We start from the raw sequence: 227,631 nt of genomic DNA, 5'->3' as shown, positions 1-227,631 counted from the left end.
CGCCAGCGCCCGCCGGAGTCGCCTCGATGACCCCGCGACGACCGCCGCGGCAACCGTCGCGATGACCCCGCGACGGCCCCGGGGTGACCGTCGCGACGACCTCGGGGTGACCCGTCGCGATCTGCCGGGGTGACCGTCGTGATCTGCCGGGGTCGTCGTGGCGAACCCGGCGGATCCCGACGGATCCCGATCTCCTAGGCGGATCCCGATCTCCTTGGCGGATCCCGGCGGATCATGATCTCCCTGGTGGATCACGGCGGATCACCGTCGGCCAGGACAAGAACCGGGACCGGGGCGCCGGACCGGAGCCGCGCCGCCCCCGGGCCTCAGCTGAAGATGATCATTGAGCCCTGGGCGAGGCTGCGGGTGGCCGCCGCGTGCAGGCCCAGCCAGACGTGCCGCTCGCGGGCGAACGGGCCCTGGTCGTACGTGATCGGCGCCGCCGGTTCCTCCAGGGAGGTCGGTGCGGCGGGCGGCAGCGGTGCGGGCGGCGGGTTCGCCGGGTCGATGCCGATGGACGGGGCGACGTACTCCAGCTCCCGCAGCAGCCCGTGCGAGGAGCCGAGCGGGCCGCCGCCCGCCAGCAGGTCGTCGTTGGAGAGCGGGGCGGCGAAGTCCAGCGGGACGTACGCCCCGGCGTGGTCGTAGTGCCAGACCAGGTGGGACTGCTGGGCCGTCGCCTCGAACATCTCCAGCAACTGCTCGTAGTCCCCGCCCAGTTCCCCGACCGGTGTGACGGCCAGTCCGCTGAGCTGGAGCAGGAAGGCGCGGCGCAGGAAGTGCAGGGCGTCGTAGTCGAAGCCCGCGATCGGGGCGACGTCGCCCGTCAGGCCCGGCATGTAGGCGTACACGGGCACGGGCGGCAGTCCGGCCTCGCCCAACGCCTTGTCGTAGACGGCTATTTCTTCGGCGAACGGATTGTCGGGGCTGTGGCACAGCACATCGACGAGGGGGACCAGCCACAGGTCACAGGCCACGAAGTCTCGCTCTCCCCTGGGTGCGCATGGAACGTGTGGAACGTTCGGGATGGTCGGGACAGCGTAATGCGGTGGTCGCGTTGCGCACAGTGGCCGGTACCGAAGAGGGGCGGGGCGGGCTACGCCCCCGGCGCCCCGGGCTCCGGTTCCTGTCCGCCGCGCCCCGGATGTTCGATCTCACCGGCCGCGAGCCGGTCCGCCCAGTTCAGCGCGTGGGAGCTGTAGTCGTCCAGCACCGCGCGCACCGCGTCGTGGTCGCCGAGGGTGACCGCCGCGACCAGATCCGGATGGCCGTGCCAGAGCCAGTCCCGGGCCCGCACGTCGTGGCGCAGGTACGGCACCGCGAACACCCATGCCTGGACGCGCAGTCGGTGCAGGAAGTCGTTGATGTAGGCGTTGCCCACCAGGATGCCCAGCTCGCGCCAGAACCGCAGGTCGTAGCCGATGAGGATGTCGAGGTCGCCGCCGAGCGCCGCGCGTGCGGCCTCCTGGGCCCGGCGGCGCACGGGGACCAGACAGTCGCGGTACCCCGTCAGCTGCGCGGTCGAGAGCGCGGGGCCGAAGAAGATGCCGCGGACTACTCCGTCGATGACCAGGCTGCGGGCCTCGACCAGCGACCGGTAGTCGGCGACGGTGAATTCCCGTACCCGGAAGCCCCGGTGCTGGTCGGATTCGAGCAGTCCCTGCGCGGACAGGTCGAAGAGCGCCTCGCGCACCGGGGTCGCCGACACGCCGTACTGCTCGGCGATCTGCTTGACCGTGAATTCCCTGCCCGGTTGCAGACGCCCGGCAAGCACTTCGTCACGCAGCGCGTCCGCGATCTGCTGCCGCAGCGTACTGCGGGTCACAGCTCCGCTCGCGCCCATGGCGCCCCTCCCCGTTCTTCGCTTCCGGTCACCTTAAGCCAGGGCCGCTGTGCCCGGTTCCGGGCAGGGGGAGGGGCGTCGTACCGCGGGTGTCTGTCAGGCGGCCCGCGGTACGGCCGCGGGTGCCTGTCGGGCGGCCCGCGGCATCCGGGTCACGCTGTGTGCTCGTCCGCGACCGAGAGGGCCGCGTCGAGGGCCGCGAGGCCCTCCTTGGCCTCTGCCTCGGTGATGTTGCAGGCGGGGACGGCGTGCGTGCGGTTCATGTTGATGAAGGGCCACAGGCCGTTCTTCTTGGCCGCGGCGCCGAAGGCCGCCATCGGCGCGTTGGCCTCGCCCGTCGCGTTGTACGGGACCAGCGGCTCGCGGGTCTCCTTGTTGCGGACCAGGTCCAGCGCCCAGAACGCGCCGAGGCCGCGGACCTCGCCGACCGACGGGTGGCGCTCGGCGAGCTCGCGCAGGCCGGGGCCGAGGACCGTCTCACCGATGTGCGCGGCGTTCTCGATGACCTTCTCGTCCTCCATCACATGGATGGTGGCGACGGCGGCGGCACAGGCCAGCGGGTGACCGGAGTACGTGAGTCCGCCCGGGTAGGCGCGGGTCTCGAAGGTCGCGGCGATCTCGGCACAGATCGCGACACCGCCGAGCGGCACGTAACCGGAGTTGACGCCCTTGGCGAAGGTCATCAGGTCCGGCACCACGTCGAAGTGGTCGGCGGCGAACCACTTGCCGGTGCGGCCGAAGCCGGCCATGACCTCGTCGAGGACGAAGACGATGCCGTACCTGTCGCAGATCTCGCGGACGCCCGCGAGGTAGCCGGGCGGCGGCGTCATGATGCCCGCGGTGCCGGGGATGGTCTCCAGGATGATCGCGGCGATCGTGCCGGGGCCCTCGAAGGCGAGGGTGTCCTCCAGGTGCTGGAGTGCGCGGGCGCACTCCTCGGCCTCGGTCTCCGCGTGGAACGGCGAGCGGTAGAGGAACGGCGCCCAGAAGCGGACGACGCCCGCCGAGCCGTTGTCGGACGGCCAGCGGCGCGGGTCACCGGTCAGGTTGATCGCGGTGGAGGTGGCGCCGTGGTACGAGCGGTAGGCGGAGAGCACCTTCGTACGGCCGGTGTGCAGCCGGGCCATCCGGACGGCGTTCTCGACGGCCTCGGCCCCGCCGTTGGTGAAGAAGATCTTGTCCAGGTCGCCGGGGGTGCGCTCGGCGATGAGGCGTGCGGCCTCGGAGCGCGCCTCGATCGCGAACGCGGGGGCGAAGGTGGCGAGTTTGCCGGCCTGCTCCTGGATCGCGGCGACGACGGTGGGGTGCTGGTAGCCGATGTTGGTGTAGACGAGGCCGCTGGTGAAGTCCAGGTAGCGGTTGCCGTCGTAGTCCCAGAAGTACGCCCCCTCGGCGCCGGCGACGGCGAGCGGGTCGATCAGGCCCTGGGCGGACCAGGAGTGGAACACGTGCGCGCGGTCGGCGGCCTTCACGGCCGCGCCGGCAGCGGGGTCGACATGCGGGGCATGCGGGGCATGAGGGGTCATGCGGCGAGCGTAGGGCGTGCCGGGAGCCGCCCGACATGGCCACCTTGTATGGCATGGGGCGCTCCGCTGGGCAGGGTGTCGGGTTGTCGCGGACGGCGCCGAATCACGGACCGGCGCGGATCGGCGCATGGCCCGGCCTGCCGGAATCAGTTGGTAACATGTTGCCATCTTGACAGCATGTTGGCATGCTCTCGGTGGTCACTCGTGACCGTCGCCGAGGAGCGGGGCCGACGGCACAGTTCCACCGAGGAGGCGCCATGACCGACACCCGCGGGACCATTCACCTGGCCGTGTACGACACCCTCGCCGACTGGGAGACGGGGCACACCACCGCCCATCTCGCGCAGGCCGGCTTCACCGTGCGGACGGTCGGCCCCACCACCGGCCCCGTCACCACCATGGGCGGGCTGCGCGTCCTGCCCGACCTCCCGCTCGCGGACCTGCGCCCCGAGGACAGCGCGCTCCTGGTGCTCCCCGGCGCCGGGCTCTGGGACGCCGGTGACACACTCGCCCCCTTCGCCCGTGCGGCGCGCGGCTTCCTGGACGCCGGGGTGCCGGTCGCCGCGATCTGCGGTGCGACGGCGGGCCTGGCCCGCGAGGGCCTGCTCGACGACCGCGCCCACACGAGCGCGGTCTCCTTCTACCTCGCGGCCACGGGGTACGGGGGCGGCGACCGCTACATCGACGCGGACGCGGTGACGGACGGCGACCTCATCACGGCCGGGCCGACCGAACCGGTCGCGTTCGCCCGCGAGGTCTTCGCACGGCTCGGGGTGTACGAGGGCGAGAGGCTCGACGCCTGGTACCGGCTGTTCCACGACTCGGACCTGGCCGCCTACGAGATCCTGAACGCCGGCTCATGAGCCGGGAACCCACGAGCCGGCACCCCGCCGCCCAGGACCCCGCGAACCGGGCCCCCGCCGCCCAGGACCCCGCGAGCCGATCCCCCGCCGGTCCGGAGCCCGCGAGCGACAAGGAGCTGCTGAGCCGTACCGCGCTCGGCGTCTTCCGGCTCAGCGGCCAATTCCTCTCCGTCTCGGAGCGATTGGCCAGGCCCGCCGGGCTCACCGCCTCCTGGTGGCAGGTCCTCGGGGCCGTGCTCCGCGAGGACCTGCCCGTCTCCGGGATCGCCCGCGTCATGGGCATGACCCGGCAGGGCGTGCAGCGCGTCGCCGACCTGCTGGTCGGCAAGGGCCTCGCCGAGTACGTGCCCAACCCCGCCCACCGCCGCGCCAAACTGCTGCGCCCCACCGACGAGGGACGCGCCGCGGTCCGGCGCATCGATCCCGGCCACGCCGCGCTCGCCGCCCGGCTCGCCGCCGAGCTGGGCGAGGAGCAATTCGCCGAGACCGTAAGGGTGCTGGATCAGCTGGCCGCCGCCATGGACGCTGTCGCCGAGGAGTAGACGCACCCCCGCCCGGCCTCCGCCGCCCCGGCGGATCTGCCCTCCCGGGACAGGTCCGCCGCGCGTTCCCGGCCGAAGCCCGCAACCGGCCCGGCCACATGCCGCGTGGGTCCTTATGATCGAGCGAGCCACGCCAGGCATCGCTCAGTTCGAACCCCGGGGAAGGACGTTCAGCGCCATGCAGAGCCTGACGCCACAGGATCCGCGTGCCATCGGCGCGTACCGGCTGCTGGGCCGTGTCGGCACCGGCGGCATGGGCCAGGTCTATCTGGCCCGGTCCGACCGCGGCCGCACCGTAGCGATCAAGCTGGTACGGGGCGAACTCGCCGAGCAGCAGGAGTTCCGCGACCGCTTCCGCCACGAGGTACGGGCCGCCCGCCAGGTCGGATCCGCCTGGACCGCCCCCGTGCTGGACGCCGACACCGAGGCCGCCGTGCCCTGGGTCGCCACCGGTTACGTCGCCGGGCCCTCCCTCCAGGCCACCGTCACCGGCCCGCGCACCCCCGTGGGGGTGGCGTCCGGGGCGTACGGTCCCCTCCCCGAGCGTTCGGTCCACATCCTGGGCTCCGGTCTCACCCATGCCCTCCAGGCGATCCACGCCGCCGGGCTCGTCCACCGCGACCTCAAACCCTCCAACATCCTGCTGACGATCGACGGGCCGCGCGTCATCGACTTCGGCATCGCACGGGCGCTGCACACGGTCTCCGACGGCGGCGTCACCCGCACCGGGGCCCTGGTCGGTTCGCCCGGCTTCATGTCGCCCGAGCAGGTGCGGGGCGAGCGGGTGACCCCGGCGTGCGACGTGTTCTGTCTCGGCTCGGTACTGGCGTACGCCTCGACCGGCCGGCTTCCGTTCGGGACGTCCGACAGCGGTGCGCACGCGCAGATGTTCCGGATCGCGCAGGAGGACCCGGACCTGACCGGTGTCCCGGTGGGCCTCGTCGAGTTGATCAGCGACTGCCTGCGGAAGGACCCGGCCGCCCGCCCGACGACGGACGAGCTCCTGGAGCGCCTGGCCGACGGCGACACGGCGGAACCCTGGCTCCCCGGCGCCCTCATAGCCCAGCTCGGCCGCCACGCGGTCGAGTTGCTGGACTCGGAGGATCCGGAGGACCCGGAGGACTACCCGATCGCCCCGGCGCAGGCGGCGCCCGTACCGGACCCGACTCCCCCGGCGCCCACGACGGCCGCCACGGCCGCCACGACCGCCACGCCCCCGACGGCCGCACACGTGCCCGCACCGGCACCCGGCTACGGCTACCCGTCGCACGCCGGCCAGCCCTTCGGCGCCCAGCAGCCTCCCGCACCCGCCGCCTACGGCTACCCGCAGCAGCCGTACCCGCCGCAGCAACACCAGCACCAGCAGCCCGGATTCGGCCCCACGCCCCCGTACGGCCCCGCCTATCCCACCGCCCCCCAGCAGCCCGGCCCCGAACCGGCCCGGCGCCGACGGGGCTCGACCATCGCGCTCGTCGTCGTCGCCGTGCTCGTGGCCATAGGCGCGGGCGGATCCGTCTACGCCCTCATGAACGGCAAGCCGCCGGGCCCCACCCCTGGCCCCACCGGCTCCCCGTCCACCGAGGACACCTCGACGGACTCCCCCAAGACCGACGACCCGTCCTCGCCGGACCCCTCCGCCACCGAGGACAAACAGAACGGCGACGGCGCCGTCCCGTCCGGCTACCTCGGCACCTGGTCGGGTTCCATCGAGAACGCGTCCGGCCGCTCCACCCGGAAACTCGTCATCCAGCAGGGCACGGTCGGTCAGAGCGTCCTCACCCTCACCGCCGACGGCCCGCTCGACACCGGTGGCTCGTACCACTGCGTCTTCCAGGCCGATCTGACCGCGGAGCCGTCCTCGGGCGGCCCCATGAAGATCGGTCCCTCCACGGTCACGGTCGGCGAGCCCATGACGTCCTGCACCGCGGGCGGGGCCACCACGCTGACGCTGCTCCCGGACGGTTCGCTGCGCCGCACGAACAACGACAGCGGCGATCAGCTGACGTACACGAAGGACGGCTGATCAGGCCAGGCTGCGCACCGTGAGGCCGATCCCCACCGCGAGGACGGCCAGCGCGGTCAGGACGCTCACGTACGGGGTGCAGCGCCGCAGGGCGGGCAGCCGCCGCTCGCCCAGGGCGGCCAGCCGGTTGCTGCCGCCGGCCAGCAGCAGACCGGCGGAGGACGCGGACGGCCGGGGCTTCTCCATGCCGATCGGTTCGACGGCGGGTGACGGTCTCGACTCCCGGGGCCGCATCTTCTACCCCGGCGGCCTCAACTTCCGCCACGCCGCCTCGAACAAGACCATCACGCTGAAGCCGACGTACATCCGTGTCATGCCGACCCCGGGCTACTCCGCCGGAGTCGCGGTGAACGGTGTGCCGCTCGCCGACGAGGTGATGGTCGCGGACACGACTCCCGCCGAGGCCCTGCTCGGCGCCCGCCCCAGCCCCACGGGTTTCCGGCTGGAGAAGGTGCCGTTCCGCATCACCGCCGAGGCGTCGAAGCTGTTCGCCGAGGTGACCGGTCGTCCGGGTCCGCGCGTCGGCAGCCTGCTCGGCACGCTCACCCCGAACTTCGACTACATCCCGGGCCAGCGCCCGTCGCCCATCGGTTTCCCGAGCTTCTAGCCCTCCCCGGTTCGGCCGGCGTCCGGCCGGTCCCGTTCGCGGGCCGGTCCGGGTGTCGGCCGTTTCGTGCTGCCCAGCAACGCGAACGCCGCGTTGAGCAGCAGCAGCGTATGGACGAACCTGCCCGGCACGGTGGGCGGGTAGTGCCACGTCAGCGGCCACGTCCGGCCGCTCAGCGCCGGGATCGGTACGTAACTGACCCGGCCCGCCGTGGCGTTCAGCTCGGTGACCCCGGCCGGCCACGTCCTGCGGGCCGTGGTCCCCGCCGGGACGAGGAAGTACACCGCCCGCCGCCCGTTCGACTCGGCGACGACGGGGCCGGGCTCGCCTCCCGTGATCGCCTCCATCAGCAGGGCCAGCCGACGCCCTTCTTCTCCGTCCACGCGTACGGCGTCGAATTGCACGCCCGCTTTGCGCAGTTGAAATCCGGAGTACGGAATCCACTCAAGGTTCAGTTCACTTTTCGGCGCATTCACAGGACCAGTCTCGCCCTTGTTGGTTACCGTTTTACGTGACTGACGAGGGGCGTCGCACACCCGTTGACCTGCGCGAACTCCCCTGAAGCTCAGTCGAGTTCGGCGGGGCTGGGTAGTGACCGGTTGAGACCGGTCGAGTCGAAAAGGGATCGCAATGGCGCGAGCTGAGAACAAGGAAATGGCGAGTCCGACGGCCAAGTTGGTTGCCGATGTGGCCAAAAAGGCCCGCGTCCGCAGGAAGCTGACCCAGGAACAGCTTGGCAAGGAGATCGGCTTCTCGGCGGCGGCGATCAGCGCGATGGAGACCTGCGCACAGCCCGCGAGCGACGACATGCTGGTGGGACTGGAGCGGGTGCTCGGGGACGGCATGGGCGTGTTCGAGCAGGCGCGGGTGTACATGCGGATGGAGGCGTATCCGCCGCAGTTCAAGCCGCACGCACCGCTTGAGCAGGCGACGCTGAGCCTTCGCGTGTACTCGATGCAGGTTGTGTACGGCCTGTTCCAGACAGAGGACTACGCGCGCACTGATCGGCGGTGGGTACCCTCCGCTGCCGGAACAACGGGTGGAACAGCTGGTGGAAGCTCGAATGGTGCGCAAGATGCTCTTCGACCGCGATCCCCTGCCCATGATCGAGATGGTCATCGAAGAATCCGCACTCACCAGGGTCATCGGCAATGCTTCCATCATGAGAGCGCAGATGCAGTACCTCGCAGAGTGCGCTCTTCGTCGCAACGTCACGATCAACGTACTGGCACTGGACAGTGGGAAGTTCGGTGAGTACGCCGGGGCTCGTGGTGAACTCACTCTGATGGAGACCCCGCAGCACGAGCACCTCGTGTACCTGGAGCCCCAGGACGAGAGCCTGCTGATCAGCGACCCTGGGAAGGTGAGCACGTACGCCCAGCGCTATGCGAAGATCCGGTCACAGGCCATGGGTCCTCGTGAATCGCTGGACCTCATCAAGCGGTTGGCAGGAGTAAAGGAATGACCAGCACCCTGCGGTGGTTCAAGTCCAGCTACAGCAGCGACAGCGGCGGCCAGTGCATCGAAGTCGCCTTCGACTGGCACAAGTCCTCGTACAGCAGCTCCAGCGGCGACGAGTGCATCGAAGTGGCGACCTGCCCCCACTCCGTTCACATCCGGGACTCCAAGGTGCCCGAAGGCCCCACCTTCGCGGTCGCCCCCGATGCCTGGACCACGTTCCTCACCTGGGCGGACTGACGTTTCGCCGGGCCGGGGAGGCGTTCCGCCCCGGCCCCACATATGTGTAGGACTTGTGGACGCCATGGCATACCCTGCGTTCGTGGGCCGCACCCCTCTCATCTCGGGTGCCACGGCCCTCTCTTACCGTGGGGGTAAATCATTTTGCGTACGCGCAGAATCTCGGCCGCGACCTCGCTCGCGGTCCTCTTCAGCTCAGTGGTTCTGGTCGGCGGGGCGGCGAATCCGGCCGCCGCCGACTCCAGCAAGGTTCTTCCCGTCGCGTCGGTCGGCGACATCGTCGCGGACGGTGTGCACAGGCGGGTCTTCATCAGTGACCCGACCGGCGGCAAGGTGCTCGTCACCGACTACAACGGCGCGGTCATCGGCACCATCGCGTCCCTGCCGGGTGTGACCGGCCTCGAACTCTCCGCCGACTCCGGCACGCTGTACGCCGCCGTGCCGGGCGCCGACGCGATCGTCACCATCGACACGGCCGGGCTCAAGGAGTCCGCCCGGTACGCGACCGGCGAGGGCACCGACCCGAAGCACCCGGCGCTGGCGGGCGGCAAGCTCTGGTTCGGGTACGGGGCGGCGGGCGAGGGCAACATCGGATCGCTCGACCTGTCCGGCGCCGAACCGGTCGTCACCCTGGACCAGGACCAGGACCGCACCTGGTTCTCCGCCCCGACCCTGGCGTCCACACCCGGCGCACCGGGCACGCTGGCCGCCGGCATCGAGACGCAGAGCCCCGCGGAGCTCGCGGTGTACGACGTCGCCTCGGGGACGGCCACGCGGACCGCGCACGCCTCCGTCGACGGCGGCAACATGCGCGACCTGGCACTGAGCCCGGACGGCAAGCAGATCGTGGTGGCCAGTGCGGCCCCGTACCTGCACCAGGCGTACAACACGGCGGACCTCACGCGGGGGGCCGCGTACCCGTCCACCTCGTACCCCAACGCGATCGACATCGCCCCGAACGGCACGGTCGCCGCGGGATCGTCCGCCTGGTACGCCCCGGACGTCTACGTCTACAAGCCCGGCAGCACCACCAAGCCCGTCCGGACGTACGAGTTCCCCAACACCGGGAACAGCAGTGGCGCGGACACCCTGCTGGACGCGGGGCTGGCCTGGGCGCCGGACACCAGCAGGCTGTTCGCGGTCACCGCGAACAGCCTGGGCGTCCGTTCGCTGCGGGTGCTCACCGACGCCGTGAAGTCCGCGAGCACCGTCACGGTCAACGCCCCGGCGAAGTCCGCGCTGAACAAGAAGCTCACCGTCACCGGCCGGGTGAAGTCCGACGGCGCGTTCCCGGCGGGCTCCAGGGCCACGGTCACGCGCACCGACATCGAGTCGCCCAAGGGCAAGACGCTGCCCGCGGTGACGCTGAAGTCCGACGGCAGCTTCTCCTTCGCCGACACCCCGACCGCCGGTGGCCAGGTCACGTACAAGGTGTCGTACGCGGGCGACGCGACCCACTCCGCGGCCTCCGGCTCCGACAAGGTCGCCGTGCCCCGCACGGTCACCTCGCTGACCGTGAACCACAACAAGGCGCTGTACTCGTACGGCACCGACGTGACGTTCACCGCCCACCTCGGCAAGACGTACAAGAACCGCACCGTCGAGCTGTGGGTGGACCCGTTCGGCCCGGACAAGCCGAACAAGCTGGTGAAGACCGGCAAGGTCGACTCCAAGGGCAACCTGTCGACCAAGGTCGACATGAGCCGGGACACCACCGTCACCGCGGTCTTCAAGGGCGACGGCCGGTACACCTCGAAGAAGGTCACGTCGACCGCGTACGCCAGGGTGAAGGTCTCGACCTCCATCTCGAAGCAGTACAGGACGGCGAAGATCGGCAAGACGTCGTACCGGTACTTCCACAAGAAGACCAACCCGGTCTTCACGACGACGATGACGTACTACAAGAACCGCTCGCACAAGCTGTCCCTGGAGCTGTACTACCAGGGCAAGTGGTACGACGCGGGCTCGCAGTACTTCAAGCTCGGCACTGCCGGGAAGTCCATCGTGACGCTCCAGGGCGCCCACGACACGGGCTACCGGATGCGCGTCCGTGCCTCGTACGTCAACGGCACCTCCGGCGACACGGTGAACTCGACCACGCACGGCGCCTGGCAGTACTTCATCTTCACGAAGTAACCGCCCGGCGCCCCTGCCCCGCCCCGCGCTACACCAGTGGCCTCGCCGACATCAGAAGGTGCTGGTGAGCGGGGCGACCGCCGTCCGGCTGCGCGTCCCCGGCAGCCGGACGGCCGGTCACCATCGCCCGCTGCCCCGGTCCCATCAGCTCGAAGCGGATCACGGGGGCGTCGAACGAGCCCAGCGCGTCCATCAGATACGCGGGGTTGAAGGCGACCGCGATGTCCTCGGCGCCCTCCAGCACGGCGGGCAGGCGCTGCGAGGCGACGTCGTCCTCGTAACCCGCCTGGAGCAGCACCGAGCCCTCGGAGAAGGCGAGCTGGAGCGGACTGCCGCCCTCCGCGACGACGGCGACCCGCTTGACGGCCTCGACCAGGGGCGCCCGGTCCGTCTCGGCGGTGACCGCGCCGGTCATCGCGAACAGCTTGTCGTGGCGCGGCAGCCGGCCGTCGAGCAGCCGCACCGTGGTACGCGTCCCGGCCTGCTCGAAACCGGCCGAACCGCCGTCCAGGGCCAGGCTGACCATGCCTCCCCGGCCGAAGGAGCGGGCGATCTCGGTGAGCCTGCGGGCGGAGACCACGACATCGGCCGAGACACCGTCCCGGCCGGGCTTCCAGGAGAGCGTGCGCACCGCGAAGCGGTAGCGGTCCGTGGCGGCGAGCGTCATCCGGTCCCCGTCCAGCGCCAGCCGGATGCCGGTCAGCGTCGGCAGCGTGTCGTCCCGGCCCGCCGCCACCGTCACATGCGCGACGGCCGCCGCGAACTCCTCCGCGTCCACCGCGCCGAGCACCTCCGGCAGCGACGGCAGGGACGGGTAGTCGTCGAACGGCAGCACCGAGAGGCCGAACCGGGCGCCGTCGCTCGCCAGCGAGAACCGTGAGCCCTCGACGGCACACTCCACCACCTTCTCGGGCAGCACCTTGCAGACGTCGAGCAGCCGGCGGCCCATGACCAGCACCTTCCCGGCCCGTACGGTCTCCGCCGCCACCTCGATACGGGCGGACGCCTCGTAGTCCAGCCCCGAGATGCTCAGCCGGCCGTCGGCCGCCTCCAGCAGCAGCCCGCCCAGCACGGGGACGGGCGAACGCGTGGGCAGCACCCGGGCGGCCCAGGCCACGGCATCGGTCAGTGCGCTGCGCTCAATGCGGAATTCCATGGCGGCGGCCTCTCCCGGTCGGCTCCGATCGCGGAAGCGATCGCGGGCCGACACTAGGGGCCGCCACTGACAACGGAAGAAGTTGAACGGTTGCGGCCGACGCGACAGCGGCCACCCCCGTGAGCCGCTGCTGTCGCCCCCGTACCCCTCCCCCAAGGGGTGCCGCAACCGTGTTCGGACTCTAGGTCTTCGGGTACGTACCCGAAAGCTTCAATTCGCACTGTGTGGGCCGTCGTGGGTATCAGTCCGCACAATCAAACCGGTAGCCTTGATTCCGGTTTTTGGCAGGAGTGGAGGACTTGTGCGCGCGCGGGAACGGGCCGATGACGTACTGCGGATGTACCGGCTGGCCCGGTCCGGCGGATCCCAGGAGCTGCTGCGCTGGGTGTCCGGCCGGGCCGCGGGCTGGGCCGGGCTGCTCGACGGGGACGGCACCGTACTGCACGGTGTGACCCGGAGCCAGGACGGTACGGGCGTGGAGGCGGCCGCGCTGGCGCGCGAGTACGCGAAGAAGCTGCCGGGGCTCGACGCCCGCTCCTTCTCCTTCGACCGGGGCACCCACACCGCGCTGCTCTTCCCGCTGGACGGAGCGCCGGACGCCGCCGCCCCGATCCTGGCCGTGGTCGCGCCCCATCCGCTGCCGGACGGACTCGCCATCCTGCTCGCCGACGTGGCGATGCCGCTCGCCATGTGCTGGGCGGCGGAGGCCGTGGAGCGCAGGCGGCGGCGCGTGGACCTCGCGGAGTCCCGCAGCCGGGAAGCGGTGCTGCATCTGCTCATGACGGGGCAGCTGTCCATCGCGCACCAGGTGGCGGGCGCGCTGAAGCCCCACCTGCCCGACCCCGTCCGGGTGTACGTCGTGGAGTGTCCGGCCGGCCGCCGGGACGAGGTGGCGCGGATCTGCGCGGAGCTGTCCGGCGGCCGGTCCTGGATCGTCCGCTGCCCGGTGTACGCCCGCCATCTGATCCTCGTCGTGCCGGCCGACGCGGGTGTCGCCGAACAGCGGCTCGGCATCCGGGTCGCCGAGGCGGTCACCGAGTGCGTCGCGGGGGTGAGCGAGGACGTCCCGCTGGCCGACACCGCGACCGGCTACCGCCAGGCGTTCCACGCGCTGGCCGTGGCCCGTGGGCTGCCCGCCCGGCACGCCCGCTTCGGCTCGGCTCCGGACCCGGCCGTGGCCGCCGGGGCGGCCGGGGCGCGGTGGGCGGACGAGCTGCTGCACCCGCTGCTCACCCATCTCCCGCGCCGCAGCCAGGACCCGGGAAGTCAGGAGCTCGCGGCGACGCTCGCCTCCTGGCTGGCCTTCTCCTCGCACGCGACGCAGCATCTGAAGATCCACCGCAACACCCTGGCCGCCCGGCTCCGGCTGATCGGCGAACTGCTCGGCCTGGACCTGAACCGGGTCGGCGACCAGGCCGCCCTCGACCTGGCCCTGCGGATCCGTGCCACCCCCACCGCGCCCGGCAGGACCGGCCGGGACCAGCGGGCTGCCCGGCCGCCGCTCGGCCTGGACGACATCCTGGGCGTGCCGGCCGTACGGCAATGGGCGGACCGGCAACTGCGCCCGCTCACCGGCCCCGGAACGGCGAAGAGCTCCGCCGACCCGCGGGAGACCCTCCGCGTCTGGCTGGCGTGCGAGGCCCAGCTCGCCCCGGCGGCGGAGTCGTTGGGGATCTCGGTGCCGGGTGTCCGCAAGCGCCTGACCCGGCTCGAATCGGTCCTGGGCCGTTCACTGCTCCAGACGCCGAGCGCCCGTTACGACCTGTGGCTCGCGTTCCGGGCCCTGGACCTCGCGGAGCCCGGCGTCGCCCGCTGAACCCGAGAGGTCCCGCCGAAGCCGGAAGGCCGGCTGAACCCGGAAGGGGGCGCTGAACCCGGAAGGGGGCGTGTCCGGCCGGAGCCGGGCACGCCCCCGCCGGGTGGGGGACAGCGGGAGCCGCGGGTCAGCAGCTCAGGTTGGAACCGGGGGTGGTGCCGAGGATCTGCACGAACGCCTGGTAGCGGTCGATGCGGCTCTGGACCTGGGAGGGGTTGCCTCCGTTGCACTCCAGGGTGCCGTTGATGGAGCGGATGGTCTCGCCGAACCCGGCGCCGTTCACCATGGCGTTGTGGGCGGTCATCGTGCCGGGGCCGTTCTGGGTGTTCCAGTACCAGAGGCCGGTCTTCCAGGCGACCGAGGCGTTCTGCTCGACCAGGTACGGGTTGTTCAGCAGATCGATGCCGAGCGCGTCACCGGCGGCCTTGTAGTTGAAGTTCCAGCTGAGCTGGATCGGGCCGCGCCCGTAGTACGCGGCCTGGCCGGCCGGGCAGCCGTAGGGCTGGCTGCTGTCGCAGTAGTGCGGGTAGTTGGACGTGTTCTGCTCGACCACGTACACCAGACCGCCTGTCTCGTGGCTGACGTTGGCGAGGAACGCCGCCGCCTCCTGGCGCTTGACGGTGTCGCTGCCGGTGTTCGCGAAGCCCGGGTACGCGCTCAGGGCCGCGGTCAGCCCCTCGTACGTGTAGAACGAATTCCGGTTCGGGAACATCTGGTTGAACTGCGCCTCGCTGACGACGAAGCCGGACGGGGTGCCCGGGTCCGTGCCGCCGCCGCCACAACTGCCCTGGTCCGCCCAGACGTCGGAGCTGCCGGGGGTCTCGTTCTGGGTCCACCACTTGGCGGTCCAGTTGTGTCCGTTGTAGGAGGCGGACCCGCCTCCGGTGTAGACGGACGAGGAGCTCCAGGGGGTCGCGCAGGCGGCCGCCGCGGCGGCGTTGGCCGCGGTGACCGCGGGGAGGAAGACGATCGTTGCGGCGACCGCGGCCAACGCGGTCAGCAGGCCCATGACGCGCCTGATCATGCGATCACTCCTTCGGTGCGGCGCACCGGTCCGAGCGGTGCGCCGCCATGGGGGGTTGCCCGTCACTCAAGCGGCACTGGTCTGAACCTGTCAAGGTCTAGACCAAGAGAGGTGTCCGTGCAGGGAAGCATCCGGGGGCGCACGGGCGGCGCATCACGCGCATCGCGTGGCGACGTACGGCGACGTACGGCGGCACGCGGCGGCACCCGGCGGCACCCGGCGGCACCCGGCGGCACTCAAAAGCATGTGGCGGTGCGTCAGCAGGTCAGTCCGGAGCCCGGTGCCGTCCCGAGTACGGACGTGATCCGCTCGTACTTGGCGACCCGGGCCGCGACCGAGGCGGGGTTGCCGCCGTCGCACTCCAGGGCACCGTTGAGCGAGCGGATGGTCTCACCGAAGCCGGCACCGCCGACCATCGCCTCGTGCGAGGTCATCGTGCCGGGGCCGTTCTGGGTGTTCCAGTACCAGAGCGCGGTCTGCCAGGCGACGGACGGATCCCGCTCGACGAGCCAGGGGTCGTCGAGCAGATCGAGGCCGAGCGCGTCGCCCGCGGCCTTGTAGTTGAAGTTCCAGCTGAACATGATCGGGCCCCGGCCGTAGTACGCCTTCTGCCCGGCCGGACAGCCGTACGGTTGGCTGTAGTCGCACTTGCGCCAGTAGTTGTCCTCGTTGATCTCCTTCACGTACTGGAGCCCGACCGACTCGAAGTCCGCGTGGGTCAGGAACGCCGCCGCCTCCCGGGCGCGGGTGGCCGGTGTGCCGGTGTTCGCGAAGCGCGGGTAGGCGTGCAGGGCGTCGATCAGGCCCTGGTACGTGTAGAAGGGGTTGCGGTCCGGGAAGATCTCGTCGAACTGCGCCTCGCTGACGGCGAAGTCCGAGACCCCGCCCGTACAGGCCCCCCGGTCGTCCCAGACGCCGGTGGCGCCCGGATTCTCGTTCTGGGTCCACCACTTGGCCGTCCAGTTGCGGCCGTGGTGCGAGACCGTGCCGCCGGCCGTGTAGGCGGTCGACGCACTCCACAGGGGCGCGCACGGTGCGGCCGGCCGGTCGGTGGTTGCGGCGGCGGTGGTTGCGGCGGCGGTGGCGGCGGTCGTGGCGGTGGCGGCCGGGGTGAAGGCGGCCGTCGCGAGGACGGAACCCAGCACGACCAGAAGGCTCTTGATCCTTGTCGTCTTCAGTGTCGTCTTCAGCGCTGCTCACTCCTTCGACAGGGCACGCCGAACCCCTCGGCGGGCCGTCCGGATGTCCCGCCACTCAAGCCCCACTGGTCTGGACCTGTCAAGGTCTGGACCAGTCGGCGAACAACGGGCGAACACCACTCGACAGGACCCTCCCGGCACCCCCAACTCCCTTGCCCCGTACGTACGGTGGCCAAAGGTTTCTCTAGGGGGTGCGAGGACCGTGGAGTGGCTCAGCGCCGAGAACATCGTGGCCGTGGCGACCGCCGTGCTGGGCGTCCTGGCCTCCATCGGGGTGCTCTGGTACGAGCGCCGGGTGCCCCGCCGCAAGCGGATCGGCTACCGCGTCCAGATGGACACCCCGATCGGCAGCGAGGCGGGTCTGGGGCGGGCCAATGTGCGGCTCGGCCTCTTCGGCGAGACGCCGGACATGGACGACGCCACGCTCGTCCTGCTCAGGATCGAGAACGACGGCTCGCAGTCCATCGCCGACAACGACTACACCGGACGCGGACTCCACGGGCTGACCGCGGAGTTCACCGGCCGCACGGTGCACGGCGTCGCGGTCACGCACGCGCCCGGCGCCGACCATCTGATGGAGCACTTCACCCCGGACGGCGGGCTGCACCGGAGCGGCTCACGGATCCGGCTGCCGCGCGTACCGCTCAACCGGGGTGAGCACTTCAAGCTGCTGGTGCTGCTCACCGGGGCGGCCGTGGACAGCCCCATCCGCATCATCGGCGGCATCCAGGACGGCGAGGTCGGCCCCAACCGGGCGGTCCGCCCCGACGACAAGCCCCCGCTGTTCGGCCCGGCCGCCCGGCTGATCACCGTCGCGCTGACCGTCTGCGTCGTCACGCTGGCCTCGATCATCCTGGTGCGCGACGACACCCCGCCCCCGATGGGATGCCGGCGCGGCACGCTGGTCGTGACCGGCTCCACCGCCTTCGGGCCGGCCCTGCTGGACACGGCGAAGAAGTACGAGCAGGAGTGCGAGGGCTCCGACATCCGCGTGCAGGTGCACGGCAGCAACGCCGGGATACGGGACCTCGCGGACCGGGGCGCCGAGGCCGGGAAGTCCGGCTCACCCGCCGTGATCGCCTTCTCCGACGGCCCCAGGCCGGACGGCTTCCCGCAACTGGGCGAGAGCCGGGTCGCCGTCTCGCTCTTCCGCCTCGTCGTCAACGACCGGGTGGGGCTGAAGAACCTGAGCCTCACCGACGTCCGGCGGATCTACCGCGGCGAGATCCGCAACTGGAAGGCCCTCGGTGGCCCCGACCTGCCCGTGCTCCTGGTCAGCCGGGACGCCAACTCCGGCACCCGCGAGGTCTTCCAGCGCCGCGTGCTCGGCCACAACGAACCGGCCCAGTCGTCCCGCGACTGCACCACCAAGGACGACGTACGGGCCCGGGTGGTGCGCTGCGAGCTCGACTCCACCGAACAGGTCCTGGCCATGGTCGGCCGGCGGGACGGCGCGATCGGCTACAGCGAACTGCGCCAGGGCACGCCGCTGCGCGGAGCCCACCCGCTCGCCATCGACGCGGCCACCCCGTCCGCCGACACGATCGGCGCCGGCAGCTACCCGTACCGCGAGATCGAGTACGCCTACACCTACGGCCGCCCGCCCACCGGCTCACTGACCGCCGGCTTCCTGGGCTACCTCACCCGGGGCGACGGCCAGGACGTGATCCGCGCCCGCGGCCACCTGCCGTGCGCGACGCCGGAGGCGCTGCGGATCTGCGGCGACGGGTGAACGCGCGAACACGAAGGGGCCGGGGCGGCTCTCGCGGGCCGCCCCGGCCCCTTCGTTCCGTCCCGCCTACAGGAAGGAGTTGATCTCGATGGTCTCGGTGCGGCCGGGGCCGACACCGATCGCGGAGATCGGCGCGCCGGACATCTCCTCCAGCGCCTTCACGTACGCCTGCGCGTTCTTCGGCAGGTCACCGAAGGTCTTGGCCTTCGTGATGTCCTGCGACCAGCCCGGCAGCATCTCGTAGATCGGCTTCGCGTGGTGGAAGTCGGTCTGGCTGTACGGGAGCTCCTCGACGCGCTTGCCGTCGATCTCGTACGCCACGCACACCGGGATCTGCTCCCAGCCGGTCAGCACGTCCAGCTTGGTGAGGAAGAAGTCGGTGAGACCGTTGACCCGGGTCGCGTACCGCGCGATGACCGCGTCGAACCAGCCGCAGCGACGGTCGCGGCCGGTGGTGACACCGCGCTCGCCACCGATCCGGCGCAGCGCCTCGCCGTCCTCGTCGAGCAGCTCCGTCGGGAACGGACCGGCGCCGACGCGGGTGGTGTACGCCTTGAGGATGCCGATGACCCGGCTGATCTTCGTCGGGCCCACGCCGGCGCCGGTGCAGGCGCCGCCCGCGGTCGGGTTCGACGAGGTGACGAAGGGGTACGTGCCGTGGTCGACGTCGAGCAGCGTGCCCTGACCGCCCTCGAAGAGGACGACCTTGCCCGCGTCGATGGCGTCGTTCAGGATCAGCGTCGTGTCGGCGACGTAGGGCTTGATCTGCTCCGCGTACTGGAGCATCTCCTCGACGATCTTGCCGGACTCGATGGCGCGGCGGTTGAAGACCTTGGCGAGGAGCTGGTTCTTCTGCTCCAGGGCCGCGTCGACCTTCTGCTCCAGGATCGACTCGTCGTAGAGGTCCTGGACTCGGATGCCCACGCGGTTGATCTTGTCGGCGTACGTCGGGCCGATGCCACGGCCGGTCGTGCCGATCTTGCGCTTCCCGAGGAACCGTTCCGTCACCTTGTCGATCGTGACGTTGTACGGGGTGATCAAATGGGCATTACCGCTGATCAGCAGCTTGGACGTGTCCACGCCGCGGTCGTTCAGCCCACTCAGCTCGGAGAGCAGGACGGCCGGGTCGACGACGACACCGTTTCCGATGACCGGGGTACACCCCGGCGAAAGGATTCCGGAGGGGAGGAGATGCAGTGCGTACTTCTGGTCACCGACGACCACCGTATGGCCGGCGTTGTTGCCGCCTTGGTAGCGCACCACATAGTCCACGGATCCACCGAGGAGGTCGGTGGCCTTTCCCTTGCCCTCGTCACCCCACTGAGCACCGAGCAGCACAAGTGCGGGCACAGGCGTACACCCCTTCCGGGCGGGGCATGTCCAAGGTCAGGGGGCGTACGTAAACGTCGTACATGCCGTACGACGATGTACGACAAGGCCTGAACCGTCGAACCGGGTGCCCCGGAATAGACGAAGCCCCTGGCGCAATAGCGCAAGGGGCTCTTGCACCAAGATGCTACCCGAGGAAGGACCGAGGTGTCGGCTGCCCAGCCCCCCGGCGACGGTGCGCACCAGCTGCTGGTGGTCATCGACCCGGTCGCCCGCCGGACCGACGGCGAGTCCGTGCGTATCGCGAAGGACGTGCTGAGCGCCGGTTCGCACGCCAAGATCTGCCTGCCCGACGGGCCCGAGGAGTTCGCCAGGGCCCTGTCCCGCCGGGGCGGCCGGCGGCCGGTGGTGGTCGGCGACGACCGTGCGCTGCGGCGGGCGGTGGCCCAGCTGCACCGGGAGCGGGAGCCGGACGGGGGCGTGCTCTCGCTGATTCCGGTGGGCACCGCGGCCGCGCTGGAACTGGCGCATTCGCTCGGCGTGCCCATGGGTGCGGTGGCGGCGGCGCGCACCGCGCTGGACGGTGCCGTGCACAGGCTCGACCTGCTGGTCGACGACAGCGACGGCGTGGTCCTGGGCGCGCTGCACATCCCGGCGATGAGCACGCTGCCGGGCGCGGCGGCCGCGCACACGGGGGTCACGGCGGTCTGGGACACCTGCCGCAATCTGGTCCGCACCCTCGTCCGCCCCGTCCCGTCGGCACCCGCCGCCCCGCCGCCCACGCACCGGCTGCGGGTCGAGGCCGACGGCGTGCTGCTGAACGATCTGGACCACCCGGTCGAATCGGTGACGGTGACCTCGCGATGCGGTGACGGAGGTCTCGCGGAAGTGGTCATCCGCCCGCCTTCGGCCGATCCGGTGACGACGGAGGCGAAGGCCGTCACGGTCTCGGGCGCGGACTTCCGCTACCGGGCGGACATACAGGTCGGCGGGCCGGTCCGGACGAGGACGTGGACGGTGCGGGCGGGGGCCTGGGGACTGATGCTGCCGGTGGCGCAGGGATGAGGGGTGACGGGGTGACGGGGTGACGGATGTTTCGGCCTCTCGCGCCCGGTCGGTCACCTACGCCGCACTGGCCGCCGTGGCGGAGTCCCGGGCCGGGCGGCGGGGACCGGCCACGGCGAAGCCGCGGCCGGTGGGCGATGTGCGGGCGGGGCGGGCGGTGACCTGGTGGCGAGTGCCCATGCTCCGGCGGATCAGCGGGATCGGGCGCACCTCGGGGTTGCTCGGGTACACCGTTGTCGTGGCCGTTGTGTGCGCGGCCATGGGGGCCGACTCGGTCCCGGGCGCGCCGAGGGCCCTCGCGGTCCTGACCGGGATCGTGGGCGCCTACCGGGCCTGGCGGACGTTCACGTCGGGCATCCCGTCGGCGCGCCGGACGGCCCGTGCCGCCACTGCTCCGGGGCCCCGGACGCGGCGGTACGCGCTGCTGCTCGACGCGGACGATGCGGCCGAGGGGGTCCTGCTGGTGGTCTTCCCGGCCGAAGGGGCGGATGCGCTGCCGGAGGGGCTGGCGCGGATCGTGCCGCCGGGGCCGGACAAGTGCCCCTGGGTGGGGCTGCCCGCGCCGACCGGGACTGTCGAGCTGCGCGGGTGGCTGGACGCGGAGCGGGTGGTCGTCGCCTGGATCGAAGGGCGGCCGTACTGGCCGCAGGACGTGTACCAGGACATCGACCCGTCCGACCCCGAGGCCCTCGAAGCCGTGGCGGAGCTGCTCCCCGGCCCGATGTGACGGTCACCGGTCCCGTGTGATGTTCACCGGCCCGGTGGTCGCCGGCCTCGTGTGGCGTTCACCAGCCTCGTGTGGCGTTCACCAGCCGCATGTGACGGGCGCCCGCCCCACGTGACTGTCGCCCGCCCCATGTGACTGGCACCGGCCCCATGTGATGGTCGCCGACCCATGCGACGGTCACCGGCCCGACGCGGGGGTCACACGGGGCGGTTCGGGAGGTCGAGCGTCTTGCGGTGCTCGTGCCAGCGGCCCATCATCCCGACCAGCTCCGCCTGCAGGAACTCGAAGAACGCCACCGTCTCGGCGATCCGGGCACCCGCCGGGGTGTCCTCGCCCAGGATGCGGACGCCCTCCTTGAGGGTGTTCTCCCAACGGGTCAGCACCCGGTCCCGGCTGGCGAAGGTCGAGAACCAGACCTCGTCGATCAGGCGGTAGCGGTCGCGGCGCGAGCCCGGGTCTCGTTCGCGGCCGACCATGCTGACCTGCGTGAGGTAGCTGACCGCGCCGGACACGGCCGCCGGGCTGATCTGGAGCGCCACGGCAAGCTCGGCGGAGGTCATGGACCCGTCGTCGTCCGCGAGGAGCGCGGCGAAGACACGGGACGCCATCCGCTGCATCCCCGCCTCGGTCATCTCGGACGCGAACCGCTCCACGAACCGTGCCACGGCCTCCGCGTCCCGCCCTGAGCGCGTGTTCTCTCCGGTCTCGCTGGTCATCGCCCGATCGTCTCCCCTGATTTCCGGCCCCCGGTCCTTCGGCCCTGCCGTGACATCAACTTTATACGCTTCCTTAACTTCACAAATTTGTGAAAGTAGCGTAGCTTCAAAACATGACGAAGGCGATCACGGTGGCCGGACTGCACAAATCGTTCGGTCGGACACACGCGCTGGACGGCCTCGACCTCACCGTCGAGACCGGTGAGGTCCACGGCTTCCTCGGACCCAACGGATCCGGGAAGTCCACCACCATCCGGGTGCTGCTGGGGCTGCTGCGGGCCGACTCCGGCGCCGCCCAGCTGCTCGGCCGCGACCCGTGGCACGACGCCGTGGAGCTCCACCGGAAGGTGGCGTACGTCCCGGGTGACGTCACGCTGTGGCGGAACCTCTCCGGCGGCGAGGTGATCGACCTGTACGGGAGCCTGCGCGGCGGCCTCGACCGGACCCGGCGCGCCGACCTCGTCGACCGGTTCGAGCTCGACCCCACCAAGAAGGGGCGTACGTACTCCAAGGGCAACCGCCAGAAGGTCGCCCTGGTCGCCGCCTTCGCCTCCGATGTGGATCTGCTGATCCTCGACGAACCCACCAGCGGACTCGACCCGCTGATGGAGGAGGTCTTCCAGGACTGCGTGGCCGAGGAGCGTGCGCGCGGGCGGACGATCCTGCTCTCCAGCCACATCCTCAGCGAGGTCGAGACGCTCTGCGACCGGGTCAGCATCATCCGCCAGGGCCGCACGGTCGAGACGGGCTCGCTCGCGGACATGCGCCACCTGACGCGTACGAACATCAGCGCCGAGCTGGCCACCGCGCCCGACGGGCTCGCCCGGCTGCCCGGCGTCCACGACCTCGATGTGCAGGGACTGCGGGTCACGCTCCAGGTCGACACGGACAAGCTGGACGCCGTCCTCAAGTCGCTCACCGCCGCCGGCGTCCGGACGCTGACCAGCACTCCGCCCACCCTGGAGGAGCTGTTCCTGCGCCACTACGCGGCGGACGCCACGGACACCGCCGGAAGCACCGAAAGCGACGAGGGCGCGGGGGTGGTGGCGCGATGACCACCGTGACCATGACCACCCCGGCCGGTGCCCGGCCCCGGACCGGGGCCACCGCCGGGCAGCTCGCCGGGACGTGGCGGCTGCTGCGGCTGGCGCTGCGGCGCGACCGGATCATGATGCCGGTCTGGGTGCTCGTGCTCGGCGGCTCCTTCGCCTCCGTCGCCGGCTCCCTCTCCTCGATCTACGGCACCCCCGGACAGCGCGCCGAGCTGGCCGCGTCGATGAACGGCAACAGCTCGCTCCGCGCCATGTACGGACCGGTCTTCGGCGACTCGGTCGGCGGGCTCGTGAGCTGGCGGATGGCCGCCTTCGGAGCGGTGCTGGCGGCCGTGATGAGCCTGATCGTCGTCGTCCGGCACACCCGGGAGGAAGAGGAGACCGGCCGTCAGGAGATGCTCTCCTCCGCGATGGTGGGGCGCCGCGCCCCGCTGACCGCCGCCCTGCTCGCCGCCGTGATCGCCAATGCGGCACTGGCCCTGGTCGTCGCGGCGGGCCTGGCGGGATCGGGCGCGGGCGGTGCCGGGGCGGTGGCGCTCGCCCTGGCGGTCGCCGGGACGGGGGTGCTGTTCGCCTGCACGGCGGCGATCGCCGCGCAGTTCACCGAGAGCGCCCGGCTCGCCAAGGGGCTCACGGCGGCGGTGATCGGTGCCGCGTTCGTCCTGAAGGCGGCGGGCGATTCGGCGTCGGACGACGGCTCGTCCGTGCTGACCTGGCTCTCCCCCATCGGCTGGGCGGAGAACGTCCGGGCGTACGCGGACGAGCGCTGGTGGGTGCTGCTCGCCTTCGCGGCGGCCGTCGCGGTGCAGGCCGCCCTGGCGTACGGGCTGGCCGGGCGGCGCGACGTCGGAATGAGCTTCCTGGCGACGAGACCTGGGCCCGCGCGGGGGCGGATCTCCACGGCGTCCGGGCTCGCGCTGCGGCTCCAGCGCGGTGCGCTGACCGGGTGGACGCTCTCCTTCGCGGTGGTCGGTGTCGCCTTCGGCGGGCTGACCGGCGGGGCAGCCGATCTCGTCGGCGACAACGCGAAGACCCGGGAGATCTTCGAGCGGATGGGCGGACAGGCCGGGCTGACCGACGCGTTCCTCGCCGCGATGGTCTCCGTGCTCGGGATGGTCGCGGCGCTGTACATCGTCGCGTCGGTGCTGCGGCTGCACGGTGAGGAGACCGCCGGGCGCGCCGAGCCGGTGCTGGCGGGCGCGGTGGGCCGGATCGGCTGGGCGGCCGGTCATCTGGTCATCGCGTTCGGCGGTGCGGCCCTGCTCATGGCGGTCGGCGGCCTCGGCCTGGCCGTGGGCTACGGCCACGAGCTGCCGGCCGTGCTGGGTGCGTCGCTGGTGCAGCTGCCGGCGATCTGGCTGCTGGGCGGGGTGACGGTCCTGCTGTACGGGGCGTTCCCGAAGGCGGCGGTGGCGTCCTGGGGCGTCGCCGGGATCTGCCTGGCGCTGGGATGGCTCGGGCCCGCAGTGAACATGCCGCAGGCCGTGATGGACATATCGCCGTTCACGCACCTGCCGAAGCTGCCCGGCGGCACGGGAATGGAATGGGGCCCGGTGCTCGCGCTCACCGCCGTCGCGGTGGTGCTGGTCGGGGCCGGGGTGGGGGCATTGCGCAGGCGCGACGTCCTGACGTGACGGTGACGCGGGGGGGGCGGGAGTCCCGCGGAAGTACCGGTTCCGGTGCCGGCACCCGGGGTGCAACCCCGCCGTGGCCTCCCCGCGTCCCTCCCTTCATGGAGAACCGAAGCGGAACCGTCCGTGAAGCCGTCCGTGGGATCGCCGGATGCCTGGTCGTCGCCGGGGGCGCGGCCGCCGGGATGCTTGTCTGGGCGCCGTACGGCAGGCGCGGGATCTTCGGCGGCTTCGAGGGTGCGACGGAGTGGAACGTGCTCTGGCTCGGGCTGCCGGTCATGACGCTCGGCGGCATCACGGCCGGGCTCACCCTCGTCGCCCTCGCGGGGCGGAAGTGGCGGCGGGCGCTCGGGGCGGCGGCGGCCCTCGCCGCCCTCACCGGCTTCGGGGTGGCCTTCGACGTACTGGAGGGCCCGCCCCCGGTCTGCGACCCGGTGTGCTGAGCGGGAGCGGAGGCGAACCGGGACACGGGCCGGAGGCGAACCGGGGCCGGGCCGGGGGCGGCCGGGGACGGACCGAGGCCTGACCAGAGGCAAACCGGAGGCGGACCGGGGCTAAGTGCCTGGGGGCCGCCTCCCGGCCCGTGTCCCGTTCGGCCTCCCGGCCCGTGTCCCGTTCGGTCTCCGGCCCGTATCCCGCTCAGCACACCGGCCCGTATTCCGCTCAACCCAGGGCCCGTATCCCGTTCCACCTCCCGACCCGTATCCCGCTCGGTCTCCGGCCCGTATCCCGCTCAGCGCACCGGCCGTGTCCCGCTCAGCCCCCGGGCCGCTCCCCGGTCCCGCTCACAGCTCCACGCGGAGTTCCTTCAGGCCCCTGATCACATAGCCCGGGTTCCACTCCGGCTCGGCCGCCAGCCTCATCCCGGGGGCGCGGCGCAGCAGTTCGCCGAAGGACGCGGCCAGCTCGACCCGGGCCAGCGGGGCGCCCAGGCAGAAGTGGATGCCCGCGCCGAAGGTGATGTGCGGGTTGTCCTGCCGGGACAGGTCCAGGGTGTCCGGGGCTTCGAAGCGGGCCGGGTCACGGTTGGCGGAGCCGAAGAGCAGCGCCACCTCCGAGCCGCGCGGGACGACCGTGCCGTCGATCTCGATGTCGTCGAGGACCCAGCGCTCGAACATCTGCAACGGGGTGTCGTACCGCATCAGCTCCTCGACCGCCGTCGGCAGCAGCCCGTGATCGGCCCGCAGGGCCGCCAGCTGTTCGGGGTGGCGCAGCAGCGTCCACCAGCCGTTCACGGTGGTGTTGACGGTCGCCTCGTGGCCCGCGTTCAGCAGCAGCACACAGGTGGAGATCATCTCCTGCTCGCTCAGCCGCTCCCCCTCGTCGTGGGCGGCGATGAGCGCGGAGATCAGATCCGTACCGGGGTTCTTGCGCCGCTCCTCGATCAGCTCGCGCAGATACCCGGAGAAGTCGAGCGAGGCGCGGACCGCGGCCCGGGCGGTCTCCTCGGACGGGTTCAGCTCGAACATCCCGCAGATCGCCGCCGACCAGGGCCGCAGCGGGCCCCGGTCGGACTCCGGGATGCCGAGCATCTCGGCGATGACGGCCACCGGCAGCGGCTCCGCGACCGCCGTGAGCAGATCGCCGCCGCCCGCCTCGACGAAGGAGTCGACCAGCTCGGCGGCCAGCCGCCGCACGGTCGGGACGAGCCGCTCGACCGTACGCGGGGTGAACGCCTTGGAGACCAGACGCCGGATCCGGGTGTGGTCGGGGGCCTCCAGATCGAGGAGCCCCTGCCCGTTGAGCGTGTGGAAGGGCTCGTGCTCGGCGGGCGGCGGGGTGCGGCCGAACTCCTCGTGGGTGAAGCGGTGCAGATACGTGCGGCCGAGGCGGCGGTCGCGCAGCAGCGCGGACACATCCGCGTGGTGCGGGACGAGCCACTGGTCGGTCGGCTCGAAGCGGTGCACCCGGCCGGTGGCGCGCAGTGCGGTGTAGGCGGGGTACGGGTCGGCGACGAAGGCCGGTGACCAGGGGTCGAAGGGGGCATCGGCCGCGGAACGGGGAGACGGGTGCATAGCCGGACGCTAACCGCACCCCGCACCCACCGGCCACCCCTCACAACGGCCTGAGCAGGCGCGACCGCTCAGAGCAGCGGGCCAGGACACGACGCTCAGGACAGCGTCCCCAGGCGCCACCGCCCCCAGAACGGCCTGAGCAGACACGCCCCCCTCGGCACGCCCTCCCCGCCCCCTCCCCGCCCCCTCCGCGCCCCTCGTAGCCCCCTCAGCGGCCCCTCAGCGGCCCCTCAGCGGCCTCTCAGGACGGCGTGACCAGCCGGGCCTCGTACGCGAAGACGGCCGCCTGGGTGCGGTCGCGCAGCCCCAGCTTCACCAGGATCCGGCTCACATGCGTCTTGATGGTGGACTCGGCGACCACCAGGTGCGAGGCGATCTCGGCATTGGACCGGCCCTGCGCGATGAGGACGAGCACCTCCGTCTCGCGCTCGGTGAGATCGCCGACCCGGGCCAGCGCGGTCGAGCGCGGGGCCTCCGCGAGCTTCGAGAACTCGTTGATCAGCCGCTTGGTCACGGTCGGCGCGAGCAGCGCCTCGCCCGCGGCCACCACCCGTACCCCGTCCGCGAGCTGGCGCGCGGAGGCGTCCTTGAGGAGGAAGCCGGACGCCCCGGCGCGCAACGCCTGGTACACGTACTCGTCGAGGTCGAAGGTGGTCAGCACCAGGACCTTGGCGTCCGCGTCGGCGGCGACGATCTCGCGGGTGGCCTCGATGCCGTTGAGTTCCGGCATCCGGATGTCCATCAGGACCACATCGGGGCGCAGCGCCGCGACCTGCGCGATGGCCTGCCGGCCGTCGACGGCCTCGCCGACGACCTCGATCCCCGGCATGGCGTTGAGCAGTACCGAGAAGCCCTCACGGACCATCATCTGGTCGTCCACGATCAGCACCCGGATGGACGGGGCGGTGTGAGTGCTCATGCCACGTCCGCCTGTTCCCGGGGCTCGGCATCGGCCTGTACGGGGATGAACACCGTGATCTCGTACCCGCCCTCGGCGGTCGTGTCGGCGGTCATGTTCCCGTCCAGCATCGCGACCCGCTCCCGCATCCCGGTGATCCCGTGACCGGCCCCCGGCGAGGGCTTCACCGGTCCGGTGGGCGGCCCGTTGACGACGCGCAGGCCGAGCCCGCCCAGCACATAGCCGATCTCCACCTTGGCGGTGGCACCCGGTGCGTGCCGCAGCGTGTTGCTGAGGGCCTCCTGAATGATCCGGTACGCCGACAGTTCGACCCCCTGCGGCAGTTCGCGCACCGCACCGGTGATGGCCTTCTCCGTCGTCAGTCCCGCCTCGCCGACATTGGCGAGGAGCCCGTCGAGCTGGGCGAGCGTCGGCTGCGGGGCGTCCGGCGCCTGATAGTCCTCGGCCCGTACGACACCGAGGACCCGGCGCAGCTCGGTCAGGGCGGCGACGGCGTTCTCCCGGATCGTGACGAAGGCCTGCTCCAGCTCGGGCGGCGGATTCTCCACCCGGTACGGGGCGGCCTCGGCCTGGATCGCTACGACCGACATGTGGTGCGCGACCACGTCGTGCAGCTCCCGGGCGATGGTGGTGCGCTCCTCCAGCAGCGTGCGCCGGTCGCGCTCGACGGCGGTCACGGTGCGCTGCACCGTCACCTCGCGCTCCGCGTCGCGGCGGATCTGCACCATGGAGACCACCAGCAGGGCGAACGCCGAGGTCAGGGCCATCCCGAAGGTGGTGGTCCCGGGCCGCCAGACCAGGTTCTCCATGAGCACGCCGAGCAGTACGGTCAGGCTCCACATCCAGGCGGCGGTGCGCCGGTCGGTCCTGGCCGCGACGACGATCAGCACGACCAGATGCGCGAAGAACGTGACCGGCCCCCACGGCCACCCGCCCTCGCCGAACACCGCGGTCACCGGGGTCAGCATCAGCGAGATCCAGAACGCGCCGACCGGCCTGACCAGCGTCATCAGCACGCTGACGGCCGGGAACAGCGCGACCAGCTGGGTGAGCGGATGGTGCGTCGAGGAGATCCCCAGCAGGAAGGTGATCAGCGCGACCACCGCCACGAACGCGTGCACCGCCCAGGTGGCGCGCTCCCGTGCCCCCTGCGGCAGCAGACGGACCACCGGCGCGTCGGTCCGCAGCCGGGGCAGCGGACGGTAGGCGAACGCATCGTGGAAGAGGGCCTGCCGGAGGCCGCCTATCGCCCCCGCCGCCAGCTGGATCTCCGGGCTTCTGCTCTTGGTCTCGGTCACGCTTCCACGTTAGGCGGCGCGCCGGGCCCGGTCGTCAGCAGTGATACGGATTCCGGGCCGTCCGTCGCAAGTACTACGGACTCCACCGAGCGGCCGGACCCCCGCTCACCAGGCGAGCTGTGCGAGCTCCTCCGCCACCACCGCGCAGGCGTCCGCCGCCGGGTCGATCAGCGGGTAGTGGCCGACATCCGGCAGCAGGGTCAGCCCCACCGTCTCGCCCGCCTTCGCCGCCGCGTCGACGAACGCCTCCGAGACCGCCTGCGGCACATCGACGTCGGTGGTGCCCTGCACCACGGTGGTGGCGATGCCGGTGGGCAGCAGCGCGGCCGGGTCGGCGTACGGGGAGCGTTCGGCGAAGTCGTCCTCGCCGCCCAGGAGTTGGCCGACCGCGCCGGAACACACGTCCAGCCCGGCGGCGGTGGCGAAGTCCGCGATCGGCGCGAGGGCGACGACGCCCCGCAGCCGCGGCGGCGCGGGCAGCCGCCACGGCGACCCCTCGGGCAGTACGTGCCGGGCGGCGGCCCACAGCGCCAGCTGCCCGCCCGCCGAGTGCCCGGTCACCACGATCCGCCGGGCATCGGCCGCCGGGAGTTCCCGGGCCAGCAGCGCCGGCAGCGCGTCCATCGCCGCCGCGACATCGTCGAAGGTCTCCGGCCAGCGGCCCGCCACCGGGTCGGCACCCCGCTGCTGCGGGATCCCGCTGCCGCGCCGGTACTCGACACTGGCGACGGCGAACCCGCGCCGGGCCAGGAAGTCCGCGAACGGCGACACATGCTGCCGGTCGTACGGCGCCCGCCAGGCCCCGCCGTGCAGGACGACCACGACCGGCGCCCCGGTCCGCCCGTCGCGCGGGGCGTAGAAGTCGATCAGCTGGTCGGGGTGGCTGCCGTAGGCGGCGGATGCGTCGGGGGCGACCGGTGGATGCGAGAGGGCCGACTCGGTCTCGGCGGCGTCCCGATCACGCGCGGCAGAATCCGACATGCTGCTCCAACCGTCCTGTAGCTGAGCCCAACTGGCCTGACCTGCGGGGACGGTACCAGTACGGAAGGTTCCCGTCCCCGCCCAGGATCAGGGCGCTACCGCCGGGCGGTCACCCCGCCCAGGATCAGGGCGCTACCGCCGGGCGGTCACCTCGCCCAGCACCCGCGCCGCCCGCTCCACGTCCGCGAAACCGACGTACAGCGGGGTGAACCCGAACCGGAGCACGTCCGGCCGGCGCAGGTCCCCGACGACGCCCCGGGCGATGAGCTCGCTCATCACCGGCTCCGCGTCCTCGCAGCGCAGCGCGACCTGGCTGCCGCGCTCGCCGTGCGCCACCGGGGTCACCGGGACGACCCGGCCCTCGGGCAGATACCGCGCGACGCACTCCAGGAAGAAGTCCGTCAACGCCAGGGACTTGGCCCGTACCGCCTCGACCGACACCCCGTCCCACACGTCGAGGGACGCTTCGAGCGCCAGCATCGAGAGGATGTCGGGAGTGCCGACCCGGCCTCGTACCGCGCCCTCGGCCGGGGCGTATCCGGGGGTCATGCCGAACGGGTCGGCGTGCGACGTCCACCCCGGCAGGGGCGAGTCGAAGGCCGCCTGGTGGCGTTCGGCGACGTAGATGTAGGCGGGCGAACCGGGGCCGCCGTTCAGGTACTTGTACGTGCAGCCGACCGCCAGGTCCACGCCGTACTCGTCGAGGCCGACGGGCAGGGCGCCCGCGCTGTGGCACAGGTCCCAGATCGCGATGCCGCCCGCCGCGTGCACGGCGGCGGTGAGTCCGGGCAGGTCGTGGAGCCTGCCGGTGCGGTAGTCGACGTGGTTGAGCAGCACGGCCGCGGTACGGGGGCCCAGCGCGCCGGGCACCTCGGCCGGGGTGACCGGGACCAGCCGGTGGCCGGTCATCCGGGCCGCGGACTCGGTGATGTACCCGTCCGTGGGGAAGGTCGTCGCGTCGACGAGGATCTCGTCACGCTCCCGGGACGCCAGCCGGCTCGCGGCGACGACCGCCTTGAAGACGTTCACGCTGGTGGAGTCGCCCACCACGATCTGGCCGGCGGCCGCCCCGACGAGCGGGGCGATCCGGTCGCCGATCCGCTCCGGCGCGGTCCACCAGCCGCTCTCGTCCCAGGACCGGATGCGCAGCTCGCCCCACTCGCGGGTGAGGACCTCCTGCACCCGGGCGGGCACGTGCGCGGGCAGCGCGCCGAGCGAGTTGCCGTCGAGATAGACGGTGTCGTCGAGGGTGAACAGCTTCCGCCGGTCCGCGAGCGGGTCGGCGGCGTCCAGCGCCGCGGCCCGCGCGGCGAGGCTCTCGGACATGGCCGCGGAGTTCCCGGACATGGCCGTGGAGTTCTCAGACATGGCTTCGCGCCGTCCACAGTTCGGGGAAGACGTTCTTCGTGGCCCGCTTCTCCAGCCAGGCGACCCCGGCGGAGCCACCGGTGCCGGTCTTCGAACCCATCGCGCGCCGGGTGGCGACCAGATGGTCGTTGCGCCAGCGCCACACCAGCTCACCGACATCGGTGAGCGCCTCGCCGAGCCGGACCAGCTCGTCGTGGTGCTCGGGGTCGGCGTAGATCTCCGCCCAGACCGCCTCGACCTCGGGGGACGGCTCGTACTTCCGCGTCAGGTCCCGGCCGAGCACGGCCTGCGGTATGCCGAAACCGCGCCGGGCGAGCAGCGCCAGCGTCTCGTCGTACAGACCCGGCTCGGCGAGCGCCTTCTCCAGCTCGGCGTGGACACGGGGCGCGCCCCGGTGCGGCACCAGCATGGACGCGGACTTGTCGCCGAGCAGGAACTCCATCCGCCGGTACATCGCCGACTGGAAACCGGAACCCTCGCCGAGCGCGGAGCGGTAGGAGTTGAACTGGGCGGGGGTGAGCTGGGCGAGCGGGGTCCAGGAGGCGTTGAGCGCCTCCAGCTCCCGCACCGATCGCTTGAGCGCGTCGCGCGCGACGTTCAGCCGGTCCTCGCGCAGGGCGTGCGCGGCGGTCTCCCACTCATGGACGATGACGGTGAACCACAGTTCCATGACCTGGGTGGTGACCAGGAAGACCATCTCGCCCGGATCGTCGGAGCGAGGGTGCTGGAGATGGGTCAGGACATCCGCCTGGACATAGTCCTCGTACGGAGTCGTTCCCGCGAAGTCGAGGTGCGGGGTCTGCGCACCGGTGGCTTCGGGGTCGGGGTGGATCGTCGACATTGCTGTCTCCTCGACACGAGCTTCCGGGTAGCGGTCCGCCCCTTCCATGAGGTGATGGAGCTCCGGTCCCCTGTCGGCATCCTAAACGGACGCCCCACAGGCGCGCAGACCCCGCGGACGCACCACCACCGTCCGCGGGGTCCGGCCGATCCGGGCCCGGCCGGTCCGGACCCGGCTGCTAGCCGAGCGTCTCGGCCGCGGTGGGCGAGGAATCACGCAGGAACGTCGCGCAGCGCTCGTACTCCTCCTGCTCGCCGATCGCCCGCGCGGCCCGCGCCAGGGCGTGCAGGGCGCGCAGGAAGCCGCGGTTCGGCTCGTGCTCGAACGGCACCGGGCCGTGGCCCTTCCAGCCGGCCCGGCGCAGCGCGTCGAGGCCGCGGTGGTAGCCGGTGCGGGCGTAGGCGTACGACTCGACGACGCGGCCACCGTCGTACGCCTCGTCGGCGAGCTGCGCCCAGGCGAGGGAGGAGGTCGGGTACTTCGCGGCGACATCGGCGGGGGCCGTGCCGTTCGCCAGCAGCTCGCGCGGCTCCGGGTCGTCGGGCAGATGGGTCGGGGGAGGTCCCCCGAGCAGGTTCTCGTGGATCGACATGGGTTCAAGTGTGCCTGGCGCGCACCCGCCGGGGGTACCCGGGCACCGGCGTGCGCGGTCAGCTCGCGCCCGGTTCCCGCTCCTCCTCGTGCGCCGGTTCCAGGGGCGGCGCGACGATCCCGCAGTGCACCGTGCACTCGGGCCGCGCCTGCTCCTCCTCGCCCACCGCGACCAGGGGCTTCCGTACGGTCGCCCAGGCGATCCCGGCCCCCAGCACCAGCAGCCCGGCACACATCGGCATGGCCCGGCGGAAGGTCGCGGCGAACTCGCCGGCGTTCCGGTAGGCCTCCGGGCCCATTCCGGCGAGCAGCGGCAGCGCGGCCACCGCGATCAGCCCCGCGGCGCGGGCGGCCGCGTTGTTGATCCCGCTGGCGAGACCGGCCCGGGCGGTGTCCACGGAGGCCAGGACGGTCGCGGTGAGCGGTGCGACCAGGGTGACCAGCCCGACGCCGAGCACGGCGACCGCGGGCAGCACATCGGTGAGGTAGCCGGAGACGGTGTTCGACCCGGGCCCGACGCGCAGCATCAGCAGCATTCCGGCGGCGGCGATCAGCGGCCCGGCGGTGAGCGGGATGCGGGGCCCGATGCGCTGGCCCAGTTCGCCCGAGGCGGCCGAGAAGAGCAGCATCAGGACCGTCGACGGCAGCAGCGCCGTACCCGCGCCGAGCGCCGAGTAACCGGCCACCACCTGGAGCTGGATCGCCGAGAGGAAGAAGTAGCCGCCGAGCGCCGCGTACACGCACAGGGTGATCACATTGACGGCGGTGAACTGCCGGGACGCGAAGACCGAGGGCGGCAGCATCGGTTCCGCCCGGGTCCGCTCCACCTGTACGAAAGCCGCCCCGAGCAGCACCCCCGCGACGGCCGCCCCGATCACCGCCCCGGACGCCCCCTGCCCCGGCGCCTCGATCAGCGCGTAGGTCACCAGGGCGAGGGCGAGCGCCGCGAGCACGGCGCCCAGCACGTCGAAGCGCCCGTGCGCGTGCGGGTCGCGCGATTCCGGTACGTGGCGCAGCGCCACCGGCACGCAGACCGCGGCGAGCGGCACATTGAGCAGGAACACCCACCGCCAGCCCGGTCCGTCGACCAGATATCCGCCGACGAACGGCCCGACGGCGGCCCCGACCCCGCCCAGCCCCGACCACAGCCCGACCGCGCGGGCCCGGTCGTCGGGGTGGAAGCTCGCCTGGATCAGGGCCAGCGAGCCGGGCGTCAGGAGCGCCCCGCCGATGCCCTGGAGGGCGCGGGCGGCGATCAGGACGACGGCGTTCGGCGCCAGTCCGCACAGCACCGACGCGGCGGCGAACCAGACGACCCCGACGACGAAGACCCGCCGCCGCCCGTACCGGTCGCCCAGGGCCCCGCCGAGGAGGATCAGCCCGGCGAGGGTCAGCATGTAGGCGTTGACGGTCCACTGGAGTGCGGCCAGATCGGTGCCGAGGTCCTTGCCGATGCGGGGCAGCGCGACGTTGATGACGGTGGAGTCCAGCATGGCCATGCTGGAGCCGAGAACGGTGGTCAGGACGACCCAGCGCCCGGCGGCGGAGGCGACACGGATGGCTCCCGGGTCCGCCGCACCGGCTGCGTCGGCTGCGTCGGCTGCATCGGCTGCATCAGGCATACGAGCAGCATCCCCGCTCCGCACCGGGAGGGCCATCGGGCAACGGCCCCTACCGCGCCGGGTCAGCCGGCCAGGTCGATGGACGGGCGGCTGTCACCCGCTCCGTTCCAGTCCACCCGGAAGCCGGCTTCGCGGAACGCCGCCACGACGAGTTCACCGGCCTGCTCCGTCTTCCGGGCGGAGCCGTCCGGTGCGCCCCAGAACGCCAGGAAGAGGCGCCCCGTCGCACGGGCGCGCTCGGCGTCCTGGCCCGTGTAGTAGCAGAAGCCCACCAGGCCGTCCGGACCGGAGTCCCGCCCCTCGGCGGCCTCGGAGCAGTCGTCGAAGCCGTCGGACTGGGTGGTGCCCGCGTCGGCGAGCGCGACGAACCCGGCCGCGTCCAGCCCGTCCAGCACCTTCCCGACCCGCTTCCTCGCCTCGCGCCACTGCGCCCGCGACAGCCTCCGCTCCGGCGCGGGAGCCTCCTCGTCGGGTGCCGGCGGCTCGATCCCGGCGGCGGCCGCCAGCAGCGCGGCGACCTCCGGAACCCAGGCGTTGACGGTGATGTGGTTGCCGTGGCCGTCGGTGACGTCGGGATCCGCCCCACGGGCGATCAGCAACTCGACCGCCTCGGGCGACTGCGAGAACTCGGCGGCGAGATAGAGGGCGGTACGCCCGTCGCCGCCCGGATGCCCGACGGGCGCACCGGCGTCCAGCAGCGCGCCGAGCACGGCGGCCGCACGGACCGGGTCCGCCTCCGCACCCATCGCGGCCCGGTGCAGCGGACTCCACCCCCGCTCGTCGACCGCAGCGACGTCGGATCCGGCGTCCAGCGCGGCCCGTACGGCCGCGAGATCACCGTTGTGCGCGGCCTCGAACACATCCACCGGCGGCATGCCTACGACGCCCGTGCCGTCACCGCCCGCACACCCCGGATCAGCGCCTCCACCCCGGCCTCCGCCTTGGCCCTCGGGCACCCCACGTTCAGCCGGACGAAGCCCTCCGCGCCGTACACCCCGCCCGGCATCACCGCGACCTTCTCCCGCTCGATCAGCACCCGCTGCAACTCCGCGTCGCCCTCGATCCCGGCGGGCCGCAGATCGATCCAGGCCAGATAGCCGGCCTGCGGCGGCCGCCATCCCAGTTCCGGGAGGGCCTCGTCCAGCCTGCGTGCGACCAGCGCCAGATTCCCGGCCACGTACTCCCGCAGCGCGTCCAGCCACGCCGCCGACTCCCGGTACGCGGCGATGTGCGCGGTCAGCGACAGCACCGCCGGGGAGGCGAGCCCCTCGGCCGTCTCCATCCGGCGCAGGAACTCCGTCCGGTCGGCCGGATCGCCGATCAGCCCGTACGAACCACTCAGCGCCGGGAAGTTGAACGCCTTGGACGCGGAGGTGATCAGCGCCCAGCGACCGCCGCCCGCGACCCGGGTCCACGGCACATGCGTCTGCCCCTCGTGCACGAAGTCCGCGTGTATCTCGTCGCTGATCACCGCGACCCCGTACCGCGCGGCGAGCGACGCCGTCTCGTCCAGCTCGGCCGCCGTCCACACCCGGCCGGTCGGATTGTGCGGGGAGCACAGCACCAGGACCTTGCTGTCGGGGCGGGCCAGCTCGCGTTCCAGCGCGGCCCGGTCCCCCACCGGCACGCCGCGCAGCTCGCGCCCGAGCCCGGTGATCGCCTTGCGGAAACCGTCGTACGTGGGGGTGTGGACGACCACGCCCTCGCCCGGCGACGTCCACATCTGCAACAGCTGGGAGAGCTGGCTGAGCACGGAGGGCGCGTAGACCAGCTGCCCGGTGTCCACGTCCGTGCCGTACCGGGTCGAGTACCAGTGGGCTATCGCCGAACGGAAGTCGTCCTGCCGCCAGTCGGTGTAGCCGAACACCCCGTGGTCGAGCCGGGAGCGCAGCGCGCCCAGTACCTCCGGGGCGGTCTCGAAGTCCATGTCGGAGATGGTGAACGGCAGCAGCCCGTCCACCCCGAACCGGTCCGCCACCCCGTCCCACTGGACGCACCAGGTGCCCCGGCGGTCGACGACGGTGTCGAAGTCATAGCGCGCGCTGGAACTCACAGCGACCCCTTCATATGCGTCTGTCGGACATGCCGTGGGCCCGGCACCCCACGGGGTACCGGGCCCACGGCCACACACTTCGTACCGGCTGCTACTTCAGCTTGGTGCCGGTGGAGCGCAGGTTGGCGCAGGCCTCCGTGACGCGCTTGGCCATGCCCGCCTCGGCGGACTTACCCCAGCTGCGGGGGTCGTAGACCTTCTTGTTGCCGACCTCGCCGTCGACCTTCAGCACACCGTCGTAGTTGCGGAACATGTGGTCCACGATCGGGCGGGTGAAGGCGTACTGGGTGTCGGTGTCGAGGTTCATCTTCACGACGCCGTTCTCCAGCGCGGTGGCGATCTCCTGCTCGGTGGAGCCGGAACCGCCGTGGAAGACGAAGTCGAACGGGGACGTCGAACCGTACTTGGCGCCGACGCCCTCCTGGAGGTCCTTCAGCAGCTCGGGACGGAGCACGACGTTGCCCGGCTTGTAGACGCCGTGGACGTTGCCGAAGGAGGCGGCCAGCAGGTAGCGGCCCTTCTCGCCCAGGCCGAGCGCCTCGGCGGTGCGCAGCGCGTCGTCGACGGTGGTGTACAGCTCGTCGTTGATCTCGTGCGTGACACCGTCCTCCTCGCCGCCGGTCGGGGTGATCTCGACCTCAAGAATGATCTTGGCGGCGGCGGCCTTGGCCAGCAGCTCCTGGCCGATGGCCAGGTTGTCGGCGAGGGTCTCGGCCGAACCGTCCCACATGTGGCTCTGGAACAGCGGGTTCTCGCCCCGGGCGACGCGCTCGGCGGAGATGTCGAGCAGCGGACGCACGTAGCCGTCCAGCTTGTCCTTGGGGCAGTGGTCGGTGTGCAGCGCGACCGTGACGTCGTACTTGGCGGCGACGATGTGCGCGAACTCGGCCAGGGCGACGGCGCCGGTGACCATGTCCTTGTTGTACTGGCCGCCCAGGAACTCCGCCCCACCGGTGGAGATCTGGACGATGCCGTCGCTCTCCGCCTCCGCGAAGCCGCGCAGTGCAGCGTGCAGGGTCTGGGTCGACGTCACATTGATGGCCGGGTAGGCGAACTTGCCTGCCTTCGCCCGGTCGAGCATCTCGGCGTAGACCTCGGGGGTTGCGATGGGCATCTGACCGCTCCTTGGGATATGCGGGTGTGCGTGCTGGTTCCCTGACCTGGGGGCGACGTCATCGTCGCCCCCATCTTCCCAGACTCTCGCTCCGGCTCCACCCGGCCCATCGCCCTGGCGTTCGGGCGCACCGGACGCAGGCATGCGGAGGGGGTGGGCGGTTTCACGTGAAACCGCCCACCCCCGGAAGAAACCGCAGGTCAAAAGCCAGACATCGGCTCAGGCCAGGTCGAGATCGGCCACCGAGTAGACGTGGACGTACGGCAGCCCCGCCTCGGCGACGGCCCCAGCCGCGCCCCGCTCCACGATCACGGCCACGGCCACGACCTCGCCACCGGCCTCGCGCACCGCCTCGACGGCCGTCAGCGGCGAACCACCGGTGGTCGAGGTGTCCTCCACCACCAGGCAGCGGCGGCCCTTCACGTCCGTGCCCTCGATGCGGCGCTGCATCCCGTGCGCCTTCTGCGCCTTGCGGACGACGAACGCGTCCAGCTCCTGCCCCCGCGCGGCGGAGGCGTGCAGCATCGAGGTGGCGACCGGGTCGGCGCCCAGCGTCAGCCCGCCCACGCAGTCGTAGTCCAGCTCGGCGGTGGCGTCGAGCATGACCTGACCGACCATCGGAGCGGCCTTGCCGTCCAGCGTGATGCGGCGCAGGTCGATGTACCAGTCGGCCTCAAGACCCGAGGAGAGGGTCACCTTGCCGTGTACCACGGCCTTGTCCTTGATCTGCTGGAGCAGGTCAGCACGTACGTCAGTCATGGCTATGAGCTTAAGGCCGCGCGTCTCACATCAACTTTCCCCGACTCCGATGCCGGGCCGGAGCCGGCGCCAGCTCCACGTCGTCGCGATCTCCAGCGGATCGATCGGGGTGACGTAGCGGGGTGCGGTGTTCAGTCCGTTCGGCGGGCCGGACTGCGGCTCCACGCAGACCGCCTCGTCCTGCTCGTCGTAGATCACGACCCACTCGGTCCTGCTCTTCACGGTCAGTTCCAGCTGCTCCGGCCAGGTGAGTGTCACCTCGACACCGTCCGGCATCCCGAAGCAGTCGTCCCAGGGGCCGCTCAGGGGCGGGATGCGGCGGCCGGTCGGCAGATGGTTCTCGCCCCGCTCCTCCTGCCAGGCCGCGTCGAAGGCCAGCTCCACGTCCTTGCCTCCGCCGCCGAGGTTGCGCAGGAACCAGGGGTGCCAGCCGGCCTGCGCCGGGAACGAGTCCCCGTAGGTCTCGATGCCGAAGGCGAGGGTGAGTGAATCCTCGGCCAGCTCGAAGGTCTGGGTGACCCGGCCCGGATACGGCCAGGGGTCGGCGAGGTCGTAGTAGAACGACGCCTCCCGCTCGCCCAGCCGGGCGGTGCGCCAGGCGCTGTCCCGGCCGGTGCCGTGGATGGCGTGCGGCGGGGAGTTCAGCGGCAACCGGTGCGGGACGTCGCCGTTGTGGAACAGCCCGTTCTCGGTGCGACCGCACCACGGCACCATCGGGAAGCAGCCGTACCGCTCCCCCTGCCGCAGCAGTTCGGTGCCATCGATCCGCAGGCTGTCGATGCGACAGCCGTTGGCGGGACTCACGGTCAACTCTGTGTCGCCGACGGACAGCCGGACGTCCTTCTCGCTGCTACTCACCGGACCGACACTACTGGCGCGAGGGCTACCGTCGCCGCCTCAGCGCCCGGGTCACCACCACGGCGGACGCCAGCGCGAGCGCGGCGGCCGGGGCGACCCAGCGGAGCGTGGCGCCCGCAGTGGTCGAATCGGGTGACGGGACGGGGGCGTACCGGCCGCGCGGCGGCGCGTGGTCGACCTCCTCGGCGCTGCGGCCGATCATCGTCCGCCTGGCGTGCGCGGCCTCCGCCGGAAGGTCTTCGGGGGTGGTGAACCCCGCCTCGGACACCGGGTCGAGCGACGGCGGAGGCACCGGCGCGTCGAAGACGGATCCGGTGCCCGGAGGGTTCCCCGGGGCCTCGGACTCGCCCGCCGCGGGGGCCTCGTCGGCCGTGGCGTCATGGGTGGGCGGCACATCGTCGGTACCACCGGCCTCCGGGACGGCGTCGTGGGCGGTGGCCGCGCCGGTCGTGTCGGCCTCCTCGGCCGCCTCCTCGATGGCCTGCTCCACGGCCTCGCCGAGCGGCCCGTCCGGTTCACCGCCGGTCGCCAGCGTCTCCGTCACCAGCTGCTGGGCAAAGCGGTCCAGCAGCCGGTGGGCCGCCGCGAGCGCCGCCGCCGCGTCCAGCTCCAGGATCCGGCCGTCGCCGCTCGCCGTACCCGTGAAGGCGATCACCGTGCCGCCGTCGCGCTCGGTCAGCCCGATCGTCAGGCTCAGCTTCACCGAGCCGCTGCCCCGGGCCTCGGCACCCTCGCCCGTCACCAGGACCCCGGCCCCGGGCGCGCCCTCCGGGCCGTCCTGCGGCGCATCGGTGAGCCGCAGCGCGCCGCGGTAAGTGATCGTGTGGCCATCGACCCGGATCCTGAGCCGGCCGGACAGCGGGCCCGCGGACGCGTCGGCGTCCTGCTGCAGACCCGGCACACAGCGCGCGACGCGGGCGGGGTCACCCAGCGTCCGCCTCAGGGACGGGACCGGAACCGGAACGAACACCTCATGCTCCATGGAAACCGAGCCTACTCAGCCCCGGCCGTCACGTCAGCGGTTCCGCCCCCCGAGACCCCACCACCCCGGATGGCCACCACCCGCCCACCGCTCCCCCGGGGCCCCGCCGCCCCACACCACCACCCGCTCACCGCTCCCCCCAGTACCGCGGATGCACCAGCGTCGACGGCTCCAGCCCCGGCAGCCGGTCGTGCTCCGTGCGCCGCCCCGCGTCCGCCAGCTCCGGCTCCGTCATCGACCGCAGCTCCGGCGCGCTCCGGGCGAGGCCGAGCTTCGGCGCCTTTCCCGGGCCGGCCAGCACGAAGCCCCAGCCGTGCGTGCGCTGGGCCCGGTGCGTGGCCCGGTCGGGTCCGGCCGCGGAATCGGCCAGCCGGCCGTCGATCCGGTACGGGCGGGTACGCAGGCCCGCCGCCCGCATCGACGCCTCGACCGTCCAGAAGGTGCGCGGCCGGGACACCGAGGGGCCTCCGTGCACCACCACCCGGCCGCCGGGCGCGAGCGCCTCGGCGACCAGGCCGTAGAACTCCGCCGAGTAGAGCTTCGTGCTGGTGGAGATCCCGGGGTCGGGCAGATCGGAGATCACCACGTCGTAGCCGCCGTGCGCCGCCCGCAGCCAGTTGAAGGCGTCGGCGGTGACGGCGGTGAGCCGGGGGTCGCGGAACGCGTGGCCGTTCAGCTCCGAGAGCGCCGGGTCGGTACGGGCCAGCCGGGTGACGCCCCGGTCCAGCTCGACCACGGTGACATCGCGTACGTCCGGGTAGCGCAGCACCTCCCGGGCGGCGAGGCCGTCACCGCCGCCCAGGATCAGCACACGGGCGTGCGGCCCGTTCATCGCCGGGTGCACCAGCGCCTCGTGGTAGCGGTACTCGTCGCGCGCGCTGACCCGCAGCCGGCCGTCCAGATACAGGTCCAGGGAGCTGCGGCCCGATCCGGTCAGCACCACCTCCTGGACCTCGGTCTGCACCGCGACCCGCACCGCGCCCCCGTACACCGCGCGCCGCGCCGCCCGCTCGAAGTCGTCGACCAGCGCGGTGGCGACCGCCAGCACCGCGATCACCGCCACGTTGAACACGATCAGCAGCCACCGCGAGCGCGGGCCGAGGTCCCGCCGGAACACCCACAGCACCAGCGCCCCGCCCGCCGCCGCGTTGACCGCGCCGGTGAACAGCGCCCCGGTGAGCTGCCCGAGCATCGGGAGCAGCAGGAACGGGAAGGCGAGCCCGCCGACCAGCGCGCCCACGTAGTCGGCGGCGAAGAGATCCGCGACGGCGCCGCCCGCGTCCTGCCGGTCGACGCGCTGGATCAACGTCATCAGCAGCGGGATCTCCGCACCGATCAGGATCCCGATCATGAGCGAGAACCCGACCAGGGCGTACCGCGACTCCCCGATCCAGGCGAACGACGCGTACAGCACCAGCGCCGAGGAGCCGCCGACGAGCGCGAGCGCCGCCTCGATCAGCCCGAAGCCCACTGCGGCACGGCTGCGTAAACGTTTCGCGAGAAGCGAGCCGACGCCCATCGCGAAGACCATCACGGACAGCACGACCGAGGCCTGGGTGACCGAATCACCGATCAGGTACGAGGCGAGCGCCACCAGTTCGAGCTCGTACACCAGGCCGCAGGCGGCACAGACGAAGACAGCGGCGAGCACGAGGTACCGACCGGTCCTCGGCCGTACGGGAAGGCATGCCGCGCCCCCTCGCAGCGACACCTGCTGGTCGATCATGATGCGAACGCTACGTCACGATTACGTGGCAGCCTGTCACCCACAAGGGTGTAAGTGGCGTGCTCACAACGAAGTTGGGGCCACTCAGAACGCAGCCGCCGGCATCCGCACTCCCACTCGGGTGCGCGTCACCACCAACTGCCCCTCCTGCGGGTACGCGTGCCAGGTGCGCCACCGCACCTGGCCCTCGGTCCGCTGGGCGAGCATGGCGGTGAAGGCGTGCGGGCTGCCGGGGAACGTCCCGGCGAGACCCTGCGGGTGGTCGGCCACCAGCGCGAGCAGCTCCTGCGCGCGCCCCGCGAACGAGCCCTCCGAGAGCGTCTCGACGCGCGCCGCGAATTCGTACTCCCATTCCCCGAGGCGCTTGGAGACACCGAGCGGGAGCGGGGTGCTGCTCCCGGGGATACAGGCGACGGTTTCGGAACAGGTGCCGCGGTCCTCTTCGAGAAGCACCTGGTGGGAGGCGCCGAGCAGGCGCAGCTGAAGCCTGGCACCCGCGAGATCGAGATCGAGCACGGCGAGGGCGGGGAGCGGTTCGCGCCCCAGCGCCCAGGCCAGATCGGCAGCACGGGTATCGGAATAAGCCGTCTGGAGGGTCGTGAGCATGGGTCGGCTCCGCAAGCATGCATGGACGCATGGACAGGGGACGCTCCCGGCGCGATGCGCGTGGGAGGTGGGTAGCGCCCGATCAGGTCCAACTGGGGTCCGAGGGCTGAATGTTCTCTCAACCGAGGGAACCACGAATAAGTCACATCCACAGCGTTTTTACCCAACTTGCCGTGGTTTCCATCCCCTCGGGGGCCTCCCGGTTCATCTGTTCACCGGCAACTCACGGAATGCCCAACAAAAAGGTGTCCGGCGGGAGTTCACCCGCCGGACACCTTCAAAACCAGCCGTCCGGATCAGCTTCCTCCGCCGCATCCGCCCCCGCCGCCGCACGAGGAACCGCCACCGCACGAGGAGTGTCCGCCACCGCACGAATGACCACCGGAGTGCCCCGAGTGCCCGGAGTGCCCGCTTCCGCAGGACGAACCACCGCCCCCGTCGCTCCCGGCCCACCAGCCGCCCCCCGCGCTGCCGCTCGCGGCCCCCCGCCGCACACCGCGCCTGCCCGCCTTCGACCGGTTCCCGGCGCGAACCAGGACCGAGACGAACAACACGATCAGAACGACCGCGACCACCACACCGAAGAGAACACCCACCGACCCCACGCCCTTCCGTCCCCCGAAGCGAGGTCCCCCGCTTCCCTGCGCCTTCTGCGTGTGTGGGGGATGCCCCCGTCCCCGAACGGCCAAAGCAGACTTGAGCAACTCCAGAGCTTTTGAGCAGGATGACAGCCATGACACAGGGACGACCGCTGCTCAACCGCCGCCTCGCCGAGTTCGGAACCACGATCTTCGCGGAGATGTCGGCGCTTGCCGTACGGACCGGCTCCATCAACCTCGGCCAGGGCTTCCCCGACACCGACGGCCCCGAAGAGATCCGCGAGGCCGCGGTCCGGGCGCTGCGCGACGGGCACGGCAACCAGTACCCACCGGGTCCCGGCATCCCCGAACTGCGCACCGCGATCGCCGACCACCAGCAACGGCGCTACGGCCTCGCCCACGACCCCGACACCGAGGTCCTGGTCACCGCCGGGGCCACCGAGGCCATCGCCGCGTCCATGCTGGCGCTGCTGGAGCCCGGCGACGAGGTCATCGCCTTCGAGCCCTTCTACGACTCCTACGCCGCCTGCATCGCCATGGCGGGCGGCCGTCGCGTACCGCTGACCCTCCGCGCCCCGGACTTCCGCCCCGATCTCGACGCCCTCCGGGACGCGATCACCCCCCGCACCCGGCTGCTGCTGCTGAACAGCCCGCACAACCCGACGGGCATGGTCCTCACCCGCGAGGAACTCACCACGATCGCCGGACTGGCGGTGGAGCACGACCTCATCGTGGTCACCGACGAGGTCTACGAACACCTGGTCTTCGAGGGCGAACACATCCCGCTGATCTCACTGCCCGGCATGCGCGAGCGCACGGTCGCCATCTCGTCCGCCGGCAAGACCTTCTCGTACACCGGCTGGAAGGTCGGCTGGGTCACCGCGAGCGCCCCGCTGGTCGCCGCGGTCCGGACCGCCAAGCAGTATCTGACCTATGTGAGCGCGGGTCCGTTCCAGTACGCCGTCGCCGAGGCGCTGCGCCTGCCGGACTCCTATTTCGAGGGATTCCGCGCCGACCTCCGCCGCAAGCGCGACCTGCTCGGCGACGGCCTGCGCGCGGCCGGGTTCGACGTCCACCGGCCCCAGGGCACGTACTTCATCACCACCGACATCACGCCCTTCGGCGAGAAGGACGCCTACGCCTTCTGCCGCGCGCTGCCCGAACGCTGCGGCGTCGTCGCCGTCCCCAACTCCGTCTTCTACGACGACCCGGACGCCGGCCGCAGCCAGGTGCGCTTCACCTTCTGCAAGAAGGAGGACGTCCTGCGCGAGGCGGCCGGCCGGCTGCGGCGCCTGGCGCCCTGAAACCGGCCCACCCCGGGGCGGCGGTCGCGCGGACCGCTGCCCCGGGGTGGGGTGTCACTGCCGTACGGGGGCTCAGGCGCCCGGGGCGTCGTCGCCGTCCTCCGACGCCTTCTCCTCGGCCGGGGCCAGGCCCAGGCGCTCCTGCAGCCACTTGTCGAACTCGATCGAGGCGCGCACCCAGCTGACCGTCGACGAGACGAAGTGCTCCAGGCTGACGCCCGTACCGATGAGCATCTGCGCCTCACCGATCAGACGGACCGAGACCTCGGTCTCCTCGGAGCCCTCCTCTGGCTCGTGGGTGTGCGTGTAGACCTTGGGCCACAGGGTGCGGCGGTTCCAGTCGTCGATCGCGTCGAGCAGGACCGGACGCTGGTCCGCGGCGTGCGGGCGGTCGTAGAACGTACGGACCGAGAAGACCTGCTGCTCGTCCTCGCCCCGGAACATGAAGTACGTCCGGAAGTCCTCCCACGGCGCCGCGAGGTCACCCTCGTCGTCGACGACGTACTTCAGCTCCATCTGCTCAAGAAGCTGCTTGACGAGGTCCTGGTCAGGGACAACGGGGCCCTCGGGTCCTGCCGCCTGCGGTTCGGGCTGGCCCCCGAAATTCGGAATCGAGGACGGATCGATAGACATCGCTGGGTACTCCTGTGGATCGCACGTGGTTTCCTGCCGACGACCCTAGCCGCGTTTCGCGGCCAGGGGGTCTTCCAGGGCCTGTCGGCCACGATCGGCCGGACATGCCCTAAGCACTACGGGGAGTCGTCTGCTCGTCCGACACCCGTGCCCGCGCCCAGGCGGAGGCGGCGAGAATCGCGCACAGCACCCCGAGGAGTCCGGACGCGCCGATGGTGTTCGCCGACGAGCCGGTCAGCTCCGTCGCCACACCCCCCGCGGCGACACCGATCCCCTGCATGGCGGTCACCCCCGACCTGGCGAGTCCCAGTGCCTGGCCACGCCGGTCGACCGGGGTCAGGAGCACGAAGGTGGCGCCGGCGGTGATCTGGTAGGCGGAGCACACCCCGGCCACCAGCAGCAGGAACATGGCCACGGCCACACTGGGGTCGAGCCAGTAGACCAGGAGCGGCAGATTCGCGCCGATCGCCAACGGACCGAGCAGACGGCGCCGCGACTCGTCACCGACCTTGGCCCGGCCCAGCAGCGCCGCGCCCAGCACCATTCCCGCCGGATGCGAGGCGAGCAGCAGTCCCACCGAGTAGGCGCCGCCGCCGGCCTCGTCCGCGAACGGGGCCGCCAGCCCCTCCGGCAGGACGATGAAGCCCGCGAGCCACCCCAGCGCCAGCAGCGACCGGAGCCTGCGGTCCGACCAGATCAGCGCCGCCGCACCCCCGACCTGCGCACCGAGCCGCGTCTTGCGGGCGTCGGCACTCGCCGAGGGGCGGGCCTTCACACCGGTCCTGATCAGGGTCGCCGAAAGGAGGAAGGTCGCCGCGTTCACGCCCAGGGAGAGGTTGCTGCCCAGCCACGCGGCCAGCAGACCGCCGCCGGCGAAGCCGACCAGCTGTCCGACCTGATGGGTGATCTGCATGACCCGCTGGCCGCGTTCGTACCTCTGCGTGCCGAGCACGGTGGGCAGCAGCGCGCCCTGGGCGGCGCCGAAGGGCGCCTCGGCCAGCTGCGCCAGCACCAGCAGCCCGGCCAGCAGCGGCAGGGGCATCCCGGGCAGCGCCATCAGCCCGACCAGCACCATCCGCACCAGGTCGCAGCTGATCATGACCGTACGCCGGGGGAACCGGTCCGCCAGGCCGGACAGGAGCACCCCGGACAGCAGCGCCGGCAAGGTGGTCAGCGCATACGTCGCCGCGGTCCACCCCGGCGAGTCGGTGCGTTCGAACACGAGCAACGACAGGGCCACGCGTGCCAGTTGGTCACCCAGGATCGACTGGGCGTAAGCAGCCCAGAGGGTACGGAATTCGCCAAGGTGAAAGAGATTGTCAGATCTGGGCTTTTTGAGCCCCGGATTTATCTCATCGCCCATCCGCTCGTTCATGCGGGCACGCTACAGACTGTCCAATTCGGGCCCCAATCCTGCTCGCGGGCGGGCCGTGAAGGACGCTCCGGGGTGTCCTGATTATTCGCACACCACCGGGCGCGCACTGTCCTCGTCCGAGCGGAACTCCCTTGTCAAGGGCGGGTGATGCGGCCCGGACGGAGCCGGTCGAGGGGCTGCCGCCGCCCAGTACGAGAACAGGCGTTTGGCGCAATATCGATGTTGAACAATGGATCACCAATGACGGCGATGATTCCCACCATCCCGTTCCAGGCGGAATCACCGCTTTCTCGCGGAATCACCGCGATGTCTCCCCTCCCGCACGGCGGCGCCGACGACAGGGCCCCGGCCGGGGACACCTGGGTCCTCCGGCCGGGGCCCGGCACCGATCGGGCCGGATGCCCGCTACGCGGCGCCGCCCGGAGCCGCCGCACCGGCGCCCGCGGTCACGGGGCCGACCAGCAGGTCGTCGCCGACCCGGTCCACCCGGACGGTGTCCCCGTCCTTCACCTCGCCGGACAGGATCTCCTTCGCCAGCCGGTCGCCGATCGCCGTCTGGATGAGGCGGCGCAGCGGCCGCGCCCCGTACGCCGGGTCGTTGCCCTCCTCGGCCAGCCAGGCCAGGGCGGCCGGGGTGACGTCGAGCGTGAGCTGCCGGTCGGCCAGCCGCTTGGCGAGCCGGTCGATCTGGAGCTTCGCGATGTGCGCGAGCTCGTCACCGGACAGGGCGGAGAAGACCACCAGGTCGTCGAGCCGGTTGAGGAACTCCGGCTTGAACGAGGCCCGTACGATTTCCAGGACCCGCTCCTTCTTCTCCTCGGGCTTGGTCAGGGGATCGACCAGGAACTGGCTGCCGAGGTTGGAGGTCAGGATCAGGATGGTGTTGCGGAAGTCCACCGTCCGGCCCTGCCCGTCGGTGAGCCGGCCGTCGTCCAGGACCTGGAGCAGGATGTCGAAGACCTCGGGGTGGGCCTTCTCGACCTCGTCCAGCAGCACGACGCTGTACGGGCGGCGGCGGACCGCCTCGGTGAGCTGGCCGCCCTCCTCGTAGCCGACGTATCCGGGCGGGGCGCCGACGAGCCGCGCCACGCTGTGCTTCTCGCCGTACTCGCTCATGTCGATGCGGACCATGGCCCGCTCGTCGTCGAAGAGGAAGTCGGCGAGCGCCTTGGCGAGCTCCGTCTTGCCGACACCGGTCGGGCCGAGGAAGAGAAACGAGCCGGTGGGCCGGTCGGGGTCGGCGATTCCGGCGCGGGTGCGGCGTACCGCGTCCGACACCGCCCGCACGGCCTCGCTCTGCCCGATCAGGCGCTTGCCGAGCTCGTCCTCCATGCGCAGCAGCTTCTGCGTCTCGCCCTCCAGCAGACGCCCGGCCGGGATGCCGGTCCAGGAGCCGACGACGTCGGCGATGTCGTCCGGGCCGACCTCCTCCTTGACCATCGTGTCCTTCGCGGCCTCCTGCTCGGCCTCGCTCGCCTCCGCCAGCTCCCGCTCCAGGCCCGGGATCTCCCCGTACAGCAGCTTGGAGGCGGTGTCGAAGTCGCCGTCGCGCTGGGCGCGTTCGGCCTGGCCGTGCAGCTCGTCGAGGCGCTCCTTCAGCTCACCGACGCGGTTGAGGCCCTGCTTCTCCTTCTCCCAGCGGGCGTTGAGGCCGCGCAGCTCCTCCTCCTTGTCGGCGAGGTCGCGGCGGAGCTTCTCCAGGCGCTGCCGGGAGCCGGGGTCGGTCTCGTTCTTGAGGGCCAGCTCCTCCATGTGGAGGCGGTCGACGGCACGCTGGAGCTCGTCGATCTCGACCGGCGAGGAGTCGATCTCCATGCGCAGCCGGGACGCCGCCTCGTCGACCAGGTCGATCGCCTTGTCGGGGAGGAAGCGGGAGGTGATGTAGCGGTCGGAGAGGGTCGCGGCGGCCACCAGCGACGAGTCCGCGATGGAGACCTTGTGGTGGGCCTCGTAGCGGCCCTTGAGCCCGCGCAGGATCGCGATGGTGTCCTCGACGCTCGGCTCGGCCACCAGCACCTGCTGGAAGCGGCGCTCCAGGGCGGGGTCCTTCTCGATCCGCTCGCGGTACTCGTCGAGCGTCGTCGCGCCGACCATGCGGAGCTCGCCGCGGGCCAGCATCGGCTTGAGCATGTTGCCGGCGTCCATGGCGGAGTCGCCGCCGGCGCCCGCGCCCACGACGGTGTGCAGCTCGTCGATGAAGGTGATGATCTGCCCGTCGCTCTCCTTGATCTCGGAGAGGACGGTCTTCAGCCGCTCCTCGAACTCGCCGCGGTACTTGGCGCCCGCGACCATCGCGCCGAGGTCGAGCGAGACGAGCCGCTTGTTCTTCAGGGACTCGGGGACGTCGCCCTTGACGATGCGCTGGGCGAGGCCCTCGACGACGGCCGTCTTGCCGACGCCGGGCTCACCGATGAGCACGGGGTTGTTCTTGGTGCGGCGGGAGAGCACCTGGACGACCCGGCGGATCTCCTGGTCACGGCCGATGACCGGGTCGAGCTTGCCCTCGCGTGCGGCGGCGGTGAAGTCCGTGCCGAACTTCTCCAGCGCCTTGTACTGGCCCTCCGGGTCGGGTGTGGTCACCCGGCGCCCTCCCCTGCTCTTCTCGAATGCGTCCAGCAGCCTCTTCGCACTGGCCCCCTGCCCACCGAGGATCTCACCGGCGCGGCCGCCCTCGGCCGCGATGCCGATCAGCAGGTGCTCGGTGGAGATGTAGTCGTCGCCGAGCTCCTTCGCGCGCTGCGCGGCGTCGGCGATGACGGCGAGCAGCTCGCGGTTGGGCTGCGGCGGGGCGACGGTGGACCCGGTGACGCTGGGCTGGGCGCCCAGCAGCCGCTCGGTCTCGGTGCGTACGGCGATCTGGTCGGCCTCGACGGCGGCGAGCAGATCGGTGACGTTCTCGTTGTCCTCGCCCGCGAGGAGGGCGAGCAACAGATGCCCGGGGGTCAGATCGGGGTGCCCGTCCTTCACGGCCCTGCTGGTGGCCGCGTTGATGGCGTCCCGGCTCTTGTTGGTCAGCTCGGCGTCCACGTGCGCTTTCTCCTCCTTCTTGCGGTGACTGCCCTCTCGACAACACTGACTAGGTCGACGTGCGTAAAGTTGAGTCTACCCCACTCAAGCCAAAATTGAGTCCACTCCGCTCAACTTGCGGCCGGGAGTCGTCCCGGGTCCGGTTCCACCGATTCCGGTGCTTCGAGTGAACCGGCCGCCCCGGCCCTCCGCCACCGCAGCGGGGGCGGCGGACCGGGCCCCCGCCCGCGCTGCCTACGCTGTCCACATGGCAGTCGACGTGACGAATCCCGGCCCCGAGTACCTCGCCTTCTGGCGCGCGCGGCATGTGTGCACCCTGACCACGCCCCGCCCGGACGGCACGCCGCACGTGGTGCCGGTGGGCGTGACGTACGACCCCGAGACGAGGCTGGCGCGGGTCATCACCGGAAAGAACACCAGGAAGGCCGCCAACGTGCTGGCCGCGGGCCCGGACGGGGCACGGGTCGCGGTCTGCCAGATCGACGGGCGCCGCTGGGCGACGCTGGAGGGGCGCGCGACGGTGCGCACGGAGCCGGAGGCGGTGGCCGACGCGGTACGCCGCTACGCGGAGCGCTACGAGCGCACGCCGGCGCCCAACCCGGACCGGATCGTCATCGAGATCGCCGTCGACCGGGCGCTCGGCAGGGCCTGAGCACGGCTTCGGACCGTACCCGGCCGGGAAAAGCACAACGGCGCCATCGTGTTCAGGTCACGATGGCGCCGTTGTGTGGGGGAGTGACTGAGCGACATGTAACGACGGGGGATCGCTCAGGCACTGCGGGGGGTGGCGGAAATAGTCTCTGGCTCGAACAGCTGGTGGTCACGCCGGTCGAGGTTGACGAAAATCATGTCGTACCGGATCGCACAGCGAACGGGCTGCGGGGCTCCACGCGGCTTGCGGAGGCATCGGTAGGCACGTACTTCGTCGTCTTCTTCACGTGCGACAACGATGGGGTCGCCGAACAGAGTGACCATCAACGAGTCGCCACAGTGGGGGATGGCGGTGACGAGATCGATGAAATGCCAGCCTGATCGGTAGGCCGTGGCCATCTCGCGCCGGAAGGTCCGGTCGTCCGGCGGGATGGTCATGCGCCCGGCTGGACCGTGGCGGAGCCGATACGGGCGGGCGAGACCCAGCCGATGTCGGACGACTCGGCGGGGGCGACCCAACCGATGTCGGACGACTTGGCAGGCGCGACCCAGCCGATGTCGGACGACTTGGCAGGTGCGACCGGCCACCCGATGTCACCGTCGGCCGCGGCCTGGACGACCCAGCCGATGTCGGACGACTTGCCGGGGGCGACCGGCCACCCGATGTCACCGTCGGCTCCGGCCCGGACAGTCCACCCGATGTCGCCACCGGCAACACTGTCCTCGCTCCAGCCAATGTCGCTGCCGCCCAGCAGCCCGATGCCCAGGGCCGCGACGAACGAGACGGCAAGCGCCGAGCGATGCATTCGCTTATACATAGTCGGCTTCGTCCTCACTTGTGGATTCTTCTCCCCCGCACCTAAGACGATGTCTCACCTGGGCACGCGAGCACCACTGAGTAGATGCATCATGTTCCTGCATGTTCAGGAACCTGGGGGGTGACGATATGACCACAAGCAACACAAAGCCGACACATTCTCATGGGATCACCGAACTGTGCGACGCGGGGGCACGCCTTTACGCCAGCGCTTTGCGGTTGGGACGCATTGCCCGCGCCGAAGTGGAACCGGCGCCCTGCCTGATGGAGTTCGCGCTGCTGCATCCCGATCCGGACGACCCGGACTGGCTCCGGCCTGTTCCGCCGACCACCGCGCTCGCGCAGCATCTGCATCCCATCGAGCGGGAGATCCTGGAGCGGCGCCGGCACTCGGTCGAACTGACGGAGTCGTTCGAGCCATTCATGGACATCAGCACTCTGGGGCCGCCCAGCACCCACGCCATCACCGTGCTGGAGGGCGAGAACCGGATCAACGCGGCCCTCGATCTCGCCACCGCGGAGTGCCGCGCCGAAGTGCTCACCGTCCAGCCCGGCGGCGGCCGGGCCGAGCATCGTTTCAGCAAGTCGCTGCAACGCGGCCTGTCCGTGGTCCACCGCGGCGTCAGCATGCGCACCCTCTACCAGCACACCGCGCGCCACAGCCCCAGCACGCTCGCGTACGCGGAACGCATGACCGACGACAACGTGGAGATACGCACGCTCGAAGAGCTGATCGGCCGCCTGATCGTGTTCGACCGGACCGTCGCCTTCATCCCGGCCAGCGACGACGACCAGGTGGCCCTGGAGCTCCGCCATCCCGGGCTCGTGCAGTACCTGGTCAACGTGTTCGAGCAGTTCTGGACGAGGGCTGCTCCGCTGCGGGAGGAAGTCAAGTACGAACCGACCTCCCTGGGCATCAGCGGGGTTCAGCGCTCCATCGCCCAGCTCCTCGTGGAGGGCCACGTGGACGACTCGATCGCCCGCAGACTCGGCATGAACGTCCGTACCTGCCGCGCCCACGTCGCCAAGCTCGCCGCCGCACTCGGCAGCAGCAGCCGGGCCCAGCTCGGCTACCTGATAGCGCGGTCGGGAATCCTGGAGGAGGAGCAGAGCTGACCGGGCCCCGCACAGCACACGCACCACACACGGCACACACGACGCACGGCACTCGCACCACACACGGCGCGCACGACGCACGGCACGGCCGTACACCGCACCACACCCACGCACCGCAACCGCGCACCACACCGCGCAGCGCAGCACGGCACCGCACACACCTGCGTACGGCAAAGGGCCGGGGAACCGACCCGTAAGTCGGCACCCCGGCCCTTCACCGTCAGCTCGGCCAGTCAGCCCTTCACCGTCAGCCCGGTCCGTCAGCCCGGTCCGTCAGCCCGGCCCGGCAGCCCGGTCCGTCGACTCGCCACCCGGCTCAGTCCTTCGGCCGCTTCGGCCGCCAGACCACCAACGCGCTGGTCTGCTGGACGTCCTGATACGGCACCAGATCGCGCCGGTAGGAGGCGTGCACCTGGGCCTCCCGCTGCTGCATGGCCTGGGCCGCGCCGTCCACCGCCGCCGACAGCTCGGCGACGCGCTGCTGGAGCGCGGCGACCTGGTTCTCCAGCTCGATGATGCGCTTGATGCCGGCGAGGTTGATGCCCTCGTCCTGCGACAGCTGCTGCACGGTGCGCAGCAGCTCGATGTCGCGGGCCGAGTAGCGCCTGCCGCGCCCGGCCGTGCGGTCGGGCGAGACGAGGCCGAGACGGTCGTACTGGCGCAGTGTCTGCGGGTGCAGGCCCGAGAGCTGGGCCGCGATCGAGATCACGTACACCGGGGATTCGTCGGTCAGTTCGTACGGATTGCGTCGTCGGCCGTCCACCTCAAGCTCCCTTCGCTGCCTGGAACAGCTCCGCCCGCGGGTCCTGGCCCGCGGTCGCCTTCCGGTAGGCCTCCAGGGCGTCCCTGGCCTCGTTGCTGAGGTCGCCCGGCACCTTCACCTCGACGGTGACCAGCAGGTCGCCCCGGGTGCCGTCCTTGCGTACGGCGCCCTTGCCGCGGGCGCGCATCGTACGCCCGTTGGGAGTGCCGGCGGGCAGCTTCAGCGTGACCGGCGGGCCGCCGAGCGTGGGCACCTTCACCTCGCCGCCGAGCGCCGCCTCCGTGAAGTCGACGGGCACGGTGACCGTGAGGTTGTCGCCCTTGCGGCCGAAGACCGGGTGGGCGTCGACGTGGACCACGACGTACAGATCGCCGGCCGGTCCACCGCGTTCGCCCGGGCCGCCCTTGCCGCGCAGCCTGATCCGCTGGTTGTCCGAGACGCCCGCCGGAATCCTGACCTGCATGGTCTTGGAGGACTTCGCCCGCCCGCTGCCCTTGCAGACGTCGCACGGGTCCTGGGCGATGAGGCCCCGGCCCTTGCAGTCCACGCAGGGGTCGGTGAGCGAGAAGCCGCCGCCGGTGCCGCGCGACACCTGGCCGGTGCCGAGACAGGTCGGGCAGACCCTGGGGGTGCCGTTCTTGTCGCCGGTGCCGGAACAGGCCTTGCAGGGCGCCTGGCTGGACATCCGCAGCGGGACCGTGGCCCCCTCGACCGCCTCGGTGAAGCTGAGCGTCACCTCGGACTCGATGTCCTGGCCGCGCCGCGGCTGCACCCGCGTCCCCGTGCCGCCCCGGTTGAACAGGCCTCCGAAGACATCGCCCAGACCGCCGCCACCGCCGAACCCGCCGGCCGCGCCGCCCTGGCCCCCGCCCTGGGTGCCTCCGAAGAGGTCGCCCAGGTCGAAGTTGAAGTTGCCTCCGGCGCCGCCGGGTCCGGCCCGGAAGCCGCCGTTGCCGAAGAGTGCGCGCGCCTCGTCGTACTCCTTGCGCTTCTTGCTGTCACCGAGGACGTCGTTCGCCTCGGAGATCTCCTTGAAGCGCTCCTCGGCCTTGTCGTCGCCCTTGTTGGCGTCCGGGTGGAACTCGCGGGCGAGCTTCCGGTACGCCTTCTTGATCTCGGCGTCGGTGGCGTCCTTGGGGACGCCGAGGACCTTGTAGTAGTCCTTCTCGACGAAGTCCTTCGTGCTCATCGACGTCCCTCCTTCCGGACGATCGGCCATGCGACCGGCCCGTGGGCCGGTCGCATGGCCGGGCGGTGGGCCACGAGGTGGTCGGACGGAATGTCAGACCTCCTCGGTGCCACCGCTCTCCTCGTCGGTTGCCTTCTCTTCCTTCGCTGCGGCCGGCGTCGCGCCCGGCTGGGGCTCGGCCACCGCCACCCGCGCGGGGCGGATGGTGCGCTCGCCGATCCGATACCCCGGCTGCAGGATCGCCACGCAGGTCGTCTCGGTGACGTCCGGCGCGTACGAGTGCATCAGGGCTTCGTGGATCGTCGGGTCGAAGGGCTCGCCCTCCTTGCCGAACTGCTGCAGGCCCAGCTTGGCGACGACCGTCTCCAGAGACTCGGCCACCGACTTGAACCCGCCCACGAGCTCGCCGTGATCGCGGGCCCGGCCGACGTCGTCGAGCACGGGCAGGAGCTCGGACAGGAGACCCGCGACTGCGATCTCCTTGACCGTGGCCCGGTCCCGCTCGACGCGGCGGCGATAGTTCTGGTACTCGGCCTGGAGCCGCTGGAGGTCGCCCGTGCGCTCGTTGAGCGCGGTGCGGACCTGGTCCAGCTGGGCCGTCAGGCCGACTGTCTGTACTCCGTCCCCGGCCGGGGACGCCCCCTCCTCCGAAGAGGAGGCGGCGTCCTTCGGCTCAGCTCCGTCAGGGGTGGCGCCGGAGGGGACGTCGGGCTTCTCCTCGAAACCCGGAGTCTCCTCGGTCACACCGCACCGCCCTTGGCGTCCTTCTCGTCGTCCACGATCTCGGCGTCGACGACATCGTCATCGGCCTTGGCCTGCTGGGCACCCGGCTGCGGGTCGCCCTGCGGAGCGCCGTCGGTCTGGGCGTTGGCGTACATCGCCTGGCCGAGCTTCTGCGAGACGGCCGCGACCTTCTCGGTGGCGGTACGGATCTCGGCGGTGTCCTCGCCCTTGAGCTTCTCCTTCAGCTCGGTGAGCGCGGTCTCCACCTCCGTCTTCACGTCGCCGGGGACCTTGTCCTCGTTGTCCTTGAGGAACTTCTCCGTCTGGTAGACGAGCTGCTCGCCCTGGTTGCGCGACTCGGCGGCCTCGCGGCGGCGGTGGTCCTCCTCCGCGTACTGCTCGGCCTCCTCACGCATCCGGTTGACCTCGTCCTTCGGCAGCGAGGAGCCGCCGGTGACGGTCATCTTCTGCTCCTTGCCGGTGCCGAGGTCCTTGGCGGCGACGTGCATGATGCCGTTCGCGTCGATGTCGAACGCGACCTCGATCTGCGGGACGCCACGCGGGGCCGGCGGCAGGCCGGTCAGCTCGAACATCCCGAGCTTCTTGTTGTACGCCGCGATCTCGCGCTCGCCCTGGTAGACCTGGATCTGCACGGACGGCTGGTTGTCCTCGGCCGTCGTGAAGATCTCGGACCGCTTGGTCGGGATCGTGGTGTTGCGCTCGATGAGCTTGGTCATGATGCCGCCCTTGGTCTCGATACCGAGGGACAGCGGGGTGACGTCGAGGAGCAGGACGTCCTTGACCTCACCCTTGAGGACACCGGCCTGGAGCGAGGCGCCGATGGCGACGACCTCGTCCGGGTTCACGCCCTTGTTGGCCTCCTGGCCACCGGTCAGCTCCTTGACGAGCTCGGCGACGGCCGGCATACGGGTGGAGCCACCGACGAGAACGACGTGGTCGATCTCGGAGAGCTGGATGCCCGCGTCCTTGATGACGTTGTGGAACGGGCTCTTGCAGCGGTCCAGGAGGTCGGCCGTGAGCTGCTGGAACTGCGAGCGCGTGAGCTTCTCGTCCAGGTGCAGCGGGCCCTCGGCGGACGCCGTGATGTACGGCAGGTTGATCGAGGTCTCCGTCGAGGACGACAGCTCGATCTTCGCCTTCTCCGCGGCCTCGCGCAGACGCTGGAGAGCCATCTTGTCCTTGGACAGGTCCACGCCGTGCCCGTTGGCGAACTGCTTCACCAGGTAGTCGACGACGCGCTGGTCCCAGTCGTCACCACCGAGGTGGTTGTCACCGTTGGTGGCCTTCACCTCGACGACGCCGTCACCGATCTCCAGGAGCGACACGTCGAAGGTGCCGCCACCGAGGTCGAAGACGAGGATCGTCTGGTCGTCCTTGTCGAGGCCGTACGCCAGCGCGGCGGCGGTCGGCTCGTTGACGATGCGCAGGACGTTCAGGCCCGCGATCTCGCCGGCCTCCTTGGTCGCCTGACGCTCGGAGTCGTTGAAGTACGCGGGGACGGTGATGACCGCGTCGGTCACCTTCTCGCCCAGGTACGACTCGGCGTCGCGCTTCAGCTTCTGCAGGATGAAGGCGCTCATCTGCTGCGGGTTGAAGCTCTTGCCGTCCAGGTCGATCTTCCAGTCAGTGCCCATGTGGCGCTTGACGGAGCGGATGGTCCTGTCGACGTTGGTCACTGCCTGGCGCTTGGCGACCTCGCCGACCAGCACCTCGCCGTTCTTCGCGAAGGCGACGACGGACGGCGTGGTCCTGGCGCCCTCTGCGTTGGTGATGACGGTGGGCTCGCCGCCTTCGAGAACGCTGACGACGGAGTTAGTCGTGCCCAGGTCGATGCCGACCGCACGTGCCATTTCAATTCCTCCAGCTTGACTACTTGAGTGGATCTGACTCAAGGATGCACGACCCCCGCCTCACTGTCAACAGACCTGAGTCGAGGCGACTCAACTATCGTGCAGAGGCTCCGCGCGCGCCGCCATTTCCCGGGGTTGCGGCCCGATCGCGCACGACACCCCCGCCCCCGGGCGATGCAGCCCTTCCCCATCATCGCCCCGTGGGATCGTTCTGTCACAAAATGCCGCGAGCCACGCAAAACCGGCACTCGGTCCGCCGCGAACCCAGGCAGGTGCGAACGATGCAGACACAGAGACAGAGGAGAGACGCGAGGCGGTACGGGCCGCCACCGAGCCGGAGCGCGAGGCGGTACGGGCCGCCACCGGCCCTGTCGGCGGTACGCGCACGAGTACGGCGGTGGGAGCCCCCGCCGGCCAAGCGCGTACTGGACCTGACCCTCGGCTCGGCCCTCCTGACCCTGGCCTCCCCGCTGCTCGCCGCGGGCGCCGTCGCCCTCGCGGCGCGGCGACCCCCGGGCGGCGTACTGACCCGCTCCCCGCGGGTCGGCCTGGACGGCCACGTCTTCGTACTGCGCTCACTGCGCACCCGGCGACTACGGCTGGACCTGCTCTCCCGGCTGCCGCACGTCGTCCGGGGGGACCTCTCCCTGGTCGGCCCGGAACCCCTGGCGCCGGACGACCCGCGGGCCGGCACCGACCCCGCCGGAGCCCCCGCCTCCCCGGGCGCGAGACACTGGCGGCAGGAACTGAAACCGGGCCTCACCGGCCTGGCGCAGATCCGCTCCCGCTCCGGGATGCCGTGGGACGAGCCCGCCCTGCTGGACCAGCACTACGCCGAGCACCACGGGGTACGGGTGGACCTGGCCATCCTGGCGAGCGCCGTACACGCTCCGCTGCGCGAGGCGGCCCGAGGGCTCGCCCTGCGCGGCAAGGCACGCCTGAGCGACACAGATCACCGCCTCTCCGGCTACAGCACGGCGGAAGAAGTGGGTAGTGTCGGCACAGACTGATTAAGTTACTGCTTAGTAATCACTGATAATCGCCAGTACCCGTCTCATCGACGCTGGATCCGACCCTCCCCACCCTCGCAGGCCCGAGGAGCCCTCAAATGCAACTCGCCGCGATCATCGTGTCGCTGGTTCTGATCGTGGTCGGCGTGGCCCTGTTCGTCCGCGCCCTCCTGCAGATCTACAACTTCATGCGGCTCGGCCAGAACGTGCCAGCGGGCACCCGCACGGACGAACCCGCACAGCGCACCGTCACCGTGGCCAGGGAATTCCTCGGTCACACCCGGATGAACCGCTGGGGCATCATCGGTGTCGCGCACTGGTTCGTGGCGGTGGGCTTCTTCTCCCTGCTCCTGACGATCGTCAACGCCGTCGGCCAGCTCTTCAAGGCCGACTGGATCCTGCCGGTCATCGGCGACTGGGCGCCGTACAACGTCTTCGTCGAGTTCATCGGCACGATGACCGTGCTCGGCATCCTGACCCTGATCGTGATCCGCCAGCTGGCCCATCCGCGCAAGCCGGGCCGCAAGTCCCGATTCGCCGGGTCCAACTTCGGCCAGGCGTACTTCGTCGAGGCCGTCATCCTCATCGTCGGCGTCTGCATCTTCATGCTGCACGCCCTCGAAGGCGCCCAGCACCACGTCGCCGGCTACGAGTCCTCCTTCTTCATCTCGTACCCGGTCGTCAGCTGGCTGGAGGGCATGGACGTCTCCACCCTCCAGAACCTCACCTACTTCTTCGCCGGCCTGAAGATCGCGACCTCCTTCATCTGGATGATCACGGTCGCGCTGAAGCAGGACATGGGTGTCGCCTGGCACCGCTTCCTGGCCTTCCCGAACATCTGGTTCAAGCGCAACGCCAAGGGCGAGACCTCGCTCGGCGAGCTGCTGCCGATGACCTCCGGCGGCAAGGAGATCGACTTCGAGGACCCGGGCGAGGACGACGTCTACGGCGTCTCGCAGATCGAGCACTTCTCCTGGAAGGGCCTGCTCGACTTCTCCACCTGCACCGAGTGCGGCCGCTGCCAGTCGCAGTGCCCCGCCTGGAACACCGGCAAGCCGCTCTCCCCCAAGCTCCTGATCATGTCCCTGCGCGACCACGCGCACGCCAAGGCCCCGTACCTGCTGGCCGGCGGCGGCAAGGACATGGAGGGCAACGAGAAGGCGACCGAGGAGCAGCTGAAGGACGTCCCGGCCGCCGCTCTCGCCGAGGCCGAGCGCCCGCTGATCGGCACGGCCGAGGAGAACGGCGTCATCGACCCGGACGTGCTGTGGTCCTGCACCACCTGCGGTGCGTGCGTGGAGCAGTGCCCGGTCGACATCGAGCACATCGACCACATCGTCGACATGCGCCGCTACCAGGTGATGATCGAGTCCGCGTTCCCGTCCGAGGCGGGCACGATGCTCAAGAACCTGGAGAAGAAGGGCAACCCCTGGGGCCTGGCGAAGAAGCAGCGCGTCGAGTGGACCAAGGAGGTCGACTTCGAGGTCCCGATCGTCGGCAAGGACGTCGAGGACCTCACGGAGATCGACTACCTGTACTGGGTCGGCTGCGCGGGAGCTCTCGAAGACCGCGCCAAGAAGACGACGAAGGCCTTCGCGGAGCTGCTCCACATCGCGGGCGTCAAGTTCGCGATCATGGGCGGCGACGAGAAGTGCACCGGTGACTCGGCCCGCCGCCTCGGCAACGAGCCGCTGTTCCAGCAGCTCGGCCAGGAGAACGTCGCGATGCTGAACATGGCGTTCGGCGAGGATGACGAGGACGAGGCGACCAGGAAGCCGAAGTCGTCGAAGAAGATCGTCGCGACCTGTCCGCACTGCTTCAACACCATCGCCAACGAGTACCCGCAGCTCGGCGGCGAGTACGAGGTCATCCACCACACCCAGCTGCTCCAGCACCTCATCGACGAGGGCAAGCTGATCCCGGTGACCCCGGTCGAGGGCCTGATCACGTACCACGACCCCTGCTACCTGGGCCGTCACAACAAGATCTACACCCCGCCGCGCGAGATCATCGCGAAGGTCCCGGGCCTCCGCAACGAGGAGATGCACCGTCACAAGGAGCGCGGCTTCTGCTGCGGGGCCGGCGGTGCCCGGATGTGGATGGAGGAGCGGATCGGCAAGCGCATCAACAACGAGCGCGTCGACGAGGCCCTCTCCCTCAACCCCGACATCGTCTCCACCGCCTGCCCGTTCTGCCTGGTCATGCTGACCGACTCGGTCAACGGCAAGAAGAACGAGGGCAAGGCGAAGGAGTCGATCCAGGTGGTCGACGTCTCGCAGCTGCTGCTGGACTCCGTGAAGACCCCGGCCGACCCGGCCGGGGAGGCGGAGTCTGCGGACGCGCCGGAGCCCGAGCCGGTGAAGTGACCCGGTAGACCGCACGACGGAAGCGGCCGGACCTGCCCAGGGGCGGGACCGGCCGCTTCCGCTTTCCATCCGCGACTCCCCCGACGCCCTGGGGAGTTCCCCCCGGGGTTCCCCTAGGGGATGTCACAGCTCGGCGGCAATGGCGGGCAGGTTCCCCAGGCCCCCTGACCGCACCGGCCCGGACCAGGTACGTTCGATGACGTGGCTGGATTCAGGATCGGACGCGGCCGGGACAACCGCACCCCGCAGCAAGCGCAACAGCAACCGCGGCAGCAGCCGTACGGCACACAGGAACCACCGCCGTACGGTCAACAGCCCTGGCCGCCGGCAGGAGGCAACACAGCCCCGCCCCCGTACAACAACGGAGGCAACGGCGGCCACGGCAACGGCGGCTACAACGGCGGCGGCCAGGGCGGCGGCTACAACGGCGGCCACGGCAACGGCGGCTACAACGGCGGCGGCCAGGGCGGCGGCTACAACGGCGGTCACGGCAACGGCGGCTACAACGGCGGCGGTCACGGCGGTGGCTACAACGGCGGCCAGGGCGGCGGCCACGGCGAACCGGAGTACTTCGGTGACCCGTACCAGCAGCCTCAGCATCCCCACCAGCCCCAGAACCCCCACGGTTCCCCGCAGCACGGCGACCCGTACGCCAACGCCCCCGGCCACACCCAGGCATTCAGCATCGGCGAGGACCCGTACGGCCCCGGCGACACCTACCGCGCCGGCCAGGCCCCCGCCCAGCCCTCGGGCCCCCGGCTGCCGTGGAAGCAGCTGCTCAGCGGCATCGTGCTCCGCCCGGGACCGACGTTCTGGCAGATGCGCGACTACCCCGTCTGGGGTCCGGCGCTCATCGTCACGTTCCTGTACGGCCTGCTCGCGCTCTTCGGCTTCGACCAGGCCCGGGACGACGCGATCCACGCGACGATCTCCACGGCGGTGCCCTACGTCGTCATCACGGGCCTCGGCTTCGTCATCGGCGGCCTGGTTCTCGGCGCGGTCACGCACACGCTCGCCCGCCAGCTGGGCGGCGACGGCGCGTGGCAGCCGACGGTGGGCCTGTCCATGCTGATCATGTCGATCACGGACGCGCCCCGCCTGATCTTCGCGGTCTTCCTCGGCGGCGAGAACTCCCTGGTCCAGATCCTCGGCTGGATCACCTGGCTGGCCTCGGCCGCGCTGTTCACCTCGATGGTGAGCAAATCGCACGACCTGCCCTGGCCGAAGGCACTGGGCGCGTCCGCGATCCAGCTGATCGCCCTGCTGTCGATCATCAAGCTGGGCACCATCTGACGCCCGCCCGCGCACACCCCGAAACCCCCGGCGCCTCCCGTGCGCCGGGGGTTTCGGAGTTCCCGGGCGAATAATTTCGAAATGCATGGGCGCGTGATGTCGAGAACCCGTGGCGTGCTCCGTCCCCGTGGTGAGCGCGACCACAATGGTCCGCACCAACACCGAGGAGACCACGATGGCCAAGTACCTGCTTCTCAAGCACTACCGCGGCGCTCCGAGCGCGGTGAACGATGTCCCCATGGACCGGTGGACGCCGGAGGAGATCTCCGCGCACATGCAGTACATGAACGACTTCGCGGCCCGGCTGGAGAAGACCGGCGAGTTCGTCGACGCCCAGGCGCTCGCCCCCGAGGGGACCTTCGTCCAGTACGACGGCGAGGGCCGCCCGCCGGTCACCGACGGCCCGTTCGCCGAGACCAAGGACCTCATCGCCGGCTGGATGGTGATCGACGTCGACAGTTACGAGCGCGCCGTCGAGCTGGCCGGGGAGCTGTCGGCGGCCCCCGGGGCGGGCGGGAAGCCGATCCACGAGTGGCTGGAGCTGCGCCCGTTCCTGACCGCGATGCCCACCATCACCGAGTGACCTCCCCGATGAACGAGGCCCTTCTCAGAAGCCTCACACCGGGCGTGCTCGGGATCCTCGTCCGCCGCGGAGCCGACTTCGCGGCGGCCGAGGACGCCGTGCAGGACGCGCTGGTCGAGGCGGTCCGCGTCTGGCCGGCCGACCCCCCGCGCGACCCGAAGGGCTGGCTGATCACGGCGGCCTGGCGCAAGTTCCTCGACGCGAGCCGGGCGGAGACCGCCCGCCGCCGGCGCGAGGACCTCGTCGACGAGGAACCGGCGCCCGGCCCCGCGCCCTCGGCGGACGACACGCTCCGGCTCTACTTCCTGTGCGCCCACCCGTCGCTGACCCCGTCGTCCGCCGTCGCGCTCACCCTGCGCGCCGTCGGCGGCCTCACCACGCGCCAGATCGCCCGGGCCTACCTGGTGCCCGAAGCGACCATGGCGCAGCGCATCAGCCGGGCCAAGCGCACCGTCTCGGGCGTGCGGTTCGACCGGCCCGGCGATGTCGCCACCGTGCTGCGCGTCCTCTACCTGGTCTTCAACGAGGGCTACTCCGGCGACGTGGACCTCGCCGCCGAGGCGATCCGGCTCACGCGGCAGCTCGCGGCCGCGATCGACCACCCCGAGGTGTCGGGGCTGCTCGCCCTCATGCTGCTCCACCACGCCCGGCGCGCCGGGCGGACCGCACCGGACGGCAGCCTGGTCCCGCTCGCCGAGCAGGACCGCACCCGGTGGGACACCGGGGCGATCGCCGAGGGCGTCGAAATCCTCCAGGCGGCCCTCGCCCGCGACCGGCTGGGCGAGTTCCAGGCCCAGGCCGCCGTCGCGGCCCTGCACGCCGACGCGCCCACCGCCGAGGAGACCGACTGGGTGCAGATCGTCGAGTGGTACGACGAGCTCGCCCGCCTGACCGACAACCCGGTCGTCCGCCTCAACCGCGCGGTGGCCATCGGCGAGGCCGACGGACCACGCGCCGGGTTGGCAGCACTCGCGACGCTGGACGACTCGCTGCCCCGCCACACCGCGGCGGCGGCCTACCTCCACGAACGGGCCGGCGACCTGACGACAGCGGCACGCCTCTACGCGGAGGCGGCCGAAAAGGCGCCCAACCACCCCGAACGCGACCACCTCACCCGCCAGGCAGCCCGCCTCAACACCCAGAAACGCCACTGACGGTCCCGCATCCGGGCCTGCCCCGTCCGGGGCTCAGGCGTCGAGAACCTGCCCGCTGCGCCGTACGACGGGCTTGTCCACACTCCACGGGAAGTTGATCCAGCGGTCGGTCTTCTTCCACACGTATTCGCACTTCACCAGCGAATGCGACTTCTCGTAGATGACCGCGCTGCGGACCTCGGCGACATGATCGATACAGAAATCACGCACCAGCTTCAGCGTCTTCCCGGTATCGGCGACATCGTCGGCGATCAGGACCTTCTTGTCCGAGAAGTCGATGGCATTCGGAACGGGCGCCAGCATCACCGGCATTTCCAGGGTGGTGCCCACCCCGGTGTAGAACTCCACGTTCACCAGGTGAATGTTCTTGCAGTCCAGCGCGTAGGCCAGCCCGCCGGCGACGAATACCCCGCCCCGCGCGATGCTGAGCACCACATCGGGCTCGAACCCGTCGTCCGCCACGGTCTGCGCCAGCTCACGCACGGCGCGGCCGAACCCCTCGTAAGTGAGGTTCTCCCGCACATCGTCCACGTTCGTTCCGCCGCTCATGGTCATCCCGTCGTCACACCTGGGTCCGGTGGAAGTTCATGAAGGAACGCGACGCGGTCGGCCCGCGCTGGCCCTGGTACCGCGACCCGTACCGCTCGGAGCCGTACGGGAACTCCGAGGGCGAGCTCAGCCGGAACATGCACAGCTGCCCGATCTTCATGCCCGGCCACAGCTTTATCGGCAGCGTCGCCAGATTCGACAGCTCCAGCGTCACGTGCCCGGAGAAACCGGGGTCGATGAACCCGGCGGTCGAATGCGTGACGAGCCCGAGCCGCCCCAGCGAACTCTTGCCCTCCAGCCGCGACGCGAGATCGTCGGGCAACGAAATGACTTCGTACGTCGAAGCGAGCACGAACTCACCGGGGTGCAGGATGAACGCCTCGTCGCCGTCCGGCTCGACCATGCGAGTCAGATCGGCCTGCTCGACGGCCGGATCAATATGCGGATAGCGGTGGTTCTCGAACACCCGGAAGTAGCGGTCGAGCCGCACATCGATGCTCGAGGGCTGCACCATCGACGCGTCGAACGGATCAATGCGCACACGTCCGGCGTCGATCTCGGCCCGGATGTCCTTATCTGAGAGAAGCACGCCCCGAGGATACGCAGAACGCGCGGGCCCACCCCAATCCGGGACCACCCCGCGCGCCTGCCACCGCCTCTGCCGCCGCTACCGCCGCTCGGACACCACGGGCACGGCATGCCGCAACCGCGCACAACGCGGACAGCGAATAAGCCGCCCGGGACCGATCCGCCCGGACCCGAGCTGCTGCATCGGGAACGAAGCGGTAGCGAAAACGTGCCCTTCGGCACAGCGGACGACGGTGCGCTCCATGGAGTCCATCAAGTCCCTTCCCCAACAAGCCTTGGACGAGAAAGCCACATTAGGGGATGAACGGGACGTCACTCCAGGCGGCACTCCGACCCCCACGCTACGCCCCCAACTCCCGCCCACGGCACACCCATCCACTCTCCCCCACAACGAAAAGGCCCCACGGCTCAAACGCCGGGGACCTGGCATGGGGTACAGTATGGGACGGTAGACGCCGCTCAGCGGCACACCTCGCGGGTGTAGTTTAATGGTAGAACATGAGCTTCCCAAGCTCAGAGCGCGAGTTCGATTCTCGTCACCCGCTCCATGATGAAGGCCCTGGTCAGAGACCAGGGCCTTGTTTGTTGTCTGAGACCTGCTCCATGCGTCGCGTGCCATATCCGTGCCAGATGCCCAGTGGTCCGCCGCTGTGCGCCCAGCCCGTACGAGCTGGTCGACGATCCGTGTCCGAGTACTGATCGGCAGTGTGGCGCTGGACCGGGCAGAGAGGGTCTGGCCTGTGAGCCGCGGGACTCCCTCCTCCGCCACGAACAGCAGCCCGTCAGGCTCTTCCTCCGCGAACCGGTCGAGGAGCCGCGCCGAGCTCCCTGCGGAGGATGGCCGGAAAGTGGATCGCGAGGACATCCATTGTCGACTTGGTGTCGCCCTCGCCACCAGCCCCGGAGCAGCCTTGGCGAACCGTCCGGCGAGCGGGGCGTGAGCTCCGAACTCCGGCGCAAGGCCATCTGCCCTTCGGAGCGCATCGGCCCGCAGGCGCGGAAGCAGCCAATCAGCCGCCGCCGGCCCAAGGCCTTGTCAAGCTGGCGGAACAGGACCTGCCCAAGTGCATGGGCCGGCTCCCGCCGAGGTCAGCGGCCATATCGCCCCTGCCGAGCGCGGCTGCTCATCTGTCTGGCCGAGCCGAACTTTGCCGCAACTGCATTGCGGTGGCTGATTCCATAATGAATACCACTGCTACGGTAAAAGGTATGTGGACGTTCCTCTATCCACTTTGCAAGTGGTAATGCGCTATTGATGGACATGACACACCGGTGCAAGCCGTGGTGATCGGACGGCGGGCCCTGGGAAGCGACGGTGTCCAGCTCGTGAAGTGCGGTGTGATCAAGCGGTGTTGACCGGACCGATGACTGACACGAGATAGCGACCGAGACCTGCCTGATCATCGCGCGCTCGACGTTGGGGTACAACGACGGCACGGCGCACCAGGCGCCGGTCAGGGCCACGGCCGCCGTCGAGGCAATCGGCGGACGCCGGGGCACTGGGCGGACGCCGGGGCACTGGAAAGAGACGATTACGGAGCGGGGGGACCGTGTCCAAGTGGGACATCAAGCCGGATGGCGTTCGTGGAGTCCTGAGCAGGACAGCCGAGGTCGGCGGCGAGTTCGAGGAAGAGTTCACGTCGTACGGCGAGGGCTTGCTGGGCGCCGCGACGTGTGCGGGGACGATGGTTCTGGGCGGGACCGAAATTCCCAGAGGGGGCGCGTTCGGCCCCGTGGCTCAGGCGTTGCAAGAGTTCCAGGAGCATACGAACGGCGAATTGAAATTTCTTGCTGTTCGGACGGGGAAATCCATCACCGGGGCGCGCCTGGCCACTGAGGAGTACATCAAGGGCGATCTGGAGATGGCAAGGAACAAGCAGGAGGAGTACTCCAAGGCTCCGACCCCGGAAGAATTGAAGGGTCTCAAGAAATGATTGACCTGGAGAAGATACCGACCTTCACGGGCGATCTGGATGCCTTGGAGACGCAGGCGACTTCACTGAAGTCGACTGCCTCCAGCATTCGCGGTACGGGCAAGGACACTCACAACGCTTTCCAAGCATTGGACGCGGTCTATGACGCCCCCGAGCAGGAGGAGTTGCTCAATTCGACCGTCCCGGTGCGGGACAAGGCGGATGAGTTCGCGAAAAAGCTGGAGTCTGTCAGTGGTGCGTTGACCGAGTTCGCGTCGACCGCCCGTCCGCTGGTGAACAAGATGAAGCATCTCCGCGAGGATGCGGAGAAATTCGTCGCGGAGAACAAGGAAGACGACGACTGGCAGAAGGACCAGGACAAGATCGACGAGAACGCGCGTCTTGTCCGTGAGGTCGGCACGACATGGGTGGCGTTCCAGGGCGTTGAGCGTGATGCGGCCAACAAGATCACTTCATTGGTGGGCGGTACGCGCTTCGTTGTTGATGACGGCTCACACAAGGCCGGCATGTACGGCTTCAAGGAAAGCGACGTCAAGGACGCCAAGGAAACACCTTGGGGGACGGCCGACGAGCGTGAGTACACGGGCCTACGGGCTGCATGGGAGTGGACGAAGGGTCATGTCGGCGGTGGGCTGAAGGGGTTCTTCGTCGACGGTGTCTGGGGCACGATCAAGGGCCTGGGCAGCATGGTCAACGTGTTCGACTGGGACAATTTCAAGAACACCTGGTCGGGCATCGGTAGCGTCTTCGGCGGGATCAGCGCCTACCTCATCACGCCCTACGACTGGGCGATGGACAAGATGTTCGGCCCGGTCGACCACAGCGACCGTGAACAGCAAAAGGCAGCTCTGCGTAACTTCGGTAAGTCGCTGGTCGCTTGGGACGAGTGGGACAAGGATCCTTCACGGGCGTTCGGGGCGGTGCTCTTCAACGGTGCGACGCTCGGTTCAGGCTCGTTACTCAAGCTCGGCAAGGCCGGAAAGCTGGGTGTGGGCGCGGAGGCTGTGACCGCGCTGGGCAAGGCCGGCGCGCTCGTCGACCCGATGAGTTACCTCGGCAAGGCGGCGGGTGTCACCAAGCTGAAGGTCGGCGACTTCATGGAGGGCCTGAAGGCCAGCCAGGCAGGCATCGACGACATGGCTCGCAGCGCGCCCACCGGGACTCCGCCTCACGCAGGCGGAGTGGACGCGCCCCCCGGCCATGAGTACGTCGACCACACGGGCAAGAAGCGCATCATCGGCGATGATGCGTACATCAGGGACGAGCACGGCAACGTCGTTCCTGATACTCAACCCGTCCGGGAGCCACACAAGGACAACCTGCCCAACACGCACGAGACCACCCCCGTCAAGGAGAAGGTGCTTGAGGGCGCGGGCGGGCCCAGCCATGCGGAGAACTCGGCGGGCCACCCGACCGGCTCGGCGCACCCTGGAGACGGGGCACACCCGACGGGTGACAGTGGCACGCACCACACACCGTCCACGGGCGGCCACGCCGCGGACTACCCGACGACCGGTGACGGCTCGGGCAGTGGCGTGGGTTCGCGCGCGCCTTCCGGCGGCGGTGGCCATGGCGAAGCCCCGGGTACGGGCACGCGCGGCCACTCGGAAAGCACTCATGGCGGCGACGGAGCCCACAGCGGCGACGCAGGTGGCGGCCCTGCGTCCGGCTCTGCCGATCATGGATCCGGTGACGGTGCCGATGGCCAGGTGGAGAAGCACACGCCTGGCACGGAGACGCAGGAGCACGGGGGAACAGGAACATCGGATGCTTCGGGTGAGACAGGCACGACGCCCGGCGATCGTGCGAACGAGCCGATTCCGGAGCTGACGGCGGAGCAAAAGGCAGCGCACTGGGGCCATCTAGAAGACGTGGAGAAGCGGGCTCCAGAAGAATTCGACCATCTGAAGCACGACCCGGATCACAAGAATCAGATCGATGAAAAATCGATGGATGAGGCCCGGGTCGGCCTCGACCTTCGGGAGAGCGGACGTCTCCCGAAGGACATCCGCCGACCGGAAGCCGATATGGGCGAGTTCTATTCCGAAACCACCGGCGAGTATTATGACATCAAGGGCGTCCACTCCGACTATCCTCCCTTCAATAATGTGCGCGACAAGTCCCAGCCGTTCAAGGGTGCGTACGACCCGGCCCATAATGAGGCATGGGTCAACAAACAACTGGTGAAGCAGATCGAAAAGCGCGGACGTATAGTAATTATTGACATCCGGAATGCAAATCAAGCGGCAATCGACAGCGTCAGGGCAACTGTTGAAAGCCGCGGTTGGGGAGATCGTGTCATCTGGTATCCGTAAGAACTGGAAGCCGAACGTGCTCCCCACTGATCCGGACGCCACACGGCAACTGCAGGAATGGCTAGCCTCGAGTGAGTACAACCTCAACGGGATGGGCCGTGACTTCCGGGGCGCCGACCTCTCGGGCGGAGACTTCTCGAATGCATGGTTCACCGACGCAATCCTGGTAGGCGTACGACTTGCCAGCACGTCCTTCTATCGGGCCGACCTTCAGTCGGCCGATCTGACCGGAGCGGATCTGACCGGAGCTGATCTCGTCAGGGCGAACCTGGACGAGGCGGTGCTCCGATCAGCGCGGCTCGACGGAACGGACTTGGTCCGGGCTTCGCTGTGCGATGTCGACGCGTCGGGAGCGAGCTTCCGCAGAGCACGGTTCCTCGGTGCTTCGCTGATCGACACCGACATGAGGGGAGCAGACCTGACCGATGCTGTCCTTGACGAGAACTTCTTCGAGATCAAAGTCGACGACACTACAGTGGTGCGTGGCCTGACGGGTACCGTTTTCGGGCCGATCACTGTCTTCAGCGGCGAATCATCCCAAGAGCTGGCCGGCGCAGAACTCGAGGCATGGATCGGTGCACGAGGCGGACAAGTACGAGTGATTCCTCCGCGTCGCCCATCACAATAGGGCCTGGCGGCCTATTAGCCGGAATCCACGAATTCTGCAGCAGGTGACTGGTTTTCGCTGATCTGCCGATTCCTCTGGTTTCGAAGTCGAGCGGCTCTTCAGGCGGCTCGTCGGCGACGAACGCAGAGGATCCAGTAGCCGTCCCATGCACTGCCATCGTGAATTGTGCGACACAGATTTCGGCGGTCAGCCGACGGACGACATCGACGACGTGATCCACGACGCGCTCGAACGTCCCTGCTGCACCGGCCCTGTGCCCCTGACCTCGTTGCCTTGATGAACGGCCCCGGTGCGCCCGAGATCGGGCGGTTGTCGGCTTGCCTGGTGCTGACGGCCTGGGACCAGGCAGTGGGATACGGAACGGTGATCCGTGCTGCCGCGGAAGGCGGCAGCAAGACGACAGCCGACCACGCATGATCGGAGAATACTTCGCATGACCAAGGACGTGATCGCGCTCACCGAGCGTGTACCGGACGCGCTGAGCGTGCTGGCGGGCCTGCTCGCGGGCGGCCCGGACCTGCGGGTCGAGGCTGCCGGCGAGGGTGCCGTGGTCCAGCTGTGTGATGCCGAGGGTCGTCCACTCGTCTCGATCGAGGTGCCGCTGCTGCTCCAGGTGCGAGGGGAGGCGGCCCGGTTGCTGGGGCCCGGTGCCGAGGTGCCCGGCGACGGCCCGGCGTGGTGGGTCGAGGCCCGCGCAGCCGCGGGGGTTCCCCAGGCCGAACAGCTCGCGGGTGCCTTCGCAGCACGGCTGACCATGCTTCTGGGCGGCAGAATTTGGCCGCCGGATGCCCCCGGCACCGTCGGTGCAGCCAGCCCGGTCGATGTCTCCGGTATCACCGCCGTACCGGCCCCCGCCGCTGCCCAGCCGGCCGTCGACATGCTCACCGGCAAGGCCGCCATCGTCCTTCAGGACCGGCCGGTCGTCCCCATGACGAGCTGGCTCTCCGAGGCACTGCGGGCCACCGTGGACAGCGACCGGTCCCTTCAGATCGTCACCCCGCCGCACTGCCGTCTCTCCCTGCCCACCCGCATGCTGCTGCAGTCCACATCCTCGCGCTGGGTGGTCCAGGACGAACGGTGCGGCTACTACGACGGGCTGACCGGCGCGGTACTGCGCTGGCAGAACGACACCTTCTCCCCGGATAGGGACGAGAACGGTGAGACCCCGGTGGCGGACGCCTTCGCAGAGGTTCGGCCCAGCGGCGAGTGTCAGCTCATCCTTTCCTTCCGCACCCTGCACCCTCCCAGAGCGGACCTCGTTCTCGGCGGCGCGCTGGAAGCCGCCTGGCAGGCGATCACCGGCGCTCCCCCGGCCGGCTGGGGAACATCGGAACCTGCCGGTCTGACCTGGTCGAGGCGTCAGCTGACCGAGCTGGCGTACGAGCGTGCCCCGCAGCCCACCTGGACGGTGGTCGTCGGCGCCCCGGACCGTCCCGCCCTCGCCACTCTGCGCGTGATCCGCACACCGGAAGGCGTCGAGGAGGACATCACCCTCACAGTGGGCTACGGGAACGATGAGAAGCCGCCCCTGGAAGCACTGCCGGAACTGGCCGACGACCTGGTGACCCGGCACGGACTGAAGACCATGCTGTGCCAACTCCGCGCGGCACGCCAAGACCTGAGCGCCCCACCCCACTTCGAACACCCACCACTGCCCTACGCCTTCGCACTGGGCCCCACGGAGGTCCGGGAGGCAGGGCACGACACCGCGAGCAGAACACCACTCAAGGAACACCCGGTGCGACTGGGGCCGAACGCCCGACCCGGCTTCTACTACCCACTCGGCGACGGAGAGACCGCCGAGAGCTGGCACGCGCTTGAACAGCTGATGCGCCATTTGCGAGGTGCACCGCCCGCCTGAGCAGTCACGCCCGTACAACTGGCAACTGGGCATCCCGCCCCACCACACCCCACCGGGCAAGCTGGCTTCCTTCCCGGGGGCCTTCGCCGACGCCGCACAGTAGGCCGTGCCACAACGTGCCAGAAGGGGCGGTGAACAGCGGTCACCAAAGGACAGCCGACGCTTATCAGGACAGGTCCGCCGACACTCGTTCCCGCAGATCAGACACCGTGAGCAAGGCGCGGTACCAGGTGATTCCCAAGCTCAGAGCGCGAGTTCGATTCTCGTCACCCGCTCCATAATGAGGGCCCTGGTTGAAGACCAGGGCCTTGTTTATTGTCTAGACCCCTTTGGCGCGTGCCATTCACGTGCCGTGACTGCCTTGGTCTCGCCTCAACCTCAAACCTCCTGACAGGCAGTCGCGCACTCCGGCAGTCCGTTTCGCTTGTCGGGTCGGTCATGGGTAGGCCGATGGCTCGGCTGCCGCGTCGGTGTGCGCCGGGTTCCACGGATCCGGTGCTCATGTCGCCGGTGCGCTCGCGACCACTGACCACGCCCCGGGACAGGCCCACCAACGTCCATCTGGGCCTACCCTGGCACGCGGCGACCACCGGCGGGTGCTGAGATTCCTGGGAGGAAACGGCTGACCCAGGGGCGCTCACCGCAAGCCCGGCCGACGCCGGGGCGGCGAAATGCTTGGCGTGCGGGGCCGACGGAACCGGGTAACGTCTTTGTCGTGTTCTTCCAGACATCGATTTACGAGTGAGAGCGTGATGGGCCCCTGCTGACGTCCCTCGACGTCGCCGCGCCCGTCCCCCACCGATGAATCCGTTAGATCACTTCACATCATTCCGGGAGAACCCATGACCGTGAGCAAGAACATCAACAACCCCGTGGGCATGGGCGGCGGCCAGCGCAAGCGGCTGTCCCGCGCCGAACGGCAGAACAATGGTCCGCACCGCAACCTCGACCGCAAGGGTGCCGCTGACCGGAAGGCGGAGCTGGTGCGCAAGATGCGTGAGAAGGCAGGCACGGCCGAGAGCGCCGGGCAGACGAGCGACGACACCGCACAGAGCTGACGCGCCGCCGCCGCAGGGCGGCGGCACCGCACGGGGCAGGGCCCGGGACCGCGACGTATGGTCCGGGCCCTGCTGCCGTTGCTGGGGCTCTGCGTCCGTACCGGGCGAGGCCGGTCCCGCTGTCGGCGTCCGTGCCGGACCGGATGGCCGACCCACGTGCCGAGTGGCGCGCCATGCTCTCGCGGGCGCTGTTCATCCCGACGCGGGCATCGTGCTGACGTAGGCGTCAATCAGCCCGGCCGCCTGACCGAAATCCATACGGAAGAACTCACGGTCCTTCCTGAGTCGGTACTCCGCGAGCAGCGCGTGCACCTCGCTTTCAACGTGACGGGCATGCGGGACCATCCAGGCTCCGCGCGCCCCGTACGGAATGGGAACGCCCGTCGAGGAGTTGATCTCTCGCGCACGTGTCGCGACGTCTCTGTCCGTGTATCCCACCTTGAGGATGCCAGGCATCTCACGGGTTGAAAGTACATAAATGAAGCCGTGTCCAGGCCTACGCAGAGGCGTTCCATCGATGTACCGCTGAAGGGTGTCGACCAGCCCCTGACTGCCTAGAGAGCTGATCAGTCTCGATGTCGTGATGGTTTCACAGTCCTGTATCGCCCGACGCAGCGCAAGAAGGTCACCAGAGACTGTTCTTGCTGCTCGGTGGGCCGGAAAGCCAAGTTGGCTCCATACCGTGAACCAGTCCCACTGGTCCTTCTTGTAGGTACGGGTGAACAGCCCCTTGATCACAGACAGGTCGTCCAACCGTCCGAGAGCCGCTGTTCGCCCCTTCGTCAGGGTCGCCAGTGTGGTGTGGGCTGCCCTGACGCGTTCGGTCTGGACAGGCGGCTTGATCGGCGCCATGCCGAAGCCCCACTTCTGCTCGACCCTGGGCCGCCCCGTTACCTCTGCACTCATCCGCTGATCTTACGAAATGTACGTTCCGTTGACGGCAGAGCCCTGGCCCAGCCTCTGGCCAGCGTCCGGCATCGCACTGCCGAGTCGTCTGGTGCAACAGAGTCGGCGGCTAACTGATCATTTCGGAATGAGGTTCGGATTCGCCGCAAGCAGACAATGCTGCAGATGAGTTGGAGCATCCGGGGTGAAGGCCGGCTCGTATCCTGCAACGGGTCCGGTCACTTGAACTGGTGGAGCCAGACGAAGGTGCGCTCGACGACCCACCTGTCTTGCCCAGGCCGGATCCTTGGGTGGCGCCCCTGCGGGCAATGCTCGGCGTGACGCCGTGAGCGCGGAGCAGGCGTCGATACTTGTCGTAGGCGCAGTACTTGTCGTAGGCGCAGTCGGTGAACAGACACCGCCATGCTCACGCTGTTGCAGCACGCCGGACACCGACTGGCGCGTGCGGTCGGTGGCCGACCACGGTTCTGGGTCCTGGGCGGCAGCTCGGGCACATCGCCCCGGATTTGTTCGAGACCGCCACCCGCATCCGCGCCTCGTACTACCTGGTGACCGCGCTGCCGGCTGCCCACGGACGCGCCGTCCCGGGATGGAGCAGCACTTCAGGATCTACGAGGTGTCCGGTGACCGATACACCGTGGATGACCGCGGTTACAGCGTCGTGGCCGGGAGCACCCGTCCGGAATTCGTATCGGTGAGGCTGCCTTTTCGCTCACGCGGCGTGACCGTCGCCGCGATCCTGCGGGGTGTTGTCGCAAACCGCTCTGTTGGAGGCGCCTCAAGAAGGCCCGACCGTAATCGCGTTACGAGCCTTTGGACACAAGGTGACTTGGCAGGCCACCCCGCTCAACGAAGCTTCCTCCTTCCACGCCACGGACCGCTCACCTGCGGAGGAATCTCGGTCCCAGGCTTTGTCCGGCGAACACCTCACGCACTGTCAGGCGAACCTCTACCGTGAAATGGTTCGCTGCTCCACAGCCCACGACGCAAAAGGCGGAGAGGGCAGTCCCGCGCCGCCCCGGCCCCAGTGCCACAGCGGCGGGTTCGGCAAGTTCGGGAAGGAATACGAGGCCAACATGCTCAGCCTCTACGCAGATCAGTTTACCTATGCAAGTTGGGCAACCAAAGGAATTGACTTTTTCCAACACCTTCCGAAGGCGCTCACTGGTGTGATACTTATTCTCTTTTTGCATGGCGCCATCGTCATAGCCATCATCCTCTTGTCATTAGCGTTCAGGCGCCTGCTGGGTAGACGCCTGAACGGATGGATAAGGCAGATATTCGAGCCGACAAGCAGCCACCAGCAAGAACGGGCGGCAGAATTCGCGGAACTGTATATACAGAACGCCGTGACACACATGGAATCCGCAGCTTCCAGCATTTCCAGCGATGAACGAAGCCGCCTGGTCAGGGACATCAAGACCTGGCACGCCAATTCCCACTTGTGGACCGCGCGACAGGCGACCGTACTTGCCCTTACTGTGTGGCTTCTGGTGAATATCGAACCAATCGGGAATACTCTGTCTCTCTGGTTTGGCGGAAAATGCGAGAAATCGATGAGGCTCGGCACCAGAAATGATGCTCAGGGTTGCAATCTCGGATGGACGGACTCGCTCGGTAAGCTGTGGGACCCGAAGGTGAATTTCGTCCGTGAGAGGTGGGGCGACGTGAAAACGGCAGTGCAGCATCCGCTGGAACACCCCGCGCACACCGCTACCACAGCTGCAGCAGCGCTTCTCTTGGTGGTCGTCATCATGATGGCATATCCGTTGACATTCGATATCTGGTACAGCTTGCACCGACGACTGAGCCGCGCTCTTCCGGGGGCGGGCGGGTCGCCAGCCCCCGCCAGACCCGGTCTGGCCAGTGAAGTGAATCGCTGTTGGCCGACAGTCAGGCTCCTGAATATCTGCAAGGAGGTAGGTCGCGCACATAATCAGCTGGAAACCGATGGAGAAGCATCGCTGGTCAGTCTGAAACGTGCGGAAAGTGCTGTCTATTCCGCCTGGCGAAGTCGGCACCGAAGAAGGGCGTTCACTCGTAGCCAAGAATTTTCCGAGCATGCCGAGCTGGTGGTCGGAGCACTCCGCGCTGCAGAAATCCGACAGGAGCGCGAATCCGACACCAAGAAAGTTCTCGAAGACACGCATGCCATGCTGCTGAAAATTAGCACTCGGTACACGGCGGGCCTCACTTTGGCGCTGCTCGATGCCGAAGACCTCGAAGGCGTCGAGCCTGCGGTGCGCCGGAAATGGGTCAAGGCGGCGTTCGCAGTAATCATCATGGGTGGCCTCGCCGCAGGTGCCACGGCAATGGGCGCGCCGGACGAGGTGTGGACTCCACTTGTCACGGCAGTCCCCGTGTTGGCCTGGGGTATCGCGTACATGCGCCCGGCACGCATTGCCGAAACGCTCGCGCTGTGGAACGGCGGCGGCCGGCACCGCGCGGAGTAGCCGCGTCCTCAGTCACGGCAGCTGTCCGGTTCATGCAGAACGAGATTCTGCGCATCCTGGCCGCGGCACCTCGTGCCACAACGTGCCGGCAGAGACGGGGAACAGCAGTCACCGGCAGGCACGGGAAGACGACGAGAGTCTCGCCGACAGCGTCGGTTTCCGCAGAACAGAGACTCTTTGAAGGCCCGAGCCCTGGGTGATTCCCAAGCCCGGAGCGCGAGTTCGATCCTCGTCACCCGCTCCTTGAAAAAGCCCCAGGCCAACGGCCGGGGACTTCTTTGTTGCCCAGGCCACGCTGAGCCGGCCTGGGCAGGTGCCAGGGTGTGGGGCTTGCTGCGCGTCCAGAACAGAGGCCGGTGCTCCGCCTGGTCCTGAAGCGGACGCCTACCGGCCTCGGAGGCCGCGGGCGAGGTTCTGCTGCCCAGTGCTCGGCCCCCGACACCAAAACGGTGCCGCGCCGGCAACGCATGGGCACGCCATCGGGGCCAAACCCGGCTTGCGGCTCATTCCTCGTCGATCGCGCAGGCGAGGTAGAGGTCGACCCGGTCGCGGGCGGTGGAGAGGTCGCGGTCGGTCAGCTGCTGGATGCGGCCGATGCGGTAGTGGAGGGTGCTGACGTGGATGTGGAGGGCGGTGGCGGTGGTGCGCCAGGCGCCGTTGTGTTCCAGGAAGACGGTCAGGGTGTGGACCATGTCGGCGCCGTGCTCGGCGTCGTACTCCTGGAGGGGGCCGAGGAGGCGCCGCCGGTAGGAGGCGCGGATGTCGGCGGGGACGCCGGCGAGGAGCAGCAGGTGCGAGTCGAGCGCGCGGGCGGTGACCAGGGCCAGGCGGGCGGGGCGGAGGGCGGCGAGGCGGGCGGCGTGGCGGGACTCCTCCAGGGCGCGGGCGAGTCCGGTGGCGTCGGTGGCGGGGGCGCCGAGGCCGAAGGCGATGCGGCCGCCCTCGGCGGCCGGTTCGAAGCGGGCGAGACGTTCTTCCAGGAGGTCGGCGAGGGACGTGTCGTCGAGGGCGGGGCCGGGCGAGATCAGGAGGGTCAGGCCGTGTTCGCCGCCGGCGACGACGGTGCGGGTGTCCGGGCTCTCGTCGAGGACGCTCTCGGCGAGGTCGGCGGCCAGGTCCCAGGGCCGCAGCGCGCCCCGGGTGAGGGCGGTCAGGACCAGTAGGGGGACGGTCGGGTCGAGTCCCGCGGTCCGAAGCCGGGTCGCGAGCGCGGCGGGCGGTGCCGCCTGCTCGATCAGCTCGACCAGGTCGGCGTGGAAGCGCTGTTCCGTGCGGCGGCGTTCGTCGCGGCGGGCTCCGCCCAGGGCGAGGAGTTCCGCCGTCTGCTCGGCGGCCTCCGGGTCGGACGGTTCCCCGCGTACGACGAGCAGGCCGCCGCCCGCGCTGCGCCGGCCTATGGGCAGGACCCGGTAGCCGTCGATGGTCGCCGGAAGCCGTTCGGCCCGCTGGACGGTGGCGGCGAGCCGGGCGCGGGCGGAGCCGGGGAGGGGCTCGGCGGGGCCCGCGAGGAGGCGGCCCGCCGAGGACAGGGCCCAGCAGTCGGTGCGGAGTTCGGCGGCCAGCATGGCGACGAGGCCGCCGAGGTCCGCGCCCTCGACGAGGGCGCCGACGAGACGCCGGTGGCGGCCGAGGACGTCGGCGAGTTCGAGGCCGCGTTCGCGGTTGATGCGCTCGATGACGGTGCGGGAGAGCGCGCCGTAGGAGATCTCGGGTGGGGCGGCCAGGACGGGGATGCCACGCCTTGCGCACGCCTCGACGAGGGCCGGGGGCACCTCGCCGAGCAGGATGTCGCCGGCCACCAGCGCGGCCGCGCCGCCGTCGGCGAGGGACGCGGCGAAGGTCTCGCAGTCCGCGGGGGTCCGGTACCAGCCCTCGCTGGTCAGGACGAGCTCGCCGCCGGTCAGGAACGTCGCCGGTTCCAGCAGGTCCGTCGCGTAGACCCAGCGCAGCTCCCCTGCGAGGTCGCCGTCCGGGGTCAGGAGCCTGAGCCCCAGCTCCGGCATGCCCAACAGATCCCGTACCTGCATCCGACCTCCTCCACTCTCCGACGATCGTACGAAGACCAGTGCCGTTTCGGCCATGACTTAGCTCTCTGCGAGGGTGTCTGGCCGCTGTCCAGGGGGTGTGTACTGCCGTTGCTGCAGCACTCCGGCATCCCTGACTTCCTACGAATCATGGAAGGGGGCACGACATGACTCGACAAGGTCCACTCGCACAGCGGCTCTCCGCCGCTGTGCGCTCCGCCACCGCGGTGGAGACCTCGGGCATCGAACCGATACCCGCAAACGACCGCGAAGGCGGACCGGGTTCGTCGTTCACGCTCTGGTTCAGCTCCAACGTCCAGTTCTCCAGCCTCACCAGCGGCATGCTCGCCACCGCCGCCTTCGGTCTGGGCTGGGCGCAGGCATTGCTGGCGATCGTGTGCGGCAGCGCCGTGGGTGCGGCGGCCATCGGCATCACCTCCACGTTCGGCCCGCCCAAGGGCGTCGGTCTGCTCGTGCAGACCCGGTTGCCCCTCGGTCGGCGCGGCGCCGCGATCCCCGCCGTGCTGGTGTTCTTCAAGGCGTGCGCGTGGTTCGCGGTCAACTCGATCCTCGGGGCCTTCGCCGTCCAGACCCTGATCGGCACGGGGTTCGGCCCGGCCTTCGCGATCGTCACGGTCGCCCAGGTCGCCATCGCGCTCGTCGGCTACGGCTTCATCCACCTGGTGCAGAAGGCGATGGCCCTCGTCCTGCCCCTGCTCTTCATCGGCGTCTCCCTCTACGGGTACACGGAGAGCGACCTCGGCTCCGGCTTCGACGCCGCCAAGGCCGGCCCGCTCGGGTTCGTCGGGGCGTTCGCCCTGGTGGTGGCGATCCAGGCGGCGCGGGCGCTGAGCTTCTCCTCGTACGCCGCCGACTACACCCGCTACATGCCCGTCGACACCCCGCCCCGCAAGCTCTTCCTGTACGCCTTCACCGGCACCTGGCTCGGCTCGGTGTGGATCGCGAGCCTGGGCGCCGCCATCGGCACGATCGCCTTCATCGGCACCCCCACCGACCTCGTCGGCCAGGTCCTGCCCGGCGCGCTCGCCACCGTCACCATGCTCGCCCTGGGCGTCTCGACCATCACCTCCAGCTGCCTGGACTGCTACTCCGGCGCGCTGGCCTGGCTCATCGCCGGCGTGAGGATGGCGCGCTGGCAGGCGGTCCTCGTGGTCGGCGGACTCGGCAGCGCCGTCGGCTGGTTCGCCGGCCAGGGCGACTACTGGAAGTCGTTCGAGAACTTCCTCATCATCCTCGGCAACTGGATCGCCCCCTGGCTCGCCGTGATGCTCGTCCAGCGCTTCCTCGTCCCCTCCCACGACGAGGACGCGCCCCGCAACTTCGGACCCGGATTCGCCTCCTGGCTTCTCGGACTGCTCGCCGCGGTCCCCTTCATGAGCCAGCCCGGCGTCTTCGTCGGCCCGATCGCCGAGAGCCACCCCGCGCTCGGCGCCTGCGCCGCGGCCGTCGCCTTCCTTACGGCCGGGCTCATCCACTGCGCGCTCACCCGGAACAGCCGGACCCGAGCCGCCACTCCCACCGACGACACACCCAAGGAGATCCACGCATGACCGCCGTCCCCACCATGACGACCGCGACCGACACCGACCTCGCCCGTCTCCGCGCCTCCGTGGAGGTCGCCCGGCGTTCGCGTGCCGCGGGCAACCACCCCTTCGGCGCCGTCCTCACCGGCCCCGACGGCGAGATCCTGCTGGAGGCCGAGAACACGGTCACGACGGAGCGCAACGCCACCGGTCACGCCGAGACGAACCTCGTCCGCCTCTCCACGGAGAAGTACGACGCCGACTTCCTGCGCACCTGCACCCTCTACACCAGCACCGAGCCGTGCGCGATGTGCTCCGGCGCCATCTACTGGGGCAACATCGGCCGCGTCGTCTACGCCCTCGGCGAGGACGAACTCCTCGCCATGACCGGCGCCAACGAGGAGAACCCCACCATGGCGCTCCCCTGCCGCGAGGTCTTCAAGGCCGGCCAGCGCGACCTCCCCGTCGTCGGCCCGATCGACCTCCCCGAGGCCCGCGAAATCCACACCGGCTTCTGGAACTGACCCGGCGGAAGCCCCACCAAGCTCCCTCCCGAGGGCTGTCAGGGACCCTCGGGAGGGCTCGCACTCCGGGCGAACCCGCTCGCCCCCGTGCCACAACGTGCCGGCAGAGGTGGTCAACAGCGGTCAGCAAGGGAGCGGACGAGGCAGCCGGGTCAAGGCGAGATGGAACCATCCATGCAGGTCAGAGACCACGCGCGGGCTCAAGTGCCGGGTGATTCCCAAGCTCGGAGCGCGAGTTCGATTCTCTCGTCACCCACTCTTCCGCGAGCCCCCAGAGCCATCGGCCTTGGGGCTCGTCGTTGTCTCGACTCTCAGCGCCTTGCACCACCTGGCCCCGGCTCGCGCCCACTCGCGGGCCGCTCGTACCATCCGGTCCAGTCCGCCCGCCACCTCCCTCTGCCGGTCGTGGTCGAAGTGCTGATGGATCCGGGCCGCCTTGCCCGTCGGCACACACCATCGTGTCCTTGAGTGTGGCGCCCGAACGGGTCGAGAGGGTTTGGCCGGGGTGCCGGAGGTCGTAGAAACGGAAGTTCTCCGGCAGGCCGAGCGTGGTCCGCACCTTGCGCACCTTCGCCCGAAGGCGGGCCGTCGGAACGGATTGCCACTCTCCCCGACGAACAGCGGGCCGTCCGGCCACTTCTCGACGTACTGGCTCATGTGCCACTGCAGGTCCTCCGCGGGAACTCCGGCAGCACGGCCACGCGCCTACCGGACTCCGGTCTCATCGCCCTCCTGCCCGTGGCCGGCTCCGTCCGTGCGTCGGCTGCGACTGCCGGCAAGGAGCCCGATCAGCGAGTGGTCGACAAGGCTCGGGAAGGGGGCCGCCACGGCACCCGGCGGACATCAGTCTTCGTCGCCCTCGTCCACCACACCGGTTTCGGGATATCCGTCTTCAGTGACGACCGCCTTGCCAGTGGCCGTCTCGATCGCCTCGACCAGGGCCTGCTGCCGGGCTTCGAAGAAGCCCGCAAAGTCATCCTTGGCGAGCAGCGCGGGGTCGACCAGATGGGTACGAATGTGGTTGGCCACTGTGTCCGCGTCCACCTCGGCGTTCTTCGCGAGCCTGGGGAGATAGGCAGAGGGCGCTGTCCCGCCGATGATGCGGTTGGTGCGTCCGGTCAGCGGGGTCTTGTTGACGATTGAGTTGTAAGTGCCCCGGGCGATGTTTTCCCGCTCGCACCACGCCTGCGGGAAGATGTGGTGGATGTCCACGGCTTCCGCGAAGTACTCGGTGTTCTCGGTCTTCTCACCAGTCCGCCAGTCGACGGCGCCTTCCTTCATCAGAAGTGCGTAGATCCCCTTGTAGGCGGCACTGTTGCGGGTGCGCAATGTCAGCAGGCGGCTCTCACTGAACCGGGCGTCGCGGATGGTGCGAGGTTCGGCCCCGGTGCCGCGCACCCAGCCCACGGTTTCGGGGAGGTCGTGGCTGAACCTGGTCTCCGTCGAGCCGCCGTACAGCTCGCCGAACACACCGCACCAGTACCAACGGGCCAGCTTCTGCTGCGCTCCGGCCGGTTCGGCCTGTGCGCCGAGCGTGCTGAGGATCGCGGCGAGAGGGATCAGCTGGGTGCCGTAGGGGAGGAACCTGGTGTCGAAGAGGTACTGCTGGCGGAGGAACTTGGCGGCGTCCTTGAAGCCCTGGACGACCAGTGGTGCGTAGCGGCGGTACTCGTCCAGACCCAGTTCCAGCATTTCCTTGCGCTTGCAGCCGATTCGCGGCAGACGCTCTTCGTCAATCCCGACGGTAGCGGCATCGGCGCGCCGGGCAGCCGTTGCCATCAGGGTGACGGCCTGCAGGAAGTCGGTGTTGGCGACCTCTTTGAGTACGCGGTACTCCGGCGCCTTCCACGCGGCCCGGACCACATTGTTCCAGTGGTCGCGCAGGTCGAACTCTTCGGCGGCATATGTGGCGGTGAGCAACTCGAAGACTGTGAGGGTGACGCCGCCGGTGTTGACCTTTTCGAAGACCTGGCAGACAGCCTGCCTCTCGGTCTGCTTCCCTAGTTCGATCACCGGCACCTGGTAGAGCTCGAAGGGGCGGACGAATGTCTCCTCGAAGTCTCGCCACCACTTGCGGCCGTCCTGCCCCTGATCCTTCCAGTAGTCCTCGTAACCGTAGCTCCAATCGCGGTTGGAAAAGAGCTGGGAGAGTGGGAAGAGGCGGGCCGCGTATTCCTTCTCCGGGGTCGAGTAGTCCTCGATGAGATCGCCACGGAAGCTGCGGACCACCCGGTCCGCCGGCAGAAGGCGGATGGCCTCTTCACGGTCCGCCTGAGGGTCGAGAGCCTTGACCATGTCGACGTAGAACCAGCCGGTGATCCGCTGCTTACGCTGGTTCTGTGTCTCGACCGGCTTGCCGAGCATGAGCGACTGGAAGAGCGAGGTCATCCGCTGCTGGCCGTCGAGAATCAGGGTGTCCGGTTCGGTGCCCTCGGGCGGGGCGGCGCCCTCGACCGGGCGACACTTGAAACGGACGTCACCACCGGTCTGCAGCAACATGAGGGTGCCGACCGGGTATCCACGAGAGATCGAGGCGAGCAGGCCGATGATGTTGTGGTCCGGCCACACCCAGCCGCGCTGGAACTCCGGTAGCTGCGCTTCGCCCTCGGCCACCCTCCGCAGCAGTTTGACCAGCTGAATCTTGTCGATCCCGAATGCTTGCTCAGTCACGACCCGCCCCCTCCTCGACACTGAACGCTGCCGAGAGGTTACCGGCGGTCGAGTGAGCACGAGGTCGGTGCTGAAATTCAAGCCGTCAGAGGGTGGCGTCTGCCCCCTGGCCAAGGGCCGTCGCGCCGCGTCTGCTCGGGATCGGTACACCTTTCTCCCCTGCCCCAGGCGGCCGGAGTTTCTCCCTGCCCCAGGTGGCCGGAGTCGTGACTTCGGGGTAGCTACCAAGGCCTTTTCGCCTACCCATCAGGAAACCGGCGCTTGCCCCCCGCGAACAGCCGGAGCACCGCACAGCGACACCCCCGCATGTCCTCAACGACCCGCATCACCGTCACGCTCCCCAGCGATCAGGTGGCGGAGTTCCGCCAGCTCGCGGACAACGTCTCCAGCTATGTGGCGGAAGCCGTGGCCCGCCAGATCCGGCATCAGCTTCTGGGCGACGACATTCGCCGGCACGAAGAAGAGCATGGAGCGACTTCAGCGACGAGGAGCGCGCCCGAGGCCCGCGCGAAGATCTCAGAGGGTGTCCTGCGAGCTGTCTGGGGGCTTCCCGTCGCCCCGGCCCGCAGGCACGGGTTCAGATGGGCTGAGACGTCGCAGCAGGCCGGCCCCTTGCTTTCGAAAAACGCTGCGCTTGAGGTCAATGAATACCTGTGCCGGCGACCTCAGAATTTAACGGTCCTCACCGGGAGAGTTTTTGCCGCGGCACGCACTGGAAAATATTTGACGCACGCAGGCCCCCATGGCGTGCTACTGTCGGAATCGGTTGCAGTTTTGGTACCCAAAAAAACTTCAAGCGCCTCCCGTCGGCCCATGCCGCAGGGAAGCGCTTTGTATTTCCGGTCATTTTCCGGGCGGGCATCATCGCGGCGACACGGTTTCCGTACAGTACGGACTCCGGTGTACTGCCCAAAGGAGATATGACATGGCTACTGGCACCGTGAAGTGGTTCAACGCGGAAAAGGGTTTCGGCTTCATCGAGCAGGACGGTGGCGGCGCCGACGTGTTCGCCCACTTCTCGAACATCGCCGCCCAGGGCTTCCGCGAACTGCAGGAAGGCCAGAAGGTCAGCTTCGACATCGCGCAGGGCCAGAAGGGTCCGACGGCCGAGAACATCGTTTCCGCCTGACGCCGGCGCGCATTTGGTAGCTGGGGCCCGCATCCCTTGGGGTGCGGGCCCCAGCTGCACGTATTTCTGCAGCGGTTCGCCTGCGGGAAATGTATTGAGGCACGCAGGCACCTCGGAGCCTCGCCCGGCGTTGCGTCCGGCGTTGCGTCCGGCGTTGCGCCGGATTCTTTTTCGCACGCCATTTATTAGTTTGCGCACGTCGAGACGGATTTCCCGTGGGCCACGTTCGCATTTCATTCGGTCCGTGCCTGTGATTCCTCGCGCTGCACTTACGCTGCGGAATTCCTTGATACGCGCCGTATCGAGGAAGGTTCTGTATGAACCCCACACGCACGAACAGCCGTTCCTCCCGGGCCCGCCGTAATGGCGGCCACGGGTACGACTCACCTGCTGGTTCGATGCGGGGCAGTCGCTCCGGTTCGTCCGCCCCGAGCCGTTCGGCAGGTCCGAGCCGTTCGGGTGGCAGGCGGCCTGCCGCGATGCAGGGGGAGTTCGCCCTGCCCGAGACGATCACTCCGGCGCTGCCCGCAGTCGACGTGTTCAGCGATCTCGACATGCCGAGGAGTCTGCTGACCGCGCTCACCGCACAGGGCGTCAGCATGCCGTTCCCGATCCAGGGTGCGACGCTGCCGAACTCTCTGGCGGGCCGTGACGTCCTGGGCCGCGGCCGGACCGGCTCCGGCAAGACTCTCGCCTTCGGCCTGGCCCTGCTGGCCCGTACCGCCGGGCAACGCGCCGAGCCCCGTCAGCCGCTGGCCCTGGTCCTGGTTCCCACCCGGGAACTCGCTCAGCAGGTCACCGATGCCCTCACCCCTTACGCCCGAGCCGTGAAGCTGCGCCTGGCCACCGTCGTCGGCGGCATGCCGATCGGCCGTCAGGCGAATGCCCTGCGGGGCGGCACCGAAGTCGTCGTCGCCACCCCCGGGCGCCTCAAGGACCTCATCGACCGCGGCGACTGCCGGCTGAACCAGGTCGCCATCACCGTCCTGGACGAGGCCGACCAGATGGCCGACATGGGCTTCATGCCCCAGGTCACCGCGCTCCTGGACCAGGTCCGCCCCGAGGGCCAGCGCATGCTGTTCTCCGCGACCCTGGACCGTAACGTCGATCTCCTGGTCCGTCGCTACCTCACCGACCCCGTCGTCCACTCCGTGGACCCCTCCCAGGGTGCGGTCACCACGATGGAACATCATGTCCTGCACGTACACGCTGCCGACAAGCACCGGCTGACGACGGAGATCGCGGCGCGCGACGGCCGGGTGATCATGTTCCTGGACACCAAGCACGCCGTGGACCGCCTCACCCAGGACCTCCTCGCCAGCGGTGTCCGGGCCGCCGCTCTGCACGGCGGTAAGTCGCAGCCGCAGCGCACCCGCACCCTCGCCCGGTTCAAGGCGGGCCACGTCACCGTCCTGGTCGCGACGAACGTCGCGGCGCGCGGCATTCACGTCGACCACCTCGACCTCGTAGTGAACGTGGACCCGCCGACCGACCACAAGGACTACCTCCACCGCGGCGGCCGTACCGCGCGGGCCGGCGAGTCCGGCAAGGTCGTCACCCTGGTCACCAACAACCAGCGCCGTGACATGACGCGCCTCATGGCGGCCGCCGGCATCGTGCCGCAGGCCACCCAGGTCCGCTCCGGCGAGGAAGCGCTCCGCCGGATCACCGGCGCCCGGACCCCCTCCGGCATCCCCGTGACGATCACCGAGCCGGCACCCGAGCGGCGCAAGCGCGGCACGGGCTCCCGCGGTCGACGCGGCCCCGCCGCGGCTGCCCGGCGCGTGAGCGGGCGGCAGTCCGCCTTCGACGCGGCGGCCTGAGCACCGCGTGATCCAGAAACTGACCCATCTCCGCAGGAGGCACATGGTGACCCCGGTCCAGGCACAGCCCCACTCGGCGAACGTCGGCCCCGCGCCCCGGGCGGCGCTCGACGCCATGAACACCGCCGGGCCACAGGTCTGCGACGACATGACCGTCGAGGTCGCCCTTTCCGTCATGGCCAGTGCCAGGACCGGACACCTGCGGGTCTGCGACAACGACGGCCTGTGCACCGGACTGGTCACCCGGGCCCGGCTCACCACCGTCCGCGACGGCCCCGCCTACACGGACCGGCTGCGGCTGCGCGACGTCCTCGGCGACCGCGGGCCGCACACCCCGCCCGCCACCATGACGGCCGAGTACGCCACGCACCACCGCAGGCCCGCTGCCCCGTCCGCCGTGGACGAGCAGGACAGCGCGTCGGGCGCCCTCGCCCCGGCCCCCTGAACCGTCTCACCACGACCGTCTCACCACGGCGGAACAATCTCCTTTCCCTCTCTGTGATCCCTGTGAGGCATCGTGCGCTGTGTTATCGCCCGCTTCCCGTTCGAACTCACCAGGAACGGCGTCCTGGACTCCATGAAGGGCATCAAGCCCGAGGAGGTCGTCGGCGAGTCCGTGACCATCGGCCGGCGCGCCTACCCTGCCAAGCAGGTCGGCGAGGTCATCACCCGCCAGGACCGCCGCGACTTCAGCGCCGGCGAAGTCCTCCGGGCCATGACCAGGCTCGGCTTCACCTGCAGCAGCCTCCCCCGGGCCGCCGCCCCCACCCGCGCCCTCAGCCCGCTCCAGCACGCCTCCGAGATGCTCGGCGTCCCGATGGGCCGTCTGACTGCCTGACCGTTCGGCTGGGGGAGCGCGAGCCGACAACCGAACAGCCAGGAGGGCCCGACCGGCACATGCCGGTCGGGCCCTCCCGTTTGCCTGCGGGTTTGTCCGCGCGGCGCGACGTCAGTGATCGGAGTAGCTGAAGTCGCCCATGGTCCAGGCGCTGACATCCGCGATCGAGACGCGGTACATCCCACCCGTCTCCGGGATCCCCACCGTGCCCTGAAGGATCCGCGCCATATGGAAGTGCAGATACGCGGGCGGCCCCTCCCCCTGCGTCGTAGCGGTGAACATGGCGGAGAACTCGCCCAGCCGGGACGAGTCCGTCAGGACCTCCGACACCCGTTGCCTCCACACGGCTTCGGGCGCCAGCCGGCCGGTGATGACAGCACCACCGGTGACCACGGTCAGGGACATCTGATTGCTGTGCCCGGACTCCACAAGCGTGGCGACGTCTACGAGCAGCTCGTCAGGCTTCGACATGGGAGCCGATCCTATTCACGAGTCGTCCCGTCCCCCCGACCGGTCGTTGTGCCGATCTTGCTGCCGGGCAAGTCGGACAGTCGCTGTCGTCCCCTCAGGGACCAGGCGGATGACCGCGGTCGCTCCGGCGAGCCGGTTGACCACGGGTCGGCCGGAGCCTCCGGCAAGGTCAATTACCTCCCCACCAGACACGCGAAAATCTCTGTTGGCCGGAGTAGACATTGAGTGGTGGCGTGACTATGGTTTCTCTCGTACCCCAGAGAGACAGTAGGGCCTGGCAGAGACGGACTGCCGGCAGTGCATGTAGTCGCAGGACGGTACGGCGGTGGAGTTTCGAAGCCTGGGTTGTTGCAGGACGGCGACGGGACTGACGGCCGGACCGGGTGGCCCGCAGTGAGGGGCCGCCGAAGCGGGACCGCTGTCATGGAAGTTGCGGTACCCGTGAGTGCAGTTCGCAGTACCCAGCAGTGAAGTGACCGAGCGGTACCTCGGTGAAGGCGTCGGCTGCGGACGCGCGCACCGGGAAGTTCGGCAGTGGGGTTCCAAGCCGGAGCAGACGCAGGAAGGGCAACGGGGCCGGCTGCCGGAGAGCGGCGCTGTCGCAGGCCGCTGAGCAGTACGCAGTACCAGCAGTACGCAGTGCCCCATGGTGGGCAGTTGATCGCCGAGGGAAGAACGGAGGAGCCCGCGCCATCAGGATCGCCCGGGCCGGAGCATTGAGCCCGGGTACCGCAGGACATCGATAGTGAGGTGGTCTCCGGTCAAGCAACCGCGATCCCCGCACTCCCGACAGCAGCCAGGTCGGGTCTGCGGACACAGAATGCCGGTGCGGTATCAAGGCCGGCAGGTGGTGTAGTAGTTCCTTCGGGGCCCTGGTGCCGTACGGCACCAGGGCCCCTCCATGCGTTCCACAAGAGAGGTGCAAGTGACAGCAGACGACTCGTACGGCCGACTTGACGACGACGACTACCCCGCCTACACGATGGGCCGGGCCGCCGAGATGCTCGGCACCACCCAGGGTTTCCTCCGCGCCATCGGCGAAGCCCGCCTGATCACTCCCCTGCGCTCGGAGGGTGGCCACCGCCGCTACTCCCGCTACCAACTGCGCATCGCCGCCCGCGCCCGCGAACTGGTCGACCAGGGCACGTCCATCGAGGCCGCCTGCCGCATCGTCGTCCTGGAAGACCAGCTGGAAGAGGCGCAGCGCATCAACGCCGAGTACCGTCGCGCCGCCGAATCGGCAGAGCCGCCGACCGAGAGCTGAGGCGGTGCGCGCCCGCCGGAAACCAGGGCGACCGGCGGGCACCGCGCACAGATGCAGGCGATTCCTCTGGTGACGGAGTGTGCGGGCGTGTACCGTCCCGGTGAGTTGTCGTGGTTCGGAAGTTCCCTCTGCCCACTCCTTCGGTGTGGGCGTTCTGCTGTGCTGTGCCGCAGGAACCAGGGCGATCACCTCCGCCTTCCGCATGCAGCGGAAGGCGTTAATCGACTGGAAGGCATGAGACATGGCTAAGGGAACCGTGAAGTGGTTCAACGCGGAGAAGGGCTTCGGCTTCATCGCTCAGGACGGTGGCGGCCCGGACGTCTTCGCCCACTACTCGGCGATCAACTCCTCGGGCTTCCGTGAGCTCCAGGAGGGTCAGGTCGTGACGTTCGACGTCACGCAGGGCCAGAAGGGCCCCCAGGCGGAGAACATCAACCCGGCCTGACCCTTCCCGCTGCACCGGCGGAACCGGGATCCCCCGGGTCCGGCCGCACGAGCGTGAGCGAGCCCCGGACCGAGTCGGTCCGGGGCTCGCTCACGCTCATGCGGGGTTTGGACGTATGCGCGGGCGCCGGCCGGGCGACGACGGCCGACACCGGGTGACGACGGCCGACATCGGCCGACGACGGGTGACGACGGGTGACGACGGGTTTGGCGTGCGGGGGCGACGGAACCGGGTAACGTCTTTGTCATGTTCTTCCAGACACCGATTTACGAGTGAGAGCGTGACGGGCCCCTGCTGACGTCCCCGATGTCGCCGCGCCCGTCCCCCACCGATGAATCCGTAGATCACCTCACTTCATTCCGGGAGAACTCATGACCGTGAGCAAGAACATCAACAACCCCGTGGGCATGGGCGGCGGCCAGCGCAAGCGGCTGTCCCGCGCCGAACGGCAGAACAATGGTCCGCACCGCAATCTCGACCGCAAGGGTGCCGCTGACCGGAAGGCCGAGCTGGTGCGCAAGATGCGTGAGAAGGCAGGAGCAGGGCAGGCGGGCGACGACACCGCGCAGAGCTGACGCACCGCCGCCGCAGGGTCGCGGCACCGCATTGGACAGGGTCCGGACCGCGACGCGCGGTCCGGGCCCTGTTGCCGTACCGGGCGCGGCCGGTCCCGCTCAGCTCCCGGCCGGTCCCGCTCAGCTCCCGGCCGGCCACTCGGGGTGCCGCTGAGGAAGTGGCCGGCGTGATCCCTGCCCGTGATCACGCCACCGCACAGGCGGGCCGGCAGCTGTTCGATCGCACGGCGCCCGTCTTCAGTCGTACCGTGGGCTCTTTGGAACGCCGACGTCCGGAAGGCGGAACGGTCACGGCGGGAACAGCCGGTCCAGTCGGCACCGTTGGATCAGCCGAGGGACCGGCACCGTTCGGGCGGGGAGCAGGGAGACCACGAGGTCGTCCGCCCAGCCCGGGCCCGGGCCCCGGTATCGCGGTGTGTTCGCCGCGTATTCGGATCAGGACGTAGCTCTGCAGGAGGACTGTTCTTCATGACTGACCGACCCTTGACGCTCATGGCAGTGCACGCCCACCCCGACGACGAGGCCACCAGTACCGGAGGGGTCCTCGCGCGGTACGCGGCGGAGGGCATCCGGACGGTTCTCGTGACGTGTACCGACGGCGGCTGCGGTGACGGACCCGGGGGTGTCAAGCCGGGCGAACCCGGCCACGATCCGGCGGCCGTCGCCAGGATGCGCCGTCAAGAACTCGTTGCGAGCTGCGACGTCCTGAAGATCAGTGATCTGGAGACGCTGGACTACGCCGACTCCGGGATGGTGGGCTGGCCCAGCAACGACGCCCCCGGATCCTTCTGGCAGACCCCCGTGGAGGAAGGCGCCGGCCGGCTGGCGGAACTCATGCGGCGCTACCGGCCCGATGTGGTCGTCACCTACGACGAGAACGGCTTCTACGGCCACCCCGACCACATTCAGGCCCACCGCATCACGATGGCCGCGCTGGAAATGACCGCCCTGACACCGAAGGTGTACTGGACGACAATGCCCCGCTCGATGATGCAGCGGTTCGCCGAGACCATGCTGGAGTTCCGGGAGGGCATGCCGGAGCCGGATCCTGCCGAGACCGCCGCGATAGCCGAGATCGGCCTCCCCGACGACGAGATCACCACGTGGGTGGACACCACCGCATTCAGCGGCCAGAAGTTCGATGCGCTGGCCGCGCACGCCAGCCAGGGCGAGAACATCTTCTTCCTCAAGATGGGCAAGGAGAGGTTCGGCAAGTTGATGGGCGTGGAGACTTTCGTACGTGTCAAGGACGCCACCGGAGCGGCCGTGCCGGAGAACGATCTCTTCGCCGGACTGCGCTGATCCGCCCAGGACTCATCACCGCGCGGCCGTGCCCCAACGTGCCCGTGGCCTCGGTGGACAGCGGTCGCCAGGGGCTTCGCCGCAGCCTTGAGAGGACGGCCGCAAACGGCGATCACTCCGGTTCGGAGGTCATCGTCCGGCCGAAGCCCGGGGTAATTCCCGCGCCCGGGTCGGGAAGGCGGCGTTCGCCGGTTTCTTCCCTACCGCCGCATGGCAGGTTTTGCCGTGCGGCGGTTGGGCGTCCGCGCGGAACACCGCACCCGAGGGCCTGTGGCATTGATCACAGCGAAAGTGTGGGCGGCGAACACAACTGCACCCTTTCGTCTTTTCTGTCGGTCGCGCTGTTGTGGTATGAGCCGGAACAGGTGAAGAACTCGTGGTGGTGGACGGTTGGTCCGGCCATACGATCCCCTCAAGTCGCATCTGCGTGCCCCCTCCCGCAGCGACCCCTTCTTCTTTTTCGGACACCGAAGGGCCCTTGTGAAGATTCGCCCGGTACTTGCCACAGCTGTTGCCGCCGCAGTGACCATGCCTGCTCTCCTGCTGTCGGTCACCCCCGCGTTCGCCGACGACAAGCCGGCAGCACAGACGCAGGACAAGTCGCACGACAAGACTCAGGACAAGCCGTCCATCGCGGAGTTGGAGAAGGCCGCCGCGGCCGCGAAGGTGGTGTACGACGACGCCGTAGAGGCCGAGAGTGCCGCCAAGGCGGCGCTGGAAGCCATCCTGTCCGACACTCATCCTCTGGCCGTGGCCGCGAAGGCCGCGCAGACCGCGGCGGCGGAGGCCGCTGCCGCGAAGGTGACCGCCGACCAGGCGGTCACTGACGCCCAGGCCGCGGTCGACGCACTGCCGGAGACGGCCACCGAGGAGGAGAAGGCCGCCGCCGCGACCAAGCTCACCGAGGCGAAGGCCGACGCCGAGACCGCCAAGGAGGCCAAGGACGCCGCCGATGCCGCGGCCGTGGAGGCCTTGGACGCGCGGGACGACGAGCAGGTCGCCGCGTTCCGGAAGCTGGGCCAGGCGCAGAAGGCCACCAAGGAGGCCCTCGCCGACAAGACCGCCGCCGACGAGGCGCTGGCCAAGGCGAAGGAGGAGGCGGAGGAGGGCGGCGAGGACGGTGAGGACTGTGTCCCCGAGGCCAGGCTCACCACGGTCGTCACGGGTCTGCCGTCCACCGTCGTCGCCGGTACGAAGGTCGACTTCAACCTTCGGGTGACCAACGGCACCGAGAAGACGATGGACGAGGTGCTTCCGTTCGCCTACGTCCACGCGACCGACCGGAGCGGGCTCAAGAGCACCGACGACCTGGTGCATCTGCAGTGGTCCTCCGCCTCGTCCTCGAAGTGGAAGACCGTCGACAACAAGCACTACATGGACGCCATCAGCCCGCTGAAGGCCGGTGCCCACGCCGACATCAAGATGCGCCTCAAGGTCGACGCATCGGCCCCCGCGGGCAACGGCATCACCTTCGTCGCCGGTGACTACTTCAACGACAACGGCACCTGCGGCGGGAACCCGGACCTCAAGGGCTACGAGTTCCTGATCGCCGCCGCGGGCAGCAAGCCCGGCAAGGTCGACGACGCCAAGCCCGGCACCACCAAGCCGAACACCTCGGACGTCAAGGCGCAGAGCAGCGCGTCCCGTCCGGTGAGCGGCAGCCTCGCCGCCACGGGCTCGTCCTCCGCGTTGCCGCAGCTTGCCCTCGCGAGCGGCGCGGCCGTGGCGATCGGCGGCGGCGCGGTGTTCCTCGTACGCCGTCGCAGGGCCGGCTCCCACGCCTGACGCACGGGGTGCGGTGCCGACCGGACGCCGCATGGGATGCGGTGCCGACCGGACGCCGCACGGGGTGGGGTGCCCGGTCGGCGCCCCGCCCCCGCGCCGCGTCCGGCGGCGACTCCCGTCTCCCGTCTCCCGTCTCCCGTCTCCCGTCTCCCGTCTCCCGTCTCCCGTCTCCCGTCTCCCGTTACATGAGAACGCGCCCGTTCACGGTTCGGCGCGATCGGCCCGCCCGGCCTCGTTGTCGCTGTCGGAGGTGTGAACATGCCCGAGCACTCAAGCGAAGTGCCGACCGCGCTCTATCCGGAGTCGGCGGTGCCGGGCGGCCTGGCAGAAGCGCTGGCTCGCGAGGCGGTCCGGCGTGGGCACTGTGCCGAACCGCTGGGTCCCGTCGACGGGTACGGGCCCGCGGTCGCCGCGCGCTGTGCACGTGGCGAGGCGCAGTTCACCGTGTACGCGACCAACACGGACGAACGCGAGTTCCGCATCGAGATCTCCACGGACTCCGGATGGCCCTGGGGCGCCTTCGGCAGTACCGATGACCTCGCGGTGGTCGGCGCCGTCCTGCACGCCTGGCGCGAGGGCGCGTCGCTCGGCCGACTGCGGCGCGAGTGGACGTTGCTGGCGGCGACCCCGCTGGAAGCGGCACCGCCGGGGAGGGTGGTCTCGACCGCATGGCGGCTGACCCTGGAACGCTCGCCGGTGATCAGGCTGGGCGACGCCGAGCTGGCCGAGGCCCTGTACGCGCAGCCGGCCCTGCGGGTGTTCTTCCCGTTCCCGTCGCACGGGGAATTCAGCCTCCTCAGCAGTACGGCTGATCCCTTCTACGAAGAGGTTCCACGTGCGGTGCCGAGCGGAGACGGGCTGTGGAACGTGGTTCTCCTCCGCTCGCTGTGGTCGCCGCACATTCCGTCGCGTGTGCTCGGATCCCGCCTCGGCGCCCACGAGGCCGCTGCGCTGATAGCCGCGAACATTCCTGCGGGCAGTGGCCCGGCCGTCGAAGGCGGCTGGCCGCAACAGCCGTCGGCAAGACCTCGGTGATCGGCGTCGTCGGCGGCCGACGCCCCTGCGTTCCTCGGTCGAGGTGGGTGGCCGAGCGGGTCCGTACGGTCAGGTCTGTCCGTTCCGGCCCGCCCTCTCGCCCGGGCATTGAACTGAAGGCGTCCCGCACTCCCGCACCTCTGTGGCCTTTCCCGTCAACCACGTTCGAGGCCCGGTACGGCGTGAGGCCCTGCGCTGTCACGGGGCGGTCCGGTGGGCGCGGCGGGCGCCGGCGACGACCAGGGCTCCGGCCAGGAGCACGACGAGGGCCGCGGCGCGCAGCGCGGTGTCGGCGCCGCGGATGAACGCTTCGGTGATGGCGGTGTGGTCGGCCGGGGACAGTGTGAGTGCCTCCTGCACCGTACGCGGGAGCGGCGTGTGCCGGCCCAGGTCGGCAGGCAGGTGGTGGGTGAACCCGGCTGTGAGGATGGTGCCGACCACAGCCACCCCGAGCGCGCTGCCCAGTTCGCGGGTCGCGGACTGCAGGCCTCCGGCGATGCCCGCCCGCTCCACGGGCAGGGCCGAAGCGATCTGAGCGGTCAGACAGGGCGCGGCCAGCATGATGCCGAGCCCGATGACGAACAGACCGGCCGCGTATACGGGGTAGGCCATGGTCGAGGCGTACGAGAGGCCGAGCAGGCCGGCGCCGGTGAGCGCGAAGGCCGCGGAGAGTGTGGCGGGGATGCCGATGCCGCGGATGAGCCCGGGAACGTAGCGGGTGCCCACCAGGAGCGGGACGGTCAGCGGGATGACCCCGAGCCCTGCTTCCAGGACGGAGAAACCACGCCCGTATTGCAGGAGTGAGGCGTTGACGTAGAAGAGTCCGAAGCTTCCGAAGAACGTGATGGTCATGCCGAGACCGGCGCTGCTGAGCACCGCGCTGCGGAACAGCCTCGGGTCGAGCATGGGATGGGGGACGCGCAGCTCGACACGTACCCAACACAGGCTCAGCAGAAGGCTGCAGGCGAAGGCGCCGAGCACGACCGTGCTGCCCCAGCCCTGTTCGGGCCCTTCGATGATTCCGATCAGCAGTGCCACGAAGGCCGCGACGAACAACAGTGTGCCGGGCAGGTCGAGGGTGCGGTCGAGCCGGGCACTGCGCGGAGCGGACCGTGCCACCCACACCGAGCAGCATGCCGCGATGAGGGCGACCGCCGCGAACAGCGCGCGCCAGGAGCCCGCGCCGAGCACGGCGCCGCCTCCGACGTTGCCGACGACGCCGCCGATGCCGGTGGCCGCCGCCCAGACGGCCAGTGCGTGCGAGCGCCGCCCGGGAGCAGTGGCGTGCAGCAGGATGCCGACGCAGTTGGGCAGGACGCACGCGGCGCCCAGGCCCGTGATGGCGCGCCCGATCAGCATGATCGCCACGTTCGGGGCGATGGCCGACACGACGGCGCCGAACGCGAATATGCCGAGCCCCGCCATGAGGACGCCCTTGCGGCCGAGCTTGTCGCCGACCGCGCCGGCGGGGATGACCAGGCAGGCGAAGATCACGACGTAGGCGTCGACGATCCACAGCAGGTTCGACGAGGTCGGTCGCAGTGAGCTCGCGGCCAGTTGGGGCACCGCCAGGTTGATCGACGCGACGAAGCCGACGACCAGGGCGGTGCACACACTCACGCAGGCGAGCACGGAGCCGGACCGCTGCACCGGGCGCGGGGCGCCCTCGGGTATGGGAGCCATCGCTCTCGATTCCTTCTGGGGGTCGAAGTACACGGAGCACGGCCGGACACCGTCCGACGGACCCTCCCGGAACCGGGTGGGGAAAGGCCGGACACCCACTTACGAGTCACCGTGCACCGTAAAGGTAGCACATACGAGACACAGTGCCTCGTATAGAGTGGCGGCATGGTGGATGGAAGTGGCCGCGGACGGCCCCGCAGCGAAAGCGCACGCTCCGCCGTGCTGCACGCCGTCGACGACCTCCTGGTGGAGGTCGGGTACGCGGCCCTGACCATGAAGGGCATCGCCGAGCGGGCGGGCGTGGGCCGTCAGACCGTGTACCGCTGGTGGTCGAACAAGGCGGAAGTCCTCTATGAGGCCAGCGCCCTCGACGCCCGGCACGAACTGTCCGTGTCCATCGGTGACGACCCCCGCGAGGACCTCAAGGCGTATCTCGACGCCCTCGTCACCTTCTTGTCGCGCTCCCACGCGGGCGCGGCCTACCGTGCCCTCATGGGGGAGGCGCAGCACGACGCGGACGTCGCCGCGCTGCTCACCTCCCGCGACATCCTCGGGGAGAGCGCCGCGGAGGTCGTGGAGGCGGCGCGGAGGTCGAGCGGCACCGGTCTCTCGCTCGAACAGGCGACCGCGCTCCTGATCGGCCCGCCCTTCTTCCACATCCTGTCCGGGCGCGGTGCGGACGGCATCGACACCGAACAGCTCGCCGAGCAGTTCATGCGCACCCTGAACCATCCGGGAGCATGAGGCGCCCCAGCGCCCGGCACACGACGCGTGCCCCGCACTCCTCGCCCGCCCGGCACACCCCGTACTCCCCGTACTCCCCGCACTCCTGACCCGCCCGGCGCTCCTGGCCTGCCCGGCACACCCCCGGCCCTCCCGGTGCACCCGCCACTCCCGTCACTCCCGGAGCAGAGGGGGCCGGTGCCGTGACATGAAGAAGCCCCGGGCCAGTGGCCCGGGGCTTCTTCGCCGCCCGGAACTCTGCGGTCAGCCGCGACCGCCCGGACGCCGTCGCCGCGGGCCACGACGCCCGCCCACGCACAACGCCCGGCCGGGAAGCCGACGCGGCTTCCCGGCTGCCGTCAGGTCAGATCGTCGGCGTGTCGTCGACGATCTCCTTGTGCGGCTCGACGATGAACTTCCAGCCCTCGCTGGGCTCCAGGAACCGCACTCGGGTCGGGTAGATGTCCAGTGCACGGCGGTCGCGGTTCTGGCTGTTCGCGTTCTTCCGCGCCCGGGCCGGCTCCTCGTACAGGTCGACCTTGACGTCCGGTACCTCGACGACTTCCTCGCTCCAGCGCTGCACGACTCCCGCACCGAACGCGTCCCGCGCGGCGGAGTAGAGCGACTCCAGGGACTCCATGTTCCCGCTGGGCACGAAGAGGGCGAGGTTCAGGAGGACGCCGGCGCTCCGGAGGACCTCGATCTCCTCCCCCGCCTTGTCGGCGACCCAGATCCCGCTCTCTTCGGAATTGTCCGGGAGAACGTGAACCTCCTCACCGAAAACCGTCCTCGCAGCGAAGGATCCCCCCTCGAAATTCTTGCCCGGCTCCGTGAGGAAAGCCGGGGCGTAGCAGTCGAGAGGAAGGTCGCCCGTCCCTGCCGAGACGAAGATGGCGTCCTGGGGTCCCAAGCCTGAAATCTCTTCGGCCGTAAGACGTCGAGCCGTAACCTTCTCGGTATTCACGCCATTCCCCTTTTAATCGCGGCGTCCTGTGAATTCATTAAGACTCTACCACGAAAATGATCAACCACTTCCCATTGCGCAGACCTTCGCATCAACGGTGCAACCGGCCGACCCTGTGGGAAATTCCCTACGGACGTGCGGCGATCAACTCCCTTGCATCGGCAAGGAATCGCGGCATCGATGGAGAAATGCGACGACCCCTGGGAGGCGTCACCCCATTTCTTGACCGCTTTCAGTAAAGGCATCCCGACCGCCGAGGTTCAGCCGGTCGAGTTTCCGACGCGAGCGCCGCGCGGGACGGGGACGAAACGAGCAGGCCGCACAGCCGGGGTGCTTTTTTGACGCGCATTCGGGATGCGCTTCCGAGGCACACATCCGCAGGGCGTATTCAAGGTTTCCTGTGTTCACGCAACGATAAAACCCGGGCCGCACACATGGAGTGACAACACGTGTCGGAGCCGGGTTCGGGCGGGCTTTCCGATTTCGGCGACACATCAGCACCCGCGAATCTCCTCACACCGTGCCGTGCGCCAGGTCTCGCCCGCAGCCGTGACCCCCCGCCCACCGGTGAGGGATCGGCGGACCCTTTCATGGTACCGCCGTACCAACATCATGGTACGGTCGTATTACGAAGAATGGATCTGCCAGGAGGTGCCACCGTGCCCGACAACCCGACCCGTGCACGCCGCGACGTCGGCCGCTACGTCAACGACACCTTGCGCGACCGGTACTTCGCCGCCTGCGACGCGCTCTACGCGATGGGCGCGCCCGCCCGCTCCGAGACGGACGTGGAGACGAGCTTCGGCACCACGCACGTGTACCGGTACGGCCCCACCGACCCGGCCGCCGAGTCCCGCACTCCGGTGGTCCTGATCCACGGCGCGGGCTACTGCTCGGCGATGTGGTACCCCAACACCCCCGCGCTCAGCGCCGAACGGCCCGTCTACGCGCTCGACACCCCCGGCGACGCCGGGCGCAGCGTCCACCGCGAGCCCATGTGGCAGCCCGAGCGCGCCGCGCAGTGGATGGACGAGGCCCTCGACGCGCTCGGCCTCGACCGGGTCCACCTCGTCGGCTCGTCCTACGGCGGCTGGCTGGTGCTCAACCAGGCGCACCGACGGCCCGGGCGGCTCGCCTCCGTCACCGCCCTCGACCCGGGCGGCCTGGAGAAGGTGGGCCTGCGCTTCTTCGCCTGGATCTTCGTGAGCCTCTTCGCCAGCTTCGCTCCCAAAGCGCTGCGTCCGCGCCTCGCATCCTGGCTGGAGCAACCGGTCCTCGCCGTTCCCGAGTTGCGGAAGTGGGTCCGGACAGGTGCCCGGGCCTTTCGGATTCGCCGTCCCGCGCCTCTGCCGCTGGCCGAGGACGCGCTGCGCTCCATCCGCACCCCGCTCTACCTCATCATGGGCAGGCACAGCCTCCTGGTGCACCCGCAGCGGCAGTTGGAGCGGGTGCCGCGCCTGATCCCCGGCGCCCGCGCCGAGATCATCGCCGCCACCGGCCACGGGCCGCAGATCGACCACCCCGACATCGTCAACGCCCGGATGCTGGGCTTCATGAAGGACGTCGACTCTGCCGAGCCGGCCACCGTCGACGACGCGGTCGACGCGTAGAGCCTGCGGCCGGAATCACCGGCGCCGGGGCGACGGCTGTGAACCACGGGCCCCGAAGGGCCCCACCCGCGTCAGCCGCCCGTCCCGGCATCGATGGAGGACAGGCCGGCGCGGGCCGCGGTCATGAAGGCGGTCTTGTGCTCCTCCAGGTGCTCGTTGACCTCGGTGTCGCCGATCTCGCGCCATACCGCCTGGTTGAGCGCGCGAGCATACGCGTGGACGGCGGAGTGCAGGGCCGGATCGCAGAGCAGCACGAGGTGTCGTTCGGCGACCCAGAGCGTGGTCATGGTGTTGCCGGCGGATTCACTCCAGCCGTCGTCTTCGTCGCCCCATGGATCAGGGCGTCTGTAGGCCGCTCGTTCGGCCTCCTGGGCGCATGCGATGAACTCCTTGATCGCTTGCAGCTGTTCGGCCCGGCGCGCCTCGCCGGTAGCCGCCCTCAGCCGCCGTTCCTCGACCCGCTCCGCGGAACGCTGGGTGACGCGCTGGGACAGGGCCGTCAGCCCGCCACCGAGCGCGACACCCGTGAGCGAAAGAACCGAACTCCACACGTCCAAGGCCACTCTGTCCCCCTGAGACAACTCCTTGCGCGGGCTGCTTTCCCGAGCTCGGAACGCCGGTTCGCCACTAGAATCCACGCGTGCCCGAGGAACCGTCCCCCGAGACAGTACGCCGCGCGGTCACTCGTGGCCGTGGAGCCGGATTCGAGGTGCCCGAGGGCGAGGCGTCCGCCACCGCGGAAAGGCTCAACCGGCAGCTCGCCGGGCAGAACATCCGGGTGTTCGTCTCCGGACCCACGACCTGCACGGCGCTGCGACTGGTCGATGCGCACGAGGCCCGACGCACCCGGCCCGAGCTGGAAACCCTCGTCGCCGACTTCCGCGGCCTGGCACAGACCCTCACCCGGAGTTCCGAGCTGGGCACGCTCGACGAGAACGTCTGGTGGGCTGCTCCGCACGGCGAGCACTGCCGCTTCGAGAACCTCGGGACCGGCGTGATCGTGGAGGCCCACACCCAGGCCCCCGACACGGTCGACCCGTACTTCCTCCTGCGCTTCGCCGAGACCACGGGACGCTATCCCGCCGTCCTCGACGCCTGCGTCCACGGCTTCCACGACATGAGCCGCCTGCTGGAGATGGCGGGCGTCCTATGAATGAACGCGGTGCGGTTCGGTGACGGGCGGTTCCGCCGGTGCTGCTGATCCGTTGCCGTGGCGGGGCTTCTACCGTACGGGCAGGCCGAAGGAGTAGCCCTGCTGCCTCAGCCAGGGAAGGATCTCGCGCAGAGCGGCCAGGGTCTGGGAGCGGTCTCCGCCCGCGTCGTGGAAGAGGACGGTCGGGCCGTCGGAGATCTCGCGCTTGACGGTGGCGACCATGACGTCCGCGCCGGGGCGCTCGAAGTCCTTGGTGTCGACGTTCCAGCCCAGCGGCCGCATCCCCCGGGACGCGGCGAGGTGCCGGCTGTACGGGGTGAAGGCGCCGCCCGGGGCCCGGTAGTACTGCGGGCGGACGCCGCCGGAGGCCTTGGTGATCATGCGTTCGGCGTCCAGGATCTGCTGGGACTGGTAGGCCTCGGACTTCTTGTCCATGGAGGTGTCGTGCGAGACCGTGTGGTTGCACAGCCGGTGCCCGCCCGCCACGACCGCCTTGACCAGGTCCGGGTACGCCTGGGCCTGCGTGCCCACCATGCAGAACGTGGCCTTTACGCCGTTGTCCTTCAGCAGTTGCAGTACCTGGGGCGTCCAGGTCGGGTCCGGTCCGTCGTCGATGGTGATGTTGACGCCCCGGGGGCCGCGGTCCGAGGCGTGGGCGATCTCCTCCGCCACCTTGGACACGTTCTGGTCCTGGTGCCGGGCGTCCGGCGTCGAGACAGATGCTTCCGGCTGCCGCCCTCCGGCGGTGTCGGCCTGCGCGGTCCAGACCGAGGTGGCCGCGGCCATCGCCGTCACACCGAGCGCCGCCGCGAGAAGCCGGCTGTGCCATCCCCGTCCCCTGTGCTTCGCCATGTCCGCCCGCCCCTTTGTCGTCTCCGCCGTTGCCCTGCGCCCATCTAGACATACGAACGGCCCGGTGGGATGCCTCGGTTACCGTTCGCGGACAAATCTGCAGGGGGCCGGCGACAAACGCAGGAGTTCCGCGACAGGTTCTGCCCGGTCGGTACGGCCATGGCCGACCGAGCAGAGCCATCCGCCCGTCCCCCGTCCGTCCGCCCGCCTGGACGTCCGTTCGTGCTGACGGCGCCGCCCCCGCCCGGACCGCCGTCGGGGGCGGGCCGGTTCAGACCGCCTCGGGTTGTGCTTCCGGCTGCCGCGCCGATGAAGTGGCCGGCTCCCATCGGGAGGTGGTCCGCACATAGCCGTAGATCACCGAGGCCATCGCCAGTACGAGCAGTGGTCCGGCCACCCACGGGAGCCTGGCCATCTCCAACGGCAGGTAGCGGTAGGACAACAGGAGCGCCGCGAAGACGGCTGTGCCGTAGGCGACCAGCCGGAGCCCCGATCGGTCCCAGCCGCGGTCGAACGAGCGCAGGGCCGCCTCGATCGTGAGGGTGAACACCACGCCGGCGATGAGATCCGCGCCGTAGTGATAGCCGAATCCCAGCGTTGCGGTGAGTGTGGCGATCAGCCAGAACGTGCCCGCGTACCGCAGGAACCGCGGGCCCCTGCGGGAATGGATGAAGATCGCGGTGGCCCATGCCGTGTGCAGGCTGGGCATGCAGTTCCGCGGGGTGATCCCGTCGAACGGCATGGAGTGCGGCGCCTCGACCGGCGCCGGCGTCACCGGCCACAGGTCGCCCAGCGACCACGGCGCGCTGGACGACGTGTCCGACCACCACAGGCTGACGGACGCCCAGTGCTCGGTGCCGGTGCCATAGGCGTAGAGCGGCCCGACCACCGGGAAGATCATGTAGATGGCCGGCCCGAGGAGGCCGATCACCAGGAAGGTGCGCACCAGGTGGTGGACCGGGAAGCGGCGTTCGACGGCCACATTGCGCAGTTGGTACAGGGCGACGAGGACCGCGGCCACCGCGAGCTGGCCGTAGACGATGTCGAGGAAGTTGAAGCCGATCGGGCCGGTGGCCGTGACGAGCCGGCCCACCAGCCACGACGGGTTGCCCAGCGCGTGATCGGCGACCGCCACGTACTGGTCGAGCACCATCGGGCGGGACTTGGAGGTGATGAGCAGCCAGGTGTCACCGGTCTTGCGGCCCGCCACCAGCAGCAGGCCGAGCCCGACGCCCTTCAGTAGCAGGGCGCGTTCCGGGCCGGTGCGGCGGGTGACGGCGATGACCGCGACGCCCAGGATCACCCACAGCGCGCCGTTGCCGAAGGGATGCCCCTCGGTCACCTCGATGCCGGCCGCCCACCGGACCACCAGGAAGACGACGTCGATACCGATCGCGGCGGCAACCGCGATGAACCGCTGCCGCCAGGTGAGCACCAGCATCATCAGCGCCATGCCGGAGTACAGCAGGAAGCCCGACTTGGGGGCGACCACCACCTCTTTCGCCTGGCTGACCATCGGCCCCGGCAGGCCGTAGTGGTGCGCGGCGATCTCCAGCGCGACGAGGAAGCCGAGGGTCACGACACCCGCCAGGGCCCAGAGCCTCGCCCGTGGCCGGCGCCACAAGGGGAGCGGGGGTCCGGAATCCATTCGCGAAAGGTCCTGCGATATTCGATTTCTCAATTTTCGGCCGATTTTCTAGATTTTGGTCAGATGTAAAGGCGGGTTCCGCTCGCCACCTTCCGATCGGACCGCTTTCTCCCTCACGAAGAACAGTCCGCCCGACAAGGGAAGACGAAAAGATTACAGTCCGGGTTCAGCCGCGTTCCCGGCCGCCCATTCACCTGCCATTGGGCGACCGCCGGCCGGCCGCCGACGGCCGGAGTCACCCGGTGACGGTGAAGGCGGCCGGAGTCACTCGGTGACGGTGAACGGGGTGTCGGCGCGCTTGTCGCTGTCCAGCCCTCTGACCTCGACCGACTTCTGCTGGTCGTCCGCATAGGTCGCGGGGACCTTGATCTCCGCGACGAAACCTCCGTCGGACGAGGCCGTGACGTCCCGGAGGTCCCAATCCGCGCTGTAGCTGCCGTGGAAGGTGATGCGTACGCGCTCGCCCGACGCGAAGCCCGAGCCGGTGAGGGTGACCACCGAGCCGACGGCCCCGCTGTCCGGGTTCGCCTCGATCCGGGGATTCGCCGACACCTCGGGGGCCGGGTCCTGGGCGGGGAGGGACTGGACCGGCTGCGCGGCGGGCGGGGACCCGGGCCTGGACGGGGACGGCGCGGTGGCGGACGGCCGGGTGGAGGCGGCCGGTCCCGGCTGTGCCGCGGGCTTGCCGTTGTCACCCACGGCCACGGCGGTGATGACGGCTGCCACGATGGTGGCCGCCGCGGTGACCAACGCCCCGATCACCGCACCCTTGTTCATCCCGCCGCTCGGGGCGGGGGACGGCGGGCCCGGCGGAATCGTGGGGGCGGGCGGGGGCGTCGGGAGCGTCGGCCCCGGCGGCGTCGCGGGGCCGGGCGGAGTCGCGGGGCCGGGCGGGGGTGGCATCGAGGGACGGGGCGCGTGGGCCTGGGGCGGGGGAACAGCGCCGGGCAAGGGGCCCGCACCGCCGGGTTCGGACACCGTGCAACCTCCAGAGGCAGTGGCCTGATCAAGAATGACCAGACTATCGGAGGTGACTATTCGTCATTTGCCTTTTGTTCGGCGCTTCTTGTCAATTACCGATCGCGACAGTTTTCGGTGGGGCGGCTTCTTCCAGCCGCTTCCGCTCCGGCTCAGGGCGTTTCCCGTCCGGCCGGGGCTGGGGTCGCGCAGAGTGGTCCGTATGACGACACCCGCAGAGCTGCTCCGCTCCTTCGCCCGCACCCGCGCATCGCTCGACGGCGAGGAGGTCACGTACTGGTGGTCCGGGGACGTGTATTCCTGGGCGCCCGACGAGCCCTACCAGCGCGTCTTCGGCTTCGAAGGGCTCAACGTCGCCCGCCTGGTCCAGGACGCGGAAGACGGGCCCGACGCCTACCGGTTGCTCACCCGCGAGGCCGCCTTCTACCTGGACCCGGCCACCCGCGAGATCCTGGAGACCTGGCAGGACCTGCCGGTGGTGCATGTCTGGAACGACCCGGCGAACCAGAAGTGGCGCCCCTTCCCGATCCCGACGACCGAGCTCGGCGGACAGCTCTGCTTCAGCCTGGAGATCCCGCTCGCCTACCCCTCGCCGCTGCCGGTGGCGCAGTACCCGGTCCACTCGGCGGGTGACACGTACAAGGCCCTGGAGCTCTTCCAGTTCTTCGCCGACCGGGTCGACCTGGCCGGTCCGGCCCCCAGTGTCCCGGCGACCATGTCGTGGTCCCGGATGTCGCCGTGGCTCCCGTGGATGGCCCGCGGGCAGCGGCCCGGCGGCCTCACCTTCCACTGCCGGGGCCGCAAGCTCGGCTCGTACGCCGAGGTCCCCGAGCGGACCCGCGCCTACATCGCCGGCCGCCACCCGGAGTTCGCCCGGGCCCCGGAGAAGTGGAGCGAGCCGAACGAGACCAGCTGGACGTACTTCCGCAAGCTCAATCCGCCGGAGTAGGGGGCGGCGCCGCAGTCGACGCCGGTGGCGGTAGCGGCGACGGCGGCGGTGGCCGCGGCGACGTTCACGGCGTTCATGAAGCCCGGCGTCCGGGCGTCGGCCGGCTCCGGGCAGTCGGCCCCCGAGATAATACGGCGGTACCATGAAGGCGTCCGGTCAGGCGAGCAGGCGAGCAGCCGAGCAGCCGGACGGTGCGGGCACGACCGACGGGTGGAGACACGAGAGCATGCCGAAGCGCGTGGACCACGAGGAACGCCGGGGGCAGATCGCCGAGGCGCTCGTCCGGGTCGCCGGGCGGCGCGGGCTGCACGCGGTCGGCATGCGGGACGTGGCGGCCGAGGCCGGCGTATCGCTGCGGCTCGTGCAGTACTACTTCGGGACCAAGGAGAAACTGCTGCTCTACGGGCTCCGCCACCTGACCGACCGGTTCACCGCACGCGTGGGCGACCGGCTGCGGGCCACCGGCGAGAACCCGGGGCCGCGCGCGACCGCCGAGGCACTGCTCCTGACCTCCCTCCCGACCGACGAGGAGAGCCGGACCTTTCACCTCCTCTACAGCTCGTACGCGATCCTCTCCGTGACCGACGAGGTGTTGGCGGCACAGCCGTTCGTCGACAGCCCGGACGCCGCGGAGGACGCCCTGGCCGGACTGTTGCGACAGGCACAGGAGGACGGTCTCGCCGATCCCGGCGTGGACGCGCGCACCGAGGCCATCAGCCTGCTCGCCATGGCGGCCGGCATGGGCACCAGCGTTCTGGTGGGTCAGCGGCCGGCCGAATCGGCCGCTGAGGTGCTGCGCCACCATCTGGACCGCATCTTCACCCCGCCCAGGGCCTAACCCGCCCACCCGCACCCGCCTGCCGGCACCCGCCCACCGACACCCGCCTGCCGGGCGGTCCGGCGGGCTGTTCACACTGGTGGGGTCGCAGTGGCGTACGAGTGGACCGGGGGGAACGGGTGGACCTGGGAGAACGGGTGGAGGACTGGGCGCGGCGGCACCGCGGGTTGTTGTGGGGGGTGATCTGCACGCTGGCCGTGCTGGTCGCCGTCGGGGCCTCGGTCCGGGCGCCGCTCAAGGACTGGTGGCTGGCGCGTGAGGCGTGCGGCGGCAAGCTGCCGGGCGGTGACCTGAAGGCCGTGCGGCCGGACACCCGGCTCGGGAAGCAGGAGGAGTCCTTCGACGAGGAACTCGGCGAGTACCACTGCGTACTGACGACCGATCTGGACAAGGTCGTGGTCGCCGTGGACACCTATCCGGACGGGCCCGACCGGAACGACGAGTTGTCGCTCATCGGCAGCGCCCGGCCGCCGTACGCCGTGCTGCCCGGTGGGCTGCCCGGCTTCGAGACCGACAACAGCGTCGTCTACCTGATGCCCGAGTGCCCGCGCGGCGGCAAGGGGTCCGCCGCGGAACACCGCAGGCTGCTGGTGGGTACCTGGGCCTTCTTCGCCGAGAGCCGCGAGGAGAAGGCGGCCATGCTGCGGCTCGCGGTGCGGATGACGAACGAGGTGACCGGGAAGCTCGGTTGCGGGGGCGCGCCGCTGCCCGCGCCCGAGGACGGGGCGGTGCCGGACACGGGTGCGTACGTGCCCCGCGCGGAGGCGAAGGGCACCGCCTGCGGCGCTCTGGCCACCACCCGCGTACCGGCGGAGGGGCGCGACGGGCGGGTGCGCGTCGCCGTCGCGGACGGCGGGGTCGTCGGACGGTGCACCCTGTACGCACCGCAGGAGGGCGGCGGCACGCGGCCGGGCGAACCGCTGGTGGAACTCACCAGTTGGCTCGGGGACTGGGGTTCCGACCTGCGCGTAGTGGGCTCGGTGCGGGGCGAGGGCGCCTTCCGGGAGCCCTCGTCGACCCATTCCCGGGCGTGGGCCGTCGCCGAATGCGACGGCGAGAACGTCGGCTTCGGCGCGCAGTGGGGGGAGGACTACTCCTACCGGAAGGCGGACGGGCAGTCCGGCCCTCCCACGGCGAAGCAGCGCGGCGAGCGGAGCGCGCTGTTGCGCGAGTACGTGGCCGCGTTCGCGAAGGACCAGGTGCGGCGCGGAAAGTGCACGGGGCTGCGGCTGCCGGCGTCTCCGTGACCCCTTCCGGGCGTCCGGTCCCGTCGTGCGCACCCGGCCGGGGTGATGCGGCCGTCCTCCGGCCCGCATGTGAACATTCGGCGCCAAGAGTGCAACTGGCGTGTCGGTCTTGACATTTGCCGGCCTGACCGATGTTAAGATCATCTTACTTCCAGTGGGCTGATGGCGTATGGGGGCATTCCGGGAGGAATGGACTCCTCGGCCCCACATTCGGAGGGGCCTTCCCTGGGGTGGCGCAAGCCCGTGGCTCGACCGGCCCGGCAACTGCGGCACATGAGGGAGCGTCAAGCCGCATCCATAGCCATGGCACTTGAAGTGAGTCTCATGACATTTGCACAGGGCCCTCTTCTGTGGGCACTGGTTGTCGTCGCGCTGATCGCCGTAGGTGCCGTTCTGCGGGCTCGAAAGACCAATATCGGGCTCCGCAGACAGAACGCCGAACTACACCAGCAACGCGACATGTTGCAACGCCAGCGTGACGAACTCCATGTCGCTCACACCGGTCTGACGCATCAGCACTCCGCCGAGCTGGCCGAGGTCCGCAGGGACGCCGAGGAGGAGACCAAGGCGGTCCTCAAGGCCGCCGTGCGTACCCTCCAGGGGCTCGCGGACGAGCAGCAGGTCGTCATCGAGAACGCCCAGAAGAAGTACGGCGACGACCCCGGCATGCTCGCCGACCTGATGGCCATCGACCACGCCAACAGCCAGTTCGGCCGCCGGGCGCAGGGCATCGCGGTGCTGTGCGGCGGCTGGCTCGGGCGCCGGGAGACCGTCGCCTCCGTCTTCGACGTGGCCCGCAGCGCCCAGGGGCGCATCCGGCAGTTCGACCGGGTGCGGGTCAACGGGCAGGTGAACTTCTCGGTCGTCAGCAAGGCAGTGGAGCCCGTCGCGGTCGTCCTGGCCGAGCTGCTGGCCAACGCCACCAACTACTCCGCCCCCGGTGCCCCGGTCGAGATCAACATCCAGGCCGTGCCGACGGGCGTCTGCCTCATCGTCGACGACGCCGGTCTCGGCATGGGCCAGGAGGAGAAGGACCGCGCGGCGGCCCTCCTCGCGCCGCAGGCCGCGATCAGCGTCTCCAGTCTGGGTATCCCCCCGCAGTTCGGTTTCGCGGTCTCCGGCGTGCTGGCCGCCCGCTACGGGTTCAAGGTCTCGGTGGACTCCGTATCCCCCTATGGAGGCGTACGCGCGGTGGTTCTCCTGCCCGACGAGCTGCTCACCGCCGACGTGCCCTCGCCGCCCCCGGTCGCCGCCGGCCACTACGACGCGGAAGTGGCGGCGCTCCCCCGGCGCCAGGCACCCGCGCCGTCCCCGACCCCGCTGTTCCCCCCGGTCGGACAGCCGGCCGTCGCTCCGCAGCCCACCGGGCCCACCGCCACCACCGCCGGTGGCCTGCCCAAGCGTCGTCGCAAGAGCCCGGTGTCTGTGGTGCCGTCGGCCGAGCCCGCGCCGGTGCGCAGCAACGAGGAGACCGCTTCGCGTCTGGGCGCGTTCCAGCGCGGAACGCGGTACGGGCGTGACATGACGACGACGGAAGGACCCGAGTTCCAGTGAACCCCGACCTGTCCTGGGTACTCAACGATGTGCTTCAGGTACCCGGCGCACGGCACGCGATCCTCGTCTCCGCCGACGGTCTGCTGCTGGCCAGCTCCAGTCAGATCGGCCGGGACGACGCGGAGACCGTGGCGGCCGCGATGAGTTCCATGCAGTCGCTGAGCCGGGCCGTCGCGCCCTTCATCGGTGCCCAGGCCCCGGGCCGCTGGCGTCAGACGCTGCTGGAGTACGACCACGGCTGGATCTTCCTGATCGCGGCGGGCACCGGCGCCTACCTGGCGGCGGCCGCCGCGGCCGATGTGGACATGGAGGCCATGTCCTTCCGCATGCAGCAGCAGGTCGCCGCGCTGGGGAAGGCGATGACCACACCTCCCCGCCAGGACGCGGGAATCGACGTATGACGGCGCCGGGCGAGGAGCAGGCGGTCAGCAGCGGGTTCGTCCGGTCCTACGTCATCACCGGCGGGCGCGGCCTGCCGGATGCGGAGGACCTCTCCCTCGTCACCCTGGTCACCATCGCGCCCGACCGGCAGCCGCCGCCGAGCCCGAGCCCGGAGGTCCGGGCCATCTGGGAGCTGTGTTCCGGCGGCTATCTGTCGGTGGCCGAGGTGGCCGGCCATCTCGGCCAGCCGGTCGGGGTGGCCCGGCTGCTGCTGAACGACTTAGCGGAACAAGGTCATCTGATGCGCCGCAAGGCGCCACCGGCGGCTCAGCTCGTTGACAGGAAGATCCTCGAAGAGGTGTTGCATGGACTCCACGTCCGGTTCGGCTGACAGCATCTATGTCCCGGACGCGGTGCGGCGCGCGGCGAAGATCCTCGTCGTCGGGCACTTCGCCGTGGGCAAGACGACGCTGATCGGCACCCTCTCCGAGATCACCCCGCTGCGCACCGAGGAGCGGATGACGCAGGCCGGCGCGCACATCGACGACCTGCGGGGCGCGCCCGACAAGGTGACCACGACGGTCGCGCTGGACTTCGGCCGTCTGACGCTCAGCGACGAACTGGTGCTGTACCTGTTCGGTACGCCCGGCCAGCAGCGCTTCGTCGAGCTGTGGGAGGACATGGCGCGCGGTTCGCTCGGCGCGCTGCTCCTGGTCGACCCGGCCCGTCTCGCCGACACCTTCCCGGTGATCGACCTGGTCGAGACGTACGGGCTGGAGTACGCGGTCGCGGTCAACAGCTTCGATCCGTACTCCCGGCATGCCGAGGAGGAGTTGCGCGAGGCGCTCGACCTGCTGCCGGACACCCCTGTCGTGTACTGCGACGCCCGGGACGAGAAGTCGTCCGCGCAGGCCCTGATCACCCTGGTCCAGCACCTTCTGGCACACGTGGCCTGAGAGCCGGCACACGCGGCCTGAGAAGCTGCCACCCGACTGCCGTACTCCGTCCGCCGTCCGGGCCCTCAGGGTCCGCGATCACATCGAGGAATCACACATGGACTCGTCACCGGGATCCACCCCGTACAGCGCCCCCACCGGGTGTCCGATGCGCGGTGAGCGGCAGACGTCGCTCTACGGGCCTGAGTTCGCGTCCGATCCGCAGCGCGTGTACGACGAATTCCGGGCGCACGGACTCGCCGCCCCGATCGAGCTGGCCCCCGGTGTGGAGGCCACCCTGATCGTGCAGCACGAGGCCGCGCTCCGGGTGCTGCAGAATCCGTCCTTCTTCGCCCGGGACGCGAGGCGCTGGGGCGCGCTGCGGGAGGGCCGGGTGCCGCTGGACAGCCCGGTGCTGCCGATGATGGCGTACCGGCCCAACTGCCTGTTCACGGACGGCACCGAGCATCTGCGGCTGCGCAAGGCGGTCACCGAGAGCCTCGGCCGGCTCAACACCACCCGGCTCAGCCGGGACGTGGAGCGGATCGCCGACTACCTCATCGACCAGTTCATCGAGCGCGGCAGCGCGGACCTGCTCGGCGACTACGCCAAGCTGCTGCCGCTGCTGCTGTTCAACCAGCTCTTCGGCTGCCCCGGAGACATCGGCGACCGGCTGACCCGCAGCATGTCCGCGATCTTCGACGGCGAGGACGTGCTCCGGGCCAACGCCGAGCTGACCGAGTGCCTGATGGAGCTCGTCGCGCTCAAGCGGCGGCAGCCCGGCGAGGACATCACCTCCTGGCTCATCCAGCACCCGGCGGGCCTGCGGGACGAGGAGCTCAAGGACCAGCTCGTCATGCTGATGGGTGCGGGCGTCGAGCCGGAGCGCAACCTGATCGCCAACGCGCTGCTCCTCATGCTGTCCAGCGACACCGGGGTCGCGCAGCGGCGGGGCACCGGGATGCTGGTCGAGGACGCCCTCGACGACGTGCTGTGGAACAACCCGCCGATAGCCAACTACGCGACGCACTACCCGGTCCAGGACATCGACCTGGGCGGGGTGACGCTGAAGGCGGACACCCCGGTACTGATCAGTTTCGCCGCCGCGAACAGCGACCCCGCGCTCACCGACGCCCGCCAGACCCTGAGCAAGGGCGCCCATCTCGCCTGGGGCGCGGGCCCGCACGTCTGCCCGGCGAAGTCTCCCGCGCAGCTGATCGCCCTCACCGCGATCGAGAAGATCCTCAACACCGTGCCCGACCTCACCCTCGCGGTGCACCCCTCCACGGTCGAATGGCGGCCGGGCCCCTTCCACCGGGCCCTGGTGTCGCTGCCCGTCCTCTTCAGCGCCGCCCCGGCACGCCGTACCTCGGCACCGCCGGCGGCGCAGTCGGCCGCACCCTCCCGGAACACCGCCCCGGACCAGATGCCCGCCGCGCACCACGACCACGCCGAGCCGCAGAAGAAGACCAAGGGCTGGTGGAGTTCCTTCCTGGACGTGTTCCGGGTGTGACGCACCCGGACGGGGTCGGGGTGTGACGCACCCGGACGGGTTCGGGGTGTGACGCACGGTCGTGATCACCACGCAACGCACCAGACGTGATCATGATGTGACGCACCGGACATGATCATGGTGGGCCGGGCGACTTGTACGCATATCCCGGCCCATCACCCACGTAACTGGAGTGACGCAGGAGGAAGTTGAGACCTGAGGGGCGACTGACAAGGGGCTGGATCAGGGTTTCTCTGTGATACGGGCAACAAAGATCCACGCTTGGGCGGCATATGCGGAGGGGTAGGTTCTGCCGGTAACCATGAGCCCAGGTCAAGGAACTCTGCGTGAGCGCTATATGTGGCACAGACAGGCCCCCCGTAGACCGCCGTGCCCTCATCTCTCTCCTGAGACGTCTCAAATCGCCCGAAGGGCAGGCTGATCCCTACCCTTTGCTGGCCGATCTGAGAGACATGGGCGATGTCGTACGCGCTCCCTGGGACGCGTACTTCGTCACGGGTTACGACACGTGCAGTGAGGTGCTGCGCGGGCGCAACTGGCTGGCGCCCGACTTCGCCTGGCAGGAACGCCAGGCGGACACCGAGCGCTGGGAAGCCGTCGCCACGCAGGAAATGACCAAGACCCTCTCCCGGCTCAACGCCCCCGAGCACACCTGCCAGCGCCGCAGCCTCGGCAACCTCTTCGACCGGTCGACCATCGCGCGGCTGACCCCGCAGGTCGAGGAGCACGTCACCCGGCTCCTCGACGAGCTGGCCGACAAGATGCGCTGGGGGGAGGCCGACTTCGTCAGCACGGTCAGCGAGCAGCTCCCGATCAGCACCATCGGCTCCTGGCTGGGGATTCCGCCCGGGGACCACGCGCACATCCTGGAGATCACCCACAACCAGGTGCACGCCCAGGAGCTGCTGCCCACCAAGAGCCAGCTCGCCGTCTCCGCCGAGGCGACCGAGCAGCTGCGGAGCTACTTCACCGAGCTGGTGAAACAGCGCCGGGCCGGCCCCGGCAACGACGTGCTGACCGGCTGGATCCACACCTGGGACGCGCGGGAACCCGACCGGGACACGGCGGACGAGATCCTCTACCGGCTCACCATGTTCGTCACCATCGCCTCGCTGGAGACCACCGCCACCCTGCTGTCGGCCATGGTGGACCTGCTCCTGAAGGAGCCCGGCCGGTGGGACTGGCTCCGGGAGAACCCCGGGTACATCGACGCCGCTGTCGACGAGGTCCTGCGGTACGACCCGCCGATCCACATCAATACCCGGATCGCGGCCGACGACACCGTGCTGGCGGGCGTTCCGATCGCCAAGGACAGCATGGTCCACGTCATGTACGGCGCCGCCAACCACGACCCCCGGCGCAACGCCGACCCGGACACCTTCGACGTCGGGCGCGGCGGAACGCACCTGACCTTCGGTGGCGGCGTGCACTACTGCCTCGGCGCGGCCCTCGCCCGCCTGGAGGCGCGCACCCTCCTGACACAGCTGCTGAAACGCTTCCCCACCCTGCGCGCCGTCACTCCGGCCGGTTACGCGTCCCGGCTGGTCTTCCGGCGGATCACCTCGCTGGGTGTGACGGCATGAAGCTCTCGCTCCCGCAGTACCTGACCCCGTTCCGGCGGCCGAGCACGCTGCGCGCCGAGCGCGAGGGCGCCGTCCTCCGCGTGGAGCTGGACACCCCCGCCACCGGCAACACGGTCACCGAGGCGATGCTGGACGACCTGCTGGCGGTCCTGGCGGTGCCGGACCCCGATGTCCGGGTGCTGGTGCTCAGCGGGGCCGGCGACGACTTCTGCCTGGGCGGCGACCGCAACGAGTTCGCCGACTGGCTCGACGACGACCCCACCGGGCGCGGCATCCGGATCGCCGGCGACAAGGCCCGCCGGGTCTGCGAGGCGATCTCCACCAACCCGGCCGTCACCATCGCCCGGATCCAGGGCAAGGCCATCGGCGCGGGCCTCGCGCTGGCCCTCGCCTGCGATCTGCGCGTGGGCACCGACACCGCCTCGTTCCGGCTGCCGGAACTGGCGCTCGGTCTCCCCACCGCCTGGGGCGGCGTACTGCCCCGGCTCATCCATGAGGTCGGCGCCGCCCGCGCCCGCGAACTCATCCTCACCGGACGCGCCTTCGACTCCATCGAGGCGCTTGAGCTGTCGGTCCTGCAACGCGTCGTGCCCGAGGTCGAACTCGACTCGGCGGTCACCGCGTGGACCAAGCCGATCGTGCGCCGCCCCGAGGCCGCCCTGCGCGTCACCAAGGCGCTCCTCAACTCCTACGCGGCCCCGACCCGGCTGGCCGACCCGTCCGTACTGGACGCGGAACTCATGGCGACCGTCGCGGCGGCCACCCGGCGGCGGTAGGGATCGGATCACCGGACAGGAGCATTCCCGCGCCCCGGCCGCGGGAGTGCTCACACTGCGTGCTGCGGCTCAGCAGAGCACGGTGACGCCGGTGACGCGGTTGCCGGAATCCAGTCCGCGGTTGGACCAGGACTGCACCCGGTCCGAGGACCGGTCCGCGTAGTGGACGTCGAAGGGATTGCCGTGGGCGTAGCCGTAGTCGTAGAAGTCGTTGATCGTGTGGTACCCGCACCCGTCGAAGTTCCAGATCTTTCCGCCCGGGCCCGAGCGTCCGTCCGAGAGCTTGATGCACGCCCGTCCGGAATCACATGAGTTGGACCAGTACCCCCCACCGGCGGCGGCCGGGCTTCCCGCGAGTATCACCGTGGCCCCCACGGCGGTGGCCAGGGTCGTGGCCCAGGCGGCGAATCGGCTGATCGGACGCATCTCGGATCCCCCTTCTCGAAGTGGCGGTCTTGTCAGGACGGCAGTCGGGCCCGGGTCAGCAGAGCACGTCGACACTGGTGACGCGGTTGTTGGGGTCCAGCGGGCGGTTGGTCCCGAACTCGACGCGGTCCCACCTTCGGTCCGCGTAGTGGACGTCGAAGGCCCAGCCATGGGCGTAGCCGCGGTCGTAGTAGTCGCTGATGCCGTGGACGCCGCAGCCGATCATGTTCCAGTACGGCCCGCCCGGGCCCTGGCGTCCACCCGAAAGCCTGATGCACGCGTTCGGGGAATCGCACGAGATCGACCAGTACCCTCCGCCGGCGGCGGCGGCCGGGCTTCCCGCGATCACCACCGTGGCTCCCACGGCGGTGGCCAGGGTCGTGGCCCAGGCGGTGAATCGGCTGATCGGTCGCATGTCGGATCCCCCTTCTCTCCGAGGCCGGGTGTCTCCGCCTCGGTCCCGTAGAGGCCCACCAGGTACGGACACGCCTCTCTGTGCGAGCAGGCGCACGGCATCGCGTGCAACGCAGGAGCCGTCCCCCCGTGGCGCCTGCCCGCATGCCCGACTCTGCCGGGCGGCGCGAGGGGATCACATGGGGAGTTCTGCGTATTGACAGGCGGCCCCGGTCAGGCCTGGGGCCTCTCGTCCGGATCGGGCCGGGGCCTCGCGTCCGGATCAGGCCGGGCCCGCGTGCCCCGGTGCCGCGCCTGGCCGCGTCGTCGCCGGTGCGGCGGCGAGTGCGGCGACGCGTTCGCGCCAGGGGATGTGTTCGGGGACCGCTTCGGAGCGGGCGGCGGCCAGGCGGCAGGCGGGGCATTCGGATTCGCCGAGCAGGGGGCGGAACACGTGCGGGTCGCCAGGGCCCTGGCATTCGACGGGTTCGGGAAGGGGCGGGCGTTCCGGGGGCTGATACCGGACCGGGGGTTCGGGGAGCTTCTGGATCAGCCGGTAGCGCAGGAACCCGACGGCCGATCGGACGCCTTCCTGCGGGCGTTCGGCGAGCAGGGCGTGGCGGAGGTCGGATTCGCTCAGGCCGCGTTCGAGCCACTTGACGGCCTCCACGGCGAGGACACGGGCCTCGCGCAGGCCCAGATGCAGTTCACGGCGGGTGTGGCGCAGGGAGAGCAGGACCCGTTCCGCCCGCGCCAGTTGGGCGGGGTCCGCTGCCGCCGTGGCCTGCGGGGCCGGTTCGGGCAGGTGAGCTTTCGCGGGCTCAGGTTCGGGGGGTGGGTGGGGAGTTGTCTTATCACTGTGGTCTTCTACCGGTTCATAACCACCGGCCGTCCGGGGGGCCGGTGCGCCGACCGTCGGAAAGTGCGTACTCGGCGGCGGGGTTACGGGCAGGTCGACCGACCGGACCGGAGGCTGGGTCACGGGAAGGTCGGCCGGCTGCTGGACCAGGAACCGAGTTGCAGGCAGGTCAACCGGTCCGACCGAAGGCTGGGTCACGGGCACGTCGACGGGCTGCTGGACCGGGAGCCGGTCTACAGGCAGGTCGACCGGCCGGACCGAAGACTGAGTCACAGACAGGTCGACCGGCCGGACCGAAGGCTGAGTCACAGGCAGGTCAATCGGCTGCTGGGCCAGAAGCCGAGTTTCAGGCAGGTCAACCGGTGTGCCCGGAGCCTGAGTTGCGGGCAGGTCGGCGGGCAGGACCTGGGACTGAGCCATCCGTAAGTGCCGGGCCTGCTCACTCGTCAGGGGGGCGTTCGCGACGAGTTGCTCGGTCTGCCAGCGGCCTCCCTCGCCCTGGCTCCGCCACTCGTGCAGGTAGCCGTGCTCGACCAGCTGCTTCTTCGCCTTCTGGTACATACGGCCCTTGATGCGCACTTCGCGGGCGATTTCGCCCAACGGCTTGTGGATGGCATCGTCCGGGAGTCCCTGGACGTAGAGGACCAGGAGCTTCGCGTCACTGCCCAGACGCGGATGGCGGACGACATCGTTCGATGCCTTCGTATAGCGCACGGACGGCGCGATAACATGACGCAGCATTTCCGGTGGCCTCGCAGCTCCACTGGTGGTGTAGGCCCTCGGATTGGTGTTGTCGCACCGCCGAGGGCCGCCCTATGCACACGAAGGCACACAGAGCGTGATGGTGTGGTCACCGTAGCGCACGTTCTCCATCTCCCGCCACGTGGACGGAACTTCACGCGATCGCGCCATCACCCTCGTCTCCGGCGGGGTCCGCCCCGTACGATTGAAACGTATCAATCACCGATCCCGGCGTGAGGCGTCCATGCGAGCACACGAGTACGACATCGTTGTCATAGGCGGCGGGCCCTCGGGGGTCCCGGCGGCCGTGCAGGCCGCCCGGCTCGGCGCGCGCACGCTGCTGGTGGAGAAGAACGCCGGGCTGGGCGGCACGACCACCAGCGCCAACGTCGCGTTCCCGGGGCTCTTCCACGCCTGGGGCGAGCAGGTCATCGCCGGGATCGGCTGGGAACTGGTGTGCCGGGCAGTCGAGTTGGGCGGCGACGAACTCCCGGACTTCCGCCACGACGACCGTCCGCACTGGCAGCGGCAGGTGCGGGTGAACGCACCGCTGTACGGGGCGCTGCTCCTGGAGGAGGTCGACCGCAGCGGCATCGATCTGCTGCTGCACACCATGCCCGCGTCGGCGCACTGGACCGGTGATCTGTGGGAGCTCCGGCTCTGCGGCAAGGACGGGCTCGAAACGGTCACCGCCCGGCGGCTCGTCGACTGCACCGGTGACGCGGACGTGATCGGCCTCGCCGGGCTGGAGCGCCGCCGCAACCCGGCCCGTCAGCCCGGCACCATCGACATCCGGCTGTCCGGCTACGACGTCGACGCCCTCGACCACGAAGAACTCGACCGCAGGCACACCCTGGCGGTCGAATCGGGGGAGCTGCTCGCCTCGGACCTCGGCTCCAGGGGCCGCCCGCTGCTGCCGTTCCTGGCGAAGCGCGGCGAGAACGCGATCCACCTCGTCGGGATCGAGGGCGCGACCAGCCGGGGCCGTACCGCCGGCGAACTCGCGGGCGGGGCGGCCGTCCTGCGCATCTACCGCTTCCTGCGCACCCTGCCGGGTCTTGAGGACCTCCGGCTCGACTTCCGCGCCTCGGAGGTCGGGGTCCGCGAGAGCGTGACGATCGCGGCCCGCACGACCGTGACCGGCCAGGACTACCTGGCCGGGCGGGTCTGGGCCGACTCGGTGTGCCACAGCTTCTACCCGATCGACATCCACCGCCCGGACGGCAACGGGATCGACAAGACCCATCTGCGCCACGGGGTGGTCCCCACCGTGCCCCGCGACGCGATGGTCCCGGCCGGCAACCCGTACGCCGTCGTCGCCGGGCGCTGCGTCGGCTCCGACCAGGCGGCGAACTCCGCGCTGCGGGTGCAGGCCACGGCCATGGCGACGGGGCAGGCGGCCGGTGCGCTCGCGGCGATGGCCGCGGACCGGAAGACGGACATCACCGGCGTACCGATGACCGATCTGCACCGGGTGCTCGTACGCTCCGGAGCGATCGTGCCGGCACTGCCCGCCGGGGCCCGGGTCTGATCCGGGACGCCGCTCGCCGAGGATGGCCCCGGGGACGCGGCACCCACCCCGAGGATGGTCCGACACGCCTGCGAGGTCCCGCCCAGGGGGCAGGGCGGACCGGTCGCGTACTGCATCGACAGTACGCAGGACTCCATGCAGCCGCACGACGACGATGACGTGCGCTCTCACGAAGGATCGAGGTATCCCTTCGAGAGACTGGAGCGCTTTCTCGTGGCTACTTTCCTTTACCGGCTGGGCCGCTTCTCCTTCCGGAGACGCCGGCTCGTCGCCCTGCTCTGGGTGGTGGTACTCGCCGCCTGCGCGTTCGCCGCGGCCAAGGCGCCGGCCGCCCCCGAGGACGGGTTCTCCATGCCCGGGACGGAGTCGCAGAAGGCGTTCGACCTGCTGGACCAGCGCTTCCCCGGCAGCAGCTCCAACAGCGCCGACGCCCGCATCGTCTTCGTCGCGCCGAAGGGCCAGAAGGTCACGGCGAGTGCGAACAAGGCGGCCATCGAGAAGATCGTCGCGGATGTCGCGGGCGGCGACCAGGTCAAGGGCGCGCTCGATCCGTTCAAGATGGCCGGGGCGGTGAGCAAGGACGGCAGGACCGCGTACTCCACCGTCTCGTACGACGTACAGAGCATCGATCTCACCGACGCCACCACGAAGGCGCTGAAGGACACCGCGAAGGCCGGGCGGGAAGCCGGGCTGACCGTGGAGCTCGGCGGTTCGGCCCTGATACCCGAGGGTGAACTCGGCGGCACCACCGAACTCGTCGGCGTCGCCGCCGCCGCGGTCGTCCTGCTCATCACCTTCGGGTCGCTCGCCGCGGCGGGCCTCCCGCTGCTCACCGCGATCGTCGGCATCGGCGTGGGCGTGGCCTCGATCGTCGCCATCGGGATGTCCACGACGACCACCACGCTCGCCCTGATGCTGGGGCTCGCGGTCGGCATCGACTACGCCCTGTTCATCGTCTCGCGCTACCGGACCGAACGCACGGAGGGCCACGACGCCGAGGAGGCCGTGGCACGGGCCGTGGGAACGGCGGGCTCCGCGGTCGTCTTCGCGGGCCTCACCGTGGTCATCGCCCTGGCGGGCCTGGCCGTGGTCGGCATCCCCGTCCTGACCAAGATGGGCCTCGCCGCGGCGAGCACCGTAGTGGTCGCCGTCCTGGTCGCCATGACGCTGCTGCCCGCGCTGCTCGGCTTCTTCCAGAAGGCCGTTCTGCCGCGCACCGCACGCAGGCCCCGGGGCGGGCAGCGGGCCAAGGCCGCCCGGCCCAACCTGGGCACCCGCTGGGCGGGCTTCGTGATCCGCCGGCCGCTCGCGGTCCTGGTGTTCTCCGTCCTCGGCCTCGGACTGATCTCCGTACCGGCGCTCGATCTCCAGCTCGGCATGCCGGGCGACGAGTCGAAGTCCACCTCGACCACCCAGCGCCGCGCCTACGACGCCCTGGCCGACGGCTTCGGTCCCGGCTTCAACGGCCCGCTGACCGTCGTCGTCGACGCCAAGGGCTCGGACGACCCGAAGGCCGCCGCGGCACGGGCCGCGAAGCAGCTCACGGCCACCGAGGGCATCGTCGCCACGACGCCCCCCGGCTTCAACGAGGCCGGTGACACCGCGGTGCTCACCGCCGTACCCTCCACCGGGCCGAGCTCCGAGGACACCACGGACCTCGTCCACACCATCCGCGACGAGGCCCGCGGCCTGAAGTCCGACACCGGTGCGACGATGCTCGTCACCGGCGCGACCGCGGTGAACATCGACGTGTCGCAGAAGGTCAACGACGCGCTGGTGCCCTACCTCGCGCTCGTCGTCGGCCTGGCCTTCCTGCTCCTGATGGTGGTCTTCCGCTCACTGCTGGTCCCGCTCAAGGCGGCGCTCGGCTTCCTGCTGTCGGTGGCGGCGGCCTTCGGCACGATCGTCGCGGTCTTCCAGTGGGGCTGGCTCGCCGACGCCCTCGGCGTCGAGCAGACCGGCCCGGTGATGAGCATGATGCCGATCTTCCTGATCGGTGTGGTCTTCGGCCTGGCCATGGACTACGAGGTCTTCCTCGTGACCCGGATGCGGGAGGCGTACGTCCACGGGGAACGGCCCGGCGAGGCGATCGTCACCGGGTTCCGGCACAGTGCGCGGGTCGTCGGCGCCGCGGCCGTCATCATGATCGCGGTGTTCTCCGGGTTCATCGGGATGAACGAGTCGATGATCAAGATGATGGGCGTCGGCCTCGCCGCGGCGGTCTTCTTCGACGCCTTCGTCGTCCGGATGACGGTCGTCCCGGCGGTGCTCGCCCTCCTGGGCCACCGGGCGTGGTGGCTGCCCAAGTGGCTGGCGAAGGTCGTGCCGCAGGTGGACGTGGAGGGCGAGAAGCTGAACAGCGGCGGGCCGTCGGCCCCCGCGCCGGCGGCGGAATCCGCCCCCGATCCCGTACGCGTGTGAGTCGCGGTGGCGTGACATGAAGCGGCCGCGGGCCCGTCCGTCGTACGTGTGACGGGCGGGCCGGCGGCCGCAGGCGCGGGCGGGCCGGCGGACGGGTCGGGGACCATGGATGGCGGAAGAGGAAGAGAGACTGCGTGTTCAGAGACTGGTGGCAGTGGGCCCGGCGCCACCCCCGGGCCGTGGATGTGGCGATCGCCGTGGTGCTGTGGCTCTTCGCGGTCTTCGCCAGCACCCTGACCGACGCCCGGATCGTCCGCGCCCCGACGCTCGCCTTCTCCCTGGCCGCCGTCGTGCCCTCCGTCGTCCTGCTGCTGGGACAGCGCAGATTCCCGCGCACGGTGGTGGCGGTGACGACGGTGTGCGGTGGCCTCCTGGCCCTCATGGGCACCCATATCGGGTTCGACCCCAGCCCCAGCGTCGCCGGCACCGCCCTGGTCGCCCTCTACCTCCTGGCCCTGCGGACCGACCTCCGCACGACCATCGTGTACTCGGTCGGGGCAGCCGTCACCCTCATGGTCATGTCCATCTTCCTGGGCAACGGCGCGCCGCTGCGGCCTGATCAGATCGGCACCCTCTCGTGCGCCCTGCTGGCGGGCGCCATCGGTGAGTCGGTACGCAACCGGCGGGGCCACCTCGCCGCCGTGGAGGCACGGGCCGAACTGGCGGAACGGACCCGCGAGGAGGAGGCGCGCCGCCGGGTGAGCGAGGAACGGACCCGGATCGCCCGTGAGCTCCACGACATCGTCGCGCACCACATCGCCCTCGCCCACGCCCAGGCGGCCACCGCCGCCTACCTGCTGCGCAGCCGGCCCGAGCAGGCGCAGGACATGATGGACCAGCTCGCCGGAACCACCTCTTCCGCACTGCGCGAACTCAAGGCGACGGTGGGGCTGCTGCGCCGCGAGGGAGACCCGGAGACACCTCTGGAACCCTCCCCCGGGCTGGATCAGCTCCCGGAGCTGATCGCCTCGTTCGAGCAGACCGGCCTCGTCGTCTCGGTGTCGGTGGAGGGTGAGCGGCGGGCGCTGTCCTCGGGCACGGACCTGACCGCGTACCGGATCGTGCAGGAGGCGCTGACCAACGTCACCAAGCACGCGGGCTCCGCGACGGCGTCGGTCCGGCTCCGCTACACGCGCCGGGTGCTCTCCCTCACCATCATCGACGACGGACACGGACCGCGGACGACGGGCGAGCCGGGCTACGGCCTCATCGGCATGCGGGAGCGGGCCCTGTCCTCGGGCGGCTGGCTGGCCGCCGGGCACCGGGCGAACGGCGGTTTCGAAGTGACCACGGAGCTTCCCCTGGAGACGGCGGAACCCGACACCCACCAGGACGACGAGGAGAGGACGGCACGGTGACCATCCGGGTTCTGCTGGCCGATGACCAGGCGCTGCTGGCCGGGACCTTCCGGCTGCTGATCGAGTCGAACGACGACATGGAGGTGGTCGGTGTCGCGGCGGACGGCCGGGAGGCGGTGGACAAGGCCCGCGCCACCGCCCCGGACGTGGTCGTGATGGACATCCGCATGCCGGGCATGGACGGTCTTGCCGCCACCGAGGAGATCTGCCGCGACGAGGCGCTGCGGCAGACCCGCATCCTCATCCTCACCACGTTCGAGATCGACGAGTACGTGGCCGGCGCGCTGCGCGCGGGCGCCAGCGGCTTCCTCGGCAAGGACGTGGGCCCGGAGGAGCTGCTGGACGCGATCCGGACGGTGGCCTCGGGCGACACGCTCCTGTCCCCGACCGCTACCCGGGCCCTCATCACCCGCTACCTGGCCCGCCCGGAGGGCGGTGTCGCCGCGCCGGAGTCCCTGGACGTGCTGACCGCCCGCGAGCGCGAGGTCATGGCCCAGGCCGCCGAGGGCCTGTCGAACGACGAGATCGCCGCCCGGATGCACGTCAGCCCGTTGACCGTGCGCACCCACGTGGGCCGCGCGATGACGAAGCTGGGTGCCCGGCACCGGGCCCAGCTGGTCGCCATGGCCTACCAGTCGGGCCTGGTGCGGGTGGACCCGCCGCAGGGCCGGGGCACGACGGCCGGGTAAGGGCTGTCCCGCCAGGAATTGCGGGACAGCCCTTGGGCCCCGGAGCCACGGATTCCCGGCGCGCGGGAAGGCGGTGGGCTGGCTAGCGTGAAAAGCCGGACCACCACCCCCACCGAACGCGAAGGAGTCAGGGTCATGGCTGTACAACCGGAGGGCACACCGTGCTGGGCCGACGCGATGTTCGCCGACCTGGAGGGCGCGAAGAGCTTCTACGGTGAGGTGCTGGGCTGGACGTTCGGAGAGTCCTCGTCCGAGTTCGGCAACTACACGCAGGCGTACGCCGACGGCAAGGCGGTCGCCGCGGTGGTGCCCCCGATGCCCGGCCAGGAGGGCCGGTCGGCCTGGTGCCTGTACCTGGCCTCACCGGACGCCGAGGCCACGGCGGCGAAGATCCGCGACAACGGCGGCGAGACCCTGATGGACCCCATGCGGGTCGGTGACTTCGGCACGATGCTGCTGGCCCGCGACCCCGGCGGCGTCGTATTCGGCGTGTGGCAGGCCGGCACCCACGAGGGCTTCGAGGCGCAGGCGGTGCCCGGCGCGTTCTGCTGGGCCGAGGTCTTCACCCGGGAGCCCGAGAAGTCCGACGCCTTCTTCCCCGCGGTCTTCCCGTACTCGATGGTGAAGATGGCGGACGAGCACGTCGACTTCCGGATGTACAACCTCGGCGACAAGACCGTCATGGGGCGGATGAAGATGGGCGACGAGTTCCCGCCCGAGGTTCCGCCGTACCTGAACGTGTACTTCACCGTCGCGGACTGCGACGCGGCGGTGGCGAAGGCCACCGAGCGCGGCGGCGTCCTGCGGTTCGGCCCGATGACCATGCCGTTCGGCCGGTTCGCCGCGCTGACCGACCCACAGGGCGCGGCTTTCTCCGTCATCGACGTCCACACGACCGAGGGCGAGGTGCCCAAGACGTCGCCGGTGTCCTGAGCGCAGCCGCCGAACGGCGCCGCCGGGGCTCCCGCCCGAGTTGCGGGGCCGCCGCACATGGGGTTGTTTCGAAGTAGGGAAGCCGGTGGGGCGCGTACGCATGCGGCCCCACTCCCTGGTTGGGGGTGAACCACCGTGCTGTTCGCCGACCGCGAGGACGCGGGCCAGCAGCTGGCCGAGGCACTCCACCATCTGGAGCGGGAGAACCCCGTCGTCCTGGGACTGCCCCGGGGCGGGGTTCCGGTGGCCTTCCAGGTGGCGCAGACGCTCGGTGCCGAACTCGATGTGATCGTCGTCCGCAAGCTCGGCGTGCCGCACCACGAGGAGGTGGCGTTCGGCGCCATCGGCGAGGGCGGGGTGCGGGTCCTCAACGACGACGTCGTCTCCCGGCTGCGGGCCGGCAAACAGGATCTCGCGGCGGTCGAACGGGTCGAGGAGGCGGAGCTCGGGCGGCGGGCGCAGGTGTACCGGGCCGGGCGGGCGCGGATACCGCTCGACGGCCGGACGGTGATCGTCGTGGACGACGGCATCGCGACCGGCGCCACGGCCGAGGCGGCCTGCCTGGTGGTACGGGCACAGCGGCCGGCTCGGGTGGTGGCGGCCGTGCCGGTGGCGCCGCCGGACGCCGTCGTGCGGCTGCGCCGGAGCGTGGACGAGGTGGTGTGCCTGTCGGTGCCGCGCCTGTTCTACGCGGTCGGCGAGTGGTACCGGGACTTCACGCAGACCTCCGACGAGGAGGTCGTCACCCTGCTGGCGGAGGCCAGGAACAGCGGACATGTGACACCGGGCTGCGACTGAGCGGGACGCCTGCTCAGCCGCAGCGTGCGGCGCCGTCGCGGTCTCAGCCGCAGCCGCGCCGCACGGCGATCAGCCCGCGCAGTACGTGTCCTGCTCCGGTCGCGCCCCGGTGTTCAGGAACGTCGTGACCGCCCGGTCGCCGCAGGCGTTCCCGTTGCCCAGGTACATGCCGTGCCCACCGTGGTCGACGGCGACCATACGGGCCCGGTCCCCGAAGGCCGCCCGCATCTTCAGCGCGCCGGAGTACGGCGTCGCCGGGTCGCGCAGGCCCTGGACCATCAGAACGTTGGACGGTCCCGCGTCCGTGATCCTGGTCGGCTGCTCCGCCGGGGCGTCCTTCCAGAAGGCGCACGGGGTGACGTTCACCGAGATCCCGGCGGTCAGCGGGTGCTTCGCGCGGTCGACGGCGACGGCGCGCCGGTACGAGGGGACGGTGCCCTTCCAGCGCACGTCGTTGCAGACCACGGCCATCGAGACCGCCGCGTCCGCTTCCGGCAGCGGCCCGGCCAGTGCGGCAGGCAGCACGGGCTTCACCGAGGTGCTCCGGGCCGCCTGGACGAGCCCCGCGAACCCGGCGAAGGCACCGTCGTCGTACAGGCCCATCTGGAGCGCCTGGCGCAGCCGGTTGCCGGTCAGCGGGACGCCCGCCGTGGTGGACTCCCTCGGCTCCCGGTCCAGCCGCGCCGCCAGCTCCAGCACCAGCGGCCGCACGTCCTCGGCCCGCTCCGCGAGCCGCAGCCCCGCTGCCTCCCTGGCCGGGTCGGAGGCCCACCGCGCGAAGTCGGGGAACCGGTCCTCCGCGCCCACCGCCATGTTCGCCATCCAGCCCTGCGCGACCCGCGACGGGTCGGGGTCGCCGCTGCTGTCCAGCACCCAACGGTCCGTGTGCTGCGGGTACTTCTGCGCATACACGGCGCCGACGTAGGTACCGTACGAGATCCCCCAAGCCGACAGTTTCTCTTCCCCGAGCGCCTGCCGGAAGCGGTCGATGTCCCGCACCTCGTTGGCCGTGGTGAGGCTCCGCAGCACCGCGCCGCCGTTGCGCCCGCAGGCCTCGGCGATGCGCCGGGAGCGCGACACGTTCTCGGCGATCGAACCGTCGGCGGCGGGCCAGGACCGCATGTTCACCAGCTCCCGGTCCTCCGGGTCGAGCCCGCAGCCCGCCTTCGCGCTGCCGCCGACCCCGCGCGGGTCGAGGCTCACGATGTCGTACCGCCCCTCCGTCTCCTGCCGCAGCCGCTCCCCCTTCTCCTTCACCCGCTGCACCCCGGAAGTACCCGGACCGCCGGCGATCACCACCAGCGTCCCGCGCCGCGCGGCGGGCCGGTCGCTGCGGACCCGGGTCACCGCGAGCGAGAGCTGCGGACCGCCCGGATCCCGGTAGTCCACCGGTACGGGCAGCTCGGCGCACTCCTGCCCGACGGGCCCGCCGGCCGTGGCGCAGGGCCGCCAGTCGAGGGCGGGTACGGGGTTGGCCGACGCGACGGCCTGCGGGGTCGTGGCCCCGGTGAGAACGGTGGCGACGGTGGTGACGGACAGGGCGACGAACGCGGCGGTTTTTCCGTAAGTCCTCATGCCACAAGGCTGGTTGAGCGTGCGCCATCAACCCATCCGGGAGGCATGACGGAACACGGTGGGGTTAGCCCCCGGCGAACACTCCGGCCTTCACGCCCTCGACGAAGGAGGCGAACGAGGCGGCGGAGGCGGTCAGCACCGGGCCGCCGGGGTTCTTGGAGTCACGGACGGGGACGACGCCGCGCGGGGCGACGAGGTTCGCGGCGACCTCGATGCACTGGCCGCCGTTGTCGCTGTACGAAGACTTGAACCAGCGGGGAGAATCGGTCGTGATCGTCACGGGGTGCCCTTCCTTATCTCTGAGACAACACTTCAGCCTGAGCCCGAAGTTGATGGCCGTCAACGGGGCCATGCGACGCCGACAGCGAGAGGCCCCACCATGCGGTGCACGGTGGGGCGATCGCGGATCGCATGCGGTGAACCTGGCGGTCAGACGGCGCCGAACTCTCCGGCCTTGACGCCCGCCACGAAGGAGGCGAACGAGGCGGCGGGAACGGTCAGTACCGGGCCGCCGGGGTTCTTGGAGTCACGGACGGGGACGATGCCGTGCGGGGCGACGAGGTTCGCGGCGACCTCGATGCACTGGCCGCCGTTGTTGCTGTACGAAGACTTGAACCAGCGGGGGGATTCAGTCGTGGTCGTCACAGGATGCCCTTTCGTACCTCTTTGATCATGGCCACCGATGCCGCCTGGGACAGCGCTTCGGCCTGTAGTTGATGGTAGGCCGTCAGCAGGGGAAGCACGGAGGTCGTATCGCGCTCCAGATGCCCTCGCATCTGGGACTCCGCGTACGCGACCACGGACAGGTCGGAAAGCGTCAGCAGGGTCAGCGGAAGGTCGAACGGGCGACGCTCCCCCATGTCGTACGGGGCGATCTGAAGCACTGTGTTCGGCATTTCGGCGAACTCCAGCAGCCGGTCGAGCTGGGCGGTCATGACCTCGTCCCCGCCGACCCGCCTGCGGATGCAACTCTCGTCCATCACCACCAGTATCGAGGGCGGACGGGGACGCACCAGCGCAGCTTGGCGCTCCGCCAAGAACGAGATCCGCTCGGCTGCTTGCTCCGGGCCGATCGTTCCTCGCCGCAAGGCACTGTCCGCCAGCACCCGCGCGTACGCCGGCGTCTGCAACAGCCCGTGGATGATGCCGCTCTCGTACAGCCGGAGCTCCACCGCACGGCCCTCGTGGCCCACGTACTGCGGAAAGCCCTCCAGCAGCGAACCATGCCGGATCTCGCGGTACTGGCGTTCGAACGTGTCAGCTGTTTCTCCCGTGCCGAAAATCTGATCCGCGCTGCGCGAGAACCGAAGAGTCGGCATCTTGCGACCAGTTTCGACGGCGGAGACATGCGTGCCGGAGTATCCCAGCCGCTCGGCTAACTCCTCCTGCTTCCACCCGCGCTCCTCCCGCAGTCTGCGGACGCGAGCGCCGAAGGCGGCCTCCGGGCTGCTCTCGGGGTCCAACTCCTTGCGGTTCAACGGCTGTCACCTGAATCTTCGCTCGTACCCAACAAGTTGAAGCACTCCGAACTGTAGGCCAATCTGAGCTCGCTTAGTAGTGGAATGACTACGGAGAGGAGTGACCTGTGTCCGCAGAGACCGGTACCCCGGCCGGGCAGGAGCCCTGTCACGGGTGTCAGGAACTCCGCCTGGCCGAAGCTCTCGCCAACGATCAGCACGACTACAGCGGGGCGACGGACTGCCGGGTACTGCTCCGGCGCCACCGGAACACGGCGGACTGCTCGGAGCGGGGGCCGGCATGAGGGACCAAGCGCCCGAGCCCACGCCGAAGTTGCCCGAGTTCAACCCGTCGCGCTGGCCACCCTGCGAGTGTGCGCGGTGCCGTTCCGGCGGGGCCGACGGAGCTGCGGAATCCGCGCTGATACGGCGGCTCCGGGCCAGGGTCGCCGAGGAGAACGGGCTGCGCAGCTCGCTCCGGCGGACGCGGTGAGGATCTCGGCCGCCGCTCTCGTCACACTTCCGCTCCGCCGTCCGTCAGTGCAGTGAGGGCGCGGCGAGAACGGGGCCGCGACCGTGACGGACACCGAAGGAGAGACATCATGCAGGCAGCACGTATTCAGAACCCGGCCGACCTCCTGCCCGAGGCACTGCCTCCCATTTTCGGCCTGATCAAGGCCATCAACACAGGCGGACTGCCGGAGATCACACTCGAACTGGTCGGTCTGCGGGTGAGCCAGATCAACGGCTGCACCTTCTGTGTCGACGGGCACGTACGCAACGCGCGGAAGGCCGGGGAGAGCGACGAGCGGCTCTTCGCGGTGTCGGCCTGGCACGACGCGCCGTACTTCACCGACGCCGAGCGGGCCGCGCTGGCGCTGGCGGAGCACTCGACCCGGCTCAGCGACCGCTACGACCCGGTTCCGGACGCCGTCTGGGACGAGGCCGCCCGCCACTTCGACGAGAAGCAGCTCTCCGCCCTGGTCCTCTCGATCGGTCTGACGAACCTGTTCAACCGCGTCAACGTCACCACCAAGCAGCCCCCGGGCAAGACCTGGTAGACCCCGCGCCGGTCACACCCCCGGGCGATAGCCTGGGGGTGCGGCAGGCAGGAGAAAAGCGCTCATGGGAAGCCCGAACCCCCAAGGTTCCGTCGTCGCGGTGGTCGCGCTCGGCGGCGCGATCGGAGCCACCGCCCGCTACGGGGCCGCGCTGCTCTGGCCCACCGCCCCGGGCGGCTTCCCGTGGACGACGCTGGTCGTGAACGCCGTCGGGTGTGCGGTGATCGGCGTGTTCATGGTGGTGATCAGCGAGGCGTGGACGGCACACCGGCTGGTGCGGCCGTTCTTCGGTACGGGGGTGCTCGGCGGCTTCACCACGTTCTCGACGTACGCGGTGGACATCCAGCGCCTGCTCGACGGCGGCCGTGCCCGCGCCGGGCTGGCGTACCTGGGACTGACGCTGCTCGCGGCTCTCGCGGCGGTGTGGAGTGCGGTGTGGGCGACCCGCCGCGTGCTGGCCTGGAGGCAGTCATGACGACGCCGGGGACGGAACGGGGCCTGCGGCTGACGGTTCTCGTCGGCGAGTCCGACGGCTGGCACCACCGGCCGGTCTTCACGGAGATCGTGCACCGGGCACATCTGGCCGGACTGTCCGGTGCCAGTGTGTTCCGGGGCATCGAGGGCTTCGGCACCTCGTCGATGATCCACACCCAGCGGCTGCTCTCGCTGAGCGAGGACCTTCCGGTGGCGGTCGTGATCGTGGACACCGAGGAGCGGATCCGGGCGTTCCTGCCGCTGATCGGGGAACTGGTCACGGACGGCGGGGTGGCCTTCCTGGACGAGTGCGAGATCGTGCGCTTCGGCGACGAACGGGAGCGGGGCCGGTGAACTGGCTGCTGGTGATCGTCGGCGCGGCGGTCGGGGCGCCGCTGCGCTATCTGACCGACCGGGCGGTGCAGTCCCGCCACGACAGCGTCTTCCCGTGGGGGACCTTCACGGTCAATGTGTCGGGTTCGCTGGTCCTGGGCCTGCTGACCGGCGCGGTGGCGGCCGGCGCCGCCTCCTCCCACCTCCAGCTGCTGATCGGCACGGGGCTGTGCGGGGCGCTCACCACGTACTCGACGTTCAGCTACGAGACGCTTCGGCTGGCCGAGGACGGCGCGAAGTCCTACGCGGTGGCCAATGTCGTGGGGAGCGTGGCGGCAGGGCTGGTCGCGGCGTTCGCCGGGGTCGCGCTCGCACGGGCGCTGTGGGCCTGAGAGCCGGTAGACCGCGGCGAGAGGTGAGAGGCGAGAGCGGTCGGCGTCCCCTGCCACCGCAATGCGAGGCGGTGGCAGGGGAACGCCGTTGGGGAGGGGCCGTCACCGAGCGCCGGGCGATTCAACCCGTTCCGCGCCGACAGCGGCCCGTCAAACGCCGACGCTAGGCAACCGCCGACGCCCCGCGCCGGACACCACGCCGGTGCCGTCGCACGGCGCCACTCCAACAGCAGGCACCCGCGCCGGGCCGCCGGCCCCGGTGCCGCCACCCCCACCGGCGGCCTTGATCCACCGGCGCCCACGGTGATTCGCTGCGTGAACCGCACGATCCACGAGCGAAACGAGGGGTTCTCCAGTGCCGTCGGACAGCAGCATCACTCCGTCACCGTCACCGTCACCGTCACCGTCGCCGTCGCCGCGCCCCGTCACCGTCGTCACCGGTGGCAGCCGGGGAATCGGCGCCGCGACCTGTATCCGTCTGGCGGCGGACGGGCACGACCTCGCCCTGGGCTTCGTGAGCAACGCCGAGGCCGCCGAACGTACGGCCGCGGCGGTACGGGCCGCCGGGGCGCGCTGCGTCACGGTGCGGGCGGACACCGCCGACGAGGCCGATGTGGAGCGGCTCTTCGACACCGCGGCCGAGCAGCTGGGCCCGGTGACCGGGCTGGTCAACAACGCGGGCGTGACCGGCCCGCTCGGGCGGCTCGCCGACACCTCCGCCGAGACGCTGCGCCGCGTCGTGGACGTGAACCTCCTCGGCTACCTGCTCTGCTGCCGCCGGGCCGCGAAGGACATGGCGGCCGGCGGGGGCGGCGCGATCGTCAATCTGTCCTCGGTCGCAGCGACCCTGGGCAGCCCCGGGGACTTCGTCCACTACGCCGCCACGAAGGCGGCGACCGACGCGCTGACCGTCGGGCTCTCCAAGGAGCTGGGGCCCGACGGCATCCGGGTCAACGCGGTCGCGCCCGGCATGGTCGACACCGACATGCACGCCACTGCGGGCGACCCCGGCCGCGCGGAGGCGGCCGTCCCCGGGATCCCGCTCGGCCGGGTCGGAACCGCCCCGGAGATCGCGGCGGCCATCGCCTGGCTGCTGTCGGGCGAGGCGTCCTACGTGACCGGAACGGTCCTGCGGGTCTCGGGCGGCCGGTAACGGAGCGCGGCGGGACCGGCAGCGGGCTCCGTGGGGCCAGGGGCCCGCTTCTCCGTGCCCCGCCCGTACTCCCCGGCACCGCCCGTCCCGCGCGCCCGGCACCGTGCGAATTCATGGAGCCTTCGCCCAGGTGTGGCCCTTACGGACCGGTTCCTCCCCCACCCCGCGGCTAGCTTGCAGACGATCACCCCAACGTTCGTCCCTACGCTCGTCCCCCGCGGAGACACCCATGTGCAGCCCCCTCCACCAGCCCGACGGACCACTTCTGCCCGGCGCGAGCCGTCGTACGTTCCTGCGGGCGACCGCGCTCACCGGCGCCGCCACCGCGGCCACCGGACTCGCGTCCGCGACGCCCGCCGCGGCCCTCGCCCAGCAGAACACCGGTGCCGTCGCGGCCGGTTGGCGACCCGATCCCGAGAACCCCCGGTTCACGCTCGTCGTCATGCCGGACACCCAGTACCTCTTCGACGGGGCGAGCATCCACAAGGCGCCGGTCGAGGCGTCGTTGCGTTACGTGCTCGACCACGGGCGCGACGAGAACATCGTCTTCCTGTCCCATCTGGGCGACCTCACCGAGAGTGGCCAGGCAGGCGAATTCGCGGCGATCGGCGAGGCGTTCGAGCTGCTCGACCGGCGGCGGGTCGGCTACAGCGTCGTCGCGGGCAACCACGACATCAAGTCCTCCACCGACGACCAGCGCGGCCGCACCCCGTACCTGGACACCTTCGGTCCGAAGCGCATGCGGCGCCTGCCGACGTTCGGCGGGGCGACCCCGGACGGCTACAACACGTACCACCTGTTCCGCGCCGCCGGGCGCGAGTGGCTGGTGCTGGCGCTCGACTGGCGGCCGTCGGCGGCCGGGCTCGCCTGGGCGAAGGACGTCATCGCCCGGCACCCCCGGACACCCGTCATCCTCACCACGCACGAGCTGGTGTACGCGAACGCGGACGGCGACGAGGCCGAACTCTCCGACCACGGACAGCACCTGTGGGACGAGCTGATCACCGGGAACGACCAGATCTTCCTCACCCTCAACGGCCACTACTGGCCCGCCGGGCGCACCACCCGCAAGAACACCGCGGGCAACGACGTCCATCTGCACATCACCAACTACCAGAACCGCTACTACGGCGGCAGCGCCATGATCCGTCTCTACCGCTTCGACCTGGCCAGGAACACCATCGACGTGGAGACGATCTCCCCGTGGGTCCTCGGCCGCGCGGGCGAGCGGCTCAACGACCTGGAGCGCGGCGAGATCGAACTGACCGGTCCGCAGGACTGCTTCGCCGTCCCCATCGACTTCGAGAAGCGCTTCGCGGGCTTCGCGCCCGTACCCGTACGGGGCCCCCGCCCGGCGAAGCAGCTGCTGATACCGGGCACCGTCGCCTACTGGCGCTTCGACTCCCCCGCGCACCCGGACGGTTCCGCCGCCGAAGCCGGCCTGCGCGTCCCCGACCTGTCCGGGCACCGCAACGACCTGGTGCGCGAGTCCGTTCCCGGCAGTGCGCCCGACGCGCTGCGCTGGTCCGCCTCCCACCACCCCGACCAGCCCGGCCACGGCAGCCTCTACTTCGACGGCTCGAAGCCGCCGCTGCGCGGCGCGTATCTGCGTACCGAGAACAACGCACCGCTCAACACCAAGACGTTCAGGTCCGGTTACACCATCGAGGCCTTCCTCCGCCTCCCCGCCGACTGGGACGCCGGACGCAACGCCTGGGGCGCCGTACTCGGCCGCCGCGGCACCCTCGGGGCGGCCGGCAAGACCTCCGGCGACCCGGAGGAGCCCGTCGCCACGCTCTCCGTGTCGGACGGCCCCGGGCTCCAGTGGGCGGCGGCGCCCCTGAACCAGCCGGGGGGAGTCACCAACTGGAGCCACGAACTGCCGCGTGAACGGTGGTGGCACGTCGCGGTCGTCAACGACGGCAAGCACACCACGATGTACATCGACGGCTGCGTGGTCGCCCGCAACCCCGCCACCCGCACCACCGGTCTCGCCACCGTGGGCCTGCCCTGGCTGCTCGGAGCCTACGAGTACGGAGGCAGGCTCGACCAGCTGATGCACGGCTGGCTCGGCGACATCCGGATCGTCGAACGCGCCCTGCGGGTGAAGGACTTCATGATCGCCTGAGACCCGCCGTGACCCAGGGATCACGGCGCCCGGGCGACGGCCGGTCCGGGGACCGCGGCTTCCCCGGAGGGCGGGCGCGGCCCCCCGGGGTCACCCCGCCCGGTTGGTGCGGCGCTGCTTCGCGGCGGCGCGCGCCGCCGCGTCGGGCAGGTCGGAGCGGCGTGCCGAGCGGCCCGCCTTCGTGGGGGCGGTGCCCCGGCCCCGGAAGGGCACGCTGCGGGGGCGCTCCGTCGTCGGCGCGCTGCCTTCGACGGGCACGCCGGAGGGCTTCCGCGCGCCGGTGATCCGGCTCAGTTCTGCCTCACCGGAGCGGACCTGGGCGATCTTCGGGGTGATCCCGGCGTCGGCCATCAGCCGGGTCATCTCCCGGCGCTGCCCCGGCAGCACCAGGGTGACGACACTGCCGGACTCACCGGCGCGGGCGGTGCGGCCGCCCCGGTGCAGATAGTCCTTGTGGTCGCTCGGCGGATCGACGTTGACGACCAGGTCCAGGTTGTCGATGTGGATGCCGCGCGCCGCGACGTTCGTCGCGACCAGCACCGTGACCTGGCCGTTCTTGAACCGGTCCAGGGTGCGGGTGCGCTGCGGCTGGGACTTGCCACCGTGCAGCGCGGCGGCCCGCACCCCGCTGCCGAGCAGGTGGCCGGTGAGCTTGTCCACGGCGTGCTTGGTGTCCAGGAACATGAGCACCCGGCCCTCGCGGGCCGCGATCTCGGTCGTGGTGGCGTACTTGTCCGCGCCCTGCACGTAGAGCACGTGGTGCTCCATCGTGGTCACCGCGCCGGCCGCCGGGTCGACCGAGTGGACCACCGGGTCGTGCAGGTAGTTGCGCACCAGCAGGTCGACGTTGCGGTCCAGGGTCGCCGAGAACAGCATCCGCTGGCCCTGCGGCAGCACCTGGTCGAGCAGCTCGGTGACCTGCGGCATGAACCCCATGTCGCACATCTGGTCGGCCTCGTCGAGAACGGTGACGGAGACCCGGTCCAGCCGGCAGTCGCGGCGCTCGACGAGGTCCCCCAGCCGGCCCGGCGTGGCGACGACGACCTCGGCGCCGGAGCGCAGCGCGGAGGACTGCCGGCCGATCGACATGCCGCCGACGACGGTGGCCATCCGCAGCCGGAGCGCGCGGGCGTACGGGGCGAGCGCGTCGGTGACCTGCTGGGCCAGTTCCCGGGTGGGGACCAGGACCAGGGCCAGCGGGCGGCGGGCGTCGGCCCGGTTGCCCGCGATCCGGGCCAGCAGGGCCAGGCCGAAGGCGAGGGTCTTGCCGGATCCGGTCCGGCCGCGCCCCAGCACGTCGCGCCCCGCGAGGGAGTTCGGCAGGGTGGCCGCCTGGATCGGGAACGGCGTGGTGACACCCTCGGCGGTGAGTGCCGAGAGCAGCGGCTCGGGCAGGTCCAGTTCCGCGAAGGCGGAAATGGCGGGCAGCGCCGGAGTGATGGTCTTCGGCGCTGCGAACTCGCCCTGTACGGAGGCGGGCCTGCGGCCGCCGGATCGGGGACGGGAATAACGGTCGTTCGAACGTGCTGTGCGATCGCGGTCCATGCGGGACCCTTCCTCGACGGGGCGCGTATCGAGGAATTCGCTGCGGCGGCGGGCGGCACAGGAATCGCAAGAACGGGCCGTTGACAAGCCTGGACGAAGCCCGGCTGCGAAAAATGAGCCGCGTTCACGTGGCTCGGGCGGGCACCGGACCGTACGGACGACAGCGAACCGGGGCCCGCACCCGGAGGTGCGGGCCCCGATCGTGCAAGTCGTCACAGCGCGACGGCGCCGGAGCGGCCGGATCAGGCCGGGGTGATGTTCTCCGCCTGCGGGCCCTTCTGACCCTGTGTGACGTCGAAGTTCACCCGCTGGCCCTCCTGGAGCTCACGGAAGCCGGTGGCCGCGATGTTCGAGTAGTGGGCGAAGACGTCGGGGCCGCCGCCGTCCTGCTCGATGAAACCGAAGCCCTTTTCCGCGTTGAACCACTTGACGGTGCCAGTAGCCATGTTCTGTCTCCTTCATGGGGGCAGTTCCCGGGGAGCCGCACGGTGCGGATCCCACGTCGCCGCGATGATTACCCCATCCGGAAAAAGCACCGGAAAACACAGAAGCGCAGCCCCCGGCGCATTGACCCGGGGAGCGCACTTGGAGTCTTCGGGAACCACAACTGCAACTGCCTCCAGAATAGCACGGCGGAAGCGACCGGACAGGGAAATCAATTACGGTCCGTCGATCCGCATCGACCCCTGAATCGAGCCCGGAATTGAGCCCGGAATTGAGCCCGGGACCGAACCAGGAATTGAGCCGGGAATTGAACTCCGATTCGAATCCCGATCCGGCTCGAATGCGAATCTGCCCGGAAATCGCGTGAAATTCTTTTCGGCCGGAAATCGACGGGTGCGCGACCGGCCCGGACCCCCCGCGGCGGCGCCACCCCCGGACACGCCGGGGCGAGGGCAGTTGATGACGGCCTGACCAGCAGTCATAATGTACGCGTAGCCCTTCACGCATCCCCCGTCGTGAAGGGCTACACCTATGCCCGCACATCATTCATGTGCGTCATGCACCTTTTGTCCGTGGTGAATTCACACGAAACCCGTGGATTCCACAGGCAGGGGACTCCCCTCGTGGTCCCCTGCCCGTGTTTTTTCGAGTTAACAGTGACGTAGCGTGTTTACGCAAGCCCGTTTCCGTACCACCTATCGCCCACCGCAATGAGAGCGGCACGCCGGGGTTGGTTACAGTACGAGCCCGTCGACCGAATCGACGACCGTGAACGCCGATCGCACGGGAGCGGATACGTGGGGGACCGGATGGACAGCGCCGAGGAACGCACACCGGAGCTGCGGACGTTGCAGCAGAAGGTCGAGTACATGGTGGAGGAGACCTTCCCCGGCCAGAAGATCTCGGGGCGCTTCTTCGCCGATCTGGTCAGGGAACGCGGCGGATCCCTCTCGCACAGCTACTTCTCCAACATCCTGGCCGGAAAGGTCACCCAGCCCTCCGAGGACATCCTCAAGGCGCTCGGTCTGGGATTCGGCGTGGACTGGCGGTTCTTCAAGGAGGAGTCCGAGGTCGTCGACGACGTGGTCGCCGGGCTCCAGTTCCTCGCGATGCGGCGTACGGGAGAGATCAGCGGAGTCGCCGGGCGCGGCCTCGACGAGGACGGTCTTCCGCCGGAGCTGCTGCAGTTCGCCCTCTCGCTGCTTCAGGACGCCAAGGGCCGGCAGGGCGCGGCCGACGGCGGCGTCCACGGCGAGCCGGAGCAGTAGACCGCCATGTCGATGCGCGAACTGCGGAAGGAGTGCGAGGCGGGGCTCGCCGACCTGCCCATCCCCGCGCCCTTCTCCATCGACGCACTGGTGGCGAACATGGAGGCGGCCCGCGGCCGCACCATCGTGCTGCACGAGATGCCCGACCGGCTGGCCCGGGTCAACGCCGCCTGCGGGCTGCGGCTGAAGACCGGCCGGACCAGCTTCGTGCTCTACCGCCGCAGGCCGACCGCGTACCAGACCCAGCACGTCATCCTGCACGAGCTGTGCCACGAGTGGTTCGACCACGGCACCTCCCTCGATCCGGAACAACTGCGGCGGCTGCTGCCGGTGTTCGACACCTCGCTGATCACCCGGGTCCTCGGGAACGGACCCCCGCCGCAGACACCGCCGTCACAGTCACCGCCCGCGCCGCCCGCGCCGTCGCCGGTGGTGGCCACGATCGCCGACGCGCTCCGGTCCGGGGACGGCGCCGTGCAGGCCCGCGCGCAGTACGACACGCACGACGAGCGCATGGCCGAGTTCGGGGCCTCGCTCATTCCCCGCATGGCCATGGACGTGACCAGTGACGACATGGTGGGACGGCTGGCCAACTCCCTGTCCCGCCCGGTCGCCAATCGCCGCCGGGGCCTGTTCCGCCGCTCCTGACACCGCACCTCTCCCCGTATCCCCCCACCACCCCGAGGAATCCGCCGTGACCCCGCTCGACCTCGCCGGCTATCTCGTAGCCGCCCTGATGACGGCCGTCGCCCTGTGGCGCATGCCGGCCGCCCTGTGGGGCGACGAAGAAGACAAGCGCCGCCGGGCCCTGTGGGGCTGCTACGCGGGCTTCGCCGTCGCCCTGTGGACCAAGACCCGGGCCGTGCGCATCGCGCTCAACGACAGCGCCGTCACCGACCTCGCCGTACTGATCAAGCACTACACGGCGACGATCGCGATCCTGGCGATCCTCAGCTACATCGTCGCGATCTACGGCCAGTACCCCGACGGCGGAACCGTCCCCCGGCACGTGCGGTTCGCCCGCACCATCCAGCAGGTGGCGGCCAAGGCGTCGATCGCCACGCTGGTCCTGCTGACGGTGCTGTTCTTCACCGTCGTCGACCGCTCCGTCCCCTCGGACCGCTTCGTCGCCGACCACGCGGGACAGTGGGGGGCCACGCTGTACATGAGCGTGTTCTACCTCTACCTGGGCGCCGCGTCCGCCGTCTGCGCCTACCAGTGGGCGCTGGCCACCGCCGGTGCCGGGCTGCGCCATCTGCGGATCGGCCTCGGGATGATGACGTTCGCCATGTTCATCGGCGTCGGCTACACCGTCAGCCGGACCCTGTTCCTGTGGGTCAGCGCCGTCGACACCCCGAGCGAGTCCTTCGCGCTCAGCTTCGACGAGATCACCGAGGCCGCCCAGGTGGTGCTGTTCGCGTTCTTCGCCGTGGGCGCCTCCATCCCCGCCCTCAGCAAGGGGCGGCGGCGCGCGAAGCTCTGGCGGGCCCAGGCCGGACTGCACGGCCTGTGGCGCGAGTTGATGACCGCGTTCCCCGAGCAGCCCTTCGACCCCCCGGCCTCGCTGGCCCGCGAGCTCACCCGCTTCGGCACCCCCGCCGACCTGCGGATCGACCGCTGGGCCGCCGACATCGCCGACGCGGTGGAGAAGCTGCGCCACTACGTCCCCGACACCCTGCTCCCGGCCGCCAAGAGCGCCGCCTCGGACGGCTCCGCGGACCCGGAGAAGGCGGGTCCGCTCACCGAGGCGTACTGGATCAAGGCCGCGCTCACCGCGAAGAACAGCGGGACGCCCGCCTCCACCGCCGCCGCGGTCGAGGCCCAGCACGCCACCGACCAGGACGGCGAGGTGGCCTGGCTGGTCCGGGTCGCCACCGCCTACCGGACCGTCCCGCAGGACCGGGCCGCGCAGGTACTGGCAGTGGCCCGGTCCGCCGCCTCCGGCCAGTCCGCCGCGACCGCGGCACCCCGCACCGCCTCCACCGAGGAGACAGCATGACCACCACCGACACCGCCCCCGCGTCGCCGGACAACGCCGTCGCGCGCACCGTCACCGACGTCTTCCAGCCCCGCAACGTCCTGCTGATCGGCATGCTCGGCATCGGCCTGGCCGCCGCCGGCCACTGGACCGGCCTGCTCTGGGGATTCCTCGGCGCCCTCTGCGCGGGCCTCATACCCGCCGGGTACATCGAATGGGAGCGCGGGCGCGGCACCTGGGGCGACCGCCATGTCGTCGACCGCACGAAGCGGGCGCCGATCTTCTTCGTGATCCTCGGCTCCATCGGCACCGGTTCGGTGGTGATGGTGCTGGGCGACGCCCCCACCGGCATCCTCGTGGTGATGCTCGCCCTGTGGGCGATGACCGTGATCCTGCTGGCCGTCAACACGGTCTGGAAGATCTCGGTGGACGCCGCGGTCGCCTCGGCCGTCGTCGCCCTGCTCGCCGCGGTCCACTCGCCGTGGTGGCTGCTCGGCTACACGATGACGCTCGCCGTGTGCTGGTCACGGGTCGCGCTCCGGTACCACTCGGTGGCCCAGACGGTCGCCGGGGCGTCGCTGGGGGCCGCGACGGCGGGCGCGTTCCTGCTGATCTGACCCGTACCGGTGCGCACCGGGTGGTGACGGGAGACAGCCGATCCGACCCGTACCGGTGCGCACCGGGTGGTGGCGTGAGACATCCGTTGGAACGGCCGCCCGGGCGGGTACAGGTGCCCCGTGCCGAACTTCGAGATCACCACCGCGAGCGCCGACGACCTCACCATGCTGGCCGAATGGGCCCACGAGGAGAGCTGGAACCCCGGACTGACCGACCGTCACGCGTTCTTCGCCGCCGACCCGCGCGGCTTCCTGATCGGCCGCCTCGACGGCGAACCGGTCTCCTGCGTCTCGGTGGTCCGTTACGGCACCGACTCCGGCTTCCTCGGCTTCTACCTGACCCGGCCCCGGCTGCGCGGCCAGGGGTACGGAATCCGGCTCTGGCGGGCCGGCATGGCACGGCTGGACGGGCGCAACGTCGGCCTGGACGGGGTGGTGGCCCAGCAGCCCAACTACCGCAGGTCCGGCTTCCGTTCCGTGTGGACGAACATGCGCTACGAGGGCCTGCCGCAGGCCGGCCCGTCCGCCCCGGCCGGCATCGAACTGGTCGACGGGCGCTCCGTGCCCTTCGACCGGCTCGCCGCCTACGACCGCCGCTTCTTCCCGGCCGACCGCGACAGCTTCCTCGCACCGTGGATCGCCCACCCCACCCGCACCTCGCTCGCCGCCGTCCGCGACGGCGAGCTGTGCGGCCTGGCGGTGCTGCGCCCCTGCCGTACGTCGTCCCGGATCGGCCCGGTGTACGCGGAGTCGCCCGAGGTGGCCGGCGCCCTGGTCGGCGCGGTGGCGGCGACCGACCCCGGCGTCCCGGTCGCGATCGACGTGCCGGACGTCAACCCGGCCGCCGTACGCCTCGCCGAACAGCTGGGCCTCACCCCGTCGTTCGAGACCGCCCGGATGTACACGGGACCGGCGCCCGACATCGACCACACCGGCCTGTTCGGCATCACCAGTCTGGAGCTGGGCTGAGGGCCGTTCTCAGAGGCTGTCCGGGGCGGCGCCGCCCCGGCCCTTCCCCGTGGGCCGGGTCCGGGAGGCCAGCACCGCTATGTCGTCCTCCGCCCCCCGCCCGAACCGTTCGAGGACGTCGTCCAGCAGCTGCTCCAGGCTGCCGCCGGCCGGCAGGCTCAGTTCCCTGAGACGGTCGACCGAGACGTCGATGTCCTCGCCGCGCCGCTCGACCAGACCGTCGGTGTACAGGAACAGCACCGTGCCCGGATCGAACTCCACCAGCGTCGTCCGGTACCCGCCGAACCCGGTGCCGAGCGGGGGACCCACCGACATCTCGTCGCACACCCGGGCACCCGCCCCGGGCTCGATCAGCACCGGCGGCAGATGCCCCGCGCTGGCCACCTCGCACGCCCTGCCGAAGCGGTCGACGACGGCCAGCAGGCAGGTGGCCGCCCGGTCCAGCCCGGACCGCTCGACCATCCGGTCCAGCTGTTCCAGGATGCGGTGCGGCGGCAGCTCGTCGTCGGCGAACATCCGCAGCAGGGAGCGGTAGTGGCTCATGGCGACCGCCGCCTCCACCCCGTGCCCCATCACATCGCCCATCGCCTTGAGATGCCGGCCGTCGCGCAGCGGAATGACGTCGAACCAGTCACCGCCGACCATCACGCTCCGGTCGGCCGGCAGATAGCGGGTGGCGATCTCGATGTGCGGGTGCGGCGGGCGCGGCTCGGACAGCAGGGAGCGCTGGAGCTCCAGGGCGATGGTGTGCTCGTGGGCGTACCGGCGGGCGTGGTCCAGATCGACGGCGGCCCGGCCGGCGAGCTCCCGGGCGATCACCACGTCCTCGTCCGTGAAGACCGGTGAGTCGCCCGCCCGGATCAGCCCGAGGATGCCGAGCGGGCCGCTGCGCACGGTGACGGGCACGATGACCGCCGAGTGCATCCCGAGGGCCCGGTAGGCGGCGAGCCGTTCCGGGCCGGGGGCGGAGCGGGCGAGCTGTTCGTCGGTGGTGAGGTTCTCCACCACCGGCTGGTTGACCGCCAGACAGCGCTGTACGGCGGCGCCCTCCTGGTAGTCGATGTACTCGTCGGTCAGCCCGAAGCCGTCCAGCTCGTCGCGGAGCGCGGGCACCGCCCGCAGCGCCGCCCGCCGCAGCCGCAGCACCCCGGGCGGTGCGGGCCGGACCGGCGGGGCGACGTCGGGCGGGAACACCTCGACCGTGGCGAGGTCCGCCAGCCCCGGCACGACGAGGTCGACCAGTTCGGCGCAGGTGGTGTCCATGTCGAGCGTGGTGCCGATCCGGGCGGCCGCGGTGTCGAGCAGGTTCAGATGGCGCCGGGCCTGTTCCAGCTCGCGCTGCCCCTTGTCCGAGGTCATGACCTCCAGCACTATCCCGGCCACACCGACGACCCGCCCGCCGATCTCCAGCCGGTGGTACGCGCCGTGCCAGTACCGGCGGACCGTGGCGGCCGCGGCGGTGAATCCGCTGGAGGTGATCTCGCGGGACTTGCCGTCGGCGAGCACCGCCCGCAGCATGTCCTCGCGCGCGTCTACCCCGGGCAGCACCTCGGAGACGGTGCGTCCCAGATGTTCGGCGGCCGGGATGCCGTTGAGCCGTTCGAGAGCCCGGTTCACGTAGAGGAAGCGCAGCCCGGTGTCGAGCACGCCCACCCCGGCCATGGTGCCGTCGACCAGCGCGGCCAGGGCGCCAGGGTCGAACGGCGCGGGGCCGTCGGCGTACGTATCGGCCTGCACGTCAACCTCCTGGGCGGGCGCGGACCACCCGCTGCCCGGCCCTCAATCGTCGGCCGCCCGCCCCCGCCGCGCATCCGCAGACCGGGCCGACGGCCGCCGTGCGGGCCGGGCCGCGTACGCCCCGGCCGTCGCGTCAGGTGAGCGGGTGCGAGGTCCGGCCGGACGCCTCGTCGATCTCGTCGTGCGCCTTCGTCAGCATCTTCATCGCCAGTTCGTTGAGCGCTCTGGCTCCCGCGATCTCCTCTCCCACTCTCGGCTGGTCCTTGTCGGAGGGGTGGCGGCTCGCATATCCATGGGCACGCACCTCGGACCCGTCCGGGAGCCGGACCAGGGCTGCCGCGCGGGTGCGATGAGTGTCTTCTTCGAATTCCAGTTCGACATGCCACCCGACGGTTGTCATCACCATGACGATCACCTCCCTACCAGGGTGCGCCCGTTCCCCCGCCCCTGCACCACGGCACCGGGCCGGGGCCCGCCCCGCCCCGCGCCCGGCCCCGCGTCACGCCACGAGGTTCGGGTCGTATCCGAGCGCGAGCAGAGTCCGGCGGAAGTCCACGGTGAGGCCGGAGCGGTGGACGGCCTCGACGAACTCACCGTGCCTGAAGGCGGTGTTCGCGTCGTGCCCCCGGATCGCGAGGACGAGCTTCTTCCCGTCCTCGGCGTTGCCGAGCAGCGCGCGCAGGGTCCGGAAACCGGTCGACGCGTTCTTGGCGTCCTGGTCGATCGTCCCGGCCGCCTTGTTCTCGTTCGACAGCTCCCCGCCGGGCCGCTTCCGCTTCTTCGTCTCGATGCTCATCAGGTCCCGGTACAGCTCGGCCAGCCCCACCTGCTGCGGAAGGATGTTCACGACGATGCTCGACGCGGGAAGCTGCGCCGGCGCCGCTCCGGCGGGAGTGGTGGTGGCGGTGGGCTGGTCGGCGAGGTCCTGCGGCTCCGGCTGGTACATGTGCGCCGAGAACGACGGGGCGCCGCCGACCGACAGGAGCCCGGTGTTCGTCACGGCGGCGGTCTCGATGAAGCCGCCCAGGGTCCCCGAGTTCTGCCGGCGCAGGCCGGGGACGCCGGAGTTGGTGGCCAGGGCGTGGGCGGTCGGGTCCACCACGCCGTTCATGGCGTCGGTCTGCGAACCGTGCAGGTTCCTGAAGTGCGCACCCTTGGTGAGGGTCAGCGTGGGCAGCGCCGCGCCGGTGGGTTCCGCGACCGTTCCCACCCATTGCGTCGGCACCCACCGCTGGAACGAGACGGTCTCCGCGTACAGGAGGTCGGCCAGGGTCCGGGTGGGATCGGCCGGCCACGGCGTCCTCGCCAGTGCGTCGTGGACCGGGCCGGGAATGATGCCCGCCGCGACCAGTTGCCGTCCGGTCCGCAGGTACGTGTCCGAGGAGTAGCTCACCTCGACCCGGTAGCGGAACGGCTGCCCGGTGCGCATCAGTTCCTCGGGGATGCTCTCCCAGCCCCGCATCAGCCCCTGGTTGAAGTTCTTGTTCTCCTGGGGCGCGATGTTGCCGTGCACATCCGCGTCCCGCGCCTCCATCAGGGTGTGCTCGACCAGATGCCCGCCGTCGTAGGTGTTGCCCAGGTTCTGCCGCCCGAAGATGGCCCGCTCCATGACGCCGAAGTGGCCGTACGGCCCGATCACGCCGTTGTCCCGGTTGCTGCCGTCCGCTTTGCGGTGGGACGCCGGGTCGATCTCGGCCGTGACCGCTCCGGCCCGGTGGAAGCCGCTCCTGTAGTCCGCGGCCCTGACCAGGCCCAGCGCGCCGAAGAAGTACTGCTCCGGCAGCCCGACTTCCCGGAAGTACCTCTCGAACGCGGTGTGCAGGCTGTCCACGGGCAGCGGAGCGTTCGTCTCCCTGGGCGTGATGTTGCTGAAGCGCGACTTGCGCTGGATCACCGGCGTACCGCCACCGGTCGCCGGAACGGCCCGCTGTACGGGCGCACCGCCCTGCCGGGCCGCGGACGCGGCGGACGCGGGGGCGGTGGGGCTCGCGGGGACGGTGGGGACCGGCGCGGCCATGACCCGGCTCGCCGTGCTCTCCGCCTCCCGCTCGAACCGGTCGGACGGATCGGAGACCCGTAGCCCGGCGCCGTTGTCCTGCCCGCTCACCCGCCCCCGGCGCTGCTGGATGACGTGGGTCAGCTCATGCGCCAGGGTGTGCCGGTCGACGCCGCCGCTGCCGAGGACGATGTGGTTGCCACTGGTGTAGGCGTGCGCGCCGATCTCGGCGGCGGATGCCCGCGCGGCCGATTCGTCGTGCACGCGGACATCCGAGAAGTCGGCGCCGAGCCGGGATTCCATCTCGGCACGGAGCGCGCCGTCGAGGGGCCTCCCGGGCCCGCGCAGCACGTCCTGCACGGCGGATCGCTGTACGTGGGGGGCGTCCTGCCCGCCCGCGACACCCGCCCCGCCCGTACCGTCCGTGCCGCTCGCCCAGGGATACCCGGACCCGCGGAGCATCCGCAGGACGACCGCGTTCCCCACCCGGCCCTGCTGCGCCATCAGCCCCGTCGGCGGCACCTCGTGCCCTGCCGCCCGCGTACGCGGCAGCGGCGTGCGGGAGCGTTCGTTCCCCCTGGTCCTGTCCTGGTCCTGGGCACGCAAAACGGGACCTCTTCCCCTCCGGGAGCAGCGACACCTCCTGCATACGCGGTGGACGGGGGCCACGGCTAGGGGGCCGGGGGCAGGGTGGGGTGACCGGGCGGACAAGGCGGAGGGAGCCGGGCGGGCAGCACCCGGCGGGTGTTCCCGGCGGGTGTTCCCGGCGGCGCCCCGGGCACGCGGGTGTTCCCGGCGGCGCCCCGGGCGCGCGGGCGGCACGGCTGCGCGCCGTCACACCTCCAGCCGGTCCAGGTCGAGGGTGCCGTCCACCGCCGGGGCGTCCGGCGGCAGCGCGAGCGCGGCCTCGACCGGCCCGGGCAGCGGGCCCAGCCCCAGCAGCCCGGCGACGATCCGGGCCGTCAGCGTGTGCCACTGCCCGGCACGCCGGAGCATCGCGTGATCACTGCCCCGGATCGCGACCAGACAGGCGCGGGCACCGGCCGGCCGGGCGCGGACGGTGAGGCGCTGGGAGGCGCGGGGGCTGGTGATCCGGTCGCGGGTGCTGTGCAGCAGGACGACATCGCGGCCCGCCAACTGGCCGACCGGGTCGTCGGCCGGGCACCACGGCGCGAGGCCGACCACCCCGCGCACCAGCGGGTGACCGGCCGCGCGGAGGGCGGCGCGGGCCCCCATCGAGTGACCGACCAGGACCACCGGGATGTCCCCGGCCTCGCGGCGCAGCGCGTCCAGGGCTCGTACGGCGTCGTGCAACGGGTCCTCGCGAGGGCCGTTCCAGCCGCGGTGGGCGTAGCGGGCGGTCCGTACGAGCACGCCTCCGTCCTCGCCTCCTGTGGCCCCGGCGACGGACCGGGCGAAGGGACGCATCCGTACGGCCGGCAGATTCAGCGGGCCGGGCGGCGGCGCGGCCAGGCCCGTCTCCGCCCCGCCGTGCAGCAGGAGCACCGCCGCGGACGGGCCCACGGTGGACGGCGGTCGTGCCATGCGTACCTCCTGGTGCGGAAAGCCGGCCCCGTACCGAGCATGCTGTACGGAGCCCGCCCGGAAAACCCGGCAGCACCGGACCACGGAGGAAACGACATGGCACCGTCCCCGCAACTCGGCCTGATCGCACCGGACTTCACACTGCCCGGCGGCGTGCTCGACAGCGAGAACTTCGAGCGCCGCGACTACACCCTGGCCGGGGCGCGCGGCCGCAGCGTGGTCCTCGCGTTCTACCCGGGCGACAACACGGCGGTCTGCACCAAGCAGCTCTGCTCGTACTCCTCGGGCCTGGAGGCCTTCGAAGAGCTCGACGCGGAGGTCTGGGGAATCAGTCCACAGGGTGTGGACAGTCATGAGTCGTTCGCCCGCGCCCACGGCCTGCGGATGCCGCTGCTCGCGGACACCGACCGGGAGACCGCCCGCGCGTACGGGGTCGCGGCGCCCGGGATCGGAGTGCGCCGAGCGGTGTTCCTCATCGGGCCGGACGGAGTGCTGCGCTGGAAGCACGTAGCGCTGCTGGGCGCCACGTTCCAATCGGCGGCCAAACTGACCGAACAGCTCTCCGGCATCAAGACCGCGTAAAAGATTGCCGGAACCCGGCAGTGCCTGTCGGCGGGTACGCATGGGATCATCCAGTCAGTTCGACGGAAATGCTCAGGGGATCTCGAAAATCGGGGAGGGTGACCAGGTGACCTTGTTTCTCGGCCTCGGCATTGCGGGAATCGTCCTGCTCGTGCTGTCCCTGGTCTTCGACGGAGTCCTGGAAGGGCTCTTCGGGGGCGTACTGGACGGCCTGTTCGACGGCCTCCTGTCCCTCCCGGTCATCGCCGGATTCCTCTCGATGCTCGGCTTCGGCGGAGCGATCGTGCTCGGCGCCACCGGCGCCGGCACGGTCGTCGCGACCGCCGCCGGAGTGCTGGCCGGGCTCGTCGCGGCCTGGCTGACCTGGAAGTTCAGCCGGGCCCTGATGCGGGACCAGACCAGCGTCACACCGCGCAGCGACGATCTCGTCGGCACCTCCGGATCGGTCGTCACGGCCATCCCGGCCGACGGCTACGGAGAGGTCCTGCTGCAACTCGCCGGCCAGCCCGTGAAGCTGGCGGCGAAGAGCGCGGCGCCGGTCGCACGCGGCACCGAGATCTGGGTGGAGTCCGCGCTGTCGTCCACCTCGGTCGCGGTCCGCCCCGTCGAGCACTGAGCCCGGCACCCGAACGCCGGGGCCGGCCGCCGAGCGCGGACCACCGCCCCGACCGATCCACCGTGCCGCACCGCACCACCCGCGGCACACCGCCCGAAACCTAGCTGCCGTTCCCGCAGGGAGGCAGGGGGGACACCTTTATGAGCCCAGTCGTGACCGCAGTCGCCGGAGTCGTCGTACTCCTGGTGCTGCTCGCCCTCGTCGTCATCACCCGCTACAAGGTCGCCGGGCCCAGCGAGGCGTTCATCATCACCGGCCGCCGCGGCAAGAAGTCCACCGACCCGGTGACCGGCCGCACCAGCATCGACAACAGCGGCCAGAAGGTCGTGGTCGGTGGCGGCGTCTTCGTCGTGCCGTTCGTCCAGCAGAAGTTCACCCTGGACCTGTCCAGCCGGCACATCCCGATCGCGGTGCGCGGCGCCGTCACCCTGCGCGGTGTGAAGTCCAACCTGGAAGGCGTCGCGATCGTCAAGGTCGGCGGCAGCGAGGAAGCGATCCGGGCCGCGGCCCAGCGGTTCCTCCAGCAGCAGGACGGCATCGTCGGCTTCACCCAGGAAGTGCTCTCCGGCGCGCTGCGCGCCATCGTCGGCCGGATGTCGGTCGAGGACATCATCCGTGACCGGGCTGCGTTCGCCGGGCAGGTCGCGGAGGAGGCCGAGGCCAGCCTCTCCGGCCAGGGCCTGATCCTGGACGCCTTCCAGATCCAGGACATCACCACCGAGGGCTCCTACCTGGAGGACCTCGGCCGCCCGGAGGCCGCCCGCGCCAAGCAGGAGGCGGACATCGCCGAGGCGATCGCCAAGCGGGCCTCCGAGCAGGCCCGGCTGAAGGCCGCCGAGGAGATCGCCATCGCCGAGCGGACCTTCTACCTCAAGCAGGCGGAGATCAAGGCCGAGACGGAAGCCGCCGCGGCCAAGGCCAACGCGGCGGGCCCGCTCGCCGAGGCGGCCCGTCAGCAGGAGGTCCTGGAGGAGCAGGAGAAGGTCGCCCAGCGCCAGGCCGCACTGACCGACCGCGAGCTCGACACCAAGGTCCGCAAGCCCGCCGACGCCGCCCGCTACCAGGCCGAGCAGGAGGCCGAGGCCCGCCGGATCGCCCAGGTCAAGGAGGCCGAGGCGGACGCCGAGCGCTCCCGCCTGACCGGTCAGGGCGAGAAGCTGCACCGCTCGGCACTCGCCGACGCCGTACGCATCGAGGGCGAGGCGGAGGCCGCGGCCATCGCGGCGAAGGGTGCGGCCGAGGCCGAGGCCATGCAGAAGAAGGCGGACGCCTTCGACCGGTACGGCGACGCGGCCGTGCTCCAGATGCTGGTCGAGGTGCTGCCGCAGGTCGTCGCCAAGGCGTCCGAGCCGCTGAGCGCCGTCGACAAGATGACCGTGATCTCGACGGACGGCGCGAGCCGGCTGTCGCGTACGGTCACCGACAACGTCGCCCAGGGCATGGAACTCCTCAGCTCCACCACAGGAGTCGACATCTCCGCCCTGCTGAAGAACCTCAAGGGCTCGGGCCCCGGGGCCGAGACCCCGGACCGGCCGGAGACCGCCGCCGCGCCGAACGGCAAGATCGAGATCACCGACTGATCCGGCGGAACGGCTCCCGTACGTGCCCGGGTGGTTGCACACCACCCGGGCACGCCCGTGTCCGGACCCGTCAGTCCGCGAGATCCACCCGCACGGTCAGCAGGTCGGTGCCCATCACCCGCACGACGGCGCTGTTGTAGCGCGGCAGCGTCCGGAGCCGGGCGCGGGCGTCGTCCTGGGGCAGCGGGTGCGCGACCCCGTCGTACCAGCGGCCCGCGATACGGACCCGGACCCGCGGGTCGGCCAGGATGTTGCGGACGTACTGCGACTTCTCCCCGAACTCCGAGACCAGCCAGAACTCCTGACCCGTGCGCCGCCCGCCGACCGGGGTACGGCGCGGCCGGCCGGAGGTCCGGCCCGTCGTCTCCAGCAGGATCTGTCCCGGGCTGCGTCTGGCGAGTGGATTGACGACGTGCCGCTGGAGCGACGTCACCGCCCTGAACCTCAGATCCCGAAAGCCCGCCATCGCGTGTCCCTTCCGCCGGTGACCGTGAGCTTACGACCCCTTCCCCGCATCGCGGGCGCTCCCGCGGGCGGACACGGCGACGAGAACCCCGGCCGGACCCGCTTCCGCCCCTCGCTCCCGCCTCCGCTCTCCCTCGTTGATCGCCGCGATCCGCTCCCGCCACGGCAGCGGATCGGGTTCGTTCTCCGCTTCGATCCGCCGGGCCGCCCAGTAGGCCCGGTTCTCCTCACGGGCACACGGCCCGCACCGGGCCTCGTCCGCGACCGGACGGAAGACGTGCTCCTCCCCCGCCCCCTCGCAGACCACGAACTCCCGTACGGGCGACGGCGCGACGGATGGCGGCGGGGCAGCCACCGGCGCCGGAAGCTTCTCCACGAGCCGGTGACGCACGAACCCGACGGCGGACCGCACACCGTCCTTGGGCAGCCCACTGGTCAGCACCCGCCGCAGGTCCGCAGCACTCACACCACGCCGAATCCACTCGGCAGCGACGTCGGCCAGCCCCCGCGCTTCCCGGACACCGAGATGCAGCTGCGGATTCGCATGCCGCAACGAGAGCAACACCCGTTGCCCTTCCCCGACTTCAACGGGCTCAGGCTCACCACACGCTCCGGGCGCACCGGGCGCACCGGGCGCACCGGATGCTTCGCCCTCCGTGGACGCTTCGGGCTCCGCAGACGCTTCGGGCTCTTCGGTGGGCGGGTGGGAGTAGTTCTCCCCCAGTTCTTCATCCACCGGTTCACAGCCACCGACCACCCGACCCCTCGGCTCACCGACGGCCGGATCCTGCGCACCCGGACGGTCGTCGACGACGACGCCCACCCAGGACTCCCGCAGCACTCCGGCTTCCTCGTCCGTGAGGGGGACATTGGCGAAGAGCTGGTCGGTCACCCAGAACCCGTACTCCCCCTGCCGCTTCCACTCGTGCACGTACCCGCCCGCGATCAACTGCCTCTTGGCCCGCTGGTAAGCCCTGCCGGTGATCCTGAGCTTCTTCGCGTGCTCGCTGAGCGCCTTGCCGGCCTGGCCTTCGGGGAGCCCCTGTACGTACAGGAGGAGAACCTTCGCGTCACTGTCCAGACGCGGATGGCGCACGACATCGTGCGAAGCCTTCGTGTAGCGCCGAGAGGGCGCGATAACATGCCAAAGCATCCCGGTGGACTTCTTTCCACTCGCGGTGAAGGCCCTCGGTGCGGTGCTCGTAACACCCCCGGGGGCCGCCCCATGCGCAGGAGCACACGGAGCGTGATGATGCGATCACGGTACCGCATGAAATCGACCCCCTGCGCCACAATCGGAAATCACCACCCCAACCCGCCCTGCCTACCCAAAACAACCCGCCCCGGGGCGACTTGACCCTCCCCCAAAGGCCCTCCGCGAGCTACGGAGCCTGACGCACCCCGGATGGCGGCGAACTGATACCGCCGGGGGAACTGGTCCGCGTTCTTCTGGCCTCGGCGGGTGAGCCGGCCCGTGGACACGCGGTTACGGTCCTGGCGTCCGAGGTGCAGTTGTCACCCACTGAGACCGCTGAACTCCTGGGCCTGTCACGGCCGTTCATCGCCCGCTTGCTCGATGCCGGCCCTCACCGAGGACTCCATCCACAAGATCGTGTGGTCCGAACGGCTGACGTGATGGGGTAACGGCTCGGCGGGCTGCGCCCGCCCGGCCAGGGCACCGACCAGAACCCCCGCGCCCTGCCGACGCGGCAGGGCACGGGGGTCCGGGGTCCTGCCTCCATTTCCGGCAGGGCGACGGGTCAGCCGACGGCGCCGAGGATCGGGGCCCAGGCGGGGCCGGTGAGCGCGGCCACCGTCTGCTCCTGGGAGAGCGGGGGGGTGTCACGGGTCGGCTTCGGGGTGTTTCCGTCACCGAAGTCACCGGCGGTGTTCCACTGCACCATCTGAAGCTGGGCACCGGTCGACTTCAGGGTCACCGTCGTCGTCCAGCGGTGCGCGATCCCGGACTCGGGGACGGGGGCGGCACCCATCGGCCGGCGTTCCGCGATCTCCTCCGTCACCACCAGGGCTCCGCCGGGAAGCGCGGCGCTGCTCGGCAGCTCGCTCAGCTCGCAGGTCTCACCGGCGTCGCCACGCCCGGCCATGTTGTCGCAGCTCAGCCCGTCGCCGTCCCTGAACGGCAGCTTGAGCCGCAGGGCCGAGACACCGACAGCGGCGACGCCGTGCCCGTCGTTGACCTCCACCTCGCCGTTGGCGACCCATCCACCGTCCGGATCCGAGGGGTCGTTGCTCTGTCCGTGCTCCCGGCCGAACCGGCTCCCGGGGAACGTCTTCTTCACCGCGTCGATCATCTGGGTGTCGGTGATCGCCGAACGGGGCATCGCCAGCGCCACCGTTTCCATGTCGGATCCCGCTGAGCGCGCCCCGGCGAGCACACCGGGAAGCACCAGGCCCGCTGCCGTGATCACGGCACAGGCGCCGACCCCGGCGACGACACCGGCACCACGCCGACGACGGCTGCGGCTCCGACCGCGCTCGACAGCCCGCTTCGTGAGCGTGGTGAGATCGGGTTCGAGGGAGTCGGTCGTGCGGTCCAGGGCGTGTGCGAGGTCTGCTTCGAACGGCATGCTGGCGTCACCTTCTCTGTCACTGACGGGGGTTCTGCGACGGGTCCGACCGGTGTGCACCGCTGTTCAGCGCGGGACCAGGTCGGACAGGCTGTCGCCGAGCAACGCACGCACCCTGCCGAGTGCCCGGGTGCCCTGGGAGCGGACCGCGCTGCTGCTCAGCTTGAGCATCCGGGCGGTCTCCTCGATGCTGCGGTCCTCCCAGTAGCGCAGCAGCAGCACCGCCCGGTCCCGGGGAGGGAGTTGACCGAGCGCGTCCAGCAGAGTGAGCCGCAGTGCGGCGTCCGGGCCGGCCGCCGCGCTGTCGGGCATGTTCCCGGTGGGGCGCTCTCCGGTGCTGCGCCGGCGCCGCAGGGTGAGGGAGGTACGGACAAGGACCGTCTGGGCGTAGGCCGCCGGGCTGTCCGCCCTGGCCACCCGCTTCCAGTGCACGTACACCCGGCTGAGGGTCTCCTGGACCAGGTCCTCGGCAAGATGTGTGTCACCGGCCGCGAGGACGTACGCCGACCGGTACAGCGCCTTGGCCCTCGCGGCCACGAACTCCAGGTACTGATCCTCCTGTGCTGATTTCACTCGGCCCCCGCCTGCTCTCTCGTTCCGCGATCCCCGTGCATACCCCTTTGACTACGTGGGACGGCGGAATGTCGCGCGGCGGAAGCGGGGCGATATTCATGCCTCCTGGCCCTCCACTCTGCACCTGCCGTTAAAGTGCGATGTTTGTTCGATTCACCGCAGGTGGAGGGGGAAGGGCCGTGAGCGCACAACTGAGGGACATCGCCGGAGAGTTGGCGAAGCTGTTGTGGCGGGAGCACACCGTGTACCGGGAACGGTCCGGCGGTGTGGTCATCCGGGGTGAGCACGTACGGCGGTGGATCAGCCTCGCTCCGACGGGCGGCCGGGACGAAACCCTCATACGCGTAGGGCGCATTCTGGACGGCGGCACCACCGCTCCGGCGCGCCTGGAGGCCGTGGTGCCCCTCTCCGCCGGGACGGGCGCGCTCGCCGCGACCTGCCGCCGCCTGCTCTCCGAGGCGGCTGCCGATGTGGCGCCGAGCGCGCCGGGACGAGCGGCGTCCGGACAGTCCAAGGAGTCCAGACGGGGGCGGCCCAAGGGAACCAAGCGGGCCGGCAGGGCCGCGCGGCCCAAAGGCCGTGGGAAGCACACCAGTTTCAGCTCATGGGTGATCCTCGCCTGCGTCGCCGGTGTGATCGCCCTGTACGTCTACACCGTCGCGACGCGCGGCTGACCGGTTCCACGGGGACACATCAGCCGGCTTCACCGTTGTCCCTGTCGGTGTCCGACGCCTGTCCGGCGACACCGGTGACCATCCGGGGGTGCCGGGTGCCCGATGCGGCGCGGCGCGGCGGGGCACCGGACGGTTTCGTTCGGATCGGCCGATCGTCGGCCCGAGTGGTCCGATCGAGACCCCGCCGGTACGGACGAGGCTCCGCCGGTGCCGCGCACGTCGGCCGAATCCCTCCGGGCAATGGCAGTGGATCCCCCCGCACGGGCCGATCTTGGCTGATATACGCTGCGCCTGATTTGGTCGAACAATTCAGCGAATCCGTGCCAATGTGCCCCCGGGCCGACGTGCCACCGGATACGCCTGCCCGGGGGGGCATTCCCATGACTTCGCCGTACCGCGTGGTGCTCGGCATCGCGCTCACTCCCGTCCTCGCCCTGGCGGCCGCGGCCCCGGCCGCCGCGCACCCCGCCGCCGCCGCGGGCGCGCCCACCGGCACCACCGCCGCGGCCGCCGTCGAGACGCGTGCGCCGGGGCCGTGGGGCACCCGCACCGCGCACACCCCGAACCCCGCCCCCGCCTCCGCGTCGGGCGGGCTGAACGTCCTGGAGCCGGCCGGGAACGGCGCCCTCGTCTCCCTCACCGGCGACGGGCTCTCCCGTTCCACCCGGATCCGGCCCGCCGGCAGCACCCGTTGGCTCGCCCCGCAGACCTGGCCGGACGCCGGCGGGTACAACACCGAGCTGGTCCCGCTCGGCGACGGCACGGTGCGCCTGGCCTGGCGGGCCGAGCGCGCCGACGACCACAACAACTACTGGCTGAAGGTGGCCACCCTCGCGCCCGGCGCGACCGCCTTCTCCGCGCCCGAGTACGTCACCCCGGTCCCCGAGAAGGGCTACCACCACCTGGCGGCGGCCCCCGACGGGCGGCTGGTCGCCGTGTGGTCGGTCTCCGGCGTGGTGAAGACCGCCGGGAAGTCCGGCCCACAGGCCGCGTGGAGCGCTCCGGCCGACCTCAACGAACAGCCGCCGTCCGGCAGCCGGGACATTTCCGCCATGGACCTGGCGATGGCCAAGGACGGCACCGCCCTGCTGGTGTGGCAGTGGCAGTCGAGCAAGGCCGTCGTCGCCCTGGAGAAGGCCCCGGGCGCGTCCGCCTGGACCGCGGTCGAGGACTTCCCGGTCCCGGGCGTGGACCTGGCGCGCCCGAAGGTGTTCGCCGACCCGCGGGGCGGCTTCGACGTGTTCTACGACGACGACGCGCACCTCATGCACACGCGCCGTCCGGCCGGCGCCACCCGGTGGAGCACCCCTCGGTCCGCCGCCGACCACGGCAGCACGTACGGGATGTCGGCGCCCGTCCACCTGCCCAACGGCGACCTCTTCGTCGCCGGCGGGCCCGGCTACGCGACCGGCCCCTGGTACGCGGTGCGCTCGGCGGCCACCGGCGCCTGGCAGCCGTACACACAGCCCTTCTCCACGCACAAGAAGGTGCGCGCGGTCGACGCGGCCGCCACCTCGGGCGCCACGGTCACGGTCACCTGGCGGGAGGGCTACTCGGGCGAGGAGTACACGATGGCCGCCGTCTTCAAGGGCGGCACCTGGTCTGCCGCGCGGCGGCTGAGCCCGACGAGCGCGCGGTCCACGGGGGCACCCCAGGTGGCTGCCGACGCACTCGGCCGGCCCGTCGTGCTGTGGGACGAGTACAGGCTGACCGACACGAACAGCATCGTCCTGGACGGCGTCCAGCAGGCCACCACGACCAGCCGCGCGCTGCCCGAGTGGGGCGACTACACGGACGACGGCAAGTCCGACCTGTTCGGCCGGGACCGCACCGGACTGAAGGTGTACGCGGGCACCGCGACGAAGCTGTCCGCGGGCAAGCGCGCGAGCAGCTGGCCGAGCGGCACGCTCGTGCTCCCGTACGGTGACCTCGACGGCGACCGCTGCAACGACGTGTTCGTCCGCCAGCCGAAGGGCGAGGCCTTCGTCTACCCGACGGTCTGCGGTGGGCTGCCCGACCAGCAGTCGTTCCGCGTCAAGGTCTCCTCGGACTGGAACGGGTACAACGCGGTCGTCTCGCCCGGTGACGTGACGGGCGACGGCCGGGCCGACCTGCTGACCCGGTCCGCCTCGACCGGGAAGCTGTACGTGTACGCGAACAACGGCGCGGGCGGCTTCAAGGCCCGCTCGCTCGCCGGGTCGGGCTTCGGCGGCTACAAGAGGCTGATCGCCGCCGGGGACCTCGACGGCGACGGCAAGAACGACCTGCTGGCCCTCGACGCGTCGAACGAGCTGTGGCGCTTCCGAGGAACCGGCACCGGCGCCTTCAAGCCCCGGTCGCTGGTCTTCAAGGACTGGGGCACCTCCTACAAGGACGTGGTCGGCGGGCTCGACCTGTCCGGTGACGGCCGGGCCGACCTGATCTCGCTCGACAGGACCGGCCGCGCCTGGCTGAACCGGGGCAACGGCCGCGGCGGCTTCGACAACCGCTCACAGGCCGGCAAGGCCACGAACTGGACGGACATCCGCATCTCCTGACGGCGCCGTCCACCCCTGCCGTCCACTCGTGCGACGGCTCTCCAGCGAGGGCTGGACGAAGAAGCCCCGGGCCGGTGGCCCGGGGCTTCTTCGTGGAGCGGGCGACGAGAACCGGGCTCGCGCCCCGAGCCCGGAAGCCCACGCCCCGGGACGGAGCAACCCTCCGGATAAGGTAATGGGCGAATAAAGAGATCACCAAGTGCGTCAAGAGCCGCCGCACACTCGGGAGGAAGCCATGGGAACCCACCGCACCACGCTGCCCGGAGTCGGTGTGCAGTACGACTACACGACCGAGTCGGGACAGCACATCTCCGTCGTGGTGCACCACGACGGACGGCGGTTCATCGGCTTCTACGACCAGGACGACCCTGATTCGTGCCTGCTCTCGGTACCCCTGACACCGCAGGAGGCCACCGGCCTCGCGCACCTCATCGACTCCGCGCCCATCGACGCGGTCCGCACCGAGGGCATCGACCTGGTGACCGAGCACATCCCGCTCGGTACGCGCTCGCCGTACGGCGGGCGGCTGCTCGGGGACACGAAGGCCCGGACCCGGACGGGGGCCTCGATCGTGGCGGTGCTGCGGACGCACAGTGCGCATCCGTCCCCGGGGCCGGACTTCCGGCTGGCAATCGGCGACACCCTGGTCGCCGTCGGTACGCGCGAGGGCGTCGACACGCTCTCCGAGATCATCGCGGAGGGCTGACCGTGCACGACACGACCGCACTGCTGGTGGAGCTCGGCTCCGTCATTCTGGGCCTCGGGCTCATCGGACGGTTCGCCGGGCGGATAGGACTCTCGCCGATCCCGCTGTATCTGCTGGCGGGCCTGGCGTTCGGCGAGGGCGGGCTGCTTCCGCTCGGGGCCAGCGAGGAGTTCACCGCCGTCGGCGCCGAGATCGGCGTCATCCTGCTCCTGCTCCTGCTCGGCCTGGAGTACAGCGCCTCGGAGCTGGTGACCAGCCTCAAGACTCAATACCCCTCCGGGGCCGTGGACTTCGTGCTCAACGCGACCCCGGGAGCCGTGGCGGCGCTGCTGCTCGGCTGGGGGCCGGTGGGCGCGGTCGCGCTGGCCGGGGTCACCTGGATCTCCTCGTCCGGGGTCATCGCGAAGGTGCTCACCGACCTGGGGCGGCTGGGCAACCGGGAGACCCCCGTCATCCTCGGTGTCCTGGTCATCGAGGACCTGTCGATGGCCGTCTATCTGCCGCTGCTCACCGCGATGCTCGCGGGCGTCGGCCTCGCCGGGGGCAGCATCGCCCTGCTCATCGCGCTCGGCACCGTCGGGTTCGTGCTCTATCTGGCGCTTCGGCACGGCCGGCTGATCAGCCGGGCCGTGTCCTCCGACAACCCCGAGATGCTGCTCCTGGTGGTCCTCGGGCTGACCGTCCTGGTGGCCGGGGTGGCACAGGAGTTGCAGGTGTCCGCGGCCGTCGGCGCGTTCCTGGTCGGGATCGCGCTCTCGGGCGAGGTCGCCGAGGGCGCGCGCAAGCTGCTGACGCCGCTGCGGGACCTGTTCGCCGCCGTCTTCTTCGTGTTCTTCGGGCTCTCCACCAACCCGGCCGAGATCCCGCCGGTGCTGCTCCCCGCGGCGCTGCTGGCGGTCGTCACCGTACTCACCAAGATCGCCACCGGGTGGTACGCGGCCCGACGGGCCGGAATCGGTTCGCGCGGGCGGTGGCGGGCCGGTGGCACGCTCGTCGCCCGCGGCGAGTTCTCCATCGTCATCGCCGGCCTGGCCGTGGCGACCGAGCCCCGGATCGGGCCCATCGCCACCGCGTACGTCCTCATCCTCGTCATCGTCGGACCGCTCACCGCCCGCTGGACCCAGCCGGTCGTGGCGAAGATCCAGGCGTGGCGCGGCCGGGACGGCGGAGCCGGCAAGGGCAGCGGCACCGCCAAAAGCAGCAGCGCCGGCAAGGACGTCGGCACCGCCAGGAGCGGCAGCACCGGCAAGGACGGCGGCGAGGTCCCCGCGGCGCGTCCGGCGCCCACCGCCCAGGAGGAACTCGCGCCCGACAGGCTCTGAGTTCAGTCGTCGTGGCGGGCGGGCAGGCCGGAGGTCCAGCCCAGCGGGTACGCGTCCGTGCCGTCCCCCGGCACGGACGGCTCGCCGCCCGCCACGGTGAACGCGGTCAGCGCGTCGACCAGGGCGGCGCGCTGCTCCGGCGCGAGGAGCTCGACGATCCCCGCGATCTCCCGCCGCCGGCCCGCCGTGACGTCCTCGACCAGCCGGCGGCCCCCCGGGGTGACCCGCAGCACCGTCTCCCGGCGGTTGGCGGGGTTCACCCGCCGTTCGGCCAGCCCCGCGGCGATCAGCCGGTCCAGCATCCGCATCGCGGTCGACGGGTTCACCCCGAGCCGTTCGGCGAGCGTCACGAGTTTGGCCTCGTCATGTGTGCAAAGCACTACCAGGAGCCGGAACTGGGGCAGTGTCACCCGGTCCTCGACCGCGGCCAGCGAGCGGGCCGAGACGGCGACGAGCAGCCTGGAGGCCGTCAGCACGGCACGGGTCACCTCGTCGACATCGTCGCTGTACCGGTCCGGGGACCGTTCCTCGGGTGCCTGTTCGCGCGCGGCCATGCCCCTTTGTACCGTGCCGGTCCACAGGACTCGAATCGGTTCCGGGAACTGGGCGCCCGGTACGGGCAACGGGCACCGGACGCTGGCACAACCCTTTGGACTATGCAACGTTTGCATAGTGACGCCTCAGCTCCCGGACCCCGCCGAACCGCACCGCCCACCGCCGCCGGCCGGCTGGCGGCGCACGGCCGCCCGGCTCCCGTCGCACCTCTTCCGGATGGGGCTCGGGCCGCTGTTCCGGGGGCGGTTGCTGCTGCTCGTCCACACCGGCCGGGTCTCCGGCCTCGCCCGGCGCACCACGATCGAGGTCGTCGAGTCGACGGTGACCGACGAGCGGCACTGCTGGACCGTCGCGTCCGGATTCGGGCCCGGCGCCGACTGGTACCGGAACCTGGTCCGTACCCCGCAGGCCACCGTGCAGGTGGGCCGCCGGTTCCACGTGGTGACCGCGCAGTTCGTACCGGCCGAGGAGGGCGGCGAGCTGATGGCGCGGTACGCGGCACGGCACCCCGGACTCGCTCGCCGGCTCTGCGCGTACCTGGGGTGCGAGCCCGACGGGAGCACGGACGGCTACCGGCGGGCCGGCGAGTCCATCCCCTTCGTACGGCTCATAGCGGGGTCGCCGCGCGCAGGATCCCCACCAGCGTCACGGCCGCGTTGAGCGAGGACAGCGCCGAGGCCGCCGTGCCGACCGCCGCGACCAGCGCCGCGAGCGCGACGTACGCGGACGACGGCGGCCACAACCGGACCGGCGGCACCGGGGCGAGCAGCGCCGCCACCCGCCGCGGCACGGGGCCGGCCGGGGCCGCGAAGGCCGCGAGGCCCGCCGAGACGTCCGGCGCCCGGTGCGAGTACAGCGCCGCCTTGCCGACCGCGACCGCCACCACCCGCCGGTCGCCGATTGCGCACGCGGCCTCCTCGTCCGCCCACCGCTCGGTGCTGAACGACACCGCGGTGCGCAGCGGCAGCAGGAACGGGTTGGCGCGCGCCGCGAGTTGGGCGGCCAGCAGATAGCGGTGGTGCCGCCCGGCCAGATGGGCCCGCTCATGGGCGATCAGGGCCCGCCGCTCATGGGCGTCCAAACACTCGGCCATCGCGGTCGAGACGACGACCCGGCCCGGACTTCCGGGCAGCGCGTAGGCGTACGGCTCCGGGTCCGGGAGCAGTGCGACGCCGTCGGAGACGACGGAGGGCGCGGCGGCCAGCGCACGGCCCGCCCGGACCCGCAGCCGGACATGGCGCAGCACCGTCCATCCGCACGCCACGACCACCGCCACCAGCGCCCCGATCGCGACGATGCCCGCCTTCTCCTCGTACGGCACCGCGTCCCGCACCTCCGGGTCCGACCAGCTGTCCGGCAGCGGGTTGCCCGGGAGCTGCGCGGTGCCCACCACCATCAGCAGGCCCAGACAGAGCGTGCTGCACAGGGCGAGCAGCGCGCCGACGACGGCGAGCAGCCGGGTCGCGCTGCGGGGGTGCAGATGCTGTTCGGCCAGGCGCGCGATCGGCAGCGCGGTCAGCGGCAGTACGAGCGGCAGACAGACGAAGACACCCATCGGCGGGCTACAGGCCTTCCGTGTCACGGGGGTCGACCGGGTCGTCCGGGGCGGCCGCCCGCGCGAGCAGGGCGCGCAGGCGTTCCTCGTCGCCGGGTGAGAGGGCCGAGATGAAGCGGGCGAGCACGGCGTCGCGGTCGCGTTCGCCGTCCAGCACCCGGCGCATCCGCAGGGCGGCGAGACCGGCCTCGTCGGAGGCGGACGTCCAGGTGTAGGAACGGCCCTCGCGGGACCGGGTCACGGCCTTCTTCTCGTAGAGGCGGGAGAGGATCGTGATGACGGTGGTGTACGCGAGGTCGCCTTCGAGGTGCTCCTGGACCCAGCCGGCCGTCGCGGGACCGTTCGCCGAGTGCAGCACGGCGAGGACCTGGGCCTCCAGCTCGCCCTGGCCGCGTCTGCGCAGCCGCCGGCCTCCGGAACGTTCACCGCCGGGGCACACCGTGCCGGGCAGCGGTTCCGCGCGGCCGGGCACTCCGTCGCCTGGTGGTTCGTTGTCCGGGTGGTGGCCGGGCCTGGCCGGGTCCATCAGGGGTCCGCCCTTCTGCGATGCCGCGTCGGCCGCGGCGTCGCAGCATCCTACTTACCGCCGTTTCCGGAACACAGCAACCGCCCCTGCTGCTAACTTCTACACGTCTGTAGAGTTGGATTTCATCCGGCAACGCAACGCAAGCAACGTATGGAGACGTCATGGCACTGTGGGATCGGATCAAGGAATCCGCCTCGTCGATGCAGTCGCAGCTGGAAGCCAAGAAGAACGACCTGAAGAGCGGGGCGTTCCGCGACGCGAGCATGGCGATGTGCGCCCTTGTCGCCGCTGCCGACGGTTCCATCGACCCGTCCGAGCGCCAGCGCGTCGCCTCGCTGATCGCCTCCAACGATGTTCTGCAGAACTTCCCGGCGGACGACCTCCAGCGCCGCTTCAACGACTACGTGAACAAGCTCACCGCCGACTTCGCCTTCGGCAAGGTCAGCGTCCTCCAGGAGATCGGCAAGGCGAAGAAGAAGCCCGCCGAGGCCCGTGCCGTCATCCAGATCGGCATCGTCATCGGCGGCGCCGACGGCGACTTCGACAAGTCGGAGCAGGCCGTCGTGCGCGAGGCGTGCTTCGCGCTCGACCTCCCGCCGCACGAGTTCGACCTCTAGGACCTCTCGTTTTCGACCTGTAGGACCTCTCGTTCGGATCACGCCGGGCTCGCGGGCCCCGGTGCCCGATCCGGCCCGATCCGAACGAAGGAACCCAGGTCTCACCCTGTTCGCCGGACCGGCACCGCCCGGTCCGGCGTCCCGGACCGCCGGAACAAGCGCTGCCGACTGACCACCGGCCGGCGCCCGGCAGGCCGGGGATGCGCTACTCCCCCTTTGCGCATCCCCGGCCACCCTTTTCTCCGGACGCGGGGCCGGGCCGAGCCCCTTCCCCGGGGCCCGGCCCCATTGCCCGGGCCGAGCCCTTTGCCCGGGCCGAGCCCTTTGCCCGCGGCCGGGTCACACCTCCTTGGCCGGCCAGTCCAGCAGCCGTGCGCCGATGACCGCCGTCTGCAGGGCGTAGCGGTGCATCGGGTCGGACGGATCCGAACCGGTCAGCTGATGGATCCGCTCCAGCCGGTAGGTCAACGCCCGTACGCTCAGCGACAGCCGACGGGCCGTCTCCGCGGCCACACAGCCCGCGTCGAAGTAGACGGCGAGCGTCTTCAGCAGGGGTTCGGCACCGCCGCGGGCCTGCTGGAGCGGGCCCAGCTCGCTGCGGACCAGATCGGCCATCGCCTGCCGGTCGCGGGTCAGCACCGGATAGACCAGCAGATCCGCGGCGTACAGCACCGGATCGTCCAGATCCAGCCGCTCCGCGAGATCCAGCGCGTCCAGCGCCTCGTCGTAGGAGTGGACCACCCCGCCGGGCCCGTGGTGCGGGCGTCCCACCGCGACCCGGCCGCCGTCCGTCGCCGCGTGCGACTGCTTGGCGAAGTACCGCAGGACGTCGGGCTGGCTGCCGGGGGCGATGCAGACCAGCCGACCGTCCTTCGTCGTGAGCAGAATCTTCCGGCCGCCGAACCGGGCGAGCAGCGCCGCCTCGACCGTGCGCGGCACGGAGTCGGTCTCCGTGTACGCCTCCGGGCCCGTCGCCACCGCCACCGCGTGCGCGCGCGAGAGCCGCAGACCGAACCGGGTGGCCCGCTCGGCGAGCCGCCCCAGATCGCTGCGCCCGTACAGCAGATCGTCGATGAACTCGCGCCGGGCCGCCTCCTCGCGCCGCACCGTGATCCGCTGGGCCCGCTCGAAGCCGTCCGCGAAGGCGTCCACGGCCTGCTCGACGGCGGCCAGCACCGAATCCGTGGCCGCCCCGTCGGCCGCGGAGGCGAGCGGCCAGGCGGTGCGGGTGGCCGCTATGTGACGGACGACCAGGGCACGCAGCTGGAATCCGGACTCGGCGGCCTCCCGGCCCAGCAGCCGGCGGTCGTCCAGCTCGTCCCGGGTGAGCCGGCGTCCGGTGGCGGCCACATCGGCCAGGATGCGGTCATATCCCGCCAGAAGGTCATCGGGGATCTCCGGCTCCGGCACGCGTTCTCCTCACAATTCTGTCGCGACGTCGACACTCACCCAACGCATACCGCCCGGTGCCGGTGCCCGGCATCAAGGAAGAGCAAAGATTGCCGGGCTCCGGCAATGCGATCTCATGCCCGTGAATGACACGATCCGGTCAGCACCAACCGGGGGAACACGGGGGGACACGGGGGATACGACCCGGCTGCTGCGGCACCGCGCCACGCGGTGCCGCAGCACCGGAGTCACCACCGGCCGCCCGGCAGCAGAAGGGGTGGACGGATGCAGGAGTTCCTGAGCGCAGCGACCGCCTTTCCCGCCGTTCTCTTCGGCGCCGCGCTGGCCGTCGTCGTCCTCTTCTGGCTCCTGGTGCTGGCCGGTGCGGCCGACCACCACTCCTTCGACGGCGACCTCGACACCGACCTGGCCGGGATCGGCGGGGTGCCGGTCACCGTCTCGGTGTCCGTGATGGTCGTCGTCGGCTGGTTCACCAGCCTCACCGGCACGGTCCTGGTGCACCGCAGCGGTACCACCGGCCTCACCCGGGCCGCGCTCGCCTGCGCCGTGTTCGCCGCGGCGCTGCTGCTCGGCTGGTCGGTGCTGCGGATCCTGGTGCGCTGCTTCCGCCGCGGCTTCCCGGACGAACCTCCTCCGTCGCGGCAGGACTTCCTGGGCCGCATCTGCACGGTCCGTACCGGTTCCGTCAGTTCCGACTTCGGCCAGGCCGAGGTCACCGCGGACGACGGCTCCACCGCGATCGTGCAGGTCAGGATGCTCGCTCCGGCGGACGGCCCGGTCCTCGCCGCGGGCAGTGCGGGCCTTCTGTACGCGTACGACGACGAGGGCGAGTTCTTCTGGGTCTCGCCTTACGACAAGGCCCTGGACCCGGGCCCGCCGGCCCCGCGACCACGCACGGGTGCGCGCCGCACCCCGCGCCGCACCCCGCGCCGAACCGGCTGACCGTCCGGGCCACGCAGCCGGGCGACGGCGGCCCGGACCGTCCGTCGGGTCGCCGTCGTACGACAGGCCGCCCGCCGCCGGGCCCCTCGCCTCCGGACCCTTCGCCTTCGGTCCGTTCGCTGCCGGGACCCGCACACCCCTCCTCTTCCTTCACCACCTTCCTCACCAGCCGCAAGGACTGTCATGGATGCCATCACCCTGGGCTTCGGTGTGCTCGTAGCCGTCGTTCTGCTCATCGCCGTAGCCCTGCTCCTCGTCGTCAGCCGGCTCTTCCGCAAGGTCGAGCAGGGCAAGGCGCTGATCATCTCCAAGACCAAGAAGGTCGACGTCACCTTCACCGGGGCCGTCGTCCTGCCGGTGCTGCACAAGGCCGAGACCATGGACATCTCGGTGAAGACCATCGAGATCCGCCGCACCGGGCGCGAGGGCCTGATCTGCCAGGACAACATCCGCGCCGACATCCACATCAACTTCTTCGTACGGGTCAACAAGACCGTCGAGGACGTCATCAAGGTCGCCCAGTCCATCGGCACGGAGCGGGCCAGCGACAAGGTGGCGATCCAGGAGTTCTTCGGCGCGAAGTTCGCCGAGGCGCTCAAGACGGTCGGCAAGCAGTTGGACTTCGTCGATCTGTACACCAAGCGCGAGGAGTTCCGGGACCGGATCATCCGGGTCATCGGTACCGACCTGAACGGCTACCACCTCGACGACGCGGCGATCGACTTCCTTGAGCAGACGCCGATGACGCAGCTCGACGGCGCCAACATCCTGGACGCGCAGGGCATCCGCAAGATCACCGAGCTGACGGCGATCGAGCACGTGCGCACCAACGAGTTCCAGCGCACCGAGCAGAAGGAGATCACCCGGCAGGACGTCGACGCCCGCGAGACCATCCTGGAGCTGGAGCGCCGGCAGGCCGAGGCCGAGATCAAGCAGCGCCGCGAGGTCGAGACGCTGCGGGCCCGCGAGGAGGCGGCGACCGCCAAGGTCCAGGAGGAGGAACGGCTCGGCGCCCAGGCCGCGTTCATCCGTACCGAGGAGCAGCTCGGCATCCAGCGGGAGAACCAGGCGCGGGAGATCGCCGTCGCGCAGAAGAACCGTGAGCGGGTCATCGCGGTGGAGAACGAGCGCATCGAGAAGGACCGGCTGATCGAGGTCATCGGGCGCGAGCGGCAGACCGAGCTGGACCGGATCGCCGCGACGAAGGAGGTCGAGGCCGAGCGCCGCGACGTCGCCGATGTGATCCGGGAGCGGATCGCGGTGGACCGCACGGTCGCCGAGCAGGAGGAGTCCATCAAGACGCTGCGGGCCGTCGAGGAGTCGGAGCGCACCCGCAGGTCGGTCATCATCGCCGCCGAGGCGGAGGCCCAGGAGAAGCTGGTCAAGGACATCAAGGCCGCCGAGGCGGCCGAGGCCGCGGCCACCCACGTGGCCGCCGAGCAGCTGACGCTCGCCGAGGCCCGGCTGAAGACCGCGGACCTGGACGCCCAGGCGAAGCTGCGGCTGGCCGAGGGCATCCAGGCGGAGTCCGCGGCGCCCGGACTCGCCGAGATCCAGGTGCGTGAGGCGGAGGCCGATGTCATCGAGAAGGCCGGTCTCGCCGAGGCCGAGGCCACGTCCGCCCGGCTCAGGGCCGAGGCCGAGGGGGCCAGGCTCAAGGCGCTCGCGGCGGCCGAGGGCACCCAGGCGCAGGCGACGGCCGACGCGGCGATGATCGGCGAGAAGCTGAAGGCCGAGGCGGCGGGCCTCACCGAGAAGGCGGCCGCGATGGCGGCGCTGGACGACGCCTCGCGCGGACACGAGGAGTACCGGCTGCGGCTCGCCGCGGAGAAGGAGATCCGGCTGGCCGGCCTCGACGTGCAGCGTCAGGTCGCCGAGGCACAGGCCACGGTGCTGGCCACGGGCCTGGAGAACGCCGACATCGACATCGTCGGCGGGGAGTCGGTCTTCTTCGACCGGCTGGTCTCGGCCGTGTCGATGGGCAAGAGCTTCGACGGATTCGTGGAGAACTCGGACACCGCGAAGGCCCTCGCGGCTCCGTGGCTGAACGGCACCTCGTCGTTCACCGACGACCTGACCCGGGTACTCGGCTCGGTGTCCACCGGCGATGTGCAGAACCTGACGGTGTCCGCACTGCTGATGCGGATGATGCGGGCGCCGGGAGCCGGGGTCGCACCCGGTCAGATCCAGCAGCTCCTGACCGCCGCCAGGGAACTGGGCATCGCCGACCAGCCGATCTCCGCGGTGACCGGGGCCGGTGTCCCCGTAACAGCGGGGGCCGCGGACGGCTCCGCCGCGCCCGTCTCACGGAACGGGTCCGCGCCGGTCGCGTAGTGCGCACAGCGAACGCCGGACGGGTGGAGCAGATCAAGCCCGTCCGGCGATTGAGGACGGAGCGCGGCCAAAGGCCGCGCAACCCGGCAGCCCGACACACCCGCGCGCCACCAGCACCCCCGCACCACCGCCCCGTAACACCTCGCAGGGAGAGTCGTACGCATGGACACCGACACCACGACCGCAGCGCCCACCGGCGGCCCCGTGGACGCGGGAACGTACGACGTGCTGCGCCGCCGGCTCGGCGACCGGGCCGCCGAACTGGCGCGCCGGGCCGAGGAGCTGAACACCCGCCGCACCGAGGAGTTCGGCTCGACCGAACTCCGGCTCACCGGCACCGAGCAGATCCGCACCGGCCGGCCGGCCGTCCCGCGCGACCTGGTGGCCGTCGGCGGGCAGCTGCTGTTCGGCTTCGAACGCGGCCCGGGGGCGCCGGACCCGGCCGAGGTGGCCGACGTACTCGCCCTGTACGGACCGGCGTTGGCGGAGCCGGTCCAGGGCGGGCCGATCGCCGACGAGGACTTCGTACGCGAGTTCACCGCGCTGCACCGCTACTACCGCGACGCCCGGCTGCTGCGGCTGCGCCTGGTGGACGGGAAGCTGCTCGCCGTCTTCCGTACCGGCGAGAGCGCGGACGGCATCCGGGTGCTGCGCTGGGCACTCGCCCCGGACGGCTCGCCCGGCGCGTTCCTCGACGCGCGCGGCGACCGCGACCACGTCTTCCCGCCCTCGCACGACTTCACCTGGACCGCCGCCGGCCGCGAGTCGCACGTGCTGGGGCGGCATCCGCACATCGCGGTGGGCGGGGACGGCCCGGACGGCGCCGCGCTGTACGTCGACACCCTCGGCGGCAGCCTCACCGTCAAGACGGTCAACGACACCGACACCCCGGACGGGATCTACCGGGAGCCGGTCGCCGAGCCCCTCCAGTCGCTGGCCGACGCGGAGGTCGAGCACGCCACGATCGGGCCGCTGGTCCTGCTCCGGGTGCGCCCGTACAACGAGGAGTCCTGGCGGTACCTGGTCTTCAACACGCTGCTCGGCTCCGTGCTGCGGCTCGACGGCATCGGACAGGCCTGCCACCGGCTGCCGGAGGACCAGGGAATCATCTTTCCCGGCGGCTACTACCTCACCACCGGCACCGCCAAGACCTTCGACATCGCCGAGCCGCTCACCGACCCGGTCTTCGAGGGCGCGATCCGCTCCCCGAACGGCGAGGACGTCCTCTACGTCTTCCGCTCCCCCGACGACGGCCGTGGCCTGCTGCTGCCCTACAACCTGATCCGGCAGGAGGTCGCCACCCCGCTCCAGGGCCGCGGCCACGCCCTGCTCGACGACGGCACCCTCGTGCTGCTGCGCACCACCGCCACCGGCGGTGAACCGGCCCGGGTCCACCCCCTGCAACGCTGGCGGACCCCGTACGTCTCCGACACCCACGCGGCCGCCCGCCCCGCCGGAACCGGCCCGCTCGCCCGGGTCGGCAACGCCGATCTGGTGCGCGGGATCTCCGACTGCCTGGCGCTGGCGCACAGCGCCGCCGAGACCACGCCGACCGCCGCCGTGTACGCACAGCTGGTCGCGGACTGCACCCGGGCGACCGACCGCTACCACTGGCTGACCGACGCCGAACTCGGTGAACTCGCGGCCCCGCTGGCCGAGTTGAAGGCCACCGCCCAGCAGGTCGTCGTCGAGTTCGAGACGGTACGGGAGCAGACCCGGCAGGCCGCCGACGCGCTGGACGAGGCGGCCGACCGGCTCACCGCGCTCGTCCGCCGCATCCGGGGCGAGGCCCCCCGCTCGGCGGCCGCCTGGGTCGAGCAGCTCACCGAACTGCGCCGTGCCCACGGCCACCTGGCGACGCTCGCCGAGATGCGGTACGCCGACACCGGGCGCATCGAAGAACTCTCCGCCGCGACCGCCGCCGACCTCGAATCGGCCGGCCGGCGCGCCGTCGCGTTCCTCGGCCGGGACGACTCCTTCGCCGGCTACCACGAGGACATCGCCGCCCTCACCGCCGAGGCGTCCGGGCTCGCCACCGTCGCGGACACGACGGCGCTCGGTGACCGGCTGACCGGGATGACGGACGGGCTGAGCACCGTCACCGAGGTCGTCGCCGGTCTCGACATCGGGGACACCACGGTCCGCACCTCGATCCTGGAGCGGATCGCCGAGGTGCTCGGCGGGGTCAACCGGGCCCGCGCCACTCTCGAAGCCCGCCGCCGCGAACTCCTCGACCACGAGGGCCGCGCCGAGTTCGCCGCCGAGTTCGCGCTGCTCGGGCAGGCCGTCACCGGCGCGATCGCCGCCGCCGACACCCCGGACGCCTGCGACGACCAACTTTCCAGGCTGCTGCTCCAGCTGGAAAACCTGGAGTCGCGGTTCGCGGAGTTCGACGACTTCCTGGCCGAGCTGGCCGAACGCCGGACGGAGGTGTACGAGGCGTTCTCGGCCCGCAAGCAGACCCTCCAGGACGCCCGGGCCCGGCGCGCCGAGCGGCTGGCCCAGTCGGCGGCCCGGGTCCTGGAGACGGTCTCCCGGCGGCTGTCCGCGCTGGACGACCTGGACGCCGTGAACACCTTCCTGGCCTCCGACCCGATGGCCGCCAAGATCCGCCGCACCGCCGAGGAGCTGCGCGAACTCGGCGACCCGGTACGGGCCGAGGAGCTCGACGGGCAGCTGCTGGCCGCCCGCCAGGAGGCCGGGCGGGCGCTGCGGGACCGCAGTGAGCTGTACGCGGACGGCGGCGCCACGATCCGGCTGGGCCGGCACCGGTTCGCCGTGAACACCCAGCCCTTCGATCTGACGCTCGTCCCGCACGGGGACCGGCTCGCGTTCGCCCTCACCGGCACCGACTACCGGGCGCCGGTCGCCGACCCGGAGTTCGGGGCGACCCGCCCGTACTGGGAGCAGACCCTCCCCTCGGAGTCCCCGCAGGTCTACCGGGCCGAGCACCTGGCCGCCCGGCTCCTGGACGAGCGGGGCGCGGACACCCTCGCCGCGCTGGACGCGGACCAACTCGCCACACTGGTACGGGAGTCGGCCGCCGCAGCGTACGACGAGGGATATCAGCGCGGCGTCCACGACGAGGACGCCACCGCGATCCTGACCGCCCTGCTGCGGCTGCACGCCGGGGCCGGACTGCTGCGCCGTCCGCCCGCCGTCCGGGCAACCGCTCAACTCTTCTGGGCGTACGGCACGGACGAGGCACGGCGCACCTCATGGACCCGGCGGGCCCGTTCGCTGGCCCGCGCCCGCGAGACCTTCGGCCTGGCCCCGGCCGTCGACGCCCTCCAGGAGGAGTGGGCGTCCGTCATCGGGGGCGAGGCCCCGGCCGCCGTCGCCGCGTACCTCTTCGAGGAGCTGACCAGCGGCCCGGAGGGATTCGTCACCAGCGCCACCGTCCGCACCTTCCTCGACAAGTTCCGCCGCACCACCGGGACTTCGGCGTACGACGAGGACCTCGCCGCACTGGGCGACGACCTTCCGGCCCGCCGCCAGCTCGTCGAGGGCTGGCTCGCCTCGTACGCCGCCGCGAGCGGCGGCGGCATCGACGCGGGCGATCTCGCGGAGGCCGTGGCCGTGGAGCTCTGCCCCGAGCCGGTGCTCGGCCGGTACGACTGCGAGGCGCCGCTGACCGCGCGGGTGGAGGGGCTGCTCGGCACCCACCCGCGTGTCGAGCGGGGCACGCTGGCCGTCCGGATCGACGAACTCCTCGCCCGTACCGCCTCCTTCCGCACCACGACCGTCCCCGGGTTCCGCGCCTACCAGCGCCGGCGCACCGCGCTGGTGAGCGCCGAGCGGGCCCGGCTGCGGCTGGACGACCACCGGCCGCGCGTCATGTCGGCGTTCGTCCGCAACCGGCTGCTGGACGAGGTGTACCTGCCGCTGATCGGGGACAGCCTCGCCAAGCAGCTCGGCACCGCCGACGCCGACCGGCGCACCGACTCGCAGGGCCTGCTGCTGCTGGTGTCGCCGCCCGGCTACGGCAAGACGACGCTGATGGAGTACGTCGCCGACCGGCTCGGCCTGGTCCTCGTCAAGATCAGTGGCCCGAACCTGGGCCACGACGTGACCTCGCTCGATCCGGCCCAGGCCCGCACCGCGACCGCCCGCCAGGAGATCGAAAAGATCAACTTCGCGCTGGAGGCCGGCAACAACACGCTCCTCTACCTCGACGACATCCAGCACACCTCGCCGGAACTGCTCCAGAAGTTCATCCCGCTCTGCGACGCCACCCGCCGGATCGAGGGCGTGCGGGACGGCGAGCCGCGCAGCCACGACCTTCGGGGCAAGCGGTTCGCGGTGTGCATGGCCGGCAATCCGTACACCGAGTCGGGCGAGCGGTTCCGGATCCCGGACATGCTCGCCAACCGGGCCGACGTGTGGAACCTCGGCGAGGTGCTGAGCGGCCGCGAGGACGTCTTCGCGCTGAGCTTCGTCGAGAACGCGCTGACCGCCAACCCGGTGCTGGCACCGCTCGCGGGGCGCTCCCGCGCGGATCTCGCCCTGTTCGTACGGCTGGCCTCCGGCGACGGCTCGGCGCGCACGCACCGGCCGGAGCACCCGTACACACCCGCCGAGGTGGACCGGATCGTCGCGGTGCTGCGCCATCTGCTGACCGCCCGCGACACCGTCCTGGCCGTGAACGCCGCGTACATCGCGTCGGCCGCGCAGACCGACGCGACGCGCACCGAACCGCCGTTCCGGCTCCAGGGCTCGTACCGCAACATGAACAAGATCGCCGAACGGATCGTGCCGGTGATGAACGACGCGGAGCTGTCCGACGTCATCGACGACCACTACACGGGCGAGGCCCAGACGCTGACCAACGGCGCGGAGTCGAACCTGCTGAAGCTGGCCGCGCTGCGCGGCCGGCTCACCCCCGAACAGTCCGCGCGCTGGTCCGCGATCACCGCCTCCTACGTCCGTACGCAGGCCCTCGGCGGCCCGGACGGCGACCCGATGACCCGGGCCGTCGCCGCGCTGGGGCTGCTCGCGGACCGGATCGCGGCGGTCGAGTCGGCGATCGTCCGGGTGGCCGACCCGCGCCATGTGCTCACCAACCCGCAGGCCCGGCACGCGGCTTCCCCGCCCGCCGGTCCGGCCGGAGACCACTGACCGGACGCCCACCGAGGAGAGGAGCAAGGCATGCTGGGTCATGTGCCCCCACTTCCCCAGCAGCCCCAGCGTTCCCCGTTCAGCGGACACATGGTCGTCTGCGGCGACGACGCACTGGCCCGCCGGCTCGCCGTCGAGCTGCGTTACGTGTACGGAGAGCGGGTCACCCTCGTCCTGCCGGCCGGCCGCGACGCCCGTGCCCCCGAACTCCCGCTGACGGGACGGGGTCTGGCGTCCGCGCTGTTCGGCCGGATGTCGTCGGCGATGAACCGCAACGGCGGCAGCGGCGGCGGGGCCGACTCGATGGGGGACGACACCAACGCCGGGGTCGACCCGGTCCGCGTCCTGGCGGCGGCGGAGCCGTCCGACGAGGCGTTCGAGGAGGCGGGCGTCGCGTCGGCCGCCGCCCTGGCCCTGGTGTACGACGACGACGAGCGCAACATCCGCGCCGCGCTGACCGCCCGTCGCCTCAACCCCCGCCTCCGGCTGGTCATCCGGCTCTACAACCGCAAGCTGGGCCAGCACCTGGAGACGCTCCTCGACCAGGCCGCCGCCGTTGCCGCGCCCGGCCTGGACCGGGCCGCCCTGGACGCCTCCACCACCGTCCTCTCCGACGCCGACACCGCCGCCCCCGCCCTCGCGGCCACCGTCCTCACGGGCTCCAGCAAGGTCATCCAGGCGGAGGGCCTGCTGCTGCGCGCCGCCGAACGCACCCCGCCCGGGGGCGGCCAGATCGCCGACCCCGGGCTGTGCACCCTCGCGCTGCTCTCCTCCACCACCCACGACCCGGCGGGCACCGAGGGCTCCGACAGCAGCGGCGACGAGGGGCCTCAACTGCTGCCCGACGAACGGCAGGTGGCCGCCGCCACGGGCCGGGGCACGGTGGTCCTGGAAGCGGTCAGCCAGGCCGGTCCGGCCGGACCGCCGCCCCGGATGGGCGGCCGGGGCGCACCGCTGGGCCAGGTCTTCTCGCGGCGGCTGCGCTGGTCGGCGCTGGGCGTCGGCCTGGCCGTGCTGGGCCTCGCCATCGCCTCCACGATCACCACCGGCGACGACCCGGTGCACGCCACCTACCTCACCCTGCTCGACCTGTTCGCGATGGGCGACCCGGCGATCGGCGACCCGATGGCCCGCCAGATCATCCAACTCCTGTCCGGCGTGGCCGGTCTGATGCTGCTGCCGCTCCTCGTGGCCGGTGTCCTGGAGGCCTTCGGCTCGCTCCGCACGGCCTCCTCCCTGCGCCGCCCGCCGCGCGGCCTGTCCGGCCATGTGGTGCTGCTCGGCCTCGGCAAGATCGGCACCCGGGTCCTCGTCCGGCTGCGCGAACTGGGCATCCCCGTGGTGTGCGTGGAGGACGACCCGGACGCGCGCGGCATCCCGGTCGCCCGCCGGCTGCACGTACCGGTGGTCCTCGGCGACGTCACCCAGGAAGGCGTGCTGGAGGCGGCGAAGATCCAGCGCTCCCGCGCCCTGCTCGCCCTGACCAGCGTCGACACCACCAACCTGGAGGCGGCCCTCTACGCCCGCTCGGTCAAGCCGGACCTGCGGGTGGCGCTGCGGCTGTACGACGACGAGTTCGCCACCGCCGTCTACCGCACCCTGCGCGCCGCCCACCCCCAGGCCGTGACCCGCTCCCGCTCCGTCTCCCATCTGGCCGCCCCGGCCTTCGCGGTCGCCATGATGGGCCGGCAGATCCTGGGCGCGATCCCGGTCGAGCGCAAGGTGATGCTGTTCGCGGCGGTGGAGGTGGCCGGCCACCGGCAGCTGGAGGGCCACACGGTGGAGCAGGCGTTCCGGGCGGGCGCCTGGCGGGTCCTGGCCCTGGACGCCACCCCGCCCGGCGACCGCCGCCCGGACCTGGCCGCCCCCACCACGGCCGGCCCGGACGCCCCGTCCGGCCTGGTGTGGGATCTGCACCCCGGGTACGTACTGCGCCCCGAGGACCGCGTGGTGATCGCCGCCACCCGCCGGGGCCTGGCCGAACTGCTGCGGGCACGGCGCCGGGTCTCGCCGGGGGCGTGAGAAGTCCGCGTTGCCCTGTTCAGCCCAACTCCGCCTGGCTATGCTGCTGTTCATGACAATGCGGACAATCATCACCAGTCGCGTCGCCGCCCTGACCCTGGCAGGCGCGCTCGGATTCGGGGCCGCGTCCTACATCGGGGCGACGCACACCGAGGCGAACAGAAGAGCCGTGGCCTACGAGTTCGAGTGCAATGCCGAGAGCTGCAATCCCAGCAGCTGCAACTGGATGTGGGGCTCGTACCCCGGGACCGGCTCCGGCTGCTGACCGCCCACGGGGGTGCCGTCGACCCGGTGCCGGTGGCCGGCACAGACGCGACGCGCAGGGCCGTGGCATCCGGGTGCTCCGGAAGCCGGGGGGCGCGCGATCCCGGGGCCCCGAAATCCGGGTGCTCCGGATCCCGCGCCGCCCCTACCCTGCCCCCATGGACACCGACGCCCCCGACCTCCTCAACGTGATCGACATCGAGGCGACCTGCTGGGACGGCCAGCCGCCCCCGGGTGCGGTCAGCGAGATCATCGAGATCGGGCTGACGGTGCTCGACCTGCGCGCGGCCGAAAGGCTCGCCCGCCACCGGATCCTGGTCCGGCCCGCCCGCTCGGCGGTCAGCGCCTTCTGCACCGGGCTGACCGGTCTCACCCAGGCCGAGGTGGACACGGGCGTGTCCTTCGCCGAGGCCTGCCGCCTGCTGGCGTCCGAGCACGAGTCGGGCATCCGCCCCTGGGCCAGCTGGGGCGACTACGACCGCAACCAGTTCACCCGCCAGTGCCGGGCGACCGGCACCCGGTACCCCTTCGGCCACCGCCACACCAACGCCAAGATCCCCTTCACCGCCGCCCACGGCCTGCGCAAGCGCCCCGGCATGGCCCAGGCCCTGGAGGTCGCCGGCCTCCCCCTGGAGGGCCGCCACCACAGCGGCGCCGACGACGCGTGGAACATCGCCGCGCTGATCCTGGACGTGGCGGCCCGGGACGCCTGGCCCGGAACTCCCTGACGGAAACACGGGGCAAGGAGGTGAATCCTTCCGCGCCCACCGCGCCTCCCGCGGGGATGCGGCCGACCACGCTTGCGGGTGCGGGGCATCAGCCGGCGTCGAGACCGTCGATCAGGCGGCCCAGGAACCGGGCGAAGGTGGCTTCGGCGGAGAGCGGGCGTCCGGGGGCGGCGAGGACTTCGGCGAGTTCCGGATGGCGGCCGTCGGCGGCGACGGCGGCGAGGTAGCGGGCCTCGGCCGCGACCCGGTCCAAAGACCGTGCGGCTGCGGCCTGCGTGATCTCGTGAGCGACGTGTCCGGCCACGAATGCGGTCAGCTGGGCGAAGACCTCCAGCTTCGCCGCACCGTCCAGCCCGGTGGGCCGCAGGGCGGCGAGCGCATGTTCCAGGAAGGCCAGCGTGTTGGGGCCCGGAACGCGACGGGTGGACAGAGCGGCGGGCAGCCAGGGGTGCCGCAGCATGTGGGCGCGCTGCAGATGGGCGATCGTCCTCAGATCGGTGCGCCAGTCACCGCTGGGCGGGTCCGTGGCCGTGAGTTCGCCGGTGACATGGTCGACCATCAGCTCCAGCAGGGTCTCCTTGTCGGGGGCGTAGCTGTAGAGCGACATGACGCCGGCGCCGACCTGGGCCGCCACCCGCCGCATGGTGACCGCTTCGATGCCTTCGGCGTCCGCCATGGCGACGGCTGCCACGACGATCGCCTCCCGGCTGAAGGAGGGCTTGCGGCCCCGGCGGGGCTCGGTGGCACGCAACCAGAGCTGTTCGGGATCGACGCCCGCGGCTCCGGGTTTCTCGTCATGGGGCACGGTCGCCCGCTCCTTCCCCGTGTTGTCGAGACCGCTGCTGCGGAGATCATCCAAGCATCCTCTATTCTCGTACACTGTACGGAATAAAGGAGGAGCGATGCCACCACGCATGCCCGACGCCGCAGCCGGACCCGCCCGGGTGCCACCCGCCGGAAAGCCCCCGCTGTCCTCGCGGATGATGAGGGCGACCTGGCGGGGCCTGCCGACGAAACGGCACGAGGTCGGGTGGGAACCGGGGCTGACCGTGCCGGCCGCCGACGGAAGCCCACTGGTCACGGACCACTACTTCCCGCGTGCGGAGGGCGACTTCCCCACTCTCCTGGTCCGCTCCCCCTATGGCCGTGGGCTGCCGTGGTCTCCCCAGTACGGCCTGCTCTTCGCCGAACAGGGCTTTCACGTGGTCCTGCAGAGCTGCCGCGGCACCGGCGGCTCGGGAGGCGCGTTCGACCTGTGGCGCAACGAGGCCGCCGACGGGCAGGCCACGGTGTCGTGGCTGCGCGAGCAGCCCTGGTTCAACGGAACACTGGGCACCGTCGGTCCCAGTTACCTGGGCTACACGCAGTGGGCCCTTGCCGTGGACCCGCCGCCGGAACTGAAGGCGATGGTGGTGCAGGTGGGCCTGCACGATCCCTACGCCCTGTTCCACGCGGACGGTGTGCTCCGCCTGGAGAACGCCCTCGCCGTCGGTACGGGCATGACCTACCAGCACCGGGGCATGTGGCCGTTCATCAGGGCGACGCTGCGCCTTCAGCGCCGCCTGCGCGACGCCACCACCGCGCGGCCGCTGCGCGGGGCGTACGTGTCCGCCCTCGGGGGCGAGGTGCCCTGGCTGGACGCCGTGATGACGCACCCCGACCCCGAGGACACGTTCTGGCACGGCGCGTCGGCGGCGGAGCCGGCGGAGCGGCTCCGCGTGCCCACGGCTCTGATCACCGGATGGCACGACGCGCTGGTCGACCAGACCTTCGAGCAGTACGACCGGCTGCGCCGGGGCGGATGCGAGACCGCTCTGCTCGTCGGCCCCTGGACCCACACCTCCGCCCTGCAACAGGGCTGGCCCGAGGTGTTCGCCGAGAGCCTCGCCTGGCTGCGCGCCCACCTGTGCGCCGACCCCGCCGGCCTGCGCCCGACCTCGGTGCGCGTGCACATCGGGGGCGAGACCGCCTGGCGGGACCTCGCCGAATGGCCACCGGCCGCGGCCGCGGCCTCGTGGTGCCCCGCCCCGGGCGGGCATCTCACCCAGCAGGCCCCCACGGACTCCGCGCCCCTGGCGTCATTCCGCTACGACCCGGCCGACCCCACACCGTCCCTCGGCGGCCCGCTGCTCTCCCGCACCGCCGGCCCACGCGACAACAGCACCCTGGAGGCCCGGGACGACGTCCTGACGTTCACCGGCCCCCCGCTGACCGAACCGCTGGACGTCCTGGGCCCGGTCTCCGCCCGGCTGAGCATCTCCACGGACACCGGCCACGCCGATGTCTTCACCCGCCTGTGCGACGTGGACCCGCAGGGCCGCTCCATCAACATCTGTGACGGACTCGGCCGGCTCCGGACGACCGAAGACGTTCCCTCGCGGGTCACCGTGGCGATGAGCACCACCGCCCATCACTTCGCCGTCGGTCACCGCATACGCTGGCAGATCAGCGGAGGCGCCCATCCGCGCTACGCCCGGAATCCCGGCACCGGGGAGCCGCCCGTGGACGCCACCGCCTTCGAGCCGGTGCGCATCACGCTCCACACGGACTCGGCGTTGACACTGCCGTGCGGCTCCGGGCGCACGTGACTCCTCAGGAATGAAGGGCCGGGCCGCCAGGCCCGGCCCGCACGCCCGGACCCCGAGGTCGAAGGCCGAGCCTGTTCACGTCCCCATCACCCCACGCACCTCGTCCAGCGTCGCCGTCGCGATCTCGTTGGCGCGCTCGTTCCCGGCCCGGAGCACCGACCGTACGTACCCCATGTCCCGCGCGTACTCCGCCCGCCGGGCCCGGATCGGCGCCATCCGGCTGTTGACCGCCTCGGTCACGGTCCGCTTGAGGGCGGCGGCACCACCCCCACCGATCTCCTCCGCCACGGCCTGCGGTTCCCGGTCCAGGCAGAGCGCTGCCAGCAGCACCAGCGAGGAAACCCCGGGCCGGTTCTCGGGGTCGTACGTGATGTGCCGCTCGGCATCCGTCGTCGCCCCCTTGATCAGCCGGGCGGTCTCGTCCGCGTCGGCGCCCAGCGCGATGGAGTTGCCCCGGCTCTTGCTCATCTTGGTGCCGTCGGTGCCGAGCAGCAGCGGTGCGGCGGAGAGCAGCGCGTCCGGCTCCGGGAAGACCGCCCCGTACCGCTCGTTGAAGCGCCGGGCGACGGTCCGCGTGACTTCGAGGTGCGGCAGCTGGTCCTGCCCGACCGGCACCAGGTTCCCCTTGCAGAACAGGATGTCGGCCGCCTGGTGCACGGGATAGGTGAACATCAGCCCGCTGACGGCGGACTGCCGGGAGTGCGCGATCTCGTCCTTGACGGTGGGATTGCGGTTCAGCTCGGCGACGGAGACCAGGCTCAGGAACGGCAGCATCAGCTGATTGAGCGCGGGCACGGCGCTGTGGTTGAAGACCGTGGAACGCGCCGGGTCGATGCCGACGGCCAGATAGTCCAGCAGCATCCCCTCCATGTACGCGCCGAGCCGGTCGGCGACGTCCCGGTCGGTGAGCACCTGGTAGTCCGCGATGATCACGAACACGTCCACCCCGAGCTCCTGGAGCCGCACCCGGTTGTGCAGCGTGCCGAAGTAGTGCCCGAGGTGCAGGGGTCCGGTGGGCCGGTCCCCGGTCATCACCCGGAACGTCTCCGGGGCCTGCCGGATCCGCGCCTCCAGCTCGGCGGTGGTCGCGGTGGCGGTGGCTGTGGCGGTGGCTGTGCTCATTGGTTCTCTCTCCTCGCGATGGTGGTTGCGTGGAGGACGGCCCGCCGTGATCACCGGCATCCGTACCCGTACGAGGGCAGCGAAAAGGGCCGTCCATATCGAACGGCCCTGATTCCGTGCTGAGGGAGGCGGCCGCTCCTAGAAGGAGCGCCACCAGTTTCGGCACGGTACGGAGGTCATGGCCCGATGGTAACGGACCCGAACTCCGCCCACACGACCTTTCCCGGCCCGCGCCGCGCCCCGTACCCCCACCGGTCCGCCAGCGCGTCGACCAGCACCAGCCCCCGCCCGCCACACGCACCGGGCTCCGGCTCGCGCGCCTCCGGCGGCACGTCCGAGGCATCGTGCACCTCGATCCGCACCCCGCCGCCCAGCGGCCGGAACCGGGTCTCGATCTCCCGCCCCGGCGAGACCCGGGCATGCCGCCCCGCGTTGGTCAGCAACTCCGACAGCACGAGCACCGCAGACTCCTCCCACTCCGAGAGCCCCCACCCCGCGAGCGCGATACGCAACTCCGCCCGGGCCAGCGACACACAACGCGGATGCCGGCTCCAACGCAGCACGACAGCGCGATCCGCCGCCCCGCTCACCGGCCCACCACCCCACCGAGAACCAGGCTCGGCCCCGCCTCGATCCCCTGCCGAGCCAGCCACCACACCCGCCGCCGCTCCCGCCGGAACCGGTTCTCGGCACGCTCCCAGCGAGCGAACTCGGCCTTCTGGAACCTGAGTCGGGACCTCGGAGGGAAAGGAAAGCAGGGCCGTACGACCTCACTCGCCTGCCGCTCCCCGCCCGGACGTCGGGTTAAGAGACACCGGAGTGATCCGAGAAATCGGACGATAGGGTTCAACACGTTGACGCTCCTTCGCAAGCGTTGGCCACGCCCCCGGACCGGTAGGACGGTCGCGGGGGTCCTTGCTGAGGCAGCACGAACCACCCCAGCAACCCTGCCGTGATCGAATCGCCACAGAGGGTGACTGCGCATGTTCAGCATGCTCCCGCCCACACCGAGAATGCAAGGATTGCGTACTACTGCCATGCGTTCGAGGTGACTTGAGGCGTCGCGCAGTGACCATCCACACTCGCGGGTACCACCCGGGCAGCGAAGGGACGCAGCGTGCCGGAGAAGCGACAACGACCGCCCACCGTGAGGCTCCGCCGCCTGGCCGCCGAACTACGCCGGCTCCGAGCCGCAGCAGACCTGACGCGCGAAGACGTGGCCAAGGCGACGGGCATCAACGAGGCGACCCTCTACCGCGTCGAGAAAGCACGCGCCCGGCCGCAGAAGCGGACTCTGATCGCTCTTCTGGATCTCTACGCGGCCAACGAGGCGCAGCGTGCCGATCTCCTCGCAGTCCAGAACGGTTCCAACGATCAGGGCTGGCTACGTCCGTACCACTCGGAGTTGCCCGAGGAGTACACCGCCTACATCGGCTTCGAGAGCGAAGCTCGCACCATCCGCAACTACGAGTCTCTCTTCATTCCCGGACTTGCGCAGACTGAGTCCTACGCCCGCGCGGTGGTCAGAGGCGTATTGCCGACGGCGAGCAGGAGGGAAGTGGAGCAACGCGTCCAAGCCCGCGTGGAACGGCAGGCGTTGCTCGTCAAGGACGATCCGCTCCAGCTCTGGGCCATCGTGGACGAGGCCGCGGTGAGACGCCTCGTAGGCGGACGCGAAGTGATGCGAGCACAAGCGAGGCACCTGCTCCAGCTGACGGAAGAGCCCAACGTCACCATCCAGGTGATCCCGTTCGAAACGGGCGCTCACGCAGGCATGACGGGCAACTTCGTCCACATGGATTTCCCGGATCCCGCAGACCCGGAACTGGTCTACGTGGACACACCCGCAGGCGATCTCTTCCTGGAGTCCGAGGCGGAAATGCGACGCTACAAATCGATGTTCGAACATCTTCAGGCAGTGGCCCTGGGGCCGAACGAAAGTGCTGGCCTGCTGGCTAGAGTGACAGAAGCGAGAGACTGAGAGCAGGTGTTGAGAGTGCAGCACGATCCCACGCAGCTCATATGGCGAAAGAGCAGCTACAGCAGCGGCAACGGGCAGTGCCTTGAGGTCTGCGACGGTCTCCAGGGCGTCACGCCCGTGCGAGACAGCAAGAGCAGTCGCGGACCCTTGCTCGTCTTCCGCGACGGCAGCTGGTCAGCGTTCCTGACCGCACTGAAGGCAGGCTCCTTCTCCGAGTCTTAGCCCAACCCGTCAGCCCTTCCTCTCGATCCCGAACCAATTGCGGATGCCCTCGAACTGGCGCTGCAGCCGGGCAGGGGCGCCTTCGTGCGTACAGGGGTTACCGCGACCACGACGAGCGCTGCGCGCGGCTGATCAAGCTCTGCGCGTCGGCCCCGTACACGGCGGACTCGCGCAGCGCGTGCCACACCCGCAGGTAGGTGGCCACGCTGTCGGCATCGTCGAGCCATATTTCGGCGTGCCAGTCCTCGGCGATGACGAGCCTGTCGTCAAGGACCCAGAACCCGTTCGCGGCCGGGACCCTCAGCGTCGCCCCGAGTGGAACGACTCCCAACTCGACCGTGTCCATACCCACCATGCCCATGAGCCGGTCGAGCTGCGCAGCGAGGACGGGCGGCGGACAGACCAGCGCGTGGAGGGCGGCCTCCCACACCAGGGCACGGAGTTTGCGCCCGGTCTCGTACAGCCACTCCTGGCGCTGCATGCGGGCCCTTACCGCCTCATCGGCGTCACGGGCCGTGCCGTGCAGATCGGAGTACCGCAGGAACATCGCGCGGGCGTAGTCGGCGGTCTGAAGCATGCCGGGAATCACGGACTCTTCCCACGCGTGGATGACGTGGGAGCGGCCGACCTCAAGGTTCCACGTGTCCTGGACGGGCTTGTGCCCTGAGGCGAGCTGTCGGCGCCACGACCTGATGTGTAACTCGAACCCTCGCAGGCGGGCGGTCAGTTCCTCAGCCACGTCCGGCCGGCCGACCGCTTCGGCCCATACCCGCAGATCTTCGCTTGTTGCGGTCTGGCGGCCACCCTCCAGCTTGTAAATTTTGGAGTGCGGCCACCCGAGCCTCTGTGCGAGCCGAGTACCGGTGAGCCGGCCGCCCGGCGCTGCGAGCCGTAGCTCTCGCAGGCGGAGACCGAGGGATTCTCGCGCCTGCTGGTAGTCCGTGCTCACCGGTCCTGGGTCAGCCCTTCATGTCGAACCGCGCCGCGAACTCGTCGGCCGCGACGGACGCGTGGACGGCGGCGTCCCGAGCCTGGCAGTACCGCAGCACGGAGGCCGGCTCGGTGATGATCTCGACGTCGCCGAGGACGTCATCGTCGTCGAAGCGGAGGACGGCGACGAGTCGACTGTCGAAGATCCAGAAGTCCTGAGCCGGAAGGTGCACCGCCTCGGCGTCCTCGCGCCACAAGTTCCGGGCGTCCTCGCCTGTCGCCGCGTTGCAGCGGGCGTAGCTCAGCAGGAAGAGCTGTCCCACAGTCGGCGGGTTGTCGACGACGCGGACACGGCCGACGTACTTCCCGGCCGACGTCTGCCGCCGGATGTTCTGGCACCACTCGCTGTCCAGGTCCATCGGTGCCTCGCCGGTCGCGAGGAAGGCTGCGTATCCCTCGTCTTCTCGGTCGGAGGCGTAACCGCGGCGGGTTTCCAGGTGCCAGGCCGAATGCTCGAAGTGGTGGAAGAACTTTCCGAACTCTTCCGGGCCGATCAGCTTGGACACGCGGTCCATCTCTTTCGGTCCGTGGTTGACAAGGAGTTCGCGTGGAACCACCACCGCCACGTCGTCGGGGCCGAAGTGCTGAAGCTGAGCGAGGTCCTCGGGCTCGGCGAGGGGTGCTCCCTGGACAATGATCTCTCCGGAGTCGAGGTCATCATGAATCGCCGGGCATCCACCGTTCTTACTGTCCGTGCCGTTGAACCGCAGCCGTCGTGCCATGTCGTCTCCCAGGGACGGGGATGGTTGCCACCAGCATCACCGCCCATACAGCCTCTCTTCTACATCGTGACGTCCCTCTCGCGAGACCACACAAGAACATTCGACCGGCCTCCGAGAACATTCGAGAACATTGCCTGGCCTGCCCCAACAGGCCACTTCTACTGTCCCGTTCATGACCCAAAGACCCGAGTTGTACGAAGCTGTGGGCGTCGATGCTGTGGGCGTCGATCCATTCACCACCGTGGAAACCCTCCGGGCGGCTGACCGATCCGCCGTGCTTGGAGCAGCCATCGGCATGAGGACGGTGCGCCGGCGCCAGCCTGGGGAGATCGGATGACCGGCCCCGATGACCCCAGTGAGTTGCCGCCCGTGGCCACGCTCTCGCGGGAGCAGCAGCGCGGTGTGCGCTGCGTGTGGTGCTCAGCAGCTCTGTCGGCGCGCACCGCCGTGAACTTGGGCGCACGCGAGATCGCCGTCTTCGGCAGCACCGTTCAGTGGTTTCCCCGTTGCTGCATCACCTGCCGCGACTGCCACCCGAAGTGAATTCCTTCCAGGGTTCCGCCCTCGCCCCAAGGCCCCGCACCAATGGCGAGGGCGGCTGAGGTCCCGCCCCCGGGATGTCCGGCAAGACCGTCCGGGGGCGGGCTGCAAGTGCACGGCAGGGCAGGGAATCCGCCCTGTCCTGGTGACTTGAGGAGGCGACAGCGTGACCTTCAAAGAAGCACTGACGCGCCAGGCAACCGTATCGGGCGGGGACAACGGGGGCCACGGGTCGGACGACACCGACATCGAGGACGGCGACGGCAACGGGGGTAGCGGCTCACCCGACCACTGATCACCGGCGACCGATCAACGGCAGAAGCAGGTCCCCGGTTCCGGCCGGGGACCTCACCCGCTCGAAAGAGACTCCGCGCATGAATCTCCTGGTCGTCGACTGGGATTTCTTCTTTCCCACCCCGGCCGCCGGTGGCCCCCGGGGCCCGCACGACGAACTCTTCAACTGGCCGGTGACCGAGGACGAGTTCCACACGGAAACCATCTGGGAGGCCAGACTCCGGGACTTCCGGGCTGCGGGGATCGACCTGCCGCAGGTGGAGGGATGGCAGGGCTTCTGGGAGCGCTTCACCTTCGCTCCCGGCACGTCCCTCACGTACGCCGACAGCAACGCGTGGGCGGCTCACCTCTGGCCGTCCGACCTCGGAGCGCAAGCGCCCGCCTGGGATTCGGTCCACCTGTACGACGCCCACCACGATGCCGGGTACCGGACGAACCACGACAGCTTCGACGCCTGGAAGGAATCCGGCGACGGCATCCGGTGCGAGAACTGGATGCTCGCCCATGCGTGGGCGGGCTCGGATCTCCATGTCCACTTCCCGCCCTGGCGCGAGTCGCCGGCCCGACCACCGGAATCCCCGCTCGTTCCCGTCACGATGACCATCGACGACGGCACGCCCCCGGCCGTGTCGTTCGATCTGGTCTTCGTCTGCCGGTCGGGGGCCTGGGTGCCGCCTTGGGCGGACGGAGCGTTCAGCGAATTCCTGCGGAGCGCCCCGATGCCGCGAACCGCCTTCCACCGCAACCGCTGGGTTCATCCACGCCCCGACCCGGCACGCATGGCGGACATGAAGGCCGCGCTGTACCGCAAGGCCGAGGAGATCGCCCGCGACAGCTGAGAGAGGCCATGCGCCTTTCGGCGGCATTTCGGCAGCGCCGGCTCGCCCCCGGTACGCGAGCCGGCGCTGTGGCGGCGGCGTCAGGGCCTGCCTGAGCAGGCACTTCGCCGCGCAACGGCCGTGAATAGCGGTTCAGTCGCCGGACAACGGGCGGACAGTGAGGATCTGTTCGGCGTGGCCGACGGGTCCTCGGACGTCATGCAGGACGCTGCTGGTGAGTCCCTGTCCCGACGGCCCGAACGTGGTGGTGGTGTCCAGTCCGGTCCACGGTCCTTCCGGCTGTCTGTGCAGGTGGATCGTCAGGTCGAGGTTGGGGAACATCCACGCGGTGGGGTCCTGCTGTACGGCGATGCCGTTCGCGATGTCCACCAGCGCGATGTACGAGGCGAGGGAGCTGATCTCCTCGCCCGCGACCAGGCCGAGGGGCGAGGACACCCAGGCCCCCGTGCGTCCGGTGCGGAGCTGAGGCGTTCGACGGACGTCCACGGACGAGACGAAGCCTCCGTCCCACCTCTCGCTCATCGCCCAGGGAATGAGGTCCTCGGGAGCGGGGAGGCGCTCGTGGGGACTGTCGGCGACGGCGGAGGTGTCCAGGGACGCCAGCAGCCAGGCACGGGCGCGGACGACCGGACGGCCGCCGATGGTCACGGTCGCTTCGAGGAGTTCGATGGTCCGGCCGGGACGAACGGTCTCGACGGTGATCTCGCACTCGTCGAGGGCGATGCGGCCGAGGATGTCGTAGCTGATCCTGGCGAGCACGAGGTTCCCCGGCCGCGTCGCGAGGTGCCGTTCGAGGGCGTGCGCGACGAGCCCGGCCAGCGGGCTGAAGTGCTGTTCGTCGGTGCTCCACGCGCCCCCGGCGTGAGCCGTTGGCTTGTAGGAGTGTTCGCCCGTCCGCTCGTAGTAGCTCTCGCGCGCGGCGACGCCTGTGGTCACGGGATCCGTCTCCTTGAACAGGGCAGGTGATGCACGGAACAGCTGCATCTACCACGCATCGTAGGGAGCGCAGCCCCCGCCGGGCACCGTGATCTCACGCACAGGCGGTCGGGCGGGACGACGGACCGTCCGCACTGCTTCACCGCTTCCGCGGGCCGATGCCTGTTCGGAGGGGTCCGGGCTGCGGAACGGGACCGAGAACGCCCGTGGCACCCGGGAGAGGCTCGGCGGCCGTGGGCGGGAGAGGCTGCGGCGCCACGAGATCACAGGGCATACGGGTCGCTGATGGTGTGCCGCCGGTGCGCCGTGGCCAGCACCCGTTCCGGGAACCGCGGTCCGGCGACGTAGTGGCGGCCTTTTGTCCGGCCCACGGCCGTCAGCAACCGCGCCTTGGTGAGTGCCTGCAGATCGCGCGTGGCCTGCTGCGTGTTGATCGACTCCGCCTTCTCGTAGCGGCTGCGCCGCACCCGGCCGACCATGGCCACCTCGTGCAAAGCGGTGACCTGCCGCTCCGTGACTCCGTGTGTGCCTGTCTCCTCCATCAGCTGCACCCAGCAGTCGTTGGAACGGTCGACACGGCGTTGCACGCGCTGGGTCTGCTGGTGGTAGGCGAGCAGGTTGAACTTGATCCAGGGCAAGGTGTGGCGCTCCGGCGACCAGACCGGTCCTCCGACCTCTCGCAGCACCTTGTAGTACTCCCAGGTGTTACCCGGCATGCCCAGCCATTCCTCGATCGAGGAGAACTCGGAGGCGAGCACACCACCACGTGCGATGAGAAGGGTCTGCAGCGAGCGGGACATACGGCCGTTGCCGTCGGACCATGGGTGGATCTTCACCAGGTTCAGATGGGCCATGGCAGCACGGAGCAGCACATGACTGTCCAGGTCGCCTTCGTTGAGCCAGTCCACGAGCTCGCTCATGAGACCAGGAACCCGATCCTGGTCGGGGCCCTCGTAATCGGTGGCGAGCTCGTCTCCCGGCGCGGTGATACGGATCGAGGTCCTGCGCCACTGCCCGGCGAGCTCGCGGGGGTGGTGATGCCCCTGGAGCATCCAGTGCAGACTGTTGAGGAGTTCCTTGTTGTATCGGAAGTCGGTCACATCGTGCAGTGACTGGATATACGTCATGGCCTGTTGGCAGGCCAGCGTCTCCGCCTTGTTCTCGTCACTGGCCTCGACCTCGCGCTCGCCGTCCATCAGGTCGGCGACATCCACGGCATCGACGCGGTAGCCCTCGATCGTGTTGGACGCCGCGATGGCACTGGCCGTCAGGGCCTTGCGCAGATCGAGAGTCCACTTCATCGGAGCCTGCTGCACCGCGTTCCGCAGCTGTTCGCGCAGGGCGTTGATCTGCTCCAGGACCCGAAGGTCGGACGAATCCAGGCGTTGCATCTCATACAGCATGGCGCAATGATACCCAGTGACTATCATTCCATCGGGTCGCGCCCACGCCACGCTGTCAGGAGTTGCTCCACCCGCGCCGGCACAGGACGAGCCGGTAGCCGTCCGGGTCCGCCACGGTGACGCCCCACTCGTTCCAGTACGGGTTCGGCGACGCGACCCGTCGGCCGCCGTGTTCCTCCAGGCGGTCCACCAGTTCCTGGGGGACGGGGCCGTCCAGGTAGAGGACGAGCAGGTCCTCCTCGGTGGGGCGGGGTTCGCCGCCGTGGACGAGTTCCAGGTGCCAGGGGGCGTCCGGGTGGCCCATCATCAAGAGGTCGTGGGTACCGGGCTCCCGCTCCGCCTCGGCGCGCCACAGCACGTCCAGCCCGAGGCCGTCCGCCCAGAACCGTTCGGCGGCGGCCAGGTCGCGGGACGGCCGGGCGATGCGGATGTGGGTCTGTCCCGTGAACGGCACGGCGGGCCTCCTGCCTGGCGGCGGGAGCGCCCTGTGCGCACCCGGGCCCGCAGCGTAGGCGGGCGGGGTTCTCGTCCGCATCGGTCACGGGGCGCACCGCTCTCCGCCGTCCGTCCTACGACTGCCCCGGGATCTCGCCGAACGCCTCTCTCCAGCCCTACGCCGGGACGGTGCCGTCCATGTCCCCCGCACCCACCCCTGCCCCGCTCACTTCACTACTTCTTCGCGTGCTCGCCGACGTAGAACAGGATCCAGATGAAACCGGCGAAGAGGTGTGTGGCGAAGACGTAGACGAATACGCGCAGCGCCACGCCGCGCTCCTTCCAGCGCTCGCTCTCGCTTCCCTCGCTCACTGTCCCGCCTTTGCCGGGCGCGGGCCGTTTCTGGTCCCGCGCATCCCGTCCAGCGTACGCAGTGCCCCGGAGCGCCCCTCGTGGAATAGGTCAGGGTGGTGCTCCGTTGTAGGGTGTGTTCACATAGTTCAACGTTCAACAACACTAGGTTTCTGGAGGCGGGCGCCATGCAGTTCGGGATCTTCACCGTCGGGGATGTCACCACCGACCCGACGACCGGCCGGACGCCGAGCGAGCACGAGCGGATCAAGGCCACGATCGCCATCGCCCTGAAGGCGGAGGAGGTCGGCCTGGACGTCTTCGCCACCGGCGAGCACCACAACCCGCCCTTCGTGCCGTCCTCGCCGACGACCACGCTCGGCTACATCGCCGCCCGCACCGAGAACCTGATCCTGTCCACGTCCACCACGCTGATCACCACCAACGACCCGGTGAAGATCGCCGAGGACTACGCGACGCTCCAGCACCTCGCGGACGGCCGCGTCGACCTGATGATGGGCCGCGGCAACACCGGCCCGGTCTACCCCTGGTTCGGCAAGGACATCCGGCAGGGCATCCCGCTCGCCATCGAGAACTACGCCCTGCTGCACAAGCTGTGGCGCGAGGACGTCGTCGACTGGGAGGGCAAGTTCCGTACGCCGCTCCAGTCCTTCACCGCGACCCCGCGCCCGCTGGACGGCGTCCCGCCGTTCGTCTGGCACGGCTCGATCCGCTCGCCGGAGATCGCCGAGCAGGCCGCGTACTACGGCGACGGCTTCTTCCACAACAACATCTTCTGGCCCATCGAGCACACCAAGAAGATGGTGAACCTGTACCGGCAGCGGTACGCGCACTACGGGCACGGCACCGCCGAACAGGCCATCGTCGGCCTCGGCGGCCAGGTGTTCATGCGGAAGAACTCGCAGGACGCGGTACGGGAGTTCCGCCCGTACTTCGACAACGCGCCGGTCTACGGGCACGGACCCTCGATGGAGGACTTCACCGAGCAGACCCCGCTGACCGTCGGCTCCCCGCAGGAGGTCATCGAGCGGACCCTGTCCTTCCGGGACGCCGTCGGCGACTACCAGCGCCAGCTGTTCCTGATGGACCACGCGGGACTGCCGCTGAAGACGGTCCTGGAGCAGCTCGACATCCTCGGCGAGGAGGTCGTCCCGGTGCTGCGCAAGGAGTTCGCCGCGCTGCGCCCGGCCGGGGTCCCGGACTCCGCGCCCGTCCACCCGGCCGTCGCCGCCCGCACCGCCACCCCCGCCGCCACGAAGGAGGGCTGATCACCGTGTCCACCACGTCCGGTGTTTTCGCGACCGAACCGCTGCGCATCGTCGCCGTCTCGGCCGGGCTGAGCAGCCCGTCCTCGACCCGGCTGCTGGCCGAGCGGCTGGCCGGCGCCGCCCGTGAGCGGCTGCTGGCCGAGCAGGACCGCGCGGTCGAGGTCCGGGTGATCGAACTGCGCGACCTGGCCGTCGACATCGCCAACCACCTGGTCACCGGGTTCCCGCCGGCCGCCCTGGACGGGGCGATCAAGGAGGTGACGGAGGCGGACGGCCTGATCGCCGTCTCGCCCGTGTTCACCGCGTCGTACAGCGGGCTGTTCAAGTCGTTCTTCGACCTGATCGACAACACGGCGCTGACCGGCAAGCCGGTCGTCGTCGCGGCGACCGGCGGCACCGCCCGCCACTCGCTGGTCCTGGAGCACGCGATGCGCCCGCTCTTCGCCTATCTGCGGGCCACCGTCGTACCGACGTCCGTGTACGCGGCCTCGGAGGACTGGGGCTCGTCCGGCGACGAGTACACCGACGGGCTGCCCTCCCGCATCCGGCGGGCGGGCGGCGAGCTGGCGACCATGATCACGGGCGGCCGGGCGGCCTCCGGGGCGCGGCGGACCCTCGGGCTGGACGACGAGGTGGTGCCGTTCGAGCAGCAGCTCGCCGACCTTCGCCTGGACTGAGGCCCTGCCGCTCGAAGCTCTGTCCGGTTTGATTAGAGTTGGAGCGAAAGATGCGCCGTGCGAGGTTTTCGATACGTACGGCGCCTCTGCGCACTGAGCCGAACCGAGCTGGAGGCAGAGATGGGCAGGATCGTGGTGGGCGTGGACGGCTCCGAGTCGTCGATCAAGGCGCTGCACTGGGCCGTACGCCAGGCGGAGCTGACCGGTGACACGGTGGAGGCGGTCAACAGCTGGGAGTACCCCGCGACGAGCTGGGCGTCGATGATGCCCGGCATGCCGGAGGACTTCGACCCGCAGGCCCTGGCGACCGTGGCCCTCACCGAGACGCTGGAGGAGGCCCTGGGCGCCGAGGGGGCCGCGGCGGTCAGCAAGATCGTGGTCATCGGCAACCCGGCCCAGTCCCTGCTGGACCGCGCCAAGGGGGCGAACCTGCTCGTGGTGGGGGCGCGCGGCTACAGCGGCTTCAAGGCGACCCTGCTCGGCTCGGTCAGCCTCCACGTCACCCAGCACGCGCCGTGCCCGGTGACCGTCGTACGCGACGCGTGATCGACCGTCGCCCTGCCCGGTGACGGTCGTACGCGACGCGTGATCGACCGGGCATGACACGGGAGCGGGCCCGCACACGGTCGTGCGGGCCCGCGCCCGTGTCATGAGCCCGGACGGACCGGAGGCCGGGGACGGCGCGGCAGCAGCGGCCAGGTGGCGGAGAGCTTCATCGCCGCCTCGGTCACCGCGGGATCACTCGACCGCTCCATCGCCCCCTGCAAAAAGGCATGGGCCGCCGCCTCGTACAGATCGTCCGTGGCCCGGACCCGGGCGTCCACGGCCTCCTGGCGCCGGGCCGAACGGTCCGATGCCGTCCGGGCGAGCGAGCGGGCCCGGTCGGCGCCTGCACGGGCCTCCTCCCGCTGCCGGAACCTGTTGGCCCGGCGTTCCAGCGCCGCTCGGTACGCGTCCAGGTAGGGGTGCTCCCTGAGCAGCCCCAGCAGGAAACCGATGCCGCCGGACAGGAAGAGCAGGGCCACGAACATCCAGGTGATGGTGTGCGGGGTCAGATGGAGGTTGTCCACCAACGTCCGCCGTACGCCGAGGCCCTCCGCACCGTTGAAATCACTGACATTCCCCGGGACGTCGACGCTGTCGGGGTGCTGGAGCACCAGCTTGGCCCGCAGATCGCCCAGGGCCCAGCCGGAGAACCCCCAGACGCCCATGAGGGCCAGCGCCGGCAGGACGGCGGCCTTGATCGATCCGGTCGCCGCGCGGCTGCGCACGGTCCGCCCCGCGAGGTGCGGCAGGAGCACCATCAGCACGGCGGTGGAGATCGCCAGGGTGCCGGACAGGACGTCGCTGCCCGCGCTGCCCTTGCCGTGGAAGGGCTGGAAGGCGATCCAGTAGATCGGGATCTCGACCGCAGCGATGGCCAGGAGCATGGCCCAGGTCAGCCACGCGGGCATGCCCGGACGTTCGGGCATGCCCTCCCAGCCCGGATCGGGCGGCGGGACCAGGCCGCCGAGGGGCTGCGGCTCCGGCTCCTCCCCCGGAGCGGCGCCCCGGCCGGCGGGCGGCCGGCGGGTGTCCGGCTCCCCGGTGGGGTCGATCGACTGCCAGTCGTCGTCGGCCGGGCCGGCATCCGGGCCGGCGTCCGGGGCGGCGTCCGGCGCCTGCGCGGGCCCGCTCCGCCCGTCGGGATCCTGGCCGGCCCGGCCCCCGGGCGGAGCCCCGGCCGGGCGGGAGAGCGCACCGCCGTCCCGGCCCGCCTCCGCGTCGGGGAACCTGGCCTGGATCCAGCGGAGTTCGACCCGCTCCCGGACACTGTCCCGGAACCTCTCCCACCGCACCGCCCGGGCCGCGAGCCGGTTCAACTCCCGCCAGGACGACCGGACCTGGTCGTCGGCCTCCCGCAACAGCTCGTCCCGCAGCCGGCTCTCCACCTCGGCCGCTTCCACGTCCGCCCTGGCACGATCGTCCCGAAGCAGCTCCGCCGCCTCCACGTCCGCCGCCTGCTCCCACAGCTTCTCCTGCAACACGTCGCGTACGGAGGCGAGTTCGGCGAAATAGGGCACCCTGCCCCCGCTGTCGAGCACCCAGGGGTCGAGCGCGCCCGACCGGGCGGCCCGGCCACGCACGGCGAACCGGCCGCGGCCCACGACCGCCCCGGCCCCGCGCTTGCGGGCGCCCTCGATCAGGCGGCGCTGCTGCCGGTCCGTCAGTACCAGCGGGCGGCGCCGGGGCCCCGCCTCCGGTTCCGCCGACCGGCGGTCCGCGTCCCGGCGTCCGGTCGCGGCACGCAGCGGCCCCGGAACCCTGAGGCGCCGACGGCGCGGCTCCTCGGGATCACTTCCGGTAGTCGTCGTGGACATGCGCCTTCGCCCTCCCGCTCAGGATCTCGGACCAGAACGCGTCGAACAGCCGGTACTCGCTCGGCTTCGCGTCGTGGCTCATGCCGTAGCCGACGGGGTAGACGTCCATCCCGGCGATTCCCGGTACGCCCCGGTCGCCGAGCAGGGTGTCGACGGCCCGCTCCCGGGTCTCCTCCGTCTCGATCTCGCGCACCCTGAGCGTGAACTCCCTGTCGGCCTGCTCGAAGTCGCTCACCACCAGCAGACTCGGCGTCCCCTTCCCGGACGGGACGGCGCCACCGATTCGCGCCAGGGCCCCGAGCACGTCCGAACCCCCTTGCGTACGGGCGCACTTCAGCATGGTGAGCGCGCCCTGGGCCGCCTGGAGCCGCGCCGACCTGCGCATGCTGTCGCGGTCGGACATCTCGTCCCCCGGCGGGTCGAGATCGATGTCCCCGACCCGGCAGGAGGAGGTCTGTGAAGAGCGGGTGACCGGGGCGAACGACAGCGTTCCGCAGTGCCGTTCGGTCAGGAAGGGGACGAGCGTGGCCTTGAGCTTGGCCTCGGCGTCGAAGCCCCGGCCGCCGGCCGCGCCGGAACCCGAACCGTCGACGACCAGCCCGCACGGTGTGCGGAGATCGCCGTCCTCGGTGGACGAGGAACAGCCGGCGAGGGCCGCGAGAGACGCGGCGAGCGCCAGGGCCGGGACGGTGCGCCGGAAGCGGCCGGACCGGCGCGGCACCCCGGTCGCGGACGAACGGCCGGGCGGGTGGGGCACGTTCATGGCTCTCTCCGTGTTCGTACGAAGGTTCACGGTCTGCTGGACGCCGCCGGTGGTGACCGGCCTTGCGGGTGCGGCGGGTGATGCCGGTGCGGCGGGCCGTTCTGGTGCGGCGGGCGGTGCCGGTACGGCGGGCGGTGCCTGTGCCGGTACGACGGGCGGTGCCGGTGCGGCGGACGGTGCGACGACGGCCGACCGTGCCGATGCGACGGACGGCGCGGCAACGGCCGACCGTCCCGATACGACGGACGGCGCGGCGGTGACCGGCCCTGCGGCTGCGACGGGCGGCCCGGTGACGGCCCGCAACGCCGGTGCGGGAGCCGGGGTCGGGCGGGTCATCCGCGCCCCCGTCCCGGGCCCGTCGCCGCCCCGCGCGGTGTGCCGGGGGCCGCGCCCCGTACGGGCTGCTCGTCGAGGATGGCCAGCGCCCGGGTCACCGGGTGATCGGTCCGGCCCCGGGCCGGGGCGGGCCACAGCCCGCCGTCCACCCGGAGCCAGTCATCGGTGTGCTGCCAGGACTCGTCGAGCGTGATGTGGCCGGGCAGCCGGTGCGGGTGGTCCATCGGGAACGGCTCCTGCGGCAGCGGCCGAAGGCTCGTCAGGACGGCCGCCCAGTAGTGGGCGAGCCGCTGGTTCGCCTCGTGGGTCAGGACGGCGGCCCGGCCCCGGCACACACCCGCCGCGGCCCGCCACACACCGATGAGTTCGCCGTACCGGGCGAGTGCGGCCGGTGCGGGAGCCTGCCGCACTTCGTACTGGGTGACCACCCGCACGGACTCGGCGTGGATCCGCGCGCACAGCTCGCGCTCGTCGTGCAGCAGCCGCGAGCGCAACTGGTCGGCCCCGCGCGACGCACTCGCCCGTATCCCCAGCACATGGGGCGTCAGCAGTTCCGGACGCGGATCGGCGGCGTCCCGCAGCAGGGCGTCCGGGCGCACAGGTGAAACGAGCCGGGCCCGCAGGCCGGGCGCGTCCTTCCGTCCCTGATACCTGTCGTGGAATGCGGTGATCCGGCCGCGCCACGCATAGCGGGCCGAACTACTGAAACGATTCGTGTCGATTCTCATGGCGGAATCCCCTTCCCCCGTGCAGCCGCCTTCCGGCAACCGCCTTTTCTCCGTTCGAGCACGCTCGGCCGGGCCCTTTTCCGCACGGCGCGGGTTCGGTCCTTCGCTCCCACCGCACCCGCTCCTGGCGCGTTCGCCGGAAGGGCCCCGAAGCTGAATCGGGGAACGGAGCGTAGCCGACCGGACAAGGGAAATCCCCGGCCTTCTGCCTGCGCATTCGGCTCCGCGCACATTTCCCGGAACACATCCGGAATCGGCCCGGGAAGCGACCGGACCCCACCCGGAATCGCCCGGAAATCCACCGGAAGAAATGTGCCGCGGTCCGGTCCCTGCCTCGATACTCGATTTCGAGGGCGTCCTTGGCGCCCGCTCGGCGCCGCCGGAGCGGACGGCCCGGCAGGAAGGGGGGGTCGGATGCGGATCAGGGTCAGCGGGACGCACTTCCCGCTGGACACGCTGGGACCGGGCCGGCGGCTGGGCATCTGGCTCCAGGGCTGTCCACTGGCGTGCCCCGGTTGCATGTCACGGCACACCTGGGATGCCGGGTCGGGTGAAGCCATGGACGTGGAGGCGCTGTTGGAGCTGTGGCGGTCCGCGCTCGACCGCGGCGCGGCGGGCCTGACGGTGAGCGGCGGCGAGCCGCTCGCCCAGCCCGCGGCCCTGGCGGAGCTGCTGCTGGGCGCCGCCCGGCTGCGTTCCGCGTGGACCCGCCCCGGTGCGACCGACGACGGGCTCCCCGCCGACCTGCTGGTCTACACCGGCTACGAGGAGTCCGAGCTGGACACCGCCCGGCGTGCCGCCCTGGCGACCGCGGACGCGGTGGTGACCGGACGCTTCCGGCTCGCCGAACCGACCGGGCTGGTGTGGCGCGGCTCGGCGAACCAGCGGCTGACGCCGTGCACCGGCCTCGGCCGGGTCCGGTACGCGCCGCACCTGGACCGGGAGGCGGACGGACCGGCGGTACAGATCGTCGTGGAGCCGGCCCGGACGTCCGGCGGGCCGGCAGGGCCTCTCGCGGTACGCCTGCTCGGCGTACCACGCAGAGGCGAACTCCGGTACTTCGAAAGGTGGTTGAGAGAACGTGGGCTACGACTCAGGGAGCGGAGCTGGCGTCCGTGAGCAGTTTCGCCAGCTCGGGGCGCTGGGCCACCAGGTGCACCGTCCACGACGGATCGCGGCTCAGCTCCTCGTGAACGGCCCAGCACAGCCAGCGCGCCGCCTTCTCCGGTGGCAGTCCGTGCCCCGCTCCGAGCAGCGGGAAGCAGAGCGAGGAGAGCGGCGGGTCGTACCTGTCGCGTTCCGCGCGGGCCAGCCGGAAGCTGGCCGAGACCGCCTCCGCGAGGACGTGCGGATCGACCCGGTAGCCGTGTCCGTCGCTCGTGGGGGAAGCGACGGCCGCGTGGTGGATGCGGCGCACACCGCGCTCGGCGAGGGCTCCCGGCGAGGTCGGGACCACGGTGCCGGGGCGCACCGGGAGCCCGGCCCGGCCGTGTGCCCGCATCCACTCGACCAGTTCACGGGCGAGGACGTCGTCGACCGTCTCGCCGGCCTCGTCACGTATCGCGGCGGCCCTGCGCAGCGATCCGGAGACGGTGGAGCGGAACGTCTTGGACATCTCCAGGTAGATGTTCTCCGAGGACACCAGGATGTCGATGTCCCGCAGCAGTTCGATCGACGCGACGTGCACGGTGACGCGGTGCCGGGCGGCGGCCGGCAGCGGTGGTCCGGTCAGCCGGGTCGGCGGGTCGGGCACCGGGTCCGGTGTCCGCACGGACGGGACCACCTCTTCCGGACCGGCCGTGGTCGGCGGGGGCGGTCCGGTGATGGCCGACCGGGCCACCGTCAGTACCGCGAGCGCCAGTTGCGCGATCACCTCCTGCTCCTGGCTCTTGCGGAAGCGTTCGGACGTGACGCCGTAGACGGCCGCCGCGGCCTTGCGGCGTTCCTGGCCAGAAACACCGCGCCGGTCCGGCAGCAGCCCGAAGGTGTGGGCCGCCGCCCTGGCGAGGGGGTCGCCCCGGGTGCCGTCGGCGGAGAGCGTACGGCCGCCGAGATGCCGCACCCCGGCCTTCAGCAGCATCTCCACTCCGGCGGCCTCGTCACCGGAACCCCCGCACAGACCCGCGGCGACGGCCACTCTGACCAGGGCCTCGGGCCGCAGGGTGCGCAGGCCGGACAGACCCGGTCTGCGCAGGGCCCGCAGCTCGGCGGCCAGCCGTTCGGCACCGGGCAGCGGCGGAAGCGTCCGGCCTCCGGCACGGGGCGGCCCGCCGGGATCCCCGGCCGTACCGGAAGTGCGCGATGTCTCCGGGGAGATGGGCCCGTCGGGCTCTGGAGCGGACGAGGAGGGATGGGTCTCCTGGCTCATGGCCGACACGATATGCCCGCCCGCCCGTGCGCGGGAGAGCGTCTCCACAACCTTGCCCGGCCGGGCGGCACGGCCACCGTCCCCGCCCGGCCCGGCCCCGTCACCGGAAGGGATGCCGCATGACCGTTCCGCCGCCCACGGAGGTCGAGACCGACGACGCCGGGACCGGCCACCGCGATCCGCGTGACGCGGAGAGCCGCAGGGGGCTGGACCGGGTACCGGCCGCGCTGGGCGCACGCTTCGACCTCACCCAGGTGCTGAGCAGCGTCCAACGGCCGTCCCAGGCCGTGGTGCTGCGGGTCAAGGACCGGGAGGCCCGGCACGCGTCCGCCGACGTCCCCCTCGTACTGAAGTGGTACCACCACCGGTTCGGCCCCGACCCCGGCGTCCGCCGCATCCTGGCCGAAGGGCCGGGCGGGCCGGTCGCCGGGCTGCTGGAGAGCGGCACCGCCGACGGTCACCCCTACGACCTGAGCCTCTCGTACGGCGAGACCGACCTCGCCCGCTACCGGGCCGACCGGCCCGGGCCGCTGCCGCCCGCCCTGGTCCGGGCCGTCGTGGAACAGCTCCACGCGGCGCTGGTCGCGGTGCACGCGCGGGACATCGTCCACCGCGACGTGACACCCGACAACATCATGGTGCGGATCCAGAACGAGGACCGTCCCGAGCTGGTGCTGATCGACTTCGGTGCGGCGGTGCACGAGCCCCAGCACGACCGGCCGCGCCGCAGCGGCTGGGTGGGCAAACCGCTCTACCTGGCGCCGGAGGCGGCCCCGCACCGGCAGGCGGTCACCCCCGCCGTCGACTGGTGGTCGTTCGGCATGGTCGTCGCCGAACTGGCCGGCGGCAGCCACCCGATCGACTTCCGCGGCGACGAGGAGGTGCTCACCGAGGTCGCCACCCACGACCCCGAACTCCCCCTGGTCACCGACCCCCGCCTGCTGACGCTCTGCCAGGGCCTGCTCACCCGCGCCCCCGAGCACCGCTGGGGCGGCGAGCAGGTGGCGGCCTGGCTGCGGGGGGAATCCCCGCCGGTCGCGCCCCGCACCTACGGCGCCGCGCCGCGCGACCTCCCGCCCCGGCGCACGCTGCTCCCCTTCCCCTTCATGGGCCGGGAGGTCACCGGCGCCGAGGAGCTGGCCCGCCTCCTGGACGTCAACCGGCTGGCCACCGCACGGCTGCTGGCCCGCCGGGGCCGACGGGCCGAACTCGTCGAGTGGCTGGGGCAGTTCATCGACTCACCGGGCCGTGACTCCGAGGAGAACGAACGGCTCGTCGCCCTGCGCACGGAACTCGCCGAGCCACCGGACGCCCGGACCGTCACACGGCTGATCAACTGGCTGGGCCCGCGGCTGGAGGTGTCCCACCACGGGGTCCCCCTCGACACCCTGGGCATCCGGCAGCTGGCCGGGGCGGTCGCGGACGGCGACGCCGAGGCCCGCGCGGTACTGACCGATCTCCTCCGGCACGAGCTGCTGCCCCTGCTCGCCGAACGTCCGGGCGGCGCGGGACTCGACGAGGTCCACCGGCGGTGGCTCGCGCACCGGGCCGCCTGGCGGCCGCTGACGGACGAGATCCTGTCGCGCGGCGGCCCCCGCGACCGCGGCTCCGCCCGCGCCCGGCTGCGCCGCACCGACGCCGTCGACGCGATGCTGCTGCGCCTCGCCCACGAGCCGGGGCGGTTCACGGCGGAACTGACACGGGGGGCCGAAGCGGTGCGGGCCGGCCTGGCCGCGCCCGTCGACTGGTACACCCGGCTCGCCGCCGATCCGGACGACACCCTGCGGCTGCTGGCCGCACGGCTGCTGGCCGGCGCCGCCGCCGACGAGGCCGCGGCGCGCCACACGGAGCTGGCCGAGGCGGAGGCCGCCCGGCTGCTGGCCGCCGACCGGGACGCCACCGTTGTCTGGCTGCGCCGGCTGGAGCGCCCGGCGATGCTGGGCTGGGCGCTGCTCGGCGCGACCCTGGCCACCGTGCCGTGGGGGTTCGTGATCGGCCTCGCCGATGTCCTCGGCCGGGCCTCCCAGCAGGCGGTCGTACTCGCCTGGGCACAGGCCCTGCCCGCCGCCGCCGCGGTGTTCGCCCTGGAGCTGTCGGCCGCCGCGTACGTCGGCCCGCCCCAGTACCATCCCCGGCGGTCGCTCGCCGGACGGCTGATCGCCACGTCGGAAGGCCCCGCCCGGTTCGCCCGGTCCCGCGGCCTGCGCACCCTGCTGCCGTCGGCCGCGCTGCTGGCCGGGGCGGTGGCCCTGGGGATCTACGCGGTCACCGTCGCGCCCTGGGTCTGGCCGATCGGCACCGTCGCCGCACTCGCCGTCTGGACGGTGCACCGCGCGGTCTCCTGGCGCCGGGAGCTGAGCCGGCTGCGCACCCGGCGGGCCGCGGACCGCACCGGCCGCCCGCGGGGCATCGTGCCCGCGGGCCCGGCCCCCCTGTACCGGACGCACCGTCCGCCGCCCCGTGGAGGAGACCGATGAGCGTAGGAACCGCCCTGCCCGCGATCGGCGAGGTGCTCCCCGCGGTCGACTACGCGCCAGCCGCCCAGCCGGTCGGCGACCTCGTCTCGCACGCCCAGACCCTCGCGCACCCCGACGTCGCCCACGTGCCGGGGGTCGCGGACGCGGTCCACCAGGCCGCCGGGCACCTGGGCGACGCGGCGGCCCAGGGTCTGCACGAGCTCCTCGCCCCGGCGGCCGTCGCCCTGGGGGCGCTCAGCGGGGCGCTGCTGGCCGGACGGGCCGCCCTCGTCACCACCCAGGTCCTCGCGGCGGCGGCCGTACGGGCCGCCGAGGAACAGGCATGTCTCGAACGCCGCCAGGAGGCGTCCGCCACCGCGGCCCGGCAGTGGGAGGTCGCCGCCTTCGCCGCCGCGCGGGCGAACGCACGGCGGGCGGCACTGCTCGCACGGGTGCGACGGGCCGCCCGGACGGCCCCGCCCGGGACTCCGCCGCCGCCGGCTCCCGGCCTCCCCGGACCCCTCTCCCCGGTGGGCATGCCACTGGCCCGGCTGCGTGAGCGGCTGGCCGTGCTGGACGACCGGATGCGGCACGCCGAGGCCGCGCACGCCGAATGGGTCCTGCGGGAGAGCCGGAACGCCTTCACCGGTCCGCAGGACGACGCCTGGCAGCGTGAACTGCGGGCCCGGCGCGCCCTTGTGCTGCACGAGCACCGGTCGCGGCCGGACGCCGGGCGGGACGCGGATCCCTCCGCCGCACGCCGGGAGGACGAGGCCCTGCCGCAGCCGCCCGCCGCCGAGGAACTGCGGCACGAGGACGCCGTGCGGATCGGGGCCGAACTGCTCGCCCGGCTCGACGTGGCCGCCACGGCCGAGGACGCCGAACCGGCCGCGGCCGCGGTGCGGCACGCGCTCGCCGCCGCCGCGACCCGGCCGCTCAAGGCCCGTACCCACCTGCGTGAGGCACGCCGCTTCGTCGCCGCCACCAACCGAGCCGTCCAAGACCGCCGGGCCGCCGGGGAACGGGCCGCCGCACAACTCCACTTCCTGGAGACCACGGCCCCGCAGGGCACACAGCCGCTGCCGCCGGCCCCCGCCGAGACCGCGCTGCTGCGCCGGGTGCTCGACGAGGACCGCCGGCTGGAACCCCACGAGCAGCAGCAGGTGGACGACCGGGTGTCGGAGCGGCTGGCGGAGCTGGAACGCCGGTACGTCGAACGGATGCTGCTGCTCGCGATCTCCGGCACGGACCGCTTCGACGGCCGGCCGGCCACCGCCTCGCACCCGCACGGCCGGCTCGTCCGTTTCGACTGGACGCCGCCGGGCTGGGGCGCCGGGCACTGGCTGCGCATCGCCCTGGACGGCGAGCACGCGCGGGTGGCCACCATGCGCCGCGAGGCGCCCGGGGCGCGCGACGCCGCCGCGCTCGCCCTGGACGACGAACGGTGCCACGAGGCCGGCGGCCATCTGGAACAGCTGCGGGGCATCGCACAACGGCTCGGCGTCGAGCTGGACTTCGCCTTCGAGGAGAGCGGCACCGTACCCGGAACCCGGGGCGAGGAGGGCGTCCTGGTCCTCGACGAGGACACCGCGGGCGCACGGCCGGAACCGTCCGGGAAGGCCCGCGAGGGACACCGGCCCCGCAGTGGTGACCGGCCCGGTCACCGCACCGTCCGGACCGACGGCCGCTGACCCGGGGCGGCGCCCCGCCGCCGCGCGCAACGTGAACACGATCGAGGATGCGGAGGAAGCGCGTGGACACCCACGGCACCGAGGACACCCGGTTCCACGAGGACCGCACGTACCACCCGGACCACGGCGACCGGTTCGCCAAGGTCCGGGACGACACGGACCGGCACGGGCCGGACCGTGCGGTGCCGCTGTTCGTCGAGGAGCTGACGGGGACGCTGGGCGTGCACTCCCAGTACGTCCTGCACGGCAACATCCAGGACCTCCACCTGGTGCGTCACCGGTCCCGGGACGCCCACCACCCGTTGGTGGAGGTGGTGTGGAACGCCCTGCGCGGTCTGGGGTACCAGGCGCTGATCCGCTACGACCAGATCCGGGGCTTCCGCGTCGTCACGGGCCCCGAACAGTTGGCGGTCGAGGAACTGCTGCACGCCACCCGGCGGACCGGCGGCCGGGACCAGCACCGCCCGCCGGTCCTCATGGAGACCGAGCCGCTGCTCCACGGCATCGTCACGGGCTGGGCCGAATACCGGCGAGCCGGCCACGGCAACGGCCGGCCGATGGAACCGCTCCGGGTCGCCCTGCTCGTCGATCACGCCGCCCGGCTCACCACCGATGTCACCCGGCTCACCGATTCCGAACGCGACTTCTTCGTGGCCTGCCTCAAGCTCGCCGAGCAGGCCGTACCGGTGCCGCTGCCGCCGGGCGTGCTGTCGCTCGCCGCGAGCCGCGGCGCCGCGCCGCTGTTCAACCCGGTCATCTGGCTCACCGAGGGCGAACGGGACCTGCCGAACTGGCTGGTCTCCGGGAGCGAACGGATCCGCACCATCGCGGTGCCCGACCCGGACGCCGACGAACGCCGGCGGATGGCCGCGCTCCTGCGGCACGAGCACACCGGGCCGGTCGGCGACGGGCACCGCACCGCCCGCGAGGCGGCGGGGAAGGACCCGGTGGACGCCTTCGCCAGGGCGTCCACCGGGCTGCCGCTGCGGGCCATGCGGCAGTCCCTCGACCTGGCTCTCTCCCGGGGCATTCCGTTCTCCGACATGCCCGACGCGGTGCGGATGTACCGGCTGGGGGTGGAGAAGAACCCGTGGCGGCGCGACGAGATCCGGCAGCGGATCACCGCGGGCGAGCGCACCGTTCCGGAGCGGGTGATCGGACAGGAGGCGGCCGTCTCCATGACGCTGGACATCCTCAAACGGGCCGCGATGGGGCTCTCCGGCTCCCAGGCCACCAACCCGGGCCACCGGCCGCGCGGCGTGCTGTTCTTCGCGGGTCCCACCGGCACGGGCAAGACCGAGCTGGCCAAGGCCGTCGCCTCGGTGCTGTTCGACAGCGACCAGGCGTATCTGCGTTTCGACATGAGCGAGTTCTCCTCCTCGCACTCGGCGGACCGCCTGGTGGGAGCCCCGCCCGGGTACGTGGGGTACGAGGCGGGCGGGGAGCTGACGACCGCGGTGCGCGGCAACCCGTTCCGGGTGATCCTGTTCGACGAGATCGAGAAGGCCGACAAGGGAGTTCTCGACAAGTTCCTCCAGGTGCTGGAGGACGGCAGGCTCACCGACGGGCAGGGCGTCACCACGTACTTCAGTGAGTGCGTGCTGATCTTCACCTCCAATCTGGGAGTGCAGCGCACCGACCCGCAGACCGAGGAACGGGAGTGGATCGTCCGTCCGGGAACCCCGTACCGGGAACTGGCCCGGACCGTGCGGCTGAACGTGAAGCGTCACTTCGAGCACGTCATCGGCCGGCCCGAGCTGATGAACCGGCTCGGCGGCAACGTGGTGGTCTTCGACTTCATCTCCGGCGAGGTGGCCGAACGGATCATGAAGCTCCAGATCGACAACATCCGGCGCCAGTTGCTGGCCGAGCACAGCATCGCCCTCGAACTCTCCCCGCACGCACGGGCCCAGCTGACCGAGTACTGCACCCACGACCAGTGGAACGGTGGCCGGGGCATCGGCATGACGCTGGAGACGCACCTGATCAACCCGCTGGCCCGCGCCCTGTTCGCCGACCCGGCGATCGGTGCGGGCTGGACCGTGTCGGTGCGGGAGGTCCACGAGCGCGACGACGGCCGGGTGGAGATCCGCATCGACGCGTCCCCCGGCTTCGTGCCGGGTCAGCGATGACCGCACCGGTCCGGGGCACCGGCGGGGACCGGGACGACGGGTACGACGGGTACGACGACTGGGAACCCGTCCTGGACGAGGAGGTGCGCGGACCGCTCCCGCCGCCCCCGGACACCGCCGCCGGGGTGCGCTGCCCCGGCTGCGCGGCGCTCGTGCCGCCCGGGGCGACGCGCTGTCCTCGCTGCCTGGCCCGGATCGACGGCGGGGGCGGGGGCGGAGGGGCGACGCCGCCCGGCGCCCGGGTGGTCCTGCACTTCGACAGCCTGGCCCTGTCACTGCCCGTCCGCCCCGGGGAGCCGCTGAGGCTCGGCAGGGACACGGACTGGGCCCCCGCCTCGTCCGGTGCCTTCGCGGAACTGACCACCGTGTCCCGCCGGCACGCCAGTGTGACCGCCGACCCGGACGGCTCGGTCTGGGTCACCGAGGAGTGCGACGGAACCGTGAACGGCACCTGGGTGAACGGCGCTCACCTCCTGCCCGGTGAACGGCACCGGTTGCGGCACGGCGACCGCCTCCAGCTGAGCCACCGTGTCGCCTGCACCGTCCGCATCACGGGCGACAACGCCTGCTGAGCCCTCGCCCCGGCGGTCCGTACCGGCCGGGCGTCACTCCGGCCACGGCGACGAGATCACCGCCCGGAGCGGGTTGAGCAGCCGGTTCGCCTCGGCCACGCCTTCGGGGGAGTCGAGCCGCAGGCTCCGGTCCGGGGCGGTGTCCAGCGGGCTCTCCCCGCAACGGTCGCCGAAGAGCTGCAGGGCGCTCCTGGGCCGGCACCGCTTCGACTCCCAGACCAGGCCGTTCACTTCGCAGGCGTGCTCGCGGATCAGCCGGACCCAGTAGCGGGTCTTCGGATAGTCCCCGGCCTCGGAGTCGACCAGCCAGGAGTCCTGCCAGACGGCGGCCAGGCCCTCGGCCGTGGACAGTTCGACGAGCGACAGCTCGCGGGTGGTGCGCAGTGCCGAGAGCGTGTACCGGGACGCCTGCGCCCACGGCACCAGCCGTACGGCCGTACGGTCCTCGAAGTCCACCGAGCGCAGCAGCACTTCGCAGAGCGCGGTGACCGGGTCGAGCGCGGCGTAGAGGAAGGGGTAGGGATCCTGCTCGGTGGCGTCGAACCGGCTGCCGCCGAAGTAGGGGTGGGCGCGGTTGGGGTTGAAGGACTCCGGGCCGAATTCGTTCTCGTGACAGCGCCAGAGTTCGGTTCCTTCGGGCAGGACCCGCAGCAGGGGCCGCATCGAGACGCCGGTGGGCGGTTTCCGGTCCATCAGCAGCCCGCCACCAGTTCGAGTGCGGCCTGTGCGAGGTCCTCGTCGGGGACCTCGCCGAGGAGTTCGGCCGGGATGCCCGACAGCCGGCCGTTGCCGCCCAGCCACCAGTCCGCGGCGCCCCAGGGGTCCTTGTCGGCCATCAGGATGTGGTTGATGCGGCGTACCACCGGCAGTGGTTCGGTCGTGCCCGGGGCGAACTGGAACCGGGGGTAGCGGTCTCCGGATCCGGGGTGGGTCAGTCTGATGAGACCGGAGACCGCCGGGTCGTCCGCGGTTTCCGGGGCGAGTTCCGCCGCTCCCAGCGCCGGGGTCCGCCACAGCCGCTCGTGGGCGGCCCGGAGCAGTTCCGCGGGGCCGGGCGGAGGGTCGGCGAACACGTCGAGCAGTTCGCCGAGCAGTGCCCGGTCGACGGTCGGGGCGGGCGGGGCGTCCGCGTAGCGGACCGTGCCGCTCAGCTCGCGGGCGACCGGGTGGTCCGGGGGCAGTGAGCGCAGTTGCAGTCGCAGGGTGCGCAGGGCCCGTTCGACGGCCTTGCGGTCGCCGGCCGCCGCGAGGTCGTTCAGACCGTCGCGCAGCCGTGCGCGCCGGCCGCCGTCCAGGGCGGCGAGCGTCATCGGCCAGTGGGCCCGGAGCAGGGAAAGGAACGCGTCAGGGGTCATCTCCGTGCTTCTCCTTTCACGAGGCGGGCGGGTTCCCGCCAAAAGCGCCGCCGTGGCCGGACGGTCGCGGGTTTCCCTGGTGGATGAAGGCGGCCCAGGCGAACGGCACCGACAGGTCCAGTTCGTCGGCCGCACGGCCGAGTTCGGCCGTCAGGCCGCGCACGGGGTCGCGCCGGGCGGGCGGCGCCAGCATCCAGCGCTGGGCGGCCCGCAACGCGTCCGGCGGGGCCAGCCCGGCGCCGAGGCGGTCGTGGAAGACGGTCATCAGTACCGAGGAGGCCACGTCCGGCACGGCCCAGCGGGAGCCCACCACGTCGGCGGCCAGCCGGTGCGCGAGGGCCGTGGTCAGCGTCAGCGCCTCGTCGTGGTCGCGGGCGCTGAGGTCCGTCTCGCAGGCGCTGAGCACGACCAGGGGGCCGCCCGTCCCCTCCGTACGGTCCAGCGGTGTGTCCAGCAGCGTGGTCACCGTGAGCCTGCCCGCCTCCGGTTCCGCGCCCTCGGGCCAGCCGAGTTCCAGCGCGGAGGCGGTGGGGTCGGAGCCCGCCATCCCGTGGCAGGCCAGGTGCACGAGGGCGACGCGCCCGGTGTTCCGTCCGGGCCCCGCCCCCAGCAGCGCAAGCACCTCGTCCGGGGTTCCCTCGGGCGGTACCGGGGTCAGGTCGCGGGTCATCAGGGATCCGTACAGGGCGGCGTCCGGGTAGTACGTGTCGGCCAGGGCCAGCACCTCGTCCTCGGCGCTCTCCAGGTCCCAGCCGGGGACGCACACCAGCGCCTGTCCCCGGTCGGTAGGCAGCCGGTCCCGGCCGGCCGACCGGGCGAACTCCCGTCCGGACGCGGCGTACGAGAGGACGGCCAGCTCGCACGCCCGGACCGTGGTGGGGCGGGGGTCCGGCGCCGGTCCGCGCACGGGTGCCGGGGGAACCGTGAGCAGGGCCGCCTGCCAGGGCACCACACCGAGGTTCCCGCAGGCGATCAGGGTCAGCCGGACCGGCCGCGGCGCGGGTCCGGGCGCGGGCCCGCCCGTCAGGCCGGACTCCGCGAGTCCCCTTTCCCACAGGGCGAGTTCGTCGAGCACCGGGGCCATCACGGCCTCGCCCGCCCAGACGCAGAGCGCGTCCAGTGCCGCCTCCCAGCGCTGCTGTCCCCGCCGGGCCGTGGCGTGCTTGGCGGCGGCGTCCAGATAGCCGTCGAGCGGGACCCGGCCGCCGGCCGACAGGCCGGGCAGCGGCAGCGACCGGGGCGGCTGCCCGGGGACCAGCAGCACCGCGGAACCGTCCCCGCCGCCCTGCCCCGGAAGGAGGTACACCAGCGCGTCGGTCCCCGCCCGCCCGACGGCGGCGATCAGCTCGGGCACGTCGGGAATCCGGGCGGGGGCGTCCTCCCCGTCGGCGGGGCGCAGCAGTTCCAGGGCCCGGCGGCGCAGGGCGCTCGGCAGTTCCGGGGTGCCGAACGAGGCGCCCAGCACGGCCTCCGCCAGTTCGGACCGGCCGCCCCGCGCACGGAGGGCGGTGGCCGCCGAGGGAGTGTCCCGGCTCCACCGGCCGGCCAGTTCGTGCTCACCGCGCTCCGCCAGCCGTTCGGCGACCGTGGCCGAGACGGCCGCCGCCCCGAGGACCAGCGCCCGCCCCTCCTCCAGGCAGGCCACCGCGTCCTCGGGCCGCCCGGCGCGGACCGCCCACCCCGCGGCGGCCAGCGCACGGCTGGCGCCGGTCCGGGCGACCTGGAGGCCGTGCCGGACGCCCTGCTGGAGCAGTACGTCGTCGGCGGTGATGCGCAGCGAACTCCGGGCGCACTCGACCGCCCTGGCCAGATCGGCCCCCTCGTGGGCGGCCCGCCGCCCGTACGCGTCGGCCAGCTGCCAGTGCACGGCGGCGGCCGAAGCCCCGCTCGCCTGCCCCAACTCCTCCTCGGTGCACTCCAGTTCGGTGATCATCTCGTCCAGGACGGACGGATCCCCGGTCAGGCCGTACACCGCGTCGAGGGCCAGCCCGATCGCGCTCCGCGCCCGTACCCGCTGATCGGCCATGACGGGAACGCCCCGCAGGGTCGCCCGGGTGCGCCGGATGCCTTCCTGGATGCGGTCGACGGAGGGCTCCAGGAAGGAGCTGAGGGTCAGCAACGTCGCCCAGCTCATGTCGAGCAGCGGCTGTGCGATCTGTGGTGCGCCCGGACACGTCAGCGCCTGCTCCTGGTAGTGCACCGCGCTGCGCAGCGAGTCGACGCTGCCGGTGAGCGAGGCGAGAGCGAGATGGACCACGCCCAGTTCGTAGAGCGGGAGGAACGACCACTCGTCGTCGTCGCAGTCGTCCACGAGGTCGAGGAGGTCTCCCACGAACGCTTCGAGCGTCTCCGTGTCACCGGCCTCGATCGCCTCGGTCGCCCGCATGTGGATCTGCAGGCACCGGGTCGTCAGCAGCAATCCGGCCGAGCCCGGCAGGTCGGGCATGGTCCCGGCCAGTGCCCCGCCGGGAAGCAGGGACTCGTCCAGGAGGGCGCGCGCCTCCTGGAGGTCCTGGAGGCTCCCGCCGGTCAGCATGGCGCCGACCAGGATGCCGGGCAGCATGCCCCGCGCCATCCAGGCCAGGGTGTCGTCGCGTCCGGACGCCGCCACGGCCTCGCGGATCAGCCGCAGCGACTCCTGGAAGTCCTCCGGGCGGCCGGTGCGCAGTCCGAGCCCCATCGCGCCGAACGCGGCCATGACCTGGTCGCCGGGATCCGCCCCCTGTCCGGGGTCGCCCAGCCTGCCCATCAGCTCGGCGACCTCCTGCTCGGAGAGCATGCCCGGCCGGTTCACCTCGATGAGCAGGGCCAGGCTGTCGCGCCAGTTGTCGATCGAGTCGGCCGATTGCGGTGCCGACAGGGCGGCCGCGGCCGCGGACAGTTTCCGCGGTGCGGACCGCGGGCCGGGTTCCGCACCCGGACGGCCGGACACCACGGCCGCCCCCTCGTCCGCCGGGTCCGGCGCCGGGCTCCCGTCCGACAGGCTCCGTGCGTAGTCCCGCGCCAGCGGGACCACCGCCTCCAGGACCGAGCCCATCGGGCCGGAGGTCATCGCCGGGCCGAGGTCACCGGCGAGCATCGCCTGGCACATGGCCAGCATGCCCTGGGCATCGCCGCCGTCCACCACCGCGGCGTACTCACGCAGCATCGAGAGTCCCTGGAGCGTCTCGGGCGGAATTCCGCCCGCCTGCCCGCCGATCTCCTCCACCAGCCGGCCGATCTCGGGAACGGCTTCGATGATGCCGGCACCGCCGAGCCGCTCGGGCCTGCCCAACCGCATCAGCAACGAGAGCCCGTCCAGGCCGATCTCGTGGCCGGGGCCGCCCAGGGGGGTGCGTACCGCCGGGCCCAGCAGCAGGGCGGCGAGTTCCCGCGCGGCCGCCAGCCGGTCGTCCGGTGCGAGGAGACCGGACGCGCGGGCCCCGCGCAGCAGGCGGATCGCCTCGTGCCGGTCGGCCTCCTCCCCGTCGGCCGCCCACCGCGCCCCGGTCAGCGTCCCGAGCCGGGCCGTCATCGCCTGCCGCAGCGGATCGTCCGGCATGCCGCTCTCGAACTCGGCGAGGAGTGAACCGAGTTCGGAGATCAGCGCGTCCCGTTCCGCTCCCTGCGGGCCGGTCGGCTCGGCGACCGCCGCGGGCAGTGCCCGCGCTCCCGCCGTCCGGCGGATCGCGTCGGCCGCCCGCTCCCGCAGCCCGGCGTCGTCGGTGTCGCTCAACACCCCTCCCTCCGCCGCCCGTTCGGGCAGTCGTGGTGTCCCCGGGTCCACCCGGGGCCCGTTGCGGACATGATGCCCACGCACGCCGGCCGTCAGGGCCGTTTCGCGGCAGCCGCCGGAATACGTCCTGCAATCGACCAGAATCCGGACAACAGCCTTCCGGCCAGCGGTGATTCCGGCACCGTGCGGCGACCTCGCACCGGCGCACCGCCGGCCGCACCCCGCCCCGAAGCCGCCGCGCCGGAACACGGCCCGGCCCTCTGGCAGCATCGGAACCCGGACGCGAGCCACTGCCGTCCACCGCCCGCCCACGGGAGACGCCTCATGCCCGAGCCCGCCCAGCCCACGGGAGACGCCTCATGCCCGAGCCCGCCCAGCCCGCACGGAACCCGACGGACCCTTCCCGTTCGGGTCGCCCGCCCGCCCTCCCGTACGAGGAGGTCACGGAACCCGGCTACCCCACCTCGTACACCGCCGGCCTGCGCATCGAGACCACCGGGGACGGAGCCGTCCTGACCGGCACCTGCCCGCGCTGTCACTGCACGACGGTCTACACCTGGACGCGTTCGGTCGTCCGGGCGGCGCCACGGGCGGGCCGGGCCGGGGATACCGGCCCGGGAGGCGTTCCGGTACCGGTGCTCTGCGTCTGCACGACCGAGCATCCGGGCAGGCCCGGCGACGAGGAGGGCTGCGGAGCGTACTGGAACATCCTGCTGGAGAGGGAGCGGCCATGACCTGGCGCGCCGTACCGGGACCGGCCGGTACCCCGGCCGACCGGCTCGCGGCCCGCCACCACCGCGCCCTGCTGCGCCGCGAACTGCCCCGGGTCCGGGAGTCCGCGCTGGCCTGGCGCAACGGTCTCGCCGCGCTCCTGGCCGGGCTGGTCGGATTCGGCCTGCTCCGGGGCCGCAGCGACATCGGCTCGCTCGCCGCTCCGTACGCCGTCGCCGTCGGCCTCGTCCTGCTCCTCGCGCTCCTCTGCGGCGGTGCGGGGGGCCTGTCGCTGCTGCGCGCCGCCCACGGCCGGCCGGCGGCCGCGGGCGACGCCGGCACGTTCCGGTTCGACGGCGTCGCCGCGGACCACACCGAGGCCCTGCGCGCCGCCCAGGCCCTCGCACGGGGCGTGCCGCTCACCCTCTGCTGCGCCGCGCTGCTCGTCACGGCCGTGGGGATCACCTGGTACGGGCCGTCCAAGGAGGGGCCCCGGGTCTCGGTCACCACCCCCGCCGGAACGGTCTGCGGGGAACCGCTGCGCACCCGCGGGGGAAGGATGACGCTCAGGACCGACACGGGCCGGGTCACGGCGGACCTCACCCGGGCCACCGCGGTGCACCCGGTGACGTCCTGCGCCCCGCCGCCGGCGAACGGCTGACAGCGGGGCGCGGGACGGTCGCAGGCGGCACGCGCGAACGGGGTGCCGCCCGCGTTCAGGTACGGGAGCGGGAACGGGGACGGATGTCCTCGTGCGTGTAGTAGATGTAGAACGTGGTGATGAACATCCCCAGGCCGACCGCGAGTCCGAGCGCCGATGACCTCAGCACGCTCGAATCGGTCAGCCCGACCAGCAGGCCGATCGCCGCCGCGGTCAGCGCGCCGTAGGCCGCCGCCCGCACCAGCGGCAGCATGCCGCGCTGGATCCGGCCCAGTACGAAGCACAGGGCGGCGAGCACCACCGCGGTGATCAGGCCGTACCAGAACTGCCGGTAGCCGCTCGCGCCGTTGTTGCGGAGGATGAACGAGGCGTAGAGACCGTACGCCGCACCCAGCGTGACGGGGATCGCCCAGGAGAGCGCGCTGTGACGGCGCGCGTGTGACCTCGACCGGGTCCGTCCGCGAGCCGGCATTGCCGCGTGTGTGGACATGCGGGGTTCTCCTTCCGTGACTCCGTTTCCTTCCAGGGCACACCCGGCCGCGCCGCCCGGCAACTCGGATGGCGTACGGCCCGGGGCGTGCCGTCCGCCCGCGGGATTCCCTAGGAGGGTGCGGACGTATCTCTCGGCGGGTCTCTCGGCGGTACTGGTGGTGCTGCTCGCCGTCCTGGTGCCGGTCGGCGCGCTGTCCGCCTGGGTGGATCTGGAGATCGACAACACGGACCGTTACGTCGAAGCGGTCGCCCCGCTCGCCTCCGACCCCGACGTGCAGAGCACCGTCACCGACCTCATCACCGACGGGGCGATGAAGCAGATCGACGCCGGACCGCTCCAGGACACGGTGCGGGACTTCCTGCGCCGGGCGGTGCTCTCCTTCACCGCCACCGACGCCTTCCAGGACGCCTGGAACGCCGCCAACCGCACCGCCCACGAGGCCGTGACCGCCGCTCTGGACGGCAACACCGGCGAGGCCGTGACCATCGATCTGGCGCCCGTGACCGAGCAGGTCAAACGGAATCTGGAGGAGAACGGGGTGCCGTTCGCCGACCGGATCCCGGTCCAGCACACCGACATCACGCTCATCTCCGCCGACCGCGCCGACCAGCTGCGCCAGACCTTCCGGCTGCTGCGCGCCGGCGGCGTCCGGCCGGCCGTGGCCACGCTCCTGCTCGCCGTCCTGGCCGTCGCGGTGGCCTGGCTGTGCGGCGGCGGACCCGGGCGCAGACGCTCCTGGCCCGCCGCCCTGTCCGCCACCGCCGTGACCGGGCTCGGCTTCGCGCTGGGGGCGCTGGTGCTGCGCGCGGTGCTCGCGTACGCCCGCGACCAGGTGCTGTCCGAGGTGCCGGACAGTGAGACGGCGGGGGCGGCGGCGGTGTACGACGCACTGACCGCCTCGCTGCGCACGACGGTGTGGACGGTGTTCGGGGTGGGGCTGGCGGTGGCCCTGTGCGCGGTGGCGGCGCGGTTGCTGGTGGCCCGGGGAAAGCCGGGTCCGGGGCCGGGATGACCCGGCCCGCGAGGGGCGGGCGCGGGGCCGCGCGCTCGACGTGCGGCGGCGGGCGGACCGGGGAAGAGTGGTGCTGATGACTGCCGGACCGGGGGCGACTGAGAGGTCTTCCGCATGCGAGCCATAGCCGTCGGCGCGTTCCGGGCCGACCCCGCACTGGTGGAGATGCCCAAGCCCGAGCCGGAGGCCGGTGAGGTCCGGGTCAGGATCGAGTACGCCGCGCTCAACCCGTCCGACTGGCAGGCCGCGCAGGGCGCCCCGGACGACGGACCGGCACCCCGGGTGTTCCCGATGGTCGTCGGGGTGGACTTCGCGGGCCGGGTCGACATGATCGGCAGCGGCGACAACCGGTTCCGGGTCGGCGACCAGGTCTTCGGCCGGGTCGCCCGGCCGAACGCGGCCGGAGGCGGCACGTACTGCGACTACGTGTCCGTACCGCAGGACTCCGCCATCACCGTCGTGCCGCCCGGCCTCCCGCTGCGGGCCGCGGCCGCGCTGCCCTCCGCCGGGATGGCGGCCGCCCAGATCCTGGAGACCGCGGTGTTCCGCGGCCACGAGAGCCTGCTGGTCATCGGTGCGGCGGGCGGCGTCGGCAGCTATCTGACCCAGCTCGCCTCGGCCCGCGACATACGCGTGATCGCCGCCGTGCGCGGTGCCGAACACCGGCGGATGACGGAGCTGGGCGCCTTTGTCACCATCGACATCACCGACCGGCCGCTCGAAGCGGCGGTACGGGAGAGCTGCCCGGACGGCGTGGACGCGCTGGTCGACCTGGTCTCCACCACCCCGGACTCCTTCGCCTCGCACGCCGCCCTGGTGCGCGGCGGCGGCATCGCCCTCACCACCCGGGGCGTCGCCGGCGGGGCCGCCCTGCCCGCGGGCGTGACCGGGATCGACTTCCGGCTCGAACCCACCCCGGTGCTGCTCGACGTCCTGGCCGCGGGCGCCGCCGAAGGCGTGCTGCGGGTGCCCGTCGACATCGAGCTCCCGCTGGAGAAGGCCCCGCAGGCCCTCGACCGGAACCGGACGGGCGGCGCACGCGGCAAGACCGTCATCGTGCTCTGAGCCGGCCCCCGCGGCCCGTACACCGGCTGCCTCCCGACCGACTGCCTTCCGAAGGAGCAGAGACGTCATGGACGAACGGGAACGCGACATCATCGACGACATCGGCGGACTCATCTCCGAGGAACGGAGCCTGCGTGACCGCTCCACCCGGGAGCTGGGCCTCAGCGACGACGAGAAGTCACGGCTGCGTACCGTTGAGGTACGGCTCGACCAGTGCTGGGACCTGCTGCGGCAGCGCCGGGCACTGAGCGAGTTCGGCGAGGACCCGTCCGCGGCGAAGGTCCGCCCCGCCGACGAGGTCGAGGGCTACCGCGGCTGAACGCAGGACTCAGGGGGACGCGTTGACCGACACCGAGGCCGGATCCGGACGGCGGCGGGCGACGCCACCCCCCTGGCTGGCGCCACCGCCCTGGCTGCTGAGCGGGCTGCGCCCGCAGTCCGCCACGCCCATCGCCCGGGCGGCGGTGGCCCGCGCCTCCGTCTCCCTGGCCGTACCGCTCGCCGCCGGCTTCGCGCTGGACCGCCCGGCGTACGGCGCGCTCGTTTCCATGGGCGCGCTCTCCGGCGTCATCGGCGACACCGCCGACGCGTACCGGATGCGGATACTCAACATCGCCGTGCCGCAGCTCTTCGGCGCGCTCGGCATCATGCTCGGCACGCTGGTGTACGGCACCGGCTGGGGGGCCGTCGCCGCGCTGACGCTGGTCGGCCTGGTCTCCGGGATGATGTCGACGATCGGCGCCGTCGCCTCGGTCTCCGGGCTGCTGCTCCTGCTCAACGCGGTGGTCGGCGCCGGGCTGCCCTTGCCGAGTCCCTGGTGGGTGGCGCCGCTGCTGCTCACGGTCGGCGGCCTGTTCGTGCTCGCCCTGACCCTGCTGGCCTGGCCGCTGCGGCGGAAGCTGCCGGAGCGGGTCGCGGTCGCGGGCACCTACCTCGCGGTCGCCGACCTGCTCGCCGCCGCCGGCACCGACGCCTACGAGGAGCGGCGCCAGGCCGTCACGCAGTCCCTCAACACGTCTTACGACCTGATCCTGGCCCGCCGGGCCCGCTACCACGGCCGCAGCAACGCCATGGTGCGGCTGCTCGCCCAGCTCAACGTCGTCATCCCGCTCGTCGAGGCGGCCCCCGCCGTCCATGTGCGCCGGTGCCCGCTCCCGGACGAGATCCCGGCGGCGGTGCGCGAACTGGCCGCCGCCGTCGAGGAGAGCCGCACCGGCCGCCCCGAACTCACCCTGCCCGCGCCGGACTCCCCCGCCACCCGGGCGGTGGACAGCGCACTGCGGCACGCGGCGGTCGTGGTGCACAAGGCCGACCCCGACCCGTACAACGTCGACGACCGGCTCGGCCGCCCCGCCGTGCTCGGGGTACGGATCCGGCCGGCCACCCGCGACGTACTGCTCTCCGGAGCCTCCTGGCGGTACGGGCTCCGGCTCGCCCTGTGCATCGGCCTGGCGCAGGCGCTGACCTCGCTGATCCCGGTGCCGCGCTCGTACTGGGTGGCGCTGACCGTCACCTTCGTCCTCAAGCCGGACTTCGGCTCGGTGTTCTCGCGGGCCGTGCTGCGGTCGGTGGGCACGGCGGCCGGTCTGGTGGTCGCCGCGCCGGTGCTCGCCGCGGTGCCGGTCGGCTGGTGGGACGTACCGGTGATGGTGGTGCTCGCCGCCCTGATCCCGGCGCTCACCGCGAAGGGCTACGCCTTCCAGACCGCGGCCATCACCCCGGTCATCCTGCTCCTGTCCGACCTGCTGAACCACCAGGGCTTCCATCTGGTCTGGCCGCGCTTCCTGGACAGCCTGATCGGCTGCGCGATCGTGCTGGTGGCGGGCTATCTGCTGTGGCCGGAGAGCTGGCACGTACGGATCGGCCACCGGCTCGCGGACGCGGTGGCGGACATCGCCGACTATGTGGCGTACGCGTTCGAGCCGGGCGGCTCCGGCGACCGGGCGGAGCGGGTGCGGGCCCGGCGCCGGATCTACCGCGACCTGTCCGTCGTACGTTCCGAATTCCAGCGCGCCCTGACCGAACCGCCACCGGTCGGCACCCGGGCCGCGGCCTGGTGGCCGCTGGTCGTCGCGGTGGAACGCATCGTGGACGCGACGACGGCGGCCCGGGTCCGGGTCAACCACGGAGCGCCCGAGCCGCCGCCGGCCGAGGTCGCGGAGGTCCGGCGGCAGCTGCGGGAGCTGGCCGAGGGGATACGGGCCAGCGAGGTGCTGGTGGGGGTGCGCACCGAGCTTCCGGGCGACGAGGAGGGCGTACTGGCTCCGCTGCGCCAGGAGGTGGCGGCGGCCCGGGCGATCGCGTCGCCCCAGCCCTGACGCGTCACCCGGTGGTGCCGTCGCCCCGCAGCCGCTCCATCTCACGCCGGTCCCGCTTGGTCGGGCGGCCCGCGCCCCGGTCCCGCACCGGCACCTGGATCGCCACCTCGCGCGGCGGCGGGGGCGGGCTGTTGTCGACGAAGCACTCCGCCGCCACCGGAGGGCCGACCCGCTTCTTGACGATCTTGGACACGACCACGATCCGGTCGCGTCCGGCGTGCCGGAGCCGTACCTCGTCGCCGACGCGCAGCGCCTGGGCGGGCTTGGCGCGCTCGCCGGCGACCTTCACATGACCCGCGCGGCAGGCGGCAGCGGCCTGCGAACGGGTCTTCGTCAGCCGGACCGACCAGATCCAGACGTCGACCCGAACGCTGCCCTCCGCCTGCGGCGCCTCACCGGAAACCATGCCTCCGACTCTAAGGGCTGTCCCGGGGATCATGGAGGGCGTGGGGATCAGCCGAAGTCGCTGATCACCTCCGACATGTTGTAGCTGTACACCTCACGTTTGCACGCCCCGCACCTGCTCGGCGCGTGCTCGCTCAGCGACCACAGCTGCGGGGCGAAGCCGTCACCGCGCCCGTGCGCGAGGTAGAGGTCCTCGGGCCCGAACGCCGACTCCAGCGTCTTCGCGTTGCCGACGAGCTGGGAGGTTCCGTCGACCGTGCCCGGCGTGGCCTGGAGCAGCCGGCCGTTGTCGTAGCCGTTGCTGCGGTGGAAGTACCACTTGCCCTCGTAGCGGGTGACGCCCTGGATCTTGTGCCACAGCGCCTCGTTGTTGAACTTGGCGCCGGTCGGCAGGCCGTACGCCAGGTCGGCGGGTGCGGTGGTGCCGGTGGCGCCCTCGACGGCGGCGGTCAGCGCGGTCATCGGGTACGTGCCGACGCGGCCGGGGCTCGTGCCGCCGTTGTTGGTGTTGCAGTACTCACCGAGGACCATGTGGTCGGTGTCGGTGCGGTCCAGCGAGATGTACGAGGCCTTCGGGCGGCCGGTGGCGTAGCACTGGTTGCCGCTGGTGGTCCCGCCGTTCTTCGCCGTGGTGAACTTCAGCGTGGCGACCTGCGGCATGACGTAGCGGTAGCCGTAGCCGTACCAGACGTTGCTCTGCCGGCCGATCCGCTTCTTGTCCGTGACGTTGCTGACCAGCCCGTCCGGCGTCGGGTCGTCGACGTCGGCCTTGTTGTCCGGGTTGAGGTCCATGATCTTGCGCAGGTCGAAGACCCGCATGCCGTTGGCGGTGTCGGCGACGTACAGGTAATTGCCGTACCAGACCATGCCACCCGCGTGGATGCCGTTCTGCGCGGCGCAGGAGGACGTCACCTCGGTGGTGCACTTGCCCTCGCTCGCGTGCAGCGCGTCGAAGGAGATGTGGTCCTTGGAGTTCATGTACGGCCAGACCAGCAGCACATGGCGGTACATCCGGGTCGCCTGGTTGAAGAAGCTGACCCGGATGCCCTTCTCGTTGCAGGCGTCCGACGCGGAGCCCTGGACGCAGTTGTCGCGGTCCTTGGCGTAGTTGCTGCGGCCCGGGTTCTCCGCGTCGTAACCGGCCACGGCGATCGGCTCGGCGTTGGACGTGCCCCAGTCCTCGTCCTCCTGCGCGTCCGAGACACCGGTGATGGCCTGCGGCACCCACTCCGAGGAGGTGGCGTCGTCGCTCTTCCAGCAGACGCGGTGGTTGACCGCAAGATCGGAACCATAGATTCCGGCGGTGCCGCAGGCGTCCTCCCACCCGGCGGGCCGATTGGCCTGTTCCATCAGCTCGGTGAGGCCCTGCTTGGGCAGCGCGGCATCCAGCTTCGTGACGAGACCGGAGATGTCGGTGCTCTTCGCCAGCTTGAAGTCGGCGGACCGGCCGGGGACGGGAGCGGCGAGGGCGGCGGCGCCCGGGACGGCCGGGGTGGCCGAGGCCGCCGCGGTTCCGGTTCCGGTTCCGGTTCCGGCGAAGTCGTCCTGCTCACCCTCGGATTCGCTGTCGAACCCGTCGTCCGGCATTCCCTCATTGCCCGGTACGGGGTCGTCGGCGGCCCGCACCGAGGACGGCGGGGCGGACAACGGGACGGCGGCGGCACCGGCCGCCGGGACGAGGCCGGAAAGCATCGCACCCGCCGCGACGGCGCAGGCGGCAAAACGTGTTCTACGGGTTGGTTTCCCCATGCGGAAGCCCTTCTTGGCAACACGGCCGGACAACGGACAACGGTGTGCCCGACTTTGCGTCGGGCACACCGTCCGTTCACGTTAACAAGGCAACTCGGGATCAGGTGCGCACATTTGAACGACGTACATCAGGCCCGCACGGCATGCCCACAGGACTCGTTCGGGGATCGGTTGCGGATCGGTTTCCACACGGGCGGGCCGTGCCACCGAAGGGCCGGATCCGGCCGCTAACCTTACGTATCCGCCCTGGCCAGGGATCAATTCCCACAGGTCGGACATTTCTCGCACCCAACTCACGCGAAAGGCCTCGCCCATGGGCATTCGGAGCTTGCTGCGCAAGGTGTTCGGCCGTGACCGCGCGGAGCAGGACGCGCCGACGGCCACGGTCCCGCCCCAGACCGAGCGCACCGCGCCCGCGGAGTCGGAGCCGGCCACGACGGCGACCGCGACCGCCACGGCGGAGGAGCCGGCCGAGAAGCCGGCCCCGGTGCTCGAAACCGCCCCGGCCTCAAAGGTCTCGGTCCCGGCACCCGCCTCTCCCCGGTCCGCCGGCGACACCAGCGGCCTGGCCTCGGACCTGGTGGCCGCCGCGTTCGACAAGGCATCCGTCCCCACGGTCCCGGCGCAGGGATCGGCACCGAAGCCGGAGTCGACGGAGCCGGAGGCCACGAAGCCGGCGACCACGGAGCCCGAGGCCACGGAGCCCGATCCGGTGAAGCCGGAAACAGTGAAGCCGGAGGCCACCGAGGTCGTCGAGGCCGCCGAGGCCGCCGAGGCCGCCGAGGTCGTCGAGGCCGCCGAGGCCGCCGAGGTTGTCGAGGCCGCCGAGGTTGTCGAGGCCGCCGAGGTTGTCGAGGCCGCCGAGGTTGTCGAGGCCGCCGAGGCCGCCGAGGTTGTCGAGGCCGCCGAGGTTGTCGAGGTCGTCGAGGTTGTCGAGACAGCAGAGGTTGTCGAGGTCGCCGAGACCACTGAGGCCGTCAAGACAGCAGAGGTCGCCGAGACCACTGAGACCGTCGAGGCCACTGAGGCCGTGGAGGCCCCCGCCGAGACCGAGCCGACCGTTGTCGAACTCGAACTCGAACTCGAACCCGAACCCGAGCCCACGCCGGAGCCGGAGCCCGTGACCGCCGAGTCCGAGCCGGAGCCGGTCAAGACCGAGCCCGAGGCCGAGACCAAGGCGGCCGTCGAGCCCGAGGCCGAGGCCCCCGCCCCCGAGCCCGAGGCACAGCCGGAGCCCGCCCCGGCAGCCGCAGCCACCGCAGCCACCGCAGTCGTCGAGGTCCCCGCAGCCACGACCGCCGCCCCCAAGCCCGCCCTCACCCTCGCCAAGCTCAAGTCGCGGGCTCCCGGGCTCGTCGACTCGTACAAGGCGGCCCAGGCCGGGCTGAAGGCGCACGGGCTGACCGGGCTGCGCGCCACCGTCTACCTGGTCCTCGACCGCTCCGGCTCCATGCGGCCGTTCTACAAGGACGGCAGCGCCCAGCACCTGGGCGACCGCACGGTGGCGCTCGCCGCGCACCTGGACGAGAACGCGACCGTCCCCGTGGTCTTCTTCTCGACGGGCATCGACGGCACCGGCACCGTCGGCCTCGCCGACCACGAGGGCCGGATCGACGAGCTGAACGCGGGCCTCGGCCGCCTCGGCCGTACGAACTACCAGCGCGCCGTCGAAGAGGTCGTCGCGCACTACGAGAAGTCCGGCGCGACCGGCCCCGCCCTGGTGGTCTTCCAGACGGACGGCCCGCCGGACGCCAAGCAGGCGGCCAGGCAGGCGCTGGCCGACGCGGCCCGGCTGCCGCTGTTCTTCCAGTTCGTCGCGTTCGGCGACGAGGACGCCAAGGGCTTCGACTTCCTGCGCAAGCTGGACGCCCCGAACGCCGGGTTCTTCCACGCGGGCCCCGCGCCCCGGGAGGTCGCGGACGCCACGTTCTACCGCGAGGTCCTCGCCGCGCTCCCCGCCTGGGTCGCCGCCCGCGAGACGGTGACCGCCGACTGATCGACCGGCAGCCGTACGGTCACGGCGAGCCCGCCCTCGGGGCCCGGCACCGCCGTGACCGTACCGCCGTGCGCCACCGCGATGGAGCGCACGATCGACAGGCCGAGGCCCGATCCACGCCCCATCCGGTCCCGGCCCTCGCCCCGCCGGAACGGCTCGAACAGCCCGGGGATGTCCGCCGCGTCCACCACCGGTCCGGTGTTGCGGACCTTCAGCAACGCCGCGCCGCGGACCGTCGCCAGTGACACGTCCACCGTCCCGCCCGGCACGTTGTACGTGACGGCGTTGGCCAGCAGATTCGCCACCAGCTGCGCCAGCAGCAGCCGGTTCCCGCGCACCGTGCAGAGCCCGGTGGCGGCCTCCACACCCGGGTGCCGGGCCGTCTCCTCCGCCACCACCCGCGCGAGATCCACCGCCTCCCGCTCGCCCTCGGCGAGGCCGCGCTCGCTGCGCGCCAGCACCAGCAGCCCCTCGATGAGCCGCTCGCTGCGCCGGTTGTTGTCCAGGAGCGTCTGCCGGGTCCGTACGAGATCCTCCGGGGTCGGGTCGTCCAGGCCGATCTGGATCGCGGCCCGCTGGGTGGCGAGCGGGGTCCGCAGCTCGTGGGAGGCGTTGGCGATGAACCGCCGCTGACTGTCGAACGCCTTCTCCAGCCGGGCCAGCAGCGCGTCGAGCGTGTCGCCCAGCTCCTTCAGCTCGTCGTCGGGTCCGCTGGACGCGATCCGCTCGTGCAGATTGTGCTCGGAGAGCCGGCGGGCCTTCGCGGTCATGGCGTGCACCGGCCGCAGCACCCGCCCCGCGGTCCACCAGCCGACTCCGACCGCGCAGGCCGTCATCACGAGCAGCGCGGCCGCGGACCACACGAGCAGCTGGTGGCCGGCCGCGTCGCTGACGTTGTCGGTGAGGTCGTAGACGGTGGGCGGCCCGAGACTCCGCCGGGTGATCAGCGGACCGTTCACCGCGTAGCCGGGCTGGACGACCGCGGCGGTACGGGCGATGTCGCGCGCCTGGGAGTCCGTACCGGCGCGGGAGGCGAGGTTGACGGTGGCGAGCAGCGCCGTGCCGAGGATCAGGAACACCCCGCCGTACACGAGCGCGATCCTGGCCCGGATCCTGGAGTGCGGTACGCCGGCCGGCGGCCTCACAGGGCGTACCCCACTCCCTGCACCGTACGGATCAGGGCCGGCTCCCCGAGCTTCCCGCGCAGCTTGCTCATGCAGACGCGCACGGCGCCGGTGAACGGATCGGCGTTGGCGTCCCAGGCACGCTCCAGCAGCTCCTCCGCGCTGACGGTCCCGCCGTCCGCCTCCAGCAGCAGCTGGAGCACCGAGAACTCCTTCGGCGAGAGGTCCAGCTCCCGCCCCTCGCGCGAGGCCGTGCGCCGTACGGTGTCGAGCCGGATGCCGTGCCGTTCCAGCTGCGGCGGGACCGGGCGGGCGCTGCGGCGGCGCAGCGCCCGGACCCGGGACACCAGCTCCGGGAACTCGAACGGCTTGCCCAGGTAGTCGTCGGCGCCGAGGTCGAGCCCGGCGACCCGGTCCTCCATGGATCCGGCGGCGGTGAGCATCAGGATCCTGGTCCGGGAGCCGGAGGCGACGAGCCCGCGCGCCACGTCGTCGCCGTGCACCCGCGGCAGGTCGCGGTCCAGGACGACGACGTCGTAGTCGTGCAGCCCCAGGTAGGCGAGGGCGGCGTCACCGCTGTACACCGTGTCGACGGCGAACCCGGCCCGCCGCAGTCCGGTGGCGACCAGCTCCGCCAGGATCTCCTCGTCCTCGGCGACCAGTACCCGCATCGTGATGTCCCCTGCCTCGTACACGCGTGTCCACTCCCTCCCAGGATGCGTCTTTGCTACGGGAAGGGATGTTTCGCAAAGGTCTCCGCGGCCGTGGACGGGTTTATCGGTGTGAGTTGATCTCCCGCAGGCCGTTAGGATTTCGACCATGGCGGCCACTGGATCCGAGAAGCAAGGGGGCGACGGCGTGAAGAGTTTCTACGTATCGACCCCCATCTACTACGTCAACGACGCTCCTCACCTGGGCCACGCCTACACGACCGTCGCAGGCGACGTGCTCACCCGCTGGCACCGCCAGCGCGGCGAGAAGGTGTGGTACCTCACCGGCACGGACGAGCACGGTCAGAAGATCATGCGCACTGCCGAGGCGAACGACGTCACCCCGCAGGAGTGGTGCGACAAGCTCGTGGAGGAGGCGTGGAAGCCCCTCTGGGAGCACCTGAACATCGCGAACGACGACTTCATCCGTACGACGGAGAAGCGCCACACCGACCGGGTGCAGGAGTTCGTCCAGGACCTGTACGACAAGGGTGAGATCTACAAGGGCGGCTACGAGGGCCCGTACTGCGTGGGCTGCGAGGAGTACAAGCTCCCCGGCGACCTCATCGAGGACGAGGCCGGCGTCAAGCTGTGCCCGATCCACAAGAAGCCGGTGGAGATCCTCAAGGAGGAGAACTACTTCTTCAAGCTGAGCGCCTACGGCCCGAAGCTGATGGAGTTCTACGCGAACAACCCGGGCTTCATCCAGCCCGAGTCCGCCCGCAACGAGGTCGTGAACTTCGTCAAGCAGGGCCTCCAGGACCTCTCGATCTCCCGCTCGACCTTCGACTGGGGCGTCCCGGTGCCGTGGGACGAGAAGCACGTCATCTACGTGTGGGTCGACGCCCTGCTGAACTACGCCACGGCGGTCGGCTACGGCGCCAACCAGGAGAAGTTCGACGGCACGTTCCCCGCGAACGTGCACCTGGTCGGCAAGGACATCCTGCGCTTCCACGCGGTGATCTGGCCCGCGATGCTGATGGCGCAGGGCCTGCCGCTGCCCGGAAAGGTCGCGGCCAACGGCTGGCTCATGGTCGGCGGCGAGAAGATGTCGAAGTCGAACCTGACGGGCATCAAGCCGCAGGACCTGACCTCGCACTTCGGCGTGGACGCGTACCGCTGGTACTTCCTGCGGGCGATCGCGTTCGGCAGCGACGGCTCGTTCTCCTGGGAGGACTTCTCCGCCCGCTACACCTCCGAGCTCGCCAACGACTACGGCAACCTCGCCTCGCGCGTCGCGGCCATGGTCGGCAAGTACTTCGGCGGGGCGCTCCCGGAGGCCACCGCATCGGGTGACGCCGAGAAGGCGGTCCAGGAGGGGCTGGCCAAGGCCGTCGCCACGGCCGACGAGAAGATCGGCGAGGAGCTGGACTTCCAGGCCGGCATCCTGGCGATCTTCGACTTCGTGAAGCAGGTCAACGGCTACATCACGGAGCAGGAGCCCTGGAAGGTCGCCAAGGACACCTCCCCCGAGGGCCAGGCCCGCCTCGCGACGATCCTGTACACGGCCGCCGAGTCGCTGCGCGGCGTCGCGGTCCTGCTGAACGCCGTGATGCCGGAGACCTCGCAGAAGCTGTGGGAGTCGCTGGGCGCCGAGGCGTCCCTGGGCGCACTGGCCGAGCAGCGCGTGCAGGACGCGGGCAGCTGGGGCCGGCTCCCCGCGGGCACGACGGTGACGAAGGGCGCGGTGCTCTTCCCGCGTCTGGAGGAGAAGCCCGCGTAGCGCGGTGTACGTACGGCGAAGGGCGGGACCGCGTCGGCCGGTCCCGCCCTTCGCCGTACCGCTGCTCTCGTGGTCAGGCCGTACCGCTGCTCTCGTGGTCAGGCCGTACCGCTGCTCTCGTGGTCAGGCCGTACCGCTGCTCTCGTGGTCAGCGGACCCAGTTCTTCAGCGGCTCGGTGTCCAGTTCGATCCCCACCGGGTCGGGCAGCTCGACGGTCTTCCCGTACGGCACCGTCACCACCTGCTCGTACCGCACCCCGTCGGGCTGCGAATGCACCTTGACCTCGCAGGTGTCACGGTCGATGAGCAGATAGACGGGGATCCCGGTCTCGGCGTAGGCGCGCGGCTTCTCGATCCGGTCCCGGCGGTCGGTGTCCTCATCGTACGAGGTGACCTCGACGACCATCAGGACACCGTCGGGGCTGGCCCATTCGCCCTGGCCGACGAAGGTGTCGAGCGGGGCGAGCGCCCCGTCCGGGCGGGCGTTGCCCCTGCGGTACGACTCGACGCGCAGACCCTGTTCGGCAAAGAGCCAGTTGCCCGGCCCCGACTGCATGCAGATCTGCGTCAGCCAGGCGATGATCCGCCCGTGATCCCCGTCCGGCACAGCCTTGACCCCCATTTTCCCGTTCACGAATTCCAGACGCAGTGCTTCCTCGGCGCGTATGGCGTGACGGGCAAGGTCCTCGAAGACCTCCTGTGTCAGCACACCCTCGTCAGTCACGGTCATCACTGCCTCCTGGTACGGAAACGGGCTGCCTCCAGCGTACGGGCCCGTATCCCGGCCCGTATCCGGTTCACCGCTCCAGTGCCTCCGCGTCGCCCATCACGACGACCGGCTTCTTCGCGGGGTCGAGGGTGCTCAGGAGTTCCCGCATCCGGTCCAGGGGGAGCGAGACGCAGCCCTGGGTCGGGCCGCCGTGGTCGACGTGGATCCAGATGCCGCCGCCGCGCTCCTGGCCGAGGGGGCGTGCCCGGTCCAGCGGGGTGACGCCGGGGGTCCGGTTGTAGTCGACGGCGACGACGTAGTCGAAGGACCCTTCGAGCTGTTCCCCGTCGAAGCCCTCGCCGCTCACCACGAACGCCGGGTTCCGGTCGTAGGGGAACGCCGTTTCGGGAGGATCGAACAGGCCGCCCCCGTAGGTCAGCCCGTAGACCCCGACCGGGGTGCGCAGATCGCCCTCCCAGTGCTCGTCGGTCCAGCCGTTCAGAGCGTTGTGGGCCGGCCAGCGCGTGGTGACGGGCAGCCAGCCCAGGGCCGGGTTGTCCCGGGCGTAGAGGACCGCGGTGGACAGGCTGGAGTTGTAGGAGTCGCCGGTGACGACGAAGACCTGTTTGGCGGACGCCGGGATCGCGGCCCGGGTGTCAGGCCCCAGCGCGGGGATCTCGCGTGGCCGGACGACCGGCGCGTACGGCCCGGGGGCGGCCCGTCTCCGTACGCCGTCGGCCTGTGGCCCCGCGTCACCGGCGGGCGCCGAGGCGGACGCCCGGGCGGCCGGGTTTCCGGACGCGGTGTCGGAGGTGGTGTCGCCGCACGCGGTGAGCAGCAGCAGCGTGGCGGCACAGGCGCCGGCACGGACGGCGTACGGGGGACGCCGGACGGCCGACGGACGGAACACGGACACGGGAGACTCCTCAGCAGTCGTGGGGGCGACGGCAGCACCGGCGAGCTCCCCGTCACGCCTCCTACCGCCGAGCCCAGTTAACGCCGCGTCGGGCGAGCGCGAATCCGTACGGGGGCCATACGGCTGTATCGCCCGCCGGACACGCGCGCCGACGGGCCGCGGAACCGTCCGGTGCGGGTAGGTTCCGGACCTTGCGTTCAGGGGAGATGACGAAGGGCTGATCGCCGGTCAGGTGCGGGAACCGGTCACGGCGGCGACGGCCATGGAGCCGGCCACGAGCACGGTGATGCCGCCGGTGATCAGGGACACGCGGTCCAGGCCGTATCCCGGGGTCGTCGCGGCGCACACGTTGAGCGAGGCGTGGACACAGACCGCGGACAGCACACCGGGCCCGTTGCCCGGACGGAGCAGGACCATGACGACCCGTACGGCGACGGTGGTGGCGAACCAGCCGGCGATCCAGACCGCGCCGTGATGCGCCTGGACCAGCGGAATCAGATGCCAGGCGCCCCAGAACACCCCCAGCAGGACACCGGTGTTGACCGCTCCCCAGCGCCGGATCATCGGGGCCGTGGCGTATCCGGTCCAGCCCAGCTCCTCCGCCGCGGCGGCGATCAGGAACACCACGGCGAGCACCGGAACCGACGCGAGCGGCAGGGTCGGGCCACCGGCACCGGCCCCCGGCTGCCCGGCGATCAGCCACGCGGTCACCGCGATGGCGGGCATGAGGGCCGCCGCGACCGCGTACCGGCCCCCGCGCGGGACACCGGAGCGTCCGGCCGCCGGTTTCAGCAGCCGGACGACCCCGGCCCGGCCCTCCCGACGGTGGATCAGGGCCCAGGCCACGACACCCGGGCAGACGAACATCAGCGCGCTGACCGGAAGTCCGACGGGCGCCCGGCCGGTGCTGTCGAACCAGGTCGCGAGGGCCCAGAACGGGACGGACGCCACCATCACCAGGACGAAGAACACCAGCAGCGGCCGCTCGCCCGACCCGCGGTCCGGCGCGGTCTCCGGTGCGGTCTCCGACGCTGTGTCCGACGCCGAGTCCGGTGCCGAGTCCGGTGCCGAGTCCGACGCCGAGCCAGGTGCCGAGTCCGGTGCCGTGTCCGGTGCCGTGTCCGGTGCCGTGTCCGGTGCCGTGTCCGGTGCCGTGTCCGGTGCCGTGTCCGGTGCCGTGTCCGGTGCCGTGTCCGGTGCGTGTCCCATGGCTCGCTGCCCCCGTCGTCTCGTGTGCGGAACCGTCGACGCGGCCACGACCCTGCCACGCCGGGACCGCCGGATCCTCAGGGATGACCCGGAGCCGGCCCCGGTGTCGGGGGAGGCCGAGGCTCACCCGTTGAGGAACTCCGCACACCGGTACGGGCCCAGCACCTCGCCGTCGGAGGGTCGCAGGGTGACCTCGACGTCGTCGGTCCTGACCTTCGGTTCGAGTACGGACTGGGCGCGCGCCAGCGTGCACACCAGCTGGCCCGTGCCCTGGTCGCGCCCCGTCCCCGGGTACGAGCCGTCCATGCGCACCGTGACCCGGGTGCCCTCGCCGGTCGCCTCGTAGCCGCCGAGCTGGGGGACGAGAGAGGTGAGCCCGCCCCGCTCCTCGACCGGCGGCGGTTGTTCGGCGAGCAGTTTCAGCACCGAGATGAGGTCGTGGATCTCCTTGTCGAGCAGCGGCACCGCGCGCAGCCCGGCGGCGGACGCGTAGTACAGCCGCATGCCGCGCGTCGGCCCGGACGCGGGCTCGCCCGCCTCTATGACCCCGGTCGGCTGGACGCCGCACGCCACGAGGGCGCCGCCGAGCGCGGCGACCACGATCCCCTGCCGGATCCTCACTCCGTGTCCTTCCTCGTGGGTGGTAGCGGCAGCCGCAGCGTGAACACCGCGCCGCCCCGCGGCCCGTCGGCCGCCTCGATCGTGCCGCCGTGCAGCCGGGCGTTCTCCAGCGCGATCGCCGTGCCGAGGCCGCTGCCCTGTCCGGTGTCGTCGGCCGCGCCGCGGGTGCGGGCCGTGTCCGCCTTGTAGAACCGGTCGAAGACCCGCTCCCTGGTCCCCGGCGGCAGCCCGGGGCCGTGGTCGGCGACCTCCAGCGTCACCCACTCCCCGTCCGCCCCGGGGGCCGTCGCAAGCGTCACGGTGACCGGCGGGGCGCCGTGCCGCAGCGCGTTGCCCACCAGGTTCGCGACGATCACGTCGATCCTGCGCCGGTCGACCACCGCCCGCAGCCCCTCGGGCAGCTCGGTCCGCACCCGGTCCGTCCAGCCGCGCAGCGCCAGCGACGCCCGCACGGTGGCGGCGAGATCCGCCTCGGCCGCGTTCAGCCGTACCGCCTTCGCGTCGAAGCGGGAGATCTCCATCAGGTCCTCGACCAGCCTGGACAGCCGGGCCGTCTCCGCGCCGACGGTACGGGCCGCCCGTGCCGCGTCCGGCGGCAGCTGGTCGGCGTCCTCCTCCAGGACGGTCGCCACCATCGTCATCGCCGCGAGGGGGGTGCGCAGCTCGTGGGACACGTCCGCCACGAAGCGGCGTGCCTTCGCCTCCTGCTCGCGCAGCTCCGTGTCGGAGGCCTGGAGCGCGTCGGCGGTCTCGTTGAACGTCCGGGCCAGATCGGCGAGTTCGTCGTGCCCGGAGACGGCGACCCGGCTGCCGAGGTCCCCGGCCGCCAGCTCACGGGTGGCCCGGCCCAGCTTCCGTACCGGACGCAGGACCGTCCCCGCGGCCAGCAGCGCCAGGACCGCGGCCAGCAGCACCACCGGCACCATGCCCGTCCGTACGGAGTCCAGCAGGGCGGCGGTGTCGTCGCGTTCGGCCCGCAGATCGGTGATCGCGAAGACCTCCAGGCCGGAGGTGCGGCGGTCCCCGTCGGCGAACGTGACGGGCGTACCGACGACCAGGTAGGGATCGTCCCGCCACCGCACCCGCTGGAACCGGGCTCCGCCGCCGGTCATCACGGCGGTCCGCAGCTCGGTGGTGATCCGGGCCCTGGTGTCGGCGAGCGAGTCGGAGACGGCGGAGAGGTCCTGGTAGCGGGCGACGACGATGTTCCCGCCGAGCCCCTCCGACACCCGGGCCGCGAACCGGGACAGCGACTGCTGGTCGGGCGGTACGTCGAAGTCGGCGGCGACCGCGGTGACCCGCTCCCGGAGGTCGTTCACGGCGGTGTTCTGGGTGCGCTGGAGCACGGCCGTGCGGGCGTCCCGGTAGGCGAGGGCGGTCGCGGTCACCGCGCTGATGAGCGCGACGACGACGAAGGTGACGACGAGCCGGAGACGCAGCCCGCCGACGAGCCGCCGGGAGCGCCGATCCGGGGCGGCGCCGCGCCCGCCTCCGCCACCGCCCGTACGGCTCGCGGAAGCCTTCTCCGTACGGCTCGCGGCGGCCTTCCCGGTACGGCTCGCGGCGGCCTTCCCGGTACGGCTCGCGGCGGGCGTGCCGTCCGCACGGCTCGCGGCGGCCTTCTCCGTACGTTTCAAAGCGGCCTTCTCCGTACGTTTCACAGCGGTCCGAAGCGGTAGCCGAAGCCCCGCACCGTCTGGACGTACCTCGGCCTGGCCGGTACGTCCTCCAGCTTGGCCCGCAGCCGTCCGACCGCCGCGTCCACCAGCCGGGAGTCGCCGAGGAAGGTGTGGTCCCAGACGGATTCCAGGAGCTGTTCGCGGCTCAGGACCCGGCCGGGGGAGGCCGACAGCTCCAGCAGCAGCCGCAGTTCGGTGGGCGGCAGCGGGACCGGGGTGCCGTGCTTGGTGACGGTCAGTCCGGCGCGGTCGATCACCAGCCCGGCAAGGTCGCCGGCTCCCCCGCGCACCGGCCCGGACGGTTCCGCCCGCCGCAGCGCGGCCCGGATGCGGGCCTCCAGGACGGGGGCGGTGACCGGCTTGACGACGTAGTCGTCGGCGCCCGCCTCCAGACCGGTCACGATGTCCGAGTCGTCGCCGCGTGCGGTCAGCATGATGACGGGCAGGGTCGCCGAGCGGGCGCGGATGCGGCGGCACACCTCGAAGCCGTCCATGCCGGGCAGCATCAGGTCCAGGACGGCCAGTTCCACCCGCGCGCCCCGCTCCCCGGCCAGCAGGGCGAGGGCCTGCTCGCCGGTGGCGGCGGTCTCCACCCCGTACCCGTGCCGGCGCAGCACGAGCTCCATCCCGTCCCGTACGGACGCGTCGTCCTCGATCAGCAACACATGCGGCATGGAGCCGATTATGTGCATGCCCGGACCGCCCGCGTCTGCCCCGGACAGGGCCGGAAGCGCAGGCCGGGGGCATTGTTACGTTCCCATCATGTGGCCATGGAGAGGCCATCATCCGGGGCGGCCAGTGTGCGGCGCATGACCTTTCCCAGGACGAACCCCCGCGGCCCCCGCACCGGCCCCCGCACCACCGCCCGGCTGCGCGTGACCGCCCTCGTGGCCCTGCCCGTGCTCGCCCTCGCCGTCGGCTGCGGCGGGGACGACAGTGCCGTCGGCACCAGGAGCGACGCGGTCGCCGACGTGCCGAGCACGCCGACGGCCGGCACCACGAAGGACGCGGGCGGGCCGAGCGCCCCGCCCGCCGGCAAGAGCGCCTTCTACGACGCCCAGCTGAAGTACGTCCAGTGCATGCGCGTCAAGGGCGGCTACAAGGACTTCCCCGACCCCAAGCTCAGCGGCTACCTCGACTGGGACAAGGTCAACGAGATCGGCTCGCAGCCCGGCCGCAACGAGGGCATCAAGGGCGGCAGGAACGGTGCCTGTGTGCCCGAGCTGCGGGCCGCCATGGACGCCGAGCCCGAACGCGACCAGCAGAAGTCCTACGAGTCGATGCTCGCGCACGCCAAGTGCATGCGGGACAACGGCGTCTCCCGGTTCACCAACCCGACCATGAGCGGCGGCAACGCCCAGCCGGGCGGCGACCCGAACCCGGCGTCCCCGTCCATCGACACCGACTCACCGGCGTACAAGAAGGCCCGCAAGGCGTGCGAGTCGAAGCTGCTCTACGGTCTGGACGGCATGCAGTGAAGCGCCGCGCCACCCTCCTCACGCTCGGTGCGCTGACCCTCGCCGCCGCCGTCACCGGGGGCGTCCTGTTCCTCGGCGAAGGCGACGACGCGGGCGCCTCCGGGCGGGGCGGCGACCTGCCGCCCGCCACCGCGACCGTCGTACGCACCGACCTCGTACGGTCCACGACGGTCGACGGCAGGCTCGACTTCTCGCAGCGCCGCACCGTCAGGTCCGCCGTCGAGGGCACCGTCACGGTGGCCGCCCCCGAGGGCCGGACGGTGGCCATGGGGCAGGCGCTGTACGAACTGAACGACAAGCCCGTCACCCTCCTCTACGGGCCGGTCCCGATGTTCCGTGAGATGAAGGCGGGCGACCGGGGCAGTGACGTGCTCCAGCTGGAACGCAATCTGCGCGACCTGGGGTACGGCTCTCAGCTGTACGTCGACACGCGGTACGACAAGGACACCGAGGCCGCCGTGAAGCAGTGGCAGAAGTCGCTGAACCGCGAGACCACCGGCCGGGTCGGCCGAGGCGACGTCGTCTTCCAGCCCGACCGGGTCAAGGTGGTCTCCGCCGACGCGGCGCTCGCCGACCAGGTCGGCCCGGACGAGCCGGTCCTGACGATCGCCTCCACCCGGCCCGTCGTACGGGCGGAACTGGAACAGAGCGACGGCGCGCTCACCTCGAAGGGCACCAGGGTCGAGGTCACCCTGCCGAGCGGGAAGGCCGTGGCCGGCAAGGTCGCCGGAACCGTGCGCCCCGAGGCGGCAGCCTCCGGGGCCGACGCGGGCGCCCAGGACGGCATCGTCGTCGAGGTCGTCCTGGACGGCGGGGCGAGCGCCGCGGCCGGCGAGGACACCGGGAAGCCGGTGAGCGTGAAGTTCGTCAGCGAGGCGCGCAAGGGGGTCCTCGCGGTCCCCGTCGAGGCGGTCGTCGCGCTGCGCGGCGAGAACGGCGGCTACGGGCTCCAGGTCGTCCGGGGGACCACCTCGCGGATGATCCGGGTGGAGACCGGCATGACCGCCGACGGGCAGATCGAGGTCAGCGGCCCCGAGGTGCGCGAGGGTCTGAAGGTCGGGGCGGCCGCGTCATGACACCGGCCCCGGTGATCGAACTGCGGAACGCCACCAAGTCGTACCCCGGCGGTGTCCACGCCCTGCGCCAAGTGAATCTCACCGTCCAGGAGGGCGAACTGCTCGCCGTCGTCGGCCCGTCCGGCTCCGGCAAGTCCACGATGCTCAACATCATGGGCACCCTCGACAAGCCCACCACGGGCACCGTCGAGGTAGCCGGGTACGACGTGTCCGGGCTCTCCGACTCCCGGCTCTCCGCACTGCGCGCCCGCCACATCGGCTTCGTCTTCCAGCACTTCCACCTGGCGGCGGGACGCGACGCGGTGGACAACGTCGCCGACGGGCTGCTGTACGCGGGCGTGCCGCTGAAGGAGCGGCGCAGGCGTGCCCGGGAGGCACTGGCAGGGGTCGGGCTGGACCACCGCCGCTCGCACACGCCGAACGAGCTGTCCGGCGGTGAGAAGCAGCGGGTGGCCATCGCCCGCGCCCTGGTGGGCAGTCCCCGGCTGCTGCTGGCGGACGAGCCGACCGGGGCGCTGGACACCGCGTCCGGCGAGCTCGTCATGGAGCTGCTGCACGAGCTGAACGCGTCCGGCACCACCGTCTGCGTGATCACCCACGACAACGAGATCGCGGACTCGCTGCCGCGCCGGGTCCGCTTCCGGGACGGCGAGATCGTCTCGGACACGCGCTCCGGGGTGACCTCGGACCCGCGTACGGAAGGGGCCGGTTCATGAAGAACGACCTCAGACCCGCCCGGCTCTCCCCCGGCGACGTCCTCCGTGTCGGCGCGGTCGGCCTGCGCGCCCGTCGCGCGCGCGTGGTGCTCTCGGCGCTCGGCATCGCCATCGGCATCGCGACCATGGTCGCGGTCGTCGGCCTGTCCGAGTCGAGCCGCGCGGATCTCATGGCCCGGCTCGACCGCCTCGGCACCAACCTCCTCACCGCCGAGGCGGGCGAGGACGCCCTGGGGCAGCCGGTCCGGCTGCCGAAGAACGCGGTCGCGATGGTCGAGCGCATCGGCCCGGTGCGGCACGCCACGGCCAGTGCCGACATCGACGCCCGCATCCGCCGCAGCGATGTGGTCCCCGAGGAACGCACCGCCGGCGTCACCGCCCAGGCGGCCCGCACCGACCTGCTGTCCACGCTCGGCGGCCGGGTCGCGAAGGGCGTCTGGCTGAGCCCGGCCGGCGAACGCCTCCCGGTGACGGTGCTCGGCGCGGTGGCGGCGGAGCGCCTGGGCATCACCCGCACCGGCGAGACGATCATGATGAACGACACCCGGGTGGTCGTCGTCGGCATCCTCGAACCGCTCGAACTGGTCCCCAACCTGGACCGGGTGGCCATGGTCGGATTCCCCGCCGCCGAAAGCCACTTCGGCTTCGACGGCCACCCGACCACCGTTTTCGAGCGCTCCACGGACGCCTCGGTCGAGGACGTGAGGGCAGTCCTGGCCCGCACCATCAGCCCCGGCGACGAGGTCGGCATCAAGGTCTCCCGGCCCTCGGACGCGCTGGCCGCGAAGGCCGCCACCGACAAGGGCCTGACCAGTCTGATGCTCGGCCTGGGCGCGGTGGCCCTGCTGGTCGGCGGGGTGGGCGTCGCCAACACCATGGTCATCTCCGTCCTGGAGCGCCGCCAGGAGATCGGGCTACGCCGCTCGCTGGGCGCGACCCGGGGCGCGATCCGGCTCCAGTTCCTGACCGAGTCACTGCTGCTGTCGGCGCTGGGCGGGGCGACGGGCGCGCTGCTGGGCGCGGCGGCGACGTACGGCTTCGCGCGGGTCCAGGGGTGGACTGCGGTGGTCCCGCCCTGGTCGCTGGCGGGCGGCCTGGCCGCCACCCTCCTGATCGGTGTGGTCGCGGGCCTCTATCCGGCGATCCGCGCCTCCCGGCTGCATCCGACGGTGGCCCTGAACGCGACCTGAGGCAGCCTGCCGCAAACGTGAAACATCCCCCGGCCGACCCCGGCCGGGGGATGTTTCACGTGGAACCGAAGCGGGACCGTGGCGCCTACTTCGCGCCGGTGTCCCTCGCCACGGAGTCCTTGGCGTCCGCCTTCTCCTTCACCGTCGCCGCCGGCTTGCGGAGCTGGATGTTCAGCTCGCGCAGCCGGGTCTCGTCCAGCTCCGTCGGGGCACCCATCATCAGGTCCTGGGCGTTGCCGTTGAGCGGGAAGGCGATCGTCTCGCGGATGTTGGGCTCGTCGGCCAGCAGCATCACGATGCGGTCGACGCCCGGGGCGATGCCGCCGTGCGGCGGAGCGCCGAGACGGAAGGCGCGCAGCATGCCCGCGAACTCGTGCTCGACGGTCTCACGGTCGTAACCGGCGATCTCGAAGGCCTTGAGCATCAGCTCGGGCTCGTGGTTACGGATGGCGCCGGAGGACAGCTCGATGCCGTTGCAGACGATGTCGTACTGCCAGGCGAGGATGTCCAGCGGGTCCTTCTCCTCCAGGTCCTTCAGGCCGCCCTGGGGCATCGAGAAGGGGTTGTGGGAGAAGTCGATCTTCCCGGTGTCCTCGTCCTTCTCGTACATCGGGAAGTCGACGATCCAGCAGAACCGGAAGACGCCCTCCTCGAAGTGGCCGGCGCGCTT

The 227,631-nt window shown here is 71.2% G+C and carries 205 protein-coding genes, 1 tRNA gene and 6 pseudogenes (2 of these 212 cut by a window edge); 115 read left to right on the top strand and 97 right to left on the bottom strand.

Features of this window, described 5'->3' with window-relative positions:
• Nucleotides 1-30, top strand: the end of a protein-coding gene (locus ACGF8B_RS02935; RefSeq protein ID WP_392734464.1) for an SLATT domain-containing protein. The gene continues 765 nt to the left of window position 1, outside the view; the window shows 30 of its 795 coding nt (coding positions 766-795); its start codon lies off the left edge, out of view; the stop codon is at nt 28-30.
• A gap of 296 nt (nt 31-326) precedes the next feature.
• Here the strand turns inward: ACGF8B_RS02935 and ACGF8B_RS02930 are convergent, their stop codons facing one another.
• The 3 genes from ACGF8B_RS02930 to ACGF8B_RS02920 all read right to left on the bottom strand — a co-directional run bounded on the left by ACGF8B_RS02930 (nt 327) and on the right by ACGF8B_RS02920 (nt 3,369).
• Nucleotides 327-977, bottom strand: a complete 651-nt coding sequence (locus tag ACGF8B_RS02930) for a hypothetical protein (RefSeq protein ID WP_392734165.1) — start codon at nt 975-977, stop codon at nt 327-329.
• Nucleotides 978-1,096: 119 nt separating this feature from the next.
• A complete protein-coding gene (locus ACGF8B_RS02925; RefSeq protein ID WP_392734163.1) occupies nt 1,097-1,843 on the bottom strand; it encodes a GntR family transcriptional regulator in 747 nt (248 codons plus the stop codon).
• 152 nt (nt 1,844-1,995) lie between these two features.
• Nucleotides 1,996-3,369: an aspartate aminotransferase family protein gene (locus tag ACGF8B_RS02920; protein WP_392734161.1), complete on the bottom strand. Its 1,374-nt coding sequence runs from the start codon at nt 3,367-3,369 to the stop codon at nt 1,996-1,998.
• 257 nt (nt 3,370-3,626) lie between these two features.
• Here ACGF8B_RS02920 and ACGF8B_RS02915 point away from each other — a divergent pair, with 257 nt between their 5' ends.
• The 3 genes from ACGF8B_RS02915 (at nt 3,627) to ACGF8B_RS02905 (ending at nt 6,797) form a co-directional block, all read left to right on the top strand.
• Nucleotides 3,627-4,232, top strand: a complete 606-nt coding sequence (locus tag ACGF8B_RS02915) for a DJ-1/PfpI family protein (protein WP_392734158.1) — start codon at nt 3,627-3,629, stop codon at nt 4,230-4,232.
• Complete coding sequence (locus tag ACGF8B_RS02910) at nt 4,229-4,774, top strand: MarR family winged helix-turn-helix transcriptional regulator (protein ID WP_392734156.1); 546 nt, start codon at nt 4,229-4,231, stop codon at nt 4,772-4,774. The genes ACGF8B_RS02915 and ACGF8B_RS02910 overlap by 4 nt, the downstream gene beginning before the upstream one ends.
• A 178-nt stretch (nt 4,775-4,952) precedes the next feature.
• A complete protein-coding gene (locus tag ACGF8B_RS02905; protein ID WP_392734154.1) occupies nt 4,953-6,797 on the top strand; it encodes a serine/threonine-protein kinase in 1,845 nt (614 codons plus the stop codon).
• On the opposite strand, the gene ACGF8B_RS02900 is transcribed toward ACGF8B_RS02905, so the two are convergent.
• A complete protein-coding gene (locus ACGF8B_RS02900; protein WP_392734152.1) occupies nt 6,798-6,983 on the bottom strand; it encodes a hypothetical protein in 186 nt (61 codons plus the stop codon).
• On the opposite strand from ACGF8B_RS02900, the gene ACGF8B_RS02895 reads away from it, so the two are divergent.
• Complete coding sequence (locus ACGF8B_RS02895; RefSeq protein WP_392734151.1) at nt 6,982-7,404, top strand: hypothetical protein; 423 nt, start codon at nt 6,982-6,984, stop codon at nt 7,402-7,404. The two genes, ACGF8B_RS02900 and ACGF8B_RS02895, sit on opposite strands and share 2 nt — an antisense overlap.
• Before the next feature lie 74 nt (nt 7,405-7,478).
• On the opposite strand, the pseudogene ACGF8B_RS02890 reads toward ACGF8B_RS02895, so the two are convergent.
• Nucleotides 7,479-7,808: pseudogene (locus ACGF8B_RS02890) on the bottom strand (hypothetical protein); the annotation flags it as partial.
• 226 nt (nt 7,809-8,034) lie between these two features.
• Here ACGF8B_RS02890 and ACGF8B_RS02885 point away from each other — a divergent pair.
• The 3 genes and pseudogenes from ACGF8B_RS02885 (at nt 8,035) to ACGF8B_RS02875 (ending at nt 11,238) form a co-directional block, all read left to right on the top strand.
• Nucleotides 8,035-8,869 (top strand): annotated as a pseudogene (locus ACGF8B_RS02885) (Scr1 family TA system antitoxin-like transcriptional regulator).
• On the top strand, nt 8,866-9,102 hold the full coding sequence (locus ACGF8B_RS02880) for a DUF397 domain-containing protein (RefSeq protein ID WP_392734149.1): 237 nt from the start codon (nt 8,866-8,868) through the stop codon (nt 9,100-9,102). The pseudogene ACGF8B_RS02885 and the gene ACGF8B_RS02880 overlap by 4 nt, the downstream one beginning before the upstream one ends.
• A gap of 144 nt (nt 9,103-9,246) precedes the next feature.
• On the top strand, nt 9,247-11,238 hold the full coding sequence (locus ACGF8B_RS02875; protein WP_392734147.1) for an Ig-like domain repeat protein: 1,992 nt from the start codon (nt 9,247-9,249) through the stop codon (nt 11,236-11,238).
• 28 nt (nt 11,239-11,266) lie between these two features.
• Here ACGF8B_RS02875 and dnaN read toward each other — a convergent pair whose 3' ends face one another.
• Nucleotides 11,267-12,394, bottom strand: a complete 1,128-nt coding sequence (gene dnaN / locus ACGF8B_RS02870; RefSeq protein WP_392734146.1) for a DNA polymerase III subunit beta — start codon at nt 12,392-12,394, stop codon at nt 11,267-11,269.
• 337 nt (nt 12,395-12,731) lie between these two features.
• On the opposite strand from dnaN, the gene ACGF8B_RS02865 reads away from it, so the two are divergent.
• Nucleotides 12,732-14,210, top strand: coding sequence for a helix-turn-helix domain-containing protein (locus ACGF8B_RS02865; protein WP_392734462.1), 1,479 nt, complete (start codon nt 12,732-12,734; stop codon nt 14,208-14,210).
• A 127-nt stretch (nt 14,211-14,337) separates the two neighbouring features.
• Here the strand turns inward: ACGF8B_RS02865 and ACGF8B_RS02860 are convergent, their stop codons facing one another.
• Together ACGF8B_RS02860 and ACGF8B_RS02855 are read right to left on the bottom strand one after the other, a co-directional pair.
• Nucleotides 14,338-15,234 (bottom strand): glycoside hydrolase family 19 protein, encoded by an 897-nt coding sequence (locus tag ACGF8B_RS02860; protein ID WP_392734144.1) that lies wholly within the window; start codon nt 15,232-15,234, stop codon nt 14,338-14,340.
• 257 nt (nt 15,235-15,491) lie between these two features.
• Nucleotides 15,492-16,379 carry a glycoside hydrolase family 19 protein gene (locus tag ACGF8B_RS02855; protein WP_392734142.1) on the bottom strand — a complete coding sequence of 296 codons (888 nt, stop codon included), beginning with the start codon at nt 16,377-16,379 and terminating at the stop codon, nt 15,492-15,494.
• A gap of 256 nt (nt 16,380-16,635) precedes the next feature.
• Between ACGF8B_RS02855 and ACGF8B_RS02850 the strand changes: the two genes are divergently transcribed.
• The gene (locus tag ACGF8B_RS02850) at nt 16,636-18,165 is read left to right on the top strand and encodes a PstS family phosphate ABC transporter substrate-binding protein (protein WP_392734140.1); all 1,530 of its coding nucleotides are present in this window, start codon (nt 16,636-16,638) and stop codon (nt 18,163-18,165) included.
• 66 nt (nt 18,166-18,231) lie between these two features.
• Here the strand turns inward: ACGF8B_RS02850 and ACGF8B_RS02845 are convergent, their stop codons facing one another.
• Complete coding sequence (locus ACGF8B_RS02845; protein WP_392734139.1) at nt 18,232-19,515, bottom strand: adenylosuccinate synthase; 1,284 nt, start codon at nt 19,513-19,515, stop codon at nt 18,232-18,234.
• 186 nt (nt 19,516-19,701) lie between these two features.
• Between ACGF8B_RS02845 and ACGF8B_RS02840 the strand changes: the two genes are divergently transcribed.
• Together ACGF8B_RS02840 and ACGF8B_RS02835 are read left to right on the top strand one after the other, a co-directional pair.
• A complete protein-coding gene (locus ACGF8B_RS02840; RefSeq protein ID WP_392734137.1) occupies nt 19,702-20,559 on the top strand; it encodes a diacylglycerol kinase in 858 nt (285 codons plus the stop codon).
• Nucleotides 20,560-20,578: 19 nt separating this feature from the next.
• Nucleotides 20,579-21,286 (top strand): hypothetical protein, encoded by a 708-nt coding sequence (locus ACGF8B_RS02835; protein ID WP_392734136.1) that lies wholly within the window; start codon nt 20,579-20,581, stop codon nt 21,284-21,286.
• Between the two features lie 197 nt (nt 21,287-21,483).
• Here ACGF8B_RS02835 and ACGF8B_RS02830 read toward each other — a convergent pair whose 3' ends face one another.
• Entirely contained in the window at nt 21,484-22,002 is a 519-nt protein-coding gene (locus tag ACGF8B_RS02830) for a GbsR/MarR family transcriptional regulator (RefSeq protein ID WP_392734134.1), read from the bottom strand.
• A 113-nt stretch (nt 22,003-22,115) separates the two neighbouring features.
• Here ACGF8B_RS02830 and ACGF8B_RS02825 point away from each other — a divergent pair, with 113 nt between their 5' ends.
• The 3 genes from ACGF8B_RS02825 to ACGF8B_RS02815 all read left to right on the top strand — a co-directional run bounded on the left by ACGF8B_RS02825 (nt 22,116) and on the right by ACGF8B_RS02815 (nt 25,128).
• Nucleotides 22,116-23,057, top strand: coding sequence for an ATP-binding cassette domain-containing protein (locus tag ACGF8B_RS02825; RefSeq protein ID WP_392734132.1), 942 nt, complete (start codon nt 22,116-22,118; stop codon nt 23,055-23,057).
• Nucleotides 23,054-24,688: an ABC transporter permease gene (locus ACGF8B_RS02820; protein ID WP_392734130.1), complete on the top strand. Its 1,635-nt coding sequence runs from the start codon at nt 23,054-23,056 to the stop codon at nt 24,686-24,688. The genes ACGF8B_RS02825 and ACGF8B_RS02820 overlap by 4 nt, the downstream gene beginning before the upstream one ends.
• Before the next feature lie 98 nt (nt 24,689-24,786).
• Nucleotides 24,787-25,128 (top strand): hypothetical protein, encoded by a 342-nt coding sequence (locus ACGF8B_RS02815; RefSeq protein WP_392734128.1) that lies wholly within the window; start codon nt 24,787-24,789, stop codon nt 25,126-25,128.
• Nucleotides 25,129-25,470: 342 nt separating this feature from the next.
• Here ACGF8B_RS02815 and ACGF8B_RS02810 read toward each other — a convergent pair whose 3' ends face one another.
• The 16 genes from ACGF8B_RS02810 to ACGF8B_RS02735 all read right to left on the bottom strand — a co-directional run bounded on the left by ACGF8B_RS02810 (nt 25,471) and on the right by ACGF8B_RS02735 (nt 42,418).
• Nucleotides 25,471-26,700 (bottom strand): cytochrome P450, encoded by a 1,230-nt coding sequence (locus ACGF8B_RS02810; protein ID WP_392734126.1) that lies wholly within the window; start codon nt 26,698-26,700, stop codon nt 25,471-25,473.
• Nucleotides 26,701-26,941: 241 nt separating this feature from the next.
• Entirely contained in the window at nt 26,942-27,619 is a 678-nt protein-coding gene (locus ACGF8B_RS02805) for a response regulator (RefSeq protein ID WP_392734124.1), read from the bottom strand.
• Complete coding sequence (locus ACGF8B_RS02800) at nt 27,616-28,917, bottom strand: sensor histidine kinase (RefSeq protein ID WP_392734122.1); 1,302 nt, start codon at nt 28,915-28,917, stop codon at nt 27,616-27,618. The genes ACGF8B_RS02805 and ACGF8B_RS02800 overlap by 4 nt, the downstream gene beginning before the upstream one ends.
• Nucleotides 28,918-29,022: 105 nt before the next feature.
• A complete protein-coding gene (locus ACGF8B_RS02795; RefSeq protein WP_392734121.1) occupies nt 29,023-29,898 on the bottom strand; it encodes an alpha/beta hydrolase family protein in 876 nt (291 codons plus the stop codon).
• 132 nt (nt 29,899-30,030) lie between these two features.
• Nucleotides 30,031-31,266 (bottom strand): kynureninase, encoded by a 1,236-nt coding sequence (kynU, locus tag ACGF8B_RS02790; protein WP_392734119.1) that lies wholly within the window; start codon nt 31,264-31,266, stop codon nt 30,031-30,033.
• The gene (locus ACGF8B_RS02785) at nt 31,259-32,107 is read right to left on the bottom strand and encodes a tryptophan 2,3-dioxygenase family protein (protein ID WP_392734117.1); all 849 of its coding nucleotides are present in this window, start codon (nt 32,105-32,107) and stop codon (nt 31,259-31,261) included. Before ACGF8B_RS02785 ends, kynU begins: the two co-directional genes overlap by 8 nt.
• Nucleotides 32,108-32,285: 178 nt before the next feature.
• Nucleotides 32,286-32,699, bottom strand: coding sequence for a DUF3151 domain-containing protein (locus ACGF8B_RS02780; RefSeq protein WP_392734115.1), 414 nt, complete (start codon nt 32,697-32,699; stop codon nt 32,286-32,288).
• Between the two features lie 58 nt (nt 32,700-32,757).
• A complete protein-coding gene (locus tag ACGF8B_RS02775) occupies nt 32,758-34,320 on the bottom strand; it encodes an MFS transporter (RefSeq protein WP_392734113.1) in 1,563 nt (520 codons plus the stop codon).
• Nucleotides 34,321-34,382: 62 nt separating this feature from the next.
• Complete coding sequence (locus tag ACGF8B_RS02770) at nt 34,383-35,186, bottom strand: ankyrin repeat domain-containing protein (RefSeq protein WP_392734110.1); 804 nt, start codon at nt 35,184-35,186, stop codon at nt 34,383-34,385.
• Nucleotides 35,187-35,197: 11 nt separating this feature from the next.
• The gene (locus ACGF8B_RS02765) at nt 35,198-36,373 is read right to left on the bottom strand and encodes a MalY/PatB family protein (protein WP_392734108.1); all 1,176 of its coding nucleotides are present in this window, start codon (nt 36,371-36,373) and stop codon (nt 35,198-35,200) included.
• A 91-nt stretch (nt 36,374-36,464) separates the two neighbouring features.
• The gene (fbaA, locus tag ACGF8B_RS02760; RefSeq protein ID WP_392734106.1) at nt 36,465-37,487 is read right to left on the bottom strand and encodes a class II fructose-bisphosphate aldolase; all 1,023 of its coding nucleotides are present in this window, start codon (nt 37,485-37,487) and stop codon (nt 36,465-36,467) included.
• Nucleotides 37,488-37,706: 219 nt separating this feature from the next.
• Nucleotides 37,707-38,246, bottom strand: a complete 540-nt coding sequence (pyrE, locus tag ACGF8B_RS02755; protein ID WP_392734104.1) for an orotate phosphoribosyltransferase — start codon at nt 38,244-38,246, stop codon at nt 37,707-37,709.
• 30 nt (nt 38,247-38,276) lie between these two features.
• A complete protein-coding gene (locus ACGF8B_RS02750; protein WP_392734102.1) occupies nt 38,277-39,104 on the bottom strand; it encodes an aldose 1-epimerase in 828 nt (275 codons plus the stop codon).
• A 25-nt stretch (nt 39,105-39,129) separates the two neighbouring features.
• A complete protein-coding gene (locus ACGF8B_RS02745) occupies nt 39,130-40,086 on the bottom strand; it encodes a carbon monoxide dehydrogenase (RefSeq protein ID WP_392734100.1) in 957 nt (318 codons plus the stop codon).
• A 127-nt stretch (nt 40,087-40,213) separates the two neighbouring features.
• A complete protein-coding gene (locus ACGF8B_RS02740) occupies nt 40,214-41,812 on the bottom strand; it encodes a polyamine aminopropyltransferase (protein WP_392734097.1) in 1,599 nt (532 codons plus the stop codon).
• 84 nt (nt 41,813-41,896) lie between these two features.
• Nucleotides 41,897-42,418, bottom strand: coding sequence for a DUF2617 family protein (locus ACGF8B_RS02735; protein ID WP_342282583.1), 522 nt, complete (start codon nt 42,416-42,418; stop codon nt 41,897-41,899).
• Nucleotides 42,419-43,151: 733 nt separating this feature from the next.
• Between ACGF8B_RS02735 and ACGF8B_RS02730 the strand changes: the two genes are divergently transcribed.
• Entirely contained in the window at nt 43,152-44,321 is a 1,170-nt protein-coding gene (locus tag ACGF8B_RS02730; RefSeq protein WP_392734095.1) for a pyridoxal phosphate-dependent aminotransferase, read from the top strand.
• Between the two features lie 72 nt (nt 44,322-44,393).
• On the opposite strand, the gene ACGF8B_RS02725 is transcribed toward ACGF8B_RS02730, so the two are convergent.
• From ACGF8B_RS02725 to clpB, 3 genes are all read right to left on the bottom strand, one after another.
• On the bottom strand, nt 44,394-44,954 hold the full coding sequence (locus ACGF8B_RS02725; protein ID WP_392734093.1) for a YbjN domain-containing protein: 561 nt from the start codon (nt 44,952-44,954) through the stop codon (nt 44,394-44,396).
• A gap of 109 nt (nt 44,955-45,063) precedes the next feature.
• A complete protein-coding gene (locus ACGF8B_RS02720; RefSeq protein WP_392734091.1) occupies nt 45,064-46,317 on the bottom strand; it encodes an MFS transporter in 1,254 nt (417 codons plus the stop codon).
• A 417-nt stretch (nt 46,318-46,734) separates the two neighbouring features.
• Nucleotides 46,735-49,356, bottom strand: coding sequence for an ATP-dependent chaperone ClpB (clpB, locus tag ACGF8B_RS02715; RefSeq protein ID WP_392734088.1), 2,622 nt, complete (start codon nt 49,354-49,356; stop codon nt 46,735-46,737).
• Between the two features lie 247 nt (nt 49,357-49,603).
• On the opposite strand from clpB, the gene ACGF8B_RS02710 reads away from it, so the two are divergent.
• On the top strand, nt 49,604-50,008 hold the full coding sequence (locus ACGF8B_RS02710; RefSeq protein ID WP_124719621.1) for a pyridoxamine 5'-phosphate oxidase family protein: 405 nt from the start codon (nt 49,604-49,606) through the stop codon (nt 50,006-50,008).
• A 116-nt stretch (nt 50,009-50,124) separates the two neighbouring features.
• On the opposite strand, the gene ACGF8B_RS02705 is transcribed toward ACGF8B_RS02710, so the two are convergent.
• Together ACGF8B_RS02705 and ACGF8B_RS02700 are read right to left on the bottom strand one after the other, a co-directional pair.
• Nucleotides 50,125-50,445 carry a (2Fe-2S)-binding protein gene (locus tag ACGF8B_RS02705; protein WP_072487853.1) on the bottom strand — a complete coding sequence of 107 codons (321 nt, stop codon included), beginning with the start codon at nt 50,443-50,445 and terminating at the stop codon, nt 50,125-50,127.
• Entirely contained in the window at nt 50,442-50,825 is a 384-nt protein-coding gene (locus tag ACGF8B_RS02700; RefSeq protein WP_392734085.1) for a hypothetical protein, read from the bottom strand. The genes ACGF8B_RS02705 and ACGF8B_RS02700 overlap by 4 nt, the downstream gene beginning before the upstream one ends.
• 128 nt (nt 50,826-50,953) lie before the next feature.
• Here ACGF8B_RS02700 and ACGF8B_RS02695 point away from each other — a divergent pair, with 128 nt between their 5' ends.
• Nucleotides 50,954-51,940, top strand: a complete 987-nt coding sequence (locus ACGF8B_RS02695; RefSeq protein WP_392734083.1) for a helix-turn-helix transcriptional regulator — start codon at nt 50,954-50,956, stop codon at nt 51,938-51,940.
• Between the two features lie 316 nt (nt 51,941-52,256).
• On the opposite strand, the gene ACGF8B_RS02690 is transcribed toward ACGF8B_RS02695, so the two are convergent.
• The 4 genes from ACGF8B_RS02690 to dnaK form a co-directional block, all read right to left on the bottom strand.
• The gene (locus ACGF8B_RS02690) at nt 52,257-52,703 is read right to left on the bottom strand and encodes a heat shock protein transcriptional repressor HspR (RefSeq protein WP_072487850.1); all 447 of its coding nucleotides are present in this window, start codon (nt 52,701-52,703) and stop codon (nt 52,257-52,259) included.
• 1 nt (nt 52,704) lies between these two features.
• The gene (gene dnaJ, locus ACGF8B_RS02685) at nt 52,705-53,892 is read right to left on the bottom strand and encodes a molecular chaperone DnaJ (protein ID WP_266914963.1); all 1,188 of its coding nucleotides are present in this window, start codon (nt 53,890-53,892) and stop codon (nt 52,705-52,707) included.
• Between the two features lie 93 nt (nt 53,893-53,985).
• Nucleotides 53,986-54,636 carry a nucleotide exchange factor GrpE gene (gene grpE / locus ACGF8B_RS02680; RefSeq protein WP_266914962.1) on the bottom strand — a complete coding sequence of 217 codons (651 nt, stop codon included), beginning with the start codon at nt 54,634-54,636 and terminating at the stop codon, nt 53,986-53,988.
• Nucleotides 54,633-56,486 (bottom strand): molecular chaperone DnaK, encoded by a 1,854-nt coding sequence (gene dnaK, locus ACGF8B_RS02675; protein ID WP_392734081.1) that lies wholly within the window; start codon nt 56,484-56,486, stop codon nt 54,633-54,635. The genes grpE and dnaK overlap by 4 nt, the downstream gene beginning before the upstream one ends.
• Before the next feature lie 281 nt (nt 56,487-56,767).
• Here dnaK and ACGF8B_RS02670 point away from each other — a divergent pair, with 281 nt between their 5' ends.
• From ACGF8B_RS02670 to ACGF8B_RS02650, 5 genes are all read left to right on the top strand, one after another.
• Entirely contained in the window at nt 56,768-57,496 is a 729-nt protein-coding gene (locus ACGF8B_RS02670; RefSeq protein ID WP_392734079.1) for a sugar transferase, read from the top strand.
• Nucleotides 57,497-57,594: 98 nt separating this feature from the next.
• Nucleotides 57,595-59,862: a (Fe-S)-binding protein gene (locus ACGF8B_RS02665; RefSeq protein ID WP_392734078.1), complete on the top strand. Its 2,268-nt coding sequence runs from the start codon at nt 57,595-57,597 to the stop codon at nt 59,860-59,862.
• Nucleotides 59,863-60,063: 201 nt separating this feature from the next.
• Entirely contained in the window at nt 60,064-61,155 is a 1,092-nt protein-coding gene (locus ACGF8B_RS02660; RefSeq protein WP_392734076.1) for a Yip1 family protein, read from the top strand.
• 175 nt (nt 61,156-61,330) lie between these two features.
• Entirely contained in the window at nt 61,331-61,738 is a 408-nt protein-coding gene (locus ACGF8B_RS02655; RefSeq protein WP_342282622.1) for a YciI family protein, read from the top strand.
• A gap of 8 nt (nt 61,739-61,746) precedes the next feature.
• Entirely contained in the window at nt 61,747-62,892 is a 1,146-nt protein-coding gene (locus ACGF8B_RS02650; RefSeq protein ID WP_392734460.1) for an RNA polymerase sigma factor, read from the top strand.
• A gap of 33 nt (nt 62,893-62,925) precedes the next feature.
• On the opposite strand, the gene ACGF8B_RS02645 is transcribed toward ACGF8B_RS02650, so the two are convergent.
• Both ACGF8B_RS02645 and dcd read right to left on the bottom strand, forming a co-directional pair.
• Nucleotides 62,926-63,441: a phosphoribosyltransferase gene (locus ACGF8B_RS02645; RefSeq protein ID WP_392734074.1), complete on the bottom strand. Its 516-nt coding sequence runs from the start codon at nt 63,439-63,441 to the stop codon at nt 62,926-62,928.
• A gap of 13 nt (nt 63,442-63,454) precedes the next feature.
• Nucleotides 63,455-64,030, bottom strand: a complete 576-nt coding sequence (dcd, locus tag ACGF8B_RS02640) for a dCTP deaminase (RefSeq protein ID WP_072487843.1) — start codon at nt 64,028-64,030, stop codon at nt 63,455-63,457.
• A 473-nt stretch (nt 64,031-64,503) separates the two neighbouring features.
• Between dcd and ACGF8B_RS02635 the strand changes: the two genes are divergently transcribed.
• From ACGF8B_RS02635 to ACGF8B_RS02610, 6 genes are all read left to right on the top strand, one after another.
• Nucleotides 64,504-64,577 (top strand) — tRNA-Gly (locus ACGF8B_RS02635).
• A gap of 1,002 nt (nt 64,578-65,579) precedes the next feature.
• Nucleotides 65,580-65,963, top strand: a complete 384-nt coding sequence (locus ACGF8B_RS02630; protein WP_392734072.1) for a DUF6507 family protein — start codon at nt 65,580-65,582, stop codon at nt 65,961-65,963.
• Nucleotides 65,960-68,278 (top strand): hypothetical protein, encoded by a 2,319-nt coding sequence (locus tag ACGF8B_RS02625; RefSeq protein ID WP_392734070.1) that lies wholly within the window; start codon nt 65,960-65,962, stop codon nt 68,276-68,278. Before ACGF8B_RS02630 ends, ACGF8B_RS02625 begins: the two co-directional genes overlap by 4 nt.
• Entirely contained in the window at nt 68,259-68,906 is a 648-nt protein-coding gene (locus ACGF8B_RS02620) for a pentapeptide repeat-containing protein (protein ID WP_392734068.1), read from the top strand. The genes ACGF8B_RS02625 and ACGF8B_RS02620 overlap by 20 nt, the downstream gene beginning before the upstream one ends.
• 433 nt (nt 68,907-69,339) lie before the next feature.
• Nucleotides 69,340-70,767: a DUF6177 family protein gene (locus ACGF8B_RS02615; RefSeq protein ID WP_392734066.1), complete on the top strand. Its 1,428-nt coding sequence runs from the start codon at nt 69,340-69,342 to the stop codon at nt 70,765-70,767.
• Nucleotides 70,768-71,609: 842 nt separating this feature from the next.
• Complete coding sequence (locus tag ACGF8B_RS02610; RefSeq protein ID WP_392734064.1) at nt 71,610-71,825, top strand: DUF6243 family protein; 216 nt, start codon at nt 71,610-71,612, stop codon at nt 71,823-71,825.
• 192 nt (nt 71,826-72,017) lie between these two features.
• On the opposite strand, the gene ACGF8B_RS02605 is transcribed toward ACGF8B_RS02610, so the two are convergent.
• The gene (locus tag ACGF8B_RS02605; protein WP_392734062.1) at nt 72,018-72,731 is read right to left on the bottom strand and encodes a GIY-YIG nuclease family protein; all 714 of its coding nucleotides are present in this window, start codon (nt 72,729-72,731) and stop codon (nt 72,018-72,020) included.
• A gap of 131 nt (nt 72,732-72,862) precedes the next feature.
• Nucleotides 72,863-73,131, bottom strand: a pseudogene (locus tag ACGF8B_RS02600) (transposase); the annotation flags it as partial.
• A gap of 676 nt (nt 73,132-73,807) precedes the next feature.
• On the opposite strand from ACGF8B_RS02600, the gene ACGF8B_RS02595 reads away from it, so the two are divergent.
• Nucleotides 73,808-75,184 carry a hypothetical protein gene (locus tag ACGF8B_RS02595; RefSeq protein WP_392734061.1) on the top strand — a complete coding sequence of 459 codons (1,377 nt, stop codon included), beginning with the start codon at nt 73,808-73,810 and terminating at the stop codon, nt 75,182-75,184.
• A 503-nt stretch (nt 75,185-75,687) separates the two neighbouring features.
• Here ACGF8B_RS02595 and ACGF8B_RS02590 read toward each other — a convergent pair.
• Entirely contained in the window at nt 75,688-77,211 is a 1,524-nt protein-coding gene (locus ACGF8B_RS02590) for a PucR family transcriptional regulator (RefSeq protein ID WP_392734059.1), read from the bottom strand.
• A gap of 164 nt (nt 77,212-77,375) precedes the next feature.
• On the opposite strand from ACGF8B_RS02590, the gene ACGF8B_RS02585 reads away from it, so the two are divergent.
• The gene (locus ACGF8B_RS02585; protein ID WP_392734055.1) at nt 77,376-78,779 is read left to right on the top strand and encodes a purine-cytosine permease family protein; all 1,404 of its coding nucleotides are present in this window, start codon (nt 77,376-77,378) and stop codon (nt 78,777-78,779) included.
• Nucleotides 78,776-79,276, top strand: coding sequence for a nucleoside deaminase (locus ACGF8B_RS02580; RefSeq protein WP_392734054.1), 501 nt, complete (start codon nt 78,776-78,778; stop codon nt 79,274-79,276). The genes ACGF8B_RS02585 and ACGF8B_RS02580 overlap by 4 nt, the downstream gene beginning before the upstream one ends.
• An 843-nt stretch (nt 79,277-80,119) precedes the next feature.
• Here ACGF8B_RS02580 and ACGF8B_RS02575 read toward each other — a convergent pair.
• Entirely contained in the window at nt 80,120-81,946 is a 1,827-nt protein-coding gene (locus ACGF8B_RS02575) for a DUF262 domain-containing protein (RefSeq protein ID WP_392734052.1), read from the bottom strand.
• A gap of 306 nt (nt 81,947-82,252) precedes the next feature.
• Between ACGF8B_RS02575 and ACGF8B_RS02570 the strand changes: the two are divergent.
• From ACGF8B_RS02570 to ACGF8B_RS02550, 5 genes and pseudogenes are all read left to right on the top strand, one after another.
• A pseudogene (locus ACGF8B_RS02570) lies at nt 82,253-82,462 on the top strand (hypothetical protein); the annotation flags it as partial.
• Nucleotides 82,463-82,871: 409 nt separating this feature from the next.
• Complete coding sequence (locus tag ACGF8B_RS02565) at nt 82,872-83,075, top strand: cold-shock protein (RefSeq protein WP_072489439.1); 204 nt, start codon at nt 82,872-82,874, stop codon at nt 83,073-83,075.
• A 317-nt stretch (nt 83,076-83,392) separates the two neighbouring features.
• Nucleotides 83,393-84,898: a DEAD/DEAH box helicase gene (locus ACGF8B_RS02560; protein WP_392734050.1), complete on the top strand. Its 1,506-nt coding sequence runs from the start codon at nt 83,393-83,395 to the stop codon at nt 84,896-84,898.
• Between the two features lie 46 nt (nt 84,899-84,944).
• The gene (locus ACGF8B_RS02555) at nt 84,945-85,343 is read left to right on the top strand and encodes a hypothetical protein (protein WP_392734458.1); all 399 of its coding nucleotides are present in this window, start codon (nt 84,945-84,947) and stop codon (nt 85,341-85,343) included.
• A gap of 72 nt (nt 85,344-85,415) precedes the next feature.
• A complete protein-coding gene (locus tag ACGF8B_RS02550; protein ID WP_392734049.1) occupies nt 85,416-85,736 on the top strand; it encodes an SCO5918 family protein in 321 nt (106 codons plus the stop codon).
• A gap of 111 nt (nt 85,737-85,847) precedes the next feature.
• On the opposite strand, the gene ACGF8B_RS02545 is transcribed toward ACGF8B_RS02550, so the two are convergent.
• Entirely contained in the window at nt 85,848-86,207 is a 360-nt protein-coding gene (locus ACGF8B_RS02545) for a hypothetical protein (RefSeq protein ID WP_392734047.1), read from the bottom strand.
• A gap of 925 nt (nt 86,208-87,132) precedes the next feature.
• Here ACGF8B_RS02545 and ACGF8B_RS02540 point away from each other — a divergent pair.
• The 6 genes from ACGF8B_RS02540 to ACGF8B_RS02515 all read left to right on the top strand — a co-directional run bounded on the left by ACGF8B_RS02540 (nt 87,133) and on the right by ACGF8B_RS02515 (nt 92,613).
• Entirely contained in the window at nt 87,133-87,471 is a 339-nt protein-coding gene (locus ACGF8B_RS02540; protein WP_392734045.1) for a MerR family transcriptional regulator, read from the top strand.
• Nucleotides 87,472-87,712: 241 nt separating this feature from the next.
• On the top strand, nt 87,713-87,916 hold the full coding sequence (locus tag ACGF8B_RS02535; RefSeq protein ID WP_384752535.1) for a cold-shock protein: 204 nt from the start codon (nt 87,713-87,715) through the stop codon (nt 87,914-87,916).
• Nucleotides 87,917-88,287: 371 nt separating this feature from the next.
• Nucleotides 88,288-88,491: a DUF6243 family protein gene (locus ACGF8B_RS02530; protein WP_392734043.1), complete on the top strand. Its 204-nt coding sequence runs from the start codon at nt 88,288-88,290 to the stop codon at nt 88,489-88,491.
• Nucleotides 88,492-88,959: 468 nt separating this feature from the next.
• Nucleotides 88,960-89,793 carry a PIG-L family deacetylase gene (locus ACGF8B_RS02525; RefSeq protein WP_392734041.1) on the top strand — a complete coding sequence of 278 codons (834 nt, stop codon included), beginning with the start codon at nt 88,960-88,962 and terminating at the stop codon, nt 89,791-89,793.
• A 480-nt stretch (nt 89,794-90,273) separates the two neighbouring features.
• A complete protein-coding gene (locus tag ACGF8B_RS02520) occupies nt 90,274-91,578 on the top strand; it encodes an LAETG motif-containing sortase-dependent surface protein (protein ID WP_392734039.1) in 1,305 nt (434 codons plus the stop codon).
• A gap of 258 nt (nt 91,579-91,836) precedes the next feature.
• On the top strand, nt 91,837-92,613 hold the full coding sequence (locus ACGF8B_RS02515; RefSeq protein WP_392734037.1) for a DUF6193 family natural product biosynthesis protein: 777 nt from the start codon (nt 91,837-91,839) through the stop codon (nt 92,611-92,613).
• 198 nt (nt 92,614-92,811) lie between these two features.
• Here ACGF8B_RS02515 and ACGF8B_RS02510 read toward each other — a convergent pair whose 3' ends face one another.
• Nucleotides 92,812-94,296 (bottom strand): MFS transporter, encoded by a 1,485-nt coding sequence (locus ACGF8B_RS02510; RefSeq protein WP_392734036.1) that lies wholly within the window; start codon nt 94,294-94,296, stop codon nt 92,812-92,814.
• A 165-nt stretch (nt 94,297-94,461) separates the two neighbouring features.
• Between ACGF8B_RS02510 and ACGF8B_RS02505 the strand changes: the two genes are divergently transcribed.
• Nucleotides 94,462-95,040 (top strand): TetR/AcrR family transcriptional regulator, encoded by a 579-nt coding sequence (locus tag ACGF8B_RS02505; protein WP_392734034.1) that lies wholly within the window; start codon nt 94,462-94,464, stop codon nt 95,038-95,040.
• Between the two features lie 343 nt (nt 95,041-95,383).
• On the opposite strand, the gene ACGF8B_RS02500 is transcribed toward ACGF8B_RS02505, so the two are convergent.
• Nucleotides 95,384-95,983: a hypothetical protein gene (locus ACGF8B_RS02500; RefSeq protein ID WP_392734032.1), complete on the bottom strand. Its 600-nt coding sequence runs from the start codon at nt 95,981-95,983 to the stop codon at nt 95,384-95,386.
• Between the two features lie 635 nt (nt 95,984-96,618).
• Between ACGF8B_RS02500 and ACGF8B_RS02495 the strand changes: the two genes are divergently transcribed.
• A complete protein-coding gene (locus tag ACGF8B_RS02495; RefSeq protein WP_392734030.1) occupies nt 96,619-97,593 on the top strand; it encodes an alpha/beta fold hydrolase in 975 nt (324 codons plus the stop codon).
• A gap of 71 nt (nt 97,594-97,664) precedes the next feature.
• On the opposite strand, the gene ACGF8B_RS02490 is transcribed toward ACGF8B_RS02495, so the two are convergent.
• On the bottom strand, nt 97,665-98,156 hold the full coding sequence (locus tag ACGF8B_RS02490) for a hypothetical protein (protein WP_392734029.1): 492 nt from the start codon (nt 98,154-98,156) through the stop codon (nt 97,665-97,667).
• Between the two features lie 77 nt (nt 98,157-98,233).
• On the opposite strand from ACGF8B_RS02490, the gene ACGF8B_RS02485 reads away from it, so the two are divergent.
• Nucleotides 98,234-98,746, top strand: a complete 513-nt coding sequence (locus tag ACGF8B_RS02485) for a hypothetical protein (protein WP_392734027.1) — start codon at nt 98,234-98,236, stop codon at nt 98,744-98,746.
• Nucleotides 98,747-98,815: 69 nt separating this feature from the next.
• On the opposite strand, the gene ACGF8B_RS02480 is transcribed toward ACGF8B_RS02485, so the two are convergent.
• The 3 genes from ACGF8B_RS02480 to ACGF8B_RS02470 form a co-directional block, all read right to left on the bottom strand.
• Entirely contained in the window at nt 98,816-99,598 is a 783-nt protein-coding gene (locus tag ACGF8B_RS02480) for a polysaccharide deacetylase family protein (RefSeq protein WP_392734025.1), read from the bottom strand.
• A gap of 271 nt (nt 99,599-99,869) precedes the next feature.
• Nucleotides 99,870-101,246, bottom strand: coding sequence for a phosphatase PAP2 family protein (locus ACGF8B_RS02475; protein ID WP_392734023.1), 1,377 nt, complete (start codon nt 101,244-101,246; stop codon nt 99,870-99,872).
• 264 nt (nt 101,247-101,510) lie between these two features.
• Nucleotides 101,511-102,008 (bottom strand): IPT/TIG domain-containing protein, encoded by a 498-nt coding sequence (locus ACGF8B_RS02470; RefSeq protein WP_392734022.1) that lies wholly within the window; start codon nt 102,006-102,008, stop codon nt 101,511-101,513.
• Between the two features lie 418 nt (nt 102,009-102,426).
• Between ACGF8B_RS02470 and ACGF8B_RS02465 the strand changes: the two genes are divergently transcribed.
• The 10 genes from ACGF8B_RS02465 to ACGF8B_RS02420 all read left to right on the top strand — a co-directional run bounded on the left by ACGF8B_RS02465 (nt 102,427) and on the right by ACGF8B_RS02420 (nt 112,000).
• Nucleotides 102,427-103,173, top strand: coding sequence for a DUF1838 family protein (locus ACGF8B_RS02465; protein ID WP_392734021.1), 747 nt, complete (start codon nt 102,427-102,429; stop codon nt 103,171-103,173).
• A gap of 226 nt (nt 103,174-103,399) precedes the next feature.
• Complete coding sequence (locus ACGF8B_RS02460) at nt 103,400-104,011, top strand: TetR/AcrR family transcriptional regulator (protein ID WP_392734019.1); 612 nt, start codon at nt 103,400-103,402, stop codon at nt 104,009-104,011.
• 119 nt (nt 104,012-104,130) lie between these two features.
• Nucleotides 104,131-105,258 carry a hypothetical protein gene (locus tag ACGF8B_RS02455; RefSeq protein ID WP_392734017.1) on the top strand — a complete coding sequence of 376 codons (1,128 nt, stop codon included), beginning with the start codon at nt 104,131-104,133 and terminating at the stop codon, nt 105,256-105,258.
• Nucleotides 105,259-105,582: 324 nt separating this feature from the next.
• On the top strand, nt 105,583-106,812 hold the full coding sequence (locus ACGF8B_RS02450) for an ATP-binding protein (protein ID WP_392734015.1): 1,230 nt from the start codon (nt 105,583-105,585) through the stop codon (nt 106,810-106,812).
• Nucleotides 106,809-107,213 carry a roadblock/LC7 domain-containing protein gene (locus ACGF8B_RS02445; RefSeq protein WP_124719686.1) on the top strand — a complete coding sequence of 135 codons (405 nt, stop codon included), beginning with the start codon at nt 106,809-106,811 and terminating at the stop codon, nt 107,211-107,213. Before ACGF8B_RS02450 ends, ACGF8B_RS02445 begins: the two co-directional genes overlap by 4 nt.
• Nucleotides 107,210-107,584: a DUF742 domain-containing protein gene (locus ACGF8B_RS02440; RefSeq protein ID WP_392734013.1), complete on the top strand. Its 375-nt coding sequence runs from the start codon at nt 107,210-107,212 to the stop codon at nt 107,582-107,584. The genes ACGF8B_RS02445 and ACGF8B_RS02440 overlap by 4 nt, the downstream gene beginning before the upstream one ends.
• Nucleotides 107,559-108,149 carry an ATP/GTP-binding protein gene (locus tag ACGF8B_RS02435; protein WP_072487819.1) on the top strand — a complete coding sequence of 197 codons (591 nt, stop codon included), beginning with the start codon at nt 107,559-107,561 and terminating at the stop codon, nt 108,147-108,149. The genes ACGF8B_RS02440 and ACGF8B_RS02435 overlap by 26 nt, the downstream gene beginning before the upstream one ends.
• 97 nt (nt 108,150-108,246) lie before the next feature.
• Nucleotides 108,247-109,641: a cytochrome P450 gene (locus ACGF8B_RS02430; RefSeq protein ID WP_392734011.1), complete on the top strand. Its 1,395-nt coding sequence runs from the start codon at nt 108,247-108,249 to the stop codon at nt 109,639-109,641.
• A 452-nt stretch (nt 109,642-110,093) separates the two neighbouring features.
• On the top strand, nt 110,094-111,224 hold the full coding sequence (locus ACGF8B_RS02425) for a cytochrome P450 (protein WP_392734008.1): 1,131 nt from the start codon (nt 110,094-110,096) through the stop codon (nt 111,222-111,224).
• Nucleotides 111,221-112,000, top strand: a complete 780-nt coding sequence (locus tag ACGF8B_RS02420) for an enoyl-CoA hydratase/isomerase family protein (protein WP_392734006.1) — start codon at nt 111,221-111,223, stop codon at nt 111,998-112,000. The genes ACGF8B_RS02425 and ACGF8B_RS02420 overlap by 4 nt, the downstream gene beginning before the upstream one ends.
• 69 nt (nt 112,001-112,069) lie before the next feature.
• Here the strand turns inward: ACGF8B_RS02420 and ACGF8B_RS02415 are convergent, their stop codons facing one another.
• The 3 genes from ACGF8B_RS02415 to ACGF8B_RS02405 all read right to left on the bottom strand — a co-directional run bounded on the left by ACGF8B_RS02415 (nt 112,070) and on the right by ACGF8B_RS02405 (nt 114,419).
• The gene (locus ACGF8B_RS02415) at nt 112,070-112,426 is read right to left on the bottom strand and encodes a hypothetical protein (protein ID WP_392734005.1); all 357 of its coding nucleotides are present in this window, start codon (nt 112,424-112,426) and stop codon (nt 112,070-112,072) included.
• Between the two features lie 55 nt (nt 112,427-112,481).
• Nucleotides 112,482-112,841: a hypothetical protein gene (locus ACGF8B_RS02410; protein ID WP_392734003.1), complete on the bottom strand. Its 360-nt coding sequence runs from the start codon at nt 112,839-112,841 to the stop codon at nt 112,482-112,484.
• A gap of 261 nt (nt 112,842-113,102) precedes the next feature.
• On the bottom strand, nt 113,103-114,419 hold the full coding sequence (locus ACGF8B_RS02405; protein ID WP_392734000.1) for a hypothetical protein: 1,317 nt from the start codon (nt 114,417-114,419) through the stop codon (nt 113,103-113,105).
• 244 nt (nt 114,420-114,663) lie between these two features.
• Between ACGF8B_RS02405 and ACGF8B_RS02400 the strand changes: the two genes are divergently transcribed.
• From ACGF8B_RS02400 to ACGF8B_RS02375, 6 genes and pseudogenes are all read left to right on the top strand, one after another.
• Complete coding sequence (locus tag ACGF8B_RS02400) at nt 114,664-115,950, top strand: FAD-dependent oxidoreductase (protein WP_392733999.1); 1,287 nt, start codon at nt 114,664-114,666, stop codon at nt 115,948-115,950.
• A gap of 213 nt (nt 115,951-116,163) precedes the next feature.
• Complete coding sequence (locus ACGF8B_RS02395; RefSeq protein ID WP_392733997.1) at nt 116,164-118,371, top strand: MMPL family transporter; 2,208 nt, start codon at nt 116,164-116,166, stop codon at nt 118,369-118,371.
• Nucleotides 118,372-118,505: 134 nt separating this feature from the next.
• Complete coding sequence (locus tag ACGF8B_RS02390; protein ID WP_392733996.1) at nt 118,506-119,729, top strand: sensor histidine kinase; 1,224 nt, start codon at nt 118,506-118,508, stop codon at nt 119,727-119,729.
• Nucleotides 119,726-120,418: a response regulator gene (locus ACGF8B_RS02385; RefSeq protein ID WP_392733995.1), complete on the top strand. Its 693-nt coding sequence runs from the start codon at nt 119,726-119,728 to the stop codon at nt 120,416-120,418. The genes ACGF8B_RS02390 and ACGF8B_RS02385 overlap by 4 nt, the downstream gene beginning before the upstream one ends.
• A gap of 135 nt (nt 120,419-120,553) precedes the next feature.
• Complete coding sequence (locus ACGF8B_RS02380; RefSeq protein ID WP_392733993.1) at nt 120,554-121,351, top strand: VOC family protein; 798 nt, start codon at nt 120,554-120,556, stop codon at nt 121,349-121,351.
• 135 nt (nt 121,352-121,486) lie between these two features.
• Nucleotides 121,487-122,113: pseudogene (locus ACGF8B_RS02375) on the top strand (phosphoribosyltransferase); the annotation flags it as partial.
• A 105-nt stretch (nt 122,114-122,218) separates the two neighbouring features.
• Here ACGF8B_RS02375 and ACGF8B_RS02370 read toward each other — a convergent pair.
• The 4 genes from ACGF8B_RS02370 to ACGF8B_RS02355 all read right to left on the bottom strand — a co-directional run bounded on the left by ACGF8B_RS02370 (nt 122,219) and on the right by ACGF8B_RS02355 (nt 125,202).
• Nucleotides 122,219-123,724 (bottom strand): alpha/beta hydrolase, encoded by a 1,506-nt coding sequence (locus ACGF8B_RS02370; RefSeq protein ID WP_392733992.1) that lies wholly within the window; start codon nt 123,722-123,724, stop codon nt 122,219-122,221.
• Between the two features lie 64 nt (nt 123,725-123,788).
• Nucleotides 123,789-123,998 (bottom strand): DUF397 domain-containing protein, encoded by a 210-nt coding sequence (locus ACGF8B_RS02365; protein WP_392734456.1) that lies wholly within the window; start codon nt 123,996-123,998, stop codon nt 123,789-123,791.
• 155 nt (nt 123,999-124,153) lie between these two features.
• Complete coding sequence (locus tag ACGF8B_RS02360) at nt 124,154-124,369, bottom strand: DUF397 domain-containing protein (protein WP_392733990.1); 216 nt, start codon at nt 124,367-124,369, stop codon at nt 124,154-124,156.
• Nucleotides 124,366-125,202: a helix-turn-helix domain-containing protein gene (locus ACGF8B_RS02355; protein WP_392733988.1), complete on the bottom strand. Its 837-nt coding sequence runs from the start codon at nt 125,200-125,202 to the stop codon at nt 124,366-124,368. The genes ACGF8B_RS02360 and ACGF8B_RS02355 overlap by 4 nt, the downstream gene beginning before the upstream one ends.
• Nucleotides 125,203-125,783: 581 nt before the next feature.
• Here ACGF8B_RS02355 and ACGF8B_RS02350 point away from each other — a divergent pair.
• From ACGF8B_RS02350 to ACGF8B_RS02325, 6 genes are all read left to right on the top strand, one after another.
• Nucleotides 125,784-126,242 (top strand): carboxymuconolactone decarboxylase family protein, encoded by a 459-nt coding sequence (locus ACGF8B_RS02350; protein ID WP_392733986.1) that lies wholly within the window; start codon nt 125,784-125,786, stop codon nt 126,240-126,242.
• A gap of 64 nt (nt 126,243-126,306) precedes the next feature.
• Nucleotides 126,307-126,717 carry a fluoride efflux transporter CrcB gene (crcB, locus tag ACGF8B_RS02345; RefSeq protein WP_342282551.1) on the top strand — a complete coding sequence of 137 codons (411 nt, stop codon included), beginning with the start codon at nt 126,307-126,309 and terminating at the stop codon, nt 126,715-126,717.
• Nucleotides 126,714-127,070 (top strand): DUF190 domain-containing protein, encoded by a 357-nt coding sequence (locus ACGF8B_RS02340; protein ID WP_392733984.1) that lies wholly within the window; start codon nt 126,714-126,716, stop codon nt 127,068-127,070. The genes crcB (ACGF8B_RS02345) and ACGF8B_RS02340 overlap by 4 nt, the downstream gene beginning before the upstream one ends.
• Entirely contained in the window at nt 127,067-127,441 is a 375-nt protein-coding gene (gene crcB, locus ACGF8B_RS02335; RefSeq protein WP_384752668.1) for a fluoride efflux transporter CrcB, read from the top strand. The genes ACGF8B_RS02340 and crcB (ACGF8B_RS02335) overlap by 4 nt, the downstream gene beginning before the upstream one ends.
• Before the next feature lie 373 nt (nt 127,442-127,814).
• Entirely contained in the window at nt 127,815-128,594 is a 780-nt protein-coding gene (locus ACGF8B_RS02330; RefSeq protein ID WP_392734455.1) for an SDR family NAD(P)-dependent oxidoreductase, read from the top strand.
• Nucleotides 128,595-128,823: 229 nt separating this feature from the next.
• Nucleotides 128,824-130,722, top strand: a complete 1,899-nt coding sequence (locus ACGF8B_RS02325) for a LamG-like jellyroll fold domain-containing protein (protein ID WP_392733982.1) — start codon at nt 128,824-128,826, stop codon at nt 130,720-130,722.
• Between the two features lie 90 nt (nt 130,723-130,812).
• On the opposite strand, the gene ACGF8B_RS02320 is transcribed toward ACGF8B_RS02325, so the two are convergent.
• Both ACGF8B_RS02320 and ACGF8B_RS02315 read right to left on the bottom strand, forming a co-directional pair.
• Nucleotides 130,813-132,267 carry a DEAD/DEAH box helicase gene (locus ACGF8B_RS02320; RefSeq protein WP_392733980.1) on the bottom strand — a complete coding sequence of 485 codons (1,455 nt, stop codon included), beginning with the start codon at nt 132,265-132,267 and terminating at the stop codon, nt 130,813-130,815.
• A 242-nt stretch (nt 132,268-132,509) separates the two neighbouring features.
• Nucleotides 132,510-132,713, bottom strand: coding sequence for a cold-shock protein (locus ACGF8B_RS02315; RefSeq protein ID WP_093547863.1), 204 nt, complete (start codon nt 132,711-132,713; stop codon nt 132,510-132,512).
• 807 nt (nt 132,714-133,520) lie between these two features.
• On the opposite strand from ACGF8B_RS02315, the gene ACGF8B_RS02310 reads away from it, so the two are divergent.
• The 5 genes from ACGF8B_RS02310 (at nt 133,521) to ACGF8B_RS02290 (ending at nt 137,543) form a co-directional block, all read left to right on the top strand.
• On the top strand, nt 133,521-133,979 hold the full coding sequence (locus ACGF8B_RS02310; RefSeq protein WP_392734453.1) for a hypothetical protein: 459 nt from the start codon (nt 133,521-133,523) through the stop codon (nt 133,977-133,979).
• A 6-nt stretch (nt 133,980-133,985) separates the two neighbouring features.
• Nucleotides 133,986-134,627 (top strand): toxin, encoded by a 642-nt coding sequence (locus tag ACGF8B_RS02305; RefSeq protein WP_392733977.1) that lies wholly within the window; start codon nt 133,986-133,988, stop codon nt 134,625-134,627.
• A 46-nt stretch (nt 134,628-134,673) separates the two neighbouring features.
• The gene (locus ACGF8B_RS02300) at nt 134,674-135,978 is read left to right on the top strand and encodes an MAB_1171c family putative transporter (protein ID WP_392733975.1); all 1,305 of its coding nucleotides are present in this window, start codon (nt 134,674-134,676) and stop codon (nt 135,976-135,978) included.
• On the top strand, nt 135,975-136,574 hold the full coding sequence (locus tag ACGF8B_RS02295) for a hypothetical protein (RefSeq protein WP_392733973.1): 600 nt from the start codon (nt 135,975-135,977) through the stop codon (nt 136,572-136,574). Before ACGF8B_RS02300 ends, ACGF8B_RS02295 begins: the two co-directional genes overlap by 4 nt.
• Nucleotides 136,575-136,694: 120 nt before the next feature.
• Nucleotides 136,695-137,543: a GNAT family N-acetyltransferase gene (locus ACGF8B_RS02290; protein ID WP_392733971.1), complete on the top strand. Its 849-nt coding sequence runs from the start codon at nt 136,695-136,697 to the stop codon at nt 137,541-137,543.
• A 9-nt stretch (nt 137,544-137,552) separates the two neighbouring features.
• On the opposite strand, the gene ACGF8B_RS02285 is transcribed toward ACGF8B_RS02290, so the two are convergent.
• From ACGF8B_RS02285 to ACGF8B_RS02270, 4 genes are all read right to left on the bottom strand, one after another.
• Nucleotides 137,553-139,280 carry a SpoIIE family protein phosphatase gene (locus ACGF8B_RS02285; protein WP_392733969.1) on the bottom strand — a complete coding sequence of 576 codons (1,728 nt, stop codon included), beginning with the start codon at nt 139,278-139,280 and terminating at the stop codon, nt 137,553-137,555.
• A gap of 133 nt (nt 139,281-139,413) precedes the next feature.
• A complete protein-coding gene (locus ACGF8B_RS02280; RefSeq protein WP_259927744.1) occupies nt 139,414-139,686 on the bottom strand; it encodes a DUF1876 domain-containing protein in 273 nt (90 codons plus the stop codon).
• 93 nt (nt 139,687-139,779) lie between these two features.
• Nucleotides 139,780-141,882: a DUF4157 domain-containing protein gene (locus tag ACGF8B_RS02275; protein ID WP_392733967.1), complete on the bottom strand. Its 2,103-nt coding sequence runs from the start codon at nt 141,880-141,882 to the stop codon at nt 139,780-139,782.
• A 228-nt stretch (nt 141,883-142,110) separates the two neighbouring features.
• Nucleotides 142,111-142,821, bottom strand: a complete 711-nt coding sequence (locus tag ACGF8B_RS02270; RefSeq protein WP_392733965.1) for an alpha/beta hydrolase — start codon at nt 142,819-142,821, stop codon at nt 142,111-142,113.
• Between the two features lie 96 nt (nt 142,822-142,917).
• Here ACGF8B_RS02270 and ACGF8B_RS02265 point away from each other — a divergent pair, with 96 nt between their 5' ends.
• The 3 genes from ACGF8B_RS02265 (at nt 142,918) to ACGF8B_RS02255 (ending at nt 145,599) form a co-directional block, all read left to right on the top strand.
• On the top strand, nt 142,918-143,403 hold the full coding sequence (locus ACGF8B_RS02265; RefSeq protein ID WP_392733963.1) for a peroxiredoxin: 486 nt from the start codon (nt 142,918-142,920) through the stop codon (nt 143,401-143,403).
• 106 nt (nt 143,404-143,509) lie between these two features.
• Nucleotides 143,510-144,019 (top strand): hypothetical protein, encoded by a 510-nt coding sequence (locus ACGF8B_RS02260; RefSeq protein ID WP_392733961.1) that lies wholly within the window; start codon nt 143,510-143,512, stop codon nt 144,017-144,019.
• A 140-nt stretch (nt 144,020-144,159) separates the two neighbouring features.
• The gene (locus ACGF8B_RS02255) at nt 144,160-145,599 is read left to right on the top strand and encodes a flotillin family protein (protein WP_392733959.1); all 1,440 of its coding nucleotides are present in this window, start codon (nt 144,160-144,162) and stop codon (nt 145,597-145,599) included.
• 70 nt (nt 145,600-145,669) lie between these two features.
• On the opposite strand, the gene ACGF8B_RS02250 is transcribed toward ACGF8B_RS02255, so the two are convergent.
• From ACGF8B_RS02250 to ACGF8B_RS02235, 4 genes are all read right to left on the bottom strand, one after another.
• On the bottom strand, nt 145,670-146,065 hold the full coding sequence (locus ACGF8B_RS02250; RefSeq protein WP_392733957.1) for a nitroreductase/quinone reductase family protein: 396 nt from the start codon (nt 146,063-146,065) through the stop codon (nt 145,670-145,672).
• Nucleotides 146,066-146,095: 30 nt separating this feature from the next.
• Complete coding sequence (locus ACGF8B_RS02245) at nt 146,096-147,217, bottom strand: hypothetical protein (RefSeq protein WP_392733956.1); 1,122 nt, start codon at nt 147,215-147,217, stop codon at nt 146,096-146,098.
• Nucleotides 147,218-147,824: 607 nt separating this feature from the next.
• Nucleotides 147,825-148,652 (bottom strand): hypothetical protein, encoded by an 828-nt coding sequence (locus tag ACGF8B_RS02240; RefSeq protein ID WP_392733955.1) that lies wholly within the window; start codon nt 148,650-148,652, stop codon nt 147,825-147,827.
• Between the two features lie 66 nt (nt 148,653-148,718).
• Nucleotides 148,719-149,225 (bottom strand): SigE family RNA polymerase sigma factor, encoded by a 507-nt coding sequence (locus tag ACGF8B_RS02235; RefSeq protein ID WP_392733953.1) that lies wholly within the window; start codon nt 149,223-149,225, stop codon nt 148,719-148,721.
• A gap of 179 nt (nt 149,226-149,404) precedes the next feature.
• Between ACGF8B_RS02235 and ACGF8B_RS02230 the strand changes: the two genes are divergently transcribed.
• The 4 genes from ACGF8B_RS02230 to ACGF8B_RS02215 all read left to right on the top strand — a co-directional run bounded on the left by ACGF8B_RS02230 (nt 149,405) and on the right by ACGF8B_RS02215 (nt 154,464).
• The gene (locus tag ACGF8B_RS02230) at nt 149,405-149,899 is read left to right on the top strand and encodes a hypothetical protein (RefSeq protein ID WP_392733952.1); all 495 of its coding nucleotides are present in this window, start codon (nt 149,405-149,407) and stop codon (nt 149,897-149,899) included.
• Nucleotides 149,900-150,279: 380 nt separating this feature from the next.
• Nucleotides 150,280-152,436 carry an FG-GAP repeat domain-containing protein gene (locus ACGF8B_RS02225; protein WP_392733950.1) on the top strand — a complete coding sequence of 719 codons (2,157 nt, stop codon included), beginning with the start codon at nt 150,280-150,282 and terminating at the stop codon, nt 152,434-152,436.
• A 235-nt stretch (nt 152,437-152,671) separates the two neighbouring features.
• A complete protein-coding gene (locus tag ACGF8B_RS02220) occupies nt 152,672-153,142 on the top strand; it encodes a TrkA C-terminal domain-containing protein (RefSeq protein ID WP_342282571.1) in 471 nt (156 codons plus the stop codon).
• Nucleotides 153,143-153,144: 2 nt separating this feature from the next.
• Complete coding sequence (locus tag ACGF8B_RS02215) at nt 153,145-154,464, top strand: cation:proton antiporter (protein ID WP_392733948.1); 1,320 nt, start codon at nt 153,145-153,147, stop codon at nt 154,462-154,464.
• A 2-nt stretch (nt 154,465-154,466) separates the two neighbouring features.
• On the opposite strand, the gene ACGF8B_RS02210 is transcribed toward ACGF8B_RS02215, so the two are convergent.
• Nucleotides 154,467-155,018, bottom strand: a complete 552-nt coding sequence (locus tag ACGF8B_RS02210) for a MarR family winged helix-turn-helix transcriptional regulator (RefSeq protein ID WP_392733947.1) — start codon at nt 155,016-155,018, stop codon at nt 154,467-154,469.
• A gap of 118 nt (nt 155,019-155,136) precedes the next feature.
• Here ACGF8B_RS02210 and ACGF8B_RS02205 point away from each other — a divergent pair, with 118 nt between their 5' ends.
• Nucleotides 155,137-155,679, top strand: coding sequence for a nitroreductase family deazaflavin-dependent oxidoreductase (locus tag ACGF8B_RS02205; protein ID WP_392733945.1), 543 nt, complete (start codon nt 155,137-155,139; stop codon nt 155,677-155,679).
• Here the strand turns inward: ACGF8B_RS02205 and ACGF8B_RS02200 are convergent.
• Complete coding sequence (locus ACGF8B_RS02200; protein WP_392733943.1) at nt 155,627-156,574, bottom strand: M56 family metallopeptidase; 948 nt, start codon at nt 156,572-156,574, stop codon at nt 155,627-155,629. The two genes, ACGF8B_RS02205 and ACGF8B_RS02200, sit on opposite strands and share 53 nt — an antisense overlap.
• Nucleotides 156,575-156,581: 7 nt before the next feature.
• Nucleotides 156,582-157,100, bottom strand: coding sequence for a BlaI/MecI/CopY family transcriptional regulator (locus tag ACGF8B_RS02195; protein WP_392733941.1), 519 nt, complete (start codon nt 157,098-157,100; stop codon nt 156,582-156,584).
• A 161-nt stretch (nt 157,101-157,261) separates the two neighbouring features.
• Here ACGF8B_RS02195 and ACGF8B_RS02190 point away from each other — a divergent pair, with 161 nt between their 5' ends.
• Nucleotides 157,262-157,717 carry a tellurite resistance TerB family protein gene (locus tag ACGF8B_RS02190; RefSeq protein WP_388584009.1) on the top strand — a complete coding sequence of 152 codons (456 nt, stop codon included), beginning with the start codon at nt 157,262-157,264 and terminating at the stop codon, nt 157,715-157,717.
• 339 nt (nt 157,718-158,056) lie between these two features.
• On the opposite strand, the gene ACGF8B_RS02185 is transcribed toward ACGF8B_RS02190, so the two are convergent.
• The gene (locus ACGF8B_RS02185; protein ID WP_392733939.1) at nt 158,057-159,127 is read right to left on the bottom strand and encodes a PucR family transcriptional regulator; all 1,071 of its coding nucleotides are present in this window, start codon (nt 159,125-159,127) and stop codon (nt 158,057-158,059) included.
• Between the two features lie 264 nt (nt 159,128-159,391).
• On the opposite strand from ACGF8B_RS02185, the gene ACGF8B_RS02180 reads away from it, so the two are divergent.
• From ACGF8B_RS02180 to ACGF8B_RS02155, 6 genes are all read left to right on the top strand, one after another.
• Nucleotides 159,392-160,069, top strand: a complete 678-nt coding sequence (locus ACGF8B_RS02180; RefSeq protein ID WP_392733937.1) for a hypothetical protein — start codon at nt 159,392-159,394, stop codon at nt 160,067-160,069.
• A 183-nt stretch (nt 160,070-160,252) separates the two neighbouring features.
• Complete coding sequence (locus ACGF8B_RS02175) at nt 160,253-162,403, top strand: flotillin family protein (protein WP_392733936.1); 2,151 nt, start codon at nt 160,253-160,255, stop codon at nt 162,401-162,403.
• Nucleotides 162,404-162,565: 162 nt separating this feature from the next.
• Nucleotides 162,566-167,521: a DNA repair ATPase gene (locus tag ACGF8B_RS02170; RefSeq protein WP_392733935.1), complete on the top strand. Its 4,956-nt coding sequence runs from the start codon at nt 162,566-162,568 to the stop codon at nt 167,519-167,521.
• A gap of 30 nt (nt 167,522-167,551) precedes the next feature.
• Nucleotides 167,552-169,543, top strand: coding sequence for a potassium channel family protein (locus tag ACGF8B_RS02165; protein WP_392733933.1), 1,992 nt, complete (start codon nt 167,552-167,554; stop codon nt 169,541-169,543).
• A gap of 52 nt (nt 169,544-169,595) precedes the next feature.
• Nucleotides 169,596-169,808 (top strand): hypothetical protein, encoded by a 213-nt coding sequence (locus ACGF8B_RS02160; protein ID WP_392733931.1) that lies wholly within the window; start codon nt 169,596-169,598, stop codon nt 169,806-169,808.
• 157 nt (nt 169,809-169,965) lie between these two features.
• Nucleotides 169,966-170,535, top strand: coding sequence for an exonuclease domain-containing protein (locus tag ACGF8B_RS02155; protein WP_392733929.1), 570 nt, complete (start codon nt 169,966-169,968; stop codon nt 170,533-170,535).
• 88 nt (nt 170,536-170,623) lie between these two features.
• On the opposite strand, the gene ACGF8B_RS02150 is transcribed toward ACGF8B_RS02155, so the two are convergent.
• Complete coding sequence (locus ACGF8B_RS02150) at nt 170,624-171,340, bottom strand: TetR/AcrR family transcriptional regulator C-terminal domain-containing protein (protein ID WP_392734452.1); 717 nt, start codon at nt 171,338-171,340, stop codon at nt 170,624-170,626.
• A 178-nt stretch (nt 171,341-171,518) separates the two neighbouring features.
• On the opposite strand from ACGF8B_RS02150, the gene ACGF8B_RS02145 reads away from it, so the two are divergent.
• Nucleotides 171,519-173,123, top strand: coding sequence for a CocE/NonD family hydrolase (locus tag ACGF8B_RS02145; protein WP_392734451.1), 1,605 nt, complete (start codon nt 171,519-171,521; stop codon nt 173,121-173,123).
• Between the two features lie 75 nt (nt 173,124-173,198).
• Here the strand turns inward: ACGF8B_RS02145 and trpS are convergent, their stop codons facing one another.
• Nucleotides 173,199-174,245, bottom strand: coding sequence for a tryptophan--tRNA ligase (gene trpS, locus ACGF8B_RS02140; protein ID WP_392733927.1), 1,047 nt, complete (start codon nt 174,243-174,245; stop codon nt 173,199-173,201).
• 176 nt (nt 174,246-174,421) lie between these two features.
• Nucleotides 174,422-174,808, bottom strand: coding sequence for an ATP-binding protein (locus ACGF8B_RS02135; RefSeq protein WP_392733926.1), 387 nt, complete (start codon nt 174,806-174,808; stop codon nt 174,422-174,424).
• A gap of 554 nt (nt 174,809-175,362) precedes the next feature.
• On the opposite strand from ACGF8B_RS02135, the gene ACGF8B_RS02130 reads away from it, so the two are divergent.
• Both ACGF8B_RS02130 and ACGF8B_RS02125 read left to right on the top strand, forming a co-directional pair.
• A complete protein-coding gene (locus ACGF8B_RS02130; protein ID WP_392733924.1) occupies nt 175,363-176,226 on the top strand; it encodes a helix-turn-helix domain-containing protein in 864 nt (287 codons plus the stop codon).
• A 6-nt stretch (nt 176,227-176,232) separates the two neighbouring features.
• Nucleotides 176,233-176,448, top strand: coding sequence for a DUF397 domain-containing protein (locus ACGF8B_RS02125; RefSeq protein WP_392733922.1), 216 nt, complete (start codon nt 176,233-176,235; stop codon nt 176,446-176,448).
• Between the two features lie 97 nt (nt 176,449-176,545).
• Here the strand turns inward: ACGF8B_RS02125 and ACGF8B_RS02120 are convergent, their stop codons facing one another.
• A complete protein-coding gene (locus ACGF8B_RS02120) occupies nt 176,546-177,397 on the bottom strand; it encodes a DUF5753 domain-containing protein (protein WP_392733920.1) in 852 nt (283 codons plus the stop codon).
• A 10-nt stretch (nt 177,398-177,407) separates the two neighbouring features.
• On the bottom strand, nt 177,408-178,160 hold the full coding sequence (locus tag ACGF8B_RS02115; RefSeq protein WP_392733918.1) for a DUF6879 family protein: 753 nt from the start codon (nt 178,158-178,160) through the stop codon (nt 177,408-177,410).
• A gap of 333 nt (nt 178,161-178,493) precedes the next feature.
• Here ACGF8B_RS02115 and ACGF8B_RS02110 point away from each other — a divergent pair, with 333 nt between their 5' ends.
• From ACGF8B_RS02110 to ACGF8B_RS02100, 3 genes are all read left to right on the top strand, one after another.
• Complete coding sequence (locus ACGF8B_RS02110) at nt 178,494-178,703, top strand: hypothetical protein (protein ID WP_392733916.1); 210 nt, start codon at nt 178,494-178,496, stop codon at nt 178,701-178,703.
• A gap of 163 nt (nt 178,704-178,866) precedes the next feature.
• On the top strand, nt 178,867-178,995 hold the full coding sequence (locus tag ACGF8B_RS02105) for a hypothetical protein (RefSeq protein ID WP_392733914.1): 129 nt from the start codon (nt 178,867-178,869) through the stop codon (nt 178,993-178,995).
• 79 nt (nt 178,996-179,074) lie between these two features.
• Complete coding sequence (locus tag ACGF8B_RS02100) at nt 179,075-179,833, top strand: hypothetical protein (protein ID WP_392733912.1); 759 nt, start codon at nt 179,075-179,077, stop codon at nt 179,831-179,833.
• A 132-nt stretch (nt 179,834-179,965) separates the two neighbouring features.
• On the opposite strand, the gene ACGF8B_RS02095 is transcribed toward ACGF8B_RS02100, so the two are convergent.
• The 4 genes from ACGF8B_RS02095 to ACGF8B_RS02080 form a co-directional block, all read right to left on the bottom strand.
• The gene (locus ACGF8B_RS02095) at nt 179,966-180,769 is read right to left on the bottom strand and encodes a thioesterase family protein (RefSeq protein ID WP_392733910.1); all 804 of its coding nucleotides are present in this window, start codon (nt 180,767-180,769) and stop codon (nt 179,966-179,968) included.
• A gap of 263 nt (nt 180,770-181,032) precedes the next feature.
• Complete coding sequence (locus ACGF8B_RS02090; RefSeq protein ID WP_392733908.1) at nt 181,033-182,172, bottom strand: Fic family protein; 1,140 nt, start codon at nt 182,170-182,172, stop codon at nt 181,033-181,035.
• 55 nt (nt 182,173-182,227) lie between these two features.
• On the bottom strand, nt 182,228-182,626 hold the full coding sequence (locus tag ACGF8B_RS02085; protein ID WP_392733906.1) for a VOC family protein: 399 nt from the start codon (nt 182,624-182,626) through the stop codon (nt 182,228-182,230).
• 215 nt (nt 182,627-182,841) lie between these two features.
• Nucleotides 182,842-182,979 carry a DUF6126 family protein gene (locus ACGF8B_RS02080; RefSeq protein WP_164495278.1) on the bottom strand — a complete coding sequence of 46 codons (138 nt, stop codon included), beginning with the start codon at nt 182,977-182,979 and terminating at the stop codon, nt 182,842-182,844.
• Between the two features lie 167 nt (nt 182,980-183,146).
• Between ACGF8B_RS02080 and ACGF8B_RS02075 the strand changes: the two genes are divergently transcribed.
• The 3 genes from ACGF8B_RS02075 (at nt 183,147) to ACGF8B_RS02065 (ending at nt 185,470) form a co-directional block, all read left to right on the top strand.
• Entirely contained in the window at nt 183,147-184,247 is a 1,101-nt protein-coding gene (locus ACGF8B_RS02075; RefSeq protein WP_392733904.1) for an LLM class flavin-dependent oxidoreductase, read from the top strand.
• Between the two features lie 5 nt (nt 184,248-184,252).
• Nucleotides 184,253-184,924, top strand: a complete 672-nt coding sequence (locus ACGF8B_RS02070; RefSeq protein WP_392733902.1) for an FMN reductase — start codon at nt 184,253-184,255, stop codon at nt 184,922-184,924.
• Between the two features lie 120 nt (nt 184,925-185,044).
• A complete protein-coding gene (locus tag ACGF8B_RS02065) occupies nt 185,045-185,470 on the top strand; it encodes a universal stress protein (protein ID WP_266919125.1) in 426 nt (141 codons plus the stop codon).
• A gap of 101 nt (nt 185,471-185,571) precedes the next feature.
• Here the strand turns inward: ACGF8B_RS02065 and ACGF8B_RS02060 are convergent, their stop codons facing one another.
• From ACGF8B_RS02060 to ACGF8B_RS02050, 3 genes are all read right to left on the bottom strand, one after another.
• The gene (locus ACGF8B_RS02060; protein WP_392733900.1) at nt 185,572-187,284 is read right to left on the bottom strand and encodes a hypothetical protein; all 1,713 of its coding nucleotides are present in this window, start codon (nt 187,282-187,284) and stop codon (nt 185,572-185,574) included.
• Nucleotides 187,259-188,047, bottom strand: a complete 789-nt coding sequence (locus tag ACGF8B_RS02055; protein ID WP_392733897.1) for a hypothetical protein — start codon at nt 188,045-188,047, stop codon at nt 187,259-187,261. The genes ACGF8B_RS02060 and ACGF8B_RS02055 overlap by 26 nt, the downstream gene beginning before the upstream one ends.
• A 332-nt stretch (nt 188,048-188,379) precedes the next feature.
• Nucleotides 188,380-189,111 carry a hypothetical protein gene (locus ACGF8B_RS02050; RefSeq protein WP_392733895.1) on the bottom strand — a complete coding sequence of 244 codons (732 nt, stop codon included), beginning with the start codon at nt 189,109-189,111 and terminating at the stop codon, nt 188,380-188,382.
• 414 nt (nt 189,112-189,525) lie between these two features.
• Between ACGF8B_RS02050 and ACGF8B_RS02045 the strand changes: the two genes are divergently transcribed.
• On the top strand, nt 189,526-190,230 hold the full coding sequence (locus tag ACGF8B_RS02045; RefSeq protein WP_392733893.1) for a 4Fe-4S cluster-binding domain-containing protein: 705 nt from the start codon (nt 189,526-189,528) through the stop codon (nt 190,228-190,230).
• Here ACGF8B_RS02045 and ACGF8B_RS02040 read toward each other — a convergent pair.
• Nucleotides 190,205-191,479 (bottom strand): macro domain-containing protein, encoded by a 1,275-nt coding sequence (locus ACGF8B_RS02040; RefSeq protein WP_392733891.1) that lies wholly within the window; start codon nt 191,477-191,479, stop codon nt 190,205-190,207. The two genes, ACGF8B_RS02045 and ACGF8B_RS02040, sit on opposite strands and share 26 nt — an antisense overlap.
• 119 nt (nt 191,480-191,598) lie before the next feature.
• Between ACGF8B_RS02040 and ACGF8B_RS02035 the strand changes: the two genes are divergently transcribed.
• From ACGF8B_RS02035 to ACGF8B_RS02020, 4 genes are all read left to right on the top strand, one after another.
• Nucleotides 191,599-193,956, top strand: coding sequence for a protein kinase (locus ACGF8B_RS02035; RefSeq protein ID WP_392733889.1), 2,358 nt, complete (start codon nt 191,599-191,601; stop codon nt 193,954-193,956).
• On the top strand, nt 193,953-195,626 hold the full coding sequence (locus tag ACGF8B_RS02030) for a hypothetical protein (RefSeq protein ID WP_392733887.1): 1,674 nt from the start codon (nt 193,953-193,955) through the stop codon (nt 195,624-195,626). The genes ACGF8B_RS02035 and ACGF8B_RS02030 overlap by 4 nt, the downstream gene beginning before the upstream one ends.
• Nucleotides 195,627-195,688: 62 nt before the next feature.
• A complete protein-coding gene (locus tag ACGF8B_RS02025) occupies nt 195,689-197,758 on the top strand; it encodes an AAA family ATPase (RefSeq protein ID WP_392733885.1) in 2,070 nt (689 codons plus the stop codon).
• Nucleotides 197,755-198,330: an FHA domain-containing protein gene (locus tag ACGF8B_RS02020; RefSeq protein WP_392733882.1), complete on the top strand. Its 576-nt coding sequence runs from the start codon at nt 197,755-197,757 to the stop codon at nt 198,328-198,330. Before ACGF8B_RS02025 ends, ACGF8B_RS02020 begins: the two co-directional genes overlap by 4 nt.
• 33 nt (nt 198,331-198,363) lie before the next feature.
• On the opposite strand, the gene ACGF8B_RS02015 is transcribed toward ACGF8B_RS02020, so the two are convergent.
• From ACGF8B_RS02015 to ACGF8B_RS02005, 3 genes are read right to left on the bottom strand one after another with little or no spacing between them, the layout of a single operon-like run.
• Nucleotides 198,364-199,023 (bottom strand): RES family NAD+ phosphorylase, encoded by a 660-nt coding sequence (locus tag ACGF8B_RS02015; protein WP_392733880.1) that lies wholly within the window; start codon nt 199,021-199,023, stop codon nt 198,364-198,366.
• Nucleotides 199,023-199,685, bottom strand: coding sequence for a hypothetical protein (locus tag ACGF8B_RS02010; RefSeq protein ID WP_392733878.1), 663 nt, complete (start codon nt 199,683-199,685; stop codon nt 199,023-199,025). Before ACGF8B_RS02010 ends, ACGF8B_RS02015 begins: the two co-directional genes overlap by 1 nt.
• Before the next feature lie 16 nt (nt 199,686-199,701).
• Complete coding sequence (locus ACGF8B_RS02005; protein ID WP_392733876.1) at nt 199,702-203,400, bottom strand: CHAT domain-containing protein; 3,699 nt, start codon at nt 203,398-203,400, stop codon at nt 199,702-199,704.
• Between the two features lie 359 nt (nt 203,401-203,759).
• Here ACGF8B_RS02005 and ACGF8B_RS02000 point away from each other — a divergent pair, with 359 nt between their 5' ends.
• Together ACGF8B_RS02000 and ACGF8B_RS01995 are read left to right on the top strand one after the other, a co-directional pair.
• Nucleotides 203,760-204,134 (top strand): hypothetical protein, encoded by a 375-nt coding sequence (locus ACGF8B_RS02000; RefSeq protein ID WP_392733874.1) that lies wholly within the window; start codon nt 203,760-203,762, stop codon nt 204,132-204,134.
• On the top strand, nt 204,131-204,772 hold the full coding sequence (locus ACGF8B_RS01995) for a hypothetical protein (protein ID WP_392733872.1): 642 nt from the start codon (nt 204,131-204,133) through the stop codon (nt 204,770-204,772). Before ACGF8B_RS02000 ends, ACGF8B_RS01995 begins: the two co-directional genes overlap by 4 nt.
• Before the next feature lie 55 nt (nt 204,773-204,827).
• Here ACGF8B_RS01995 and ACGF8B_RS01990 read toward each other — a convergent pair whose 3' ends face one another.
• Nucleotides 204,828-205,262: a hypothetical protein gene (locus ACGF8B_RS01990; protein WP_392733870.1), complete on the bottom strand. Its 435-nt coding sequence runs from the start codon at nt 205,260-205,262 to the stop codon at nt 204,828-204,830.
• 118 nt (nt 205,263-205,380) lie between these two features.
• On the opposite strand from ACGF8B_RS01990, the gene ACGF8B_RS01985 reads away from it, so the two are divergent.
• The 4 genes from ACGF8B_RS01985 (at nt 205,381) to ACGF8B_RS01970 (ending at nt 209,660) form a co-directional block, all read left to right on the top strand.
• Nucleotides 205,381-206,277: a hypothetical protein gene (locus ACGF8B_RS01985; RefSeq protein ID WP_392733868.1), complete on the top strand. Its 897-nt coding sequence runs from the start codon at nt 205,381-205,383 to the stop codon at nt 206,275-206,277.
• A 114-nt stretch (nt 206,278-206,391) separates the two neighbouring features.
• Entirely contained in the window at nt 206,392-207,342 is a 951-nt protein-coding gene (locus ACGF8B_RS01980; RefSeq protein ID WP_392733866.1) for an NADP-dependent oxidoreductase, read from the top strand.
• A 67-nt stretch (nt 207,343-207,409) separates the two neighbouring features.
• Nucleotides 207,410-207,661 (top strand): DUF2630 family protein, encoded by a 252-nt coding sequence (locus tag ACGF8B_RS01975; RefSeq protein WP_342281967.1) that lies wholly within the window; start codon nt 207,410-207,412, stop codon nt 207,659-207,661.
• A 22-nt stretch (nt 207,662-207,683) separates the two neighbouring features.
• Nucleotides 207,684-209,660 (top strand): FUSC family protein, encoded by a 1,977-nt coding sequence (locus ACGF8B_RS01970; protein ID WP_392733864.1) that lies wholly within the window; start codon nt 207,684-207,686, stop codon nt 209,658-209,660.
• Between the two features lie 4 nt (nt 209,661-209,664).
• On the opposite strand, the gene ACGF8B_RS01965 is transcribed toward ACGF8B_RS01970, so the two are convergent.
• On the bottom strand, nt 209,665-210,066 hold the full coding sequence (locus tag ACGF8B_RS01965) for an RNA-binding S4 domain-containing protein (protein WP_392733861.1): 402 nt from the start codon (nt 210,064-210,066) through the stop codon (nt 209,665-209,667).
• Nucleotides 210,067-210,113: 47 nt separating this feature from the next.
• A complete protein-coding gene (locus ACGF8B_RS01960) occupies nt 210,114-211,814 on the bottom strand; it encodes a hypothetical protein (RefSeq protein WP_392733859.1) in 1,701 nt (566 codons plus the stop codon).
• 313 nt (nt 211,815-212,127) lie between these two features.
• On the opposite strand from ACGF8B_RS01960, the gene ACGF8B_RS01955 reads away from it, so the two are divergent.
• Nucleotides 212,128-213,810, top strand: coding sequence for a VWA domain-containing protein (locus ACGF8B_RS01955; protein WP_392733857.1), 1,683 nt, complete (start codon nt 212,128-212,130; stop codon nt 213,808-213,810).
• Here ACGF8B_RS01955 and ACGF8B_RS01950 read toward each other — a convergent pair.
• Nucleotides 213,744-214,955 carry a sensor histidine kinase gene (locus tag ACGF8B_RS01950; RefSeq protein ID WP_392733855.1) on the bottom strand — a complete coding sequence of 404 codons (1,212 nt, stop codon included), beginning with the start codon at nt 214,953-214,955 and terminating at the stop codon, nt 213,744-213,746. The genes ACGF8B_RS01955 and ACGF8B_RS01950 overlap by 67 nt on opposite strands.
• Nucleotides 214,952-215,605, bottom strand: a complete 654-nt coding sequence (locus ACGF8B_RS01945; protein ID WP_198677111.1) for a response regulator transcription factor — start codon at nt 215,603-215,605, stop codon at nt 214,952-214,954. The genes ACGF8B_RS01950 and ACGF8B_RS01945 overlap by 4 nt, the downstream gene beginning before the upstream one ends.
• Before the next feature lie 148 nt (nt 215,606-215,753).
• Here ACGF8B_RS01945 and metG point away from each other — a divergent pair, with 148 nt between their 5' ends.
• Nucleotides 215,754-217,367 carry a methionine--tRNA ligase gene (gene metG, locus ACGF8B_RS01940; RefSeq protein ID WP_317866893.1) on the top strand — a complete coding sequence of 538 codons (1,614 nt, stop codon included), beginning with the start codon at nt 215,754-215,756 and terminating at the stop codon, nt 217,365-217,367.
• Between the two features lie 148 nt (nt 217,368-217,515).
• Here metG and ACGF8B_RS01935 read toward each other — a convergent pair whose 3' ends face one another.
• The 3 genes from ACGF8B_RS01935 to ACGF8B_RS01925 all read right to left on the bottom strand — a co-directional run bounded on the left by ACGF8B_RS01935 (nt 217,516) and on the right by ACGF8B_RS01925 (nt 219,718).
• Nucleotides 217,516-218,097: a Uma2 family endonuclease gene (locus ACGF8B_RS01935; protein ID WP_392733853.1), complete on the bottom strand. Its 582-nt coding sequence runs from the start codon at nt 218,095-218,097 to the stop codon at nt 217,516-217,518.
• 67 nt (nt 218,098-218,164) lie between these two features.
• The gene (locus tag ACGF8B_RS01930) at nt 218,165-218,992 is read right to left on the bottom strand and encodes a L,D-transpeptidase family protein (protein WP_392733851.1); all 828 of its coding nucleotides are present in this window, start codon (nt 218,990-218,992) and stop codon (nt 218,165-218,167) included.
• Between the two features lie 228 nt (nt 218,993-219,220).
• Nucleotides 219,221-219,718, bottom strand: a complete 498-nt coding sequence (locus ACGF8B_RS01925; RefSeq protein WP_392733849.1) for a type II CAAX prenyl endopeptidase Rce1 family protein — start codon at nt 219,716-219,718, stop codon at nt 219,221-219,223.
• Here ACGF8B_RS01925 and ACGF8B_RS01920 point away from each other — a divergent pair.
• Nucleotides 219,708-220,145 (top strand): annotated as a pseudogene (locus tag ACGF8B_RS01920) (hypothetical protein); the annotation flags it as partial. The gene ACGF8B_RS01925 and the pseudogene ACGF8B_RS01920 overlap by 11 nt on opposite strands.
• 179 nt (nt 220,146-220,324) lie before the next feature.
• Here the strand turns inward: ACGF8B_RS01920 and ACGF8B_RS01915 are convergent.
• From ACGF8B_RS01915 to ACGF8B_RS01905, 3 genes are all read right to left on the bottom strand, one after another.
• Nucleotides 220,325-220,822, bottom strand: a complete 498-nt coding sequence (locus ACGF8B_RS01915; protein ID WP_392733847.1) for a hypothetical protein — start codon at nt 220,820-220,822, stop codon at nt 220,325-220,327.
• Complete coding sequence (locus ACGF8B_RS01910; RefSeq protein ID WP_392734449.1) at nt 220,819-222,261, bottom strand: ATP-binding protein; 1,443 nt, start codon at nt 222,259-222,261, stop codon at nt 220,819-220,821. Before ACGF8B_RS01910 ends, ACGF8B_RS01915 begins: the two co-directional genes overlap by 4 nt.
• Nucleotides 222,262-222,479: 218 nt before the next feature.
• Nucleotides 222,480-223,175 (bottom strand): response regulator, encoded by a 696-nt coding sequence (locus tag ACGF8B_RS01905; protein WP_392733845.1) that lies wholly within the window; start codon nt 223,173-223,175, stop codon nt 222,480-222,482.
• 135 nt (nt 223,176-223,310) lie between these two features.
• On the opposite strand from ACGF8B_RS01905, the gene ACGF8B_RS01900 reads away from it, so the two are divergent.
• Genes ACGF8B_RS01900 through ACGF8B_RS01885 form a run of 4 tightly spaced genes read left to right on the top strand, consistent with a single transcriptional unit; the run spans nt 223,311 to nt 226,961 of the window.
• Nucleotides 223,311-223,979, top strand: coding sequence for a hypothetical protein (locus ACGF8B_RS01900; protein WP_392733843.1), 669 nt, complete (start codon nt 223,311-223,313; stop codon nt 223,977-223,979).
• Nucleotides 223,976-225,055: a peptidoglycan-binding protein gene (locus ACGF8B_RS01895; protein WP_392733841.1), complete on the top strand. Its 1,080-nt coding sequence runs from the start codon at nt 223,976-223,978 to the stop codon at nt 225,053-225,055. Before ACGF8B_RS01900 ends, ACGF8B_RS01895 begins: the two co-directional genes overlap by 4 nt.
• Entirely contained in the window at nt 225,052-225,771 is a 720-nt protein-coding gene (locus tag ACGF8B_RS01890) for an ABC transporter ATP-binding protein (RefSeq protein WP_392733839.1), read from the top strand. Before ACGF8B_RS01895 ends, ACGF8B_RS01890 begins: the two co-directional genes overlap by 4 nt.
• Nucleotides 225,768-226,961, top strand: a complete 1,194-nt coding sequence (locus tag ACGF8B_RS01885; protein WP_392733837.1) for an ABC transporter permease — start codon at nt 225,768-225,770, stop codon at nt 226,959-226,961. Before ACGF8B_RS01890 ends, ACGF8B_RS01885 begins: the two co-directional genes overlap by 4 nt.
• Nucleotides 226,962-227,046: 85 nt before the next feature.
• Here the strand turns inward: ACGF8B_RS01885 and aspS are convergent, their stop codons facing one another.
• A protein-coding gene (gene aspS / locus ACGF8B_RS01880) for an aspartate--tRNA ligase (protein WP_392733835.1) crosses the window boundary here: on the bottom strand, nt 227,047-227,631 show its final stretch. Its footprint extends 1,233 nt past the window's final position; the window shows 585 of its 1,818 coding nt (coding positions 1,234-1,818); the start codon falls outside the window, past its right edge — the gene reads right to left on this strand; it ends in the stop codon at nt 227,047-227,049.

Source organism: Streptomyces sp. NPDC047917 (assembly GCF_043204345.1).
Taxonomy (GTDB): domain Bacteria; phylum Actinomycetota; class Actinomycetes; order Streptomycetales; family Streptomycetaceae; genus Streptomyces; species Streptomyces sanglieri.
Note: the sequence above shows the minus strand (reverse complement) of the source record. Positions and strands in the feature narration are given on the sequence as shown.

Excerpts from the sequence above, each read along its gene's own strand:
- ACGF8B_RS02805 (WP_392734124.1), bottom strand. The coding sequence starts at position 27,619 with ATGAGCACTCACACCGCCCCGTCCATCCGGGTGCTGATCGTGGACGAC.
- ACGF8B_RS02165 (WP_392733933.1), top strand. The coding sequence starts at position 167,552 with ATGCTGGGTCATGTGCCCCCACTTCCCCAGCAGCCCCAGCGTTCCCCG.
- ACGF8B_RS02465 (WP_392734021.1), top strand. The coding sequence starts at position 102,427 with ATGACGACACCCGCAGAGCTGCTCCGCTCCTTCGCCCGCACCCGCGCA.
- ACGF8B_RS02225 (WP_392733950.1), top strand. The coding sequence starts at position 150,280 with ATGACTTCGCCGTACCGCGTGGTGCTCGGCATCGCGCTCACTCCCGTC.
- ACGF8B_RS02040 (WP_392733891.1), bottom strand. The coding sequence starts at position 191,479 with ATGAGCCAGGAGACCCATCCCTCCTCGTCCGCTCCAGAGCCCGACGGG.
- ACGF8B_RS02200 (WP_392733943.1), bottom strand. The coding sequence starts at position 156,574 with ATGGGTGTCTTCGTCTGTCTGCCGCTCGTACTGCCGCTGACCGCGCTG.
- ACGF8B_RS02605 (WP_392734062.1), bottom strand. The coding sequence starts at position 72,731 with ATGAGTGCAGAGGTAACGGGGCGGCCCAGGGTCGAGCAGAAGTGGGGC.
- ACGF8B_RS02305 (WP_392733977.1), top strand. The coding sequence starts at position 133,986 with ATGTCGATGCGCGAACTGCGGAAGGAGTGCGAGGCGGGGCTCGCCGAC.
- ACGF8B_RS02585 (WP_392734055.1), top strand. The coding sequence starts at position 77,376 with ATGACTCGACAAGGTCCACTCGCACAGCGGCTCTCCGCCGCTGTGCGC.
- ACGF8B_RS01980 (WP_392733866.1), top strand. The coding sequence starts at position 206,392 with ATGCGAGCCATAGCCGTCGGCGCGTTCCGGGCCGACCCCGCACTGGTG.
- ACGF8B_RS02740 (WP_392734097.1), bottom strand. The coding sequence starts at position 41,812 with ATGATCGACCAGCAGGTGTCGCTGCGAGGGGGCGCGGCATGCCTTCCC.
- ACGF8B_RS02580 (WP_392734054.1), top strand. The coding sequence starts at position 78,776 with ATGACCGCCGTCCCCACCATGACGACCGCGACCGACACCGACCTCGCC.
- ACGF8B_RS01890 (WP_392733839.1), top strand. The coding sequence starts at position 225,052 with ATGACACCGGCCCCGGTGATCGAACTGCGGAACGCCACCAAGTCGTAC.
- ACGF8B_RS02350 (WP_392733986.1), top strand. The coding sequence starts at position 125,784 with ATGCAGGCAGCACGTATTCAGAACCCGGCCGACCTCCTGCCCGAGGCA.
- ACGF8B_RS02440 (WP_392734013.1), top strand. The coding sequence starts at position 107,210 with ATGACGGCGCCGGGCGAGGAGCAGGCGGTCAGCAGCGGGTTCGTCCGG.
- ACGF8B_RS02925 (WP_392734163.1), bottom strand. The coding sequence starts at position 1,843 with ATGGGCGCGAGCGGAGCTGTGACCCGCAGTACGCTGCGGCAGCAGATC.
- ACGF8B_RS02045 (WP_392733893.1), top strand. The coding sequence starts at position 189,526 with ATGCGGATCAGGGTCAGCGGGACGCACTTCCCGCTGGACACGCTGGGA.
- ACGF8B_RS02825 (WP_392734132.1), top strand. The coding sequence starts at position 22,116 with ATGACGAAGGCGATCACGGTGGCCGGACTGCACAAATCGTTCGGTCGG.
- ACGF8B_RS02590 (WP_392734059.1), bottom strand. The coding sequence starts at position 77,211 with ATGCAGGTACGGGATCTGTTGGGCATGCCGGAGCTGGGGCTCAGGCTC.
- ACGF8B_RS02415 (WP_392734005.1), bottom strand. The coding sequence starts at position 112,426 with ATGCGTCCGATCAGCCGATTCGCCGCCTGGGCCACGACCCTGGCCACC.
- ACGF8B_RS02725 (WP_392734093.1), bottom strand. The coding sequence starts at position 44,954 with ATGTCTATCGATCCGTCCTCGATTCCGAATTTCGGGGGCCAGCCCGAA.
- ACGF8B_RS02480 (WP_392734025.1), bottom strand. The coding sequence starts at position 99,598 with ATGGCGAAGCACAGGGGACGGGGATGGCACAGCCGGCTTCTCGCGGCG.
- ACGF8B_RS02195 (WP_392733941.1), bottom strand. The coding sequence starts at position 157,100 with ATGGACCCGGCCAGGCCCGGCCACCACCCGGACAACGAACCACCAGGC.
- ACGF8B_RS02615 (WP_392734066.1), top strand. The coding sequence starts at position 69,340 with ATGACCAAGGACGTGATCGCGCTCACCGAGCGTGTACCGGACGCGCTG.
- ACGF8B_RS02525 (WP_392734041.1), top strand. The coding sequence starts at position 88,960 with ATGACTGACCGACCCTTGACGCTCATGGCAGTGCACGCCCACCCCGAC.
- ACGF8B_RS02780 (WP_392734115.1), bottom strand. The coding sequence starts at position 32,699 with ATGTCGATCCACGAGAACCTGCTCGGGGGACCTCCCCCGACCCATCTG.
- ACGF8B_RS02880 (WP_392734149.1), top strand. The coding sequence starts at position 8,866 with ATGACCAGCACCCTGCGGTGGTTCAAGTCCAGCTACAGCAGCGACAGC.
- ACGF8B_RS02735 (WP_342282583.1), bottom strand. The coding sequence starts at position 42,418 with ATGCTCACGACCCTCCAGACGGCTTATTCCGATACCCGTGCTGCCGAT.
- ACGF8B_RS02100 (WP_392733912.1), top strand. The coding sequence starts at position 179,075 with ATGAATCTCCTGGTCGTCGACTGGGATTTCTTCTTTCCCACCCCGGCC.
- dnaJ (WP_266914963.1), bottom strand. The coding sequence starts at position 53,892 with ATGAGCACGAAGGACTTCGTCGAGAAGGACTACTACAAGGTCCTCGGC.
- ACGF8B_RS02775 (WP_392734113.1), bottom strand. The coding sequence starts at position 34,320 with ATGCCTGATGCAGCCGATGCAGCCGACGCAGCCGACGCAGCCGGTGCG.
- ACGF8B_RS01975 (WP_342281967.1), top strand. The coding sequence starts at position 207,410 with ATGGACGAACGGGAACGCGACATCATCGACGACATCGGCGGACTCATC.
- ACGF8B_RS02060 (WP_392733900.1), bottom strand. The coding sequence starts at position 187,284 with ATGTCCACGACGACTACCGGAAGTGATCCCGAGGAGCCGCGCCGTCGG.
- ACGF8B_RS02340 (WP_392733984.1), top strand. The coding sequence starts at position 126,714 with ATGACGACGCCGGGGACGGAACGGGGCCTGCGGCTGACGGTTCTCGTC.
- ACGF8B_RS02325 (WP_392733982.1), top strand. The coding sequence starts at position 128,824 with ATGTGCAGCCCCCTCCACCAGCCCGACGGACCACTTCTGCCCGGCGCG.
- ACGF8B_RS01935 (WP_392733853.1), bottom strand. The coding sequence starts at position 218,097 with ATGACCGTGACTGACGAGGGTGTGCTGACACAGGAGGTCTTCGAGGAC.
- ACGF8B_RS02560 (WP_392734050.1), top strand. The coding sequence starts at position 83,393 with ATGAACCCCACACGCACGAACAGCCGTTCCTCCCGGGCCCGCCGTAAT.
- ACGF8B_RS02495 (WP_392734030.1), top strand. The coding sequence starts at position 96,619 with ATGGATCTGCCAGGAGGTGCCACCGTGCCCGACAACCCGACCCGTGCA.
- ACGF8B_RS02815 (WP_392734128.1), top strand. The coding sequence starts at position 24,787 with ATGGAGAACCGAAGCGGAACCGTCCGTGAAGCCGTCCGTGGGATCGCC.
- ACGF8B_RS02255 (WP_392733959.1), top strand. The coding sequence starts at position 144,160 with ATGAGCCCAGTCGTGACCGCAGTCGCCGGAGTCGTCGTACTCCTGGTG.
- ACGF8B_RS02175 (WP_392733936.1), top strand. The coding sequence starts at position 160,253 with ATGGATGCCATCACCCTGGGCTTCGGTGTGCTCGTAGCCGTCGTTCTG.
- fbaA (WP_392734106.1), bottom strand. The coding sequence starts at position 37,487 with ATGCCCATCGCAACCCCCGAGGTCTACGCCGAGATGCTCGACCGGGCG.
- ACGF8B_RS02905 (WP_392734154.1), top strand. The coding sequence starts at position 4,953 with ATGCAGAGCCTGACGCCACAGGATCCGCGTGCCATCGGCGCGTACCGG.
- pyrE (WP_392734104.1), bottom strand. The coding sequence starts at position 38,246 with ATGACTGACGTACGTGCTGACCTGCTCCAGCAGATCAAGGACAAGGCC.
- ACGF8B_RS02380 (WP_392733993.1), top strand. The coding sequence starts at position 120,554 with ATGGCTGTACAACCGGAGGGCACACCGTGCTGGGCCGACGCGATGTTC.
- ACGF8B_RS02055 (WP_392733897.1), bottom strand. The coding sequence starts at position 188,047 with ATGAACGTGCCCCACCCGCCCGGCCGTTCGTCCGCGACCGGGGTGCCG.
- ACGF8B_RS02435 (WP_072487819.1), top strand. The coding sequence starts at position 107,559 with ATGGACTCCACGTCCGGTTCGGCTGACAGCATCTATGTCCCGGACGCG.
- ACGF8B_RS02670 (WP_392734079.1), top strand. The coding sequence starts at position 56,768 with ATGCAGACACAGAGACAGAGGAGAGACGCGAGGCGGTACGGGCCGCCA.
- ACGF8B_RS02010 (WP_392733878.1), bottom strand. The coding sequence starts at position 199,685 with ATGACCCCTGACGCGTTCCTTTCCCTGCTCCGGGCCCACTGGCCGATG.
- ACGF8B_RS02860 (WP_392734144.1), bottom strand. The coding sequence starts at position 15,234 with ATGATCAGGCGCGTCATGGGCCTGCTGACCGCGTTGGCCGCGGTCGCC.
- ACGF8B_RS02145 (WP_392734451.1), top strand. The coding sequence starts at position 171,519 with ATGAGGGCGACCTGGCGGGGCCTGCCGACGAAACGGCACGAGGTCGGG.
- ACGF8B_RS02155 (WP_392733929.1), top strand. The coding sequence starts at position 169,966 with ATGGACACCGACGCCCCCGACCTCCTCAACGTGATCGACATCGAGGCG.
- ACGF8B_RS02625 (WP_392734070.1), top strand. The coding sequence starts at position 65,960 with ATGATTGACCTGGAGAAGATACCGACCTTCACGGGCGATCTGGATGCC.
- ACGF8B_RS02920 (WP_392734161.1), bottom strand. The coding sequence starts at position 3,369 with ATGACCCCTCATGCCCCGCATGCCCCGCATGTCGACCCCGCTGCCGGC.
- ACGF8B_RS02795 (WP_392734121.1), bottom strand. The coding sequence starts at position 29,898 with ATGTCGGATTCTGCCGCGCGTGATCGGGACGCCGCCGAGACCGAGTCG.
- crcB (WP_342282551.1), top strand. The coding sequence starts at position 126,307 with ATGGGAAGCCCGAACCCCCAAGGTTCCGTCGTCGCGGTGGTCGCGCTC.
- metG (WP_317866893.1), top strand. The coding sequence starts at position 215,754 with ATGGCGGCCACTGGATCCGAGAAGCAAGGGGGCGACGGCGTGAAGAGT.
- ACGF8B_RS02430 (WP_392734011.1), top strand. The coding sequence starts at position 108,247 with ATGGACTCGTCACCGGGATCCACCCCGTACAGCGCCCCCACCGGGTGT.
- ACGF8B_RS02265 (WP_392733963.1), top strand. The coding sequence starts at position 142,918 with ATGGCACCGTCCCCGCAACTCGGCCTGATCGCACCGGACTTCACACTG.
- ACGF8B_RS02645 (WP_392734074.1), bottom strand. The coding sequence starts at position 63,441 with ATGAGCGGCGGAACGAACGTGGACGATGTGCGGGAGAACCTCACTTAC.
- ACGF8B_RS02655 (WP_342282622.1), top strand. The coding sequence starts at position 61,331 with ATGGCCAAGTACCTGCTTCTCAAGCACTACCGCGGCGCTCCGAGCGCG.
- ACGF8B_RS02510 (WP_392734036.1), bottom strand. The coding sequence starts at position 94,296 with ATGGCTCCCATACCCGAGGGCGCCCCGCGCCCGGTGCAGCGGTCCGGC.
- ACGF8B_RS02895 (WP_392734151.1), top strand. The coding sequence starts at position 6,982 with ATGCCGATCGGTTCGACGGCGGGTGACGGTCTCGACTCCCGGGGCCGC.
- ACGF8B_RS02650 (WP_392734460.1), top strand. The coding sequence starts at position 61,747 with ATGAACGAGGCCCTTCTCAGAAGCCTCACACCGGGCGTGCTCGGGATC.
- ACGF8B_RS02515 (WP_392734037.1), top strand. The coding sequence starts at position 91,837 with ATGCCCGAGCACTCAAGCGAAGTGCCGACCGCGCTCTATCCGGAGTCG.
- ACGF8B_RS02110 (WP_392733916.1), top strand. The coding sequence starts at position 178,494 with ATGACCGGCCCCGATGACCCCAGTGAGTTGCCGCCCGTGGCCACGCTC.
- ACGF8B_RS02400 (WP_392733999.1), top strand. The coding sequence starts at position 114,664 with ATGCGAGCACACGAGTACGACATCGTTGTCATAGGCGGCGGGCCCTCG.
- ACGF8B_RS02450 (WP_392734015.1), top strand. The coding sequence starts at position 105,583 with ATGACATTTGCACAGGGCCCTCTTCTGTGGGCACTGGTTGTCGTCGCG.
- ACGF8B_RS02665 (WP_392734078.1), top strand. The coding sequence starts at position 57,595 with ATGCAACTCGCCGCGATCATCGTGTCGCTGGTTCTGATCGTGGTCGGC.
- ACGF8B_RS02240 (WP_392733955.1), bottom strand. The coding sequence starts at position 148,652 with ATGCCGTTCGAAGCAGACCTCGCACACGCCCTGGACCGCACGACCGAC.
- ACGF8B_RS02020 (WP_392733882.1), top strand. The coding sequence starts at position 197,755 with ATGACCGCACCGGTCCGGGGCACCGGCGGGGACCGGGACGACGGGTAC.
- ACGF8B_RS02595 (WP_392734061.1), top strand. The coding sequence starts at position 73,808 with ATGCTCAGCCTCTACGCAGATCAGTTTACCTATGCAAGTTGGGCAACC.
- ACGF8B_RS02115 (WP_392733918.1), bottom strand. The coding sequence starts at position 178,160 with ATGGCACGACGGCTGCGGTTCAACGGCACGGACAGTAAGAACGGTGGA.
- ACGF8B_RS02695 (WP_392734083.1), top strand. The coding sequence starts at position 50,954 with ATGACCACAAGCAACACAAAGCCGACACATTCTCATGGGATCACCGAA.
- ACGF8B_RS01885 (WP_392733837.1), top strand. The coding sequence starts at position 225,768 with ATGAAGAACGACCTCAGACCCGCCCGGCTCTCCCCCGGCGACGTCCTC.
- ACGF8B_RS02035 (WP_392733889.1), top strand. The coding sequence starts at position 191,599 with ATGACCGTTCCGCCGCCCACGGAGGTCGAGACCGACGACGCCGGGACC.
- ACGF8B_RS01925 (WP_392733849.1), bottom strand. The coding sequence starts at position 219,718 with ATGCCCGCCATCGCGGTGACCGCGTGGCTGATCGCCGGGCAGCCGGGG.
- ACGF8B_RS02315 (WP_093547863.1), bottom strand. The coding sequence starts at position 132,713 with ATGGCTACTGGCACCGTCAAGTGGTTCAACGCGGAAAAGGGCTTCGGT.
- ACGF8B_RS02830 (WP_392734134.1), bottom strand. The coding sequence starts at position 22,002 with ATGACCAGCGAGACCGGAGAGAACACGCGCTCAGGGCGGGACGCGGAG.
- ACGF8B_RS02910 (WP_392734156.1), top strand. The coding sequence starts at position 4,229 with ATGAGCCGGGAACCCACGAGCCGGCACCCCGCCGCCCAGGACCCCGCG.
- ACGF8B_RS02190 (WP_388584009.1), top strand. The coding sequence starts at position 157,262 with ATGGCACTGTGGGATCGGATCAAGGAATCCGCCTCGTCGATGCAGTCG.
- ACGF8B_RS02065 (WP_266919125.1), top strand. The coding sequence starts at position 185,045 with ATGGGCAGGATCGTGGTGGGCGTGGACGGCTCCGAGTCGTCGATCAAG.
- ACGF8B_RS02410 (WP_392734003.1), bottom strand. The coding sequence starts at position 112,841 with ATGCGACCGATCAGCCGATTCACCGCCTGGGCCACGACCCTGGCCACC.
- trpS (WP_392733927.1), bottom strand. The coding sequence starts at position 174,245 with ATGAGCACAGCCACCGCCACAGCCACCGCCACCGCGACCACCGCCGAG.
- ACGF8B_RS02420 (WP_392734006.1), top strand. The coding sequence starts at position 111,221 with ATGAAGCTCTCGCTCCCGCAGTACCTGACCCCGTTCCGGCGGCCGAGC.
- ACGF8B_RS02460 (WP_392734019.1), top strand. The coding sequence starts at position 103,400 with ATGCCGAAGCGCGTGGACCACGAGGAACGCCGGGGGCAGATCGCCGAG.
- ACGF8B_RS01965 (WP_392733861.1), bottom strand. The coding sequence starts at position 210,066 with ATGGTTTCCGGTGAGGCGCCGCAGGCGGAGGGCAGCGTTCGGGTCGAC.
- ACGF8B_RS02015 (WP_392733880.1), bottom strand. The coding sequence starts at position 199,023 with ATGGACCGGAAACCGCCCACCGGCGTCTCGATGCGGCCCCTGCTGCGG.
- ACGF8B_RS02270 (WP_392733965.1), bottom strand. The coding sequence starts at position 142,821 with ATGGCACGACCGCCGTCCACCGTGGGCCCGTCCGCGGCGGTGCTCCTG.
- ACGF8B_RS02900 (WP_392734152.1), bottom strand. The coding sequence starts at position 6,983 with ATGGAGAAGCCCCGGCCGTCCGCGTCCTCCGCCGGTCTGCTGCTGGCC.
- ACGF8B_RS02505 (WP_392734034.1), top strand. The coding sequence starts at position 94,462 with ATGGTGGATGGAAGTGGCCGCGGACGGCCCCGCAGCGAAAGCGCACGC.
- ACGF8B_RS02295 (WP_392733973.1), top strand. The coding sequence starts at position 135,975 with ATGACCACCACCGACACCGCCCCCGCGTCGCCGGACAACGCCGTCGCG.
- ACGF8B_RS02720 (WP_392734091.1), bottom strand. The coding sequence starts at position 46,317 with ATGGGCGATGAGATAAATCCGGGGCTCAAAAAGCCCAGATCTGACAAT.
- ACGF8B_RS01900 (WP_392733843.1), top strand. The coding sequence starts at position 223,311 with ATGACCTTTCCCAGGACGAACCCCCGCGGCCCCCGCACCGGCCCCCGC.
- ACGF8B_RS02530 (WP_392734043.1), top strand. The coding sequence starts at position 88,288 with ATGACCGTGAGCAAGAACATCAACAACCCCGTGGGCATGGGCGGCGGC.
- ACGF8B_RS02090 (WP_392733908.1), bottom strand. The coding sequence starts at position 182,172 with ATGCTGTATGAGATGCAACGCCTGGATTCGTCCGACCTTCGGGTCCTG.
- ACGF8B_RS02475 (WP_392734023.1), bottom strand. The coding sequence starts at position 101,246 with ATGGATTCCGGACCCCCGCTCCCCTTGTGGCGCCGGCCACGGGCGAGG.
- kynU (WP_392734119.1), bottom strand. The coding sequence starts at position 31,266 with ATGTCTGAGAACTCCACGGCCATGTCCGGGAACTCCGCGGCCATGTCC.
- ACGF8B_RS02745 (WP_392734100.1), bottom strand. The coding sequence starts at position 40,086 with ATGGAGCATGAGGTGTTCGTTCCGGTTCCGGTCCCGTCCCTGAGGCGG.
- ACGF8B_RS02705 (WP_072487853.1), bottom strand. The coding sequence starts at position 50,445 with ATGACCATCCCGCCGGACGACCGGACCTTCCGGCGCGAGATGGCCACG.
- ACGF8B_RS02535 (WP_384752535.1), top strand. The coding sequence starts at position 87,713 with ATGGCTAAGGGAACCGTGAAGTGGTTCAACGCGGAGAAGGGCTTCGGC.
- ACGF8B_RS02405 (WP_392734000.1), bottom strand. The coding sequence starts at position 114,419 with ATGCTGCGTCATGTTATCGCGCCGTCCGTGCGCTATACGAAGGCATCG.
- ACGF8B_RS02730 (WP_392734095.1), top strand. The coding sequence starts at position 43,152 with ATGACACAGGGACGACCGCTGCTCAACCGCCGCCTCGCCGAGTTCGGA.
- ACGF8B_RS01960 (WP_392733859.1), bottom strand. The coding sequence starts at position 211,814 with ATGGGGAAACCAACCCGTAGAACACGTTTTGCCGCCTGCGCCGTCGCG.
- ACGF8B_RS02810 (WP_392734126.1), bottom strand. The coding sequence starts at position 26,700 with ATGCACCCGTCTCCCCGTTCCGCGGCCGATGCCCCCTTCGACCCCTGG.
- ACGF8B_RS02565 (WP_072489439.1), top strand. The coding sequence starts at position 82,872 with ATGGCTACTGGCACCGTGAAGTGGTTCAACGCGGAAAAGGGTTTCGGC.
- ACGF8B_RS01955 (WP_392733857.1), top strand. The coding sequence starts at position 212,128 with ATGGGCATTCGGAGCTTGCTGCGCAAGGTGTTCGGCCGTGACCGCGCG.
- ACGF8B_RS02210 (WP_392733947.1), bottom strand. The coding sequence starts at position 155,018 with ATGGCCGCGCGCGAACAGGCACCCGAGGAACGGTCCCCGGACCGGTAC.
- ACGF8B_RS02160 (WP_392733931.1), top strand. The coding sequence starts at position 169,596 with ATGACAATGCGGACAATCATCACCAGTCGCGTCGCCGCCCTGACCCTG.
- dnaN (WP_392734146.1), bottom strand. The coding sequence starts at position 12,394 with ATGGAATTCCGCATTGAGCGCAGCGCACTGACCGATGCCGTGGCCTGG.
- ACGF8B_RS01995 (WP_392733872.1), top strand. The coding sequence starts at position 204,131 with ATGACCTGGCGCGCCGTACCGGGACCGGCCGGTACCCCGGCCGACCGG.
- ACGF8B_RS02180 (WP_392733937.1), top strand. The coding sequence starts at position 159,392 with ATGCAGGAGTTCCTGAGCGCAGCGACCGCCTTTCCCGCCGTTCTCTTC.
- ACGF8B_RS02280 (WP_259927744.1), bottom strand. The coding sequence starts at position 139,686 with ATGGTGATGACAACCGTCGGGTGGCATGTCGAACTGGAATTCGAAGAA.
- ACGF8B_RS02865 (WP_392734462.1), top strand. The coding sequence starts at position 12,732 with ATGTACCGGCTGGCCCGGTCCGGCGGATCCCAGGAGCTGCTGCGCTGG.
- ACGF8B_RS02220 (WP_342282571.1), top strand. The coding sequence starts at position 152,672 with ATGGGAACCCACCGCACCACGCTGCCCGGAGTCGGTGTGCAGTACGAC.
- ACGF8B_RS01990 (WP_392733870.1), bottom strand. The coding sequence starts at position 205,262 with ATGTCCACACACGCGGCAATGCCGGCTCGCGGACGGACCCGGTCGAGG.
- ACGF8B_RS02915 (WP_392734158.1), top strand. The coding sequence starts at position 3,627 with ATGACCGACACCCGCGGGACCATTCACCTGGCCGTGTACGACACCCTC.
- ACGF8B_RS02170 (WP_392733935.1), top strand. The coding sequence starts at position 162,566 with ATGGACACCGACACCACGACCGCAGCGCCCACCGGCGGCCCCGTGGAC.
- ACGF8B_RS02545 (WP_392734047.1), bottom strand. The coding sequence starts at position 86,207 with ATGTCGAAGCCTGACGAGCTGCTCGTAGACGTCGCCACGCTTGTGGAG.
- ACGF8B_RS02250 (WP_392733957.1), bottom strand. The coding sequence starts at position 146,065 with ATGGCGGGCTTTCGGGATCTGAGGTTCAGGGCGGTGACGTCGCTCCAG.
- ACGF8B_RS02610 (WP_392734064.1), top strand. The coding sequence starts at position 71,610 with ATGACCGTGAGCAAGAACATCAACAACCCCGTGGGCATGGGCGGCGGC.
- ACGF8B_RS01945 (WP_198677111.1), bottom strand. The coding sequence starts at position 215,605 with ATGCGGGTACTGGTCGCCGAGGACGAGGAGATCCTGGCGGAGCTGGTC.
- ACGF8B_RS02075 (WP_392733904.1), top strand. The coding sequence starts at position 183,147 with ATGCAGTTCGGGATCTTCACCGTCGGGGATGTCACCACCGACCCGACG.
- dnaK (WP_392734081.1), bottom strand. The coding sequence starts at position 56,486 with ATGGCACGTGCGGTCGGCATCGACCTGGGCACGACTAACTCCGTCGTC.
- ACGF8B_RS02310 (WP_392734453.1), top strand. The coding sequence starts at position 133,521 with ATGGACAGCGCCGAGGAACGCACACCGGAGCTGCGGACGTTGCAGCAG.
- ACGF8B_RS02000 (WP_392733874.1), top strand. The coding sequence starts at position 203,760 with ATGCCCGAGCCCGCCCAGCCCGCACGGAACCCGACGGACCCTTCCCGT.
- ACGF8B_RS02370 (WP_392733992.1), bottom strand. The coding sequence starts at position 123,724 with ATGAGGACTTACGGAAAAACCGCCGCGTTCGTCGCCCTGTCCGTCACC.
- ACGF8B_RS02050 (WP_392733895.1), bottom strand. The coding sequence starts at position 189,111 with ATGAGAATCGACACGAATCGTTTCAGTAGTTCGGCCCGCTATGCGTGG.
- ACGF8B_RS02425 (WP_392734008.1), top strand. The coding sequence starts at position 110,094 with ATGGGCGATGTCGTACGCGCTCCCTGGGACGCGTACTTCGTCACGGGT.
- ACGF8B_RS02320 (WP_392733980.1), bottom strand. The coding sequence starts at position 132,267 with ATGGACCGCGATCGCACAGCACGTTCGAACGACCGTTATTCCCGTCCC.
- ACGF8B_RS01905 (WP_392733845.1), bottom strand. The coding sequence starts at position 223,175 with ATGCCGCATGTGTTGCTGATCGAGGACGACGCGTCCGTACGGGACGGG.
- ACGF8B_RS02710 (WP_124719621.1), top strand. The coding sequence starts at position 49,604 with ATGGCAGTCGACGTGACGAATCCCGGCCCCGAGTACCTCGCCTTCTGG.
- ACGF8B_RS02245 (WP_392733956.1), bottom strand. The coding sequence starts at position 147,217 with ATGCTTTGGCATGTTATCGCGCCCTCTCGGCGCTACACGAAGGCTTCG.
- ACGF8B_RS02820 (WP_392734130.1), top strand. The coding sequence starts at position 23,054 with ATGACCACCGTGACCATGACCACCCCGGCCGGTGCCCGGCCCCGGACC.
- ACGF8B_RS02700 (WP_392734085.1), bottom strand. The coding sequence starts at position 50,825 with ATGTATAAGCGAATGCATCGCTCGGCGCTTGCCGTCTCGTTCGTCGCG.
- ACGF8B_RS02785 (WP_392734117.1), bottom strand. The coding sequence starts at position 32,107 with ATGTCGACGATCCACCCCGACCCCGAAGCCACCGGTGCGCAGACCCCG.
- ACGF8B_RS02030 (WP_392733887.1), top strand. The coding sequence starts at position 193,953 with ATGAGCGTAGGAACCGCCCTGCCCGCGATCGGCGAGGTGCTCCCCGCG.